Origin of the sequence: Micromonospora halotolerans (genome assembly GCF_032108445.1) — a bacterium.
Classification (GTDB): Bacteria; Actinomycetota; Actinomycetes; order Mycobacteriales; family Micromonosporaceae; genus Micromonospora; species Micromonospora halotolerans.
Map to the genome: position 1 here is coordinate 3,055,838 of NZ_CP134876.1, position 226,645 is coordinate 3,282,482.

Consider the following 226,645-nt stretch of genomic DNA (forward strand, 5'->3'; position numbering starts at 1 on the left):
TCCGGCGGGATGTGACGGACGGGTGTCCGGCGGGAGAAGTGTGGCGCGGACGGCTGCCCGGACCGGGTCAGCGGTCGCCGGGGCAGGTGGTCGGGGCGGGCCCGAGCGCGTCGCTGGCCGCCGGGGCCGGCAGCCCGCAGGCGATCGCCTCGCGGAGGGCGTCGGCGCGCTGGCCGGCCGCGTCGAGCAGGGCGAGCGAGCGGCGGGTGCGGTCCTGGTCGGTGTGGTCCGGCCGGTCGAGCAGCCCGCTGACCGCCCGGCGCTGGCCGCCGAGGAACGTGTCGACGGCGTCCAGCGCCGCCGGGTCGGAGCGCTGCGCGGCCACCGTGGTCAGCAGGCGTACGCCCTGCCGGGTGTCGGCGTCCATGTCGTCGAGCACGGCGCTGAAGCCCAGCCGGTCGTCGCGGACCGTGGCGGCCTCGTCGAGCCGGGTGCGGGCGAAGTCGAGGAAGAGCTGCCCGCGGCTGATGTCGGAGCTGGCCAGGGCGAGCTGGGCACGCTCGGTCGAGCGCTTCATGCCGTAGAGGGCGTCACCGGGCAGCGCGTTCTCGCTGGCGGCGGAGATGCCGGAGAGGGCGATCGCGCCGGCGGCCACGCCGACCAGGATCGCGCCCCGGGCCCGGGCCCGTCGCCCCGTCATGGCCGGCAGCAGCGAACCGCGGACGCCGCTGGCGGTGCCGGTCTTCGCCGGGGCACCGACGCCCTCGCGTTCGACGGTGGCCACGAGCATCGCCCGCAGCCCGGTGCGGAACTCGGCGTCCACCTCGACGTCGGGCCGGTCGGCGGTGAGTCGCCGGCTCACCGCGACGAGCGCGGTGAGTTCGTCGTCGGCGCGGGAACGGACGTGGTGCCGTCGGCCGCCGTTGGCCTCGTCGAGGAGTTGCGCGAAGCGCTCGGCACGCCGACGGGAGAAGAGGTCGCTGTCCACCGCAGGCACCCCCTCTCGCTGGTCACGGCCGTGCTGGCCGTCGTCGTCACCAGCGACCGGTGGCAGCGTGAGGCCGAGGATCGACCGGAACGGCCGACCTGACCCGCCGGACCGGGTGGCCCGGGGGACGCCGGGACAACCACTGGTCGCACCCGGAGAAACGGTTCGCGGCGGTCGCCGGTTACGGCCCGGTCGGTGGCGAAATCACCAAGAGTGATCGCGGTCACGGGCTGCGGAGGGTACGTTCGCCCGCGCCCGGGCGGGGGCCGCCGGGCGGGTGGGACGGGTCGGGTCAGGGCTGGAAGCCGTCGGGCAGCAGCCGGGCCAGGGCCCGGACCGCCCGGTACTGCAGCGCCTTGATGGCGCCCTCGTTCTTGCCCATGGCCCGGGCCGTCTCGGCCACGGAGAAGCCCTGGAGGAAGCGGAGCACGATGCACTCCTGCTGCTCCGGGTTGAGCTGCTTCACGGCCGTGAGCAGGGCGACGTTGGTGATGTGCTCGACCACCGCGGCCTCCGGGCTGCCCTCGGGCCCCCGGTCCTCCCGGTCGGCGTCGAGCACGTCGCCGGTGGTCACCTCCAGCCGGTAGCGGCCGGACTTGAAGTGGTCGGCGACCAGGTTGCGGGCGATGGTGACCAGCCAGGCGCCCAGGTCGCGGCCCTGCCAGGTGAAGCTGCCGATCCGCTTGAGCGCCCGCAGGAACGTGTCCGAGGTGAGGTCCTCGGCGAGCTGCCGGTTGCCGACCCGGAAGTAGACGAACCGGAACACGGTGTCGACGTACCGGTCGTAGATGAGGCCGAACGCCTCGGCCTCGCCGGCCTGCGCCCGCTCGACCAGCGCCCAGACCTCGGTGGCCGGGTCGGAGGGGTCGGGGCGGCTCGGAAAGCCGGTGGCGGGGGCGGTGGCGGCCGGGACGGCCGGCAGCACGGCCGTGTCGCCGGCGGCCACCGCGGGCAGCACGGCGGTCTCGGCGGCCGAGGGCTCGCTGTTCGCGGCGGCCTCGCCGCGCCGGCCCTGGGCCGGCATGGTCGGCCGGGACGGGGCGCCGAGCCGGCCGGCGGCCGGCATCGCGTTGCCGCCGGGCACCGCCGGGCGCGCCGGCGCCTCGTTGTGGTGCGTGCGGTTGCGGACGCGCCGTCCCTCGCCGCGGACGGCGAGACCGCGGGTCCCGTCGGCGGCGACGCGTGGAGCGGGCTCCAGGCGTTCGTTCACGGGTGTTCGCTGGGTCGGGCCGGTCACCCCGGCCGGTCGGTCCGCGTAACCGAAGGTGGTCACCGCGCCTCCCCGATCCAGGCGGGGCAGGGCCGCACCGGGCGCCGCGGCGTCGCGGCGGGACCGGGTACGCCCCGGTCGGGCGCGGCGGTTCCGGGACGGGCCGACGGGCGGCACGTCCGCTTGAGGTGCTGGTCCAATGCGCTCACAGGCACGGGGGCCTCCTCGGGCTGAGGGGTGTCGACTCACGGCAAATGGGGTGAGCCGACCCGAGTGATGATAGGGCCAACGTCACCCGCGCGTGGCAAGTCCGTTACACAGAGCGGAAGTATTTCCGGTCCCGTCGCACAAATGGCGGACGCGTTGTCCGTCGTGTGTGGTTGACTTTCGCGCTGCTACCTGGTCCGGAGTGGAAAGTCCTGGTCGGAGGCATTTTTCTCGCTTCCTCGGCGTGTCGTGGCGCCGGTCCGGCCCGGCCGGTTCCGGCTGCCCGGCGGACCCCGTCCGCCGACCGGTGGAGGCCACCGTCCCACATTCGAGAATCCCGCATGCCGGGGTGGACAGTCCCGTCCAGGGGACGCCGCGTCGGCGTGTCCGGCACACGGGTGCGCCGCCGCGCGGCACGCCCCCGGCGTTCGGGCGTGGCCGGGCGGACGCGGCTGTGCCAGACTCAGCCACCGTGCAGGACGCAGTCGACAGCTCCGCGCCGAACCTCGCCGACCGGCTCCGCCGGGCGGCCGCCGCCCACGGTGACCGTCCCGCGCTGCGCTGGCGCGACCGGACGCTGACCTGGTCGGCCCTGGACACCTCGGTCACCGCGACCGCCCGCGCGCTGGCCGCCGCGGCGCCGCCGTCCGCTCCGGACGGCCGACCGGCCCGGGTGGCGATCGCCTTCGGCAACACCCCGGACTTCGTCGTCACCTACCTGGCCGTGCTCCGGGCCGGGCTGGTGGCGGTGCCGGTCAACCCGGGCTTCACCGCCCGGGAGCTGCGGCACGTGCTCACCGACTCCGGGGCCGCCGTGCTGGTCGCCGCCACGGAGGTGGCCGACCGGGTGGCCGCCGACGACCTGCCCGCGCTCACCGCCGTGCACACCACCCCACCGGTCAGCGACGGTGACGGGGCCGCCGCGTTCCCGGCCCGGGGCGGGGACGACCTCGCCGTCCTGCTCTACACCTCCGGCACCGAGGGCCGGCCCAAGGGCGCCATGCTGTCGCACCGGGCCCTGGCCGCCAACCACGACCAGGTCGACCGGATCGACCCGCCGGTGGTCGGCCCCGACGACGCCGTGCTGCTCGCCCTGCCGCTCTTCCACGCGTACGGGTTGAACTCGGGGCTGGGGGCCGTCGTGCACCACGGCGCGACCGGGGTGCTGGTCGACGAGCCCGGCCCGACCGGGGCGCTCGACGAGATCGCCCGGCACCGGGTCAGCGTGCTGGTGGGCGTACCGTCGATGTTCCTGGCCTGGGCCGACGCGGCGGGCGACCGGCCCGCGGCGCTGGATTCGGTGCGGGTCGCCGTGTGCGGCGCGGCGCCGCTGCCGCCGGCCGTCGGGGCGCGCTTCACCGAGGTGACCGGGCACCCGGTGCACGTCGGGTACGGGCTCACCGAGACCGCCCCGGTGCTCACCTCCACCCTGGTCGGCGGCGAGCCGAAGCCGGGTTCCATCGGCCGTCCGCTGCCCGGCGTCGAGCTGCGCCTGGTCGGGGCCGACGGCGCCGAGCTGTGGCGCGACGGGGTGCCCGCGGTCGAGGAGGACGCCGACGAGCTGGACCTTTCCGACGACCCGACCGGCACCGACCCGGGGCAGATCGTGGTGCGCGGCGCCAACCTGTTCGACGGTTACTGGCCGGACGGGCGGGGCGGCCCGGACCGCGACGGCTGGTGGCCCACGGGCGACGTCGCGTACGCCGACGGCGACGGCGACCTGTTCCTGGTCGACCGGCTCGGTGAGCTGATCCTCGTGAACGGCTTCAACGTCTACCCGCACGAGGTGGAACAGGTGCTCCAGGCGCATCCCGGGGTGGCCGAGTCGGCCGTCCTGGGGGTGCCGCACCCGCGGACCGGCGAGACTGTCGGGGCGTACGTGGTGCGGGCGGCCGGCTCGGCGGTGACGGCGGAGGAGCTGCTCGGGCACTGCGCGCGTAACCTGGCCCGGTTCAAGTGCCCGACCGCCATCGAGTTCGTCGACGACCTGCCCCACTCGGTGATCGGCAAGGTACGCAAGACCGAGCTCCGCCCGGCGGCGCACCGGGTGCCCGCGCCCGCGCCGCCGACCCAGATCCGCACGGAGGTTTCCGATGTCCAGTGACGCCCGGCTCACCCTCATCACGCGGCCCGGCTGCCACCTCTGCGAGGACGCGAAGGCGGCGCTCGACCGGGTGGTGGCGGTCACCGGGGACCGCTGGATCGAGAAGGACGTGACGGGCGACCTCGAACTGGAGCGCGACTACGGCGACCGGCTGCCGGTGGTGCTGCTCGACGGCAAGGAGCACGGCTACTGGCGGGTGGAGGAGGAGCGGCTGCTGCGGGACCTGACCACCCCGCAGCTCTGAACGCCCCCTTACAGTGCACCGATGACCGCTGCGCGCCGCCACCTGGTGTGGGACTGGAACGGAACCCTCCTCGACGACCTCGACCTGGTGGTACGGGCCACCAACGTCGCCTTCGCCAGCGCCGGCGGCCCGGCGGTCACCGCCGAGGAGCACCGGGTACGGTTCCGCCGCCCGATCGCCGACTACTACGCCGAGATGCTCGGCCAGGCCATCGACGACGAGGCGTTCGTCCGGCTCGACCGGATCTTCCACGAGGCGTACCGGACCGGGTTGACGAGCTGCGCGCTGGCCGCCGACGCCACCGCCGCGATCGCCGCCTGGCCGGGCAGCCAGTCGCTGCTGTCCATGTGGTTCCACGACGAGCTGGTCCCCACCGTGCACACGTACGGGCTGACCCCGCACTTCGCCCGGGTGGACGGGCTGCGCGCCGCGGTCGGCGGCGGCCCGAAGGCGGAATGGCTGGAGAAGCACCTCGCCGAGCTGGGCCTCGACGGCCGGCACGTGGTGCTCATCGGCGACTCGCTCGACGACGCCGACGCCGCGCTCTCCGTCGGCGCGCGCTGCGTCCTCTACACGGGCGGCCTCTCCGACCCGGCCCGCCTGCGCACCTCCGGGCACCCGGTGGCGGACACCCTCACCGAGGCGGTCACCCTCGCCCAGGCGTGCTGACCCGGGCCGGGCGCCTCAGGCCCGCAGGTGGGTGAGGACCGCGAGGACCCGGCGGTGGTGGTTGGTGGCGTCCGGGGGAAGGTCCAGCTTGGTGAAGATGTTGCGGACGTGTTTCTCCACGGCGCCGTCGCTGACCACCAGGGCGCGGGCGATGGCGGTGTTCGAGCGGCCCTCGGCCATCAGGGCGAGCACCTCGCGTTCCCGGGGGGTCAGCTCGGCCAGCGGGTCGTTGCGGCGGCGCCGGACCAGGAGCTGGCTGATCACCTCCGGGTCCAGCACGGTGCCGCCGGCGGCCACCCGGGCCAGCGCGTCCAGGAACTCGTCGATCGCGGCCACCCGGTCCTTGAGCAGGTAGCCGATCCCGCCACCGCCGGCCCCGCCGCCGGTCGTGGCGAGCAGGTCGTCGGCGTACGACACCTCCACGTACTGGGAGAGCACCAGGACCGGCGTACGCGGCACCCGCCGGCGCGCCTCCACGGCCGCCCGCAGCCCCTCGTCGGTGTGCGACGGCGGCATCCGCACATCCACCACCGAGACGTCCGGCCGGTGCGCCACCACGGCCTCGACCAGGGCGTCCCCGTCACCGACGGCGGCCACCACCTCATGTCCCGACTCGGTCAGCAGCCGGACCAGCCCCTCCCGGAGCAGTACGGCGTCGTCCGCGATCACCACCCGCATGGGTCCGGTGTCTACCACGTCCAGGACCCACAGCGCGGCCTTCATCCCGTCCGGAGCGCCGTCCGGCGGCGCGGCGGCCGGATTCTGGCCGTCGGGGGTCACCGGGGGAGTTCCGCGTGGATCCGGGTCGGCCCGCCGGTCGGGCTGGCCACCTCGAGCGTCCCACCGGCGGCCCGGACCCGGTCGGCGATGCCGCTCAGCCCGTGCCCCTTGGCCAGGTGGGCGCCGCCGATCCCGTCGTCGGCCACGGTGATCTCCAGCCGGCCGACCTTCCGGGTCACCTCGACCCGGCAGGCGTCCGCCCCGCTGTGCTTCGCGACGTTGGTGAGCGCCTCGGCCACCACGAAGTAGGCGGTGCTCTCCAGCGCCGGGTCGAGCCGCCCGTCGGCGGTGCCCAGCTCGTCGTCGACGATCAGCTCGGTGGGGACCAGGGCGCGAGCGGCGAGCGCGGCCAGCGCGCTGGGCAGGCCCCGGTCGACCAGGATCGGCGGGGCGATGCCCCGGGACAGGGCGCGCAGCTCGTCGAGGGTGTCCCGGGTCTGGGTGACCGCCTCGTCGAGGGTCCGCCGGGCGGCCTCCGGGTCGGCGGCGAGCTGCTGGCGGGCCCGGCTGAGGTCCATGGCGAGGCGGACGAGGCGCTGCTGCGGGCCGTCGTGGATGTCCCGCTCCAGCCGGCGCAGGGCGGACGCCTCGGCGGACGCGGCGGCCCGCTTCTGCTCCTCCAGCGTGGTGATCCGCTGCCGCATCTCGGCGACCCCGGTCAGCAGCGAGTAGGCCAGGGCGGCCTGGATCCGGGCGCAGGCCCGGGCCACCAGGGGCAGGGTGAGCAGGGCGAACAGCCCGATGGCGGTGTTCAGGGCGATCCGCGCCCCGGCCCCGTCGCCCATCCCGAGGAGCTGGCTCAGGTCCTGGTCGCCGGGACCCCTCGGGATGGCCCAGTCGTACGCGCCGTAGAGCGTGCCGGTGATCGCCAGCGCCCACCAGACCAGCACCACCACGAAGGTGGGCAGGGTCACCAGCAGTCGGATGAGGGCGTGCAGCAGGTCGAGCCAGGACTGCGGGTCGCGCATCGGGGTGAGGACCCGCCGCCAGAAGCCCGCGCCCCGCTCGGGCGCCAGGTAGACCGGGCGGACCCGGGGCTGGCGCAGCACGGCCGGCAGGCGCAGCCGCTCCAGGTCGGCCAGCCCCCGGGCCACGTACAGCGTGCCGGCGAGGACCGGCAGGCCGAGCGTGGTCACCAGCAGCCCGGCGGTGAGCGCGATCCCCGCCACGGCGAGCACGAAGCCGACCAGCGCCAGCGGGAGGCTGAAGAGCACGTAGCCGGAGTCGCGCGCGAGTTGGCGGAGGAGGCCCCGGACGGGTGTGGTGGGGGTGGGCGCGGTGGCCAGCGGTACGGCGGTCATGCTCCGAGGCTATGGGCCCGGGACGGCCCGACCCATCCCGTGCGCGGGCCTCTCCGGGGTGGGGTTCTCCCTACCTCCGCCGCCGCCGGCGCGATCTCCGGACGTGAGACGCGCCTCTCCCCGACGGTGACACAGCGCTACCGGGCGCGTGCGATTGGTCAGAGAAGTCGGGATTGAGCAATAATCGCCACGCGGTGCCGAGGGAGCTCGGTCTATCGATCTTGTGGGAATGGAGTGGCAGGTGGAGGCGCGTCGCGAGCTAGCAAGATCGCGATTTGTGCACCTCTTCACAAGCGCCTACTCTGTAGTTCCGACGCGCCCTGCTAGCACAGCCAGCAACATCGGTCGCAAGCGGGAGTCCCGGAACGACCTGCCACCGTCGCTGGTCGAGGATCGCACCGCACGGAGTCTCATGAGTCAGCACCGTCACCCAGGCGCGCCCGGCCGCGCCGGTGCCGTACCGGCGCTCCCGGACCTCCCGGAGGCGACCGTCGCGCGGCTCCCGGAATACCTCCGCGCGCTGCACGCGCTCGCCGACACCGGCCACGAGACGGTTTCCAGCGAGGGGCTGGCCAACGCGGCCGGGGTCAACTCGGCGAAGCTCCGCAAGGACCTCTCCCACCTCGGCTCGTACGGCACCCGGGGCGTCGGCTACGACGTCACGCTGCTGATCGACCAGATCGAGTCGGTGCTCGGGCTCACCCAGTGCCGCTCGGTCGCGCTGGTCGGCGTGGGTAACCTCGGTCACGCCCTGGCCGGCTACGACGGCTTCGCCAGCCGCGGCTTCCGGATCGCCGCGCTCTTCGACGCCGACCCTTCCCGGGTCGGTGAGGAGATCAACGGGCTGGTCGTCCGGCACGTCGACGAGCTGGCCCGGGTCGCCGTCGAGGAGTCGATCTCGATCGGCGTGATCGCCACCCCCGCGCCGGCCGCGCAGGCGGTCGCCGATCAGCTCGTCGCGGTCGGCGTGACGAGCATCCTCAACTTCGCACCCTGCGTACTCTCGGTTCCGGAAGGGGTCGACGTGCGCAAGGTCGACCTCGCCATCGAGCTGCAGATCCTGTCCTTCCACGAACACCGCAAGGCGTCGCTGACCGCACTTCCCGGCGGGCTCGCGGCCACCGACACCCAGGAGGCGATCGGCACGTGAAACTGCTCGTCGTCGGCGCGTCCTACCGCACCGCACCGGTCGCCACGCTGGAGCAGCTGGCGGTCCCCCCCGCGGACCTCACCCGCACCCTGGACCGCCTCGTCGCCCAGCCGTACGTCGCCGAGGCCGTGCTCGTCTCCACCTGCAACCGCGTCGAGGTGTACGCGGCCGTCACCGGCTTCCACGGCGGCCTCGGCGACATCTGCGCGGTGCTGGCCGAGCAGGCCGGCGCGCCGCCGGCGGCGCTCGCCGCCCACCTCTACGTGCACTACGACGCCGCCGCCGTGGACCACGTGTTCCGGGTGGCCAGCGGGCTGGACTCGATGGTGGTCGGCGAGGCGCAGATCCTCGGCCAGCTCCGCGACGCCTACCACTCGGCCACCGGCGCCGACTCCGCCGGCCGGCTCCTGCACGAGCTCATGCAGCAGGCGCTGCGCGTGGGCAAGCGCGCGCACGCCGAGACCAACATCGACCGGGCCGGGCAGAGCGTGGTCACCGCCGCCCTCGACCTGGCGGCCGGCCTGCTCGACGGCGACCTGACCGGCCGGCCCGCCATGGTGGTCGGCGCCGGGGCGATGGGCTCGCTGAGCGTGGCCACCCTCTCCCGGCTGGGCGCCGGCCCGCTCACCGTCACCAACCGCGGCGCCGCGCGGGCCGTCCGGCTCGCCGAGTCCTACGGCGCGACCGCCGTGCCGATGGCCGAGCTGGTCGACGCGCTCACCACGGTGGACATCGTGGTGGCCGCCACCGCGGCCACCGAGCCGGTCCTCACCCGCGACGTGGTGACCCGGGCGCTGGCCCGCCGGGACGCCGCCCGCGGCCCGCTGGTCCTGCTCGACCTGGCCGTCCCGCGCGACGTCGAGGAGGGCGTCGCCGCGCTGCCCGGCGTCGAGGTGATCGACATCGACCGGATGGCGGGGATCCTCGCCGACGGTCCGGCCGCCGCCGACGCCGCCGAGGTGGCCCGGATCGTGGCCGGCGAGGTCGAGGGGTTCCTGAGCTGGCTGCGCGGCGCCGACGTCGCACCCACCGTGGCGGCCCTGCGCGGGCGCGCCGACGACGTGGTCACCGCCGAGCTGCGCCGGCTGGCCCAGCGCCGCCCCGACCTCACCGACGACCAGCGCGCCGAGGTCGCCCGCACCGTGCACCGGGTGGTGCAGCGGCTGCTGCACCAGCCCACCGTCCGGGTCCGCCAGCTCGCGGCCGAGCCCGGCGGCGACCAGTACGCCGCCCTGCTGCGCGAGCTGTTCGACCTCCAGGTGCCGCAGACCTCCCCGGTCGACACCGTTCCCGACGTGGTGGAGGCGGAGATCGTCATGCCGGCCGACACCACCCCGCCCACCGGAGGTGCGCGATGACCGCCCCCCTGCGCCTCGGCACCCGGGGCAGCGCCCTGGCCATGGCCCAGTCCGGCCACGTCGCCGAGGCGCTCACCGCGGCCACCGGCCGCCCGGTCGAGCTGGTCGAGGTGGTGACCGCCGGCGACCGCTCCACGGCCCCGGTGCACCGGCTCGGTGTCGGCGTCTTCGTCTCCGCGCTGCGGGACGCGCTGACCGCCCGGGAGATCGACTTCGCCGTCCACTCGTACAAGGACCTGCCCACCGCGGGAGCGCCCGGCCTGCACATCGCCGCCGTGCCGCTCCGGCAGGACCCGCGGGACGCGCTGATCGCCCGGGACGGCCGCACCCTCGCCGAGCTGCCGCCCGGCGCGCGGGTCGGCACCGGCGCGCTGCGCCGCATCGCCCAGCTGCACGCCCTCGGCCTGCAACTGGAGGTCACCCCGATCCGGGGCAACATCGACACCCGGCTCGGCCGGGTGCTCGGCCCCGACGCCGACCTCGACGCCGTCGTGCTGGCCCGGGCGGGGCTCGCCCGCATCGGCCGGACCGACGCCATCACCGAGACCCTCGATCCGATGCTGATGCTGCCCGCGCCCGCGCAGGGCGCGCTGGCCGTGGAGTGCCGGATCGACGACCATGACCTGGTCGAGCTGCTCGGCGTGCTCGACCACGCACCGTCCCGCGCCGCGGTCGTCGCGGAGCGGGCACTGCTGGCCACCCTGGAGGCCGGGTGCAGCGCACCCGTCGCCGCCTACGGCGAACTCGCCGAGGGTGACGCCGGTGAGGAGATCTACCTGCGCGGGGCGGTGATCAGCCCGGACGGCACCCGTGACCTCCGGCTGTCCCGCACCGGAACGCCCGCCGACGCGGCGGAGATCGGCAAGGCACTCGCCGCCGAACTCCTCGAACTCGGCGCCGACTCGATCCTCGGCCAAGAAGGACACGCCGGCCCGGGGACCCAGCAATTTGGGAGCACAGAATGACCCGCACCCGTAAGCCCGTAGGCCGGATCGCGTTCGTCGGGGCCGGTCCCGGCGACCCGGGCCTGCTGACCCGCCGGGCGCTGGACGCCCTGGTCGACGCCGACCAGGTGGTGTACGACCGGGGAGTCCCCGAGTCGCTGCTCGAACACGTCCGCGCCCAGGCCAGGTCCGACGCCGAGTTCAGCCCCGCCGAGGGCGTGCCGGGGGACGTGGCGAAGGTGCTGATCTCCGCGGCCCGGTCCGGCCAGAACGCCGTGCACCTGGTCGCCGGTGACCCGTTCGGCCACGACTCGGTGGTCAAGGAGGTGCAGGCGGTGGCGCGTACCGCCGCGCACTTCGAGGTGGTGCCGGGCGTCGGCCAGGCCGAGGGCGTGGCCACCTACGCCGGCGTGCCGCTGCCCGGTGTGCGTACCGCCGCCGACGTCGAGGACGTCACCACGCTGGACTTCGACGCGCTGGCCGCCGCCGTGGGCCGGGGCTCCCTGGCCGTCGCCGTGGACGCCGGTGACCTGGCCGCCATCCGGGACGGCCTGCTGGCCGCCGGGGTGGACGGCGCCACCCCCGTCGCGGTGACCGGCGACGGCACCGGCGAGACGCAGTACACCACCACGTCGACCGTGGACTCCTTCGTGGCGGCGGCGCTCGGCTTCACCGGCCGGGTCGTGCTCACCGTCGGCGCGGGCGTCTCCGAGCGCGACAAGCTGAGCTGGTGGGAGAACCGGCCGCTGTACGGCTGGAAGGTGCTCGTCCCCCGCACCAAGGAGCAGGCCGGCGCCATGAGCGCGCGGCTGCGCGCGTACGGGGCCATCCCGTGCGAGGTGCCGACCATCGCGGTCGAGCCGCCGCGCACCCCGGCCCAGATGGAGCGGGCGGTCAAGGGCCTGGTCGACGGCCGGTACGCCTGGGTGATCTTCACTTCGGTGAACGCGGTCCGGGCGGTCTGGGAGAAGTTCGCCGAGCACGGCCTGGACGCCCGCCACTTCGGCGGCGTCAAGATCGCCTGCATCGGCGAGGCCACCGCCGAGGCGGTCCGCGCCTTCGGTATCCAGCCGGAGCTGATCCCCTCGGGGGAGCAGTCCTCCGAGGGCCTGCTGGCCGAGTTCTCGCCGCACGACGAGATCCTCGACCCGGTCGGCCGGGTGCTGCTGCCGCGCGCCGACATCGCCACCGAGACCCTGGCCGCCGGGCTCACCGAGCGGGGCTGGGAGGTCGACGACGTGACCGCGTACCGGACCGTCCGGGCCGCGCCGCCGCCCGCCGAGATCCGCGACGCGATCAAGTCGGGCGGGTTCGACGCGGTGCTCTTCACCTCGTCCTCGACCGTCCGGAACCTGGTCGGCATCGCCGGGAAGCCGCACGCGCGTACGGTTGTTGCGGTTATCGGGCCCAAGACGGCGGAGACCGCCACGGAGTTCGGCCTGCGGGTCGACGTGCAGCCGCCGCACGCCTCGGTGCCCGACCTGGTGGAGGCGCTCGCCGCCTACGCCGTCGAGCTGCGCGAGAAGCTCGCCGCCATGCCGGCGAAGCAGCGCCGCGGCTCGAAGGTGCAGGGCCCGACCGCCCTGAGGTTCCGCTGACAGGAGGCCCCCCATGTCGTACCCCGAGATCCGGCCCCGCCGGCTGCGCCGCACCGCGGCCATGCGGCGGCTGGTCTCCGAGACCCGCGTCGACCCGGCCGAACTGGTCGTGCCGATGTTCGTCAAGGAGGGGCTGACCGAGCCGCGGGCCGTGGCGTCGCTCCCGGGGGTGCTCCAGCACTCCCGGGACTCGCTGCGCAAGGCCGCCGTCGAGGCGGTCCAGGCCGGGGTCGGCGGGATCATGCTCTTCGGGGTGCCGGCGACGCGGGACGAGACCGGGTCGGGCGGCATCGACCCGGACGGCATCCTCAACGTGGCGATCCGGGACGTGATCGCCGAGGTCGGCGACGCCACCGTGGTGATGAGCGACCTCTGCCTGGACGAGTTCACCTCGCACGGGCACTGCGGCGTGCTCACCCCAGACGGTGACGTGGACAACGACGCCACCCTGGCGGCCTACGCCCGGATGGCGGTCGCCCAGGCCGACGCCGGGGTCCACGTGGTCGGGCCGTCCGGGATGATGGACGGCCAGGTCGGCGTGGTCCGCCGGGCCCTGGACGCCGCCGGGCACCAGGACGTCTCGGTGCTCGCGTACGCCGTCAAGTACGCCTCCGCCTTCTTCGGCCCGTTCCGGGACGCGGTCGAGTCGGCCCTGGAGGGCGACCGGCGCACCTACCAGCAGGACCCGGCGAACCTGCGGGAGTCGCTGCGCGAGGTCGAGCTGGACGTGGCCGAGGGCGCCGACATGGTGATGGTCAAGCCCGCCCTGCCCTACCTCGACGTGGTGGCGGCGGTCCGGGCCGCGGTCGACGTCCCGGTCGCCGCCTACCAGGTCTCCGGCGAGTACGCGATGGTCGAGGCGGCTGCCGCGAACGGCTGGATCGACCGCGAGCGGACGATCATGGAGACGCTCACCTCGATCCGCCGGGCCGGCGCGCAGATCATCCTCACCTACTGGGCGGTCGAGGCGGCCCAACTGCTCCGCCAGCGCTACTGAACGCTGACCGTCACCGCCCGGGCCAGCTCCCCGACGGAGTAGACCTTCCGGGGCGGGTCCGGTAGCTGCGCCCACACCACACGGACGGTGGTGTCGTCGACCCAGGCGACACCCCACGTCCCGCCGCCCGTCATGCCCGCGACGGCGTCCGCCGTCCCGATGAGCTGATCGGCCCGTCGTTGCCCGGTCGCGGTGTCGAGGATCGCCACCCGGTACTCCAGCGTCCGCCGGGCGACCGGACGGCGGTAGGGGACCGCCACGAGGGTGCCATCCGGGGAGAGCCGCGTCGACGGGGCGCAGTCGCCGTCCACGGTGGGACGGGACAGCCCGGTTCCGCCGGCCAGCCGGCGGATCTCCAGCTGGCAACGGGTCATGTCAGGCAGGCCGGTCGCTGACACCACCAGGCCCGCTGCCACGTCGGCCCCTCGGAAGGGCAGCTCGCCGTCGACCTCCGCGCCTACGTGGATGAGGATCTTCTCCTTCCCGGTGGCCAGCTCGTGGGCCACCAGCCCCTTCCCGTCGCGCACCAGGTAGGCGTACCGGGCGTCCGCCCCGACGAGGGTGAGAGCCTGCCCCTTGACCCGGACCTCCCGACTCACCCGCACCCGGTCGTCCGGCCCGAGCACCAGAAGCCGGATCGAGAGACCGGCCACGTCCGGACCGTCCCGCCGCCGCACGCCGGGCGTGAGGTCGGTGAGCTTGAGGCCCACCAGCCGCCCGTCAGACAGGGGCACGGTCTGCTCCCAGCCGGCCGGGACCCGGTGCCGGATCACCGCGCCGTCGGCGGTCAGCTCGTCCGCGGTGCCGGCGAGCAGGCCGATCTCCGGGCCGTTCCGGGCCGGCCGGACGGTGCCGCCCTCCCCGGAGAGGATCAGCCGCTGCGCCGGCCCGTCGGTGGGTGCGGGCGCGGCCGGGCCGGTGTCGGCCGGTCGGACCGACGGCGCGGACACCGGCGGGGCCGCGTGGTCGTCGTGGGCCAGCAGCGGCACGGCGCCCCCGGTGAGGGCGACCAGCACCACCAGCACCGCCGCGCCGGTCACGCTCCGGCGGCGACGCCGGGCGCGGGCTCGCCGGCGAATGGTCGCCAGGTCCGCCGGGTGCGGTCCGGTGGCGCGAGCGGCGCTATGGACCAGCTCGGCAAGGTCCTCGGGTACGGCGTCCACGGTCACTCCTCCTCGGCCAGCGCGGCCCGCAGCTCGGCCAGCCCCCGGGAGAGGCGGCTGCGGACGGTGCCCTCGGCCAGGTCCAGCACGGCGGCGGTCTCGGCGGTGGAGAGATCCAGCAGCACCCGGCAGACGATCACGGTGCGCCGGTTCATGGGCAGCAGTTCCAGGGCCGACCGGGCGGCCAGTCCGGCGGGGTCCGGGGCGGCCGTCGCCGGATGCCGGTCCTCGGCCGGTGGCCGTTCCCGGCGTACCTTCCGCCACCAGGAGGTGGCCCAGTTCAGCCCCACTCGGAAGACCCAGCCACCCGGGTTGTCCAGCCGGCGCACCCGGTCCCACCGGGCGTACGCCCGGGCCATCGCCTCGTCGGTCGCCTCCCGGGCCACCGCGGTGTCCCCCACGGCCAGCGCGAGCGCGCGGTGGATCCGGTCCACGTGGTCCCGATAGAACTGCTCAAACGGCAGGTGCGAGGACGTGTCGCGGGAGCGCGGCAACACGTCCGGCGGACCGGCCGGCGCCGAGAGGTGGCTTCCCATGTCCGGTACACGTTCCGGGGGCGGATTTCGTTCCCGGAACGAGGCGGGGATGGAACGACCGGTGCGCGCATGCGAGCCCGTCGGTTCGGCCCCGGGCGGGACAGGCGGCCGCGCGGTCACTCTGCGTGCCGTAGGTCCGCGCCCCCGGCCCTCACCCGCGGCCGCTTTGCTCTGCAGCCAACGGCGCAGCGGCAACCCTCCGTGTCCGCTGCCTATCTGGCTGCAGAGCAAAGCGGGGTGGTGAGGGTGGGGCCACCACGGGGAACGTGCCCCCTTTGTCCGCATTGCGGCGGTGCAGCAGCCTGAGTTCCTCGGAGCGGAACGAGGGTGACTCGCGTTGCGTCACGCTCTGCTTTCCTCACGCTCAGTCGTGCTCTCCGGCCCAGGGCAGGGCTGTGGACGGATTCGCCGACGTGACGCGGCCTGTCCACAGGCACCTTGGTTGTCCACAGCCGGACCGGTCGGGGTTGCCGCGTTCCGGGCAGGGGAAGAGTGTGGCCGCATGAGCGCCCCGGCCACCCCTGACGAGCCGCCGGTCATGACCGGTGAACCTGTCGAGCCGCCCACGATGCTCACCGACCCCTTCGACATCCCGTGGCCCGCCCCGGGCATCGTTCGAGCGATCCGCCGCCGGGCCGACGTCAGCCAGCGGGAACTCGGACGCGTTGCCCGGGTCCATCCGTCGACGATCGGGCGAATCGAGGCCGGCACGCTGACCCCGAGCATCGCCATGTTGCGTCGGATCATCGGCGTGGCCGGGTTCCGTCTCGCCGTGGTCGACGAGTTCGGCCGGGTGCTTGCGCCGATGCGGGACCGCGACGACCTGCGGGACGGCGCCGACCGTCGATATCCGTCCCACCTGGATGTGATCGCCGACCCGGAGCCGGGGGAGTGGTGGGCCGACCTTTACGGGCTGGCCCGCCCGCCGGAGACCTTCTACCGGGACCGGGCATACCGCGACGCCCTCCGTCGGCGCAGTCAGTGGGAAGTGCGCGTGGCCAAGTACCGGGGTGTACCGCCGCCGCGCGACCCGCAGCGATGCGGATATCGCAACGGCCCGCCGCCCGGCTGGTGACCCGGGCGACGGGCCGCTTCGCGGTACGACCGTCAGTCGTCGTTGCGGATGGTGCCGATGCCGGTCACGTCGGCGAGCCGGAGGCCCGGCACGCCCGCCACGTACAGCTTGAGCTGCTCGTCCGCCTCGCGCTTCCGGTCACCGCGGACGGTCACCGGGAAGGTCAGCGACGTCTGGCCGGCGGCCAGGGTCTTGCAGCCCACGTACGGGTCGTAGTCCGACCCGGCCTGCGCCGTGGTGCCGTAGGTGGTGGCGCAGATCACGGCCGGCGCGGAGAGCGGGCGGGAGACGGTCACCGTGAACGTCATGGTGCTGTCGCCCTTGTCGCCCTCGGCCACCGTCGCGTCGGAGACCCGCAGCGCCGCGCGGGAGCGGAACCGGGCCACCTGCGGGTCGTGGTCGCTGGCACCCCGGTCGCCCAGGCCCTCGGCGTCGGTGGGGTAGTCGGCGTTGATGTGGGCCGTCCGGACCTGGACCAGGTCCTCGTGCAGCGGGCCGTTGACGAAGAGGTTGTCCAGCGTCTGGGCCTGCCCGTCGAAGGTGTACGAGTACGCCGCCGCCGGCACGTCCGCCACCAGGTCGTCCCAGAGGTTGTGCAGGCCGGCCTGGTACAGCGGGGCGAGCTGGTCCGACGGCGTCGGGTTCGCCCCCGTGGCGATCGGGTCGTCCGGGCGCGGGAAGACGTTCAGGTCGCCGCCGTAGATCACCCGCGCGTTCGGGTCGGCCGCCTCGACGGCCTGCACCAGAGCCGCGCCGTACGCGGCCTGCTCCCGCCGCTGCCCGACCCGGCTGTCCGGGCCGGACGAGAAGTGGTTGGTGGCCGCCCAGAGCGTGAAGTGCTCCGCCGAGCCGGGCGCCGCCGCCACGGTGAACCTGGCCAGCTGGACGGCCCGGGTGTAGACGTTGCTGCCGTCCACCCCGGTCGAGCGGTCGACGTCGGCCGGCAGCACGGCGTTGAACCCCTTCGGGTTCTGCACGTCGGCGTTCGACGGCAGGGCCGCCGAGCGGTACTGCACGGTCGGCGCCGAGCCCAGCAGCGGGTCGGTGGCGCTCGCCTGGGCGAGCGTCAGCCGGTCGGTGCGGTAGAGGAACGCCGAGGCGATGCCCCGGGCGTCCGCGCCCGTCCGGTCGTACGCCGCCGCGTAGGCGGGGCCGCCGTTGGCCGCGATGGCCAGCGCCAGCTCCTGGACGGTGTCCGGCGCGCCGTCGGCGTTGTTCGTGTCGCCGCAGGCCAGCTTGCCGTCGGTCACCGCGCAGATGTCCTGGTCCTCGGCCTCCTGCACGAGCAGCAGGTCCGGGCTGTGCAGGGCACCGATGATCTGCCGCGCCTGCACACCCAGCTTCTCGGTGTAGGCCGCCTCGCTGGCCGGCACGTAGTCGAACGGCGGGCTGACCCCGGGGCAGCCCGAGTTGCCGGTGAAGTCACAGCCATCGAACGGGTCGTCCCGGTAGTCGTACAGGTTCTCCACGTTGTAGGTGGCGACCGCGACCTCGCCGCCCCGGTCGGCCGGTTGCGGCGGGTTGTTCTCCGCCGGGTCCGCGCCGCCGGTCAGCGTGAGCTGCTCGGGCTGCACGCTGTACTTGCTGAACGCGTACGAGATGGCGCCGTAGGCGTCCTCGGTCAGCGTGTCGTAGGTGCGCGCCTCGGGCAGCAGCGCGGTCGAGTCCCCGGCGGTCGCCTTCACGCCGCCGGCGCCCAGCAGGATCCGCTGGTTGTTGCCGTTGTCGAACAGCGTGCCCGGGATGTCGTCGAGCGGGTGCGCGTCCCGGAACACCCGGCGGGCGTAGGGGTCGGACCGCTTCATGATCGGGTCCTCGCGGTCCAGCACGTAGATCTCCGAGTCCAGGCTGGACGCGAAGATGTGCCGCGGGGCGGAGACCCCGCTGCCGGACCGGACCCGCATCCGCTCGCCCTCGTGCCGCTCCCAGAACAGGCCGGCGGCGGCCGCGTCGGCCGGCGGCCGGGCGTCGTCCACCCGGACGGCGGTGTCCACGTCCAGGCCGGAGTCGAGCTTGCGCACCAATGAGGCGCTGGAGAGCTGGGTCTGGTTGAAGTACTCGGAGACCCGGCCCCGCAGCACCACCTCGTCGCCGACCGTCGGGGCGTAGCCGCCGATCAGCGTCGTGAACGAGCCCATGAAGACGAAGATGCCGTCCGAGGTGAGCGCGTCGCCGTCCTCGGTGCCGGTGCGGCTCTGCAGGTAGAAGCCCCACTGGTCGGCCCCGGCGGAGGTGCGGGTCAGCGACTTCTGGGTGATGACGCCGCGGACGTCGTACAGCAGGGAGCTGGTGCCGTTGCCGCTGGCCGGGGCGAGCGGCGACCGGTCGGTGCGGCCGTCCTCGTCGTCACCCGTGCGGCCCTGCACCTCGCCGATTGACAGCACGGCGGTGGCCTGCACGGTCAGCGTGCAGGTCGCGGTGCCGCCCTCGGCGTCCGTCGAGGTCACGGTGACCGAGTAGGCGCCGGCCGGCAGGCCGGTGGCGGTCAGCGTGGCGGTGGCCGTGCCGCCGGCCGCGGTGGCCGGCGTGAACGCGGTACGGCTGATCGAGCCGCTCGCCGGCGCCGGGTCGACCGCGGTGACCGCGAGGTCGGTGACGGTGTCGTCGGCGTCGGTGGCGGTGACCTGGCGGGTCGCCGTGGCACCCGCCTCCACGGTCAGCGTGCCGCCGCAGGTCAGCGTCGGCGCCTGGTCGACCGGGCCGCCGTCGTCGATGCGGTGGCTGCCCAACCCGTCGAAGGTGTCGGTGGCGAAGCCCTCCCACTGCACGGCCGGGTCGAACGCGTTCGACGGGTCGGTGTCGCCGGCGCTCACCGAGGGGAGCCGGCGCAGCGTGTTGTCGGCGGTGCTGGTGAGCCCGGTGCCCCACTCGCTGCCCGGGTCGACGCCGACCTGGCCGACCGAGTCGACCACCGCCGTGCCCCTGCGCAGCACGATCGCGTCGTCGCCGTTGTAGAGCGAGCCGCCGTAGGTCTGGTCGGCCTGGGCGAGGATCGCCGGCGCGGCCGCCGAGGCGGCGAAGACGAAGACGTCACCGGCGGCGACCGTGCCGGTCAGCGGCACATTGGTCGACGTGGTGGCGCCGTTGAAGAAGAGCTGGAGCTGGTAGCCGGCGGCGGCCAGGTCAATCGGCGCGCCGGTGCCGTTGTAGAGCTCGACGGCCTTGTTGTTGGACGAGCCCTCGACGTACTCGGAGATGAACAGGTCGGTGGGCGCGGCGCTGGCCGCGGGGGGTGCGATCCCGATGGCCGTGACGGAGACGGCGGCGGTGGTCGCGAGCGCGGCTAAGGTGCGGCGCGGGCGCATGGAGCCTCCACGATGGGTGGACAGGAACTAACGCACGTTAAGGGCCGTTCCGGTCCGCCGTCCATCCCCCGGGCAGCCGTTTGATGAATATCCGTCAGCGCTGGCTGTCGAGCCGGTGCACCAGCTCGGCCACGTCCACGCTGTATTCGCACCAGTCCCGGTCGGGCCGGTAGCCCAGCTCCGCGTTGACCTTCAGCATCGCCTCGTTGGCCTGCGCGTTCCAGGTCTGCACCTCGGCCAGCTCCGGCTCGGCCGACCGCAGCTCCAGCAGCATCCGGGCTTTGATGGCGCGGTCGATGCCGTAGCCCCGGTGGTCGCGGACCACGATGGTGTCGTACTGGTCGGCGCGGGTGGGGTGCTGCGCCGGCACCACCACCTCGGTGAGCCCGGCCACCTCGCCGGTCTGCTCGTGCAGGGCCAGCACGATGTACGGCTTCATGCCCCGCCGGTGCAGCGTGTCGAGGCTGTCCCGCAGCCGCTGCGGGTCGTAGGAGCTGGGCCGCAGCTCGCCGTCGTCCACGTCGCGCACCTCGGCCTTGGCCCGCGCGTACGCCTCGATGAGGTCGTCCGGCGGCCCACCCGGGCAGAACTCGACGTGGTAGCCGGCGCCCACCTCGGTGGCCATCTCGGCCAGCACCGGCCACTCGACGGCGCCCAGGTCGAGCACGCTGCGGGTCTCGACGTATTCCCTGGTGAAGCCGAGTGCCTCGTAGAACGCCACGGCCGGGGTGTCGCCGACCACCTCCACGCCGATCGACTGGAAGCCCTCGTCCCAGACCCGGCGGGCGGCCACCCGCACCAGCTCGCGGCCGAGCCCGCTACGCCGCAGCGCCGGGTGCACCAGCACCTCCAGCACGCCGATGCCGCCGAGCAGCAGCACGTGCACGTGGCCCAGGATTGCCCCCGGCGTGCCGTCGGGCGCCGGATCGGCCTGGTAGACCCAGGAGATCCGTCGCTCACCGGGCATCACCTCGGAGAGGTATTCCCGCATGGAACTCTCCCGCCAGGGCGGATCCAGCGGCAGGTCGGCCGCCAGGACCGCGTTCAGCGTGTCCAGGAGCGACGCGATCTCAGCGGACGACGCGGTCCGAGGGTCCCACTCGCGCACCATCACCCGTCTAGCTTGCCGTCAACAGCAGCCCGGGGGAAGGGTCCAGTCCGCGAATGTATGCAACCGGTCACGTCACGTACCGCTCAGCCGTCCGTACTCGTCGGCCTTGTTGAAGACGTCCTGGGCGTAGCGGCGCACATCGTTGTAGGAGAGGATCGCGCCCCACCAGTCGCCCGGAATGGTCATGTTCCGGCCGCCCTTGCAGAGGTAACGGCCGGCGGCCAGGGCCGCGTCGTCGATGTCGTGCGGGTTCTTGACGTCGTCGTTGTCGGCGTCCGCGCCGATCTCCTGCCAGGTGCTCGGGATGAACTGCATGGGGCCGAGCGCCTTGTCGTAGACCGGGTCGTGGTCGAGCTGCCCCTGGTCGGTGTCGAGGATCCGGGAGCGGCCGCCCTGCCCGTCGAGCGGGGCGCCGACGATCTCCGGCGCGGCGACGCCGTCGGGCCGGAGGGTGGCCTTGTTGGCCGAGCCGTGGCGGGACTCGACATAGCCGATCGCGGCCAGCGTGGTCCAGCTCAGCTGGCAGCTGCGGTTGGTCTGGGCGAGCACCAGCTCGGCGTAGCCGTACGCCTGCATGGCGACCGGCGGGATGCCGGTGGTGGCGCTGACCTGCTGCGCCCAGGCGGCCAGCGCGTCGGCCGGGCGGCCGGGGGTGGGAGCCACCGGCCCTGTCGGTGTGCCACCGGGGACGGCCGTGCCGGTCGGGCCGACGGTGCCCGGCAGCCCGGTCGCGCCGGGGCCCACCGGCGCACCGGGCACCACACCGGCCTGGGGTACGCCCTGGACCGGGGCGTTCCTGGTGGCGTCGACGGCCACCGGCTGCGGCTTGCGGACTGCCGCGGGCACCAGCACCGCGCCGGCCGTGGCGGTGGCCGCGACCAGGGCGAGCAGGAAGAGGCCGGGCAGGGTCGTGCGCCCGCTGGGACGGCGCGACCAGGCGCGGGTGGCCCGGGCCGCGCCGACGGCGAGCTGCCGGGGCGGTGGCATCCGGACCGCGTGCGCGAACGGCACCCGCCGCCGCCGGCCGGCCGCCGTCTTGTCCGCCGAGGCGGCCTCCCCACCGGCCGATGTCGCGTCCGGCTCGGCCGACTCCGTCTTCGGCTCGACCGGCGTCGCCTTCGGGTCAACCAGCTCCGTCTTCGGCGCCGGCGGCTCGGTCTTCGGCTCGGCCGGCTGTGTCTTTGGCTCGGCTTCTGGGCCGCCGGCCCGGGCGGGTGTCGTGTCGCGGCGAGGGCGGGGGACCGGGCCGGCGCCGCCGTCGGGCGGCGCGGCCGGTCGCAGGGGCCGAACCGTCGATCGCTGCTCGCCGTCCGCCACCCGTCGAGTATCACCCATGACTGCCGGGGCGTCAGGTCCGCCGTACCCTGATGGCATGCCCCGCTACGAGTTCCGCTGCCGCGCCTGCGGCGACACCTTCGAGGTCAACCGCCCGATGGCCGACGCCGGTCAGCCGGCCTCCTGCCCGCAGGGACACGCCGACACGGTGAAGCTGCTCTCCGCCGTCGCGGTCACCGGCCGGGGTGGATCCGGTCCGGTCGGCGGGGCGTCCGCCCCGGCCGGCGGTGGCTGCTGCGGCGGCGCCTGCGGCTGCTGACCGGCCGCCCATCCTCGGCCCGCCGGTCGACCCGGCTTGCCGCCCGTGTGATCCTTTGGCACCTTGGGTCGGATTCTGCCCGGCCGTTCTCACGATGCGTGATCGCGTGACCATAGGGCAGCATGAAGCCGACGTCACGGGGCGGAGGTTCCACGCATGTCGCCACGGATCCACCTCCCGAGCGGCTGGGTGACCTTCGTCTTCACCGACATCGAGGGCTCCACGCGACTGGCCCAGCTGCTCGGTCCGGGCTACCGCCCGGTTCTGCGGGAACACCGCCGGTTGCTGCGCCACACGCTGGCCGGCACCGACGGGGCTGAGCTGCTGACCGAGGGCGACTCGTTCTTCCTCGCCTTCCCGGACGCGGGCGCGGCGGTGCACGCCTGCCTCACCGCGCAACGCGCGCTGGCCGACCACGAGTGGCCCACTCCGGAGGCCGCGCCCCGGGTCCGGATGGGGCTGCACACCGGTTACGCCGAACCCCGCGACGGCGAGTACGCCAGCCCCGAGGTGCACCGGGCCGCCCGGGTGGCCGCCGCCGCACACGGTGGACAGGTGCTCTGCTCGGCGGCGACCGCCCGGCTCGCCGACCCGCTGCCCGACGGCGCGTCCCTGTTGGACCTCGGGCTGCACCGGCTGCGCGGCTTCGACGACCGGGAACGGCTGTTCCAGCTCGTCGCGCCCGGCCTGGAGCGGAGCTTCCCGCGGCCGCGTACCGCCGACGCGGTGGCGCACAACCTGCCCACCCAGGTCACCTCGTTCGTGGGCCGGCAGGCCGAGCGGGCCGAGCTGCGGCGGTTGGTCGAGACGTACCGGCTGGTGACCGTGCTGGGGGCGGGCGGGGCGGGGAAGACCCGGCTGGCCGTGGAGCTGGCCTCCGGGGTGGTCGAGGCCTACCCGGACGGGGTGTGGTTCGTCGACGTCGCCGCGGTGACCGACCCGGGGCTGGTGGCGTTCGAGATCGCCGCCGTGCTCGGGCTCCGCCCGGAGCCCGGCCGCCCCATGGTGGACACCCTGGTCGAGTACGCGGCGGCCCGGCGGATGCTGGTCGTGCTGGACACCTGCGACGCCCAGCCGGCCGCCTCGGCCGAGGTGATCTCCCGGCTGCTGGCGGGTGGGCGGGGCGTGCGGGTGCTGGCGACCAGCCGCGAGTCGTTCGGCGTACCCGGTGAGGCGGTGTGGCGGATCCCGCCGCTGTCGGTGGACCCGGGCCCGGACGGCGGGGCGAGCGACGCCGTGGCCCTGCTGCTGGACCGGACGGCGGCGGCCCGGGGCGGCCGGCCGCCGGAGCCCGCCGAGCAGGCCGACCTGCGTCGGGTGGTCCGCCGGCTGGACGGACTGCCGCTCGCCATCGAACTGGCCGCCGCGCGGCTGCGGGTGCTGTCGGCCGGGCAGCTCGCCGAGCGCCTCGACGACATGCTGGGCACGCTGGACGCCGGTCGGGAGGAGCTGGACCTGCCCGTGCTGGAGGCCGGCTGGACCGGCAACCAGCAGGACACCGTCGACCTGGTGGCCGCGGCGACCGGTGCCGCGCCGGCCACCCCGGCCAGCCGCGCGGTGCAGCGCTCGGCGAACGAGCGGCACCTGACCATGCAGGCCACGGTCACCTGGTCGTACCGGACGTTGGGGGCGCGCTCGGCCCGGCTGCTGCGGTGGATGGCCGTCTTCGCCGGCCCGGTGGACCTGCCGACCGTGCAGTGGCTGCTCGACGACGACCCGCTGGACCCGCTGTCGGTGCTCGTGGACAAGTCGATGGTGCTGGCCGAGCCGCGCGCCTCGGGAAGCACCTACCGGATGCTGGACCCGATCCGGGCGTACGCGGCCCGGCGGCTGATCGAGGCCGGCGAGGAGCAGACCGCCCGGGAGCGGCACGTCGCCTGGTCGCGGCACGCCCTGGAGCGCGCCCACCTGGGCCCGGACGGCCGCCCGGTCACCCTCTCCCTGTACGCGCTCGACCCGCTCGCCGGTGAGCTGCGGGCCGCGCTGCGCTGGTGCGCCACCGGCGGCAGCGCCCGGTCCGGGCTGCGGCTGGCCGGCGGGCTGGACCAGTGGTGGCGGGAGCGGGGGCTGGCCCGGGAGGGGCGGCTCTGGCTGTTCCGGCTGTACGGCCGGATCGCCGAGACCGGGGAGTCGATCCCGGAGGCGGAGCTGGCGGCGGCGTACCACATGCACTCGTTGCACGCCGGGGCGGACGGCGAGTTCGCCGAGGAGCTGCGCTACTCGCAGCGGGCCGAGGCGGCCGCCCGGCAGGCCGGCGACCTGGGTCTGCTCGCCCGGGTGCTGGCGGGCCGGGCCGCGCCGCTGGTCGACATGGGCCAGTTCGTCGAGGCGGAACGGGTCTGCCGGGAGGTCATCGACTGGGCGTACGCCCAGGAGGTGGTCTCCGACGCGCTGCTCGCCGTCTACAACCTCGCCGAGCTGTTGTGGCGCCGGGGCGCGCTGGACGAGGCGGCCGAGGTGCTCGGCGCGGCCCGCCCGGTGGAGGCCGCCCGCCCGGTCGAGCGGGGCCGCCGGTCGGTGGACATGCTGCTCGGCCTGGTCGCGCTGGCCCGGGGTGACCTGGTCGCCGCGCACGAGCATCTGCTGGTGGCGCTCCGCTCCCGGATGAGCCACGGCTACCTGGGCCGGGCCTGCGACACCGTGAACGCGATCGCGGTGCGCTGCGCGTTGGGCGGCGAGGCGGTGACGGCGGCCCGGCTGTTCGGCGCGGCCCAGGCCACCCGGGCTAGCCTGCGCGCCACCCCGGGGATCTACGGTCCCTACTGGCTGGCCCGGCAGGCGGACCTGCGGCGCTCCCTCGGTGACGCCGCGTTCGACGCCGCCTGGGCCAGCGGCGCCGCCCTCCGCCTGGAGGAGGCTGCCGCCCTGGCCCTCGACCTGGAACACCCCGACCTGACCACCCCGCACAGCCCTCGCTTCACGACCCCCGCGCCGCGGCGCTCCACGGCGAGCTGACCAGGAGGTCCGCGTCGCGGTCGGGCTCCGCGGCGACGCGAACCTCCTGATCGACGGGGCGGGTCAGTGCCGGGCGGCCGCGCGTTCGGCGTCGGCCTTCATCCGCGCGGCACGGTCCAGGTCGGACTGTTGGACGGCGGCGACCGAGCCGAAGACGCTCACCGCCTGGTAGTAGGTCCAGGCCAGGCTGTAGCAGGCCGGCCGCACCACGGTGTTGTAGGTGGCGCAGACCCGCTTCAGGTCCGCGTAGAAGGCGCTGTCGAGCCGGGACTTGTTGGCCGGGAAGATGCCCATGGCCTTGTGGTTGCGGTAGCCGAAGTCGTGCCGGTAGCAGGAGAGGCTGAAGTTGAAGCCGAGCGGGTTGTCCGGGCTGGACGAGCAGTAGTCGGTCGACCAGTCGAAGGCGTACTCGGTCCAGGGGGCCCGGTTCACCCGGGCGGAGTTCCAGGCGGTGTAGCTGCTGGCGCTGGTCTGGGTCCAGCTGGAGAGCACGGCGAGCTTCTGCTCGCGGCTCACCGCGGCGGCGGCGGGGGTGGCCACGCCGATGGCGGTGAGCAGGGCGATCGTGCCGGCGGCGAGCAGGGTGGTGAGACGTCGGGACACGGTTACCTCCCCGGGGATGTGGGGCCTTATGTCGACGATTGTCGATCAATGGCGGAGCGGCGGGCGATGCCTCGGGCGACGTGTTGGTGACATGCGTCGAAACAGACGAATGCCTTGCGGCCGGGTTCGCCGGCCGTATACTCGTCTACGAGTAATCGGTCACGAGGAGGCGGCGGTGCCGAAGCGACGCCCGGTCGGGAACCTGCTGGCCCTCGCCGTGCTCGCGGCGCTGGTCGAGCGGCCCCGTCACCCCTACGAGATCGCCGCCGTGCTGCGCGCCCGCGGCAAGGACCAGGACATGCCGATCAAGTGGGGCTCGCTCTACACGGTGGTGGCGAACCTGGAGCGGCACGGCCTGCTCGCGGCGGTGGAGAGCGGCCGGCAGGGGCGGCGCCCCGAGCGCACCGTCTACCGGATCACCGACGCGGGGCGCGCGGAGCTCGTCGACTGGACCCGGGAGCTGGTCGCCGTCCCGGAGCGGGAACAGCCCCGGTTCGAGGCCGGCCTGTCGGTGCTGGGTGTCCTCGGGCCCGACGAGGCCCTGGAACTGCTGCGGCAGCGCCTCGACCGGCTGGAGGGCCAGCTCGCCGCGCAGCGGGCGGCGCTGGCCGGGCACGCCCGCGAGGTGCCCCGGATCTTCCTCATCGAGGCCGAGTACGACCTGGCCGTCCGGGAGGCCGAGGCGACCTGGGTGCGCGACCTGCTCGACGAGCTGACCACCGGCGCGCTGCCGGGGCTGGCCGAGTGGCGGGCCTGGCACGAGACCGGCGCGGTGCCGCCCGAGTGGGCGGACCTGGCGGACCGGGGGACCGAGCCCCACGGAGACCTGGCGGAGAGGGGGGCCGAGCCGCACTGAGAGCGGGCCCCGACGGGGGTGCGGTAACACCGCCGCCGGGGCCCTGACCTGCGAACCGAGACCGCGGGAACGGCAACCCGGCCGCAAGGTGGCAACCGCAACGATAACCGGGCTCCCGTCCCCGGGTCGGTTCGTGCCCGCACGACCCGAGACCGGAGGAAGAGATGAGCACGAAGGACCTGCGCGCGCCCAAGCGCAAGCTGCTGCCCGAGATGGAGGGGCGGACGGCCCGCTGGTACGCGCGCAACCGCGGCTCCGCCGCGCAACTGGCCGAGTACCGGCGGCAGGCCGCCCGGTTGGCCGAGGGGCTGCCCGCCGGGGCGGCGGTGCTGGAGGTGGCGCCCGGCCCCGGCTACCTGGCGATCGAGCTGGCCCGGCTGGGGGCCTACCGGATCACCGGGCTGGACGTCAGCCACACGTTCGTGGAGCTGGCCGGGGAGTCGGCCCGGCGGGCCGGGGTCGAGGTGACCTTCCGCCAGGGCGACGTGCACGAGCTGCCGTTCCCGGCGGGCTCGTTCGACCTGGTGGTCTGCCAGGCCGCGTTCAAGAATTTCGTCCGCCCGGTGCGGGCGCTGGACGAGCTGCACCGGGTGCTCCGGCCGGGCGGCCGGGCGGTGATCCACGATCTGCGCGCCGACGCCTCGGCCGCGGACATCGAGCGGGAGGTGGCCCGGATGGGGCTGCGTGGGCTGGACGCCTTCTGGACCCGCTCGGCGCTGCGGATGCTGCGCCGGCGGGCGGTCACCGCCGACGCCTTCGCCCGGCTCGCCGCGGAGAGCGCCTTCGGCGGCGCCGAGGTCGACCGGGACGGGCTGATCGGGCTGGAGGTGCGGCTCCACCGGACCGCCTGACGACGCCGGGACGCCCGGGGCGCGAGCCCCGGGCGTCCCCTGTCGTGACGGGTCAGCGCACGAAGCGCGGCGGGCTCGCCGCGCTCTCGTTCCAGACCCGGTCCAGCGCGGTCACGTAGTAGGTGTAACGGGCGCCGGGCTCGGCCGTGGTGTCCACCCAGGACTGCACGTCGCCGTCCGCCCGGACGGTGGCGACCAGGTGGGACGCGTCGGCGAAGTCGCAGCGGCCGGCCAGGCCGACGCCGTCGAACCGGTAGATCGCGTAGCCGGTGGCCGTGCCGAACGGGCCCTTGCCGTCGGCCGGCTGCCGCCAGCTCAGCCGCACCCCGTCGGCCCGCCGCTCGGCGCCGGTCACGACCGGGAAGAGCAGCGGCTTGGCCGGGAGCTGCGACATGGTCGGCACCAGCGCCGGGCGGGAGTAGTGCTCGGCCGCGTAGATGTCGGTGGCGCCGAGCCGGTTGGCCCGCACCTGGACGGCGGAGAAGTGCACGTTGCCGAGCACCTCCGGGTACGACCGGTTGAGCGTCAGGTGGTTCGACAGCTCCTGCGGGTTCATCCAGAACGAGCCGTACGCCGGGTCACCGCTCTTGTAGTCGGCCTGTCCGATGTAGAGCTGGACGTTGGTGCCCCGCACGGTCTCCGCCCACCACGGCACGAGCCGGGCGTAGTCGGCCGCCGGGTACTGGCCGATGTACCAGTAGAGCTGCGGCACGATGTAGTCGATCCACTCCTCCTTGACCCACTTGCGGGTGTCGGCGGAGATGATGTCGTACGACTGCGAGCCGGTGGTGTCCGAGCCGTTCGGGTCGGCCGACTTGTTGCGCCAGATGCCGAACGGGCTCACGCCGAACTTCACCCAGGGCTTGACCGCCTTGATCTTCGCGTTCATCTCCTGGATCAGCAGGTTGATGTTGTCCCGCCGCCAGTCGGCCTTGTCCGTGAAGCCCCGGTTGTACTCGGCGAAGGTGGCGTCGTCCGGGTACTGGTACGTGCCGCTCGGGTACGGGTAGAAGTAGTCGTCGAAGTGCACGCCGTCGATGTCGTACCGCTTGACGGCGTCCATCATCGCGGTCTGCACGAACTCGCGGACCGCGGGGATGCCGGGGTTGTAGTAGAGCCGGCTGCCGGCGACCCCGGCCGGCGGGTAGGCGAACACCCAGTCCGGGTGCTGGCGCACCGGGTGGTTCGGGGCGAGCTTCGAGATGTCGGCGCCCGCGCCGCCGGGGGCCGGCATGGAGACCCGGTACGGGTTCATCCAGGCGTGGAACTCCAGGTTCCGCTTGTGTGACTCCTCCACGAGGAACGCCAGCGGGTCCCAGCCCGGGTTCTGGCCGCGGACCCCGGTCAGGTACTCCGACCAGGGCTCGACCTCCGAGGGCCAGAACGCGTCGGCGGTCGGGCGGACCTGGACCACGACGGCGTTGTGGTTGAGCTTCTGGGCCAGGTCGAGCCAGGCCAGGTATTCGGCCTTCTGCTTGGCGACCTGGTCCGGGTCGGTCCAGGAGCCCTTGCTGGGCCAGTCGATGTTCGTCACCGAGGCGATCCACATGGCCCGGAACTGCCGCTTCGGGACGGCCGGGTCGGTGACGCAGGAGGTGGTCGCGGTGGAATCGGTCGCCGTGTTGCTCTCCGCGGCGCTCGCGGGGGTGCCGGCGACGAGCGCGCCGAGCAGCGCCAGGGCCAGCCCGGCGGCTCCGAGCCGAGTTGCCTTCATGCGGTGCGGTCCCTTCGTTGGGGCTCACGGGGGCGTGTCGGGTGGCGGCGGACGGGCGGCGCATCCGGCAAGATTCGCCGCACTGTATCTGTCCCCGGTAGAAAACTTTCATCAATCCGGATGCGGCGCAAGACCTCCGGACGGATCGATGCGCAGGTGGGGCCGAACGTCCGAGGGTGAGCCCGGACACAGCCCGGTCCGTGACCCGTCCGACACCTCCCGTACCGGATTAGCGGGCGAAGGGCCTGGGTAGCTTGCCCGGTCACGGACCGCCACCGTGGTGGTCGCACGGTGGGAGGTGGTCAATGTCCGTCCTGCGGACCAAACCGATCCGGGACGTGCTCGCCCAGGGTGAGGCCGACGGCGAGGACGGCCGCCCCGGACTGCGCCGTCGCCTCGGCGCGATCGACCTCATGGGCTTCGGCATCGGCATCGTCATCGGCACCGGCATCTTCACGCTGACCGGCATCGAGGCGAAGAACCACGCCGGCCCCGGCGTGGTGATCTCGTTCGCGATCGCCGGCGCGGTCGCGCTGCTCGCCGCCCTCTGCTACGCCGAGCTGGCGTCCAGCGTGCCGACCGCCGGCAGCGCCTACACCTACGCGTACGCGACCATGGGTGAGATCGTCGCCTGGATCATCGGCTGGGACCTGCTGCTGGAGTTCGCGCTCGGCTCGGCGGTGGTGGCCCGCGGCTGGTCCGGCTACCTGGCCGAACTCCTCGACCTGCCCAGCGCCTGGTTCGCCGAGGAGGGCAGCGTGGTCAACCTCGGCGCGATCGCCATCGTGCTGATCCTCGGCGCGATCGGCATCGTGGGCATCCGCGAGTCCGCCCGGGTGACCAACCTGCTGGTCCTGGTCAAGGTCGCCATCTGCGTGTTCATCGTGGTCGCCGGAGCGTTCTTCGTGAAGGCCGCCAACCTCAGCCCGTTCATCCCCACCACCGAGCCGGCCGGGGGCGGCGAGGACGGCATCCGGCAGCCGGTCACCCAGGCCGTCTTCGGTCTGGAACCGTCGATCTTCGGCTTCGCCGGGGTGCTGACCGCCGCCGCCGTGGTGTTCTTCGCGTACACCGGTTTCGAGGCCGTGGCGAACCTCGGCGAGGAGACCCGCAAGCCGCGCCGGGACCTGCCGCTGGGCCTGCTCGGCACGCTGGGCATCTCCACCGTGCTGTACATCGGCGTCTCGCTGGTGCTGGTCGGCATGGTCCGCTACACCGACATCGACGAGGGCGCCCCGATCGCCTCGGCCTTCGAGGCGGTCGGCGCCGGCTGGGCCGCCATCCTCGTCTCCATCGCCGCCGTCGCCGGCCTGACCAGCGTGATCCTGGTCGACCTGGTGGCCATGGGCCGGATCGGCTTCGCCATCGGCCGGGACGGGCTGATCCCGCCGTCCATCGCCAAGATCCACCCGCGCTGGGGCACCCCGTACCGGATCTCGGCGATCATGACGATCGGCGTGGCCCTGCTCGCCGGCTTCCTGCCGCTCTCCGCGCTGGCCGACCTGGTCAGCATCGGCGCGCTCTGCGCGTTCGTGCTGGTCTCGGTCGCGGTGCCGATCCTGCGCCGGCGACGGCCGGAGCTGGAGCGGCCGTTCAAGGTGCCCTTCTCGCCGGTGCTGCCGATCGTGTCCGCGCTGGCCTGCCTCTACCTCATGTTGAACCTGTCGGTGGAGACCTGGCTGCGGTTCCTCGCCTGGATGCTGCTCGGCGGGCTCATCTACTTCGGCTACGGCCACCGGAAGAACCGGCTGGCCCGCCGCGAGGCGGCCACGGACGAACCGGCGCCCGCCGCCCACTGACCCGTGCAAGGAGGGCCCCTTCGGTGGCGAAGGGGCCCTCTCCCTGCGCTCAGGGGCGCGGCTGGGGCTCCGCCGTCGGGCCCTTCACCACCGGCCGGCCGTCGGTCCAGACCACCTCGTCGAGCCAGACCTGGCGGCCCGGGTCGGTGCTGCCCTCCTGGCCGGGCGGCCAGGCGTGGTACAGCAGCCAGGTGCGGCCGTCCTTCTCGACCATCGACGCGTGTCCCGGGCCGGAGGCGACCGCGTTCGACTTCAGGATCGGGTTCTCGGGGGCCTTCACGCACGGCCCGGTGGGGCTCTCGCAGACCGCGTAGCCCTCGGCGTAGGTGTCCCGGTCGTAGGCGTTGGCCGCGAAGAAGAGCAGCAGCTTCCCGTCGTGCCGGTGGAAGAACGGCCCCTCGATCAGCGTGCCCTCCCACGGCTCGGTCTGCTTGAGCAGCTTCGTCGGGGCGCCGACCAGCCGCAGCCCGTCCGGCGAGAGGCGCTGCGACCAGATCCAGGTGTCCACCCCGATGGCGTTGCCGTCGTTCTTCCAGAGCAGCCAGAGGCTCCCGTCCGTGTCCCGGTACGGGCTGACGTCGATCGAGCCGCCCAGCTCCGCCTGGCAGACCAGCGGCCCCGCCGCGTCGTCCCGGTACGGCCCGAGCGGGGTGGTCGCCACGGCCCGGCCGAGGCACTGCCGGCCGGAGGCGCGGTCGGCCACCGTGTAGTAGAGGACGAACCGGTCCGCGGCGAGCGGGATGACCTCCGGCGCCCAGGTCTTCCCGGCGTCCGCCCAGGCCGGAAGCTCCGGCAGGGCGTCACCCGCCTCGGTCCACTCGACCAGGTCGGGCGAGGTGAGCACCGGGACGTTGCGGCCGCCGGAGTTGGTGTGGAACAGGTACCAGGTGTCGCCGACCCGGATCGCCTGCGGGTCGGGTGCGTCGGTCCGGATGACCGGGTTGGTGTACACGGGGCCGCCCTCCGGCGTACTCGACGGGGTTTCTCCGCTGCCGCAGCCGGCGACGAGCAGCGCGGCGGCCAGGGCCGCCGCGCCGCGTCGCCGGATCCGCCGGTCGGTCATCCCTTCAGACCGCTGCGCGACACGCCCTGGATGATGTGCCGCTGGGCGAGCACGAAGAGGATCAGCACCGGCACGCTGGCCAGCACCGCCCCCGCCATGATCACCGGATAGTCGGTCACGTAGGCGCCCTGGAGCAGGCCCAGGCCGGCCGGCAGGGTCAGCCGCTCCGGGCTGAACAACACGTAGACCGGCCACAGGAAGTCGTTCCAGTTGGTCAGGAACGACAACACCGCCAGGGTGGCCAGCGCCGGCTTCGACAGCGGCAGCAGCACCTGGGAGAAGACCTGCCAGTGGTTCGCCCCGTCCAGCACCGCCGCCTCCTCCAGCTCGGCCGGGATGGAGAGGAAGAACTGGCGCAGGAAGAAGACCCCGAACGCGCTCGCCGCGCCCGGCACGACGATCACCGTCAGGGTGTCGATCCAGCCCAGCTGGTCGGCGATCACGAAGTTCGGAATGATCAACGAGGTGGGCGGCAGGAACAGCGTCCCGACGATCAGCGCGAAGCTCACCTTCCGGCCCCGGAAGCGCAGCCGGGCCAGGGCGTACGCGGCCATCGACGCGGTGACCAGCACCAGCAGCGTGTGCAGGCTGGCCGCCAGCATGCTGTTGAGGAACCAGCGCAGCACCGGGTTGGCGGTGTTGTTGAGGATCTGGTCGAAGCCGTACGTGGAGAACGGGTGCGGCAGCCAGCTCGGCGGGTCCTGCTGCGCGTCCTCGTACGTCTTCAGCGAGGTGAGGGCCATCCAGACCAGCGGGGTCACGAACACCGCGGTGATCAGGAGCAGCGCGCCGTAGCGCGCCACCCGACGCACGTTCGTCATGGTCGTCCCCTCAGTCTTCCCGGTAGCGGAACAGCCGGAAGTTGACGATGCTGACCACCGCCAGCAGCAGCGCGAAGAGCACGCTCATGGCGGACGCCTGACCGACGTCGTAGTTGCGCAGCCCCTCGTCGACGATCCGCCAGACCACGGTCCGGGTCTGCTCGCCCGGCGCGCCCTGGGTGATCAGGAAGGACTGCCCGAAGACGTTCGCCGAGGCGAGGATCGTCGTGGTGAGCACGAAGAGCAGCACCGGGCGCAGCCCGGGAAGGGTGACGTGGCGGAACCGGTCCCAGGCGGTCGCGCCGTCGACCCTCGCCGCCTCGTACAGTTCGGCCGGGATGTCCTGGAGCCCGGCCAGGTAGATCACCGCGTTGAAGCCGCAGGTCCACCAGACCGTCACGCCGACCAGGGAGACCCAGGCCCAGGGCACGTCGGTCACCCAGGGGGTGTCCGCGGGCAGCCCGACCGCGCCGAGCAGCCGGTTGACCAGGCCGAGGTTCGCGTCCAGCAGGAAGCGCCAGAGCAGGCCGATCACCGCGACGCCGAGCACGTACGGGGCGAAGAACGCGGCGCGGAAGAACGTCCGGCCGGGGAACTTCTCGTTCAGCAGCAGGGCCAGGCCCAGCGGGACGACCACCAGCAGCGGCACCGACAGCACGGTGAAGATCGCGGTCGCCCGGACGCTGGACCACCAGTCGGCGTAGTCGGCCGAGTCGCTGGAGAACAGGTCGCGGTAGTTCTCCAGGCCGATGAACGGCCGGTTCGGCAGCTGGAGATCCCACTGGTGCAGGCTGATCCAGATCCCGAACAGGATCGGCGCCAGCCCGAACACCAGGAACAGCACCAGATACGGCGCGAGGAAGAGGTAGGGCGTCGCCCGGTGCCCCCGTTCCGTCGCGCCCCGGCGGCGGGTGCGGCCCGCCGGGGGCGGCGCGTCACCACGCGCCGCCCCGACCTCGATCACGTCCGCCACGGCGGATCAGCTCCCGTACTTCTTGCGGTTGTCCTCGAGCTGCTTGTTCGCCTTGTTCACCCCGTCGTCCAGCGCCTGCTTCGGCGACTTCTTGCCGAGCGCCGCCTCGTTGAACGAGTTGTAGAAGGTGGTCATGACCTCACCGAGGCCCGGCGAGGCCGGCGGGAAGGCCGCGTACTCCAGCTCCGGCGCGAGCGCGCTGATCTCCGGCAGGGCCTTGAACTCGGCGCCCTCCCGGACCTCCTTGCGGGCCGGGATCTGGCCACCCTTGGCCCAGTCGAGCGAGTGCTGGCTGAGCCAGTTGATGAAGACCTTCGCCCCGGAGACCTTGTTGTTGTCGGCGCTGCGCTGCTTGACGATCGTGAAGTTGTGCGAGTTCGCCCAGGTGGCCTTCTGGCTGCCGATCTGCGGCAACGGGGCGACGCCCCACTGCACCTGGGGGCTCTTCTTCAGGTCGTTGATCTGCCAGATGCCGTTGAAGTTGAAGGCGTTCTTGCCGCTCTTGAGCGCCAGGTAGTCGGCGTCCTGGCCGACGTTGGCGGGGGAGAAGCCCTGCTTGATCATGTCGACCAGCCAGGTGCACGCCTCGACGGCCGGGTCCGAGTTGAACGTCGCCTTCGCCACCTCGCCGTCGAACAGCGTCCCACCCCACTGGTGCAGCAGGCTGTAGAAGGTCATGCCGCCGGTGAACTGGAACGGGCTGACCCAGAAGCCCTGCACGCCGGACTTCTTCAGCTCGGTCAGCGCCGCCGTGTACTCGTCCTTGGTCGCCGGCGGCTTGTTCGGGTCCAGGCCGGCCTTCTGCATGACGGCCTTGTTGTAGTAGAAGCCCATCGGGTGCATGTCCAGCGGGATGCCGTACCGCTTGTCGTGGTAGATGCCGCCCTTCCACACCGTCGGGGCGAAGTCGCCCTCGCTCAGCTCCAGGGCCTTGGCCACGTCGTCCAGCTCGGTGATCACGCCGCGGGCCGCGAAGGTGGCCAGCTGGTCCATGTGCATGACCGCGATGTCCGGGCCGTTGCCGCTGGTGACCGCGCCGGGCAGCTTGCTGTAGTAGTCCTGCCACTCGTAGGTGATCACGCTCACGGCGATGTTCTGGTGCTCGCTGTTGAACTGCTCGACCAGCTTCTTGAAGATGTCGCCGTCACCGCCGGTGAAGCCGTTCCAGAGCTTCAGGTCGACCTTCGGGCCGGTGTAGTCCTTGCCGCCGTTGCCGGCCGCGGTGGACCCCTTGGTGCTGCTGCCGCCGCCGCAGCCGGCCAGCGTCAGCGTCGCCGCCGCGCCGAGCCCGACGCCGAGGCCGAGCAGCCGGCGCCGGCTCATCTCGTTCTGGATCATGCTTACTCCTTGGGGGACGGGTTGAAGTATTGCCTGGTCACGACTGGGACGCGAAGCGCAGCAGGTTCCAGGAGCAGGCGGGCAGCGCCACGGAGCACCGGCCGCCGTCGAGGGTGGGGGTGGTGACCTCCCGAGGCGTGACCCGGTCGGGCTCCGCCTCGGTGTTCGCGGCGGCCGGGTCGGCCCCGGCCGCGAGGGTGACGTGTTCCACGGCGCGCAGGCCGGGCAGCCCGCGCAGGTCCAGGTCGAGCGGGAGGTCGTTCGGGCCGCGGTTGACCGCGAAGACCGCCAGCTCGCCGGTCTCCTCGTCGTGCACGGCGACGGTGTCCAGCACCGGCACCTCGCCGTACCGCTTCGTCTCGTACGTGGGGCCGACCGGCTCGGTGCGCAGCACCGTGCCCCGGGCGTGCCGGGCGGTCAGGGCGAACGGGTGGAAGATGCTCTGCCGCCAGGCCGGCCCGCCGTTGCGGGTGCGGATCGGCGCGATCACGTTGGCGAGCTGCGCCTGGCAGGCCACCCCGACCCGGTCGGCGTGCCGGAGCAGGGTGATCAGCAGGTCGCCGACCACCACGGCGTCGACCGCCGTGAAGTCGTCCTCGATGAGGGCCGGCGCCTCGACCCAGCCGCGCCGGTCCAGGTCGGCCTGGAGGCGGGACTGGTACCAGACGTTCCACTCGTCGAAGGAGATTTTCAGCTTGCGCTTGTGCCGCTGCTTGGCGGCCACGTGGTCGGCCGTGGCGACCACCTCACGGATGAAGCTGTCCATGTCCACGGCCGAGGCCAGGATGCTGGCCCGGTCGCCGTCGGACGGGTCGTAGTAGGTGTGGGCCGAGATGTAGTCGACGTGCTCGTAGGTGTGCTCCAGGACGGTCGCCTCCCAGGAGGCGAAGGTCGGCATCCCTCGGTTGGAGCTGCCGCAGGCGACCAGGCTGATCGAGGGGTCGATCATCTTCATGGCGCGGGCGGTCTCGGCGGCGAGCCGGCCGTACTCGTCGGCGGTCTTGTGGCCGACCTGCCACGGCCCGTCCATCTCGTTGCCGAGGCACCAGAGCCGGACCCCGTACGGGTCCTCGGCGCCGTGCTTGCGGCGCAGGTCGGACAGCTGGGTGCCGCCCGGGTGGTTGGTGTACTCCAGCAGGTCGCACGCCTCCTGGACGCCGCGGGTGCCGAGGTTGACGGCCATCATGGGCTCGACGCCGGCCTCGGCCGCCCAGGTCATGAACTCGTCCAGGCCGAACGCGTTGGTCTCGATGGTCTTCCAGGCCAGGTCGAGCCGGCGCGGACGGTCCCCGACCGGGCCCACGCCGTCCTCCCAGCGGTAGCCGGAGACGAAGTTGCCGCCCGGGTAGCGGACCACCGAGACGCCCAGCTCGCGGGTCAGCTCCAGCACGTCGCGCCGGAAGCCGCGCGGGTCGGCGGTGGGGTGGCCGGGCTCGTAGACACCGCCGTAGACGCAGCGCCCCATGTGCTCGACGAACGAACCGAAGAGGCGACGGTCGGCCGCGCCGATGGTGAAGGTCGGGTCGATCGTGAGCTGCGCGTTCGGCACTGGTGCCACCCTTTCCTCGGTGCTGTCCCGGTGACCTCGGTCACCGGGTGTCCCTGGTTTGTACAACGTTGTAAGCGACGCTGTAAAGCGATCGTTACGTCGCCGTGACGCGGTAGAGTGCGCCCCAGCAGTCACCGGGAGGAAGCGCAGTGCGGCACAGGCTCAAGGACGTGGCGGAACGGGCCGGCGTGTCGGTGAAGACGGTCTCCAACGTCGTCAACGGCTACCAGCACGTCCGCGCCGACACCCGGGCCCGGGTCGAGGCGGCCATCGTCGAACTCAACTACCGTCCCAACCTCTCGGCCCGCAACCTCCGCAAGGGCCGCACCGGCGTGATCGCCCTGGCCGTGCCCGAGCTGGACATCCCCTACTTCGCCGAACTGGCCCGGCACGTCGTGACCGCCGCCGCCGAGCACGGCTGGACGGTGCTGATCGACCAGACGGGCGGCGGCCCGGAGCAGGAACGCAAGGCGGCCAGCGGCATCGGCGACCACATGATCGACGGCCTGATCTTCAGCCCTCTCGCGCTCACCGCCGACGACCTCGCCGGCCTCGACGGCATGCCCATGGTGCTGCTGGGCGAGCGGGTCGACCACGGCCCCGCCGACCATGTCGTGGTCGACAACGTGGCCGCCGCCCGGGAGATCACCGCCCACCTGGTCGGGCTCGGCCGCCGCCGGATCGCCGCCATCGGCTCGCAGCGCACCCCCGAGGGCGCCAGCGCGCGCCTCCGCCTCACCGGCTACACCGCCGCCCTGGCCGAGGCCGGCATCGCGTACGACGAGCGCCTGGTGGCGCCCGCGCCGGCCTGGCACCGCGCGGACGGCGCGGCCGCCATGCGGCACCTGCTCACCACCGGGGTACGCCCCGACGCCGTCTTCTGCTTCAACGACACCCTGGCCCTCGGCGCGCTGCGCGCCCTGCACGAGTCCGGCCTGCGGGTGCCCGACGACGTGGCGGTGGCCGGCTTCGACGACATCGAGGACGGCCGCTTCTCCATCCCCACCCTGAGCACCGTGGCCCCCGACAAGGAGCGCATCGCCCGCCTGGCGGTCGAACTCCTGGCCAACCGCCTGACGGCCGACCCGGAAACCCCACCCCGGGAACTGGTCGCCCCCCACCGCCTGGCCCTCCGCGAATCCGCCCCCTGACCCCCTGACCCCGCTCAGTCGAAGAAGCGGGCCAGGTGGGAGCTGGGCGGGAGCGGGGCGTCGGGTGGGAGTGGGGTCAGGTCGGCGAAGATGGACGCGCCGTCGCAGCCCACGTGCAGCGGGTACCAGCGCGGGGTGCCGGGCGGGCGCTGACCGCAGATGCCCTTGAAGGTCTGCACGTCGAGCAGGCGGACGTGGGTCGGGTCGGCCACCGCGTTCACGTGCCGCCACCAGGGGCTCATCACGTGCAGCACGCCGCCCGGGCGCAGCGCCCGGTGGCACTCGTCCAGCAGCGGCAGGAAGTCGATCAGGTGCTCCAGGATGTGCACGGCGAAGAGCACGTCCACCGAGTCGTCGGCCAGCGGGAGCGAGCCGGACAGGTCGGCCACCGCGTTGACCCCGGCCGCCGGATAGATGTCCAGGCCCAGGTTGCCCGGCCACTGCTTGGTCGCCCCGCAGCCCAGGTCCACCACGACCGGCGCCCGGCCGGCGACGCTCACCCGGCACCAGACGCCCAGCACACCGTCGAGCCGGCCCACCAGGTCGCGGGCCAGCCGCAGTTGCGCCGGGTCGGCGACCGCGCCCTCCAGGTGGGCGACCCCCCGGTCGAAGCGCACCTCCACGGTCAGCCCGCGCAGCCGCTCGTCGTGCCGGGCCTGATCGGCCCACGCCTCGGCGAGGAAACCGTCGACCTCCCGCAGCCGCTCGCCTGAGAGTGCGGATTGCGCCACCGCCACCATGCGCCCACCTCCGGGCGGCGCGATACCCGCATCCCCGCCCGATATGCCTCCCCCGCCGGGACCGGGCGGCGCCGGCCGGCGCGGGGTCAGCCGGCGATGGTGCGGCGGGCGGCGCGGGAGCCGCGCATCCGCTGGCGCGGCTGCGGGGCGGGCGCCTTCGGCCGTTTCAGGTGGTAGCGGTGCAACTCGTTGTTGCCCGGTAGGGACGGGTCCTCGCTCATGGCGACCAGTTCCCAGCCCTGGTCGCCGGCCCGGTTCAGGTGGGCCAGCGCGGTGTCGCCGTACGGCGTGACGTCGATCATGGAACCGTCGGGGCCGTACCAGATGAAGACGACCTCCCACCCGATGTCGGTGGTGGCGGCCTGCCGCCGGCGGACCAGCAGCGCGTACTCCCACTTGAGCATGGGCTCATTCTCACCCCGCGCCACCGGGTCGGCACGGATCAATCTTCGGCGATCCGCCCGTCGGCCACCCGCAGCCGCCGGTTCACGCTCACCGCGTCCAGCATCCGCCGGTCGTGGGTCACCAGCAGCAGCGTCCCCGGATAGCCGGCCAGCGCCGATTCGAGCTGCTCGATCGCCGCCAGGTCCAGGTGGTTGGTCGGCTCGTCGAGCACCAGCAGGTTCACCCCGCGGCCCTGCAGCAGGGCCAGCGCGGCCCGGGTGCGCTCGCCGGGGGAGAGGGTCGCCGCCCGCCGCAGCACGTGGTCGGCCCGGAGGCCGAACTTGGCCAGCAGCGTCCGCACGTCCGCCGGGCTCAGCTCGGGTACGGCGGCGCCGAACGCGTCCAGCAGGGGCTCGTCGCCGAGGAAGAGCCCCCGGGCCTGGTCCACCTCGCCCACCACCACGCCCGGGCCGAGCGCGGCGTGCCCCTCGTCGAGCGGCAGCCGCCCGAGCAGCGCCGCCAGCAGGGTGCTCTTGCCGGAGCCGTTCGCCCCGGTGATCGCCACCCGGTCGGCCCAGTCGATCTGGAGGTCCACCGGGCCGAGGGTGAAGTCGCCCCGGCGTACCCGGGCGCCCCGGAGCGAGGCCACCACGGCGCCGGCGCGGGGCGCGGCGGCGATCTCCATCCGCAGCTCCCACTCCTTGCGCGGCTCGTCGACCACCTCCAGCCGCTCGATCAACCGCTCGGTCTGCCGGGCCTTGGCCGCCTGCTTCTCGCTGGACTCGGAGCGGAACTTCCGGCCGATCTTGTCGTTGTCGGTGGCCTTCCGGCGGGCGTTCTTCACGCCCTTCTCCATCCAGGACCGCTGCGTCCGGGCCCGCGCCTCCAGCTGCGCCCGGGTGCCGGCGTACTCCTCGAACTCCTCGCGGGCGTGCCGGCGGGCCACCTCGCGCTCCTCCAGGTAGGCCGCGTAGCCGCCGCCGAAGTGGTTGACCTGGCCCTGGTGCAGGTCCAGCTCCACCACCCGGGTGACCGTCCGGGTGAGGAACTCCCGGTCGTGGCTGACCACCACGGTGCCGGCGCGCAGGCCGGTGACGAAGCGTTCCAGCCGGTCCAGGCCGGCCAGGTCCAGGTCGTTGGTGGGCTCGTCGAGCAGGAAGACGTCGTAGCGGCTGAGCAGCAGCGAGGCCAGCCCGGCCCGGGCCGCCTGGCCGCCGGACAGCCCGGTCATCGGGTGCTCCAGGTCGACGCGGAGCCCCAGCTCGGCGGCGACCTGCTCGGCCCGCTCGTCCAGGTCCGCCCCGCCCAGGTCGAGCCAGCGCTCCAGCGCCGTGGCGTACGCGTCGTCCGCGCCCGGCGCCCCGGCGGTCAGCGCCTCGGTGGCGGCGTCCAGCGCCGCCTGCGCCGCGGTCACCCCGGTGCGCCGGGCCAGGAAGCCGCGGACCGTCTCGCCCGGCCGGCGCTCCGGCTCCTGCGGCAGGTAGCCCACCGTGGCGGTGGGCGGGTTCGACACCACCGACCCCTGCTCCAGCGGCTGGAGCCCGGCGAGGGTACGCAGCAGGGTCGACTTGCCGGCGCCGTTCACCCCGACCAGCCCGACCACGTCGCCGGGGGCGACCACCAGGTCCAGGTCGGTGAAGAGGAGACGGTCGCCGTGCCCGGCGGTGAGGTCCTTGGCGATCAACGTGGCGCTCATGAGGAGATCAAGCCTACCGGCGGCCCGGATCGGACGACCCGGGCTCGGGGCCCGACCGGGGTGAGGGAGACTCACAGCCGTGGTGACCACTCTGGCGATCGACTGCGGGGGCGGCGGGATCAAGGCCTCCGTGCTGGACGCGGCGGGGACCATGCGCGCCCGGCCGCTGCGCGTCCCCACGCCGTACCCGCTGCCGCCCGCCCTGTTCGTCAAGACGCTGCTGGACCTCGGCGGCCGGCTGCCCCCGCCGGACCGGCTCACCGTCGGGATGCCCGGCATGATCCGGCACGGCGTGGTGGTGGCCACCCCGCACTACGTGACCCGCTCCGGCCCGCGCAGCCGCGTCGACCCCGACCTGGTCGCCGGCTGGTCCGGGTACGACGCCCGCACCGCCCTGGCCGAGGCGTTCGGCGTGCCGGCGCTGGTGCTCAACGACGCCGAGGTGCACGGCGCGGGCGTGGTCGCCGGGACCGGCTGCGAGCTGGTGCTGACCCTCGGCACCGGGCTGGGCAGCGCGCTCTTCGACGGCGGGGTGCTCGCTCCGCACCTGGAGCTGTCGCACGCACCGGTGCGCTGGAACACCACCTACGACACGTACGTCGGGGAGCCGGAACGGCGGCGCCTGGGCGACGCGTTCTGGTCCCGGCGGATCCGTCAGATGGTGGACGGCCTCCGGCCGGTGTTCCGCTGGGACCGGCTCTACCTGGGCGGAGGCAACTCGCGCCTGATCCGGCCGGACCAGCTGGCCCGGATGGGCGACGACGTGGTGGTCGTCCCGAACACGGCCGGAATTGTCGGCGGTGTCCGGGCCTGGGAGCTGGTCGGGGACCGGTACGACCCGACCTCCTGAACACGATCTTTCCCGAAGGAACACTCGCGGTACGGCTGGTGTTGTGCCAGCGTCGGAGAAAGGGCTGGCGCGACACGAGGAGGTGGGTCGAGTGGATCTTCTGGCGGAGTACCGGCGGGCGACCATGTTCTTCGAAGCGGGTGACCCGACCGGAGCGGCCCGGCTGCTCGAACCGATCGTCGAGGCCGAGCCCGGCAACTCCTCGGTCCGGCAGCTGCTGGCCCGGGCGTACTTCCAGTCGGCCCAGCTCAACCGGGCCGAGGAGCAGCTGCGCGAGCTGGTCGACCGGGACCCGAGCGACCACTACGCGCACCACGTGCTGGGCCGCACGCTGGAGCGGATGAACCGCCCCGTCGACGCGCTGCGGCACCTGCGCATCGCGGCGGCCATGTACTCGACCAACGCCGACTACACCGCGGCGCTGCGCCGGGTGGAGGGCAAGGTCGGCGGTCGCTGACGGACGACCACGAAGGGCAGCCCTGCCGGGCTGCCCTTCGGCGTACCTACGATGGACCGGTGAAGCTCAAGCTCGATCTCCACGACATCTACAACCGCGGCCACGACATCGACCGCGCACTGCGCGGCATCATGGACGAGGCCGTGGCGAAGAAGGCCACCCTCGTGGAGATCATCCCCGGCAAGGGCTCCGGCCAGCTCAAGAAGAAGGTGCTGCGCTTCCTCGACCAGAAGGACGTCAAGCAGCTCTACCACCGGGTCGAGAAGGACTCGAAGAACTTCGGCCGCCTCTTCGTCCACTTCCGCTGGAAGTAGGTTTCGGAGCGCTCGCGGTTCTACATGCGGGCTTGGCGACGCCCGGTAACGGTTCCGGCAGCAAGCGTGATCACCATGACCGCCGCGAGAACGAGGATCGTGGTGCCGGTGGTTCCCAGCTCCCAGCCTGCTTGTCGGAAGTAGAGCTCGTAGGTGGCGTTTTGCAGGGCCGGCACCAGAAGAAGCGCCGAGGCGACGATGGGCATCCGGGCATCGATGGGCGCGGTGATGACGGCCAGTGCGGCGAACGCGTACAGGGACATCAGTGGTGCGTCCGACCAGCCGTTGATCGGGCTCGGCGTCAGAGCGACAACCGCCAGTGCGGCGAGGACGGGCCAGGCCCACGGTTTGCCCACGGGCGTTCGGGCTGCCCGGAGCAGTGGCAGCAGGGCCAGCGAAGCCAGCAGCGCCGGCCAGAACCTGGGACTTATCGCGCCCTGGAGGCCATCAATCGACCAGAGCGACTCGGTCCACCAGTTTGCCGAAAGATGTTGTGCGACCACGGTCGATATCGCCGCACCGAATGCCAGCCGGTAGCTACCCCACGCCGCGGCGAAAAGCGCGATGACCAGCAGCGCCGGAATGATGATGAACCACCATGTGCCGAGGTTGTACGGGCCCTCCGACGGCACGGTCACCAGGAATGAGATCGGACCTCCGGCCCAGAGAGTCAGGCCGTACACGAGCAGGGACAGCGCGGACAGCCGCAGTGCGGAGTGTCCCAGCGCCGATCGCGAGCCGAGCCGGTCGACACCGGTGCGGGCGCGTAGCCCTCCGACCACGAGCGCCGCCGCTTCTCGAAGGCTCGGCCGCCGTGTGTTGTCAGCCGTGGCGAGCAGGGTTTCGAGCATCTCGTCGGCGCGATACTGCCGGTAGGCGCGGGGGTAGGCCCGCAGTAGCCAACGGTAACGGCGCTCCAGCTCGGTCATGCCGGCACCGCCCGACCCGCGGTCATCGGGCGGACGGAACGGTTGCGAACGACGCTCGCCGCCGCAGCCATTCGCTCTGCCTCCGCACGCAGCGCGGACATACCTCGCTGGGTCAGCTCGTAGGTGCGGCGGGCGCGGCCGTTGACCACCGCTTCCTCGGCCACCCGCACCATCTCCTCACCGGTGAGCCGGTCCAGAGCGGCGTAGAGGGTGCCCGTCGTGAGGCGTACCCGCCCGTCGGACAACTCCTGCGCCCGCTTGACGATCGCGTAGCCGTGCAAGGGTTCGTCCTGCAGTGCGGCCAGGATGAAATAGGTAGGTTCGCGCATCGACGCGGAGGGCCTAGTCATGTCGTCGACATAAGCAGATGATCGACGTATCGGTCAAGATCCGGGCGCGACGCGGACTGCGGGGAGCGGATGGCCGCGGCGACATCGTCTGAACCCGAGAGCTCCGACCGCCAGAAGTAAGCCCGGTAAGAGCCCCTTGCCCGGATAATTGCCCGGAGAGGCGGCGCCTCGGGCGGCGGGAGGCCGGGCATGACGACCGGAGGCAGCAGCGAGCTGGTGCGCCGGCCGAACGGGTCGACCCGGGCGACCCTGCTGGAGCTGCTCTTCGACGTCGTCTTCGTGGCGGCGCTGGCGTTGGTCTCGATGCTGATCGCGGACCGGCCCTCGGGGAGCGATGTCGCACAGGTCGTGATCATGCTGATGGCGATCTGGTGGACCTGGTCGGTCACCTCGACCACCACCGACTTCTACGACCCGGACCAGCGACCGATCCAGGCCATCCTGATGGTGACCATGCTCGGTGCCGTGGTGACGGCTGCGGCGCTGGCCGTCAACTCGCACGCGCTGGTCTTCGCGGTCGGCTACGTGGCTCCCCACCTGATCCGTGGGGTGGTGCTGGTGACCGTGCTGCACCAGCACCGGCACATGGCCGAGCAGCGGGCCTTGCGGTTCCTCTTCTGGTTCGTGGTCTCCAGCTTCTTCTGGATCGGCGGGGCGCTGCTGCCGCATGGGTGGCCGTGGACGCTCTGGGCGGTCGCCATCACGATCGACTACGTCTCGGCCGCGGCGCGCTACCCGACGCCTCGTCTCGGCCGGGTGCCCTTCAGGCAGTACGAGAAGACCACCGAGCACCTGGGTGAGCGCTACCAGCAGTTCATCATCCTGGCGCTCGGTGACGTCATCCTGGTGCCGACCCTGGAGATCAGCAGGTCCGAGTTCACCCTGGCCCGTTCGGCCGCCTTCCTGACCGCCTTCGCCTCGATGCTTCTGCTCTGGCAGATCTACGTCCTGCGGGCCGGTTCGATCGTGCGGACCACCGCGCCCAGGCTGCTGCGGCGGGCGACCCGGTTGGCGCCGTACACCCACCTGGTCATGCTGACCGGCGTGGTCTGCACCGCCGCCGCGTCCGACCTGGTCGTCGAGCGGCCCACCGGCGAGACGCCCGGCCGGTGGATCGCGCTGATCCTGGGCGGGCCCGCGCTCTTCCTGCTGGGGCGCACCCTGTTCACCTACCGGATCGTCGGCACGTTCCCGCGGCACCGGGTGTTCTGGCTGGTGGCTCTGGTGGCCGCCACGCCGTGGGCGGGCGGCTGGCCGCCGATGCTGGTCACCGCCTTCGCGGTGCTGGTGCTGGCCGGGGTGGTGACCGGGGACATGATGGGCGGGCGGCGGGCCCGTCCCCCGCTGCGGGGGCGCCCCGGCTGACGGGGGACGGGCGCGGCGTCGGGCGTCAGCCGTCCTTCCGGACCCGGTAGGCGAGGTGGGTGACCTCCGTGCCCTGTACGACGCGGGTGGGGCCCTCCAGCTGGAGCGGGGCGATCCCCAGATTTGCGAAGAGCGGGATGCCGTCGCCGAGCAGGACCGGGACGAGGTCGACGTGGACCTCGTCGAGCAGGCCGGCCTCCAGGACCTGGGTGGCGATGGTGCCGCCGTTCACGCCGACCTCCTTGTCGCCGGCGATGGCCTTCGCCCGCGCGATCGCCGCCTCGATGCCGTCGGTCACGAACACGAACGAGTCGCCCTCCCGGTCCCAGCCCTCGGGCACGTGGTGGGTGACCACGACGACCGGCACGTCCATCGGGTGCCGACCGCCCCAGCCGTTGGTCATGTCGAACAGCCGCCGGCCGACGACGAGCGCCCCGGTCCGCTCGGTCAACTCGCGGATGTGCTGTGCGCTCGCCTCCGACGTACGGAAGGTCATGTCGGGGTTGGCTGTGGGGACCTCCACGTCGCCGTTGCCGTACCACCGGAAGAGGTGTTCGAACCCGCCGTGGGACGTGTCGGCGATGTAGCCGTCCAGCGACATGGTGGCTCCGGTCGTCACCTTCGTCATCGTTCTGCTCCTCGGATCGTGGCTCGTCCTTCACCCAGGAGTAGAAGCTGGGGCACCTCCCTCGACATCCGTCGCAGAATTTTTCTACAAGGAATAGGTCCGGGCCACCGCCAGCATCTCCGAGCTGTGCGAGCCCACCACGCCGACGTCGGCGGGCCGGGCCCGGAACCCGGGCAGCTCGCCCAGCCCGTCGCTGGCGTCCATGGCACGCAGGTTCACCTGACCCGCCTTCGGCACCAGGGTCAGGGTGACCTCGACGCCCTCCGGCGGCGGGGCGTGGAAGACGACGCCGAAGCCCCACCGGCCGTCGCGCGCCTTCACCGGCACGTCCCGCCCGGCCACGGTGGCCGACCGCACCTGCGCCGTGGACGTGTCCACGTGCAGGGAGAGCAGCCGGACCGGCCGCTGCGGCAGCACCCGGACCCGCAGCACCCGCTGGTCGCCGGAGCGGGTGTCGGAGAGGGTCTCCAGCCTCGGGGCGGGCAGGTCCGCCGCCTGGGCCGCGCCGCTCCGCAACTCCGCGTCACCCAGCCCCGGGAAGTCGTCGGCCACCGAAACGGCGCGGTCCACGTACCCGTCGGTCCAGGGCTGGGGATCCTCCTCGTGACTGAGCCACTGCGCCTTGCCGGTGCCGGCGTCGAGGGCGTACATGAGGTGGGTCGGCACGGGGTGCGCGGCGTCGAAGCGGTCCACGGCCAGGCCGACCCCGGCGAGCACCACGGCGGCGAGCGCGGCGGCGCCGGCGGGCAGCGCGCCGAGCCGGCGGGCCCGGAGCGCGAGCAGGCCGCGCTGGCCGCCGGCCTGCGGGTGCAGCAGGTCCACGACGGGCAGCGCGGCCAGGCCGAGCAGCACCGCGACGAGCGCCGCCACGCCACCCATGCCCATGCCGAGCGCCGGGAAGAGCAGCACGACGGTGGGCAGCAGGATCACCACGGCGACCGCACCGGCCAGGGTCACGGCGACCACCGGCCAGGGGCCGTCCCGGCGGGTGGCCAGCGCCGCCAGGCCGGCGAGCGCGCCGGCCAGGGCGGGCAGGGTGGTCAGGTACGCGCCACCGGGCACCAGCACGGCGAGGAGCACCCCGAACAGGGCCAGCCAGACCAGGCCCCCGAAGGCCAGGGCGGCCGGACCCGCCCACCGGCGGGTCAGCGCGTACCAGGCGAACAGGATCGCGGCGGCGAGCGCCACCACGGCGAGCCGGTACCAGACCGGGCGGTACGGGTCGAGCAGCTCGGCGTAGCCGGGGCGGACGGTGGTGACCGCGGTCCAGAGCAGCCACGCGCCCAGCGGGGCGGTGACGACCGGCACGAGGGCCAGCGCGACGCCGGCCACGAGCCGCCCGGTGGTGGCCCGGCCGCGCCGGCGCAGCAGAACGCCGAGCACGCCCACCGCGAGCAGGGCCGCCAGCGCCAGCGGCAGGGTCAGCCAGCCGGGGTAGCGGACCAGCCCGCCGGGCACCGGGAAGTAGGTGTCGTCGTGACCGGAGCGCAGGTCGCGCAGGTCGGTGCGGCCGAACTCGCGGGCCAGGCCCAACGCGTTGTCGCCGTGCATCTGGAGGCTGCCCCGGTTCATGACGGCCGGCACGTCGAGCGGGGTGTGGTAGACCGCGCCGCCGTCGATGTACGCGGAGTTCAGCCCGACGAACCGGTGGTCGAGGAAGGCCGTGAAGTCGGTGTCGTTGGGCAGCGCCCGGTAGATCTCCACGGCGAACGAGGTGCCCACCGGGTGCGGTGCGGCGCGCCCGAAGGCCTCCACGAGCTTCGCGTTGTTCCGGGACGTCTCGAACATGATCACCGGGCCGGTGGAGCCGCGGGCCTCCAGGTTGAGCACCACGCCGCCGTCGGCGGCCAGCGGGTGGTCCGCGGCGAAGCCGGCGGCCCCGCACAGGCACGCCTCCTCCGCGTCGGTGAGCACCAGGACCACGTCGTTGCGGGGGCGTGGGCCGGCGGCCAGCGCCCGGGCCACCTCCAGGATCGTGGAGCTGCCGGCCGCGTCGTCGTTGCCCCCCGGCCCCGACTGCACCGAGTCGTAGTGCGCCACCAGGAAGACCCGTCCGGTCGGGTCGGTGCCGGGCAGCCGGGCCACCACGTTGCGGACCCGGGCCAGGGTCGCGCCACCGGCCGCCCCGCTGAGCTGCCCGGCCTCCGGGGCCACGGTGTCCTGCACCTCGGTCTCCAGGCCCAGCCCGCGCAGCACGCCCACGACGTGCTCCCGGACCTGGTCGTTGGCGGCGCTGCCGGCCACGTGCGGTCGCGCCGCGATGACCTTGACCTGCTGGTACGCCCGCTCGGCGCTGAACGCGTCCGCGGGCGCGTCGGCCGGGCGGGGCGCCGGGGTGGCCAGGTCGACCAGGACGCCGGCGCCGACGGCGAGCAGCGCGGCGAGCGCGGCCAGCGCGGCGGGCAGCCGCCGGCGCGGCCGGGCCAGCGCCCGGTCGGCCGGCCGGGTGGGAGGCGGGCCCGGCCGGGCCGGCGCGCGGTCGACGGCGCGGGTGGGGGGTACGCCCACGGGTGACTCCTCGGGGTGCTTCGGGGGTGGGCATCATCCTGCACCCCCGCGGCCTGCGGCGGCACTCCCGCCGGCCGGTGCGCTCCCGGCCGGACCCCGGTCGCGGCGTAACATCGGGCGTTGGCCGTGCCGCTGTTCGTCGGGTGGATTCGCTCACCTCGCCCGCGCCGACTCCGGTCGTGTTGTGTGCGACCGTTGTCTGATACAGGATCAGCAGCGCACTCGGAAGGAGCCCCGACATCACCAGCGAACTCCCGCGTCTCGCGGCGGTGACCCGGCCGCACCGGGGCGTCGGTCTGCCCGGCGTCCCCGTCGTGCCGCAGGCCGGGCTGGGGCACTACGGCCGGGTGCCGCCCGGCGAGCGACTGCGGGTCCTGCTGGTCGAGGACGACGAGGGCGACGCCTTCCTGGTCGGCGAGCTGCTCGCCGAGACCAACTCGATGATCGACCTGCTGGTCGCCACCAGTCTCAGCGAGGCCCGGCAGCGGGTGATGGGGGTCGACTGCGTCCTGCTCGACCTGGGCCTGCCCGACGCGCAGGGCCTGGACGGGCTCCGCCAGGTGCTGGAGATGGCCAGCGGGGCGGCGGTCTGCGTGCTCACCGGCCGCTCCGACGAGCACCTGGGCATCGTGGCGGTCGCCGAGGGCGCGCAGGACTACCTGGTCAAGGGGCAGGTCGACGGCGTCCTCCTGACCCGGGCGCTGCGCTACGCGGTGGAGCGCAAGCGGGCCGACGAGAACGCCCGCCGGCTGCGTGAAGTGGAGCTGCGCCAGGCCGAGTCGGCCCGCCTGGAGCGCGGCCTGCTGCCCCAGCCGCTGATGACCACCGACCAGGTGGCGGTGCACACCTTCTACCGCCCCGGCCGGCACGCCGCGCTGATCGGCGGCGACTTCTACGACGTGGTGCAGACCCGGCCGGACCGGATCGACCTGATCGTCGGCGACGTCTGCGGCCACGGCGTGGACGAGGCCGCCCTCGGCGTCGAGCTGCGGGTGGCCTGGCGGGCCCTGGTCCTGGCCGGGGTGCCGGACGACGAGGTGCTGCCCGCGCTGGAGCAGGTGCTGATGAGCGAGCGCCGGCTCCAGGAGATCTTCGCCACGGTGGCCACCGCCCGGCTCGACCTGGCGGCCAACCGCGCCACCGTGCGACTCGCCGGCCATCCGCCGCCGCTGCTGCTCAGCGGGGGTAAGGTCGCTCCGGTGCCGGCCCCGGGCGGTCTGCTGCTCGGCGTGCGGCCGCGCCGACCCGTTGCCTTCGACCTGGAGTTCGACACCGATGACTGGTCCCTGCTGATGTACACCGACGGCCTCATCGAGGGTCGGGTGGGCAGCGGTGACGACCGGCTGGACGTGCCGGGGCTGACCGATCTGCTCGCCGACCCCGCCAACCGCGCGGTGTCCCTGGCCGAGCTGCCCGCCTGGCTGGTCGGCCGGGCCGAGCAGCTCAACGGCGGCCCGCTCGCCGACGACGTCGCCATGCTGCTGGTCACCCGCGGCGGTGGCCGGTGAACCAGCAGGGTTGGACCCTGCGGCGGCGGGTCATCGCGCTGCTCGGCGTGGTGCTGGTGCTGCTGCTCGGGCTGGCCGCGGCCGAGGCGACCCTCGCTGCCAAGAACCGACAGAACATCGACGCGGTGCTGCTCAAGACCGGCCCGTTGCGGGTCCAGGCGCAGGAGCTGATGAGCGCCCTGCTCGACCAGGAGACCGCCGTCCGCGGCTACGCGGTGAACGCCGACCGCAAGGACCTGGCGCCCTACCAGGACGGTCTGCGGCGGGAGCGGGACACCGTCGCCGAGATGCGGAAGCTGGCCGTCGACTACCCGGACGTGCTGCGCGAGGTGGGGGTCGTCGAGCAGCGGGCCGCCGAGTGGCGGACCGCCGTCGCCGAGCCGGTCATCGCCACGACCGAGCGCAGCGGCCCGTCCGCCGGCCAGGCGCTGATCACCGACCAGACCCGGCAGCAGTTCGACAGCATCCGCACGGCGGTCGACGCCCTCCAGGACGAGATCCTGGAGGTCCGGCAGGAGACCGCCGACAAGGTCAACGCGACCAGCAACGTGCTGGTGGTGCTCCTGATCATCGCGGCCCTGGTGGTGGCGGTGGCCGGTGCGGTCCTGCTGCTCTCCCTCGACCGGATCCTCATCCGGCCCCTCTCCGGCCTGGTCAGTCAGGTGCGGAAGGTCGCCTCGGGTGACTACCGGCACCACATCGAGGGGAGCGGGCCGCCGGAGTTCCGCCTGCTCGCCGACGACATCGACCTCATGCGGCAGAAGATCGCCCGGGAGCTGGACGAGGTACGCGAGGCGCGCGAGAGCATCGAGTGGGTCAACAGCCAGCTCCAGAAGCAGGCCGAGGAGCTCACCCGGTCCAACCGTGACCTGGAGCAGTTCGCGTACGTCGCCTCGCACGACCTGCAGGAGCCGCTGCGCAAGGTGGCCAGCTTCTGCCAGCTCCTCCAACGACGCTACGCGGGCCAGCTCGACGAGCGGGCCGACCAGTACATCGCGTTCGCGGTCGACGGCGCGCAGCGGATGCAGCGGCTGATCAACGACCTGCTCGCGTTCTCCCGCATCGGCCGGCTCACCACCGGCTTCACCGAGGTCGACCTCAACAAGGTGATGGGCGACGTGGCCGGGCAGACCGAGGCGGCCCGGCAGTACGCCCACGCCGAGCTGAGCTGGGACGAGCTGCCCGTGATCCGCGGCGAGGAGCCGCTGCTGACCAACCTGCTGGCCAACCTCGTCAGCAACTCGATCAAGTTCCGCCGCCCCGACGTGCCACCGAAGGTGCACGTCTCGGCCCGGCTGGTCGACGGCGAGTGGGAGATCAGCTGCCGCGACAACGGCATCGGCATCGAGCCGGAGTTCGCCGACAAGATCTTCGTGATCTTCCAGCGGCTGCACTCCAAGGACGCCTACCCGGGCACCGGCATCGGGCTGGCCATCGTCAAGAAGATCGTCGAGTACCACGGCGGCCGAGTGTGGGTGGACACCGACACCCCGGAGGGCACCACGATCCGGTTCACGCTTCCCGCCCTGGCCGAGGACGTCGCGGCGGCGGAACCGGCCGAGGTCGAGGAGTCGACCGGGGACGGGGCGGCGACCGGGGACGGCGTCGAGGACGCCGCGGTGAGCGTGACCCGGCAGCCGGACGGCACGGCCCGGGAAGAGACGCCCGAGGGGGCGGCCCGAGACAGTGAGACGGGTGGCATGAAGGAGACGGTGGGATGACCGCGCCGGCGGACGGCAAGAGCCCGATCGAGGTCCTGCTCGTCGAGGACGATCCGGGCGACGTGCTGATGACCCAGGAGGCGTTCGAGGAGCACAAGCTCCGCAACCGGCTCACCGTCGTCTCGGACGGCGCGGAGGCGCTGGCCTACCTGCGCCGCGAGGGCCAGTACGCGGAGGCCGTGACCCCCGACCTGGTCCTGCTCGACCTGAACCTGCCCCGCCGGGACGGCCGGGAGGTGCTGGAGGAGATCAAGAAGGACGAGCAGCTCTGCCGGATCCCGGTCGTGGTGCTCACCACCTCCCAGGCCGACGAGGACATCCTGCGCAGCTACCAGCTGCACGCCAACGCCTATGTGACGAAGCCGGTGGACTTCGAGCGCTTCATCTCGGTGGTCCGCCAGATCGACGAGTTCTTCGTCAGCGTGGTCAAGTTGCCGCCGCGTGGGTGACCCGCTGCTGGAGGAGGTCGGCGCGCTGCTGCGGGAGGCCGCGGCCGACATCGTGGTGCCGCTGTTCCGCCGCCTCGACGACTCCGACATCTCCGAGAAGGCTCCCGGCGAGGTGGTCACCGTCGCCGACCGGAAGGCCGAGGCGCTGATCTCCGCCGGGCTGCGGCGGCTGCGCCCCGGCTCGGTGGTGGTCGGTGAGGAGGCGGTCGCCGACGACCCGACCCTGCTGCGGCACCTGCGCGGCGCCGGTGACGTCTGGCTGGTCGACCCGGTGGACGGCACCGCCAACTTCGCCGCCGGCCGGCGTCCCTTCGCCCTCATGGTGGCGCTGCTGACCGACGGGGTGCCGGTCGCCTCCTGGGTCTACGACCCGCTGGACGGCGCGCTGGCCAGCTGCCGGGTGGGCGACGGCACCTGGCTGGACGGCGAGCCGGTGCGTACCGCCGGGCGGGAGCCCGAGGTCGGTGCGCTGCGCGGCACGGCGATGACCCGTTTCCTGCCCCCGGACTTCCGGCGCAGCGTGGAGGCGGGCGGTGCGCGGCTCGGCGAGCTGCTGCCCGGCCAGCACTGTGCCGGCCGGGAATACCTGGACGTGCTCACCGGCACGCAGCAGTTCGTGCTCTTCTGGCGCACCCTGCCCTGGGACCATGCCCCCGGCACGCTGCTGGTGCGGGAGGCCGGCGGGGTGGCCCGCCGCTTCGACGGCACCGACTACCACCCGGCCGACGAGGGCAAGGGCCTGCTGGTCGCGGCCAGCGAGGAGACCTGGGAACAGGTCCGGGCCGCCCTCCTGGGCGGCTGAGCGAGCGGTCCGCGACGGCCCCGGCACGCTCCGTCGACGATCTGCGTCGTCCGAGGTCGGGGGCGTGGTGCGCGACCCGCGGTCCGGTATCGTGACCGGCGGTCTCCGCCCGCAGGCCGCCGCCCGGCGCCGGTGGAGCCGCCGCCGCGCAAGGTCGACTCGGGGGCCGGCGGTCGACGGAAGGACCCTCACGTGCCCAGGAACAGGCTCACCAGCCGGCCCGTCCGCCGTTCGCTGGTCGCCCTGCTCGCCGCGACGGCCCTGCTGTTGGGCGCCGGTCCCGCCCCGGCCGGGGCGGCCGCCGCCGCGCCCACTCCGAGCGCCCCGGACGAGGGCGGCAGCAAGCAGCTCCGCGAGGCACTGGAGGCGGCGGCGAAGGGCCACATCGACGCCAAGAACCGGCTCGACAACTCCAAGCGGCGGCAGGTCGCGCTGGCCAACCAGCTCAAGCAGGTCGAGGGGCGCCTGGTCGAGCTGTCCGCGCAGGTCGGCGAGGTGGCCGCGCAGTCCTACCGGCTGGGCCGGTTGACCCCGGTGTCGATGCTGCTGGGCAGCTCCGACCCCGACGACTTCCTGAAGCGGGCCGCCGAGCTGGACGTGATGGCCCAGCGGGACAGCAAGCGCCTGCACGACCTCAACGAGGCGAAGGCCCAGGCCGCCGAGGCGAAGGTGGCCATCGACATCGAGGTGCGGGAGCAGCAGAAGCAGCTCGCCGTGCTGGCCAAGAAGAAGCGGGACGCCGAGGTGGCGCTCGCCAAGGTCAGCTCCGGCTCCGGCTCCGGCTTCGGCGGCACCTCGTCGTCGGCCAAGCCGGCGCCGCGCAACCCGGACGGCTCGTGGCCGTCGGAGTCCTGCTCGGTGAACGACCCGACGCCGGCCGACGGCTGCATCACCCCGCGCACCCTGCACATGCTCCAGCAGGCCAAGGCGGCCGGCTACAAGCGCTACGTCTCCTGCCACCGCAGCGGCGGGGGTGGCGAGCACCCGAAGGGCCGGGCCTGCGACTTCGCCGCCGCGACCGGCGGCTTCGAGGACAAGTCCGCCACCGGCGGCGACAAGGCGTACGGCGACAGCCTCGCCAGCTGGGCCAAGAACAACGCCAGCCGGCTCGGCATCATGTATGTCATCTGGTACCGGCAGATCTGGATGCCGAACACCGGCTGGCGGTCGTACAGCGGGGGCGGCAGTCCCGCCGCCGACCACACAAACCATGTTCATATCTCGATGTATTGACCCCTGCCGTGGGGAACGCTGCGTAGCATCGCCACGGTGAGCAGCACATCGTCCGACGTCGTCGCGGAGCCGGCGCCGAGCGCGCCGGTCCCGCCCCGGGCCCTGCCGAACGGGCTCGCCGCGTTCCTGGTCTTCCTCTCCAGCGGGGCCGTGCTGGTGCTGGAGACGGTCTCGCTCCGCCTGGTCGGCCCGTACGTCGGGGTGACCCTCCAGGTGACCAGCTCGGTGATCGGCATGGCCCTGGGCGCCATCGCGTACGGGGCGTGGATGGGCGGCTGGCTGGCCGACCGGCGGGACCCGCGCACCCTGCTCGCTCCGGCCCTGGTGCTGGCCGGCATCGCCACCGCGGTCACCCTGCCCGTCGTCCGGTACGCCGGTGAGGCGCTGCGCGGCGGCGCGGCGAGCGCGGTGCTGCTGCTGACCGCGCTGGCGGTGCTGCTGCCGGCGGCGTTGCTGGCCGGGGTCACGCCGCTCGTGGTGAAGCTCCAGCTCGCCGACCTGCGCCGCACCGGGCAGGTGGTCGGCCGGCTCTCCGGCATCGGCACCCTGGGCGGCATCACGGCCACCCTGGCCACCGGCTTCGTGCTGGTGGCGGCGCTGCCCAGCACGGTGATCGTGCTGGCGCTGGCCGGCGTGCTGGGGGTGACCGGGCTGGTGCTCGGGGCGTACCTGCGCCGGCAGGCGGGGGCGGCGCTGCCCGGTCCGGCCCGCGCCAGGGCCGCCCTGGGGGTGCTCGGCCTCGCCGCGGCCGGCCTCTCCGCGGTCGCCCCGAACCCGTGCGACGTGGAGACCGCCTACCACTGCGCCCGGGTCGAGGCGGACGGGCAGCGGGCCCAGGGGCGCACGCTCTACCTGAACTCCGCCGAGCACTCCTACGTGGACCTGGCCGACCCGACCCACCTGAAGTACGCGTACACCCAGTGGATCGGCCTGGTCGCGGACGTGGCGCGGCCGGCGAAGCAGCCGGTGGACGCGCTGCACCTGGGTGGCGGCGGCTTCACCATGCCGCGCTACCTGGCCGCGACCCGGCCGGGCAGCGACAACCTGGTCTTCGAGATCGACGGCGCCCTGGTCGAGCTGGACCGGCGGGAGCTGGGCGTGCGCACCGGGCCGCGGCTGCGCGCCCGGGTGGGGGACGCGCGGGTGCTGCTCGGCGCCGAGCCCACCGACAGCCGGGACCTCATCGTCGGCGACGCCTTTGGTCACCTGGTGGTGCCGTGGCACCTGGCCACCCGGGAGATGGCCGCCGACATCCGCCGGGTGCTCCGGCCGGACGGGATCTACGTGCAGAACGTCATCGACTACCCGCCGGACCGGTTCATCCGCGCCGAGCTGGCCACCGTGGCGGCCGAGTTCCGCAACGTGGCGCTGATCGCCCCGCCCGGCGCGATCGCCGGGCAGCACGGCGCGAACTTCCTCATCGTGGCCTCCGACGCGCCGCTGCCGCTGGCCGACGTCCCGGCGCGGCTGCGGCTGCTCACCGAGCCGGCGAAGCTGCTGGACGGGGGGAAGGTGGCCGAGTTCGTCGGGGACGCGCTGGTGCTCACCGACGACTACGCGCCGGTGGACCAGCTCCTCGCGACCGCCTGATCGGGTGACTTCGCTGACCGATTTCGACCCATGAGGTGTACGAGGGCCCACCTCGGGCAACTGGACCGACCATGGGTGCAGCGGTCAGGAACGGCGCGCAGCTGCTCGGCGAGCGGTACCGGCTGGTCGAGCAGCTCGGCGCGGGGGGCATGTCGGTCGTCTGGCGCGGCTACGACGAGGTGCTCGGACGGCAGGTGGCGATCAAGGTGCTGGCCTCGCGGCTGGCCAGTGACAAGGCGTTCCGGCACCGGATCCGGATCGAGGCGCAGGCCGCCGCGCGGCTCTGCCACCCCAACATCACCAACGTGTACGACTACGGGGAGTCCGAGCAGGTCGGGCTGACCGTCCCGTACGTGGTGATGGAGTTGGTCGACGGCGGCCCGCTGAGCAGCCGGCTCGGCCGGGGCGGGCAGCTGCCCTGGCGGGAGGCGCTGACGATCGGCGCGGAGGTGGCGTCCGCGCTGGCCACCGCGCACGCCCGGGGCGTGGTGCACCGCGACGTGACCCCCGGCAACGTCATGCTCACCTCGACCGGGGTGAAGGTCGTCGACTTCGGCATCTCGGCGCTGGTGGGGGAGAGCGAGAAGGGCCCGGACGGGGCGCTGCTCGGCACGCCCGCCTACCTGGCGCCGGAGCGGCTGGACAACGGCCACGTCTCCCCGGCCACCGACGTCTACGCGGTCGGCCTGCTGCTCTACCGGATGCTCACCGGCCGGCTGCCCTGGCAGGCCAGCACCACCACGCAGATGCTCCGCGCCCACATGTACAACGAGCCGGACCCGATGCCGCCCGTGGTGGGACTTCCCGACGAGGTCGCCGAGCTGGTCCGGCGCTGCCTGGCGAAGCGTCCGGAGGACCGCCCGGCCACGTCCGAGGTGGCCCGTACGCTCGCCGAGGCCGCCGGGATCGCGGCGATCGTGCCGGTCTCCCCGGCGCTCGGCCAGTTCGACCCGACGCTCATGGAGAACGCGGGCACCACCATCCTGCCGTGGTCGGCGGCGACCGACGCGCTGCCCTTCTCGGCGATCCGCACGAAGACCCGCCGGGCCGCGGCCCGCCGGCGCAAGGTGGAGGCCGGGGTGGCCGCGGCCGGCCTGATCGCGGTGACCGCCGCGCTGTGGGGGGTCACCTCGAAGAGCCCGGCCAGCGGCGGGGTGGAGCCGACCGAGGCCCGGATGGGCCTGCCCGAGCCGGCCCCCTGCGCGGTCGACTACGTGCTGCGCCGCGACTCCGGCAAGGACTTCACCGCGGACCTGACCCTCACCAACACGGGTAGCCGCGAGCTGCGGGACTGGACCATGAGCTTCACCTTCCCGGGCAGGCAGACGGTCGGCGCGGCCCAGCCCGCGGTACGCCAGCAGGGCAAGACCGTGCTGGTGCAGGCCCCGGCAACCGACGCCGCGCTGGCGCCGGGCGCCTCGAAGAAGGTCTCGCTGACGGGCAGCTACACCGGGGGCAACCCACTGCCGGTGGAGTTCAAGGTCGGCGAAAGCACCTGCGGCGTGCAGGTGTCCGGCGTCGCCGGGTCCGCGCCGAGCACGGCGCCGCCGCCCACCAGGGCGCCGGCGGCCAAGGCACCGGCGAAGGCGCCGGCGGCCAAGGCACCGGCGAAGGCGCCCGCGAAGTCCGCCGCGAAGGGCAAGCCCGGCAAGGGCAAGGAGGACGGCAAGGGAAAAGGCAGGTAGACCGGCCGAAGGGGGGCGGGCACGGCGGCAAGGCCAAGAAGAAGTGACGGTCAGGTCAGCCCGGCGAACTGCTGCACCCGATCGATCGGGCCCTCCACGATGAGGACGCTCTCCGGTTCGAGGACGGTGTCCGGGTCCGCGTAGCGGAACGGCTCGCCGGCGGGTTTCGCGCCGACCACCATCACCCCGTACCGGTCGATCGGGGTCAGCTCGCGCAGCGACCGGCCGACCAGCGACGGGGGCACCCGAACCTTGGCGATCGCGAAGTTGTGGCCGAACTCCATGAAGTCGAGCATCCGGCTGACGATGAGGTGCGCCACCCGGTCCCCGGTCTCCGCTTCGGGAAAGATGACGTGGTGCACGCCCACCGAGTGCAGGATCTTCGCGTGCTTCTCCGAGGTGGCCCGCGCCCAGATCTGCGGAATGGCCAGCTCGGTCAGGGCCAGCACGGTGAGCACGCTCGCCTCGACCGACGCGCCGATGGCGACCACCACCCGGCGGAAGTCCGCGACCCCCAGTTGGCGCAGCACGTTCTCCTCGGTGGTGTCCGCCTGCACCACCCGGTCGAGCCGGGACGCCCAGCGCTGCACCCGGTCCTGCTGGTGGTCGATGGCGAGTACGTCGTGGTCGAGTTGCAGCAGCGAGCCGGCCAGTCGGGAGCCGAAGCGGCCCAGGCCGATCACCACGACGCTGCTGTCGTCCGTCTTCCTAGCCGACAACGGGTTGCTCCTCCGGGTAGCGGTACAGGTGTCGCCGGGTGTTCAACGCGATCGCCGACCCGAGGGTGAGCGGGCCGACCCGGCCGATGAACATGAGCACGATGAGCACGTACTTGCCGGGCTGCGACAGCTCCGGGGCGAGGCCGGTGGAGAGACCCGTGGTGCTGAACGCCGAGGTCACCTCGAACAGCGCCGCGAAGTTGCGCAGGTTGTCGGTGAACACGATCAGCAGGATCGTGCCGAGGACCACCAGCGCCACGCTGAGCAGCGACACGGTGAGCGCCTGGCGTTGGCTGGCCGTGGCCACCCGCCGCCCGCCCACCGCCACGTCCGGCTCGCCGCGCAGCTCGGCCCAGATCACGAAGGCGAGCAGGAAGAACGTCGAGACCTTGATGCCGCCCGCGGTGCTGGCGCTGCCGCCGCCGATGAACATGAGCACGATCAGCAGCGGGTAGCTCTCCTCGGCGAGCCGGTCGGTGTTGATCACGTCGAAACCGCCGGTGCGGCTCAGCGCGATCTGGGCGAACGACGCCAGCGCCTTGCCCGGCGCGTCGTAGGTGCCGATGGTGGCCGGGTTGGTCCACTCGGCGAGCAGCAGGTACAGGAAGCCCGACCCGATCAGCACGACGGTGCCCCAGATGGTCAGCTTGGTGGCGACCGCCCAGCGGCGCGGCCGCCGCCAGAGCCGGGCGGCCTCGAACAGCGCCGGGAAGCCGAGGCCGCCGACGATCGCGCCGAGACTCAGCGGAAGCGCGACCCACGGGTCGCGGGAGAAGGCGACCAGGCCGTCGGAGTAGAGGGTGAAGCCGCCGTTGTTGAACGCCTGGACGGCGTGGAAGCTGGCGTACCAGAGCGCCCGGCCCGGGGAATAGTCGTAGACCAGCCAGAGCCGTCCGGTGATCACCACCGTCATCAGAGCCTCGGTGACGAGGACCGTGGCGACGATCCGGACCAGAAGCCAGCTCACGTCGCCGAGGCGGAACTCGGCGGTCTCGGCCTGCACGAGCAGCCGGTTGCGCAGGCCGAGCTGCCGGGAGACCACCAGGATCACCAGCGCCGCGACGGTCAGGATGCCCAGGCCGCCGAGCTGGGTGAGCACCGTGATCATGACCAGGCCGAAGTGGTTCCAGTAGTTCGGCGTGTCGTTGACGGCGAGGCCGGTGACCGAGACCGCCGAGGTCGAGGTGAACAGCGCCGTGACGAACGGGGTGTAGCGGCTCTCGCTGGTGGCCCAGGGCAGCATCAGCAGGCCGGCGCCGAGCAGGATCACCGCCAGGAACCCGAACGGCACCAGCCGTACGGGGTTCCGGAACAGGCGACGCACCAGGTCATCTTCCGTCCGGAGATTCACCGGAAGGTCAGGAACCGACCAACTGGACTCTGACCGGGTCCGCGCCGGGGCGGCTCGGGGCCCCGGGGCGGCGCCTGCCTGAGGCGGGGTGCCCGGCTGGCTGCTGGCGGACGGGCGACGGTGGTCAGCGCTGAGCACGGCCTCGTGCCGGAGCACCAGCTCGTCGCGACGACGGCCCGGGATGTTCGTGTGGGCCGCTACGAACATGATGACGTGGATGGATCGGATGTCTCGGTGACACGTGACTCTGACCGTGTCGTCGTGGGTGCCTCGATAGCGGCTCGTGAGTTACTGCCCGGGTCGCTCGTCCACGTAGATGCCGCGTCCCGGCTGGCCGGTGATCAGCCACGTCAGCTCCAACAGGTCGCGAGTGCCCTGCCGTCCGTCCTCGGTGAGAATCCGGGACCTTTCCATCGTCCGGGCGATTCATGTCCGCTATGCGTAACATGCCCTATTAATGGTCGTTTCGTCCCGTGTCAAGGATCCACGATACGGGGGACGTACATGAGAATGACCTCTGCGCCGAACAGGCGAGCGAGCATCGGAGTGCGGTTGGCCGCCTTCGGGTTGCTGACCGGCGCCCTGGTGCTCGGCGGCACGCCGGCCCTGGCCGCCCAGACGATCAGCATCGATCCGTTGGACGTACCGAAGAGGGCGGCGGACGCGTCCCAGTTCTGCTATCCGGGCGGCGGGCCCTTCCCGAACGAAGAGACGTGGGTGTTCGACCTGTCCGGCGACCCGCAGACCAGCGGCGTCTTCCAGTCGCTGTCGACGACGTTCAGGACGTCCGGCGGCACCGTGACGCGGCCGATCCCCGGCACGCCGAACAGTGAGATCGTCGACTTCGAGGGCGTGAGCCGAGCCTTCATCCGGCTGCCGGCCGGCTGGACGCTCACCGGCGCCACCGCGGTGATCTCGGGGACGGCGGAGAAATTCGTCCTCGCCCACACCTGCGCCGCCTCCGGGGCCCCGGGGAATCCAGGAGATCCAGGTGACCCCGGGGATCCGGGGGACCCCGGCGACCCCGGCGACCCGGGCGACCCCGGCGACCCGGGCGACCCGGGATACCCCGGGGATCCGGGCGACCCGGGGTATCCCGGGAACCCGGGACACCCCGGCGATCCCGGATACCCGGGAGGTCAGCAGCAGGTCAGCCTGTCGATCGACAAGAAGGCCCGGGTCGAGTCGGACTGCCGCGAGCGGTGTGAGAACGACGGCTTCGCGGCCGAGGGCGACAAGATCTTCTACACCTACCGGGTCGCCAACACCGGAACCGTGAGAATCACCGACGTCTCGGTCGACGACCCGACCGCCGGGTACGTGACCTGCAACAACACCAGCCTCGCCCCGGGCACCAGCACGGACTGCCACGCCGTCCATCCCCACGAGGTCGACTGGCGTGACGTCAAGGAGGGCAAGGTGGTGAACACCGCCCGGGCCAGCGGTCGGTACCGCTACCGGACCGTGGTCTCCGACCCGGTCACCGTCACTATCTGCATCCGGGACGGCAAGTACGACCACCGCAAGGACGACAAGGACTGGCAGGGCGGCAAGGACGGGGAAGACTGGCAGAAGGGCAAGGACGGCAAACTGCCGGTGACCGGCACGAGTTCCGTCCAGACGGCCTCGCTGGGTGGCGGCCTGCTGGCCGCCGGCGGTCTCCTGGTCGGCCTGAGCCGGCTGCGGCGGAGGATGCGCGTCACCGCCTGACCCGTACCTCCGAAGCGCTCCGGGCACCGCACGCGGTGTCCGGAGCGTTCCGTGTTTCGGGCGGCTTCGATGGCGGGGCGCGACACAGTGGCGTCCCGCGCGGTGGTGGCGGCGGCCACCGGGACCGGAGGAGTGATCCGCCGGCCCGGGGTGCTTGTAACGGCCGGCCACCCCACCTGCGTTACTTGTGTGTTTCGGCCACATAGCCCGTGCGTGACGTCACTTCTAGCGTGAGCCGACAACTGACACTTCCCCCTGTCCCCACCTGGAGTCGCAATGACGATCCGGCACACGCGACGGGTGTTCCTTTCCGCCGCCACGGTGATGGCGGCCGCGCTCGCGGCCACGGCCTGTGGCAGCCCGCAGGACACCGCCTCCGGCGGCGGCGACGCCGCACCGGTCAAGGTCGGCCTGGTGTATTCCCAGTCCGGGCCGCTGGCCAGCTACGGCAAGCAGTACATCGAGGGCTTCAAGGCCGGCCTCGACTTCGCCACGAAGGGCACCGGCAAGGTCGGCGACCGGAAGGTCGAGCTGACCGAGGTCGACGACGCGGGCGACCCAGCCAAGGCGGTCTCCGCGGCCAAGGACCTCATCGGCAAGGGCACGAAGATCATCGCCGGGTCCACCTCGTCCGGCGTGGCCCTCCAGGTCGCCCCGATCGCGGCGCAGAACAAGGTGCTGTTCATCTCCGGACCGGCCGCCACCGACGCGGTGACCGGCGCGAACAAGTACACCTTCCGCTCGGGCCGGCAGTCGTACCAGGACGTGGTGACCGCCAAGTCGTTCATCGGCGACGCCGCCGGCAAGAAGGTGGTCGTCTTCGCCCAGGACGGCGCCTTCGGTGACGCCAACGAGGCCGCCGTCAAGGCCGTCATCGGCGGTGCCGGCGCGACCGTGAGCAGCGTGCGGGCCCCGGCCAGCGCGACCGAGTTCACCCCGTTCGCCAGCCAGATCAAGGCCGCCAAGCCGGACCTGCTCTTCGTCGCCTGGGCCGGCACCACCGCCCCGGCCATGTGGCAGACCCTCGACCAGCAGGGCGTGCTCTCCTCCACCACGGTCGTCACCGGCCTGGACATCCGCGCCTCCTGGCCCACCTTCGGGGCGGCCGGCAGCAAGATCTCCTTCCTGTCGCACTACTTCGACGGGGCCAGCGACACCGAGGCCGCCAAGGCCGCCAAGGCGAAGATCCCCGGCGGCACGCTCGACCTGTTCCACCCGGACGGCTTCGCGGCCGCCCAGATGGTCGTCCGCGCCGTGCAGGAGGGTGGCGACGACGTGGACAAGATGGTCAAGGCGCTGGAGGGCTGGCAGTTCGACGGCGTCAAGGGCAAGATGACCATTCGCGCCGAGGACCACGCGCTGCTCCAGCCGATGTACCAGGCGAAGCTCTCCGGCAGCGGCACCGCCTTCACGGCGTCCGCGCAGAAGACCCTGACCGGTGACGAGAGCGCGCCGCCGGTCGCGCAGATGAAGGGCTGACCCAGTGCTCGCCACCCGCGGTCTGACCTGGCGGATCGGTGAGGTCGCCATCGTCGACTCCGTCTACCTCGACCTCGCACCGGGGGAGTTCCTCGGCGTGATCGGGCCGAACGGCGCCGGCAAGACCTCCCTGTTCAACCTGATCACCGGCCTGCGCCGGCCCACCGAGGGGCGGATCCTGCTGGACGGGGCGGACGTCACCGAACTCCCCCCGCACCGGCGGGCCCGCCTCGGTCTGGGGCGTACCTTCCAGGCGTCCTCGGTCTTCGGGTCGCTGACGGTGCGGGAGAACGTCCGGCTCGCCGTACAGGCGCACCGGGGTGGCTCGATGAAGCTGTGGCGGCGGGCGGCGGCCGACCGGGAGGTGGCCGCCGCCGCCGACGCGGCGCTCGACCGGGTGGGCCTGGCCCACCGGGGTACGGCGCTGGCCGGCACCCTGGCCCACGGCGAGAAGCGCAAGCTGGAGATCGCCCTGCTGCTCGCCGGTGAGCCCCGGGTGATGCTGCTGGACGAGCCGATGGCCGGGGTGAGCGCCGAGGACGTGCCCGAGCTGGTCCGCGTGATCAAGTCGCTGACCGGCGACAGCGGCCGGTCGGTGCTCATGGTGGAGCACCACATGGACGTGATCCTGGAGCTGGCCGACCGGATCGCCGTGATGCACCACGGCGCGCTGCTGGCCTGCGACACCCCGGACACGGTGATGGCGAACGCCACCGTGCAGGAGGCGTACCTGGGGGAGTCGCTGTGAGCGCGAGGAGTGAGCCGGGTCTGCGAGCCCCGCAGTCGCGAACGGAGGCAGCGCTGTGACCGAACCGGTCCTGAGCGTCGAGAACCTGTCGGTGCGGATCGCCGGGCTGCACATCCTCCAGGGCGTGTCGTTCGAGGTCGCCCCGACCGGGGTGACCGTGCTGCTCGGCCGCAACGGCGTCGGCAAGACCACCACGCTGCGCGCGATCGTCGGGCTCACCCCGCGCAACGGGGAGGTGCGCGGCACCGTCCGGATGGGGGCGCAGAGCCTGCTGGCCCGCCCCACCCACCGGCTGGTCCGCGGCGGGCTCGGCTACGTGCCCGAGGACCGCTGCGTCTTCGCCGGACTCACCGTCACGGAGAACCTGCGGCTGGCCGAGCGGCGGGGCACCACCCCGGCGTACGACAAGGTCTACGCCCTGTTCCCCGAGCTGGACCGGCGCGGGCGGCAACGGGCCGGCTCGCTCTCCGGCGGGCAGCAGCAGATGCTCGCGATCGGCCGGGTCCTGCTCAACGACAACCGGCTGCTGCTGGTCGACGAGCCGACCAAGGGGTTGGCGCCGAAGGTGGTGACCGAGGTGGCCGAGGTGCTGGAACGGGTCGCGGAATCCGTGCCGGTGCTGCTGGTCGAGCAGAACCTGGCCGTGGTGCGGCGGCTGGCGCGCGACGCCGTGGTGCTCTCCGCCGGCAAGGTCGCCTGGACCGGCAACGCGCAGGACCTGCTGCTGGAGACCGCGCTGACCAGGTCGCTGCTGGGCGTGGGCGCGGAGGTGAAGGCGTGAGCACGGTGATCCTGTTGACGCTGACCGGGCTGGGCCTGGCGGCGCTCTACTTCCTGGTCGCCTCCGGCCTCTCCCTGGTCTTCGGCCTGGCCGACGTGCTCAACTTCGCGCACGGCCTCTTCCTGGGCGTCGGGGCGTACGCGACGTGGTGGGCGGCGGGCAACCTGCCCGGGGCCGGCGCGGACGGCCTCGGGTTCCTGGTGGCCGTCGCGTTCGGCGTGCTCGCCGGGTCGGCCGTGGCCGTGCTGGTCGAGCTGGTGCTGATCCGGCCGCTCTACTCCCGCACCATCGAGCAGGTGCTGGTCACCGTCGGCCTGTCGCTGGCCGGGGTGGCGCTGCTCCAGGCCACCTGGGGCGCCGACGCGCGGCCGTTCCCGCGCCCCGGCTGGACCCGGGACGTGACCTCGGTGCTGGGCGCCCAGGTGCCGAACGCCGGGCTCCTGCTGATCGTCGCCGCCGCGGTGGTGCTCGGCGCGCTGCTCGCGTTCCTGCGGTTCACCCGGTACGGCCTGATCATCCGGGCCGGTGTGGAGAACCGGGAGATGGTGACCGCGCTCGGCATCGACGTGCGCAAGGCGTTCACCCTGGTCTTCGCGATCGGCGGGGCGGCCGCCGCGCTGGCCGGCGCGCTCGGCTCGGTCTACTTCGGCACCGTCTCGCCCGGGCAGGGCGGCTCACTGCTGATCTTCGCGTTCATCGTGGTGGTGATCGGCGGCATGGGCTCGGTGGTCGGGTCCGCGTACGCGGCGGTCGCGGTGGGGCTGCTGCAACAGTTCGTCAACTACTACGGCACGTCCGGGCTGGGTGACCTCTGCGTGGTCGGCCTGCTCGCCGTGGTGCTGCTGCTGCGTCCGCAGGGCCTGGCCGGAAAGGTGGCTCACGCATGACCGAGGTCAAGAGCGCCGAGGTGGCGGCGCCGCCCGCCGCAGTGCCCGACGAGCTGACCCCCGGCCACGCCCGCTGGCACGGCCTGCGCCCGTACGCGCCGCTGGTCGCCCTCGTGGTGGCGGCGATCCTGCCGTACTCCACGGTGAACCTGCCGGGCATCTTCGAGGGGCCGCTGAACTCGCCGGGCACCCTGCAACTGCTCGCCATCTGCCTGGTCTTCGGCGGCCTGGCGGCCGGCTACGACCTGCTGTTCGGGCGGACCGGCATGCTCTCCTTCGGGCACGCCCTCTACTTCGCCGCCGGCGTCTACGGCACCGACGTGCTGGTGACCCGGGCCGGTCTGCCGCTCTGGCAGGCCGCGCTGCTGACCGTCACCGGCGGGACGATCCTCGCCGCGCTGCTCGGCGCGGTCGCCCTGCGCACGGTCGGCATCGCGTTCGCCATGGTGACGCTCGCCTTCGCGCAGGTCGGGGCGATCCTGGTGGCCCGGGACTTCGGCGGGCTCACCGGCGGCGAGGAGGGGTTGCCGCTGGACGTCTCCGGGCTGCCGGCCGCCCTGGTCGGGGTCACCAACACGGTGAACCTGTACTGGCTGGCGCTGGCGTACCTGGCTCTGGTGGTCCTCGTCGTGCACCGGGTGAGCGGATCGCCGACCGGGCGGGTGCTGGCCGGCCTGCGCGACGACGAGCGGCGGATCGGGGTGCTCGGGCTCGACCCGTACCGGTTCAAGCTGGTCGCGTTCACCCTGGCCAGCGGCCTGGCGACGGCCGGCGGGGTGGTCTACTGCCTGATCGTCGGCGGCGCCAGCCCGCACGTCACCTCGTCGGAGCTGACCCTGTCCCTGCTGGTCATGGTGGTGCTCGGCGGTCCCGGCACCCGCTGGGGCCCGGTGCTCGGCGGCATCCTCTACATGTACCTGGACCACCGCCTCACCGCCTTCGGCACCAGCGACGCGGTCAACAGCCTCCCGGCGTTCCTCAGCCACCCGCTGAGCCAGCCGCTGTTCGTCCTGGGCACGGTGTTCATCCTGGCGGTGTACTTCTTCCCCGGCGGCCTGGCCAGCCTCCGCACCCGCCTGCAACCCGTCCTGACGTCGCTCCGCCGCCGCTGACCCCCGCCCCTCTCCCCGTTGATCAAGGAGTTCGCGTCACGATCCCGCCGTAGGATGACGCAAACTTCTTGATCAACGGGGAGGGGTCATGGGGGAGAGCAGGCTGGCCGTCGTCAGTGGGGGTGGGACCGGGATCGGGGCCGCCGTCGCCCGGGGGCTCGTTCTCGACGGGTACGACGTGATGATCGTCGGGCGGCGGCTCGATGTGCTGCTCGGTGCCGCCGAACGGATCTCGGAGGAGTCCGGGCGGGCGGGTGCCGTTACCGCGGTGGCCGCTGATCTGACCGATCCGGCGCAGGTTTCGGCGGTCGTCGAGGCCGTCGGGGAGCGGACCGTCGACGCGCTGGTCAACAACGCCGGGGGCTATCTCGGCGGGGCGACCGGGACGCTCGACGAGGTGGCGGGCTGGTGGCGGGCCAACCTGGACGCCAACGTGCTCACGGCGGTGCTCCTCACCGAAGCGCTGCTGCCCGCCCTGCGCCGGCCCGGCGGCCGGGTGGTGCTGCTCAGTTCCATCGCCGCCCAGCGGGGCGGTGGCGGGCCGTACTCGGCGGCGAAGGCCGCCCTGCACGGCTGGGCGTACGACCTGGCCGCGCAGCTCGGTCCGGAACAGATCACGGTCAACGTGGTCAGCCCCGGGTACGTGGCCGAGACCGAGTTCTTCGGCGACCGGATGACCCCGGAGGGGCACGCCAAGCGGGTGGCCGCCACCCTGGTCGGCCGGGCCGGCGTGCCGGACGACATCGCGGCGGCCGTCCGCTACCTGGTCGGCCCGTCCGCCGGCTACGTCACCGGGCAGGTGCTCGGCGTCAACGGCGGCTCCGTCCTCGGCCGCTGAGCCCGCACAGACGCGGAAGGGCGGCGGCCCCCCGTGCGGCCGCCGCCCCCTTTCCGCGTCGCGGGTCAGCCTTCCAGCACCTCGTACGCCGAGGCGGGCGCCTTCTGCACCTCGTCACCGGCGGGCGCGGTGAGCTTCGGTGCCTTGCCGAAGTCGTAGTAGCGGGTGACCAGCTTCATGGCCTTCTGCTTGCCGGCGGCCGGGATGTCCAGCGTGAGCGAGGCGAGGTTGCCGTCCGGGCCGACCACGGCGGTGAACGGCACCTTCTTCGCCGCCTCACCCAGGGCCACCACGTCCACCCCGTCGAACGCGCTCTGCACGTCGGCGTTGGCGGTCAGGTCGGCAGCGCCGGTGTACGTCCCGTTGCCCTTGTCCGTCACCGTGTCCGCCGTCCGGATGATCGCGGCGGTGTTCGCCGGGTCGGCGTTCTGGTAGACCGGCGCCTCCGTCTCGTCGTCGAGCTTGGTCCGGTCCAGCGCCATCCAGCGCTTCGGCAGCTTCAGCATGTCGTGCAGGCCGGGGATGCCCGTCAGCTTCACCCGCATCCACAGGTCCTCGTCGATCACCCGGAACGTCATGGCCATGGTGAACTCCGGATCGTCGCTCTTCTCCGTCATCCCCAGATCCATGGCGTGGGCGGCCGGGTCCACCACACCGACGACCTTGTCCGTGCCGTCAAGGGTGGAGAACCGGAAGGCCGGGTCCTTCTCGTCCGGCACGGCGGCCAGCAGCGCGGCCTTCGGGTCGGCCGACGGGGACGGGGCCGGGTCGGATCCGGTGCTCGCGCCGGTGCCGCACCCCGCGGCCAGTGCGGTGGTGGCCAGCACGGCGGTCGCGAGGGCCGCGACCCGCCGGAAGGTGGCGGCGGTGCCGGTACGCTGCGTCATCTCGTTTGACTCACTTTCCCAGGTGGCTGTTGCCCCTGGATCAGACCGGCCGTCACGGCCGTCCCGCTGCGGTTATGCTGCCGTCCGACTGCCGTGGGCCGGCGCGGCGGGGCGACCGGGGGTACAGGAGCGGAAACTCGCATGTCAGAGGCGTTGCGCTTCGAGATCCTCGGCCCGCAACGGGCCTGGTACGCGGACCGCCCGCTCGACCTCGGCCCCGGCAAGCAGCGGGCCGTGCTGGCCGTGCTGCTGCTCGCCGCGGGCCGTCCCGTCCCGACCGGGCAGATCGTCGACGCGGTCTGGCCCGAGGAGCCCCCGGCGAACGGCCCGAACGTGGTGCAGAAGTATGTGGCCGGGCTGCGCCGGGTGCTTGAACCCGACCGGTCGCCGCGCACGCCGGGGCAGGTGCTGACCCTCACCGACGCCGGCTACCTGCTGCGGATCCCACCCGAGGCCGTTGACGCCGTCCGCTTCGAGCGCGGCGTGCACCGGGCCCGCCAGTGGCACGCGGCCGGGCGTACCGAGGACGCGCTCGCCGAGGTGACCGCCGTCCTGGAGCGGTGGCAGGGGGAGCCGTTCACGGGGTTCGCCGGCCCGTACTTCGACGCGGCCCGGCACCGGCTGGTGGAGCTGCGGGCCGTCGCCCTGGAGACGCGTACCGAGCTGGAGCTGGCCGGGGGCCGGCACGGCGAGCTGGTCGGCCGGCTCGTCGAGCTGGTGGCCGAGTTCCCGGTCCGGGAGCGGCTGCGCCACCAGCTCATGCTGGCCCTGCACCGCAGCGGCCGGCAGGCCGAGGCGCTGGCCGCCTACCGTGACTTCGCCGACCTGCTCCGCGAGGAGTACGGCATCGAGCCCGGCGAGGCCCTCCAGGGCCTGCACCAGCGCATCCTCCGCGCCGACCCCACCCTCCTCCCGCCGTCGACGCCCGCCGCCCCGGCCCCGACGACCGCCCCGCCCACGCCGCCCGCCGCCCAGTCGGCCCCGACGGCCGCGCCGCCCGCGCCGCCCGCGGTCCCGCTGGCGCCGCCCGCCGCCCAGTCGGCCACGGCCCCGGCGGCCGCCCCTCCCGCGCCGTCCGCGCCGGAGGCCGTGCCGGCTCCCCGGGCCGGTGGCGCCCCCGATGCCGGGGGGCCGGGCCTGCCGGACGGGTCGCCGGCCGCCGCGCCGGGAGCGGCTGCCGTCGGGACGGTGCCCACCGCCTCGACCCGGGACGCTCCTGGACCCGCCCCCGCTCCCACCCCGACCCCGCCGGCCCCGCCGGGCTGGGGTGGCGCCGGGCCGGCAGCCCCGATCCCGCACGCCCTCCTGGTCGCCATGAACCAGCCGGCCGAGGGACCGGTGGCACGCCGGGCGCCAGGATGGGTCCGGCTCGCCGCGACCGTCGTCGGCACCGCCGGCGCGCTGCTGTCGTTCGGCGCGCTCACCTGGGCGGTGGTCCTCGGGTACGCGCTGTGGCGGCGCAGCTGGCGGCTGGCGCTGGCCGGACTCGGTTACTTCCTGCTCGTCCTCAGCGTGTTCGTCCTCGCGGTCACCACGCCCGAGAACGAGGAGCCGACCGACGGCGAGACGCTCTACTTCGTCATCGCGATGGGCATCTGCTGGCTGCTCGGCGCGGCACACGTGGTGTTGCTCAACCCCGCGCTCTGGGCGGCCATCGGCGAGCTGTTCTGGACCGGCCGGCAGCGCACCGACGAGCAGCGGCGGTTGCGCCGCGAGCAGGCCCGCTACCTGCTGCACCACTACCCGGCGGCCCGGGCGGAGCTGCGCATCGGCCGTCCGGACCTGCCCCGCGGCTACGACGACGGCGGCCTGGTGGACGTCAACGCGGTGCCCGATCCGGTGCTGGCGACGCTGCCCGGGCTGACCGTCGACCAGCGCCGCCAGATCGCGGTCGACCGCTGGCTGCGCGGCCCGTACGGGTCGCTGGAGGAACTGGCCGGGCGGTGCCACCTGCCGCCCGGCGCGACCGAACCGCTCCGGGACGTGCTGCTCTTCCTGCCGCCCGACCCGCCGCCCGTCCGGCCCTCGGCACTCGGGTCCCCGCCGGTCGCCTGGTAGAAATGCCGGATGGGTCAGGATCGGATGGCCGTCCGGGAGCGCGCCGAGGCGGTGCTGCGGCGGCTGGCGGGTGAGCACGCCCGGCTCCGCGAGGACCAGTGGCGGGCCATCGAGGCGCTGGTGGTCGACCGGCGGCGGGTGCTCTGCGTGCAGCGCACCGGCTGGGGCAAGTCGGCCGTCTACTTCGTGGCCACCGCGCTGCTGCGCGAGGGCGGCGAGCACGGCCCCACGGTGATCGTCTCGCCGCTGCTGGCGCTCATGCGCAACCAGGTCGAGTCGGCGGCGCGGGCCGGCATCCGGGCCCGCACCATCAACTCGGCCAACCTCGACGAGTGGGACGAGATCACCGCCGAGATCCACGCCGGGGCGGTGGACGTGCTGCTCATCAGCCCGGAACGCCTCAACAACCCGGACTTCCGGGACGGGGTGCTGCCGAAGCTCGCGGCCACCACCGGGCTGCTCGTGGTGGACGAGGCGCACTGCGTCTCCGACTGGGGGCACGACTTCCGCCCCGACTACCGCCGGCTGCGCACCTTCCTCGCCAACCTGCCCGAGCGGACCCCGGTGCTCGCCACCACGGCCACCGCCAACGCCCGGGTCACCCAGGACGTCGCGGAGCAGCTCGGCGATGCTCTCGTGCTGCGCGGCACCCTCGACCGGGAGTCGCTGCGGCTCGGGGTACTGGATCTGCCGAGCCCGGCGCACCGGCTGGCCTGGCTCGCCGACCACCTGGACCGACTCCCCGGCTCGGGGATCATCTACACGCTCACCGTGGCGGCGGCCGGCGAGACCGCCGAGTTCCTCCGCGCCCGGGGCTGGTCGGTGGCCGCCTACACGGGCCAGGCCGAGGACGCCGACCGGCGGGCCGCCGAGCAGGACCTGCTGGACAACAAGATCAAGGCGCTGGTGGCCACGAGCGCGCTCGGCATGGGCTTCGACAAGCCGGACCTCGGTTTCGTGGTGCACCTGGGCGCGCCGCCCTCGCCGATCGCCTACTACCAGCAGGTCGGCCGGGCCGGCCGGGCCGTCGAGCACGCCGAGGTGTTGCTGCTCCCCGGGGTCGAGGACGCGGCCATCTGGCGGTACTTCGCCTCGCTCGCCTTCCCGCCCGAGGAGCAGGTCCGGGCCGTGCTCGCCGCCCTGGACACCGAACGGCCGATCTCCACCCAGGCCCTCGAACCGGTGGTCGACCTGCGCCGCGCCCGGCTGGAGCTGATGCTCAAGGTGCTCGACGTGGACGGCGCGGTCCGCCGGGTGCGCGGCGGCTGGCTGGCCACCGGCGAGCCCTGGGTCTACGACGAGACCCGGTTGCGCCGCGTCGCCGAAGCGCGCACCGCCGAGCAGCAGGCCATGCGGGAGTACGCGACCACGCCCGGCTGCCGGATGCGCTACCTGCGGGAGTGCCTGGACGACGCGGGGGCGGGGGACTGCGGCCGGTGCGACAACTGCGCCGCCCCGCTGTTCGGCACGGACGTGTCCGACGCCGCGCTCACCGCCGCGCAGACCTTCCTGGGCCGCCCCGGCGTGGAGATCGCGCCGAAGAAGCTCTGGCCCACCGGGTTGGAGGCGGTCGGCGTACCCCTGAAGGGGCGCATCGCCCCGGCGGAGCAGGCGCTGCCCGGGCGAGCCGTGGGACGCCTGTCCGACCTGGGCTGGGGCGGGCGGCTGCGCGGCCTGGTCGGGCCGGACGCGGCGGACGGCCCGGTCCCCGACGACGTGGCGGCCGCGGTGGTCGAGGTGCTGAAGGCGTGGGCGCACGGCGACGACCCGTGGCCGCGCCGCCCCGTCGGGGTGGTCGCGGTCGGCTCCCGCACCCGGCCGCTGCTGGTCGGCTCGCTCGCCGAGCGGATCGCCGCGGTGGGCCGGCTGCCGCTGCTCGGCCGGGTCGTCCCCACCGGCCCGTCCGGGCCCGGCGGGCCGCGCGGCAACAGCGCCCAGCGGGTACGCGCGCTGCACGACGCCTTCGCGGTGCCCGCCGACCTGGCCGACGCGCTGCCCGGGCTGGACGGGCCGGTGCTGCTCGTCGACGACCTGGTCGACTCGGGCTGGACCATGAGCATGGTGGCCCGCCTGCTGCGCCGGGCCGGCGCGCCCGACGTGCTGCCGCTGGCCCTCGCGGTGGCCGGCTGAACCGTCGCTTGCCGGGTCCGGAAAGTTCCGGCCGGTCCGGGAATGCGAGCGCCGCCACCGTCGGCGGACCACCGGCGGGCCGGGGGCCCGACGGCGGTACCGTGGGCGCATGACCGAGCAGCGACCCGTCGTCCAGACGTACTCCGTGGCCGGGATGACCTGCGAACACTGCGTCCGTGCGGTCACCGAGGAGCTGTCCGCCCTGCCGGGGGTCGAGGAGGTCCGGATCGACCTCGCCGCGGGCACGGCCACGGTCACCAGCGCCGCCCCGCTGCGCATCGATTCCGTCCGCGCCGCCGTCGACGAGGCGGGTTACGAGCTGGCCTCCGGCGTTGCCTGAGTCACCGCCCCTCGCCGGCCCCGACACGCCGGCCACCGACGCGTCGGTCACCGACGGGCCGGTCGCCGGTGCGCCGGCGGCCGGCGGGCCCGTCGAGGTGGACCGGTCGACGCTGCGGCTCGCCCTGGTGGTGGGCGGGCTGGTGCTCGCCGTGCTGCTCGGCTTCGGTCTCGGCCGGCTCAACCCACCGACGAACCCGACCCGCACCGGGGCGGCGGCGGTGGCCGCGGAGCACAGCCAGGCCCCCGGCACCGGGGCGCACTCGCACGGCGGGGCCACCGTCACCCAGGGCGGCGACGCCGACGCGGCCGGACTGTCGATCAGCTCGGCCGGCTACACGCTCGCCCCGTCGAGCGTGGAGTTCGCCCCGGGCCGGGCGGGTGAGCTGCGGTTCCAGATCAAGGACGAGCGGCGGCGGGCGGTCACCCGGTTCGCCGTCGTGCACGACAAGCCGATGCACCTCATCGTGGTGCGCCGCGACCTCACCGGTTACCAGCACCTGCACCCGACGATGGCCGCCGACGGCACCTGGTCGGTGCCGCTGACGCTGGCCGAGCCGGGCGCCTGGCGGGCGTACGCGGACTTCACCGCCGTCGCCGACGACGGCCGGCAGACCGCCGTGATCCTCGGCGCCGACCTGGCCGTGCCCGGCGGCTACGCGCCCCGGCCGCTGCCCGCCCCGGCGACGTCGACCACGGTCGACGGGTTCACGGTCGGCTACGCGGGCACCCCGGCCGTGGGGCAGTCGGTGCCGCTGCGGTTCCGGGTCACCGGGTCCGGCGGCGCGGCCGCGCCGCTGCAGCCCTACCTCGGCGCGTACGGCCACCTGGTCGCGCTCCGCGAGGGTGACCTCGGCTACCTGCACGTGCACCCCGAGCCGGTGCGGGACGGCGACGCGGTGACCTTCTGGCTGACCGCGCCCGGGCCGGGCCGCTACCGGATGTTCCTCGACTTCCAGGTCGGCGGCGTGGTGCGCACGGCCGCGTTCACCGTGACGGTGGCCTGAGCGGTCAGCCCGCCCGGCGGACCGGGCGGCGGGCCAGGTAGCGGAGCAGGTCGCGGATGTGGTGCTTCTCCTCGGCGGGGACGTTCGGGTCGGCCAGCCGTTCCAGGATCACCCGGACGTCGGCCTCCACCGGGCCGTCCTCGGCACCCCGGCGGCGCGGGACGGCGCCGGCGTCGGGCAGGCCCAGCGCGCGGAACGCGGCCGCCACCGGCAGGTCGAGAGCGGCGCAGAAGCCACGCACCTTGGCCAGTTCGGGGTAGTCCTGCCAGTCGCCGGCCAGCCAGCGGAACACGGTCGACCGCCCCACGCCGGTGTGTGTGGCGAGGTCGGTCACCGTCCAGCCGCGTTCCTCGCGGGCGTCATCGATGGCGCGTCGCACGAACCGCGCGAAGGCCATCTGCGGCGAAACCTCTGCGGAGCCCATCCCCGGGGTCAGTCCCTTTCCGCCGGAGCACCCGACTATGGGCACCGAGCCTAGTACGCCCGCACGGATAAGTAACTGACTGATCGGTCGGAAGGTCCCGTGGGCGGGACCGCTGCGGGCATAGACAGTTGTGAGCGGTCAACTAAACTCGACGGACCCGTTGAGCAGTGAAAGACCGACGACGAGGAGGAGCAGCATGGCCGAGCCGGACCGTCCCGTGCCCCACCGCCCGGGCGCGATCAGCCTCTTCTTCGTGGCCAAGGCCGGCGTGTTCGCTCTCGGCTTCTGGATCTGGCTGCTGGTGCTGGCGGCGCGCGGCGGCCCGGCGACCGGCGTGCACCTCATCGCCGCCACCGGAGCGACCACCACGACGCTGGTCGGCGTGGTGCTGGGCGCCCGGCTGGCGCTCCAGCACAGCGCCGCCGTCCGGCACGCCGAGCTGAAGCGGCTGCTGGTCGACATCTCGTGGAACGCGTTCGCCGCCGCCGGAAACGCCGACGAGTCGGGGAAGGTGGTGCCGTTCCCGACCGGGTCGCCGGAGGCCGACCGGTCCGTCAACCGGGGGCCCGGCGACCGGGTGCCCGCGTTCGAGAGGGGCGAGCGCAACCGGGCTGACCGCCGCCGCTAGCGGCGGTCGGCGAGCAGCGTCTCCAGCCGGGGCGTGACACCCCACTGGTCGACGAGCTGGCGATATTCGGCGCGCTGGTCCCCGGTCGGCGCGCTCCCGGTGCGCCGGGCCCGGATGAGCAGGTTGCGCGGGGTGTGCCGGGAGTCGACGAACTCCACCACCTCGGCGCGGTAGCCGTGCAGCCGGAGCAGGCCGGCGCGCAGCGCGTCGGTCAGCACGTCGGCGAACCGCTCGCGCAGGATGCCCTGCCGGGTGAGCAGCTCGTAGGGCGCCGGCGCGGGGCGGGCCCGGAGCTGGGCGGCCACGTCGTGGTGGCAGCACGGCGCGGCGAGCACCCAGCGGGCCTCCCAGCGCAGCGCGCGGGCCAGCGCCTCGTCGGTCGCCGTGTCGCAGGCGTGCAGCGCCAGCACCAGATCCGGGGCGGGCTCCACCTGCGCGTCGGCGATGGTGCCGGCCACGAAACTCACCCGGTCGGTCCAGCCCAGCCGCTCGGCCAGCTCGGTGTTGCGCCGGCGCTGGTCCTCGCGGACGTCCACCCCGACCAGCGTCACGTCCAACCCCCGCTGGGTCAGGTAGCGGTGCGCCGCGAAGGTCAGGTAGGCGTTGCCGCAGCCCAGGTCGACCACGCGCAGCGGCCCGGTGAGGTCGTCCGGCAGGGTGGCCGCCAGCGCCCGGAGGAACGCGTCCACCTGCCGCCGCTTGGCCGCCGAGCCGCCGATCTCGGCGAAGATCGGGTCGCCCGGGTCGAGCAGCCAGTCCTTGGCCCGGTCGTGGCCGCCCGGCTCCGGCGCCGGCCGGCTCGCCGCCGCCCGGTGCACCTGCGCCTCGCCCGACTTGGTCACCCGCAGCTGGAGCGTGCTGTCCGCGGTCTCCACGTGCCAGTTGCCGAAGGGCTCGGCCAGCAGCGCGTCGACCGCCACGTCGGCCTCCGCGCCCGGTGCCACGTTCCGGGTGTACGGCCGGGCCCCGTCGGAGGTCGAGATCTGGAGCCGCGGGCCGCCCTTGAGGGTGACCGGACGCAGCTCGGCGCGGACCACCGAGGGGCGCTGGCCACGGCGACGCCCGGCGGCGACCGCCCGGGTCAGGGCGGGGTCGAGCAGCAGTGCCCGCACCTCGCTCAGCGCGGCGTCCAGCGGTTCCGGCATGGTGTCCTCTTCCTCGACGGGTTCGGCCACAACGGCCGGGTGAACGGGGACGTCCCCCGCACCGGATGAACCGGTACGGGGGACGTCGATGCCTGACGGGTCAGTCGGCGGTCGCCTCGGCAGGCGTACCGGTGCCACCGCCACCGCCACCACGGCGGCGCCGGCGGCGGCGCGGCTTGGCGGCCGAGTCGCCCTCGACGGCCGCGGCGGCCGGCTCGGCGCCACCCTCGGCGGAGATCACCGCGGTGGGCTCGCCGGCGACCGCCTCGCCGGCGCGGCGGCGCCGGCGGCGACGCGGGGTGCGGGTGCCCTCCTCGGCGGACGCCTCGGTGGGCGCGCTCTCAGCGGGGGCGTCGCTGTCGTCGCCGCGACCCCGGCGGCGCTCCCGGCTCCGGCCGTCGCCCCGGCTCTCGCCCCGGCTCTCGCCCCGAGCGTCGCCGCGCCGCGAGCCGCGCTCGCCGCGCCGCGACCGGCCACCGCCCAGGTCCTCCTCGGCCTCGGCCGACAGGCCGGCGCGGGTGCGCTCGGCGGTCGGCAGCGTGCCGCTGACGTCCCGGGAGATGTCCAGGTCGGTGTAGAGGTGCGCGGAGGTGTGGTAGGTCTCCGGCGGCTCGGGCATGTCGAGCCCGAGGGTCTTGTCGATGATCCGCCAGCGGGGCATGTCGTCCCAGTCGACGAAGGTCACCGCGACACCGGACGCCCCGGCCCGGCCGGTGCGGCCGATTCGGTGGGTGTAGGTGTCCTGGTCCTCGGGGCAGTCGTAGTTGATCACGTGGGTGACGCCGGTGACGTCGAGCCCGCGGGCCGCCACGTCGGTGGCGACCAGGATGTCGATCTTGCCGGCCCGGAACGCCCGCAGCGCCCGCTCCCGCGCGCCCTGACCCAGGTCACCGTGGACGGCGGCGACCGCGAAACCGCGGAAGTCGAGGTCCTCGGCCACCCGGTCGGCGGCCCGCTTCGTGCGGGTGAAGATCATGGTCAGCCCGCGGCCCTCCGCCTGGAGGATGCGCGCCACGATCTCGACCTTGTTCATCGAGTGGGTGCGGTAGACCAGCTGCTGGGTCTGCGGCGACGGGCCGGTCTCGGCGGTGTGCCCGGCGTGGATCGTCACCGGCCGGCGCAGGAAGCGCCGGGACAGCGCGACGATCGGGTCCGGCATGGTGGCCGAGAAGAGCATGGTCTGCCGGTCCTCCGGCAGCATCGCCAGGATCTTCTCGACGTCGTCCAGGAAGCCCAGGTCGAGCATCCGGTCGGCCTCGTCGAGCACCAGCGCGTGCACCCGGTCCAGCCGGAGGTGCTTCTGCTTGGCCAGGTCCAGCAGCCGGCCGGGGGTGCCGACCAGGATCTCGACGCCCTTGCGCAGCGCGTCGATCTGCGGCTCGTACGCGACGCCGCCGTAGATCGGCAGCACCCGGACGCCCCGGGTGCGGCCCGCGGCGTCGAGGTCCTTGGCGACCTGCAGGCCCAGCTCACGGGTGGGGACGACGACCAGCGCCTGCGGCACGCCGTCGCTGCCCTCGGAGGGCGCGAAGACGCGCTCCAGCAGCGGGATGCCGAAGCCGAGGGTCTTGCCGGTGCCGGTCGGCGCCTGGCCGATCAGGTCGACGCCGCGCAGCCCGATCGGCAGCGCGTACTCCTGGATGGCGAAGGCGCGGGTGATGCCGGCGGCGGCCAGCGCCTCGACGGTCTCCTGTCGGGCGCCGAGTTCGGCGAAGGTGGGAGCCTCCGGACGGACCGGAGCGGTGGGGGCCAGTTCGTGGCCCTGAATCTGCTCGCTCATATGGATTTGGGGGTGCCCTCTCGTGGTGCGCCCCGTCATGTCCTCAGGGCGCGAACGGTATGGCGCGGGCCACACGGTCGGCGGCGGTTACGCCGAGCCGGACCGGGCCGCACGCGCGCCGGGGGCCGGTGCTGATCAGCTGAGCTGAACGAATCGGTGCCCACGGCAACTGTCTCATCCTACCTGAACTGCCCCGGAGCCGTCCTGATTCCGGGTGACGGCACCGCGCCCGGGGGTGACCGGTGTGACCTGAGTCACTGAAAAGGCTCTCTTGCGCGCGGGCGGTAGCCTGCGCTCGTGTCCGCCCCCGACCCCGCCCTGGTCGACCTGCTCGGCCTCGTCGCCTACGGCGAACTGCTCGCCTTCGATCGGCTGGCCGCCGACGCCCGCCTCGCCCCCGACCTGCGCCGCCGGGCCGCGCTGAGCGAGATGGCCGCCGCCGAGATCGCGCACTACCGGTGGATCGCCGACCGGATCACCGTGCTCGGCGTGACCCCCGACGAGGCCATGGCGCCCTACGTCGAGGCGTTGCAGGCCTACCACGACTCGACCGAGCCGAAGGACTGGCCGGAGGCGGTGACCAAGGCGTACGTGGGCGACGCCATCAGCGACGACTTCCTGCGCGGGATCGCCGACGGCCTCGACGGACCGGACCGGCGGCTGATCCTCGACGTGCTGCACGACTCGCGGTACGCCGAGTTCGCCGCCGCCGAGATCCGGGCCGCCATCGAGGCCGAACCCCGGGTGGCCGACCGGCTCTCCATGTGGGCCCGGCGGCTGGTCGGCGAGGCGCTCTCCCAGGCGGGCCGGGTCGCCGCCGCCGACCGGGGCGCGCTCACCGCGCTGATCTCTCGGGAGGGCGTGGACGTGCCGGCGCTGTTCCGCCGGCTGACCGACGCGCACACCGCGCGGATGACCGCCGCGGGGTTGAACAACTGAACGCCGGGCGCCGCCGTGACGGGCTTCCCGCCACGGCGGGCCGGCCGGGGATGGCAGCCCGCGAGGGCGGGCCGACCGGTATCAGCGGACGGTGAACCCGACCGCGCGGGGCGAGGCCTCCGCGATCTCGACGTAGGCGACCTTCGTGACCGGCACGATGACCCGCCGGCCCTTCTCGTCGGTCAGGGAGAGGGTGCCCTCACCCTTGGCGACGGCGTCGGTCACGATCTGCTCGATCTCGGCCGGCGACTGCGCGCTCTCCAGGACCAGCTCCCGCGGCGCGTACTGCACGCCGATCTTGACCTCCACTGTGCCTCCTCAACTGGGGCGAAAAAGCCACCGTGGGAAGGCTATCCGATCTGGCGGCCCGATGTTCAGGCTGACTCACCTTGCAGCGGGAAGCTGGCGATGCCCCGCCAGGACAGGGCCGCGACCAGCGCCTCGGCCTCCGCCTTGGGCACCTGGCGACCGCCGGCCAGCCAGAACTGGGCCGCGGTCTCGGCGGCGCCGACCAGGCCGGAGGCGAGCAGCTCGGCGTGGGCACGGCTCACCCCGGTGTCCGAGATGATGGTGTCGGTGATCGCCGCGATGCAGCCCTGCTCGACCCGCTCCACCCGCTGCCGCACGGCCGGGTCGTTGCGCAGGTCCGACTCGAAGACCAGACGGAACGCCTCGCTCTCGTGGTCGACGAAGTCGAAGTACGCGCGCACCGAGGCGCCGACCCGCTCCTTGTTGTCGTTGGTGCCGCGCATGGCGTCGTGCACCTTCGCCACGATGGCGTCGCAGTGCGTGTCCAGCAGCGCCAGGTAGAGCTCCATCTTGCCGGGGAAGTGCTGGTAGAGCACGGGCTTGGAGACACCCGCCCGCTCGGCGATGTCGTCCATCGCGGCGGCGTGGTAGCCCTGCGCGACGAACACCTCCTGGGCGGCGGCGAGCAGCTGCTTGCGCCGCGCCGAGCGGGGCAGGCGGGTGGGCCGGCCGGCGGTCTGCGCACCGTTCCCCACAGCGGTCATGGGAACCTCCGAGTTTCTGTGTACGAGCCGGCACTTATCACCCGAACCGGTCCGGGTTCGTGAACCCGTCGCGGAATTGGCCCGCCGCTGTAACTTATCGCCACTGTCACCACACGGTAGCCTCAGCGGGGGCGACCAAGGAGCGCGCGGTGAGTGAATCAGGGCAACCCGGAGCCGCCACCCCGGGAGAGCACGGCGACGGCACGGGTCCGCAGGACGACCTTGCCCACGCCGGCAGCGGGTGGGCGCCCCCGGCGACCGGCTGGGCCCGGGGCGCACCGGCGCCCGGCGGCTGGCCCCGCGCCGACCTCACCACCGGCTGGGGCGCCTCGTCCCCCCGGCACGGCGACCTCCCGGCCCCGGTGCCCGGCCTGACCGCCGAGGAGCCGCCCGGACGCGCCAACGGCCACCACGTCAACGGTGTGCACCACGCCGGGGAGGAGCCCCCCGTGACCCGCCAGGCGCCGGTGAGCGCCCCGCCCGCGGACGAGCCGCGCCGGGAGACCGGCGGCGACCGGCTCGTCGTGCCGGCCCAGCGGCCGGCGCCCGCGGTCGAGCAGCCGGCCGCCGAGGCGGATCCCGGCCCGTCCCGGCACGCCTCCGACGATCCGCCCGCCGGGCGCGCCGCGCGCTGGGCGGACAGCGGCCCGATCTCCGGGCCACCGGCCCTCCAGGTGCCGCCGGTCGGTGCCGCCGCCTCCGGCTTCGAGGTCCCTCCCGGTTTCCACGCCCCGACCGCCGACCGGTCCGACGCCGCACCGTCGTTGTCCCGCGGCTGGGCGGACCGCCTCCCGCCGGAGCAGCCCCCGACCGAGCCGCCGCCCGCCGCCGGCCGGGCCGATCACTTCCCCCGGGAACAGCCTCCGGCCGAGGCGCCGTCGCTCTCCCGGGGCTGGGCGGACCGGCCCACCTCTGCCCCGCCCGCCGGCCCCGACGCCGGTGCCGCCGAGGAGCGCCGGCCGGCCGCCGAGCAGCCACGCGCCGCGGCCGGCGACCGGGCCGCCGGGGAACCGCCGTGGTCCGGCCCGGCCTGGAACCGGTCGAGCTGGGGCGAGGGCTGGGCGCCGCCGTGGGCGCGCGAGGACGGGCCGACCGGCCGCCCGGCGGGCGAGGAGGAGCCCGCCGGCCGCCGCGCCGCCCGCGAGGACGAGCCGACCGGCCGCCGCGCCGCCCGCGAGGAGTGGGCGCCCGAGCCGGTCCGGCCCTACGAGCCGGCCCGGGTCGAGCCGCCCGCCGGCTACGAGCCGCCGCGCCCGGAGCCGTCCCGGCCGTACGAGACGCCCGACACCCGCCCCGCGCCCGAGCCGGCCGCCCGGGAGTTCCCCGACCGGCCCACCTGGGCCGGACCGCCCGTGCCGGTGACCCCGTTCAGCGCACCCCCGCACACCACGCCGACCAGCGCGCCGCCCGTGCCCCACGAGGCGCCCAGCGGCCCGCCGCCCACCAGCTACCCACCCGCGCCGCCCATCCGCGCCGCCGAGGAACGGGAGGCCCGGCCGTACCGGCTGCCGGGCGCGGCGGAGCGGTCGCCCGCCGAGCCGGCCGGCCCACCGCCCGCCCCCGTCGACCGCGCCCCCGCACCCGCCCCGACCAGCGCGCCTCCCTACGCGGCCCGCCGGTCCGCCCCGGAGCCGCCGCCGGCCGCCGAGGCGGCCGACCTCACCCCGGTGCTGCCGCAGCGCGTCCCCGCCGAGCCGGATGTGCCCGTCGTGCCGGAGCCGCCCGCCGTGGAACCACCCGCCGAGACCCCGGAACTCGCCCGCATCGCCACCCACCTGCGCCGGGACGACGAACCCGCGCCGCTGCGCGAGCGGCCGGAGGGCTTCGACGTCAACGCCATCCTCGACGCCGTCCGTGAGGTGGCCGGCGTGCGGGACGCGGCGCTGCGCCGCACCCCGGCCGGTGCGCACAGCCTCCGGTTGGACCTCGCCGACGGCGCGGACCCGGCCGAGGTGAGCCGGGTGGTCGCCCGGCTGCTCCAGGAGCGGATGGGGCTGGCCGCCGCCCCGCAGAACCTGCCCGGCGCCCCGTCGACGCCGCCGCCCCCGGTCCGCCGCCGGTCGGCCCAGCCGCGCACCGACCGCCCCGCCGAACCCCGCCCGGCCGAGGACCGGCCGGACCCGGCGCGGTCCGGCCCGCAGTCCCGCCCGGCCGAGGAGACGCCCGGCCCGGCCTGGTCTGCTCCGCAGTCCCGACCGGCGGAGGACCTGCCCGGCCCGGCCTGGTCCGCCGCGCGGTCCCGTCCGGCGGGGGACGTGGCCGACCCGAGGTCCGGCCCGGTGGAGGAGCTGACCGGTCCGCAGTCCCGACCGTCCGATGACCCGGCCGGTCCACGGTCCGGCCCGAACCGGCCGGCCGAGAACCGGTCCGGGGAGGGCCGGTTCACGGCGCCCGAGGCGCGCCCCGGCCGGCTCGCCGAGGCCCCGGCCGAGGACGCCGACGCGGGGGCCGAGCCGCCGCGCCGCCGCCGGCAGGCCGGCGGCCACCGGGGCCGCGCCACGGTCGAGGAGTCCTCGCTCGCCACCGCCCCGGCCGGCACCCCCACCGGCAGCCCGGCCACGCTCGGCACCTCGTACTCCGGCGGGCAGATGAGCACGACGGAGACCGCGCCGTCGCGACCGCTGGACACCGGCGGCCTGCCGGGGCCCCGGGTGGTGATCGACCACGTCCAGGTCAGCACCTTCGGCCTCGACGCCACCGTCGAGGTCCGCCTGATCGCGGGGGACCACACGGCGGAGGGGCGCTCCACCGGGCCGGCCGTCGACGGCTACGTGCTGCGGCTCTGCGCCGTGGCCGCGGCCGCCGCGGTGGACGAGCTGCTCGGCCAGGCCGCACCGGCGGGGGAGCGGGGGCGGTGCTTCGTCGAGCACACCGCCGTGGTGCCGTTCGGCAACTGTGAGGTGGCGACGGTCGTCGTGCTGCTGGTCTGCGACGGCTGGGTGGAGCAGCTGGCGGGTTCCGCCCTGGTCGCCGGGGACCCCCGGCAGGCCGTGGTCCGGGCCACCCTGGCCGCGGTGAACCGCCGGCTGGAGGCGCTGCTCGCCTGAGCCGGTGTCGGGCCGGGCCGGTCCGGGAAGACTGGAGTCATGAAGCCCGCCGCTCTCTGGCCGGACCAGCTCCTGCCCGCGCACCACGTCCCGCCGCCCTGGCCCGGCCGGAACGTCCGTCTCGACGGCACGGTGACGTACGTGCGGGACACCCCGGCCACCGCGCCCGGCGCGGAGCCGGCGCTCTACGTGCACGGCCTCGGCGGCTCGTCGCAGAACTGGACGGACCTGGCCGGCCTGCTCGCCGACCGGCTCGACGGGCAGGCGATCGACCTGCCCGGTTTCGGGCGCAGCGAGCCGGGCCGGCGCTACACGGTGCCGTCGTTCGCCGACCGGGTGGTGCGCTGGATCGAGCACAGCGACCGGGGGCCGGTGCACCTGTTCGGCAACTCGCTCGGCGGCGCCGTCTGTGTCCGGGTGGCGGCGCTGCGGCCGGACCTGGTCCGGACGCTGACCCTGATCTCCCCGGCGCTGCCGTTCCTGGACTTCCGGCGCTCGTTGCAGGGGCGGATGCTGCCGCTGCTGGCGATTCCCCGGGCCGAGCGGCTGGCCGCCCGGCGGTTGGTCCAGCTCGCTCCCGAGGTGATGGCCCAGCAGGTGATGGAGGCGTGCATCGCCGACCTGACCCGGATCAGCGAGCAGCGCCGGCAGGAGGCGGTTGAGGAGATCCGGATCCGCTACGAGGCGGCCCACTACGCCGCGGCCTACGTCCGCACCTTTCGGGGCCTGGTCTCCAGCTTCCTGCGGTCGTACCTGCCGGGGTCCGGGTCGCTGTGGCGGCTGGCGGCGGCGGTGCGGGCGCCGACGCTCGTGGTGGGCGGGCGGCAGGACCGCCTCGTCGACGTGCGGGTGGCGCCGCAGGCCGCCCGGGTGATCCCGGACAGCCGGCTGCTGCTGCTCGACGGTGTCGGGCACGTGGCCCAGTTGGAGGTGCCCCGGACCGTGGCGCGGGCGGTGCTGGCGCTGCTCGCCGAGGCGTCCCCCGACGGGTCACCGCCGGGTGGGGAGCGGACGGAGGTGCAGGCCAGGGCACTGATCACCGAAACGGAGGACAGCGGGCGGCGCCGCGACATGGCAGGCTGACCCGGATGCCCACCTCCGTCCGTCCGCGTGCCGCGCGGCCCACCGCCCCGCCCGCCGGCCGCTGGCGTTCCGCGGTCGTGGTCAGCGCCTTCCTCGTCGCCGCCGCGGTCGGCATCGGGGCCGCGCTGCAACATCCGTCGGTCGGGGCCGAGGCGCTCGTCAACGCGGGTGCGGCGGCCCGGCCGTCCCAGCCGACCGGCGGGCCGCCGTCGAGCGCGCCGCCGCCGCCGTCGCCCTCGGCGTCGGCGTCGGCGGATCCGGTGTCGAGCGCGCCCGTTCTGCAGCTGCCCGGTCCGGTGCCCGCGCACGGCCGGGGGAGTTTCGGCTACGACGACCGGGCCGGCGGGGTGCTGGGCCGGGCCGGGGTGCTGCGTCGGTTCCGGGTGGCGGTGGAGAACGGCTCCGGGGAGGACGCGCACGCCTTCGGGGACGCCGTGCAGCGGGCGCTGGCCGGGCCGGGGAGCTGGGTGGACAGTGGCCGGCTGCGGTTGCAGCGGGTCGGGCCGGGCAGCCGGTCGGACTTCACGATCTACCTGGCCACCCGGGACACGGCGGGTCGCCTCTGCCGCGCCGGGGGCATCGACATCCGGGTGGGCGGGGTGCCGTACACGTCCTGCCGGGTCACCGGCAAGGTGGTGATCAACCTGGACCGGTGGCGGACCTCGGCGCCGCACCTGGTCGCGGCGAAGCTCCCGCTGGACACCTACCGGCTCTACGTCGTCAACCACGAGGTCGGTCACCAGTTGGGGCACCACCACGAGGCGTGCCCCGGAAAGGGCCGGGCCGCGCCGGTGATGCAGCAGCAGACCCTCTTCCTGGACGGCTGCCGGCCGAACCCGTGGCCGTACGTGGGCGGGAAGCGGTACACCGGCTCGCCGGTATGACGGACCTGATCGTGGCCATGGGAAGTATTCCGTGGGAGAAGCGGTAAAAAGGGCTAATTGCCCGAATTGCCATGGCACGCTGAGGGCATGACGTCGTCGTCCCCTTACGACCCGCCTGACGACCCCGGCCCGCCCCGGCTCGACTTCGACCGTCCGCCGGCCCACCCGGGAACGGCCCCGCCGGCCCGCCCCGGCCTGCGCCGGATGCGGCGGCGCCGGCGGCGGACCATGCTGCTCCTCGTGGCGCTGCTCGGCGCGGGCGCCGGCGCGACCGCGGTCACCTGGTCGGCCGGACCGGACGGCCCGGTCGCCCTGTCCGGCCGGCATCCGCTGCCCGCCGTCGACCCGTCGCTGGCCAACGGCGTCGGCGGCGGGCCCCGGAGCGACCCGAGCGGCTACCCCACCGCCGGCCCCGGCAGCTTCGCCGCCGCCGACGGCCGCTCGCCGGTACGCGGTCAGGGCGGCCCGCTGCGCCGCTACCGGGTGGAGGTCGAGCAGGACGCCGGGCAGGACGTGGACGAGTTCGCCGCCACCGTGGACGCGGTCCTCGGCGACCCGCGCAGCTGGATCGCCTCCGGCGAGCTGCGGGTGCAGCGGGTGCCCGAGGCGGCCGCCGCCGACTTCACCATCTACCTGGCCACCCCGGCCACCTCCGAGCGGATGTGCGCCGAGGGCGGGCTGAGCACCGAGCGGTACACCTCCTGCCGGCTGCCCGGACGGGTCGTCATCAACCTGGCCCGCTGGATGGAGGCGGTGCCCGACTACGGCGCCCCGCTGGAGGTCTACCGGACCTATGTGGTGAACCACGAGGTCGGGCACGAGTTCGGCGAGCTGCACCAGGCCTGTCCCGAGCCCGGTGCGCCGGCCCCGGTGATGCAGCAGCAGACGTACGGGCTGGACGGCTGCGTGGCGAACGCCTGGCCGTACGTCGACGGGGTTCGCTACGAAGGCGAGCCGACCGACGGGGTCTGAGTTATTCCCGCTCCCGCATGTCGGGCGACGTGGCCCTCATCATGGCCGATCCCTACCGGGGCGAGTGACAATGGCGCGGTCCCACCGCCGATCCCGGGGAGTCCACCGTGTCGTTGCCCCCGCTCGTCGAGCCCGCCGCCGAGCTGACCGTAGACGAGATCCGTCGCTACTCGCGCCACCTGATCATCCCGGACGTCGGGGTCGAGGGGCAGAAGCGGCTGAAGAACGCCCGGGTGCTCTGTGTCGGCGCCGGTGGTCTCGGCTCGCCGGCTCTGATGTACCTCGCCGCCGCCGGTGTCGGCACCCTCGGCATCATCGACTTCGACACCGTTGACGAGTCCAACCTCCAGCGCCAGATCATCCACGGCGTCTCGGACGTGGGCCGGTCCAAGGCCGAGTCCGCCGCCGCCTCGATCCGCGAGATCAACCCGCTGGTCAACGTGGAGATCCACAACACCGCGCTGGACCGGGACAACGTCCGGGAGATCTTCTCCGGCTACGACCTGATCGTCGACGGCACGGACAACTTCGCCACCCGCTACATGGTCAACGACGCGGCGGTGCTGCTCGGCAAGCCGTACGTCTGGGGTTCGATCTACCGGTTCGACGGCCAGGCGTCGGTGTTCTGGGCCGAGCACGGACCCTGCTACCGCTGCCTCTACCCGGAGCCGCCGCCGCCCGGGATGGTTCCGTCCTGCGCCGAGGGTGGCGTGCTGGGCGTGCTCTGCGCGTCCATCGGGTCGATCCAGGTCAACGAGGCGATCAAGCTGCTCGCCGGCATCGGCGAGCCGCTGGTCGGCCGGCTGATGGTGTACGACGCCCTGGAGATGAGCTACCGCAAGATCAAGGTCCGCAAGGACCCGAACTGCGTGCTCTGCGGCGAGAACCCGACGGTCACCGACCTGCTGGAGGACTACGAGGACTTCTGCGGTGCGGTCTCCGACGAGGCGCAGGAGGCGGTGGTCGACTCGACCATCACCGCCCTGGAGTTGAAGGAGTGGCAGGACGCCGGCAAGGACATCTTCCTGGTCGACGTCCGCGAGCCGGCCGAGTACGAGATCGTCCGGATCCCCGGCTCCACGCTGATCCCCAAGGGCGAGATCATCTCGGGTGACGCGCTCGCGAAGCTCCCGCAGGACAAGCAGATCGTGCTGCACTGCAAGTCCGGTGTCCGCTCCGCCGAGGCGCTCGCCGCGCTCAAGGCGGCCGGATTCAAGGACGCCGTGCACGTCCAGGGCGGCGTGCTCTCCTGGATCAAGCAGATCGACCCGGCGCTGCCGGCGTACTGAGGTCGTGTCGAAGGGCCCTCCCGGGTGTGCCGGGAGGGCCCTTCGCGTACCCGCCGGTGGGCCGGGCCACCCCTGGCCGAGCTACCGAGGCGTAACCACGTTTGCGCCGGTAGCGTGACCTGCGTGGTGGATCTGGACGCGGCGATCGGCTTCGTCGTGGCACACGGCGACGCGGTGGACCGCGCCCGCCTCTCCCGGCTACGCACCGGTGCCCCGGTGCCGCCCGACCTGCTCGACGCGGCCGAGTCCGGGCAGGCTCCCGGCGGCGGCTGGCCCGCGGTGCTCGACGGCGAGGTCGCCTCGGTCGACGCCACCTGCTACCGCCTGTCCGAGCTGGACGACCTCGGGGCGCTGGGCCGCCCCGCCGCCCGGCACGCGCTGGACTGGTTGGCCGCCCGCCAGCTCGCCGACGGCGGCTGGGACGAGGACCCGTCGCTGGCCGGGTTCGCTCCCGAGTGGGCCACCCCGGGCGACCCGGAGGCCCGGCTCTTCCTCACCGCCAACGCCGGGTTCTGGCTCACCGTGGCCGGGCTGGACGCCCGCGCCGCCGGGCCGCTCGACCACCGGGTCGGCGGGGCGTACGCCGGGGTGGTGCAGGCCGCCGCGCAGGCGCTCGCCGCGCAGCTCGCGCCGGACGGCAGCTGGCCGTCCTTCCTCCCGGCCGGCTGGCTCGCCGCGGCCGTGCTGCACCGCCAGCAGCTCTACTACGAGTCGGCCCGCATCCAGGCGGTGCTGGCCGAGCGCATCCCGCAGATGTCCCCGGCCGACGTGGCCTGGCTCGCCGCCACGTTGCGGCGGGTCGACGTGGGCGAGGAGCAGTGGCTGCTCGTCTCGGCCCGGCGGCGGCTGGCCGAGACGCAGCGCAGCGACGGCGGCTGGGACAGCGACGACGGCCACCAGTTCGATGTGCACACCACCCTGCGGGCGATCCGCGCCTGCCGCCCGACCACCCCGGAGGCCCCGGTCTCCGGCGCGCCGTTCGTCGCATCGCAGCTGGCCGCGCCGCCGCTGGTGCCCGCGCCGCGCCCGGCGCCGCTGTCCGACCGGGTCCGGCCGCCCGCCGTCCCCCTGCCGGAACCGGCCCCGCCGTCCGCTCCGCCACCGGAGGCGGCGCCGCCCGAGCCGGCCGCGCCCACCGCCTGAGCCGGTCCGCTCAGCGCAGGTGGCCGTCGCCCGTGACGACGTACTTGGTGCTGGTCAGCTCGGGCAGCCCCATCGGGCCGCGGGCGTGCAGCTTCTGGGTGGAGATGCCGATCTCGGCGCCGAAGCCGAACTCGCCCCCGTCGGTGAACCGGGTGGAGGCGTTCACCATGACCGCGGCGGCGTCCACCCGGGCCACGAACTCGCGGGCCGCCGGCTGGGAGTCGGTGACGATCGCCTCGGTGTGGCCGGTGCCGTGCCGCCGGATGTGCGCGACGGCCGCGTCCAGCGAGTCGACCACGGCGACGGAGATGTCGGCGGAGAGGTATTCGGTGTCGAAGTCCTCGTCGGTGGCCGGCACCACCGCGTCCGAGTACGCGGCCACCCGGGCGTCGCCGTGCACGGTCACCCCGGCGTCGGTGAAGGCGGCCAGGACGGCCGGCAGGAAGGCGTCCGCGATGCCCGCGTGCACCAGCAGGGACTCGGCGGTGTTGCAGGTGGACAGGCGCTGCGTCTTGGAGTTCAGGGTGAGCGCCACGGCCTTGGCCAGGTCGGCGGCGGCGTCCACGTAGACGTGGCAGTTGCCCACCCCGGTCTCGATCACCGGCACGGTCGACTCCTCGACCACGGTCCGGATGAGCGACGCGCCGCCGCGCGGGATCAGCACGTCGACCAGGCCCCGGGCGCGCATCAGCTCCTTGACCGAGTCGCGGGTGCTGGCGTCGAGGAGCTGCACCGCGTCGGCCGGCAGGCCGGCCCCGGCGACCGCGTCGCGGAGCACCGCGACCAGGGCGGCGTTGGAGTGCGCCGCCGAGGAGGAGCCGCGCAGCAGTGCCGCGTTGCCGGACTTCAGGCAGATCCCGGCCGCGTCGACGGTCACGTTGGGGCGGCCCTCGTAGATGATGCCGACCACCCCGAACGGCACCCGGACCTGGCGCAGCTCCAGCCCGTTGGGCAGGGTAGCGCCGCGGACCACCTCGCCGACCGGGTCGGGCAGCGCGGCCATCTGCCGCAGCGCGCCGGCGATGTCGGCCACCCGGGCCTCGTCGAGGGCGAGCCGGTCCAGCACGGCCGCGCTCAGCCCGGCCTCCCGCCCGGCCGCCAGGTCCGCCGCGTTCGCGGTGAGGATCTCCGGGGTACGCGCCACGAGCGCGTCGGCCATCGCGCGCAGCGCGGCGTCCTTGACCGTACGGGTGGCGACCGCCAGGGCCTCCGCCGCGTCCCGGCCCCGGCGGGCCTGCTCCACGACGCTCATCGTGCACTCCTTGAGGTGTTAGGAGGGGGCCCCTGCACAACGCCAGGCGTTAACAGGGGGCCCGTGCTTACAGCAGGACGAGGTCGTCGCGGTGGACGACCTCCCGTTCGTACGCCGGGCCGAGCGCCGCGGCGAGTTCCGAGGTGGAGCGGCCGAGCAGCCCGGGCAGCTCGACCGCGTCGTAGTTGACCAGCCCGCGGGCGACCGGCGCGCCCTCGGTGTCGACCAGGTCGACCGGGTCCCCGGCGGTGAACGCGCCGTCCACCGCGGTGATCCCCGCCGGGAGCAGGGACTTGCGCCGGCCCACCACCGCCTGCACCGCGCCCGGGTCGAGGTGCAGCCGGCCGCGCGGCGCGGTGGCGTGCGCCAGCCAGAAGAGCCGGGCGGCGGGGCGCCGGCTGCTCGGGTGGAAGAAGGTGCCGACCGGCTCGCCGGCCAGCGCCGGCCCGGCCAGCGGCGCGGCGGTGAGCACCACCGGGACGCCGAAGCCGGTGGCGATCCGGGCCGCCTCGACCTTCGTCACCATGCCGCCGGTGCCCACCCCGGCCCGGCCGGCGCCGCCGATGTCCACGCCGGCCAGGTCGCCCTCGCCGTGCACCTCGGTGATCCGGGTGCTGCCGGCCCGGGCCGGGTCGCCGGTCCAGAGCGCGTCCACGTCCGACAGCAGCACCAGCAGGTCGGCGTCGACCAGGGCGGCGACCAGCGCGGCGAGCCGGTCGTTGTCGCCGAACCGGATCTCCTCGGTGGCGACCGTGTCGTTCTCGTTGACGATCGGCACGGCCCGCAGGTCGAGCAGCTTGCGCAGGGTCCGGTACGCGTTGCGGTAGTGCGCCCGCCGGGTCACGTCGTCGACGGTGAGCAGCACCTGCCCGACGGTCAGCCGGTGCCGGGCGAAGGCCGCCGCGTAGCGGCCGATGAGCAGGCCCTGCCCGACGCTGGCGGCGGCCTGCTGGGTGGCCAGGTCGCGGGGGCGCCGGGGCAGCCCGAGCGGGGCCAGGCCGGCGGCGATCGCGCCGGAGGAGACCAGCACGACCTCGCGCCCCTCTGCGGCCAGCGCGCCGAGCGTGTCGACCAGCGCGTCGACCCGGGCGTCGTCCAGGCCGCCCGCCGAGGTGGTCAGCGAGGACGAGCCGATCTTGACGACGATCCGGCGGGCCGAGGTGACTGCTTCGCGCACCGGACCATTCTGCGCGCTGCGGTCCGCCGCGCCTCGGCGCGTTCCCATATCGTGGCAGCCCGTGACACCTGACGAGTACGTCGAGGCGGTGCTGGACCTGGTCGAGCGGATCCCGCCGGGCCGGGTGATGTCGTACGGGGCGGTGGCCGACGCCCTCGCCGAGCGGTCGGGGCGGTCCTCGGCCCGGCTGGTCGGTTCGATCATGGCCCGGCACGGTGGCGGGGTGCCGTGGCACCGGGTGGTGAACTCGGCCGGCCGGCTGCCGCCGGGGCACGAGGTGGAGGCGCGGGCCCGGCTGCGCGCCGAAGGCTGCCCCCTGCGCCCCTCCGGGGTGGACATGACGGCGGCCTGGTCGCCCGACGAGGGGATGTGACCGCCGACATAACGTGAGTAGCATTCGGCTCCATGACAGGAACGGGCGGGAGCCTGCCACGCCGGGTGCACGCCGGATACGCGCTGGGTTCGCTGGTCACCGGCGCGTTCGGCACGGTGCCCGGGCTGCTCCTGCTGCCGTACCTCACCGACACGCTGGGCGTCGCGGCCGGGGTGGCCGCCCTGCTGGTGCTCCTGCCCAAGGCCTGGGACGTGCTGGTCAACCCGGTCGCCGGGCGGATCTCCGACCGGACCCGGTCCCGCTGGGGCGCGCGCCGGCCCTGGCTGCTCGGCGGCGGGCTCGCGCTGGCCCTGCTCTTCGCCTCGATCTTCGCGGCGCCGTTCGGGTCCGGCCCGGCCGCCGGGACGTACGTGGCCGTGGCGTTCCTGGCCACCGCGACCGCGTTCGCGTTCTTCCAGGTGCCCTACGTGGCCATGCCCGCCGAGCTGACCGACGACCCGGCGGAGCGTACCCGGCTGATGAGCTGGCGGATCGCGGTCCTCGCGCTGGCCATCCTGGTCTCCGGCGCGGTGGCCCCGGCCGTGGTGACCGCCGGCGGCGACGGCGTGCCCGGGCACCGCTGGATGGGCCTGTTCGTGGCGGCGCTGATCGTGGCCGGCACGGTCGGCGCGTTCCTCGGCACCCGGTCCGCGCCGACCGGCACGGTGGGGGAGAGCGAGCCGAGCCTGCGCGCCCAGCTCGCGGTCGCCGGCCGGAACCGGCCGTTCCGGGTGCTGCTGGTCTGCTTCGTGATCCAGTCCGCCGGGGTGGCGACCGTGCTGGCCGGGGTGAAGTACTTCGCCGACCAGGTGCTCCGCGCCCCGGACAGCGGGCCGACCCTGCTCTTCGCCTGCTTCGTCGGCCCGGCGCTGCTGGTCATGCCGCTCTGGACCCGGGCCGGCGCCCGGCTGGGCAAGCGCGCCGCCCTGGTCGCCGCCTCGCTGATCTTCGCGGCCGGCGCGCTCGCCCTGGTCGCCGCACCCGCCCTTCCGCCCGCCGGGGTCTACGCCGTGGTCGCCCTGATCGGGGTCGGCTACGCCGGCCAGCAGGTCTTCGCGCTGGCCATGCTGCCCGACTGCATCGCCTACGACACGGTCCGCACCGGCCGCCGGCAGGCCGGCGTGTTCACCGGGCTGTGGACCGCGGGGGAGACCTTCGGCCTGGCCCTCGGACCCGGCATCTACGGCCTGGTCCTCCAGCTCTCCGGCTACGTGTCCTCGTCGACCGGGATCGCGGCGGCCCAGTCCTCGACCGCCCGGCTCGGCGTGCTGCTCGGCTTCACCGTCCTGCCGGCCCTGCTGGTCGCCGCCCCGGTGGTGCTGCTGCGCGGCTACACCCTGACCCCGGCCCAGCTGGCCGCCGCACCCACCCCCGGCGGGGTCGCGCCGGCGGCGCGGGCGTGAGCCACGCGTACCCGTCCGACCGGCCGGTGCGTGCCGCGGACCGTCACGAGAGGAACGACCCCAGACCGATGACCGACACGGCAGGGACGGGCGCGCTGCCCGTCGAGGGGGTGCCCGCCGCGCGGGTGCTCGACGAGATCCGGGCGCTGCGGGCGGCCGACCGGCCGACGCACGGAGGGCGGCTGTTCGCCTACGTCTACGACCCCGGTGTGGCCGGGCTGGACGAGCTGGCGCAGGCCGCGCACGCCGAGAGCGCCCACGTCAACGGCCTGGACCCGACCGCCTTCCCGTCCCTGCTGGCCATGGAGAATGCGGTGGTCGCGGCGGCCGCCGGGCTGCTCGGCGGCGGCCCCGGCACGTCCGCGCCGGACGTGGTCGGCAGCGTCACCAGCGGCGGCACCGAGTCGCTGATCCTGGCCGTCAAGGCGGCCCGGGACGCCCGGCCCGACCTCGCCGAGCCGCGCATCGTGGTGCCGGTCAGCGGGCACGCCGCCTTCGCCAAGGCGGCCCACTACCTGCGGGTGGCCCTCGACCCGGTGCCGGTCGACCCGGTGACCCTGCGCCCGGCCGTCGCCGACGTGGCCGCCGCGATCCGCCCCGAGACCGTCCTGGTCGTCGCCTCCGCCCCGTCGTACGCGCACGGCGTCGTCGACCCGGTCGCGGAGATCGCGGCCGTGGCCGCGGCGGCCGGCGTGCGCTGCCACGTGGACGCCTGCTTCGGCGGCTGGACGCTGCCGTGGCTGCGCCGGCTCGGCGCCCCGGTGCCCCCGTTCGACTTCGCCGTGCCCGGGGTCACCTCGATCTCGGTCGACCTGCACAAGTACGCGTACGCCCCGAAGGGGGTGTCGGTGCTGCTGCACCGGGACGCGGGGCTGCGCGCGCCGCAGTTCTTCGCGTACGCCGACTGGCCCGGCTACACGATGGTCAACCCGGTGATCGCCTCGACCCGGTCGGGCGGGCCGATCGCCGCCGCGTACGCCACCCTGCGGCACCTCGGCGAGGACGGCTACCTGCAGCTGGCCGCGCTGACCCGGGACGCGGTCGCCGGGCTGGCCGACGCGGTCCGCGCGGTCGACGGGTTACGGCTGGTGGCCGAGCCGGAGTCGACGGTGGTCTGCTTCACCGCCGACGACCCGGGGCTGGACCTGTTCGTGCTGGTGGACGAGCTGACCGCCCGGGGCTGGCACACCCAGCCGCAGCTCGCGTACGCCGGCCTGCCGGCCAGCGTGCACCTCACCGTGACGGCGGCGGTGGCCCCGCGGGTGGCCGAGTTCGGCCCGGCGCTGGCCGAGGCGGTGGCGGCGGCCCGTAAGGCCGGGCCGGTCGTGCTGCCGCCGGAACTGCTGGCGCTCGCCGGCAGCCTCACCCCGGAGGCGCTCACCCCCGACCTGATCGCCGGGCTCGCCGCCGGCCTGGGACTCGGCGCCGGGCCGGCGGACCGGATGGCGGCCGTGAACACACTGCTCGACGCGGCCCCGGTCCGGCTGCGGGAGCGGCTGCTCGTGGAGTTCGTCGGGCTGCTTCAGCGCCCGGCCTGGTGACCCACGACGAGGGCCCGGAACCCTGCGGTCCCGGGCCCTCGCGGAGGATCAGCTCGCGTCGGCCGCCGTCACGGTGAACGAGGCGGTGTTGTCCGCCGGGCTCACGTCGGTCAGGCTGACCGGGAAGTCGGAGGAGGCCGTGTAGGAACCGGTGCCCAGGTCACCGGCGGGAGTGCCGGCCGGCGCGGTGAGGATGACGTCCACACTCCGCTCCTCGCCCGGCATGAACCGCCCGCCGGGCACGCTGAACGAGTCCGGGAACCACGGCATGTCGCCCGCCGGCTCGATGCCTCTGATCACGACGCCCGCCGGCAGGCTCGCGAGGATGCCGAGGTTGAACGAGGGGGCGTCGTTGCCGTACCGGACGGTCAGCGGCATCCGGCCCTGGAGGCTCCCGTCGGCCAGCCGGTCGAGGTGGAGCGCGCCGGCGTTGAGCGAGATGTCGGTCTGGCTCGCCTGCACGTACGGCCGGGGCTTCTTGATGCTGCCCTTCGTGGAGCGGAAGAGGGTGGTGAAGGGGGCGCTGGCCACCGGCTGCTCCGAGTCCACGAGCACGCCGACGTAGCCGTCGTCCACGATCATGGCGTAGTCGCGCGGTGTGGTGCGGACCTGGAAGCTCACGCGGTACTGCTGGGTGGCGCCGGGCTCGAGCCGGGTGGTGCTGCCGCCGCACGAAACCTGGAGGCGTACGCCGTCCGCCGAGCCGGACCACCAGCAGGCCTCAGACGGGTCGAGCTGGCCGAACGAGGCGCCGGCCGGTTCCCGGACCGCCAGGGTGAACTGGGTGGCGGTCGGTCCGTTGTTGGTGACGCTGGCGTTCAACGTGCCGACGTAGCCCCCGTCGGTGGGCTCCAGCACCAGCCGCTGGGCGGTGACGGAGAACGTGCCGGTGGATTCGGTCGGTGCGGCGGCGGCCGGGACTCCGGCGGCGAGCAGCGCCAGCGCGGAGCCGAGCAGGCCGGCGGCCACCCGGCGGCCCGCGGGCATGGTGACGGACATGGTGTTCCTCCCCGTGATGTGACGGCTCGCCGTCCCCGGCGAGCCTCCGACGCACGATATCGAGGGCCCCCCGGGCCGGTGCCCCGGTGGGACGAAACGGACGGTGCCGCCGCGAGGGCCCGGAACACGGCGTCCCGGGCCCTCGTGGACAGTCAGCTCGCGTCGGCCGCCGTGACGGTGAAGGAGGCGGTGTTGTCGGCCGGGTCGGCGTCGGTCACCGTCTCGCCGTACCACTGGGTGTTGAGCTGGAACGTGACGGTGCCGAGGTCACCCGGGACGGTCTCCGGTTCGGCGCGGAGCAGCACGTCGAAGCTCCGCTGCTCGCCGGTCATGAAGCGGCCGCCCGGCACCACGAAGTTGGTGAAGAAGCCCGGCATGTCCTGCGGGTCGGTGCCCCAGATCACCACGCCCGCGGGCAGCCCCGTCGCGTCAGCCCAGAGGAGCTCGTGCGCGGCGTCACCGGCCCACCGGACGGTCACCGGCAACCGGCCCAGGTAGCTGCCGTCCTCCTGTCGGCTCAGCGTCACGGCGCCGGCCGTGGTGATCGAGGCGCGGGCCTGGCTGTCCTGCACGTACGGCACCGGGTTGCGCAGGGAACCCGAGGCGGAGCGGAAGCGGGCGGCGAAGGTGGCCCGGTCGGCGACCTCCTCCGCGCCGTCGCCGACGTTCACCGAGATCCGGCCGCCCTTCGCGATCATCGCGACGTCCCGGGTCGGGGTGAGCACCGCGAAGGCGATCGAGAACGACCGGCTCTCGCCCGGTGCGATGTCGCCGCCGGGCACCCCGCAGGTGGCGGTCCGCCGGTTGCCCTCCGGCGCTCCGAAGCCGCACGCCTCCTCCGGGCTCAGGTTGCCCAGCGAGCCGGCGACCGGTTCCACCACGTGGATGCTGAAGTACGTGGCGGCCGGACCGCGGTTGGTCACCGTGACCGGCAGGCTGCCCTGGTAGCCGCGCTCCGTCGGCTCGAGCACCAACCGTCCCACGGAGACGTCGGCGCCGGGGCTGCGGCCGGCCGGCGCGGCCGCGGCGGGTGCGGCGAGTGCCAGCAGCGCCGTGGCCGAGCCGAGCAGGGCGACGGCCAGCCGGCGTCCGTTGCGTGTTGTCATGTGAGGTCCTCCCGTGATCCCCGTTGCCGCGACGGGTCGTCCGCCGCGGTGTGTTCCCGTAGCACGTCTCGGACACCGGTCCGGTTGCACCGACATCTGTCAGCGATGCGACACGTCGGACCGCTGGTCCGGATCACTGGTACCGGTAGCGGTCCTCGTTGTTCTCCCACGACGGATCCAGCAACGGGTCGGCGTCGGTGCCGACCGGCTTGATCTCGGCGATGCCGGTCCCGCTGGCCGTGTTGGAGTTCCGGAGCCCGAACTGGAAGGTGCGCTCGGCGCCCGGGCCGAGCGGGCCGAGTCGGCAGGTGATGCGGCCCTTCGGCGGCGCCCCGCCCTGGCATTCCGGCCAGTCGCCGCCGTCCGCGACGGTCCCCACCTGCATCCGCAGGTGCAGCTCGACCAGCTTCGCCGGGACCTCACTCAGGTTCCGCACCGTGACGGTGATCGTGCCGGTACGCGTGCCGTCGGCGTCCTTCGCGCCCCAGGCCACGTCGCCGGCCGTCACGGTCAGGTCGACCAGATGCTTGTTCGGGCCGAACGAGGAGGGGCCGTCGACCTGGGTGAAGCGCTTGCCGGTCCACCGGTAGCCCCGCCACTGGCGCTGCGACCAGTCCAGCGACCAGCCGCCGCCCGGCCCGATGTCGGCCATCTCCACCCGGACCGTGCCGTTGCCGGCGACCTGCACGCCCAGCAGCCATTGTGGGCTCGGAGCCTCGGAACGGGTCACCTGGCCGACGACGACGATCCGGCCGGCGGAATCCCGGTCGAGGACCACCACCTGGGACGGGCCGCTCTGGAAGATGAGGCAGCGGAGCAGGGCGACCGTCTCGATCGCGCCGTCACCGTCCACATCGCCGTAGGCGAGGCCGTCCAGCAGGACGTCGCCCTCGTTCCGGTAGGTGCCCGCGATCCGCGTCGGTCCTGCCGTGCACACCGGGCCGGGCCGCCAGGTCGGCAGATCGATCCGGGCGGCGAGCAGCTGCGAGCGGCTGATCCGGCCGTTCGGCGTGGTCGGGGTCGGGTCGGCCGCGCTCGGCGTCGGAGACGAGGACGGCGACGGGGACGGCGTGGTCTGCGACGGGGTCGGGGTGGCGGTCTGTGCCGGTCCCGGTGTCGGTTCGGGTCCGTGCAGGGCGGCGTTCGCGCCCACCGGGATCGCCACGGCGAGCACCACGGCCGCCGCGGTCACCACGGCGGCCCGCCGGCGCCGGCGGCGGACGGTCTCCCGCACCGCGGCCGTCCCGGCCGGCTGCACCGCCGGGGCGTACGCCTCGCGGAACGCGGCGAACTCGCCGCTGACCAGGATGTCGTCGAGCTCACTCATGGTGGTTCACCTCGTTCGTGGTGGTGAGCTGGGCCGCCAGCGCGACCCGTCCCCGGTGCAGCCAGGACTTGACCGTGCCCTCCGGCACCCCCTCCTGCTCCGCGATCTGCCCCACCGTGAGATCGGCCAGGTAGTGCAGCACCACGGCGCGCCGCTGGGTGGTGGGCAACTGGGCCAGCGCGGCGGTCAGCGCCACCCGGTCCGGGCCCGGACCGGGCACGTGCTCCTCGCGCTGCCGGTGCAGCCAGGACTGGGCCGTGCGCAGCCGCCGCCACCGGCTGGTGGCCAGGTTCCAGGCGACCCGGCGGACCCAGGCCACCGGGTCGTCGTAGCGGGACACCCGCGACCAGCGGGAGAACGCCCGGCAGAACGCCTCCTGCACCAGGTCCTGCGCCTGCGACAGGTCACCGCAGTACGCGGCGAGCTGGAGCGTCAGGGACCGGAAGTGCGCATGGTAGAGCCCGTCGAAGTCGACCGCCCCGCGTTCGTCCGGGCACCCGGCTGTCCCCTCGGGTGGCGGCTCGTCCAGCCGCGGCTCCCTCGTCACCGTCATGTGGTCCTCCCCGTGCGGTGCCGCGAACGCGGTCACGCCCGTCACACGCCCCGACGCGGCCGCAGGTTGCGCCGGTTGCCCGCTCCGGCGCTGTGGTTGACTGTCAATCCGGAGACAGGCGAGGGAGGGAGGCCCGAGGTGCAGGTGCCGGCCGTGCTCGGCGAGCCGATCCGGTTCGTGCTGAACTGGGGCCGCCGCTACTCCCTCTGGGTGTTCAACTTCGGGCTGGCCTGCTGTGCCATCGAGTTCATCGCCACCAGCATGGGCCGGCACGACTTCATGCGGCTCGGCGTGATCCCGTTCGCCCACGGTCCCCGCCAGGCCGACCTCATGGTGGTCTCCGGCACGGTCACGGACAAGATGGCTCCGGCCGTCAAGCGGCTCTACGACCAGATGCCCGAGCCGAAGTACGTGATCTCGTTCGGCGCCTGCTCGAACTGTGGCGGACCCTACTGGGACTCCTACTCGGTGACGAAGGGTGTCGACCAGCTCATCCCGGTCGACGTCTACGTGCCCGGCTGCCCGCCCCGCCCGGAGGCGCTGCTGCACGGCATCCTCCGCCTCCAGGAGAAGATCGCCGCCGAGCAGTCCGGTGTCGGCGGCGTGCCCCGCCCGGACCGGCTCGCCCCGCCGGTCGACCCCCGGCCCGCGGAGAGCACCCCCCGGCCGGTGCAATCCCTCACGGCGCCCCCGGTACGTCCCCCGGCTGGCTGAGCCGCGAGGTGGCGGCGCGGGGCTAGCCTGCGCTCATGACCGACTCCGCGGACAAGCGTTCCGCCTTCATCGTCGACGTGCTCACCGAGGAGTTCGGCGCGTCGATGGCGATCGACCCGGCGGCGTTCCGCCGCAAGTTCCGCAAGATGGCCGCCTCCCCGTTCGCCTTCTACCGGGGCAGCGCCTCGCTCTTCTACGCCGACCAGCGCGGCGACTTCGCCAGCGACCGGTACCTCGACGACCGGACCAGCCGGGTGTGGATCCACGGCGACCTGCACGCCGAGAACTTCGGCACCTACATGAACGCCTCCGGGCAGCTCGTGTTCAACGTCAACGACTTCGACGAGGCGTACGTCGGGCCGTTCTCGTGGGACCTGAAGCGCTTCGCCGCCAGCGTGGCCCTGCTCGGCTACGCCAAGGCGCTCTCCGACCGGGTGATCGGGGAGCTGGTGGCCGGCTTCGCCCGGTCGTACCTGGCCGAGCTGCGGGCCATCGCGGCCGGCGGCGACGACGCGATCGGCTCGATCACGCTGGAGAACGCCGACGGGGTGCTGCGCCGGGTGCTCCAGCAGGCCCGGCTGAACACCCGGGTCGACCTGCTCGCCACGCAGACCACCATCGACAACTACGAGCGCCGGTTCTCCCTCGGCGACGGGGTCTTCGAGGTCGACGCCGCGACCCGGGAGCAGGTGTGTGCCGCGTTCCAGGACTACCTGGGCACCCTGCCGGCGGCCACCGCCCGGCTCCGCCCGGTCGCCACCAACATCAAGGACGTCGTGCTGCGCAAGGGTGTGGGCATCGGCTCGGCCGGGCTGCCCTCGTACAACCTCCTGCTGGAGGGGCACACCCAGGCGCTGGAGAACGACGTCGTCATCTACATGAAGCAGGCGCAGGTGCCGGCGGTGGCGCGGCACATCGACGACGAGCGGGTCCGCTCGTACTTCCTGCACCAGGGGCACCGCACCGCCGAGTCGCAGCGGGCGTTGCAGGCGCACGCCGATCCGTGGCTGGGCTTCACCGAGCTGGACGGGGCCGGCCAGCTCGTCGCCGAGGTCTCCCCGTACGCGGCCGACCTCGACTGGGCCGACGTCAACGAGCCCGAGGAACTCGCCGGGGTGCTCACCGACCTGGGCCGGGCGGTGGCCCGGATGCACTCGGTGGCCGACGACGAGTCCAGCCACGACCTGGTGGACTACTCCACCGAGGAGGCGATCGTCGCCGTGGTGGACGCCGACGTGGAGGGCTTCGTCGACCACCTGATCGACTTCGCGCACCGCTACGGCATCCGGGCCCGCGAGGACCACCAGCTCTTCGTGGACCTGTTCCGCAACGGCCGGTTGCCCGGCATCTGAGGTCCCGGGGCGCCGGTGCCCGTGCCCGGTGCCCCGCCTCACTGCTCGAAGTCGAGCACCACCTTGATGTCCGAGCCCGTAAAGGTGTACGCGTCGGCGTACGAGGAGATCGGCACCCGGCGGGTGACCAGCGAGTTCAGCCAGGACTGGTCGGCGCGGGCGAGCGCCTCCGCCGCCAGCTCCCAGTGCCGGCGGTTGGCGTTCACCGAGCCGAACACCACGTTGTTCTCCAGCACCAGCTCCCGGTTGAGCGCCCCCGCGTCGAGTTCGATGGTCCGGCCGCCGCTGGACACCCCGGTCAGGCAGACGATGCCGTTCGTCCCGGCCTTGGTCATCGCGTCCAGCACCACCACCGGGGCGCCGGTGCACTCCACCACCACGTCCGGCGCGAAGTCCAGCTCCGCCACCGTCGAGGTGTGGTAGGTCGCGCCGAGCGAGCGGACCAGCTCCGGCTTCGGACCGGTCTTGTTCCGGTCCAGCACGTGCACCGACAGCCCGCGCTGGATGCCCAGCAGGGCGGCCAGCAGCCCGATCGGGCCGGCCCCGGTGACCAGCACGCTCTGCGGCTGCCACACGGCCCGGCTGGCGATCCGCTCGATGTGGTCCCAGGCCTTCGCCACCACGCTTGTCGGTTCCAGCAGCATGCCGACCGGGGCGAGCGCCGGGTCCAGGCCGACGGCGAACCTCGGCTGCACCCGCCAGCGGTCGCGGGCGAAGCCGGGCAGCCCCTTGATGCCGTGCTCGGTGTAGCGGCCGTTGCGGCACATGTCCCACTCGCCGACCGCGCAGTTCGGGCAGGGCACCGGGTCGGGGTGCCGGACGATCCCCACCACGAGGTCGCCGGGCTTGAGCGTGCCCGTCGGGTCCTCCAGCACCCGGCCGAGTGACTCGTGCCCGAGCACCAGCCGGTCCTGGCCTGGCGGGGCCTCGCCGTACTCGCCCGCGATGATCTCCTGATCGGTCCCGCAGACGCCGACCGCGAGGGCCTGGACCAGGATCGCGCCCTCCTCCGGGGCCGGCTCGGGCCAGTCCTCGTCGAGGCGCAGCGAGTCGGAAACTCCGGGAGCCACAGTGACAGCGCGCACGGGTTCATCCTTCCCCGCCGGAGGCCCGAGCGCCCGGCAAAGCGGCGGATCCGGCCCGGGGGAGCGTGGACGGCCCGACACGCCTCCCGGTCGCCGGCCCTAGGATCAGCGGCATGACTCCGGAAGAGGTCGGCCGGCGGGTGGTCGCGCTGCTCGCGCCCGTGGAGGCCACCGCGTCGGTCTCCGGCGGTCAGGGGCACGCCCGCGCCACCGTCGACGTACCCCCGGCGAGCTGGCGCGACGCGGTGCGCGCGGCGCGCGACGACGCCGAGCTGGACTGCGACTTCTTCGACTGGCTGTCCGCGGTCGACGAGCTGGCCGACGGCTTCGACGTGGTGGCCCACCTCTGGTCGATCCGGCACCGGCACGGGCTGCTGCTGCGCACCCGGGTGCCCCGGGAGACGCCGGTCGTGACGTCCGTGGTGGACGTCTTCCCCGGTGCGGCCTGGCACGAGCGGGAGACCCACGAGATGTTCGGCATCGGCTTCGACGGGCACGGCGAGCTGCGGCCGCTGCTGCTACCGCCGGAGTTCGAGGGCCACCCGCTGCGCAAGGAGTTCGTGCTCGCCTCCCGGGTCGCCAAGCCGTGGCCGGGCGCCAAGGAACCCGGCGAGTCGGAGGCCGGCGGCGGCCGCCGACCGATCCGGCCCCCGGGCGTGCCCGCGCCGGGCGAGTGGGGGACTACGCCCACGCCGGCCGGCGCGGCCGGCGTGGGCGAGGGCCCCCGCGGGGGTACGCCGGCGCGGCCCGCCCGGGAACGCCCGGCGCGGCCGGCCCCGGGTGAGCGGCCAGCCCGTCCCGCCGCCGGCGAGGGCCCGGCGCGCCCCGCTCCGGGCGATCGCGCGGCCCGCCCCACCGCGGACGAGGGCCCCACCGCGAGCCGGCCGACCGGCCCGGCCCGCCGGGAGCCCGCCCCACCGCCGGAGGAGCCCGGTGCGCTCGGGCGTCCGGTGCCCGGCGAGCGGCCCACCGGACCCGCGCGGGAGGAGCCGCCGCCCGGCCCGGCCCGGCCGGCGCCGGGCGCCGACGCCGAGGAGGGGGAGGGCTGATGCCGGACTGGTTGGAGCTGATCCTCCGGGTGGTGGGCGTCCTGGTCGCGTTCCTCACCCTGCCGCTGATCGTGGGCCAGGCCGAGCACAAGGTGATGGCTCACATGCAGGGCCGGCTCGGCCCGATGTACGCGGGCGGCTTCCACGGCTGGGCGCAGCTCGTCGCCGACGGCATCAAGTTCGTGCAGAAGGAGGACGTCACCCCCCGCGAGGCGGACCGGCCGGTGTTCCGGCTGGCCCCGGCGGTGGCCCTGGTGCCCTACCTGCTCGCCCTGCTGGTGATCCCGCTCGGTCCGGGGGACCTGGTCGGGCAGCCGCTGGACATCGGCCTGTTCTTCGTGCTGGCCGTGGTGGGCATCGGGGTGCTCGCCGTGCTCATGTCGGCCTGGGCCTCGGCCAACAAGTACAGCCTGCTCGGCGGGCTGCGCGGGGCGGCCCAGCTCCTCGGCTACGAGCTGCCGCTGGTGCTGGCCGCCGCCTCGGTGGCGATGGCGGCCGGCACGCTCAGCCTGCCCGGCATCGTGGAGGCGTGGCGCCCCTGGTGGCTGCTCTGGCAGGCGCCGGCCATGGTGATCTTCTTCGTGGCCGGGCTGGCCGAGATCCGCCGACCCCCGTTCGACATGCCGGTGGCCGACTCCGAGCTGGTCTTCGGCTACATGACCGAATACACCGGCCTGCGCTTCGCGTTCTTCCTGCTCGCCGAGTACGTGGGCATCGTGGTGATCGCCGCGCTGACCACGGTGCTGTTCCTCGGCGGTTGGCAGGGTCCGTTCGCCGACGCCCAGCTCGGCTGGCTCTGGACCCTGCTCAAGGTGTTCGCCGTCGCGTTCGTGATCATCTGGCTCCGGGTGAGCTACCCGCGGCTGCGCGAGGACCAGCTCCAGCGCCTGTGCTGGCTGGTGCTCGTCCCGCTGGCCCTGGCCCAGCTCGTGTTGACCGCCGCCGTCCGCCTGGCGATCTGAGGACGGGCGGGTTCAGGCCGCGTCGCGCAGCGGGGTGTGGTCCGGGTCGACGCGCTCGTCCGGCGGCGCGGGCAGCGGCGGCGTGCCGTCGCCGAACGGGCGGCCGCCGAGCTGCTCCCGCCCGTGCGGGGTGAGCCAGTTCGCCAGGTCCGGGCCGAGCGGCACCACCCCCGTCGGGTTGATGTCCCGGTGCACCTCGTAGTAGTGCCGCTTGATGTGGTCGAAGTCGACGGTGTCGCCGAAGCCCGGGGTCTGGAACAGGTCCCGCGCGTACGCCCAGAGCACCGGCATCTCGGTCAGCTTCTGCCGGTTGCACTTGAAGTGGCCGTGGTAGACCGGGTCGAAGCGGACCAGCGTGGTGAACAGGCGGACGTCCGCCTCGGTGATCGTGTCGCCGACCAGGTAGCGCTGCCCGGTCAGCCGCTCGGTCAGCCAGTCCAGCCGGTCGAAGAGCCGGTGGTACGCCCGCTCGTACGCCTCCTGGCTGCCGGCGAAGCCGCACCGGTAGACGCCGTTGTTCACGTCCGCGAAGACGACCGCGTTGACCTCGTCGATCTCGCCCCGCAGCCGCTCCGGGTACAGCTCCGGCGCGCCCGGCCGGTGGTGGGCGGTCCACTCCGTCGACAGGTCCAGGCTCATCTGCGCGTAGTCGTTGGTGACCACCTGCCCGGTCGGCACGTCGACCATGGCCGGCACCGTGATGCCCCGCTCGTAGCCGGGGAAGCGTTTGAAGTAGGCCTCGGCCAGCCGCTCGATGCCGAGCACTGGGTCCCGGCCGCCCGGGTCGAGGTCGAAGGTCCAGCTGCGCTTGTCGTGGGTGGGCCCGGCCACCGCCATCGAGATGGCGTCCTCCAGCCCGAGCAGCCGCCGGACGATGATCAGCCGGTTCGCCCACGGGCAGGCCCGGCTGACCGCCAGCCGGTACCGGCCCGCCTCCACCGGCCAGCCGCTCGACCCGTCCGCGGTGATCCGGGTGGCGATGTACCGCTGGTCCCGGGTGAACTCGCCGCCCGGCTCGACGTACTTGCCACCGGTCCGGTCGAGGATCTGGTCACCGTTGCCGCCCACGCCGCCTCCCGAGGATGTCGCGTTCCGCGTCCCATCATGGTCGCTCCGCCGGCTTCCGGCAGGCCGACCCGGGACGACCGGGGCTAGGCTGCCGCGGTGACGGATGTGGAGGCGGCGGCCCGACGCTTCATCGCCGACGTGTGGAACGCCGGCCGCGAGGAGAGCGCGTACGACCTGATCGCCGAGGACTGCCCGGGGCTGGGCGGCACCGGCCCGGAGGCCACCCTGGCCTGGCACCGCGACCGGCGGGCGTCCTTCCCCGACCTGCGCTACAAGGTCGTCGAGGTGGTGGCCGCCGGCAACCGGGTGGCCGTGCACTGGCGGGCCGCCGGCACCCAGGCCGGACAGTTCGGCCCGGTGCCGCCGACCGGCCGGGTGGTGAGCTACTCGGGGGCGAGCTTCCTCCGCTTCGACGAGAGCGGCCGGATCGTCGACGTGTGGAGCGTGAACGAGCTGTTCCAGGTCCTCCAGCAGCTCGGCGTCGAGATGCTCCCGCCGCTGCCGGCCACCGGCGCCTGACCGGCCCGGCGGTCCGCCGGCGGTCGATCCGCCGGGTGGTGGTCGCGCGCGCCGGGGGCACAGGGCAGGATGGGCGGCATGAGTGAGCGCAGCGGCGTGCCCGGCGAGGGGCTGGTGAAGGGGCTGGCGGTCACGCTGAAGACGATGGCCCGCCGCTCGACCACGCAGCAGTACCCGGACGTCGTCCCCGAGCTGCCGCCCCGCTCCCGTGGCGTGATCGCGCTGCTGGAGGAGAACTGCACGGTCTGCATGCTCTGCGCGCGCGAGTGCCCGGACTGGTGCATCTACATCGACTCCCACAAGGAGGAGGTGGCGGTCCCCGGCGCCGCCCGCCCCCGCCAGCGCAACGTGCTCGACAAGTTCGACATCGACTTCTCGCTCTGCATGTACTGCGGCATCTGCATCGAGGTCTGCCCGTTCGACGCGCTCTACTGGTCGCCCGAGTTCGAGTACGCCGAGTACGACATCAAGGACCTGCTGCACGACAAGGACCATCTCGGCGAGTGGATGGTCACCGTCCCGCCGCCGCCGGCCCACGACCCGCACGGCGACCCCTCGAAGGAGGAGACCACCGCCGCCCGTAAGGCCGCGGCCCCCGCCGCGCGTCCGGCCCCGGCCCGCCCGCAACCCGGCGCCGAGCAGGGCGGGGGCGCGCCGTCATGACGGGTGCGGACGTGCTGCTGCTCGCCCTCGGCGCGGTGGTGGTGGGCGCGGGCGCGCTGGTGGTGGGCACCCGGCACCTGGTCCGGGCCGGGCTCTGGCTGGTGGTCTGCCTGGGCGCGCTGGCCGGCGACTACCTGGTCCTGAGCGCCGAGCTGGTGGCCTGGGTGCAGGTGCTCATCTACGTCGGCGCGGTCGTGGTGCTGCTGCTGTTCGCGGTGATGCTGACCCGCGCGCCGATCGGCCCCTCCGACGACCTCGACCGGCCCGGCTGGCCGGCCGCCCTGATCGGCGCCGGCAGCGGCCTGGGCCTGGCCGTGCTGCTGGTCGACGCGTTCCGCTGGGTCCGGGTGGAGCTGCCCGCCGCGGGCACCGCCGAGCGCCTCGGCGAGCAGGTGTTCCGCTCCTGGGTGCTGCCCTTCGAGGTGCTGTCGGTGCTGCTGCTCGCCGCCCTGGTCGGCGCGATCGTGCTCTCCCGCCCCGACATCGGCCGCCCCGGCGCAACTCCGGCCGCCGGTCCGGCCGGCGCCGCCGAGCCGGCCCGCCCGGTCGTCGCCGCCGACGAGGGCGGGCGCGCGTGAGACCGGTCATCCCGTACGTCACCGCCGCCCTGCTGTTCGGCCTCGGCGTCTACGGCGTGCTGCGCCGCCGCAACGCCGTCCTCGTGCTGATGGCCGTCGAGCTGATGCTCAACGCGGTCAACCTCATCCTGGTCACCGCCGACACCACGGTCCGGGCGGCGCTGCCGCACTCCGGCCAGGTCTTCGCGCTCTTCGTCATCGTGCTGGCCGCCGCCGAGATCGGCGTGGGGCTGGCCATCGTGCTCCAGCTCTACCGGGTGCGGGCCAGCGTCACGGTGGACGACGTGCCGCTCACCGAGGCGCCGGCGCCGGCCGCCGGGGTGGCCGCCGACCGGGGCGAGGGGGCGAGGTGACCGGACTGCTCGCGGTGGCGCTGCCCGGCGTACCCCTGGTCGCCGGCCTGCTCGGGCTGCTGCTGCTGCCGCCGTCGCCGCGCGGCGCGGCCACCGGGGAGAGCCCGGCCCGGCGGGCGGCCATCGCGCTCGGCGTGGCCGGCGCGGCGCTCGCGCTGCTCGCGGCGGTGGCCCTGCTGCTGCGGGTGGACGGGCCGGTCGAGGGCGGCACCGACTGGGTCGACCTGGGCGGGCTGCGGGTCACCCTCGGCTGGCGGCTGGACGGGGTGGCCGCGCTGGTCGCCGTGGCGGTGGCCGCGGTGGCCCTGGCCGTGCAGGTCTACTCGATCGGCTACCTGCGGCGCGGCCCGCACGACGACGTCGAGGTGGACCACCGCTACCCGCCCTACGCCGCCCAGATCAGCCTGTTCACCGCCGCCATGCTGACCGTGGTGGTCTCCGGCGACCTGATCCTGCTGCTGGTCGGCTGGGAGGTGATGGGCATCTGCTCCTACCTGCTCATCGCCCACGACCGACGGCTGCCCGAGGCGCCGGCCGCCGCCGTGAAGGCGTTCCTGGTCACCCGGGTGGGCGACGTCGGCTTCCTGCTCGGCATCGCCCTGCTCGGCGTCGGCGCGGGCAGCTTCCGGATCGCCGACGTGCTGGCCCACGACTACCCGACCGGCACGCTCACCGCGGCCTGCCTGCTGCTGCTCGCCGGGGTGGCCGGCAAGAGCGCGCAGTTCCCGCTGCACACCTGGCTCCCGGACGCCATGGCCGGCCCCACCCCGATCTCCGCGCTGATCCACGCGGCCACCATGGTCGCCGCCGGGGTCTACGCGGTGGCCCGACTCTTCCCGCTCTTCGCGCAGGCCCCGGCCGCTTTGGCCGTGCTCGGGGTGATGGCGGCGGTCACCCTGCTGCTCGGCGCGTTCGCGGCCACCGCCCAGGACGACATCAAGCGGGTGCTGGCCTGGTCGACGGTCTCCCAGATCGGCTACATGACCGGCGCGCTCGCCGTCGGCGCTCCCGCGGCGGCCCTGTTCCACCTGCTCACCCACGCCGCGTTCAAGGCGCTGCTGTTCCTGGCGGCCGGCGTGGTGATCCACGCCGTCGGCACCACCCTGATGTCGCGGATGGGCGGCCTGCGCGCCGCCATGCCGGTGACCTTCTGGTGCATGCTGATCGGTCTCGGCGCGCTGGCCGGGGTGCCGCCCCTGTCCGGCTTCTGGAGCAAGGACGGGGTGCTCGCCGCCGCGCAGGCCGCCGCGCTGGACGGCGCCGGCCCGGCCCCGGCCTGGGTGGGCTGGCTGGTCTGGCTGGCCGGGCTGCTCGGCGTCGCGGTCACCGCCTGGTACGCCACCCGCCTGCTGCTGCGGACCTTCTTCGGCGCGACCCGGATCCCGCTGGCGCACCCGCACGACCCGCCGGCCGTGCTGCGCTGGCCGGTGCTGCTGCTCGCGGTGCCGGCCGCGCTGCTCGGCCTGGCCGCCTTCGCGCCCTGGTTCGCCGACCGGCTGCGGGTGCCGGCCGACGCCTCCGACGAGGCCGTCGAGCTGGTCCACCTCGCGCCGAACCTGGTCCTGCCGTTCCTGCTGCTGCTGGTCGGCGCGGGTGTGGCCTGGGCCGGCTGGCGCCGCGACCCGGCCGCCGACCCGGCGCGCTTCCTGGGTCCGCTGCGGCCGGTCTTCGCCCGCGCGTTCCGGCTCGACGACGTCCAGCACACCCTCGTGGTACGCCCGACCACCGCCCTGGCCCGGGTCGTGCGCACCGGGGACGAGCTCGGGGTGGACGGTCTCGTGGAGGGCAGCGGCCGGGCCGCGGTCGAGCTGGGCGGCGGGCTGGCCGCGCTGCACCGTGCCGCGTTGCCCCGCGCGGCGGCCGGGGTGCTGGCCGGTGCGCTGCTCATCGGCCTCGCGGTCGCCCTGATCGGAGTGGCCTCATGACGTTCGGGCAGTTCCTGCTGGTCGCGGTCCTCGCGGTCCCCGCGCTGGGCGCCGTCGCGGCCGCCGCCGTCCCCGGCGACCGGGCCGGCCGGCTGGTCGGCACGGCCGCCGCCGCGCTGACCCTGCTCGCCGCCCTGCCGCTGGCCGGCGGCGACCACGGCTGGTTCGGTTACGGCCCCCGGCCGGCCGTGCAGGCCTGGCACCAGGTGGACGTGTCCTGGGTGCCCGGCCTCGACCTGCGCTTCCACCTCGGAGTCGACGGCATCTCCTGGCCGCTCGTGGTGCTCACCGCGCTGCTCACCCTGCTCTGCTGCGGCTACACGCTCTGGCGGGTGCCCGCCGGCGGCGGCAGCGGACGCGCCCTCGTGGCGCTGCTGCTGGTGGTCGAGGTGGGCATCCTGGGCACCTTCCTCGCCCTCGACCTGGTGCTGTTCTTCCTGTTCTTCGAGGTCGTCCTCCTCCCCATGTACGCGATCATCGCCGGCTGGGGTGGCGACGACCGGCGCCGGGCGGCCCGCAAGTTCGCCCTCTACACACTGTTCGGCTCGGTGCTGCTGCTGGTCGGCGTCTACGTGGTGGTCGCCGCCGCCGGCACCGCCGACCTGGTGACGCTGACCGGTGGCGCCGGGCTGTCCCGGGGCACCCAGCTCGCCGCGTTCACGCTGCTGGCGCTGGCGTTCGCGGTGAAGAGCCCGCTCTGGCCGCTGCACTCCTGGCTGCCCGACGCGCACACCCAGGCCCCCACGGTGGGCAGCGTGATCCTGGCCGGGGTGCTGCTCAAGATGGGCACGTACGGGCTGATCCGGGTGGCGGTCGGGGTGGCCCCGGAGGGCGCCCGTTGGGCCGCCCCGGTGCTCGGGGTGCTGGCCGTCGCGGCGATCCTGGTCGGTGGCCTGGTCTGCCTCGCGCAGTCCGAGCTGAAGCGGCTGATCGCGTACTCCAGCGTCGGGCACATGGGCTTCGTGCTGCTCGGGGTCGCCACGCTCACCGCCACCGGCCTCCAGGCCGCCCTGATCGGCAACATCGCGCACGGCGTCATCACCGGGCTGCTGTTCTTCCTGGCCGGGGCGATCAAGGACCGCACCCGCACCGGGTCGCTCGCCGAGCTGTCCGGGCTGCGGGAGACCGCGCCCCGGCTGGCCGGGCTGCTCGGCTTCGCGGCGGTCGCCTCGCTCGGGCTGCCCGGGCTGGCCGGCTTCTGGGGTGAGGCGTTCGCCGTGGTGGCCGCCGTCCGGCGGGGCGGCGGACTGTGGACCACCCTCGCGGTGCTGGCCGCGCTGGGCGGGGCGCTGACCGCCGCGTACCTCCTGCGGTTGCTGCGCCGGGTCACCCACGGACGGCCCAGCCCGGCGGTGGCCCCGCTCGCGCCGGGCCTGGCCGGGGCGGAGCTGGCCGCCTGGGCGCCGCTGGTGCTGCTCGCCCTCGCCGTCGGCCTGGCCCCGGCACTGGTCCTGTCCTACGCCTCCGGCCCGGTCGGCGCCCTGGTGGGAGTGGTGACCAGATGAGCCTGGTGCAGAGCGTGGACAACGTGGCGCTGCTGCCGGCCTACCTGGCCGCCGGCACGGCCGTGCTGGTGCTCCTGGTCGACCTGCTGGCGGCCCGGGCCGTCGCCACGGTGGCCGTGGCCGCCCTCGGCGCGGCGGGCACCGCCGCCGGTGCGGCGCTGGTCGGCGCGGCCGGCGAACGTCGCACCTTCTGCGTGGGCGCGGACTGCTCCTGGCTCTGGACCGGGCGGGCCGCGCTGGTCGCGGTGGTCATCGCGCTGCTCACCCTCGGTGTGCTCGCGCTCTCCGGCCCCCTGCTGCGCGCCGGCCGGGTCCCGGTCGGGGAATACTGCTTCCTGCTCGCCTGCGCGATGACCGGCGGCGTGGTGCTGGGCGCGGCCGGCGACCTGATCACCCTGGTCGTGGCGCTGGAGACGCTCACCCTGCCGCTCTACGTGCTGGTCGGGCTGCGCCGGGGCAGCCTGGCCGGCGCCGAGGCGGCGGTGACCTTCTTCGTGGTCAGCGTGGTGGCCACCACGGTCACCCTGCTCGGCGCGGCGCTGCTCTACGCGGTGACCGGCAGCGTCCACCTCGACCGGCTCGGCGCGACCTTCGCCGCCGAGGAGGGCCTGCTCGACGTGCCGCTCACCACGGTCGCCGTGGCGCTGGTGGTGGCCGGGCTGGCCTTCAAGGTCGCCGCGGTGCCGTTCCACGCCTGGGCCCCGGCCACCTACGACGGCGCGCCGCTGCCGGTGGCCGCGTACCTGTCGACGGCCTCGAAGCTGGGTGGCGTGGTGGCGCTGCTCGCCGTGGTGCAGCGGGCGCTGCCGGCGACCGTGACCGGCCCGGTGCTGGCGTTGCTGGCGGTGCTCACCATGACCGTGGGCAACCTGGTGGCGCTGCGCCAGCGGCGTACGGTCCGGCTGCTCGCGTGGTCCTCGGTGGCCCAGGCGGGCTACATCCTCGCCCCGCTGGGCGCGCTCGCGCTGGCCGCCGGGCGCACCGCCGACGCCCGCGCCGGGGCGTACGCCGCGGCCGTCGCGTACACCGTCTTCTTCGTGCTGCTGGAGCTGGCGGCGTTCGCCGCGGTGGTGGCGCTGCGGCCGGGCGACGGTGACGGCGGCACGCTGGCCGACCTGCGCGGCGCGGCGCGCCGGCACCCGTGGGTGGGTGGCGCGTTCGCGCTGGCCCTCATCGGGCTCGCCGGGCTGCCGCCCGGCCTGGCCGGCCTGTTCGCCAAGGTGACCGTGGTCCGCGCGCTGCTGGCCGGGCACGCCGGCTGGCTGGCCCTGGTGGTGGCGCTGAACGCGGTGGTCGGGCTGGCCTACTACCTGCGCCTGGCCGCCACCCTCTACGCCGCTCCCGGCGGGGTCGCGGTCCGCCCCGGCCGGCTCGTGGTGGTCGCGCTCGGGGTCGCCACCGCGCTGGCCGTGGTGCTCGGCTTCGCCCCGCAGCTGGTGCTCGACGTGGCGGCCCGCTGACGGTTTCGTCCCCCGGTGGGCGGCCGGCACAGCGCGCTCACAGGAATCCCCAGCCAACTTTCAGCCATGAGCAGGATGGTTGGCGGGTACCGGTGTTGTTGAACCGGTCAGCGGGCCCCGCACGGCCCGCGCACCGAAGGAGCGATCGTGCATCACAACCGTCTCAAGACCGCAGCGCTGCTCGGCCTGTTGACCTCGCTGATCCTCGCGGTCGGCTACTGGTTCGGCGGTAGCGGCGGTCTCGTCATCGCCGTCGTCCTCTCGTTGGTGATGAACGGCGTGACCTACTTCTACTCCGACAAGCTCGCGCTGCGCTCGATGCGGGCGCAACCGGTCAGCGAGGCACAGTTCCCCGAGCTGTACCGGATGGTCCGGGAGCTCTCCACCCAGGCGGGCAAGCCAATGCCCCGGCTCTACGTGAGCCCCACGGCGCAGCCCAACGCGTTCGCCACCGGGCGTAACCCGGAGCACGCGGCGGTCTGTGTCACGCAGGGGATCGTCGAGATCCTCGACTACCGGGAGTTGCGGGGCGTGATCGGGCACGAGCTGTCCCACGTCTACAACCGGGACATTCTGATCTCCAGCGTGGCGGCCGGCCTGGCCGGCATCATCACCGCGTTGGCGAACATCGCCTGGTTCATCCCGCTGGGTTCCTCCGACGACGAGGACGGCCCGAACCCGGCCGTGCTGCTGCTCACCCTGATCCTCGGTCCGATCGCGGCCACCCTCATCCAGCTGGCGATCAGCCGGAGCCGGGAGTTCCAGGCCGACCAGTCCGGCGCCGAGCTGAGCCGGGACCCGCTGGCCCTGGCCAGCGCCCTCCGCAAGATCCACCTGGGTACGCAGGCGCGCCCGCTGCCGCCGCAGGGCCAGCTCACCAGCACCGCGCACCTGATGATCGACAACCCGTTCAAGCGGGGCGGCGGCATCGCCGCCATGTTCGCCACCCACCCGCCCATGGAGCAGCGGGTGGCCCGGCTGGAGCAGTTGGCCCGCAACGCCGGGCCCGTGCAGTTCCAGCGCTGACCCGCACGGACCGACTCCGCCCGCGTCCAGCCGGACGCGGGCGGAGTGGTGTGTCCGGGCACAAACCGTTTCCCCCGGATACGCGACGGCGTTAGGGTCGAAACGTCTCTCACCCGTTACCTGGAGGTCGACCCGTGGCCGCACTGCGCCAGTACCTGGGCGTCTGGCGGATCCCCGGCGCCCCGATGCTGCTGATCCTCGGCGTCATCGGCCGGCTCGGGATCGGCATGACACCGCTGGCGCTGCTGCTGGTGGTCGCCGAGGTCACCGACCGGTACTCGCTCGCCGCCGTCGCCGGCGGCATCTACGCGCTCTCCGGCGCCGCGCTCAGCCCGATCGCCGGGCGCATCGCCGACCGGGTCGGCCCCACCCCGGTGCTGCTGGCCACCGCCTTGGCCCACCCGCTCGCCCTCTTCGGGCTGCTCGGGGCCAGCCGGTCCGGCTCCGGCAGCCTCGCCCTGATCTACCTGGCCGCCGGCGTCGCCGGCGCCACGTACCCGCCGCTCACCGCCGCCATCCGGGGCGCCTGGAACGACCTCACCGCCCCCGCCACCGGCCGGGCCCACCTGCGCAACACCGCGCTCGCCGCGGAGACCTCCCTCTTCGAGGTCGTCTTCGTGCTCGGGCCGCTGCTGGTGGCCGGCTTCGTCCTGGTCGCCGACGCCGCCGCCGCGCTGGTCGGCGCCGCCGTGGTCACCCTGGCCGGCACCAGCGCCGTCGCGCTCGGCCGCGTCATGCGCGGCTGGCGGCCGCACCCGCGCGAGCACCACGCCAAGGGCCTCGGCCCGCTGCGGGTCGGCGGCTTCCCGGCCCTGCTGTTCTGCGTCGCCAGCATCGGCATCGCCTTCGGCGCCGCCGGCGTGATCGTCCCGGCCTTCGCCGGGAACTCCACCAGCGGCGACCCGGAGAGCCTCGCCGGCGTGCTGCTCGCCGTCTGGGGCATCGGCAGCGCCTTCGGCGGCTTCTGGTTCGGGGTACGCAAGCCCGCCGCCAACATGACCCGCCAGTTCGCCTGGCTGCTCGGCGCGGTCGCGGCCAGCTTCGCCGTCTTCGCCGTGATGCCCACCCCGGCGGCGCTCGGCGCCGCGCTGGTGCTCGGCGGCGCCACCATCGCGCCCGCGCTGACCCTGGAGAACACCCTGGTCGGCCGGATCGCCCCGGCCGGCATGCTGAACGAGGCGTACACCTGGGTGGTCACCATGTCGGTGGCGGCGAGCGCCGCCGGGGGAGCGGTGGCCGGGCTCATCGTCGACCACGCCGGCGGCGTGCCCTGGGCCTTCCTCTTCGCCGGGGCGGCGGTCGCCGTCGGCGCCACGGTCGCCGCGCTGCCCGGTGGCCCGATCGCCCGCGCCGAGGCCACCGCGGTACGCGCCGAGCAGTCACTCGTCGCCTGAGCCCCGGGGATCAAACCGGCGCGGGCGGGTACAGCCGCGGCATGTTCCTTTTCTTCTCGAACCGGGTCGGCTGCCTCGGCTCGATCCTGGTCAGCGCCGTCGTGACCGTGATCCTGCTGCTGATCTTCTCGCGCTGACCGTGGCCGGCCCCGCTCTGGTGGGCCGGGCCGCCGCCCGGTGCTGACCGGGGCGGCGGCCCGACGCCTGTCCTACCGGTAGTTGGTGAACTGGTGAGATACCGCCTGCTACCAGCCAGAACGCAGCCATGATCATCACTGGGCCGTCGCCAGGCCCTCCGCCGACAGCGCCAGGACCTGATCGGTAGCCCGGCGGGTCCGGTCGTCGCAGGACGGCATGAGGTGGGTCGACCGGACCGCCAACGAACGCCCGCACCTACTCACGCTGGGCATGTCCCTACACCACCAGCCGTGTCATCGGGCGACCCTCGCTCGGGCATGACGCATCGGCCTCACCCAGGTGTGGTTAGAGGGTCTTGACCTGGCCGCCGTCGAGGACGAACTCGGCGCCGGTGGTGTTGGCGGAGCGGGCGGAGGCGAGGAACAGCACCAGGTCAGCGACCTCTCCGGCCTCGGCAATTCGGCCGGTGCTGATCGCCATGCTCTGCGGCACGACCTCGTCGAGCGCCTGCTGGGCGGTGACACCCGCGCCGGCGGCGAGGGCGTGCGCGAAGCCGCCCGGGCCGGTCCAGAACGGGGTCCGCACCGGGCCGGGTGCGACGGCGTTGACCCGCACACCGCGCGGCGCGAACTCCTCCGACAGGGCCTTCGTCAGGTTGGACATCGCCGCCTTGGCGGCGGAGTAGTCGACCACCATCGGGAACGGCAGCCGGGCGTTGATGCTGCTGATGTTGACGATCGCCCCGCCGTTGTCCAGCAGGGCAGGCAGGGCCAGCCTGCTCATGCGCACGGCGCTGAAGAACGTCACGTCGAACGCGCGCGCCCACTCGGCGTCGTCGACGTCGAGGAATCCTGACCGGGCACTGCCGGCGCCAACGTTGTTGACCAGTACATCCAGGCGCCCGTACGTCGACAGCGCGGCGTCGACGAGCTGCTGCGGGGTGTCCGCGTCGGTGATGTCGGCCAGCACCACGGTGGCCCCACGGGCCGCCTGGGCCTCGAGCTCAGGTGTGCTCGTACGGCTACTCGCCACCACCTGCGCGCCTTCGTCGAGCAACGCGGCCACGGTGGCCAGACCGATGCCCTTGCTCGCGCCGGTGACGATGGCGACCTTGCCCTGCAGTTCGAGATTCATTACCACTCCCCAGTTATTGACTGATCGGTTCCTAATTCGTGCAGCAAAAAATCAGTCGAGCGCCCCCAGGGCGACCTCCACGGCGTTTTCCAGGAACGATCGGTCTGCGCGTGCCTTGCCCATCACCCGCAGACCCTGCAGGAACGCGGTGAGGAACTGGGCCAGCTCCCGCGGCTTCTTGTCCGCCGCGATCTCCCCGCGAACCTGGGCGCGCTCCAACGCCCCGGCCAGGGCCGACTCGATCTGACCCAGCGTGCGGGAGACCTGCTGCACCGTGTCCGGGTGCGTCGATCGCTCCGTGGCCGCGTTGACCACCAGGCACCCCCGCTCCGGATCGGCCAGGTCGGCCTCCACCAACTCCAGGAGCACCGTTTGGATTGCCGGACGCACCTGCTCCGCCCGGTCCAGCACCTCGGTCAGCCCTGCCGCGTGGCGCTGGCAGTAGCGGCGAAGCGCCAGCGCGTAGAGCTGCTCCTTGGATCCGAACGCCTTGTACAGGCTGCCTCGGGCGATGCCGAGACCCTCCACGAGATCTTCCGTCGACGTCGCTTCGAACCCCTGGCGCCAGAACAACTCCATCGCGCGGTCGACCGCCGTGTCGATGTCGAACGTCCTTGGCCTGCCCATGCGACAACCATAAGGGCAAAGGAACTGATCAGTCCACAACTGTGGGGGCCGCCACCCGTCTCGAAGTACGGCGGACGTTGACACCCGCGCCACGGGGACCGCGGTCAGAGGTTCGAGTAGACGGCGGCCGACCAGTCGCCGGCGAGGCGAGACGTCGGGCAGCGGCGAGGCGGTAAGGAAGCAGCCCTTACGGGGCCTCAGGCAGCCTGATCCCACCTCGTGACGGAGAAGCGGGTCTCGTCCGAGCCCGGCGCGCGTTCGTCGTTCGAGGGCTTTGCAGTGGTCTGCGCCACCGGGGTTCCGAGGGGTATCGGGTGCTCAACGTGTTGCGGTCAGGCCGTCGCCAGGCCGTCGGCCGCCAGACGATGATGACGAACGACGACCAGTGACGACGACGTTTACCCAGGTCACGAGATGTGACCAACTCCCTGACCGGCCACGACGGCGAGGGCTTACCTGTAGTTGGTGAACTGGAGGGCGACGCCGAAGTCCTCGCCCTTGAGCAGCGCGATGACGGCCTGCAGGTCGTCCTTCTTCTTGCCGGTGACCCGGAGCTGGTCGCCCTGGATCTGCGCCTGGACGCCCTTCGGGCCCTCGTCACGGATCTTCTTGCTGATCGCCTTGGCCTTGTCCGAGTCGATGCCCTGGATCACCTTGGCGTCGATCTTGAAGATCTTGCCGGACGAGCGGGGGTCGCCGGCGTCCAGCGACTTCAGCGAGATGTTCCGCTTGACCAGCTTCTCCTTGAACACGTCCAGAGCTGCCCGGACCCGCTCCTCGGTCTCCGCCTGGAGACTGATCGCCTCCTCGCCCGACCAGGAGATCTCGGCGCCGGTGCCGCGGAAGTCGAACCGCGTCGAGAGCTCCTTCTCCGCCTGGCGGAGGGCGTTGTCGACCTCCTGGCGGTCGACCTTGCTCACGATGTCGAACGACGGGTTCGCTGCCATGCTCATGCTCCTGCTGTCCGGAGGTCTGTCCTGGTCCGTCCCCCACTGACCAGCGTGGGACCCCCTGACGGTACCCGCTTGCGGCGGCCCGGGGGACAACCGCTATCCTTGCTTCCGCCGCCGCGTCCAACGCGGTGGTATGCCCTGGCGGGTTGCCCGAGCGGCCAATGGGAGCGGACTGTAAATCCGTCGCGAAAGCTTCAGAGGTTCGAATCCTCTACCCGCCACCAGGGATCGGCAAGGCCCTTGACCTGCGGAAACGCCGGTCAGGGGCCTTCGTCGTTTCGCGGTGACCGAGGCGAGGAGACGTCCGTGCACGACAACGATCCGCCCTCCCCGGCCACCGCGGACGACGATCCGATCGGCCGGTTCGAGCGGCTCTACGCCGACGCCGAGCGCGGCGAGGCGGTCGTCCCGTGGGACCTCGACCGGGCGCACTCCCTGCTCGGCGAGTGGACCGACCGGACCCGGCCGGACGGCTCCGGTCGGCGCGCCGTGGTCGTCGGGTGCGGCTTCGGCCGCGACGCCGAACATCTGGCCCGCCTGGGCTTCGCCACCGTGGCCTTCGACATCTCGCCCACGGCGATAGGGGCGGCCCGCCGCCGCCACCCGGACTCCCCGGTCCGGTATGAGACCGCCGACCTGCTCGACCCGCCGCACGACTGGCTGGGCGGGTTCGACTTCGTGCTGGAGAGCATGAACGTGCAGGCGCTGCCGGCCGAGCTGCGGCAGCGGGCGATCCCGGCGGTCGGCCGGCTGGTGGCGCCGGACGGGACGCTGCTGGTGATCGCGGCCGGCCGGCGGGACGACGAGGTCGTCGAGGGCCCGCCCTGGCCGCTGGCCCGGGCCGAGGTCGACGCTTTCGCGGCCGGCCCGCTGACGCCGGCCCGGGTCGAGGAGATCGTGGCCCCGGACGGTGGGCTCCGGTGGCGCGCGGAGTTCCACCGCGCCTGAGGGCGGCGGCGGTGACCTACGCGGACGTCGCCCGCTCGGCCTCGCTGCGCAGCACGCAGAACTCGTTGCCCTCCGGGTCGGCCAGCACGACCCAGCCGCTGCCGTCCGGCTCGCGCCGGTCGGCGACGACGGTGGCGCCCAGGGCGCGGATGCGCTCGACCTCCTGATCGCGGAGCACCTCGGGCTGCAGGCAGATGTGCACGCGGTTCTTGACGCTCTTCGGCTCCGGTACCCGCTGGAAGTAGAGCCTGGCGCCGGTGGGCGGCTCGATGGCCACCTCCTCGTCGTCGGGCCTGGACTGCGGGTCGACCGGGCAGTCGAAGACCTGGCCCCAGAAGTGCGCCAGCTCGTACGGGTCGGCGCAGTCGAACGCGACGTTGCGGATGAGGGTCCCCATCCGGTCAGCCTCTCATGCCGCCCGGCGACGGCCCGCTGGCGCCGAGGCCGGTGGAACGCGTGGATCGGACAGTCCGAAACCCTTGCCCGAGGCATCGATGATGGTGGAGTCTGTTCGACGGGACCGCCACGGCTGCCCGGTTCGCCGTCCAATGTGGTCAAGATGACCGATCATCATGGCTGGTAGGCGAATCTGCTCTTACGCGCGGTTTAACCGGGAAGTCGTTGTGCGCGCCTTCCGTAGCAGCTCCGGGACCGATCGTGACAGCACGCTGGGCCGGAGGGACGGCCGCGCCGGTCGAACGGATGATTTCCCCGTCTGCCCCGGCCACGTGGGCCCTCCACCGCTTTTCCCCCTGCTCCCCGTGTGGCACGATCGTGGAACCTCCACCATCGCTGAAACTCTCTCGACAGGAGCAATCATGTCTGGTCGAAGGTTGGGCCGGCTGCTTGGCTCACTTCTCATTCTTGCCGCCCTCGTCGGTGGCGTCGGCGGTTTCGACTTCGATGGCAGCACGGGGGCGCAGACCCAGGACTACGTGTGGCAGTGACCGGTTCTCCCGGTCTGTCTTCTTGAGCCCGGCTGCCGGCCCACCGTGTTCCGGCCGGGTGACGCCCCGCGTCGGTGATCGAGCGGCGTGCCGCCAAGTCGAAGGAGCGGCATGATCGGTCGCGGTCAGCCACGACGCCGGTCGTCCGAGGACGCCTGGATCATCACGGCCCCGATGGCCCTCGTCGCGGTGGCCTGCGCCACGGTCACCGGCCTGCTCGCCGAGCACCCCGTCGGCGAGTGGCCCCAGGCGGCGCTCATCCTCGCCCTGATGGTCGTGGCGGGGTTGCCGTTGCTCAGCCTGGTGGTCAACCGGCAGTCGGTCGGCGTCACGTTCACCGAGCTGCCCCTCGTGCTGGCGCTCTTCTTCCTGCCGCCGCTGACCGTCGTGGTCATCTACACGATCGCCACGCTGGTCACGCACATCCGGCACCGGTTCTCGGCGCCGAAGGTCTGGTTCAACGTGGCCCGGGCCGCGGCCGGCACCTCGCTGGCGGTGCTGCTTCTCCAGGCGATGCCGCCGATGGAGGGTGTCGGGCCACGGACGTGGCTCAGCATCTTCTCCGCCGTCAGCATGGTCCTGCTCGTCAGCGTCACCAGCGTGGTGGCCGTGCACACCCTGTTGAACGGCTGGCAGACCGGTCGAGCGGCATTGCGCAACGCCAAGACGGCGCTGCTCACCGCCGGGATCAACGTGTCCATCGGGCTGATCCTGCTGATCCTGCTGAGCAGCAACTGGTGGTCGGTGTTGCTGCTGGCCGGGCTCGGCGTCGGTCTGGTGCCGGTCTACCGCTCGTACGCCCAGTTCTTCCGGCAGCACCGCACCCTGACCGACCTCTACGAGTTGACCCGTGCCGTGGTGGAAAGCGGGCAGAGCGGCACGCTGGCGGACGCCCTCCTCGGACGGGTGCGGTCTCTGATGCAGGCCGAGTACGCCACACTGTGGCTCCCGCCCCAGGGTCGGCACCCGGAGACGCTCCTGACCGCCCGGGTCGACGACCCAGGTCTGCTCGACATGGCGCACACGCCGCAGGCGCTGCGGGAGAAGGTGCGGGAGCTCCGGCGTACCGTGGCCGTGGGACACGGGGTGACGACCGACGACGAGTTCCGCGCGGAGTTCGCGGAGCGGCGGGTCAAGGACGCCGTGGTGGTGCCGTTGCGCTCCGGCCCGGTCGTGATCGGCACCCTTGAGGTGGCCAACCGGCTCGGTGACGGCAACCACTTCAACCCGGCGGACATCGCGCTCTTCGAGACCGTGGCCGCCCACGCCGCGGTCGCCTTGGAGAACACCCGCCTGGTCGACCGGCTGCGGCACGACGCCGAGCACGACACGCTGACCAAGCTGCCCAACCGCCGGCGGATCACCGCGGCGGTGGCCGAGGCGGTCCGGATCGCCGCGCCCGGCGAGGTGGTGGCGCTGCTGCTCTTCGACGTCGACCGGCTGCGCCAGGTCAACGAGTCGCTCGGCCACGCGGCCGGCGACAAGGTCCTGGTCGAGGTGGCCGAGCGGCTGCGGGCCAACGCGCCCTCCTCCGCCCTGGTGGGCCGCGCCGGTGGCGACGAGTTCCTGGTCACGTTGCGGTTGGAGAGCACCGAGGCGGCGCTGGAGTTGGCCGGCCGGTTGCGCGAGCAGATCCGCGACGAGATGGTCTTCGACGCGCTCACCCTGGACGTGGACACGGCGGTCGGGGTGGCCGTCCACCCGGACCACGGCAGCGACGCGGTGACCCTGCTCCAGCGGGTCGACCTGGCCGCCACGGCCGCCAAGTCGGTCCCGGGCAGCGTGCAGCTCTACAGCCCGGCGCTGGAGTCCCGGTCGCTGCGCCGGCTGGGCCTCGCGGGCGACCTGCGCCGAGCGCTGGACGACGGCGCGCTGGAGGTCTACTTCCAGCCCAAGGTGACGCTGCGGGACCGGCGCCTGGTCGGGGTGGAATGCCTGGCCCGCTGGGAGCACCCGGCGCACGGCACGGTGGCCCCGGACGACTTCGTGGCGGTCGCCGAGCACACCGGCCAGCTCGGTCGGCTCACCGAGTTCGTGCTGCGGGAGAGCCTGCGGCGCAGCCGGGACTGGAGCCACGGCGAGCAGGCGCTCGCCATCTCGGTCAACCTGGCCGCCCGGACGCTCACCGACCAGCACTTCCCGGCCCTGGTGCGGGATCTGCTGGAGGAGTACGGCGTGCCGGCGCAGCGGCTCACCCTGGAGATCACCGAGGCCGGGGTGCTGGACGGCACCGAACGTCCCATCCCGACCCTGAAGCGCCTCGGCGAGCTCGGTGTCCGGCTCTCCGTGGACGACTTCGGTACGGGCAACTCGTCCCTGGCCCAGCTGCGCCGGCTGCCCGTGCACGAGGTCAAGGTCGACCGCTCGTTCGTGCAGGGGATGGCGACCGACCCGGGCGACCTGGCCATCGTCAACGCGGTGGTGACGCTCTCGCAGCAGTTCGGCCTGACCGTGGTGGCCGAGGGTGTGGAGAGCGAGCTGACCCTGGAGCTGCTCCAGGACATCGGCTGCGAGATCGGCCAGGGCTTCCTGTTCAGCCGGCCCCTGCCGTACGAGCGGTTGGAGGCCTGGTTCGGCGCCCAGGTCGACCCGGAGACGATCGTGGCGGGCGAGCTGCCGCGCCTGCGCGTCGTGCCCTGAGCTGCGGGAACACCGCAACCGGGGATCCGATTTCACCTCGACGACGGGGTCGTGTACTGTTTCCTCTGCGCGACACCCCACGGGGTGATCGGGTAGGCCCCCTTAGCTCAGTCGGCAGAGCGTCTCCATGGTAAGGAGAAGGTCTACGGTTCGATTCCGTAAGGGGGCTCAGAGGGTCCGGCTGGACCCGCCACGGCGGTGTAGCTCAGATGGCAGAGCAAGCGGCTCATAATCGCTGTGTCGCCGGTTCAAGTCCGGCCACCGCTACTCTCGTCCTCCGGGCCCGCCCGGTGGACGGTGGGATGGGCGCCACAGGCGCCCACTTTGCATGTCCGCGTATTCAGCGCGTAGTCTGATGCGCCGTAGTTGTTACCCGTGAGCGAGGAAGGCACTCCGCCGTGGCGAAGGCGACCGATGTCCGGCCGAAGATCACTTTGGCGTGTGTGGAGTGCAAGGAGCGCAACTACATCACGCGCAAGAACCGCCGCAACGACCCGGACCGCATCGAGCTGAAGAAGTTCTGCCCCCGGGACGGCAGGCACACCATCCACCGCGAGACCCGCTGACCCGCGGCCGGCCCGGCCGGCCCGCAGCCAGCTTCCGAACGCCGATCCGCACGGACGGCGGCCTCCGAGCCGTCCGACCGTACGGATCGGCGTTCGTGTTGTCCGTGTAGGTTCGCGGCATGTCCCTGGACCCGTCCTTCGTCGGCCGGACCTATCCGCCGACCGCCCCCTACCAGGTGGGCCGAGAAAAGATCCGCGAGTTCGCCGCCGCCATCGGCGCGACCGACCCGGCGCATCACGACCCGGCGGCCGCCCGGGCGCTCGGCCATCCCGACGTGGTGGCCCCGCCGACCTTTCCGGTCATCGTGACCATGGCCGCCAGCCAGCAGATCGTCGACGATCCGGCGCTGGGCGTCGACTACAGCCGGGTGGTGCACGGCGACCAGCGCTTCGCGTACACCCGGCCGGTGGTCGCCGGTGACGAGCTGGTCTGCGTGAACACCATCGAGGAGGTCACCACCCGGGGCGGGCACGGCTTCCTGACCACCCGCACCGATGTGAGCACCGTCGCCGGTGAGCCGGTGGTCGCCGTCTGGTCCAAGATCGTCGTACGCGGGGAGGCCTGAGAGATGGAACTGCCCACCCAGACTTACCGGGTGACCCGCGCGGACCTGGTCCGCTACGCGGGCGCCTCGGGCGACTTCAACCCGATCCACTGGAGCGACCGGACGGCCACCAAGGTCGGCCTGCCCGGGGTGATCGCCCACGGCATGTTCACGATGGCTCTGGTCGGCCGGGCGGTGACCACCTGGGCCGGCGCACCGGACGCGGTGGTCGACTTCAACGTCCGCTTCACCCGCCCGGTGGTCGTGCCGGACACCGACGAGGGCACCGAGGTCGAGGTCGCCGCGGTGGTCAAGGAGGTCACCGAGGACGGCCTGACCAGGCTCGACATCACCGCGACCTGCCTGGGGGAGAAGGTGCTGTCGCAGGCTCGGGCACTCGTGCGGACGCCTCGCTGAGGATCCGTTCGACGCGCGAGGGGTGGACCGGTTGGGAAAGTCGCACGACTACCCGTACACTGGTCCGCCGTGGGGCAAGTGACCCCTGCTCGGCACCTCGTGTCCGGGTGAGGGTGAGTTGCCGCACAGGGGTGTAGCTCAATTGGCAGAGCAGCGGTCTCCAAAACCGCAGGCTGCAGGTTCAAGTCCTGTCACCCCTGCGCCTCAGGCCTGACCGTTCCCGTGGGTCGCGCCGCCGCACGGCGGCGCCCGGCCCGTGGTGGTGGCATCGGCGGGGTTGGTTCCGAGGCATTCGGGGCCCTCCCGGTCGATCCGCCGGCCGCGGCCCGTCGCGGGACGGTTGGTCCGGCCGGCGTGACCACACGCCGCGCACGCCGCCCGGCGTGCGACCCGATATCCCGCACGGAGGGCGAAGTGGCCGAGAGCAAGCGGCGCGGCGAGGACGCCGGCGACGAGCGTCTGGACGACGACGCGACCGTCGACGGCGTGGCCGACGACGACGCCACCGACGCGGACGAGACGGTTTCCCGGGGCGGCACCGCCACCCGCAAGCGGGCCCGTGCCGATTCGACCGAGGGCCGGAAGACCCGGAAGGACACCGAGCGGATCGGGCTGTTCGCCCGCATCGCGCGGTTCTTCCGCGAGGTCGTGGCCGAACTGCGTAAGGTCATCTGGCCGACCCGCAAGGAGCTGCTGACCTACACGGCCGTCGTGGTCACCTTCGTCGCGGTGATGTTGGCGATCGTGGCCGGCCTGGACTACGGCTTCGCGAAGGCGGTGCTGTGGGTCTTCGGCAACCCCAGCTGACCTGCGGACAGCGATAGTGACGGAAGTGAGCGAGCGTGCCTGAGTACGACGAGACCGCCGAGACCCCGGACGAGCAGTCCACGGTGGCGACGGCGGCCAACGATGAGTCGGTCGAGGCCGCCAGCGAGCCGGAGTTCCCGACCACCGAGCCCGCCCCGGACGAGGACTTCGACCCGGTCGCCGAGCTGCGCCAGAAGCTGCGCTACGCCCCCGGCGACTGGTACGTGGTGCACTCCTACGCCGGCTACGAGAACAAGGTCAAGACCAACCTCGAGACCCGGATCACCTCCCTCGACATGGAGGACTTCATCTACCAGGTCGAGGTGCCGACCCGGGAAGAGGTCGAGGTCAAGAACGGCAAGCGGTCGCAGGTCCAGGCGAAGGTCTTCCCGGGCTACATCCTGGTCCGGATGGAGCTGACCGCCGAGTCCTACTCCTGCGTCCGGAACACCCCGGGGGTCACCGGCTTCGTCGGCGCGACCGACCGGGCCGACCGTCCGGCGCCGCTGAGCCTCGACGAGGTGCTCAAGTGGCTGGCCCCGGCGGTCGAGACCGAGCAGAAGAAGGCCAAGCCCGAGGTCAAGGTCCTCGACTTCGAGGTCGGCGACTCGGTCACCGTCACCGACGGCGCCTTCGCCTCGCTGCCGGCGACGATCAGCGAGATCAACGCCGATCAGCAGAAGCTCAAGGTCCTGGTGTCGATCTTCGGCCGGGAGACCCCGGTCGAGCTCAACTTCAACCAGGTCGCCAAGATCTGACGCACGTCCGCACCGGCGGTGGGCCTCCGGCCGGCCGCCGGTGCGCCGTTTTCGCCGTCCGCCGGACCTCGGCGGGGAGGGTGGCACGAGGCTGCGCTACCCTAGAACGTCGGCTGTCCGCACCGCGCTGACCGTGCGCGCCCGCGGGCCGGCGAAAATCCCAGTTCCAAGCCCCAGGAAGAGACATGCCTCCGAAGAAGAAGCTCGTCAAGACGTTCACGCTTCAGCTGCCGGCGGGCCAGGCCACCCCGGCGCCGCCGGTCGGCCCCGCGCTCGGCCAGCACGGCGTGAACATCATGGAGTTCTGCAAGTCCTACAACGCGCAGACCGAGTCGCAGCGGGGCGACATCGTCCCCGCCGAGATCAGCGTCTACGAGGACCGCACCTTCACCTTCGTGCTGAAGACCCCGCCCGCCGCCCGGCTGCTGATCAAGGCCGCCGGCGTGCAGAAGGGCTCGGGCGTCCCGCACACCCAGAAGGTCGGCTCGGTGACCCGCGCCCAGCTGCGCGAGATCGCCGAGAAGAAGATGGCGGACCTCAACGCCAACGACATCGACCAGGCTGAGAAGATCATCGCCGGCACCGCCCGGTCGATGGGCCTGACCGTCGCCGACTGACCTCGGTCGACCGCTCCACCCGGATCAGTTCGTGGGAGGGCCGCGCAGGCCGCGGGCCCGCCATAGACCACAGGAGTTACGAGAAATGCAGCGCAGCAAGACCTACCGCAAGGCCGCCGAGGTCATCGACCGGTCGAAGCTCTACTCTCCCGCCGAGGCCGTCAAGCTGGCCAAGGAGACCACCAACGTCAAGTTCGACGCCACGGTCGAGGTCGCGATGCGCCTCGGCGTCGACCCCCGCAAGGCGGACCAGATGGTCCGCGGCACGGTCAACCTGCCGCACGGCACCGGTAAGACCGCCCGCGTGATCGTCTTCGCCGCCGGCGCGAAGGCCGAAGAGGCCGCCGCCGCGGGCGCGGACGAGGTGGGCACCGACGAGCTGGTCGCTCGCATCCAGGGCGGTTGGCTGGACTTCGACGCGGCGATCGCCACCCCGGACCAGATGGCCAAGATCGGCCGGATCGCGCGGATCCTGGGCCCGCGCGGCCTGATGCCGAACCCGAAGACCGGCACGGTGACCATGGACGTCACCAAGGCCGTCGCCGACATCAAGGGCGGCAAGATCACCTTCCGGGTGGACAAGCACTCCAACCTCCACCTGATCATCGGCAAGGCCTCGTTCTCCGAGTCCCAGCTGATCGACAACTACGCGGCGGTGCTGGACGAGGTCCTGCGCTCGAAGCCGTCCGCGGCCAAGGGCAAGTACCTGAAGAAGGTCACCCTCACCACCACCATGGGCCCGGGCGTCCCGGTCGACCCGAACGCGGTGAAGAACCTGACCGAGGCTTCGGCCGAGGCCTGAGCACGGCTGCCCGGACGGGGCCCCGCCACCTGCTGGTGGCGGGGCCCCGTCCGTCTGTCCGGTGTGGCAGGCTCGGCACATGCGGCTCGAAGGCGTCTGGCTGCGATACCACCGGCGGGGCCCGTGGGTGCTGCGGCAGACCGACGTGGCGATCGGCCCGGGCGAGGTGGCGGTGGTGCTCGGGCGCAACGGGGTGGGCAAGTCCACCCTGCTCCAGCTCGCCGCCGGCGTGCTCCGGCCGACCCGGGGCCGGGTGGTCGACCGGCCGCCGGCCGTCGGCTGGGTGCCGGAGCGTTTCCCCGCCGACCAGCCCTTCACCGTGCGGGCCTACCTCGCCGCGATGGCCCGCGTGGCCGGCCTCCCAGGCGCGGAGGCCGACCGGGCGGTGCGGCACTGGATCGACCGGCTCGGCCTGGCGCGCTTCCACGCGGTGCGGCTGCCCCAGCTGTCCAAGGGCACCGCGCAGAAGGTCGGCCTGGCCCAGGCGCTGCTCCGGCCGCCCGGCCTGCTCGTCCTCGACGAGCCCTGGGAGGGGCTGGACGCCGCCACCCGTGACCTGGTGCCCGAGGTGATCGGCGAGGTGCTGGCGGAGGGCGGCGCGGTGCTGGTCAGCGACCACCGCGGCGAGACGGTCCGGCTTCCCGGCGCCCGGCACTGGTCGGTCGCCGACGGCACGGTCACCGAGGCGACGCCGTCCGGTGCCGCGGCCACCGTCGTGGTCGAGCTGTCGGTCCCGGCCGCCGCGGCCGCCGCCGCCGTCGCCCGGTTGCGCGCCGACGGCCACCACGTCCTCCGGATACGCGACCACGCCGCCGGCCCCCCCGCCACGCGACCCGGGTCCGACTCCCCGTCTCCCGCCACCCGACCTGAGCCCGGCTCCACGTCTCCCGCCATTCGACCCGAGCCCGGCTCCCCGTCCGCCGCCGTGGACCCGGCGTCCGGCGCCGGCCGGTCCGGCCCCGCGTCCGAGGTGGCCCGGTGATCGCCCTGGTCCGGCTGCGGCTGGCCGGCTTCCTGCGTACCGGCCGGGCGCTGGCCCCGGTGCTGGCCGGCCTGCTGGCCCTCGGCGTCCTCTACGGCGGCGGCCGGGCCCAGCCCGCGGAGGCCTACGGCGTCTCGGCGGTGGTGCTCTTCCCGGTGCTGGCCTGGCAGACCAAGATCCTCCTCGACGTCGAGCCCGACGTGCAGCGCCGGCTGGCCCGGGTGGGGGTCGGCCCGGCCCGGGAGCGCGCCGCCGGCCTGCTCGCGGCGGCCGTGGCCGGCCTCGCCACGATCGCCGTCGCGCTGGTCTTCCCCTGGCTGGTCGGCGGGGTGACCGGCCCCAGCGGGCCGGGGGACCGGCCGCTGGCCGAGGGGCTGGCGCTCGGCCTCTGGGCCCACCTGCTGGCCCTGCCGGCGGCGGTGGCGCTGGGCGCCCTGGCCAGCCGGGCGATCACCCGCAGCGCCGGCTACGGCGTCGCCGTGCTCACGGTCGGCGCGGTGGCCGCGGTGGTCCTCGGCCTCTCCCGCTCGGTGGCCCCCTGGCTGGTGCCGCCGGTGCTGCCGACCGCCCGGGCGCTGGCCGGTCCACTGGCGGCATCCACCGGCGTGCTGCTGACCGCCTGGGCGCTGGCCTGGGCGGCCGTGGCGCTGGCCGGCTACGCCTGGGGCCGCCGGAGCCGCGCCTGAGTGACCGGGCGCACCCCGGGGGCGATTTGGTGGTTCGGGACGGGGTCGCGTAACCTAGTCGCGTAGTTCCACCCAAAGACCGCTGGTCACCGTGCCCCGGCACGGTCGAAGGTCCCGCGAACGACGGGCGACCCGCGCAGGGCGGCAAGCGAAAATCGGTGCAGTGCGTGGTCCGCCGACCGCGCCCCTCGCACCGGCCCTCGCCCCGTGCGCCCTGCGCCGGGGCTTTTCTCGTTGTCGTGATGCCTCCGCCGCCGTCGCGAGCCCTGCTCGTCGCCGGCGTACCAGCTCCGAGCAACGAGAGAGGAGGGACATGGCGGACAAGCCGATCCGGGCCGACAAGGCCACGGCCGTCGCCGAGCTGACCGAGAGCTTCCGCACCGCGGGAGCGACCGTGCTGACCGAGTACCGCGGGCTCACGGTTTCGCAGCTCACGCAGCTGCGGCGCTCGCTCGGCAAGGAGACCAGCTACACGGTCGCGAAGAACACGCTGGCCAAGCGTGCCGCGACCGAGGCGGGCATCTCCGGCCTCGACGAGCTGTTCACCGGTCCTACCGCGCTGACTTTCGTTTCGGGCGACGTCGTCGAGGCGGCGAAGGGGCTTCGCGAGTTCGCGAAGGCCAACCCGAAGCTCGTCATCAAGGGCGGTGTCTTCGAGGGCAAGGCCATTTCCGCGGCCGAGGTCACGAAGCTCGCCGACCTGGAGTCCCGCGAGGTGCTGCTGGCGAAGCTGGCCGGCGCCATGAAGGGCAACCTGAGCAAGGCCGCGGCCCTGTTCCAGGCTCCGCTCGCCAAGACCGCGCGTCTGGCGGCCGCTCTGCAGGACAAGCGCGAGAAGGAGGGCGCCGAGGCGGCCTGAGGCCACCCGGCGCACCCACGTTCTTAGTTTTCACTTTCAGAAAGGACGCCAGACATGGCGAAGCTCAGCACCGACGAGCTGCTCGACGCGTTCAAGGAGATGACGCTGATCGAGCTCTCCGAGTTCGTGAAGCAGTTCGAGGAGACCTTCGAGGTCACCGCGGCGGCTCCGGTCGCCGTCGCCGCCGCCGGCGGCCCCGCCGGCCCGGCCGCCGAGGCCGAGCCGGAGAAGGACGAGTTCGACGTCATCCTCGACGCCGACGGTGGCAAGAAGATCCAGGTCATCAAGGTCGTGCGCGAGCTGACCGGCCTGGGCCTCAAGGAGGCCAAGGACCTGGTCGAGGCCGCTCCGAAGCCGGTCCTGGAGAAGGTCAACAAGGAGGCCGCCGAGAAGGCCAAGGCCAAGCTCGAGGGCGAGGGCGCCAAGGTCACCCTCAAGTGACCTTGAGTTCGACCTGACGCGCGTCCGGCTCACGTGAGTCGGGGCACACCGCGTCTCGGCGGGCGGTGATCCGGGGAACCGGATCGCCGCCCGCCGTGTTGGTGGTACCCGGGGCAGCGGTGTGAGCAGGGCGTCCGCGCCGGGCGTACCGGTGTCGCGCCGGTCTCTGTCGGTAGCCCGTCGGTGGGAAAGACACCCCGAGGGGTAACCGGCCCTTGACGCGGCACGGGCCCGACAGGCACGCTGACACCAGCAAGACCTTCCGCGCTTGCAACGGCCGCCTCTCGGGTAAGACAACGGCAGCACCACCGCCGCTCCACCCGAGCGGACCGGCAGGAACGTCGCGTTCCGAGCAGCCCGGTTGACCCGGTTTTCCGAGGTCCCGAGGCAAGTTCCGCGATGACCTGCGGGGTGGGCTGGACAGCGGTTAGCCTCTCGGCTACACTGCTAGTTTGCGCTGCCTTCCGACTTGACCCCTGCTCGGAAATGTCCGTTTACGGATATTTCTGGTGGGGTCATTGGAGTGCACGCGTACCAGCCGTTCTGCAGCACCGGTCCTCGGAAGGACGCATCTTGGCAGCTTCCCGCCCTGCGAAGACCAGTCGTACGTCGAGCGCATTCGCGCCCCGCCGAGTTTCTTTCGGTCGGATTACCGAACACCTCGAGGTCCCCAACCTCCTCGCCATCCAGAACGAGTCCTTCGACTGGCTCGTCGGCAACGAGGCTTGGCAGGGCCGGTCGTCGGACGACCCGCACGCACGCTCGGGTCTCGCGGAGATCCTCGACGAGATCAGTCCCATTGAGGACTTCTCCGGCACCATGTCGCTCTCCTTCTCGGCTCCGCGCTTCGACGAGGTCAAGGCCTCGATCGAGGAGTGCAAGGAGAAGGACCTGACCTACTGCGCCCCGCTGTTCGTGACCGCGGAGTTCACCAACAACACCACTGGCGAGATCAAGAGCCAGACGGTGTTCATGGGTGACTTCCCGATGATGACGCCGAAGGGCACCTTCATCATCAACGGCACCGAGCGCGTCGTGGTCAGCCAGCTCGTCCGCTCGCCGGGCGTCTACTTCGACAAGCAGCCGGACAAGACCTCCGACCGCGACCTCTCCAGCGTCAAGGTGATCCCGAGCCGGGGTGCCTGGCTGGAGTTCGACATCGACAAGCGCGACACGGTCGGCGTTCGCATCGACCGCAAGCGCCGGCAGGCCGTCACCGTCCTGCTCAAGGCCATCGGGTGGTCCGCGGAGCAGATCCGCGAGAAGTTCGGCTGGTCCGAGCTGATGATGACCACGCTCGAGAAGGACCACATCGCCGGCCAGGACGAGGCGCTGCTCGACATCTACCGGAAGCTCCGCCCTGGCGAGCCGCCGACCCGTGAGAACGCCCAGACCCTGCTCGACAACCTCTTCTTCAACCCGAAGCGGTACGACGTCGCCAAGGTCGGTCGTTACAAGTTCAACAAGAAGCTCGAGCTGGACGTGCCGATCACCACCGGCACGCTGACCGAGGACGACATCGTCGCCACCGTGGAGTACCTCTGCCGGCTGCACGCCGGTGAGGACGGCTACGAGGCCGACGACATCGACCACTTCGGCAACCGGCGCCTGCGCACCGTGGGCGAGCTGATCCAGAACCAGGTCCGGGTGGGTCTCTCCCGGATGGAGCGGGTCGTCCGCGAGCGGATGACCACGCAGGACGTCGAGGCGATCACGCCGCAGACCCTGATCAACATCCGCCCGGTGGTGGCGGCGATCAAGGAGTTCTTCGGCACGTCGCAGCTGTCCCAGTTCATGGACCAGACCAACCCGCTGGCGGGCCTGACCCACCGGCGCCGGCTGAGCGCGCTCGGCCCGGGTGGTCTGTCCCGGGAGCGGGCCGGCTTCGAGGTCCGCGACGTGCACCCGTCCCACTACGGCCGGATGTGCCCGATCGAGACGCCGGAAGGCCCGAACATCGGTCTGATCGGCGCGCTCTCCACCTTCGCCCGGGTCAACCCGTTCGGCTTCATCGAGACGCCGTACCGGAAGGTCATCGACGGTCGGGTCACCGACCAGATCGACTACCTGACCGCGGACGAGGAGGACCGGTTCGTCAAGGCGCAGGCCAACGCCCCGCTGAAGTCGGACGGCACGTTCGCCGAGGACCGCGTCCTGGTCCGCCGTAAGGGCGGCGAGACCGAGGATGTGGCGCCGGGGGCCGTCGACTACATGGACGTCTCGCCGCGGCAGATGACCTCGGTCGCGACCGCCATGATCCCGTTCCTCGAGCACGACGACGCCAACCGCGCGCTCATGGGCGCGAACATGCAGCGCCAGGCGGTGCCGCTGGTCAAGGCGGAGGCCCCGCTGGTCGGCACGGGCATGGAGTACCGCGCGGCCGTGGACGCCGGTGACGTCGTCGTCGCCGAGGTCGGCGGTGTGGTCGAGGACCTCTGCGCGGACTACATCACGGTCCACCAGGACGACGGCCACCGCCGGACGTACCTGCTGCACAAGTTCCGTCGTTCCAACGCCGGCTCCTGCGTCAACCAGAAGCCGGTCGTCTTCGAGGGCGACCGCGTCGAGGCCGGCCAGGTCATCGCCGACGGTCCGTGCACCGACGAGGGCGAGATGGCGCTCGGGCGCAACCTGCTCGTGGCGTTCATGTGCTGGGAGGGCCACAACTACGAGGACGCGATCATCCTGTCGCAGCGCCTCGTGCAGCAGGACGTGCTCACCTCGATCCACATCGAGGAGCACGAGGTCGACGCCCGGGACACCAAGCTCGGCCCGGAGGAGATCACCCGCGACATCCCGAACGTCAGCGAGGAAATGCTCGCCGACCTCGACGAGCGCGGCATCATCCGGATCGGCGCCGAGGTCGTCCCCGGCGACATCCTGGTCGGCAAGGTCACGCCGAAGGGCGAGACCGAGCTGACCCCCGAGGAGCGGCTGCTCCGCGCGATCTTCGGTGAGAAGGCGCGCGAGGTCCGCGACACCTCGCTGAAGGTGCCGCACGGCGAGACCGGCACGGTCATCGGTGTGCGTACCTTCTCCCGCGAGGACGGCGACGAGCTGCCCCCGGGCGTGAACGAGCTGGTCCGGGTCTACGTGGCCCAGAAGCGCAAGATCCAGGACGGTGACAAGCTCGCGGGCCGCCACGGCAACAAGGGCGTCATCTCCAAGATCCTGCCGATCGAGGACATGCCGTTCCTGGAGGACGGCACCCCGGTCGACATCGTGCTGAACCCGCTCGGTGTGCCGTCCCGGATGAACATCGGCCAGGTCCTGGAGACCCACCTCGGGTGGGTGGCCAAGACCGGCTGGAGCGTGGACGGCGACGACGCCGAGTGGAAGCGCCAGCTTCGCTCGATCGAGGCGCACGAGTCCGAGCCAGACACCAACGTGGCCACCCCGGTCTTCGACGGTGCCCGCGAGGAGGAGATCTCCGGTCTGCTCGAGTCGACCCTGCCCAACCGGGACGGCAAGCAGCTGATCGGGCGCACCGGCAAGGCGCAGCTGTTCGACGGTCGCTCCGGCGAGCCGCTGCCGGACCCGATCGCGGTCGGCTACGTCTACATCCTGAAGCTCAACCACCTGGTCGACGACAAGATCCACGCCCGGTCGACCGGCCCGTACTCGATGATCACGCAGCAGCCGCTGGGTGGTAAGGCGCAGTTCGGTGGCCAGCGCTTCGGTGAGATGGAGTGCTGGGCCATGCAGGCGTACGGCGCCGCCTACGCCCTGCAGGAGCTGCTGACCATCAAGTCCGACGACGTCCTCGGCCGGGTGAAGGTCTACGAGGCGATCGTCAAGGGCGAGAACATCCCCGAGCCGGGCATCCCGGAGTCGTTCAAGGTGCTGCTCAAGGAGCTGCAGTCGCTGTGCCTCAACGTCGAGGTGCTCTCCAGCGACGGTGTGGCCCTGGAGATGCGCGAGACCGACGACGAGGTGTTCCGGGCCGCGGAGGAGCTGGGCATCGACCTGTCCCGGCGCGAGCCGAGCTCGGTCGAAGAGGTCTGAGGCGAGCGGTCGGGAGCCGGTTCGCCGGCTCCCGACCCCGCCCGTTAGCTAGGCAGTACAGACGACGACATAGGGGACATAGTGCTCGACGTCAACTTCTTCGACGAGCTGCGCATTGGCCTCGCCACCGCCGACGACATCCGTCAGTGGTCCCACGGCGAGGTCAAGAAGCCCGAGACCATCAACTACCGCACCCTGAAGCCGGAAAAGGACGGGCTCTTCTGCGAGAAGATCTTCGGTCCGCAGCGGGACTGGGAGTGCTACTGCGGTAAGTACAAGCGGGTTCGCTTCAAGGGCATCATCTGCGAGCGCTGCGGCGTCGAGGTGACCCGCTCCAAGGTCCGCCGGGAGCGGATGGGTCACATCGAGCTGGCCGCTCCGGTGACCCACATCTGGTACTTCAAGGGCGTGCCGAGCCGGCTGGGCTACCTGTTGGACCTCGCCCCGAAGGACCTCGAAAAGATCATCTACTTCGCCTCGTACGTCGTGACGAGCGTGGACGCCGAAGCGCGTCACCGTGACCTCTCGACCATCGAGAACGAGATCCTGGCCGAGAAGCGGCAGGCCGAGAACAGCCGCGACTCGGAGATCGAGAAGCGGGCCGCCAAGCTCGAGGCCGACCTGGCCGAGCTGGAGGCCGAGGGCGCGAAGGCGGACGTCCGGCGCAAGGTCAAGGAGGGCGGAGAGCGCGAGATGCGCCAGATCCGCGACCGGGCCCAGCGCGAGATCGACCGCCTCGACGAGGTCCTCGACACCTTCCGCAAGCTCGAGCCGAAGCAGCTGGTCACCGACGAGCTGCTCTACCGCGAGCTGCGCGACCGCTTCGGCGAGTACTTCACCGGCAGCATGGGCGCCGAGGCCATCAAGGCGCTGGTCCAGAACATGGACCTGGAGGCCGAGGCCGAGAGCCTGCGCGAGACCATCCGCTCCGGCAAGGGCCAGCGGAAGATCCGGGCGCTCAAGCGGCTCAAGGTCGTCGCGGCGTTCCAGAACACCCGCAACTCGCCGCTCGGCATGGTGCTGGACTGCGTCCCGGTCATCCCGCCGGACCTGCGTCCGATGGTGCAGCTGGACGGTGGCCGCTTCGCGACCTCCGACCTGAACGACCTGTACCGCCGCGTGATCAACCGGAACAACCGCCTCAAGCGGCTGATCGACCTCGGCGCGCCCGAGATCATCGTCAACAACGAGAAGCGGATGCTCCAGGAGGCCGTCGACGCGCTGTTCGACAACGGCCGTCGTGGCCGGCCGGTCACCGGTCCGGGCAACCGCCCGCTGAAGTCGCTCTCCGACATGCTCAAGGGCAAGCAGGGCCGGTTCCGCCAGAACCTGCTCGGCAAGCGCGTCGACTACTCCGGCCGTTCGGTCATCGTGGTCGGCCCGAAGCTCAAGCTGCACCAGTGCGGCCTGCCCAAGCAGATGGCGCTGGAGCTGTTCAAGCCGTTCGTGATGAAGCGGCTGGTGGACCTCAACCACGCGCAGAACATCAAGTCCGCCAAGCGGATGGTCGAGCGGCAGCGGCCGGTCGTGTGGGACGTGCTGGAAGAGGTCATCGGCGAGCACCCGGTCCTGCTGAACCGGGCGCCGACCCTGCACCGGCTGGGCATCCAGGCCTTCGAGCCGCAGCTGGTCGAGGGCAAGGCCATCCAGATCCACCCGCTGGTCTGCACCGCGTTCAACGCCGACTTCGACGGTGACCAGATGGCGGTCCACGTGCCGCTGTCCGCCGAGGCCCAGGCCGAGGCGCGGATCCTGATGCTGTCGTCGAACAACATCCTCAAGCCGGCCGACGGCAAGCCGGTCACCATGCCCACCCAGGACATGGTCATCGGCCTCTACCACCTCACCCACCTCACCCCCGGTGGGCAGGGCGAGGGTCGGGCGTTCAGCTCGGACGCCGAGGCGCGGATGGCGTACGACAACGGCGAGCTGCACCTGCAGACGCCGGTCAAGATCCGCCTGCGCGGCATCGTCGGGGTCGACAACGGCGCCGGCGCCGAGCCGTGGGTCGCGCCCGAGGGCTGGGTCGAGGGCGAGCCGGTGACGGTGGAGACCACCCTGGGCCGGGTCCTGTTCAACGAGACGCTGCCGCAGGGCTACCGCTTCGTGAACTACGAGATCCGCAAGGGCCAGCTCTCCGCGATCGTCAACGACCTCGCCGAGCGCTTCCCGAAGGTGGCCCTGGCGGCCACCCTGGACGGGCTCAAGGAGGCCGGCTTCCACTGGGCCACCTGGTCCGGCGTCACCATCGGCATGGAGGACGTCATCGCTCCGCCGCGCAAGCGGGAGATCCTGGACAAGTACGAGAAGGAAGCCGACCGGATCGACAAGCAGTACCAGCGTGGTCTGATGACCGCCGAGGAGCGTCGCGGCGAGCTCATCGAGATCTGGACCAAGGCGACCAACGAGGTCGCCAAGGAGATGGACACCGCGCTGCCGCAGGAGAACCCGCTGTGGAAGATGATCAACTCGGGTGCCCGCGGTAACCTGCTCCAGCTCCGGCAGATCGCGGCGATCCGTGGTCTGGTGGCCAACCCGAAGGGTGAGATCATCCCGCGGCCGATCAAGGCCTCGTACCGGGAGGGTCTGTCCGTGTTGGAGTACTTCATCTCCACGCACGGCGCCCGGAAGGGTCTCGCGGACACCGCCCTGCGTACCGCCGACTCGGGTTACCTGACCCGGCGTCTGGTGGACGTCTCGCAGGACGTCATCATCCGCGAGGAGGACTGCGGCACCGACCGCGCCATCCCGATGCAGATCGGCGAGCGGCTCGACGGCAAGCTGGTCGTGCACGAGCACGCCGAGACCAGCGTGCACGCGCGGACCCTGGCCGACGACATCAAGGGGCCGGACGGCACCGTGGTGGCCCACCGCGGCCAGGACCTCAACTCCATCCTGGTCGACGCGATCGTCGCGGCCGGGGTGGAGACGGTGCGGGTGCGCAGCGTGCTCACCTGCGAGTCGAAGCTGGGCGTCTGCGGTGCGTGCTACGGCCGCTCGCTGCCGACCGGCAAGACCGTGGACGTCGGCGAGGCGGTCGGCATCATCGCCGCCCAGTCGATCGGTGAGCCGGGTACGCAGCTGACGATGCGTACCTTCCACACCGGTGGTGTCGCGGGTGAGGACATCACCCAGGGTCTGCCCCGTGTCCAGGAGATCTTCGAGGCCCGGGTCCCGAAGGGTAAGGCGCCCATCGCCGACACCCCGGGTCGGATCCGGATCGAGGACGGCGAGCGGTCCCGCAAGATCGTGGTCATCCCGGACGACGGCAGCGACGAGATCGTCTACGACAAGATCTCGAAGCGGGTCCGGCTCCGGGCGCACGACGGCGACCACGTCGAGGTCGGCGAGAAGCTCACCGAGGGCACCATCGACCCGCACGAGCTGCTGCGCATCCTCGGCCCGCGCGCGGTCCAGGTCCACCTGACCCAGGAGGTCCAGGAGGTCTACCGCTCGCAGGGTGTGCTCATCCACGACAAGCACATCGAGATCATCATCCGCCAGATGCTCAAGCGGGTGACGGTCATCGACTCCGGCTCGACCGAGTTCCTGCCGGGCGTGCTGGTCGACCGGGCGCTGTTCGAGTCGGAGAACCGCCGGCTCGTCGGCGAGGGTGGCGAGCCCGCCGCCGGTCGCCCGGTGCTGATGGGTATCACCAAGGCCTCGCTGGCCACGGACTCCTGGCTCTCGGCGGCCTCCTTCCAGGAGACCACCCGGGTGCTGACCGACGCGGCGATCAACTCGCGCAGCGACTCGCTGGTCGGCCTCAAGGAGAACGTGATCATCGGCAAGCTCATCCCGGCCGGTACGGGCATCAGCAAGTACCGCAACGTCCGGGTCGAGCCGACCGAGGAGGCGAAGGCCAAGGTCTACTCGATGACCGGCTACCCGGAGACCGACTACGGCTTCGGGCCGGCCAGCGGCCAGGCGGTGCCGCTGGACGACTTCGACTTCGGGTCGTACCGCTAAGCAGTAGGAACGACGAGGCCCCCGGCACCCGCCGGGGGCCTCGTCGCGTTCGGGGACGTGTCGAGCCGCCGCGGGACCGCCGCGCGGCGCGTCGGGGCATGATGGTGGGCATGACGACCGTGCCCGGGCAGGTGCCCGTCGTTCCGCAGGGGCACCGCCACCCGCTCGACCCGGAGCCGGTCCGTTCGACCAAGGCCCGCGCCGTCTTCGCCCTCGGGCTGATCGGGGCGCTCACCGGTTTCTTCGTCGGCGGGGTGGTGCCCGCGACCATCGCGCTCACCCTCGCCCGGCAGGCCCGCCGGGAGGCGTACGTCTCAGGTGGCTTCCTCACCGGCGCCGGCTGGCTGCGCCGGGGGGAGCAGTTGGCCTGGACGGGCCTGCTTCTCGCGGCCGTTGCGATCGTGGTGGCCCTGGTGATCGGCCTGGTCCGGCTGGCGGGCGCCCCGTTCGGGCACGACTTCGCCCCCAACGTCGACTGACCCGGCGGGGGAGCCGGCACGCGCCCGAACCCGCGGGTGCGACCCGCGACGGTAGCCTGGCCGGTGTCCGCCGCGCGGCGGGCGAGCCACGTCGACAGGAGGACCCCGTGACGGAACCGGCTCCGCCGCCGGGAGGCGACCCGACCCGCCCCGGCACCGGGCCGGATGCCGGCGGGACGCCACCGGTCAGCCCGTGGGCCGGACCGGACGCCGGGCCCGCTGTTCCCTCGGCGCCGCCCGGGTCCTGGCCGCCCGCCGGGCCGTATCCGCCCGCGCCGCCCGGTTCCCCGCCACACCACGCCGGGTACGCCACCCCTCCCGGCGCCGGACCGTCGGCTCCGTCGGGTTCCCCGTCGCACCACGCCGGATACTCCGCCCCTGCCGCCCCCGGACCGTCGACCCCGGCCGGCTGGCCGGCGTCCGGGGCGTACCCGGGGAACCAGCCGGCGCCCGGTGGTGGGTGGGCGGCGCCGGGGAGCGCGCCGGCCGGCGGTGGCTGGGGTCCGCTGCCCCCGGCGTCGGTGCCGCCGCCCCCGCGCGAGGCGCCGCGCCCGCCGAAGCGCCTCGACGCGGTTCCGGGCACCCCGTTCGGCGTGGTCCACCTGGACGTGCCGCCGGTCACGTCGGGGCTGGCCATCGGGTCGCTGGTGGTCGGGATCGCCTCGATCCTGGTGTCGCTGCTGGTCCTCTGCTTCGGTGCCGCCGGTCGGAACTACGGCGGCGCCTGGGCCGCCGGGGCGTTCACCGTGCTGGGGGTGATCGCCGGCACGGCGGCCGTCGTGGCGGGGCTGCTGGCCCGGCGGCAGATCCGGCGGCCGGCGCCGCCGCCGGCGGTCCGGTTCACCGGGCGCGGCCTGGCCCTCGCCGGGCTCAGCTGCGGGGGAGCGGGGCTGTTGATCAGCCTGGCCGGGCTGGTGCTGGCCCTGGTGGTGCAGATCACGTGACCCGGTCGCCCGGCGGGGCGGCGCGTTGACCAGCTACGACCCGTATGCCCGGATCTCCGGTCTGCGGGCGGAACCGGGCCCGCCCGGTCGAGTGCTGCGGGAGCCGGTACACTTGTGACCGTAGGTGCCCATGACGGGCGCGCGGGGACGATGCGATCGGCCGGCGGACCGCGACGCGGTTCTCCCGGACCGCTCCGTTTTGACCTGCGCGGCTGTGGTAGGTACTCTTTCCCCTTGTGCCCGGGCCAGCCCGGGCAATGCGTGCGTGCGTCGGAACCGGTCAGCCGGTGATCGCGCGGCCGCGCGACAGAGCCCCAAGACCTGGCGCGGGAAGTTTCCTGCGCCGGTGACAAACCCCCGGTACGACGCGCGAGCGACCCGCATCGGGACCGTGACTCGGGCGACACGCCCGACCGCGGGTGCTGGGACCCCCGTCAGGTGGCCCTGGTTGCAATGTAAGAGAGCCGTCCAACAGGCCGGCTAGAGCAGACGGCGCGGTCGCCTCGCAGCGGCCGAAGGGAGCGGAGAAACCCGGTGCCCACCATTCAGCAGCTGGTCCGAAAGGGCCGTCAGGCCAAGACGACCAAGACCAAGACCCCGGCGCTCAAGGGGTCTCCCCAGCGGCGCGGCGTGTGCACCCGCGTGTACACCACCACCCCCAAGAAGCCGAACTCGGCGCTGCGCAAGGTCGCTCGTGTCAAGCTCAGCAGCCAGATCGAGGTGACCGCCTACATCCCGGGCGTCGGCCACAACCTGCAGGAGCACTCGATCGTGCTCGTCCGCGGCGGTCGTGTGAAGGACCTCCCCGGCGTGCGGTACAAGATCGTTCGCGGCTCGCTGGACACCCAGGGTGTCCGCAACCGCAAGCAGGCTCGCAGCCGTTACGGCGCGAAGAAGGAGAAGAGCTGACATGCCGCGTAAGGGACCCGCTCCGCGGAAGCCGCTGGTCGCTGACCCGGTGTACAACTCGCCGCTGGTCACCCAGCTGGTGAACAAGATCCTGATGCGCGGCAAGCGTCAGCTCGCCGAGCGCATCGTCTACGCCGCCCTGGAGGGGTGCCGCGAGAAGAGCGGCACCGACCCGGTCGTCACGCTCAAGCGCGCGATGGACAACGTCAAGCCCACCCTGGAGGTGCGCAGCCGCCGGGTCGGTGGCGCCACCTACCAGGTGCCGGTCGAGGTCCGTCCGGCCCGCGCGACCACCCTCGGCCTGCGCTGGCTGGTGACGTACTCCAAGGCCCGCCGCGAGAAGACCATGGTCGAGCGGCTGATGAACGAGCTGCTGGACGCGAGCAACGGCCTCGGTGCCGCCGTCAAGCGGCGCGAGGACACGCACAAGATGGCCGAGTCCAACAAGGCCTTCGCGCACTACCGCTGGTAACACCCTGGTTCCGGCGCCCACAAGGCGCCGGAACCGCCACCAGTTGTGTCTAGACGACGATAAGTAGGGATTGAAGTGGCCGCCGCAGACGCGCTCGCCAACGTACGCAACATCGGCATCATGGCGCACATCGATGCCGGTAAGACCACGACCACCGAGCGGATCCTGTTCTACACCGGTATCACGTACAAGATCGGTGAGGTCCACGAGGGCGCTGCCGTCATGGACTGGATGGAGCAGGAGCAGGAGCGTGGCATCACCATCACCTCCGCTGCTACCAAGTGTGAGTGGAAGGGCCACACGATCCAGATCATCGACACGCCCGGTCACGTCGACTTCACGGTCGAGGTCGAGCGGTCGCTGCGGGTGCTGGATGGTGCGGTCGCGGTCTACGACGGTGTCGCCGGCGTGGAGCCGCAGACGGAGAACGTCTGGCGGCAGGCCGACAAGTACCACGTCCCGCGGATGTGCTTCGTCAACAAGCTGGACCGGACCGGCGCCGACTTCTTCCGCTGCGTGCAGATGATGATCGACCGGCTCAACGCCACCCCGCTGGTGCTCCAGATCCCGATCGGGCTCGAGGGCGACCACATCGGCGTCGTCGACCTGATCGGCATGCGCGCCCTCACCTGGCGCGGGGAGACCCAGAAGGGTGAGGACTACGCGATCGAGGAGATCCCGGCCGACCTGGCCGACTCCGCGGCCGAGTGGCGCGAGAAGCTGATGGAGACCCTGGCCGACGTCGACGACTCGGTGATGGAGAGGTACCTGGAGGGCGAGGAGATCTCCGTCGAGGAGATCAAGGCCGCCATCCGGCGCGCCACCATCGCCAGCAAGGCCAACCCGGTGCTCTGCGGCTCGGCGTTCAAGAACAAGGGCGTGCAGCCCATGCTCGACGCCGTGGTCGACTTCCTGCCGTCGCCGCTGGACGTCCCGGCCATCGAGGGCACCGCCACCGACGGCGAGACGCCGCTGCAGCGGAAGCCGTCCACCTCGGAGCCGTTCTCCGGCCTGGCCTTCAAGATCCAGACCGACAAGCACCTCGGCAAGCTCACCTACGTCCGGGTCTACTCCGGCGTGGTCGAGTCCGGGTCCCAGGTGGTCAACTCCACCAAGGACCGCAAGGAGCGCATCGGCAAGATCTACCAGATGCACGCCAACAAGCGGGAGGAGCGCAGCTCCGCCAAGGCTGGCGACATCATCGCGGTCCAGGGTCTGAAGCAGACCACCACCGGTGACACCCTGTGCGACCCGGCGAACCCGGTCATCCTCGAGTCGATGACCTTCCCGGAGCCCGTCATCGAGGTGGCCATCGAGCCGAAGACCAAGGCCGACCAGGAGAAGCTCAGCACCGCCATCCAGCGGCTGGCCGAAGAGGACCCGACCTTCCGCGTCAAGCTGGACGAGGAGACCGGCCAGACGGTCATCTCCGGCATGGGCGAGCTGCACCTGGACATCCTGGTGGACCGGATGCGCCGCGAGTTCAACGTCGAGGCGAACATCGGCAAGCCGCAGGTGGCGTACCGCGAGACCATCCGCCGCAAGGTGGAGAAGGTCGAGTACACCCACAAGAAGCAGACCGGTGGTTCCGGCCAGTACGCCCGGGTGATCGTGAGCCTGGAGCCGCTGCCGCTGGACAACGACTCGCCGACCTACGAGTTCGCGAACGCCGTCACCGGTGGCCGCATCCCCCGGGAGTTCATCCCGTCGGTGGACGCGGGCGCCCAGGACGCCATGCAGTACGGCATTCTCGCCGGCTTCCCGCTGGTGGGTGTCAAGCTGACGCTGCTGGACGGCCAGTACCACGAGGTCGACTCGTCGGAAATGGCGTTCAAGATCGCTGGCTCGATGGTGATGAAGGAGGCGGCCCGCAAGGCCGACCCCGCACTGCTCGAACCGATGATGGCCGTTGAGGTCACCACCCCTGAGGAGAACATGGGTGACGTCATCGGCGACCTCAACTCCCGGCGGGGCATCATCCAGGCGATGGAGGAGCGCAGCGGCGCCCGCATCGTCCGGGCTCTGGTGCCGTTGTCGGAGATGTTCGGCTACGTCGGCGACCTGCGGTCGAAGACCCAGGGCCGGGCTAGCTACAGCATGCAGTTCGACTCCTACGCCGAGGTTCCGCAGAGCGTGGCGAAGGAGATCATCGCCAAGGCGACGGGTGAGTGACGCTCACCTGAGCTGACCCGATGATCCGGGGGCGGTCGCGGGAGGGATCTCCCGCCCGCGGCCACCTCGGTCGGGTTGTGTGAATTCCGGGCCTGTAGGCTTCATCGCCGCAGAACCCACCAAAGGCTCTCCGGCCGTCAGGTCGGAAAGGCTGTCGACAGAGTCCTAAGCGCCGACCGGCGCACCGGGGCGAACGAACCAAGAAAGTCCACAGGAGGACACCAGTGGCGAAGGCGAAGTTCGAGCGGACTAAGCCGCACGTCAACATCGGCACCATTGGTCACATCGACCACGGTAAGACGACGCTGACGGCGGCCATCACGAAGGTCCTGCACGACCAGTTCCCGGACCTCAACCCGTACACGCCGTTCGACGAGATCGACAAGGCGCCGGAGGAGAAGGCCCGCGGCATCACGATCTCGATCGCGCACGTCGAGTACCAGACCGAGGCGCGTCACTACGCGCACGTCGACTGCCCCGGTCACGCCGACTACATCAAGAACATGATCACCGGTGCCGCGCAGATGGACGGCGCGATCCTGGTGGTGGCGGCGACCGACGGCCCGATGCCGCAGACCCGCGAGCACGTGCTGCTGGCCCGTCAGGTCGGTGTGCCGTACATCGTCGTGGCGCTCAACAAGAGCGACATGGTCGACGACGAGGAGCTCCTGGAGCTCGTCGAGCTCGAGGTCCGCGAGCTGCTCTCGTCGCAGGAGTACCCGGGTGACGACCTGCCGGTCGTCCGGGTCTCGGCGCTGAAGGCCCTCGAGGGTGACCCCGAGTGGACCGGCAAGCTCATGGACCTCATGAACGCTGTCGACACCGCGATCCCGCAGCCGGAGCGCGAGACCGAGAAGCCGTTCCTGATGCCGATCGAGGACGTGTTCACGATCACCGGTCGTGGCACCGTCGTCACCGGTCGCGCCGAGCGCGGCATCCTCAAGCCGAACGAGGAGGTGGAGATCGTCGGCATCCGCGAGAAGTCGCAGAAGACGGTCTGCACCGGCATCGAGATGTTCCGCAAGCTGCTCGACGAGGCTCGGGCCGGCGAGAACGTCGGTCTGCTCCTCCGCGGCATCAAGCGCGAGGACGTCGAGCGCGGCATGGTCGTCATCAAGCCGGGCACCACGACCCCGCACACGGAGTTCGAGGCGACGGTCTACATCCTCTCCAAGGAGGAGGGCGGCCGGCACACCCCGTTCTTCCAGAACTACCGTCCGCAGTTCTACTTCCGGACCACGGACGTCACCGGCGTCGTCACGCTGCCCGAGGGCACCGAGATGGTCATGCCGGGCGACAACACCACGATGTCCGTGAAGCTGATCCAGCCCATCGCGATGGAGGAAAACCTCAAGTTCGCGATCCGGGAGGGTGGCCGCACGGTCGGCGCTGGTCGCGTCACCAAGATCGTCAAGTGAGCTGGGTAACCCCGATTAGCGTCGCCGCCGGTCGTGCGGCATACTAGTCAGGTTGCGTAACGACGGTCAGTTACCTGCGTCCGGTTAACGCTGGACCTCCGGGTGACAGACAGTCTCGCGTAGGGTGGTTGATCGCCCCTGGCGGTCAACCACCCTCGCGCGGCGTCCAGGTCGCGGTCACCGCGATCGGCGCCATGACCCACCGCGCGGTCGGAATTCGCTCCGGAGTCCCGGGGCGGAGCCCGGTCCACGGGCGCGACACGCCCGACCGCGGGGGTCGGCGAAGTGGGCCTGTGCCAGCCGGTACAGGCGCCCGCAACACAGCGGCATCGAGAGAAGGAACAGAAGCCACCATGGCGGGACAGAAGATCCGCATCCGGCTCAAGGCCTATGACCACGAGGTCGTCGACTCCTCGGCTCGGAAGATCGTCGAGACGGTGACGCGTACCGGGGCGCAGGTCGCTGGCCCGGTGCCGCTGCCCACGGAGATCAACCGTTTCTGCGTTATCCGCTCGCCGCACAAGTACAAGGACTCGCGCGAGCACTTCGAGATGCGCACGCACAAGCGTCTGATCGACATCATCGACCCGACCCCGAAGACGGTCGACTCGCTCATGCGCCTCGACCTGCCGGCTGGCGTCGACATCGAGATCAAGCTGTAGGGACCGGACAAATGGACAGGCAAGTCAAGGGGATCCTGGGCGCAAAGCTCGGCATGACCCAGGTCTGGGACAACAACCGCGTTGTTCCCGTGACCGTGGTTCAGGCCGGCCCGTGCGTCGTGAGCCAGGTTCGTAGCGCCGACAAGGACGGTTACTCCGCGGTCCAGCTGGCGTACGGGGCCATCGACCCGCGCAAGGTCAAGAAGCCGATCGCCGGGCACTACGCCAAGGCGGACGTCGCTCCGCGCCGGCACATCGTCGAGCTGCGCACCTCCGACGCCGCGGACTACTCGCCGGGCCAGGAGGTCACGGTCGACGAGTTCCCGGCCGGCGTGACCATCGACGTCACCGGCAAGACCAAGGGCAAGGGCTACGCCGGCCCGATGAAGCGGCACGGCTTCCACGGTCTGCGCGCCAGCCACGGTGTCGAGCGCAAGCACCGCTCGCCGGGCTCGATCGGCGCCTGCGCGACCCCGGGTCGCGTCTTCAAGGGCACCCGGATGGCGGGTCGGATGGGTGGCGTTCGCTACACCGTCCAGAACCTGACCGTCCAGGCGGTGGACACCGACAACAACCTCCTGCTCGTCCGCGGCGCCATTCCGGGCCCGAAGGGCGCGCTGGTCCTGGTCCGCACCGCGGCCAAGACCAAGGTCAAGAAGGGCGGTGCGGCCAAGTGACCACCGTTGACGTCCTCAACGTCGAAGGCAACAAGGCCGGCTCCGTCGAGCTGCCCGCCGACATCTTCGACGCTCAGGCCAACATCCCGCTGATGCACCAGGTCGTGGTGGCTCAGCTGGCGGCGGCCCGGCAGGGCACGCACAAGACCAAGACCCGCGGCGAGGTCTCCGGTGGAGGCAAGAAGCCGTACAAGCAGAAGGGCACCGGTCGTGCCCGCCAGGGCTCGATCCGCGCGCCGCAGTTCGCCGGCGGTGGCGTGGTCCACGGCCCGGTGCCGCGCGACTACAGCCAGCGCACCCCGAAGAAGATGAAGGCCGCCGCCCTGCGTGGCGCCCTCTCCGACCGGGCTCGCGCCGGCCAGGTGCACGTCGTCGAGGCGTTCGTCTCGGGCGAGAAGCCGTCGACCAAGGCCGCGCTGGCCACGCTGGCGAAGCTGACCGAGGCCCGTCGGGTCCTGGTCGTGCTGAGCAGCACCGACGAGCTGAACTGGGTGTCGCTGCGCAACGAGCCGCGCGTGCACCTGATCGAGGCCGGCCAGCTCAACACGTACGACGTGCTGGTGGCCGACGACGTGGTCTTCACGAAGGAGGCCCTGGACGAGTTCCTGGGCGTTCCCGCCGAGACCACCGAGGAGGGTGGCAAGTGAGCACGATCGCCGATCCGCGCGACATCATCGTCGCCCCGGTCGTCTCGGAGAAGAGCTACAGCGAGCTGAACCGGAACTGGTACACCTTCCTGGTGCACCCGGACGCCAACAAGACCGAGATCAAGATCGCTATCCAGCAGATCTTCAACGTCCGCGTCCTGACGGTCAACACGCTCAACCGCGAGGGCAAGCGCAAGCGCACCAAGACCGGCTTCGGTCAGCGCAAGTCCACCAAGCGGGCGATCGTGAAGCTGGCTGACGGTGACCGTATCGAGGCCTTCGGCGGCCCGGTCAGCTGAGGGGTGTAGACAATGGCTATCCGTAAGTACAAGCCGACGACGCCGGGCCGGCGTGGCTCGAGCGTCGCCGACTTCGCCGAGATCACCCGGTCGACGCCTGAGAAGTCGCTGCTGGCTCCGCTGCCGAAGAAGGGCGGACGCAACGCCCACGGCCGGATCACCACGCGTCACCACGGTGGCGGCCACAAGCGGCAGTACCGTCTGATCGACTTCAAGCGGGTCGACAAGGACGGTGTGCCGGCGAAGGTCGCGCACATCGAGTACGACCCGAACCGCACCGCGCGCATCGCGCTGCTGCACTACGCCGACGGCGAGAAGCGCTACATCATCGCGCCGAAGGACCTGAAGCAGGGCGACCGGGTGGAGTCGGGGCCGAGCGCCGACATCAAGCCGGGCAACAACCTGCCGCTGCGCAACATCCCGGTCGGTACCACCATCCACAACGTGGAGCTGCGTCCGGGCGGCGGCGCCAAGCTGGCCCGTTCGGCCGGCGTCGGCATCCAGCTGCTCGGCCGTGAGGGCGTGTACGCGACCCTCCGCATGCCGTCCGGTGAGATCCGGCGGGTCGACGTGCGCTGCCGCGCCAGCATCGGCGAGATCGGCAACGCCGACCAGTCGAACATCAACTGGGGTAAGGCCGGCCGGATGCGGTGGAAGGGCAAGCGCCCGACCGTCCGTGGTGTGGCCATGAACCCGGTGGACCACCCGCACGGTGGTGGTGAGGGTAAGACCTCCGGTGGTCGCCACCCGGTCAACCCGCAGGGTAAGCCCGAGGGCCGCACCCGTCGTAAGGGCCAGCCGAGCGACCGGCTGATCGTCCGCCGCCGCTACGCCACGCGTAAGCGCGGCTGAGGGAGATAAGACATGCCTCGCAGCCTGAAGAAGGGCCCGTTCGTCGACGACCACCTGCTCAAGAAGGTGGAGACGCAGAACGACAAGGGCTCGAAGAACGTCATCAAGACCTGGTCGCGTCGCTCGACGATCATCCCGGAGATGCTGGGTCACACGATCGCCGTGCACGACGGACGCAAGCACGTCCCGGTCTTCGTGACCGAGGCCATGGTCGGGCACAAGCTCGGCGAGTTCGCGCTGACCCGCACGTTCAAGGGTCACGAGAAGGACGACCGGAAGAGCCGCCGGCGCTGACGCCGCGGGCATACGGATAGAGGAACAAGGGGTTACAGCGATGCCAGGAAAGGGCGACGCTCCGGTGCTTCCGGGCGCGCGGGCGGTTGCGCGGCACGTGCGCATCTCGCCGATGAAGGCGCGCCGGGTGGTCAACCTCGTCCGCGGCCTGCCCGCGAAGGAGGCGCTCACGGTGCTGCAGTTCGCGCCGCAGGCTGCGAGCGAGCAGGTGTACAAGGTGCTCGCGAGCGCGATCGCCAACGCGGAGAACAACGAGCGGCTGGACCCCGATGCGCTGCTCGTCAGCGAGGCGTTCGTCGACGAGGGCCCGACGATGAAGCGGTTCCGGCCGCGGGCGCAGGGCCGGGCGTACCGGATCCGCAAGCGGACCTGCCACATCACCGTGGCGGTCGAGGCGGTCGCGCCGGCCGCGCCGAAGAAGTCGGCGAAGAAGGCCGCCCCGGCCAAGCAGGCCGAGGCCGCTGAGGGGCAGAGCACGACGGAAGGTGCCGAGTAATGGGTCAGAAGGTTCACCCCACTGGGTTCCGGCTCGGCATCTCGACCGACTGGAAGTCCCGCTGGTTCGCGGACAAGCTCTACAAGGACTACATCGGCGAGGACGTCAAGATCCGCCGGATGATGTCCAAGGGCCTCGAGCGCGCCGGCATCTCCAAGGTCGACATCGAGCGCACCCGGGACCGGGTCCGCGTCGACATCCACACCGCCCGGCCGGGCATCGTCATCGGCCGTAAGGGTGCGGAGGCCGACCGGATCCGCGGCGAGCTGGAGAAGCTCACCGGCAAGCAGGTCCAGCTGAACATCATCGAGGTGAAGAACCCCGAGTCGGACGCGCAGCTGGTCGCCCAGGGCGTCGCCGAGCAGCTGTCCAGCCGGGTCAGCTTCCGTCGGGCCATGCGCAAGGCGATGCAGTCCGCGATGAAGAACCCGGTCGTCAAGGGCATCCGGGTGCAGGTGTCGGGTCGTCTCGGCGGCGCCGAGATGAGCCGGACCGAGTTCTACCGCGAGGGCCGGGTCCCGCTGCACACGCTGCGGGCCAACATCGAGTACGGCTTCTTCGAGGCCCGTACGACCTTCGGCCGGATCGGCGTGAAGGTCTGGATCTACAAGGGCGACGCCCTGCCGGGCCGCGAGGCCCCGGCCGAGGCCGCCCCGTCGCGCGGCCCGCGCCGCGACCGTGGCGACCGGCCGGAGCGGCCGCGCCGTGGCCGGTCGGGTTCGTCGGGCACGACCGCCGGTGGCACCGAGGCCGGCCGGGCTGCCGCGACGACCATCGCGCAGCAGGCGGAGACGCCGGCCGGTGAGCCGGTCGACGCCGGAGCCGTGGCCGCGGCCGCGACCCAGCCGGCAGAAACGCAGCAGGAGGGCTGACAGATGCTGATGCCGCGCAAGCCCCCGAAGGGCTTCCGCAAGCCGCACCACCCGGACCGCCACGGCGCGTCCAAGGGTGGTAACCGGGTGGTGTTCGGCGAGTTCGGGATCCAGGCTCTCGAGCCGGCGTACGTGACCAACCGCCAGATCGAGTCGGCGCGTATCGCGATGACCCGTCACATCAAGCGTGGCGGCAAGGTCTGGATCACGATCTTCCCGGACCAGGCCCTCACCAAGAAGCCGGCGGAAACCCGCATGGGTTCCGGTAAGGGTTCGCCCGAGTGGTGGGTCGCCAACGTCAAGCCGGGGCGGGTTCTCTTCGAGATGTCCTTCCCCAACGAGCAGATCGCGCGAGAGGCGATGCGTCGCGCGATCCACAAGCTCCCGATGAAGTGCCGCATTGTTACGCGCGAAGTGGGTGAATCCTGATGGCAGCGGGCGTCAAGGCCTCCGAGCTGCGTGAGCTCTCCGAGGAGGAGCTGGTCACGAAGCTGCGCGAGGCGAAGGCGGAGCTGTTCAACCTCCGCGTGCAGGCCGCAACCGGGCAGCTGGACAACAACCGGCGGCTGCAGGTCATCCGTCGGGAGATCGCCCGGATCTACACGATCATGCGTGAGCGTGAGCTGGGTCTCTCGGCCGCGCCGACTGAGGTGACTGCATCATGAGTGAGAACACGACCGCCACCGCGCGGGCCCGTCGCAAGGTTCGCGAGGGCCTCGTGGTCAGCGACAAGATGGAAAAGACCGTCGTGGTCGAGGTCGAGGACCGGGTCAAGCACGCGCTGTACGGCAAGATCATGCGCCGGACCAGCAAGCTGAAGGTCCACGACGAGCAGAACTCGGCCGGCATCGGCGACCGGGTCCTGATCATGGAGACCCGGCCGCTGTCCGCCACCAAGCGGTGGCGGCTCGTGGAGATCCTCGAGAAGGCCAAGTAGCGAAGGCTCGAGCTCGGCCGGGTTCGGTCGGGCGCAGGTTCCGCCAGGCTCCGGCCGCCCCCGGCGGCCGGAGAACCGGCAGACATAGGAGATAGACGTGATTCAGCAGGAGTCGCGACTGCGCGTCGCCGACAACACGGGTGCCCGGGAGATCCTGTGCATCCGGGTTCTCGGTGGCTCCGGTCGGCGCTACGCGAGCATCGGCGACGTCATCGTGGCCACGGTCAAGGACGCGATCCCCGGTGCCGGTGTGAAGAAGGGCGACGTCGTCAAGGCAGTCGTCGTTCGCACCGCCAAGGAGAAGCGGCGGCCGGACGGCTCGTACATCCGCTTCGACGAGAACGCCGCCGTCATCATCAAGGACGGTGGGGACCCGCGCGGTACCCGCATCTTCGGCCCGGTGGGCCGGGAGCTGCGGGACAAGCGGTTCATGAAGATCATCTCTCTCGCGCCGGAGGTGTTGTGACCGTGAAGGTCAAGAAGGGCGACACGGTCGTCGTCATCGCCGGCAAGGACAAGGGTGCCAAGGGCAAGGTCATTGCGGCCTACCCGCGGCAGGACAAGGTCCTGGTCGAGGGCGTGAACCGGGTCAAGAAGCACACCCGCATCAGCACCACCCAGCGTGGCGCCAAGACCGGTGGCATCGTCACCCAGGAGGCCCCGATCCACGTCTCGAACGTGCAGGTCCTGGACTCCGACGGCAAGCCGACCCGCGTCGGTTACCGGGTCGACGACAACGGCCAGAAGGTCCGCATCGCGCGTAGCACCGGTAAGGACCTCTGATGACCACGGCTACCGAAACCAAGACCCTGCCGCGCCTCAAGGAGCGGTACCGCAACGAGGTCGTGGCGAAGCTGCAGGAGCAGTACAACTACGGCAACCCCATGCAGGTGCCCGGGCTCGTCAAGATCGTCGTCAACATGGGCGTCGGCGAGGCCGCTCGGGACGCCAAGCTGATCGACGGCGCCGTCCGCGACCTGGCCACGATCACCGGCCAGAAGCCGCTGGTGCGGCGGGCGACCAAGTCCATCGCGCAGTTCAAGCTGCGTGAGGGCATGCCGATCGGCGCCAAGGTCACCTTGCGGGGCGACCGGATGTGGGAGTTCCTGGACCGGCTGCTCTCGATCGCGCTGCCGCGTATCCGCGACTTCCGCGGCCTGGACGGGCGCAAGCTCGACGGCCACGGCAACTACACGTTCGGTCTGACCGAGCAGTCGGTGTTCCACGAGATCGACCAGGACAAGATCGATCGCCAGCGGGGCATGGACATCACGGTGGTCACGACCGCCACGACCGACGACGAGGGCCGGGCGCTGCTCAAGCTCCTGGGCTTCCCGTTCAAGGAGAACTGAGATGGCCAAGAAGGCGCTGATCCTCAAGGCGGCCGCGAAGCCGAAGTTCTCGGTTCGCGCGTACACCCGCTGCCAGCGGTGCGGGCGTCCGAAGGCGGTCTACCGCAAGTTCGGTCTCTGCCGGGTGTGCATCCGGGAGATGGCCCACCGCGGTGAGCTGCCCGGCGTGTCCAAGGCTTCCTGGTAATAGCCCGGCGCGCTTCGCGCGTCAGCTGAACTGTCTCTTCGCCGTAGGCCCCGGGCCTGGCCCGGGGAACCCCGGCGAGAAAGGTTGACGAATTTCATGACGATGACCGACCCGATCGCAGACATGCTCACGCGTCTGCGTAACGCCAACCAGGCGTACCACGACCGGGTGACGATGCCCTACTCGAAGATCAAGGCGAACATCGCCGAGGTCCTCAAGGCCGAGGGTTACATCGCCACCTGGGCCGTCGAGGAGCCCGAGGAGGGCGTCGTCGGCAAGCGACTGGTCGTCGAGCTGAAGTACGGCCAGAACCGGGAGCGGAGCCTGGCCGGCATCAAGCGTGTGTCCAAGCCCGGTCTCCGGGTGTACGCCAAGTCGGACGGGCTCCCGCGGGTGCTCGGCGGGCTGGGCGTGGCGATCATTTCGACGTCCCAGGGGCTGCTCACCGACCGGCAGGCCCGCAAGCGGAGCGTTGGCGGGGAAGTCCTCGCCTTCGTCTGGTAACGGGAGACAGGTAGAAATGTCGCGTATTGGACGTAAGTCGATCCCGGTGCCAGCCGGCGTCGACGTCACCATCGACGGCCAGACCGTCAAGGTCAAGGGCCCCAAGGGCGAGCTGAGCCACGTACTGGCCGAGCCGATCAAGGCGGAGCGGGGCGAGGACGGCACGCTGCACGTCAGCCGGCCCAACGACGAGCGCAAGGCCAAGGAGCTGCACGGCCTGAGCCGTACGCTGGTGGCCAACATGATCGTCGGTGTGACCGAGGGCTACCGCAAGAGCCTCGAGATCGCCGGCACCGGTTACCGCGTGACCGCCAAGGGCAAGGACCTCGAGTTTGCCCTCGGCTTCTCGCACCCGGTGCTCGTTCCGGCCCCGGAGGGCATCACCTTCACGGTGGAGCGGCCGACGCTGTTCCACGTGGCCGGCATCGACAAGCAGCAGGTCGGCGAGGTCGCCGCCAACATCCGGAAGATCCGCCCGCCGGAGCCCTACAAGGGCAAGGGCGTGAAGTACCAGGGCGAGGTCATCCGCCGCAAGGCTGGAAAGGCAGGTAAGAAGTGAGCGCCACGCTGCTCAAGCGCCGCCGCGGCGTCGCCGCCAAGCGGGCCGTCGGGCGTGCGCGCCGGCACTTCCGGGTCCGCAAGAACGTCAGCGGCACCACCGAGCGTCCCCGCCTGGTCGTCACCCGCTCCCTGCGGCACATCGTCGCCCAGATCGTGGACGACACCAAGGGTCACACCCTGGCGTCGGCCTCGACCATGGACGCCTCGCTGCGCGGCGCCGAGGGCGACAAGAGCGCCCTGGCCGGCAAGGTCGGCGCCCTGCTCGCCGAGCGCGCCAAGGCCGCCGGCGTCTCGAAGGTCGTCTTCGACCGCGGTGGCAACCGGTACGCGGGGCGGGTCGCCGCGCTTGCCACAGCCGCCCGCGAAGCCGGGCTCGAGTTCTAGAAACCCCGTCACGAGAGAGAAGGAAGGCTGCTGATGCCAGGTCAACAGCGCCGTGGCGGCGGGTCCGGTGGCAACGAGGGTGGTCGCCGCGACAACCGCCGTGAGGGCGGCCGCGGAAACGCGCCCGTCGAGAAGACCCCGCACCTCGAGCGGGTCGTCGCGATCAACCGCGTCGCCAAGGTCGTGAAGGGTGGTCGTCGCTTCAGCTTCACCGCCCTGGTGATCGTGGGCGACGGCGACGGCACCGTCGGTGTGGGCTACGGAAAGGCCAAGGAGGTGCCCGCGGCGATCGCCAAGGGCGTCGAGGAGGCCAAGAAGCACTTCTTCAAGGTGCCGCGGATCGGCCAGTCGATCCCGCACCCGGTGCAGGGCGAGGACGCGGCCGGTGTGGTGCTGCTCAAGCCGGCCTCGGCCGGTACGGGTGTCATCGCCGGCGGTCCGGTCCGTGCCGTGCTGGAGTGCGCGGGCATCCACGACGTGCTCTCCAAGAGCCTCGGCTCGTCGAACCCGATCAACATCGTGCACGCCACGGTGGCGGCCCTGAAGGCGCTCGAGTCGCCGGAGCAGGTCGCGGCCCGTCGTGGTCTGCCGGTCGAGGACGTCGCGCCGGCCGCCATGCTGGCGTCGCGGGCGGGGGTGGCGTCCTGATGGCACGCCTGAAGGTCACCCAGGTCCGGTCCGAGATCGGGACCAAGAAGAACCAGCGTGACTCGCTGCGTTCGCTCGGTCTCAAGCGGATCAACGACGTGGTGGTCAAGGAGGATCGGCCGGAGATCCGGGGCATGATCTTCACGGTCAACCACCTCGTGAAGGTCGAGGAGGTCGAGTAATGACGATCAAGGTGCACCACCTGCGCCCGGCGCCCGGAGCCAAGACCGAGAAGACCCGGGTGGGTCGCGGTGAGGGCTCGAAGGGCAAGACCGCCGGTCGCGGTACCAAGGGTTCCAAGGCCCGGAAGAACATCTCGGCGGCGTTCGAGGGTGGGCAGATGCCCATCCACATGCGCCTGCCGAAGCTGAAGGGCTTCAAGAACAAGTTCAAGGTCGTCTTCCAGGTGGTGAACCTGGACCGGCTCGCCGAGCTCTTCCCGAACGGCGGCCAGGTCGGCCCGGTCGAGCTGGCCGAGGCCGGTGCGGTCCGCAAGGGCCACCCGGTCAAGGTGCTCGGCACCGGCGACCTCGGCGGTGTGGCGCTCCAGGTGTCGGCGCACGCGTTCAGCGCGTCGGCCAAGGAGAAGATCACCGCGGCCGGCGGCTCGGTCACCGAGCTGTAAGGCACTCATGGCGCCCGCTCAGTTGTCCGCAACTGGGCGGGCGCCGTGCTCTACCTGGCGAATGTGCGCCGGGTAACATCGGATTCGTTTTATGTAGCCGGGCGCATCTGCCCGGACCCGGGTCGGGCTGTTAGAGTCCCTTCCCAGCTATGGATATCGGGCACTCCGCCCGGCACCCACCCCGCTCCGCCAGGGATCATCACCGGCGGCCCGCGTCGCGCAGGAGGAAGAAGTTGCTGTCCGCCTTTCTCAGTGCGTTCCGTACGCCTGACCTGCGCAAGAAGCTGCTGTTCACAGTAGGCATCATCGCGGTCTACCGGCTGGGCGCCACGCTGCCCAGTCCGGGTGTGTCGTACGGCAACGTGCAGAAGTGCCTCGACACCGTCCAGGGCGGCACCGGTGTGCTGGGCCTGCTGGACCTCTTCTCCGGTGGCGCACTGCTCCAACTCTCGGTCTTCGCGCTGGGCATCATGCCCTACATCACCGCGTCGATCATCCTGCAGCTGCTGACCGTGGTCATTCCGCGTCTGGAGCAGCTCCGCAAGGAGGGCCAGGCCGGCCAGGCGAAGATCACCCAGTACACCCGCTACCTGACGCTGGGCCTGGGCATCCTCCAGTCCTCGGCGTTCGTGGCGCTGGCGCGCTCGGGTCAGCTCTTCAACAACCAGTGCGACCAGTTCCCGATCGTCCCGCGGGGCACCGGCATCCCGGACTGGCTGACGCTGACCATCCTGGTCATGACGATGACCGCCGGCACCGGCATGGTGATGTGGCTCGGTGAGCTGATCACCGACCGGGGCGTCGGCAACGGCATGTCCGTGCTGATCTTCACCTCGATCGCGGCCCGGCTCCCCAGCGAGGGCTGGAAGATCAAGACCACCAAGGGCTGGGGGATGTTCCTCCTCGTCATCGCCCTGGTCCTGCTGGTCATCACCGCGGTCACCTTCATCGAGCAGGCGCAGCGCCGGATCCCGGTGCAGTACGCCAAGCGCATGATCGGCCGGCGGATGTACGGCGGCACGTCCACCTACATCCCGCTCAAGGTGAACCAGGCCGGCGTCATCCCGGTCATCTTCGCCTCGTCGCTGCTCTACCTGCCGACGCTCGCGCTCCAGTTCTTCGACCAGAACGACCCGGGGAAGACCCAGGCCTGGATCCAGAACCACATCGTGAAGGCCGCCGCGCCGGAGCACATCGCGATCTACTTCCTGCTGATCATCTTCTTCACGTACTTCTACGTGTCGATCACGTTCAACCCGACCGAGGTCGCGGACAACATGAAGAAGTACGGCGGCTTCGTGCCGGGCATCCGCCCCGGCAAGCCGACCGCCGAGTACCTCGACTTCATCCTCAGCCGGATCACCCTGCCGGGCGCGCTCTACCTGGGCATCGTCGCGATCCTGCCGAACTTCTTCTTCATCTGGCTCGACAACCAGCAGTTCCAGAACTTCCCGTTCGGCGGCACCGCTGTGCTCATCATGGTCGGCGTCGGTCTGGAGACCGTGAAGCAGATCGAGAGCCAACTCATGCAGCGGAACTACGAAGGGTTCCTGCGGTAGATGCGACTCGTTCTGGTTGGCCCGCCGGGCGCGGGCAAGGGCACACAGGCGGAGTTCATCGCCGCTCACCTCTCGGTGCCGAAGATCTCGACCGGTGACATCTTCCGGGCCAACGTCTCCCAGGGCACGCCCTTGGGGGTCGAGGCGAAGCGGTACATGGACGCCGGCAAGCTGGTGCCGGACGAGGTCACCATCAACATGGTGCGGGACCGGCTCGCCGAGCCGGACGCCGGCGAGGGCTTCCTCCTCGACGGCTTCCCGCGCACGACCCCGCAGGCCGCCGCGCTGGACAAGCTCCTGGCCGACCTCGGCACGGCGCTGGACCTGGTGCTGGAGCTGGTCGTCGACGACGACGAGGTGATCCGGCGGCTCTCCGGCCGGCGCACCTGCCGGGGCTGCGGCAAGATCTGGCACGTCGAGTTCGACGCCACCACCCGCGAGGGTGTCTGTGACCGCTGTGGCGCCGAGCTGTTCCAGCGGGACGACGACAAGCCGGAGACCATCGCGGCCCGGCTGCGGGAGTACGCCGAGAAGACCGCGCCGCTGGTCGACTACTACGGCGCCCAGGGCAAGCTCGTCGGCATCGACGCGACCGGCCCGGTGGAGGACGTCACCGTCCGCGCCATCGACGCCCTTCGCTCGTACGGCGGCTGACGTCCCGCCGGACTGCGGCGGATAGAGTGCGAACAGCGGGGTACGTGCGACGTGCCCCGCTGTTCCGCGCAACGAAAGGTGTCGCCTCCATGCGTCGTCCCCAGCTGGACATCCAGCTGAAGACCCCCGAGCAGATCGAGCTGATGCGGGCCGCCGGTCTGGTGGTCGCCCGTGCGCTGCGCCGGATGCGGGAGGCGGTCGCCCCCGGTGTCAGCACCGCCGATCTCGACGCGATCGCCGAGGCCACCATTCGGGAGGCCGGCGCGGTTCCGTCGTTCAAGGGCTACCACGGCTTTCCGGCGTCGATCTGCTCATCGGTCAACGAGCAGGTGGTGCACGCCATCCCGTCGTCCACGCAGGTGCTCCAGGAGGGCGACCTCATCTCGATCGACTGCGGCGCGGTGCTCGACGGCTGGCACGGCGACGCGGCCATCACGGTCGGGGTCGGCGAGGTCGAGCCGGCCCTGTTGAAGATGGCCGCGGTCGCCGAGGACGCCATGTGGGCCGGCATCGCCGCCGCCGCGCGGGGCGCGGCGAGCGGCAAGGGCCGGCTCACCGACATCTCCCACGCGGTGGAGACCGCGGTCCGCCAGGGCGGCCGGTACGGCATCGTCGACGGCTACGGCGGGCACGGCATCGGCACCGAGATGCACCAGGACCCGCACGTGCTGAACCACGGGCGTCCGGGCAAGGGCCCGCGTCTGGTGCCGGGCATGGCGCTGGCCATCGAGCCGATGATCACCATGGGTTCCCCGCGCACGACCGAGCTGGCCGACGGCTGGACCGTGGTGACCCGCGACCGGTCGATGGCGGTGCACGTCGAGCACTCGATGGCGCTGCTGGACGACGGCGTCTGGGTGCTGACCGCCGAGGACGGCGGCCGGGCCCGGCTCGGCGACCTGGTCACCGCGCGGCAACCCGCCGACTCCCCGGCCGTCTGACCCGAAACGGTCCGCTCGGGCGGTCCTGACCTTCCCGTCCCGCCCCGATGCGGTACCCCGCGCTGGCGGGACGGTGGCATGCTTGCCGGCATGGACGGGCGGAGCGGAATGCGGGCGGCCGACGCCGACCGGGAGGCCACGGCGGAGCGGCTCCGGGTGGCGCTGGAGGAGGGCCGGCTCGGCCTGCACGAGTACGACGAGCGGCTGGTCCGGGCGTACGGCGCCAAGACCTACGCCGACCTGGACGCGGTGGTGGCGGACCTGCCCGGCCCGGCGCCGGCGCAGCGCTCCGCGGTGGTGCCCGCGCCGCCCACCCCGTCACCGGTGACCGGGGACGGCGGGCCGGTGGCCGGGGCCGCGCGGTCCCGGCTGCTCGGGCTCTGGACGCCGTGGCTGCGGGTCGCCGGGATCATGGTCCCGATCTGGGTCCTCGTCTCGATCGGCTCCCGGGACCTGACGCACTTCTGGCCGGCCTGGGTGCTCGGCCCGTGGGGCGCCCTGCTGGTGATGCAGTCGGTGGGGCTCATCGGCGGTGGCCATCCGCGGCACCCGGGCCGACCCCGTCGCCGGGACCGGCGCGGCCGGCGCTGACCCTCCGCCTGTGGCGGTGGTCACAGCGGGCACGGGATTTCCTCCGGCCGGGTGACCGGCCGGGCGGCCGGTTTGGCGACGGCGCGCAGGCGGGCGTACACTTTCAGATCGGCGCACAGCGTCCACTCCGGCATGCCCACCCTGCGCTTCGGTGGGAGTCGGAGCCGCGGCTGGCTCGGGCACGGCGACTCCTCGCCGGAGCCCGTGTAAGACGTTGTGGGCCGTCCGGAGCAACCGACGTCAGGACAGCGGAGGACATGCCGAAAAAAGACGGAGCCATCGAGATCGAGGGTCGGGTCATCGAGCCCCTGCCGAACGCCATGTTCCGGGTGGAGCTCGCGAACGGCCACAAGGTGCTGGCTCACATCAGCGGCAAGATGCGGCAGCACTACATCCGCATCCTGCCGGAGGACCGGGTCGTCGTCGAGCTCTCGCCGTACGACCTGACCCGCGGGCGCATCGTCTACCGCTACAAGTAAGCCTGACGACGGCCGGGACGTCCCCGTGTCCGTCTTCGACGTCCGGGTCGCGCATCGTCGCGTCTCCGGGCCAGATGGGAAGTAAGGCAACCGTGAAGGTCAAGCCGAGCGTCAAGAGGATCTGCAACAAGTGCCGGGTGATCCGCCGGCACGGCCGGGTCATGATCATTTGTTCTGACCCGCGCCACAAGCAGCGCCAGGGCTGAACCGTTCCCGCCGACCGTGACGAGCGGCGGCGGAACCGGCCCGGGTTCGCAGATCCCGCACACACATCACCAGCTCGTCCCAGCCGCGAGCGGTACGCAGCGCGTACTTCCTCGTGGTTGACCCCCGGTCGGAGGCCGGGGCCCGCTTGGGCAGCGACCGATCCCGGTCGCCGGCGCTGAACGCGCCGGAAGGACAGGGGCGGTCGGTAGCGGGGTGGGACGGGTCCACACCTCCGCCACAACATCACGAGGAGTACGCCCGCACATGGCACGTCTAGTCGGCGTGGACCTCCCCCGCGACAAGCGGATGGAGATCGCGCTCACCTACATTTTCGGGGTCGGTCGCACCCGTGCCCTGGAGACGCTCGCCGCCACCGGCATCTCGCCGGAGAAGCGCGCTCGGGACCTCACGGACGAGGAGCTCGTGCAGCTCCGCGACCACATCGAGGCCAACTACCAGGTTGAAGGTGACCTTCGCCGCGAGGTCGCCGCAGACATCCGCCGCAAGGTCGAGATCGGCTGCTACGCGGGTATCCGGCACCGCCGGGGCCTGCCCGTCCGTGGCCAGCGGACCAAGACCAACGCGCGGACCCGGAAGGGCCCGAAGCGGACCGTCGCCGGCAAGAAGAAGCCCGGCAAGAAGTAACTAGGAGCGCACAGACTTATGCCACCGAAGGCTCGTGCCGGAGCCGCCGTCAAGAAGGTCCGGCGCAAGGAACGCAAGAACGTCGCCCACGGGCAGGCGCACATCAAGAGCACCTTCAACAACACCATCGTGTCCATCACGGACCCGACCGGTGCGGTCATCTCCTGGGCCTCCTCGGGCCAGGTGGGCTTCAAGGGCTCGCGCAAGTCGACCCCGTTCGCCGCGCAGCTGGCCGCCGAGGCCGCCGCGCGCCGGGCCATGGATCACGGCATGCGCAAGGTCGACGTGTTCGTCAAGGGCCCCGGCTCCGGCCGGGAGACCGCCATCCGTTCGCTGCAGGCCGCCGGGCTGGAGGTCGGGCAGATCTCCGACGTCACCCCGCAGCCGCACAACGGGTGCCGTCCGCCGAAGCGTCGTCGGGTCTGAGAGGTAGAGAGAGATGGCTCGTTACACCGGTGCTGACTGCCGCCGTTGCCGGCGGGAGAAGATGAAGCTGTTCCTCAAGGGCAGCAAGTGCGATGGCCCGAAGTGCCCGTTCGAGTCCCGGCCGTTCCCGCCCGGGCAGCACGGCCGCGGCCGCACCAAGGAGACGGAGTACCTGCTCCAGCTCCGTGAGAAGCAGAAGGCTCGCCGGGTCTACGGCGTGCTGGAGAAGCAGTTCCGCGGCTACTACGAGGAGGCCGTGGGCAAGCAGGCGAAGACCGGTGAGGTCCTCCTGCAGATCCTCGAGTCGCGGCTGGACAACGTGGTCTACCGGGCCGGCTACGCCGGTTCCCGGGACATGGCCCGCCAGCTGGTCAAGCACGGTCACTTCACGGTGAACGGCAAGAAGGTCGACATCCCGTCGTACCGCGTCAAGGAGCACGACATCATCGAGGTGCGGGAGAAGAGCAAGCAGCTCACCCCGTTCGTGGTGGCGCAGGCTCAGGCCGGTTCGCGGTCGGTTCCGGCCTGGCTCGAGGCGATCCCCAGCCAGATGAAGATCCTCGTGCACTCGCTCCCGGCCCGCCAGGTGATCGACACCCAGGTCCAGGAGCAGCTGATCGTCGAGCTCTACTCCAAGTAAGGGCTCGTTGCGGTGGCCCGCCCTCCGGGCGGGCCACCGGAACAGTTTGTGTCGTGGGCGTCATATAGCGGGCGCCCCGGAAGAGAAGAGAAAAGATGCTCATCAGCCAGCGACCGTCTCTCTCCGAAGAGTCGATCAACGAGACCCGCTCCCGGTTCACCATCGAGCCGCTGGAGCCGGGCTTCGGCTACACCCTGGGCAACTCGCTGCGGCGCACGCTGCTGTCGTCCATCCCGGGTGCGGCGGTCACCTCGATCAAGATCGACGGTGTCCTGCACGAGTTCACCACCATCCCCGGTGTCAAGGAGGACGTGGTCGAGCTCGTCATGAACATCAAGGAGCTCTGCGTCAGCTCCGAGCACGACGAGCCGGTCAGCATGTACCTGCGCAAGCAGGGCCCGGGCGACGTGACCGCCGGTGACATCCAGCCCCCGGCCGGTGTCTCGGTGCACAACCCGGACCTGAAGCTCGCCACCCTGAACGGCAAGGGCCGGCTCGACATGGAGCTGACCGTCGAGCGGGGTCGTGGCTACGTCACGGCGGCGCAGAACAAGCAGGCGGGTGCCGAGATCGGCCGGATCCCGGTCGACTCGATCTACTCGCCGGTGCTCAAGGTGACCTACCGGGTCGAGGCGACCCGTGTCGAGCAGCGGACCGACTTCGACCGGCTCATCATCGACGTCGAGACCAAGCCGTCGATGGGCCCGCGTACCGCGCTGGCCTCGGCCGGCTCGACGCTGGTGGAGCTGTTCGGGCTGGCCCGGGAGCTGGACGAGACCGCCGAGGGCATCGACATCGGGCCGTCCCCGCAGGACGCCCAGCTGGCGGCCGACCTGGCCCTGCCGATCGAGGAGCTGGACCTGACCGTCCGCTCCTACAACTGCCTCAAGCGCGAGGGCATCAACTCCGTTGGTGAGCTGATCGGGCGTACCGAGGCCGACCTCCTCGACATCCGCAACTTCGGCCAGAAGTCGATCGACGAGGTCAAGATGAAGCTCGCCGGGATGGGCCTGGGGCTGAAGGACTCGGCTCCGAACTTCGACCCGGCGCACGTCGTGGACGCCTTCGGCGAGGCCGACTACGACACCGACGACTACCGCGAGACCGAGCAGCTCTAGTCCGCGCTGCCGCCACACCTGAGGAGCACCAAGCATGCCCACGCCCACCAAGGGCCCCCGCCTCGGCGGCAGCCCCGCGCACGAGCGGCTGATGCTGGCCAACCTGGCCACCGCGCTGTTCCAGCACGGCAAGATCCAGACCACCGAGACGAAGGCCCGGCGGCTGCGTCCGCTGGCCGAGCAGCTGATCACCAAGGCCAAGCGCGGCGACCTCGCCGCGCGGCGTCGGGTGCTCGGCGTCGTCAAGGACAAGGACGTGGTCTACGCCCTGTTCGACCAGATCGCGCCCCGGTACGCCAACCGCAACGGTGGCTACACCCGGATCGTGAAGACCGGTCCGCGCAAGGGTGACGCCGCTCCGATGGCGATCATCGAGCTGGTGGAGGAGCTTCAGGTCGCCGAGCCCAAGGCGAACAAGAAGACCGCCGCCCGCAAGGCCGCCCAGCAGGACAAGGTCGAGGCCCTGGCCCCGGCCGAGGAGGCCCCGCGCTCCAGCGAGGCCGCCGACCAGGACGCCGAGGCCCCGGTCTCGGCCTCCGGTGACACCGCCGAGGCCCGCGAGGACAGCGACGAGGCCGGCGAGAACGACAAGGCCTGAGCACAGGCCGCATCGTCGGGCCCGGTACCCCCGCACGGGGTGCCGGGCCCGACGGCTTGAGGAGGTACGAGGTGGACGAGCGGACCCGGCTGCGGCTGGACGTCTCGTACGACGGCACCGACTTCTCCGGCTGGGCCGCCCAGCCAACCCGGCGCACGGTCGCCGGGGTGCTCATGGAGACCCTGGACCTGGTCCTCGGCGCGGGCACCGCGACCGGGCTGACCGTGGCCGGCCGCACCGACGCCGGCGTGCACGCCACCGGGCAGGTCTGCCACCTCGACCTGCCGACCGAGGTGTGGCGACAGTACGACGGGAGGCTGCTGCGCCGGCTGGCCCGGCTGCTCCCTCCCGACGTGCGGGTGCGGGCGATGACCCAGGTGCCGGCCGACTTCGACGCCCGCTTCTCGGCCACGTTCCGCCGCTACGAGTACCGGGTGACCGACGCGCCGTGGGGCGCCGAGCCGCTGCGCCGCACCGACACCCTCGCCTGGCCGAAGCCGCTGGACCTGGCGGCGCTGAATGCCACCGCGGCCGGCCTGGTGGGGGAGCACGACTTCGCCGCGTACTGCCGGCGCAAGGAGAACGCCACCACGCTGCGCGAGGTGACCCGACTGGACTGGCGGCGCGAGCCGGACGGCATACTGGTCGCCACGGTGCAGGCCGACGCGTTCTGCCAGAACATGGTCCGCAGCCTGGTCGGCGCCATGCTGGTGGCCGGCGACGGCCGCCGGCCGGTCGAGTGGCCGGCCGGCCTGCTGGACCGCCGGGAACGTGCCAGCGAGGTGACCGTGGCGCCCGCGCACGGGCTGGCCCTGGTCGAGGTCGGCTACCCGGCCGACCCCGCCGAGTACGCCCGCCGCGCCGACCTCACCCGCCGGCTCCGGGTGCCGGTGGCCGAGGGCTGAGCACAGCGGAACGGCCCGCCGCCCCCGGAACGAGGACGACGGGCCGTGGTGGCCGGCTCAGTTGCGGGTGCCGTCCTGGCCGGCGGTGCCCTCCGTCGGGCCCTCCGTGGGCTGGCTGGCCGCCCCGCCGCTGGCCCGGCGCTCCAGCACGCCCCGGTTCAGGTAGGCCTCGATCATGTCGTACAGGATGTCCCGGGCCTTCGTGTCGCCGGAACTGATCCGTTCCCCGTCGGCCCGGGTGACGACGCAGTAGGCGAGGTAGTGCCCGCGGACCTGCCAGCCGACCCGGGCGGCGGCCGTGGCCACGACCTCGGTGTCCTTGTCCGCCGCCATGCCGCGGAACCGGCCCTGCCGCTCGTCCAGCATCGGGCGGATCCGGTCGCGCGCCCGCTGGGCGCTGGCCACGTCGGTCAGGTTGAACAGGCCGGCGGTGAGCAGGTGGTCGCCGTCGGGGGAGCGGAGGGTGGCCCGGACCACCTGGTTGCAGCCGAGGCGGACCAGCAGGTCGGCGATCTCGCCGGTGGCCGCGACCGCGCAGCTGCCGCTGGAGTTCGTCTTCAACACCCGGTACGCCGGCTGCCCGTCCGCCACCACGAGCTGCTGGCCGGGGAAGACCTCCTTGGCGCTGAGCGCCGCCTGGTCGGTGTCCCGGGAGTCCAGGTCGGTGCCGTCGGGCGCGGCGGACTGCTCCACCACCGGCTGGCTGCTCTGCTGGCTGGCCGGTGGCGTGAGGGTCCGGTCCTCCAGGAGGGCGGCGACGGCCAGCCCGGTGAGGGCGAGCAGCATGAGCACGGCGGCGCCGCCGATCAGCACCTGCCAGGCCCGGCCGCCGCGCCGGCGATCGGGCCGGCGGGGCCGGGTCAGGTCCACCGGATCGGTGGTCCGGACGACGGGGTCGTCAGCGGTCGAGGTCGTGGCGGTCGACGCCGCGTGGGTCGACGCCGCCGGCCTCGGCGCGGCGGCCGGCGTCGGCTGCGGCACCGGCGGTGCGGGCGGCGGCACGGCCGGCGTGGGCTGCGGCACGGGAGCGGGCTCCCGGGGCGGGGCGGGCCGGCTCGGCGCCGGAGCCGGAGCCGGGGGCGCCGGGGCCGGCGCCCGGGCGACGTCGGCGGCCGGTCGGGCGGGTCGGACCGGTGGCGGCAGCGACGGGGTGGGGAAGCGGGACCGCGAGGGACCCGCCGGCGGAGCCGGCGCGTCCCCGGGCACGGACGGGTCCGATCCGGGCCGCGGGTACTCCAGGAAGGCGTCCTCATCGGACTCGTACCGATACACCATGTTGGCTACAGTAGGGGTCATTGTCCCTTTCGTGGGTAATATCGGCAAAATCTGGCGGAGTGGCGTCCCGTCCTGCCTGCCGCACCGTCGGGGGCGCCGCTCCCGGGCGGTGCGACAATGCCCGACGTGACCGGCGACCACTACTTCACCGCTGAACCCACGACCCCCGCCCAGCCGCGCAAGGTCGAGTTCTCCGTCGCCGGGCGCGACTACACCCTCGCCTCGTCCGCCGGCGTCTTCTCCGCCGCCCGGCTGGATCCCGGGACCGCGGTGCTGCTGCGCAAGGCCGACCTGCCGGCGTACGACGCCACCGGCCCGCTGCTCGACGTCGGATGCGGCTTCGGGCCGATCACCTGCGTCCTGGCCAGCAGCGCGCCGGCCGCCACCGTCTGGGCGGTCGACGTCAACCAGCGGGCCCGCGACCTCACCGCGGCCAACGCCGCCCGGGTCGGTGCCGCCGACCGGGTCCGGGTGGCCGCGCCCGACGACGTACCCGCCGACGTCGCCTTCGCCGAGATCTGGTCCAACCCGCCCATCCACATCGGCAAGGCGGAGCTGCACGAGCTGCTGCGGCGCTGGCTGCCCCGACTCACCCCGGACGGGGTGGCCTGGCTGGTCGTCGCCCGGCACCTCGGCGGCGACTCGCTGCACCGCTGGCTGGTCGAGCAGGGCTGGCAGGTCGAGCGGCACGCCAGCCAGAAGGGCTACCGGGTGCTGCGGGTCACCCGGTAATCCGGTGTCGCCCACACCCGCCCCTCGGGGAGGATGCCCGCGTGGGATACGTGGACGTGGCAGGGGTCGGGCACATCCTCCCGGACGGCCAGGAACTCTTCGCCGAGGTGTCGTTCCGGGTCGGTGAGGGCGCGAAGGTGGCGCTCGTCGGCCCCAACGGCGCCGGCAAGACCACCTTGCTGCGCATGGTCGCCGGCGACCTGCCGGTGAAGACCGGCGCCGTCGCCCGCGCCGGCGGGCTCGGCGTGATGCGCCAGTTCATCGGCATGATCGGTGACGAGTCGACCCTCGCCGACCTGGCGCTGACGCTCGCCCCGCCCGCGCTACGCGACGCCGGCCGCCGCCTCGCCGACACCGAGGCGGCCATGCGGGCGGCCGAGGTCCGCGGCAAGTACAGCAGCGCCGCCGGCAAGGCGCAGCTCGCGTACGCGGACGCCCTGGCCGCCTGGGGCGAGACCGGCGGGTACGACGCCGAGGTGCTCTTCGACACCGTCGCCACCATCGTCCTCGACCTGCCCTGGGACGCCGCCCGGGAGCGGCCGGTGCGCACCCTCTCCGGCGGCCAGCAGAAGCGGTTCGCGCTGGAACTGCTGCTCCGCGGCCCGGACGAGGTGCTCCTCCTCGACGAGCCGGACAACTTCCTCGACGTGCCCGGCAAGCGCTGGCTGGAGACCCGGCTGCGCGAGTCCGGCAAGTCCGTGCTCTACGTCTCGCACGACCGGGAGCTGCTCGCCCAGACCGCCGACCGGGTGGTCGCCGTGGAGGGCGGCAGCGCCTGGGTGCACCCGGGTGGCTTCGCCAGCTGGCACGAGGCGCGGGTGGCCCGGCACGCCCGCCTCGACGAGCTGCGCCGCCGCTGGGACGAGGAGCACCAGAAGCTGCGCGAGCTGATGCTCATGTACAAGCAGAAGGCCGCGTACAACGACGGGATGGCCTCCCGCTACCAGGCCGCGCAGACCCGGCTGCGCAAGTTCGAGGAGGCCGGGCCGCCGCCCGTACCCCCGAAGGACCAGGACATCCGGATGCGCCTGACCGGCGGGCGGACCGGGAAGCGCGCGGTGATCGCCGAGCAGCTCGAACTGGACGGCCTTACGTATCCCTTCGACCTGGAACTCTGGTACGGCGACCGGGTCGCCGTGCTCGGCGCGAACGGGACCGGGAAGTCGCACTTCCTGCGCCTGCTCGCCCGCGGCGGCACCGACCCGGACCCGGCCAACATCCCGGTCGACGGGGCGAAGCTGGCGCCCGTCGCGCACGGCGGGGCCGTACGCCTCGGCGCGCGGGTCCGGCCCGGCCACTTCTCGCAGACCCACGACCGGCCCGAGCTGATGGAGAAGACGCTCGTCGACATCCTGTGGCGGGGCGACGAGCACCGGGCCGGCATGGACCGGCACGCGGCCATGGCGGCGCTGTCCCGGTACGAGCTGGCCGGGCAGGGCGACCAGCGGTTCGGCACCCTCTCCGGCGGCCAGCAGGCGCGCTTCCTCGTGCTGCTGCTGGAGCTGTCCGGGGCCACCCTGCTGCTGCTCGACGAGCCCACCGACAACCTCGACCTGGCCTCCGCCGAGGCCCTCGAAGCGGGGCTGGACGCGTTCGCCGGGACGGTGGTGGCGGTCACCCACGACCGGTGGTTCACCCGCTCCTTCGACCGGTTCGTGCTGTTCCGCGGCGACGGCGAGGTGGTGGAGACCCCGGAGCCGGTCTGGGACGTCGGGTGAGGGCGCGCCCACCGGCATAGGGTGGATCTCGTGACTGAGATGACCTACCGCCGGCTCGGCGACTCCGGACTCGTGGTGTCCGTCGTCGGCATCGGCTGCAACAACTTCGGCCGCAAGCTCGACCTCGACGGCACCCGCGCGGTCGTGGACGCCGCGCTCGACGCCGGGATCAACTTCTTCGACACCGCCGACATCTACGGGGAGCCGCAGGGCAGCTCCGAGGAACTGCTCGGGCAGGCGCTCAAGGGCCGCCGGGACGACGTGGTGGTCGCCACCAAGTTCGGCATGGACATGCACGGGTTGAACGGGCCGGACCACGGCGCCCGGGGCGCCCGCCGCTACATCGCCCGGGCGGTCGAGGCGTCCCTGCGCCGCCTCGACACCGACCACATCGACCTCTACCAGATGCACGAGCCCGACCCGGGCACCCCCATCGATGAGACCCTCGCGGCGCTGGACGACCTGGTCACCGCCGGCAAGGTGCGCTACCTCGGCAACTCCAACTTCGCCGGCTGGCAGATCGCCGACGCCGACTGGACCGCCTCCTCCCAGGGCCGCACCCGCTTCATCTCCGCGCAGAACCACTACTCGCTGCTGGAGCGGAGCGTCGAGGCCGAGGTGATCCCGGCGTGCGAGCGGTTCGGGCTCGGCATGCTGCCGTTCTTCCCCCTCGCGAACGGCCTGCTCACCGGCAAGTACAAGCGGGACGAGGCCCCGCCCGCCGGCAGCCGGCTCTCCGGCGGCGGCCGGTACGCCCAGCGCCTCGCCGCCGCCGACTGGGACACCATCGAGGCCATCGAGGCGTACGCGGCCGAGCGCGGGATCAGCATGCTCCAGGTGGCCATCGGCGGGCTCGCGGCCCGGCCCGCGGTGACCTCGGTGATCGCCGGCGCCACCACGCCCGAGCAGGTACGCGCCAACGCCGAGGCGGGCACCTGGCAGCCCACCGACGAGGACCTCGACGCCCTCGACGCGATCCTCTGACCCACCTCACGCTGCCCCGGCACCCCGCCCGGTGCCGGGGCAGCGTGCTGTCCGGGGATGTGGCCGCATCCGCGCGTCCGGCGGCAGCAGCACGGAGACCGGCGCGTCGCGGGCGAGGAGATCCGCACCCCAGAGGTAGGCGGCGCTGCGTCCGGCGATCGCACCGTGCGCCGGCAACAGCAGCGCCACGGCGTCGCACCACATCCGGTGATCGCCGGCGCGGTGGCCGTCGCGGTGCACGTAGACGTCCGGCAGCAGCCGGATCCACGCTGGACTCCGCAGCATGGTCCAGGTCAGGAGCCCCTCGGCGACTGCGGTGCTGCCGCGGAACGGCGGACGGACAGCCGGCGGGGGACGCGGGCGGACGAGGGCATCCGGACAGCATGACGTGAGCGGGAGATCACCCGCTGTCTGCGTACTCCACCTCGGACGGTCGGTGGGAAATTCCCCACCCGCCCCTTGGCGGATCCGCGCACACGTCGTACGGTAGGCCCGCAAGTGACCCACGGGAGCCCGGTGCCACCGGGCTGAGAGGGGGGCTGGAAGCCCCCGACCGTCGAACCTGATCCGGGTAATGCCGGCGCAGGGAGGAGAGTTGCCGTGCCGTCCCTGGGACGACTGCATCTGATCACCGACACCCGGCCGGGTCGGCAGCCTCTCGCCGTGCTGCGCGCCGTCCTGCCGGTGGCCCGCGCCGAGCTGGTCGTCCAGGTCCGGGTGGAGGACGACGCCACCGACCGGGAGGCGTACGAGCTGGCCAGCCGGGTGGTCGGGCTGTGCCGGCCGTACGGGGCGACGTGCCTGGTCAACGACCGGCTGCACGTGGCGCTGGCGGTCGGCGCCGCCGGAGGCCACGTCGGCGCGGAGGACCTGCCGGTGGCGGCCGCCCGCCGGGTGCTCGGCGCCGGCGCCGTGCTCGGCGCGACCGCGCGGGAGCCGGGCGGCGCCGCCGCGGCGGTCGCCGCCGGGGCCAGCTACCTGGGCGTGGGCCCCTGTCACGCGACCACCACCAAGTCCGGCCTGCCCGAGCCGATCGGCCCGGCCGGGCTGCGGGCGGTGGCCGGTGCCGTGGACGTGCCCGTGATCGCCATCGGCGGGGTGACCGCCGCGTCGGTGCCGGCGCTGCGGGCCGCCGGCGCGTACGGGGTGGCGGTGGTGGGCGCGCTGTCGGCCAGCCCCGATCCGGGCCGGACGACCGCCGAGCTGATCGAGGCGCTGGCGTGCTGACCCGACCGGACGTCGCCATCGTGGGGGCGGGACCGGTCGGGCTGGCGATCGCGTGGCGGTGCGCGTCCCGCGGGCTGCGCGTGACCGTCCACGATCCCGCTCCCGGCTCCGGGGCCTCGCACGTCGCCGCCGGGATGCTGTCCCCGGTCGCCGAGGCGTACTTCGGTGAGCACGAGCTGACCGCCCTGCTCGCCGAGTCCGCCGCGCGCTGGCCCCGCTTCGCCGCCGACCTGGCCGAGGCGGCCGGCGCCGACGTCGGCTACCGCGCCGACGGCACCCTGGTGGTCGGGCTCACCGCCGACGACCTGGCCGAGGCGCGGCGGCTCTGGTCGTACCAGCAGGGGTGGGGACTGCCGATCACGCCGCTGCGCCCCTCGGAGCTGCGCGACCGCGAGCCGGCGCTGGCCCCGCGGGTGCGCGGCGGCGCGGTCGCGCCCGGCGACCACCAGGTCGACCCGCGCCGGCTGGTGCCGGCGCTGCGGGCGGCGGCCGAGCGGGCCGGCGCGGTGCTGAACCCGGCCCGGGTCGGCGCGCTGTCCGAGGTGGACGCCGGGGCCACCGTGGTGGCGGCCGGCTGCGGCGCCGCCGCGCTGACCGGGCTGCCGGTCCGGCCGGTCAAGGGCCAGGTGCTCCGGCTCCGCGCGCCCGGTCGCGGCGCGCCGGACTTCCGGCACGTGATCCGGGGGTACGCCGACGGCGAGTCGGTCTATCTCGTGCCCCGGGACAGCGGCGAGGTGGTGGTCGGGGCGACCGTCGAGGAGCGCGCGGACACCGAGGTGACCGCCGGGGCGGTGCTCCGGCTGCTCCGCGCCGCCGTCGACCTGGTGCCGGAGCTGGCCGAGTACGACCTGGTGGAGGCGACCGCCGGGCTGCGCCCCGGCACGCCGGACAACGCGCCGATCATCGGGGCGCTGCCCGGCCGGCCCGGCGTGCTCGTCGCCACCGGGCACCATCGGCACGGCATCGTGCTCACCCCGGTCACCGCCGACCTGGTCACCGAGCTGATCGTCACCGGCGAGCCGGACCCGCTGCTCGCCCCCTTCACCCCGGACCGGTTCGGGAAGGAGCCCAGGTGGAACTGATCGTCAACGGCGCGGGACGGGACCTGCCCGGCGGCTCGACCGTCGCCGACGTGGTCCGCGCGGTCACCGCTCAGGAACGCGGCCTGGCGGTCGCGGTGAACGGCGAGGTGGTGCCGCGCGGCGGCTGGTCGGCGGCCGTGCTGCGCGACGGCGACCGGGTCGAGGTGCTCAGCGCCGCCCAGGGCGGGTGAGCCGGATGTCCTTCCAGATCGGTGGGGTGGGCTTCGGCTCCCGGCTCATCCTCGGAACCGGCGGCGCGGGCAACCTGCACGTGCTGGAGCAGGCCATCCGCGCCTCCGGCACCGAACTGGTCACCCTGGCGCTGCGCCGGGTGGACACCGCACCGGCCGCCGCCGGCGGCCTGCTCGACCTGCTGGACCGGTGCGGGGTGCGGCTGCTGCCGAACACGGCCGGCTGCTACACCGCCTCCGAGGCGGTGAAGGTGGCGCAGCTGGCCCGGGAGGCGTTCGACACCGACTGGGTGAAGCTGGAGGTGATCGGCGACGAGCGCACGCTGCTGCCCGACGGGGTGGAGCTGCTGCGCGCCGCCGAGGAACTGGTGGCCGACGGGTTCACCGTCCTGCCGTACACCTCGGACGATCCGATCCTGGCCCGGCGGCTGGCCGACGTCGGCTGCGCGGCCGTGATGCCCGCCGGCGCGCCGATCGGCTCCGGGCTGGGGGTGACCAACCCGCACCACATCCGGCTGATCCGGCAGGGCGTGGACGTGCCGGTGATCCTCGACGCGGGGATCGGCACCGCCTCCGACGCCGCGCTCGCCATGGAGCTGGGCTGCGACGCCGTGCTGCTGGCCAGCGCGGTCACCCGGGCCGCCGACCCGGTGGCGATGGCCACCGCCATGCGGCACGCCGTCGAGGCGGGGCGGCTGGCGTACGGGGCGGGCCGGATAGCCCGCCGCTTCCACGCGCTCGCCTCCACTCCGGACGAGGGGAGGCCGGACCTGTGACGGCACCCGCTTCCGTCGCGCTCGGCGCGCGGCCGGACCGCTCCGTGCCGTCGGGCGTCGTGCTGCTGACCGACCGGCGGCTGGCGCGGGGACCGCTGGCCGAGGTCGTGGCGGCGGCCGTGGCCGGGGGAGTGCGCTGGGTGGTGCTGCGGGAGAAGGACCTGCCCCGGGCCGAGCGGATGGTGCTCGCCGCCGAGCTGCGCGCCCTCCTCGGCCGATCCGGCGGCGCCCTGGTCGTGGCCGGTCCCGACCCGCTCGGCGGGGACGCGGTCCACCTGCCGGCCGCCGGCCCGTACCCGCCGCCGGCCGCCGGGCTGGTCGGCCGCTCCTGCCACGACGCCACGGAGCTGGCCCGACTGACCACGGAGGACTACGCGACGTTGTCGCCGGTCTTCCCGACGAGGACCAAACCGGGCTACGGCCCACCCCTGCACCCCGCCGGGCTCCGCGAGCTGATCGCCGCGAGCCCCGTGCCGGTCCTCGCTCTGGGCGGCGTCGAGACCCCGGAGCAGGTCCAGGAGTGCGGCGCGGCCGGCGCCGCCGGGGTGGCCGTGCTCGGCGCCCTGATGCGCGCCGACGACCCCGCCGGGATCGCCGCCGCGCTCACGGCGGCCCACGAATTCGCTGGTCGGGCCGGTCACGGGGCGGCCCGACCAGCCCCCACCGCCACCAGGGGAAAGCCATGACACCGACGACACTGCTCACGATCGCCGGATCCGATTCCGGCGGCGGCGCCGGCATCCAGGCCGACCTCAAGGTCTTCGCCGCCCTCGGGGCCTACGGCACCAGCGTGATCACCGCGGTCACCGCCCAGAACACCCGGGGCGTGGACGCCGTGCTGCCCCTGCCCCCGCAGACCGTGCGCGACCAGCTCGACAGCGTGCTCGGCGACTTCGCCGTACGCGCCGTGAAGACCGGCATGCTCGGCACTCCCGCCGTCGCCGACGTGGTGGTCGAGGCGGCGAAGGCGGGCCGCCTCCCCCACCTGGTCGTCGACCCGGTGCTCGTCGCCACCAGCGGGCACCGGCTCGGCGTGGTGTCGGCCGTCGAGCGGCTACTCCCGTACGCCGAGGTGGCGACGCCGAACTGCGCGGAGGCCGCGGCCCTCACCGGACGCCCGGTGACCACGGTCGAGGAGATGGTCGCGGCCGCCGAGGCGCTGGTAGCCGCCGGCCCGGCGCACGTGGTGGTGACCGGCGGCGACGTGGACGCGGCCGGCGAGTCGGTGGACGTGCTGGCCGGCGGCGGCGTCACCACGCTGCTGCGCGCGCCCCGGGTGCCGACCCGGCACCACCACGGCACCGGCTGCTCGTTCTCGGCGGCGATCGCCGTCCGGCTGGCGGCCGGTGACCCGGTGCCGGTCGCGGTGGCCGCCGCCAAGGAGTACGTGAGCCGCGCGCTGACCGGCGCGCGGCACTGGGAGCTGGGCGCGGGACATGGCCCGCTGGACCACTTCGGCTGGTCCGCTTGAGCGACAGGGAGGCTGTCATGCACGCACGTCGCAAGGTCTGGGTCGAGGGGTCACGTCCGGACATCCGGGTGCCGTTCGCCGAGGTGGCGCTGACCGGGGACAACCCGGCGGTCCGGCTCTACGACACCTCCGGCCCGGGATCCGAGCCGGAGGTGGGGCTGCCGCCCCTGCGCGGACCGTGGATCGCGGCCCGCGGGGACGTCGCACCGGTGCGCGGCGCCGGCACCCCGCTGGCCGGCGTGGACGGTCGCCGGCCCACGCAGCTCGCGTACGCCCGGGCCGGGATCGTCACGCCGGAGATGGAGTTCGTGGCAATCCGGGAGGGGGTCGCGCCGGAGTTCGTCCGGGACGAGATCGCGGCCGGGCGGGCCGTGCTGCCGCTCAACGTCAACCACCCGGAGTGCGAGCCGGCGATCATCGGCAAGGCGTTCCTGGTCAAGGTCAACGCCAACATCGGCACCTCGGCCGTGACCTCCTCGGTCGCCGAGGAGGTGGAGAAGCTGACCTGGGCCACCCGGTGGGGCGCGGACACCGTGATGGACCTGTCCACCGGCAGGCGGATCCACGAGACCCGCGAGGCGATCGTGCGGAACTCGCCGGTGCCGATCGGCACCGTCCCGATCTACCAGGCGCTGGAGAAGGTCGGCGGGGACCCGGTGAAGCTGAGCTGGGACGTGTTCCGCGAGACGGTGGTCGAGCAGGCCGAGCAGGGCGTCGACTACATGACGGTGCACGCCGGGGTGCTGCTGCCGTACGTGCCGCTGGCGGTCGACCGGGTGACCGGCATCGTCTCCCGCGGCGGCTCGATCATGGCGGCCTGGTGCCTGGCGCACCACGAGGAGAACTTCCTCTACACCCACTTCGAGGAGCTGTGCGCGCTGCTCGCCCGCTACGACGTGACGTTCTCGCTCGGCGACGGGCTGCGGCCCGGCTCGATCGCGGACGCCAACGACGAGGCGCAGTTCGCCGAGCTGCGCACCCTGGGCGAGCTGACGACGGTCGCCTGGGCGCACGACGTGCAGGTGATGATCGAGGGCCCCGGCCACGTGCCCATGCACAAGATCAAGGAGAACGTGGACCTCCAGCAGGAGTGGTGCCACGAGGCGCCGTTCTACACGCTCGGCCCGCTGACCACCGACATCGCGCCCGCGTACGACCACATCACCTCGGCCATCGGCGCCGCGATGATCGGCATGTTCGGCACCGCCATGCTCTGCTACGTCACCCCGAAGGAGCACCTCGGGCTGCCCGACCGGGACGACGTGAAGGCCGGCGTGATCGCGTACAAGATCGCGGCGCACGCGGCCGACCTGGCGAAGGGCCACCCCGGGGCGCAGGCCTGGGACGACGCGCTCTCCAAGGCCCGGTTCGAGTTCCGCTGGGAGGACCAGTTCAACCTGGCGCTGGACCCGGAGACCGCCCGGTCGTACCACGACGCGACGCTGCCGGCGGAGCCGGCGAAGACCGCGCACTTCTGCTCGATGTGCGGGCCGAAGTTCTGCTCCATGAAGATCACCCAGGAGCTGAAGGACTACGCGGCGCGCGGCATGAAGGACAAGTCCGAGGAGTTCGTGGCCGGCGGCTCGCGGGTCTACCTGCCGCTCGCCTGACCGCCGCCGGGGGCCGGGCCGCTGGTCGACCCGGCCCCGCGGGCTCAGTCGCGGTGGTGCCGGCCGGTACGCAGCGACCGGGCGTCGTCCGCGTTGTCGTCCGAGGCGAGGCCGGCGACCCAGTCGACGTACTCCTCGTCCTGCGCGGCGAGCGGTTCGGCGTCGCGGTCGACCTCGCCCGGCTCGGCACCCTTGCCGCGGTTACGCCGGAACAGGCTGCGCCGGGACTTGGACTTCCCGCCGGCCGCCTCGGGGCTCGCGCCGGACCCGTCGGCGTGCCGGCCGCCGGATGCGCCGCCGGTCGACTCCGGGGCCGGAGCGTCCCAGGCCGAAAGGATCGGGCCGGTGACCTCCGGGGCCCGGTCGGTGACGCCGGCGGCCTCGGGGCCGGTGGTCTCCGCGGCGGGGCGGGTGGACTCCGGCAGCCGGCCGGTGGTCTCGGCGGCGGGGCCGATGGTCCCCGGGCGCCGGTCCGTGGTCTCCGGGGTCCGGCCGGTGGTCTCCGGGGTCCGGCGGGTGGTTTCCGGGGTCCGGCGGGTGGTCTCCGGAGCCCGGCCGGTGGTGTCGGTGTCTGCCGGGATCGCGCCGGTGGAGGCGGTGGTGTCCGGGGTCCGGCCGGTGGGCGGCGGGGCGGTCGGGCCGGCGGGGCGGGCGTTGGCCAGGGCTTCCCAGCCGGTGCTCCGGCCCAGATCGGGCAGGGCCCGGTGCCGGGGACGTGGCGCCGGCTCGGGCCGGGCGGGGCCGGCAGCCGGAGTGCCCTCGGGGCGGGCGTCCCGGCCGGCGGCCGGACCGTCCGGTGCCGCCGGCTCCGTGCCGCCGCGCGGGGTGACCGGCCAGTTCGGAGCGGGCGCGACCGGCCAGGCCGGCCGGACGTCACCCGGGGTCACGTCCTCGAAGATCGGGATCCGCGGCCGGGGTGACGCCGGAGGTTCGGGCAGGTCGGCCGGCACCGGCTCGGGGTCGAAGAAGAAGCTCCGCCGCTCGCCCGCGGCCGGCGTGCCGCCGCCACTCGGGTCGGCCTCCGCCGGGGCCGGCGTCTCCGGCACGTCCGCGGGCCGGGCCGTCCCGGCCGGCTCGGCGCCGGTCGACGGGGCGTGCGCGGTGGTGGCCGGGATGCCGTCGGCCGGCGCGGAGGGGTGATCCGGCGTGCTTCCGGCCGCCTCGGCGGCGGTGCCGTCCCGCCTGCTTGCGGCTCGCCCGGAGGTGGACTGCTCCTCCGGCCCCCGGTACTGCTGGGGGTCCTGCTGCTGGCCGTCCCCTGTGGCGACGGCCGGCGCGGCCGTGGTGCCGTCCCGCCTGCTGGCGGCTCGCCGGGCGGTGCCGTCCGCTGTGGTGGTGGCCGGCGCGGCCGTGGTGTCCGCGGAAGTCGCGGTCGGCTCGGTGGTGCTGGCCGGTGCGGTGGTCGGGGTGGGCTCGGGCGCCTGGTCCGGGGCCGTCCGGGTGGTACGCGGCTTGCGGGTGCGCTTCGCGCGGCCGGCCGGAGCCGGCGCGGCCGCGGCGGAATCACCGGCCTCGGCCGCTGCCTCCGTGCCGGGGGCGCCCGCCAGGGTGGCGTCGTCCGCCGGTCGAGCCGCCGATGGTGAGGCCTCCACCGGCCGGGCCTCCGACGGAGCGTCCCCCGCCGGTCGGGCCGCCGATGGAGCGGCGTCCACCGCTGGGGCCGGCGAGGGCGTGTCGTCCGCCGAGGGGGGCGTGGGTGTGGAGGAGGCGGCGGCGCGGCTCCGCCTGGATCGCGTCGCCCGCGTCGGAGCGGCCTCCGGCGCCGGCTCGGCGGGGGCGGCTTCGGCCACCTCGGGTGCCGCCGCCGCTTCCGTCCGGTCCGGTGCCGTGCGCGGCGCGACGGCCGGGGCTTCGGTCCGGCCCGTGGTCCTCGTGGCCGCCGGGTGCACCGGCTCCGTCGTCGGTGGGGGAGGGGTGGCCGGTTCCGCCGCGACGGACGGTGCCCCGGTTCGGCCCGTGGCCCTGGTGCCCTCGGTGCGCGCTGCCGCCGGGAAGGCGGGCTCCGTCGCCGGGGCGGGGCGGGTCACCGGCTCCGGCCCGGCCGGCGGGGTCGGGCGGCCGGCGGCGAGCACGTCGATGGCGGAGGTCCGCCGTCCCGGGGGCGGCGACCCGGGCAGCTGCCCCAGGCTGGTGTCGTCGGACGGCCGGCCCGGACGTCGGACGTCCGAACCCTGCTCGGGGAAGGCGGTCGACGCGGTCGGCCGGTCGAGACCGTGCCCCTCGGGGGTCACCTCGTGGGCCACGTCCGCCGTCGGGCCGTCCGGGGTCTGGTGCCGCGCGGCGATCTCGTCGGCAGTGGCGGGCCACGCCGGGGCGCCGGGCTCGGCGGACGGTCGGTCCGCACCGTGCGCGTCCGGGGCCGGACCGGTCGCCTCCGCGGCGTCGGCGGAGGATGTCACGTCGAACCGGTGCCGCATCGAGCCCGGCCGCGTCGCGTCGCGCTCGCCGGCGAAGGCCGGTCCGTGCGCCGGGGTCGGCTCGTCCCGGTCCGCCGGCCGCTCGGGGGCGGGACGACCGTTGGGCCGTCGGGTGAGCCCGGCCGGTACGGGTGCCGGGGTGAGCCCGCCGGCGGCCGGCCAGTCCCAGTGGGCGGGGCTGGGCGCCCCGGCGGGGCGCACGGGCATCGGGGCGGCGGGAGCCGGGTTGGCCGGGTCGGGAGTGGCCGGTGACGGCGGCAGGGCCTGGAGGATGTCGGTCGGTTCGATGGCGCCGGGCTCGTCCGCCGCGGTCACGGGCCGGGGCAGCACCGTGGTGGCCGTCGAACCGAGCGCTCCGGCGGCGACCGCGATGAGCGCCCCGTAGTAGGGCGCGAGCTGGTAGCGGTCGGCCGCGGTGCCGGGGCCGGCGGTCAGGTAGGCGAAGGCCAGCAGGACCGGGCCGGCCGCGCCGGCCGCGCCGCCGACCAGCGGCAGGTAGCCGGCCCGCCGGGCCAGCGCGCCGACCGCCGCGCCGGCCAGCAGGGCCAGGGTGGGCAGCAGCAGCATGGCCAGCCGCTCGGCTGCGGCCGGATCCAGCCAGGACGGTTCGAGGACGCCGAGACGTACGGTGGGCAGCGTGCCGGCCGACGCGACCGACGGCGCGACGGAGATCAGGGCGAGCAGCCAGACGGCCGCGGCGGTGAGCGCGATGCTCCAGCCGAACGGTGGCTTGAGCAGCACGGCGATCGCCGCGCCCGCCCCGACCACCGCGCCGAGGACGGCGCAGATGCCGACCGCCCACACCGGGTCGACGGTGCCGCCCAGTTCGGCGGCGCGGGCCGGCTGCATGCAGAGCGGAGCGACCACGATCGCGCCCAGCCCGCTGACGCCGGCGATGGAGAGCAGCTCGGTGGTGCCGGCCGGGGAGTCGTCCCGGCGGGCGAGGCGTTCGGTGAGGACGGCCCCGGCGACCGTGGCGATCGCGGCGAACCAGCCGACCCAGGCGAGCTGGGCGGGCCACCGGTTCACCGAGTCGTCGACGAACGCGCCGTCGAGGCGTACGGCACCGAAGCCGTACGCGATGCCCAGCTGGCCGGCTCCGGCCAGCACGCTCACGCCGAGCGCCGTGAGCAGCAGCCTGCCCCACGTCCGAAAGGCCATGTCGGGCACGTTACGGCCCGGTGCACCCGATCGCCACCTTGCCACCCGCGGCGCGGCGAGATGGCGTCGGCGTGGCTACTTCAGCTCGACCAGCCGGGCCAGGTACGTGGTGTCGCCGACGTTGGTCAGCATGTGCACGGCGCCGGGGTCCCGGTAGACCACCCCGCCGGTCGGCTCGTCGGCGTCGATGGTGGTGCCGTCGATCGTCTGCACCACGTTCTTCGCGCCCTGGATCGCCACCACCAGGTACGGGTGGTCGTGCCGGTGCAACGGCTGCCGCTCGCCCGGCTCCAGCCGGATGTGCCAGACGCGTACCCGGTCGTTCTCGAAGACGATCTCCTGGCCCACCGGGCCGAGTTCGAGGTCGGCGGAGAGGTCGGTCATCGTGGTCCGTCCAGTTGGGGGAGCACCTCGGCGGCGATGAGCTCCACGTGGTCGAGGTCGTCGAAGTCGATCAGCCGCAGGTGCACCCGGGTGGCCCCGATCGCGGCGAACTCGCCGAGCCGGTCGACGAGCTGGGCGGGGGAGCCGATTACCGGGTCCTCCGGCGGGAGCGCGCTCTTGGCGTGCAGCGGCGCGGCCCGGCGCTGCGCCTCCGCGTCGGTGCGCCCGATGGCCACGACGATCCCGGCGGAGAGCACGAGCGGCGCCCGCCCCGACGCGGCGCGGCCGGTCCGGTCGCACGCCTCGCGGACCCGCTCGTACGCGGTGGCCGTCTCGGCGACGGTCTTGAACGGCATGTTGAACTCGTCGGCGTACCGGGCGGCCAGTTCCGGGGTGCGCTTCGGGCCGCGGCCGCCGACGATCACCGGCGGGCCGGGCTGCTGCACCGGCTTGGGCAGGGCGGGCGCGTCGACCAGCCGGTAGTGGTCCCCGGTGAAGCTGTAGGTCTCGCCGAGCGGGGTGCGCCACAGCCCGGTGATGATCTCCAGCTGTTCGGCCAGCCGGTCGAACCGCTCGGTGACGGCCGGGAACGGGATGCCGTAGGCGGTGTGCTCGCGCTCGTACCAGCCGGCGCCGATGCCCAGCTCGATCCGGCCGCCGCTCATCTGGTCGACCTGGGCGACCATCACGGCCAGCGGCCCGGGCAGCCGGAAGGTGGCGGAGGTGACCAGGGTGCCGAGCCGGATCCGGGAGGTCTCCCGGGCCAGCGCGGCCAGCGTCAGCCAGGCGTCGGTGGGGCCGGGCAGCCCGGGCTCGTCGCCCATGGCGCGGTAGTGGTCGGCCCGGAAGAAGCCCTCGAAGCCGGTCTCCTCGACCAGCCGGACGAACCGGAGCTGGTCGTCGTAGCTCGCCCCGCGGTGCGGCTCGGTGAAGACGGACACCCGCATGGTCAGAATCCTCCCGCGATGACGCCCTCGGTGGCGTCGCGCTCCATCAGCAGTTCGTGCAGTTCGGCGCTGATCCGGGCCACCTCGGCCAGGTGCGCGTGGCGGCCCAGGGTGCGGGGCCGGGGGACGGCCACCTCGACCACCTCGCGGATCCGGCCGGGGCGCGGGCTGAGCACGACGACCCGGTCGGCGAGCAGCACCGCCTCGTCGATCGAGTGGGTGACGAAGACGATGGTCGCCTTCGTCTCCATGTGCACCCGCTGGAGTTCGCCGGAGAGCTCCTCGCGGGTGAGCGCGTCGAGCGCGGAGAAGGGCTCGTCCATGAGCATCACCCGGGGCTCGCCGATCAGCGACCGGCAGAGCGAGACCCGCTGCTGCATGCCGCCGGAGAGCTCGTGCGGGAGGCGCTTCTCGAAGCCGCCCAGCCCCGACATCTCCAGCAGCTCGCGGGCCCGGTCGCGGTGCTTGGCCCGGCTCCAGCCGAAGATCTCCACCGGCAGCAGGACGTTGTCCAGCACGGTGCGCCAGGGCAGCAGTGCGGGTCGTTGGAACAGCATGGCGATGTCCCGGCGGGGCCTCGTGATCGGCGTGCCGGCCACGGTGATCTCGCCCTCGGTGACCGGGAGCAGGCCGGCGATCATGCGGAGCAGTGTGGACTTGCCGCACCCGGAGCGGCCGAGGACGGCCACGAACTCGCCCTCCGCGACGTCGAGGTCGATGCCGCGCAGCGCCTCGACCCGCCCCGAGCGGCCGTCGAAGGTGCGGGACACCCCGGACAGTCGGATCATCTCCCGCCGGCTCCCTTCCCAGTCGCGATCGCGAGCCGGGCTAGCGTAGCGGGAGGGCGTCCTTATAGCACCATCCAGGGTGGACGTCAGTCTCCTTTCCGTCAGGCAACTTCGTTTCCGTTCCGCAACCCGCACGCCCGCCTGACGTCATCGGCCTTCTCGTACGCTGTTGCGCGCGAAGAGTCCCCTCACGACGGTCCCGTCGGCGCCCCCTCCTGCCGACACCGTCGGACCCACGACCCGACCGGGCGAACATGCCCTGGTCGGAAAGGACATGGTGCACTGATGAGAAGGCTGACCCGTTCGGTCGCCGCCGCGGCGCTGGCCACCGCCCTCGCCCTCGTCGGCGGTTGCAGCAGCGACTCGGACAAGTCGGACGACGCCAAGGGCGGCAACGGCGCGGCGGCGGAGAAGGTGACCTACCTCACCTCGTTCGGCAACTTCGGCCGTGACTCCTACGCCTGGGTGGCGAAGGAGAAGGGCTTCTTCAAGGAGGCCGGCTTCGACGTCGACATCAAGCCCGGCCAGGGCACCGGTGGGGTGGTCCAGGTCGCCGGTGGGCAGGCGGACTTCGCCCCGGTCGACCTGACCGGCGCCATCCTCCTGTACGCCAACGGCCAGGCGAAGGACTTCGTCGCCGTGGCGGCGATCCAGCAGCGCACCATGGCCGCCATCGCCACGGTCGAGGGCAAGAACATCGCCACCCCGAAGGACCTCGAGGGCAAGAAGCTCGCCGACACCCCCACCTCCGTCGTGCGCATGCTCTTCCCGACGTACGCCAAGCTGGCCGGCATCGATGCCAGCAAGGTGACCTGGGTCAACGGTGAGGCGCAGGGTCTCATCGGCATGCTCGGCTCGGGCGCGGTCGACGGCATCGGCCAGTTCGTGGTCGGCCAGCCCACCATCCAGACGGTGACCAAGAAGACGCCGGTCGTGCTGCCGTACAGCAACGTGATGCAGGACCTCTACGGCAACGTGCTGGTCACCTCCAGCAAGATCGCCAAGGAGAAGCCGGAGATGGTCAAGCGGTTCACCGCGGCGCTGCTGAAGGGCCTGGAATACTCGCTGGCCCACCCGGACGAGGCGGGCGAGATCCTGAAGAAGAACGTGCCGGCCGCCAACCCGGCCGCGGCCGCCGCCGAGCTCCAGCTGATGGCCGCGTACGTCCGTTCCAACAACTCCGGCACCGCGATCGGCACCGTGGACAACGAGCGGGTGGCCAAGACCATCGCCCTGCTCCAGGGCGCCGGCGCGCTCAAGCAGGACCTCACCCCCGACCAGATCATCGACTTCAACCTCGCGCCGAAGGCCTGACCGGTCGGCTCGGGCAATGGGGGTGCGGCCCGCCGGGACACCCGGCGGGGCGCACCCCCTTCGCGTGCCGGTCGTCGGCCGGCGCAGAGAGGAGGACACGTTGACGCAGTTGACCGGGACCCAGGCCGAGGCGGCGCCGGCGGAGCCCGCCGTCGCTCCGCGCCGGCTCGCCGTCCGCCCGGCGGCGGTGGGCCTGCCGGCGCTCGGGCTGGTCATCGCGGTGGCCGCCTGGTGGCTGGTCACGTCGGGGCTGCACCTGGTCCATCCGGCGGCGCTGCCGCCGCCGCAGGCGGTGTGGCGCTCGCTGGTCGGCACCACCGACGTGCTGCTGCCGGCACTGGGCATCACCACCTGGATGACCCTGCTCGGCTTCCTGCTCTCGTCGCTCGCCGGGGTGCTGATCGGCATGGCGCTGGCCGCGTCCAGCCGGGTGGAGCGGATGTTCGCCCCGCTGCTCGTGGCGGTCAACGCGGTGCCGAAGATCGCCTTCGGCCCGCTGCTGGTGATCTCGGTGGGCTGGGGGCAGAAGCCCATCCTGACCATGGTGTTCCTGCTCTGCTTCTTCCCGATCGTGCTCTCCACGGCGACCGGGCTGACCACCACTCCCGCGGACCTGGCCGAGCTGGGCCGCTCGCTGAACGCGTCCTGGTGGCAGGCGTTCCGGAAGGTCCGCTTCCCGGCCGCGCTGCCGCAGATCTTCGTCGGGCTGAAGGTGGCCATGCCGCTGGCCGCGATCGGCGGGGTGATCGGGGAGTTCTACTCGGACCGGCCGGGGCTGGGCTACCAGATCCTCCAGTACAACGGCGCCGGCGACACCGCGACCGCGTGGGCGGCGATCGTGCTGGTGGCGGTGATGAGCATCGTGCTCTACTCGGCCCTCAGCCTGGTCGAGCGCCTGGCCCTGCCCTGGGTCCGCGCCACCACCTCGGCTCGCTGACCGGCTGCTCCCGGCAGGAAGCGTTCCGCCTCCTGCCGGGAGCGGTGGCCGCTAGCCCGCCAGGCGCCAGCGGCCGCCGCGGGCCACGAGCGTGGTCAGCGCCTGCGGCATGAGGCCGGAGTGGTTGTCCGGGGTCATCCGGATCGGTCCGGAGAGGCCGTCGAGCTGCGCGGTCTCCAGGACCTCGCGCAGGGCGCCCCGGTCCACCTCGCCCGGCTCGCCGCCGGCCCGCAGTTCGGCGTCGGCGATGAGCTGGACGGCGTCGGCGGCGAACGAGGAGAACCCGTTGTAGCCGCCGAACCGGGCGGTGTACTCCTGGAACCACTGCCGCCGGGCGGCCTTGGCCGGGGTGGTGGCGATGACGTCGTCGATCACCATCGTCTGGGTGAAGATCAGCGTGGTCCGCTCGGTGGACCGGGCGGACGCGCCGAGGAAGAGGTCACCGGCCGCCGAGGCGTCGAAGAAGAAGGCGCCCGGGAAGCGGCTCTGCCGGGCGGTGGCGGCCGCCAGGGACGCCTGCTCCGGCGGGGTCCAGACGATCAGGGCGTCGGGCTTCTTGGCGGTGAGGTTGCCGATCTGGGTGCTGACCTCCGTGTCGGTGGTCCGCACCGACTCAGCGCGGGTCAGCTTGATGTCGGCCTTGTCGAACTCGTTGTTCAACGCGGCCAGCCCCTCCTCGCCGTACTTGTCGGCGCTGTGCAGCACGGCCACCTTGCGGATGTTGCGCCGGATCAACTCGGTGGTGAGGGCGGCGGCGCTGTCCGCGGCATTCGGTGCCAGCTTGAAGACATAGCGGCGTTCGGCGACCGGTTTCGTGATCTCCCCGGAGGAGGCGAGCGCGATGGTGGGAATGCGCTTCTCACCGATGGTGCGGGCGGCGCCGATCGCACATTCGTTGCAGCCGCCCATGATGATGGCGCTGACCCGCGAGTCAGCGCTGAAATCGTTGATGTTCCGCAACGATTCCGCGGCGTCGGAGCGGTTGTCCCGGACGTCCAGCTTGATCTTCCGGCCGCCCAGTACACCGGAGGAGTTCAGCTGCTCCTTCCTCAGTTCCAGGGCTCGCTGGTAGACCTTGCCGATCGGCGCGTAGGCGCCGGACAGTTCGAGGTCCGCGGCGATCACGATCGGACTGGTGTCCTGCGGTTCCCCGCCGATCCCGCAGCCGGTGAGCGTGGTGGCCAGCACGGCCGATGCGAGCACCGCGATGCTCGCGGAGCGGATGGGGCTCAACTCAGTCCTCCAGGTGCGGCGCGGGCCAGCGCCCGACCACCGCCGCTCGTCCGTCCTCAGTAGAGGATCGGGATTGGTGTGCCGTACGGTGTGCGCGAAGCCTGCAAAACCTTGCCAATGCCGGGCCCTGTGGTCAAGCGCGGATGCCGGGAGTCGTTTCGGGACAGCCGTCCCACATGCTGGGGACACGGAACGTTAATCGACAATTACTGCGCAGATGCATCCGACCACTCTGGAGTGACATGCCCTGTTCAGGGGGCTGAAGAAAAGTAGGTATTAGGTGATCGGATCACGGGTTGCGTCGGCCCCGACCGTTTCCTGCCTCACTGCCGCTTCCCAAACAGGATCTCGTCTGATGAAATCGCGGCCGTGCCGCGCGTGGCGCTGGCCGCTGCACCAGGCACGGGTCGGCGGGTCAGGCGTGGAAGAAACGACGGAGGCGATGTCGTGAGCACCGGATCTACGACCCTGCCCGAGAGCCCCGACGCCGATGAGCGCAACCGGCGCCGGCGACTGCCTCGGCTGCGTGACGCGCGGATCCGCTCCAAGCTCGCCCTCATCCTCGTCGTTCCGGTCGCGGCTGTCATCGCACTGGCAACTATCCGACTCCTCTCGGTCGGCGAGGGCGCGTACGAGGCCAACCGGATCCGGTCGCTGACCGCGCTGTCGATCGACGTCTCGGCGCTCACTCAGGACCTGCACAAGGAGCGGATGGCGGCGGCGTCCTTCCTGGTCGCGCCCAACCAGAAGCCGGACGCCTACAACCTGCGGGTCCGCAGCACGGACGGGCGGATCGCGGCCTACCGGGACGAGCGGGGCAAGCTCGGCGACGTGCCCGCCTCGGTGCGCGACCGGCTCCAGGTGATCGACGACCACCTGGAGACGCTCAACGGCACCCGCCAGGAGGTGCTGGACCGGCAGCAGATGCCCGTCTCCGAGGCGATCCTGCGCTACGGCATCATCCTCGACGACCTCGTCGCGTACGGCGACACGCTGGCCCAGCAGCCCGGCGCGGAGGGCCTGGCCGACGCCCGCCGCGCGGTGGCCGCCTTCGCCCACGCCAAGGCGGAGGTCGCCGAGGAGGAGGCGGTCGCCTTCACGGCGCTCTCCACCGGCCGGATCGACGAGGAGCAGTTCTCCTCCTTCGTGGCCACCCTGACCGGCCAGCAGGAGGCCCTGCTGTCCTTCTCCCGGGCCGCCGAGCCGGCCCAACGGTCCCTGGTGGACCGCACCGTCTCCGGCGACGCCGTCCAGCTCTCCGACCGGGTCGCCAACGACATCTCCCGCTCGGTCGGGCAGGTCCCGCTGGTCACCCGGGACGAGGCCGCCGCGGCGGTCGGCTCGGTCGGCGACCTGATGCGGTGGGCCGAGATCCAGCTCCAGGACGAGCTGCTCGCCGACGCCGACGCGGTCCGCACCGATGTCATCCGGCAGGCCGTCGTGGAGAGCCTGCTGGTGCTGCTGACCCTGGCCATCGCCGTGACGCTGGCCGTGGTGCTGGCCCGCTCGCTCAACGACTCGCTGCGCCGGCTGCGCGAGGGCGCGCTGGCGGTGGCGAACCACGACCTGCCCGACGCGGTGAGCCGGCTGCAGAACGTCAACGCCATCGGCGACGGCGGCGTGGACGAGATCGTCCAGCAGGTGCGGGACCCGATCAAGCTGACCAACCGCGACGAGGTCGGCCAGGTGGCGTCGGCGTTCAACGTGGTCCACCGGGAGGCGGTCCGGGTGGCCGCCGAGCAGGCCGCGCTGCGGACCAGCGTCTCGGCGATGTTCCTCAACCTGGCCCGCCGCTCGCAGAGCCTGGTCGACCGGATGATCGGCGAGCTGGACGCGATCGAGCGCAGCGAGGAGGACCCGAAGCGGTTGGCCCAGCTCTTCGAGCTGGACCACCTGGCCACCCGGATGCGCCGCAACGACGAGAACCTGCTGGTGCTGGCCGGTGCCGACTCGGCTGTGCCGCGCCGCGACGACGCGCTCCTGGTTGACGTGCTGCGCGCCGCCCAGTCGGAGGTCGAGCTCTACAACCGGATCGAGTTCGGCACGGTCGACACCGACATCTCGGTCGCCGCCCACGCGGTCAACGACGTGGTCCGCCTGGTCGCCGAACTGCTGGACAACGCCACGCGGTTCTCGCCGCCGAACACCATCGTGGTGGCCGACGGGCGCCGCATCCGCGACTACGTGCTCATCCAGATCGAGGACCGCGGCCTCGGGCTGAGCGACGAACAGCTCGACTCGCTCAACCGCCGGCTGGCCGCCCCGCCCACGGTCGACGTGGCCGCGTTCCGGCTGATGGGCCTGGCCGTGGTCAGCCGGCTCGCCTCCCGCTACGGGATCCGGGTCGAGCTGCGCCGCAACGTCGAGGGCGGCACCGTCGCCCAGGTCACCCTGCCGAACGCCACCGTGGTGCTGCCGGCGAACCGCGGCCAGGCCCCGCTGACCCGCCCGCGCCAGCCGCTGGCCGTCGAGCAGTCCCCGCTCAGCCAGGTGGGTGCCGCCGACGCGCTGGCCAGCGCGGGCCGGGCCGGCACGGCCACCCTGGCCGACCAGTGGCGCAGCACGGCCACGCCGCCGCCCGCCCGCTGGCAGGCGGCCGAGGCCCGGGACAGCGCCCCGGCCGTGCAGTTCGGCGCGACCGGCGCGCTGCCCACCGTGCCGGCGGCCGCGCCGGTCGCCTCCGCGCCGCCCGCCCCCGTCGCCCCGGCCCCGGTCTCCGGCGCCGGCTGGTCGGCGGGTGGGCCGACGGTCGCGCACCCCGCGCTCGACCCGCTGCCCCACCGGACGCCGGGCGGCGAGGCGGCGACGGGTGCCCCGGCAGCGCCGCCGGCCTACCAGCCGGCCGCACCGGCCCCGGCGGTCGAGCCCGCTCCGGCGGCCCCGGTGGTGGCCCGGTCGGCCCGCCCGGCCGAGGCGCCGATCTTCCGGGAGATGGAGGCGGTGTGGTTCCGCTCGCACGGCGAGGACGAGACCACCATCTTCACCCGCCCCCGGTTCGACGAGGAGCCGCCGGCGCAGCCCGCTGCCGCCGTGCAGCCCGCCGCCGTGCAGCCCGCCGGCGCGTCGCCGCGTCCGCCGCTGCCGACCCGCACCCCGGGCGCCCAGGCGGGCGGGCTCACCACGCCACCGCCGTACACCCCGCCGGCGGTGCCGTCCCCGGCGCCCGCCGCGGCCGTACCCCTGCCGGCACCCACACCGCCGCCGATCGACCCGGAGGCGTGGCGCACCGCGGCCGACGACGGGTGGTCGCGGGCCAGCAAGGCCGCGGAGCCCAGCAACGGCGGCACCACCCGTTCCGGCCTGCCCAAGCGGGTGCCGCAGGCCCAGCTCGTGCCCGGCGGCATCGAGCCGAAGGGCAGCCGGGCCGCCGCCCGGCGCACCCCGGACGAAGTACGCGGCCTGCTGTCGGCCTACCACCGCGGTGTGCAGCGGGGTCGGACGGCCGGCGCGGACCTGAACAGCACCTCGACCAAGGAGACGAACCGATGAACAGGCCAGCGGCCATGCAGGACATGGGTTGGCTGCTCACCAACTTCGCCGACAGCGTGGCGGGCATCGCCCACGTGGTGGCGGTGTCCGCGGACGGGCTGCTGCTCGCCTCCTCCCGCGACCTGCCGACGGATCGGGCCGACCAGCTCGCCGCGATCACGTCCGGAGTGGTGAGCCTGACCGAGGGTGCCGCCCGGATGTTCAGCGCCGGCGGGGTGCTCCAGACCGTCATCGAGATGGACAGCGGATACCTCTTCCTCATGTCGATCAGCGACGGCTCGTCGATGGCCGTGCTGGCCGCGCGGAGCTGCGACGTCGGTCAGGTGGGCTACGAGATGGCGCTGCTGGTGGAACGGGTCGGCCAGGCGCTGGTCCCGCTTCCGAGGGACGCCGTCCGGCCCTGACCGGCCGTCCGGTGACCTGGTGATCCGGAGCCCGTCCGGCTCCGAACGAGGGGAGGTGATCGCGAGATGGAACCACGACGAGATCCGCGTGGCGCGCTGGTGCGGCCGTACGCGGTCACCCGTGGCCGCACCGAGCCGTTGCAGAACATCGCGCTCGAGGCGGTGCTGTCGTGCACGCCCACCCAGTCGGCCGAGGCGCGGTTCGCCGGGCACGACAAGTACCGCATCGCCTCGGTCTGTGAGGGCCGGGCACAGTCGCTGGCGGAAATCGCCGCTTACACCCGGATGCCGCTGGGCGTCACCCGGGTGCTGGTCGCCGACATGGTGGCCGAGGGCCTGCTGACGCTACACACTGCCGCTCCCGCGACGGGGTTCGCGGCGCGCATGAACCTGCTTGGAAGGGTGCTAAGTGGACTTCGCGAACTATGACCCCGCCGGGGCGAACCGCAGCCGGGAGATCATCTCCGCGAAGATCGTCATCGCGGGTGGCTTCGGGGTGGGCAAGACCACCCTGGTCGGCGCGATCTCCGAGATCCAGCCGCTGACCACCGAGGCGCTGATGACCGCGGCGGGCGTCGGCATCGACGACCCGTCGAAGGTGCCCGGCAAGGAGACCACCACGGTCGCCATGGACTTCGGCCGGATCACCATGGCCGAGGACCTGATCCTCTATCTCTTCGGCACGCCGGGCCAGACCCGCTTCTGGTTCATGTGGGACGAGATCATCCGGGGTGCGGTGGGCGCCGCCGTGCTGGTGGACACCCGCCGGATCACCGACGCCTTCGCGCCGCTGGACTACTTCGAGAACCGGAACCTGCCGTACGTGGTGGCGCTCAACCGGTTCGACGACGCGCCGCAGTACGAGCTGGAGGAGGTCCGCGAGGCGCTGGCCATCTCGCCGGACGTGCCGCTGGTGATGTGTGACGCGCGGCGGCGCGAGTCGGTCAAGCAGGTGCTGGTGACGGTGGTCGAGCACGCCATGCTCCGGCTCCAGGCCGAGCACGGCTTCGCGGCGCCGGTGGGCTGACGCGGCGCCGGTGGCGGGTCAGTCGACCCGCAACCGGTAGCCGCGCTTGACCACGGTCTGCACCACGCGGGGGGCGTCGAGCCCGACCCGCAGGCGGGCGACCGCCATCTCCACCGCGTGCTCGTCCGCGCCCCGGGGCAGGGTACGCAGCAGGGCGGTGCGGGACAGCACCTTCCCGGGCGCGGCCGCGAGCGCCCGCAGCACCGCCATCGGGGCCGGCGCGAGCGGGCGCAGCTCGCCGTCCACGACCGCGGCGTGCCCGCGCAGGGTCAGCAGGTGCCCGCCGGCCTTCACGGTCACCGTCCGGCGGGGCAGCTCGTCGACGATCGTCCGCACCAGGGCGCCGAGCCGGGCCCGGGCCGGCGCGCTCACCGGCACGCCCCGCCGCACCAGGGGCTCGGCCGTGACCGCGCCGACGCAACTGGCCAGCACGTCACCGCGCAGCGCCGCCAGCACCGTCTCGGTCCGGTCCCCGGCCGCCCGCAGCAGCGCCTCGGCCGCCGGGGCGGAGGTGAACGTCACCGCGTCGACCAGCCGCCCGGCGACCAGGTCGATCAGCCGGTGCAGCGGCGCCGGGTCGGTCGGCGGCGCCCAGCGGTAGACCGGCACCTCGATCACCGTGGCCCCGGCCGACTCCAGCGCCTCGGTGCACTCCGGCTGCCGCTCGCCGTGCAGTTGCAGCGCGACGACCTGGCCGGCCACCCCGCGCCGGACCAGGTGCTCGACCACCTCGTCGCAGCTCTCCGAGGCGGGGGACCAGTGCTCGCGCAGCCCGGCCGCCCGGATCGCCCCGGTCGCCTTGGGGCCGCGGGTCACCACGTACGAGCGGGACAGCACGCCGCGCAGCGGCTCGGCCAGCCCCCAGCCCTCGGCCGCCTCCAGCCAGCCGCGCATCCCGATCCCGGTGTTGGCCATGAGCACGTCCGGCGGGCGCTCCAGGCAGGTCCGGGTGGCCTCGCGCAGGTCGGTGTCGTCGGCCAGCGGCACGATCCGCAGCGCGGGGGCGAGCACCACCCGCGCGCCGCGCCGCTGGAGCAGCGCGGCCAGCTCGTCCCGCCGCCGGTCCGCGGTGACCCCGATGGTGAAGCCGGCCAGTTCCTCCCGCATCACTCCTCCTGCCGCAACCGCACCTCGACCAGGCCGTCCCGGCAGCGCACCTCGTGCCGGCGCAGCGCCACGCCGGGCAGGTCCAGGCACCGCCCGGTGGTCAGGTCGTAGACCTGCTTGTGCAGCGGGGACGCGAGCGTCGGCAGGCCGCCCCGGCTGCCCACGATCCCCCGGGACATCACCTGCGCGCCGCCGACCGGGTCGAGGTTGTCGACCGCGTACAGCTCGCCGCCGGTGCGGAAGAGCGCCACCTGCACCCCGTCGACGAGGGCGGCCACGCCCCGGTCCGGGTCCAGCCGGTCCAGCGGGCAGACCGCCGTCCAGGCCAGCATGGTCGGGGCGCTCATCGCCGTACCTCCGGGAGGCCCAGCGCGACCGGCTGGCGGCGGCCATCGGCGCCCGGCGGGGCGCCGCGGGCGGGCACCGGCTGGCCCCGTTCGACCGCGAACGTGATGGACGGGTCGGGCACGTCGGGGGCGTTGACGAAGGAGGTGAAGCGGCGCAGCCGCTCCGGGTCCTCCAGCACGTCCCGCCACTCGTCGGAATATCCGGCGACGTGCCGGGCCATGGCCGCGTCGAGTTCGGCGCAGAGCCCGAGCGAGTCGTCCACGAGCACCGACCGGAGGTGGTCGAGCCCGCCGTCCATCGCCTCGATCCAGGCGGCCGTGCGCTGCAGCCGGTCGGCGGTGCGGACGTAGAACATCAGGAACCGGTCGATGAGGGTGACCAGCTCGGCGGTGCTCAGGTCGGTGGCGAACAGGTCGGCGTGCCGGGGCCGGAAGCCGCCGTTGCCGCCGACGTAGAGGTTCCAGCCGCTCTCGGTGGCGATGACGCCGAAGTCCTTGCTGCGGGCCTCGGCGCACTCGCGGGCGCAGCCGGAGACCGCCGACTTGAGCTTGTGCGGGGCGCGCAGCCCCCGGTAGCGCAGCTCCAGTGCGACGGCCAGCCCGACCGAGTCCTGCACCCCGTACCGGCACCAGGTCTCGCCCACGCACGACTTCACCGTGCGCAGCGCCTTGCCGTACGCGTGGCCGGACTCGAAGCCGGCGTCCACCAGCCGGCGCCAGATCTGCGGGAGCTGCTCGACCCGGGCGCCGAACAGGTCGATCCGCTGCCCGCCGGTGATCTTGGTGTAGAGCCGGAAGTCCCGGGCCACCTCGCCGATCACGATGAGCTTCTCCGGCGTGATCTCGCCACCGGGGATCCGCGGCACCACCGAGTAGCTGCCGTCGCGTTGCAGGTTGGCCAGGAAGTGGTCGTTGGTGTCCTGGAGGGACGCCTGCTCGCCGTCGAGCACGTGCCCGGTGCCGAGCGAGGCGAGGATCGAGGCCACCACGGGCTTGCAGATGTCGCAGCCGCGCCCGCGCCCGTGCTCGGCGATGAGCTGGGAGAAGGTGCGGATGCCCCGGACCCGGACGATGTCGAACAGCTCCTGCCGGCCGGTGTCGAAGTGCTCGCAGAGCGCGCGGGACTGCCGCACCCCGGCCGCGTCGAGGAGTTGCTTGAGCATCGGCACGCAGGAGCCGCAGCTCGTCCCGGCCCGGGTGCACGCCTTGAGCGCCGGCACGTCGGTGGCCCCGCCGGCGATGGCCGCGTCCAGGTCGGCCCGGGTCACGGCGTTGCAGGAGCAGACCTGCGCGGCGGCCGGCAGCGCGCCGGCACCGCCCGCCGGCGCCAGCAGCGCGAGCGGGGGACCGGGCAGCGGCCCGCCGACGCTCGCCCGCAGCGTCGGGTACGCGCTCGCGTCGCCCACCAGCACACCGCCGAGCAGCGTCCGCGCGTCGTCGGAGAGGACCAGCTTCGCGTACGCGCGGGTGGCCGGGTCGGTGAAGGTGACGTCGAGGCAGCCCGGGGTGACGCCGTGCGCGTCGCCGAACGAGGCCACGTCCACGCCGAGCAGCTTGAGTTTCGTGGCGGTGTCGGCGCCGGGGAAGGTGGCCGCCCCGCCGAGCAGCCGGTCGGCGACCACCTCGGCGGTCGCGTAGCCGGGGGCGACCAGCCCGTGGCAGGTGCCGTCCACGGCGGCGCACTCGCCGACCGCCCAGATCCGCTCGTCCGCCGTCCGGCAGCCCGCGTCAACCAGCACTCCGCCGCGCGGCCCGAGCGGCAGCCCGGCGGCCCGGGCCAGCTCGTCCCGGGGCCGGATGCCGGCGGCCACCACGACCAGGTCCGCCGGGACCGTGCGCCCGTCGGAGAGCTCCAGCGCGCCGACCGTGCCGTCCGGGCCGGGGGACAGCGCGCTGGTGGCCACCCCGAGGTACGTGGTGACGCCCAGTTCCTCGACGTAGCGCCGGAGCATCGCCCCGCCCGCCTCGTCCACCTGCACCGGCATGAGCCGGGGCGCGAACTCGACCACGCTGGTGTCCAGGCCGAGCAGGCGCAGCGCGTTCGCCGCCTCCAGGCCGAGCAGCCCGCCCCCGATCACCGCCCCGGTGCGCCGGCCCTCGGCGTGCGCCCGGATCGCCGTCAGGTCGTCCAGCGTCCGGTAGACGAAGACCCCCGGCAGGTCCGTGCCGCCGATCGGGGGCACGAACGCCGACGAGCCGGTGGCCAGCACCAGCGCGTCGTACGGGTGCTCGCCGGTCGCGGTCCGCACCACCCGCCGCGTCCGGTCGACGGCCAGCGCCGGCTCGCCGAGCCGCAGCTCCACCCCGTCGTCGGGGGTGTGCAGGTTCAGGTCCCCGGCGCTCACCCCGTCGAAGAAGGCCGAGAGCCGCACCCGGTCGTACGCCGGCCGCCGCTCCTCGGCGAGCACCGTGACCCGCCAGCGTCCCTCCTGGTCGCGGGCCCGCAACGCCTCGACGAAGCGCTGCCCGACCATGCCGTTGCCGACGACCACCAGCCTGCCGCTCATCCCGTCACCTCCACACGGTCCATCCCCGTACTCGGTTCCTGCTGTCCCGCCACCGGATCCACCTCGGCGAGCCAGCCGACGATCCCGGCCACCGCGTCCCGGCAGCCGCCGCAGCCGGTCGCGGCCCGGGTCGCCGCGGACAGGTCCGCGACGGTCCGGGCGCCGGCGCGCCAGCACGCCACCAGCGCGCCCTTGCTCACGTCGTTGCACTGGCACACCGTGGCCGCGTCGGGCATCAGCGCCGGGGACGCGGCGGGGACTGCCGGGGCGGCGCCGAACGCCCGCCCGAGCAGCAGCGAGCGCCGGTCCGCCGGCACCGGCGCGCCCCGGTCGAAGAGCTGCACCACGGTGCCGACCGCCGGGTTGTCGCCGAGCAGGATCGCCCCGGTCAGCCGCTCGTCGCGGATCCGCAGCCGGGCGTACGTGCCGCGGGCCGGGTCGGCGAAGGTCAGCTCCTCGACCGGCCCGCCCCCGTCCGGGGCGCCGGCGGCGTCGCCCATCGCGGCCAGGTCGATCCCGGCCGCCTTGAGCCGCGTCACCACGGGACGCGGCCGGTACCGGACCAGCGGGTCCTCGCCGGTCAGCACGTCGGCCACCACCCGGGCCTGCGCCCAGGCCGGGGCGACCAGCCCGGTCAGGGTCCCGTCGTGCTGGGCGCAGTCGCCGATGGCGGAGATCCGCCGGTCGCTGGTGCGCAGCCGGTCGTCCACCACCACGCCCCGGTCCACAACCAGCCCGGCGGCGGCGGCCAGCGCGGTGTCCGGGCGTACGCCGCAGGACAGGACCAGCAGGTCGGCCGCGAGCGGGTCGCCGTCGGCGAGGTCGAGGCGGACCCCGCGGGCGTCGGCGGCCACCCCGGTCGCCGTGACCGCCAGCCGGGTGCGTACGCCGAGCCCCGCGAGGGTGCCGGCGAGGACGGCGCCGGCCGGCTCGTCGAGCTGCCGTTCCATCAGGTGCCCGACGGGGTGGACCACGGTCACGTCGAGGCCCCGGGCGGCGAGCCCGCGGGCCGCCTCCAGCCCGAGCAGCCCGCCACCGAGCACCAGCGCGCGGCGGGCGCCCCGGGCGGCGGCGAGGATCCGCCGGCAGTCGTCCAGGGTGCGGAACGGGACCACCCGGTCGGGGAGCGGGTCGAGCCCGGGCAGTGGCGGCACGAGGGCCCGGCTGCCGGTGGCGAGCACCAGGTGGTCGTAGCCGTGCCGGTCGCCGTCGGCGGTGCGTACCTCCCGGGCGGCCCGGTCGACGGCGGTGACCGCGGCGCCGGTGCGCACGTCGGCGCCCTGCCCGGCGACCTCGACCAGCTCCACGTCCGGCTCGTCGATCTTCCCGGCGAGCAGGGTGGAGAGCAGGATCCGGTTGTACGCCCGGTGCGGCTCCGCCCCGAGCACGGTGACCTTCCGGTCCCCGCCCCGGGCGTGCAGTTCGGCCGCGAGGCGGGCGCCTGCCATGCCGTATCCCACGATGACGATGCGCTCGGTCATGCCTTCTCCACCCGGACGGCGCAGATCTTGAACTCGGGCATCCCGGAGACCGGGTCGACGGCGTCGTTGGTGACCGAGTTGGCCCGCGCCGCGCCGGGCCAGTGGAACGGCGCGAAGACGGTGTCGGGCCGGATCGCCGCGCTGAGCCGGGCCGGCGCGCGCAGCTCGCCCCGGCGGGAGACCACCCGGACCTCCTCGCCCTCGGCCACGCCGAGCCGGCCGGCCAGGTCGGGGTGCAGCTCCACGAAGCCGCCGGGGGCGGCCCGGCGCAGCGCGGCGACCCGCCGGGTCTGCGCCCCGGACTGGTAGTGGGCGAGCACCCGGCCGGTGGTGAGGTGCAGCGGGTAGTCGGCGCAGACCGGCTCGGCGGCCGGCCGGTGGGTCACCGCGCGGAACCGGGCCCGGCCGTCCGGGGTGGGGAACCGGTCGGCGAAGAGGCGCGGGGTGTCCGGCCCGTCCTCGTCCGGGCAGGGCCAGAAGACGCCGGTGTCGGCGTCGATCCGGTCCCAGCTGATCCCGGCGTAGTCGGCCGGCCCCCCGGCCGAGGCCCGACGCAGCTCCGCGAACACCTCCCGCGGATCAACCGGAAACGCCTCGGTGGGCGTTAGGAGGGGGCCCTTGTTATGCATCTCGCGATAAGAAGGGGCCCCTCCTTGCAGGCGGGTGGCGAGGGCGGCGAGGACGGCCAGGTCGGTGCGGACGCCGGGCGGGGGTTCGCGCAGCGCGCGGCGGCGCAGCACCCGACCCTCCAGGTTGGTCATGGTGCCGTCCTCCTCGGCCCACTGGGCGACGGGCAGCACCACGTCGGCCAGCTCGGCGGTCTCCGAGCGGAGGAAGTCGGCCACCACCAGCAGGTCCAGGTCGCGCAGCCGGGACTCGACCCGGTCCGCGCGGGGCGCCGACACCACCGGGTTGGAACCGAAGACCAGCAGCGCCCGGGGGCCGTGCGCGGTGCCGAGCGAGTCGAGGAGCTGATAGGCCGGTACGCCCGGGCCGGGCAGCGCCGCGGGGTCGACGCCCCACACCCCGGCCACGTGCTCCCGGGCCGCCGGGTCGTCGATCCGCCGGTAGCCGGGGAGCTGGTCGGCCTTCTGCCCGTGCTCCCGGCCGCCCTGCCCGTTGCCCTGCCCGGTGAGGCAGCCGTACCCGGAGCCCGGGCGGCCGGGCAGGCCCAGGGCGAGCGCCAGGTTGATGAACGCGGTGACCGTGTCGACGCCCTTGGCGTGCTGCTCGGCCCCCCGGGCGGTGAGGATGACCGCGCGGTCCACGGTGGCCAGGGCCCGGGCGGTCGCCTCCAGGTCGGCCACCGGCACCCCGGAGAGGCGCTCCGCCTCGGCCGGCCAGCAGCCCGCCACGGTCCGCCGGACCTCGTCGAAGCCGGTGGTCCGGTCGGCCACGTACGCCCGGTCGAGCCAGCCCTCGGTGAGCGCGATGTGCAGCAGCGCGTTGGCCACGGCCAGGTCGGTGCCGGGCAGCGGTTGCAGGTGCAGGTCGGCCTGGCGGGCGGTGGCGGTGTGCCGGGGGTCGACCACGATGAGCCGGCCGCCCCGCTCGCGCTGGTCGGCGAGGTGGCGCATGAGCGGTGGCATGGTCTCGGCCGGGTTGGCGCCGACCAGCAGCAGGGTGTCCGCGCGGGCCAGGTCCGCGAGGGGGAAGGGGAGCCCCCGGTCGACGCCGAGGGCGCGCAGCCCGGCCGCCGCAGCCGAGGACATGCACCAGCGTCCGTTGTAGTCGATGTGCCGGGTGCCCAGCGCCACCCGGGCGAACTTCCCGAGCGCGTACGCCTTCTCGTTGGTCAGCCCGCCGCCGCCGAACACCGCGACGGCGTCCCGCCCGTGCCGCTCCTGGATCGCCCGCAGCCCGCCCGCGACGCGGTCGAGCGCCTCGTCCCAGCTCGCCGGGCGCAGCTCACCGCCGGGCCGGTCGCGCAGCAGCGGGGTGGTCAGCCGGTCCGGATGGTCGAGCAGCTCGGCGGCGGTCCAGCCCTTCTGGCACAGGCCGCCGCGGTTGGTGGGGAAGTCGCGGGGCGCGACCTCGACGCGTCCCGCGGTCTCGCGCAGCAGCATGCCGCACTGGAGCGCGCAGTACGGGCAGTGTGTGGCCGCCTCCCGAGGTCGTACCCCCGGTTGCGTCGCCAGGCGTGCACCGTCTGTCATGTCGGCAAAGCGTGCCGGCGAGCGGTTTCCGCTCCGGGTCCCTTCTGTTTCGGTCCTGTCAAGAGCACCTCACACCGCACGGGAGTGACGGGCTGGTCGGCAGGACCTAGAATGTGGGACAGAAATCTCGGATAATGGGAGACGCGATGAGTGTGGCGGACGCGTTCGACGCGGTGGCGGGCAGCTACGACGGGGCCCGGCGCCGCCTGGTGCCCTGCTTCGACTCCTTCTACGGCACGGCGGTCGAGGTGGCCGCGCCGCCGCTGCGGGCGGCGCTCGCCGCGGGGCGTACCCCCGAGGTGCTGGACCTGGGCGCGGGCACCGGCCTGCTTTCGCTGCTGCTGACCGCGGCGGTCCCGGGGGTCCGGCTGACCCTGGTCGACGCGGCGCCCGGCATGCTCGCGGTGGCCACCGGCCACCTGGCCGCCCGCCGGGTGCCGCACCGCACGGTGCTCGCCGACCTGGCCGACCCGCTGCCTGCCGGCCGCTACGACGCGGTGGTCTCCGCGCTGGCCATCCACCACCTGGACGACGACGGCAAGCGCGCTCTCTACCGCCGGGCGGCCGAGGCGCTGGCGCCGGGCGGCGTCTTCGTCAACGCCGAGCAGGTGGCCGGCCCGACCCCCGACCTGGACCGGCGCTACGACGAGGTGTGGACGGCCCGGATCACCGAGTTGGGCTCGGACGCCACGGAGATCGCCGGGGCCCGGGAGCGGATGCGGCACGACCGGCCGGCGCCGGTGGCCGACCAGTGCCGCTGGCTCGCCGAGGCCGGCCTGGTCGACGTCGACTGCTTCTTCAAGGAGTGGCGGTTCGCGGTGTTCGGCGGCCGCCGTCCCTGAGCGCGGCCGGCTGTCCGGTTCCGCGACCGGTGCGAGCGGGGATGACTGGTGGTCATACCGATGGGTAATCTGTCCGGCATGACCGCCAAGGTGACACTGTCCTTCTCCGACGAGACGATCGAGGAGGCGCGCCGGTTCGCCAAGCGGGAAGGGCTCTCCCTCTCCGCCTGGATGGACCAGGCCGCCCGGGAGAAGGCGCTGCGCGAGGTCTTCACCGCGCACGCCGAGGCGGTCGCCCGTGCCGGCCTCGACCTGGAGTCCGCCGCGCTGGCCGACGCCCAGGAGGTCGCGCTGGTCGACGACGCGCTGTTCGGGGGCGGGCGCCCGCGTGTTGCGTAGGGGGGAGATCTGGCGCATCTCCGGCGCCCGGGAACGGCTCGGCCTGGTCATCAGCTCGGACGTCTACAACTCCACCGCCGTGCCGATCGTGATCGTGGTCGAGGTGGTCGACGAGTCGCTGCTGCGCGACTCGCCCCTGGCGGTGCGGATGGGTGGCTACGTGGTGATGCCGGACCGGCTCTCCTCGCCCATGAAGAAGTGGTTCACCGAGTGCGTGGACGTGGCCGACACCGAGACCATGCAGCGGGTCGGCCGCGCGCTGCGCATCCTCCAGGAGATCTGAGGCGCTTCACCGCCGCCCTCCGGCCGACGTGCGATCTCCGTTTCCGGATCGACCCGCGACGGGCACGGCCGGGAAACCGCGCGTTCCTAGCGTCCCCCTCGTCATCGACGAGGAGGAGTCGCCGTGAGCACGCTCGCTTCCCCCACCACCCTGGCCCCGGCCGCCGCCGGCCGCCCGGGACCGATCACCGAATGGCGCCCGGAGGATCCGCGGTTCTGGGCCACGACCGGCGCGCCGGTCGCCCGCCGGAACCTGTACGTCTCGATCTTCGCCGAGCACGTCGGCTTCTCCGTGTGGAGCCTCTGGTCGGTGATGGTGCTCTTCCTGGGCCCCGAGTACGGCATCGACCCGGCCGGGAAGTTCCTGCTCACCGCCGTGCCGGCCGCGCTGGGCGCGGTGCTGCGACTGCCGTACACCCTGGCGGTGGCCCGGTTCGGCGGCCGGAACTGGACCGTCGTCAGCGCGCTGCTGCTGTTGGTGCCGGCGGTGCCCATGGCGGTGCTGATCGAGCCCGGCGTGTCGTACGCCACCCTCATGGTGCTGGCGTGCCTGACCGGCGTCGGCGGCGGCAACTTCGCCTCCTCCATGGCGAACATCAACCTGTTCTTCCCGGAGCGGCTCAAGGGCCGGGCGCTCGGGCTCAACGCCGGTGGCGGGAACCTGGGCGTGCCGGCCGTGCAGCTCGTCGGCCTGGCGGTGCTGGCCACCGCCGGCGCCGCGTACCCCCGGCTGGTGCCGGCGGTCTACCTGCCGCTGATCGTGCTCGCGGCGCTGCTCGCGGCGCGCCGGCTGGACAACCTCCCCGGTGCGCGCAACGAGCCCGGCGCGCTGCGCGCGGCGGCCCGCGACCCGCACACCTGGGTGATGTCCCTGCTCTATATCGGCACCTTCGGCTCGTTCATCGGCTTCGGCTTCGCCTTCGGCCAGGTCCTCCAGCTCCAGTTCCACGACCGGTTCCCGACCCCGGTCGACGCCGCCTGGCTGACCTTCCTCGGGCCGCTGATCGGTTCGCTGGTCCGGCCGTTCGGCGGCCAGCTCGCCGACCGGCTCGGCGGGGCCCGCGTCACCTTCGGCAACTTCGTGGCCATGGCCGCCGGCGCCGGTCTGGTGCTGTACGCCGCCCGGGACCGGTCCTTCCCGCTCTACCTGGCCGGGTTCCTGGCGCTCTTCGTCTTCTCCGGCATCGGCAACGGGTCGACGTACAAGATGATCCCGGCGATCTTCCGGGCCCGGGCCGCCGCCGAGGCGGAGCTGACCGGGGACCGGGAGGCGGCCGAGCGGCGGGCCCGACGGCTCTCCGGGGCGCTGATCGGCATCGCCGGCGCGGTCGGCGCCTCGGGCGGGGTGCTGGTGAACGTGGCGTTCCGGCAGTCGTTCCTGGCCTCCGGCACCGCCGACGCGGCCTACCTGGCCTTCCTCGGCTGGTACGCGCTCTGCTTCCTGGTGACCTGGGCGGTGTACCTGCGGCCGGGGCCGCGTAAGCTGTCCGGCGTGTGACCTCCGCCATGGGGAAAGGCGCAGGCCACACGGGGCGACACCCCGTTTTGACCTGCCGCCGCACGGCCGGGTATCGTTGCCTGCTGTTGTACGACATTCTTAGGCGTGCCGCATCAGGTACGCTTGGTCGTTCGTGCGCGCTGGTCCGGCCGGGAAGCCCTGGTCACCTCGGCGCGCGACCCCAGACCGACGACGAGACAAGGTAGACCTGTGCGTACGTACAGCCCGAAGCCGGGTGAGATCGAGCGTCAGTGGCACGTCATCGACGCCTCTGATGTCGTGCTGGGCCGCCTCGCGACCCACGCCGCCACGCTGCTGCGTGGCAAGCACAAGCCGACTTTCGCGCCGCACGTCGACACGGGCGACTTCGTCGTCATCGTGAACGCGGGCAAGGTCGCGCTGACCGGCAACAAGCGGCAGACCAAGATCGCTTACCGCCACTCCGGCTACCCGGGTGGTCTGAAGCGGGTCGGCTACGACGAGCTGCTGACCAAGCGGCCCGAGCGGGCCATCGAGCTGGCCGTCAAGGGCATGCTTCCGCACAACAAGCTGGGCCGCCAGATTCTCAAGAAGCTGAAGGTCTACGCCGGTGCCGAGCACCCGCACGGCGCGCAGCAGCCGATGCCGTTCGAGATCAAGCAGATCGCGCAGTGAGCGCGGGCGAAGGAAGCAGCATGACCGACATCACCGCCACCGAGGTCGCCCCCGAGGCCACCGAGGCGCCGGCGCCCGTCGCGCGCGCGCCTCGTGGCGACCGCCCGATCCAGACCGTGGGTCGGCGCAAGGAAGCCATCGTCCGGGTCCGCATCGTTCCGGGCAGCGGCAAGATCACCTGCAACGGCCGCGACCTCGAGGCCTACTTCCCGAGCAAGGTGCACCAGCAGCTCATCAAGGACCCGCTGGTCACCGCCGAGAAGCCCGAGGCGTTCGACGTGATCGCCAACCTGCGGGGCGGCGGCACCACCGGCCAGGCCGGCGCGCTGCGGCTCGCCATCGCCCGGGCGCTGATCGTCAGCGAGCCCGACGACCGCCCGGCCCTCAAGAAGGCCGGCTTCCTGACCCGTGACGCCCGGGTCAAGGAGAGCAAGAAGTACGGCCTCAAGAAGGCCCGTAAGGCTCCCCAGTACTCGAAGCGCTGATCACCAGCAGCGCCTTGTACTTCTGACGGACGGCCGGGTCCGCCTCCCACTCCGGGAGGTGGCCCGGCCGTTCCGCTTTCTCCTCTCATCGGCAGTTCCATCGGAGGTTGGCGGGTATGGGCCGGTTGTTCGGCACGGACGGCGTACGCGGGCGGGCGAACGCGGATCTCACCCCGGAGTTGGCGCTCGCGGTGGCGGTGGCCGCCGCCCACACGCTGGCCGAGACCGACAAGAGCCATCCGCCGCTCGCGGTGGTGGGCCGGGACACCCGGGCCAGCGGCGAGATGCTGGAGGCCGCCGTGGTCGCCGGGCTGACCAGCGCCGGCGCCAACGTGGTCCGGGTCGGCGTGCTGCCCACCCCCGCGGTGGCGTTCCTGACCGCCGAGGCCAAGGCCGACCTGGGCGTCATGCTCTCCGCCTCGCACAACCCCATGCCGGACAACGGCATCAAGCTCTTCGCCGCCGGCGGGCACAAGCTGCCCGACGAGATCGAGATGCGGATCGAGGCCGCCGTCGAGGCGAACGCGACCACCGCCTGGGAGCGCCCCATCGGTGCCGGGGTCGGCCGGGTGCACGACCTGCTCGACGGCGCCGACCATTACGTCCAGCACCTGGTCGGCACCGTGCCGCACCGGCTGGACGGGATCAAGGTCGTGGTCGACTGCGCCAACGGCGCGGCCGCCGACGTCGCCCCGGTGGCGTACCGGGAGGCCGGTGCCGAGGTGATCGCCATCTACGCCGAGCCGGACGGCCTGAACATCAACGACGAGTGCGGCTCCAACCACATCGAGGCGCTGCGCGCCGCCGTGGTCGAGCACGGCGCACACCTGGGCATCGCCCACGACGGCGACGCCGACCGCTGCGTCGCGGTCACCGCCGACGGCGACGAGGTCGACGGCGACCAGGTCATGGCCATCCTCGCGCTGGCCATGCGGGAGGCCGGCGAGCTGACCCAGGACACCCTGGTCGCCACCGTGATGAGCAACCTCGGCCTGCGGCTGGCCATGTCCGCGCAGGGCATCCGGCTGGTCGAGACCAAGGTCGGCGACCGGTACGTGCTGGAAGAGCTGCGCGCCTCCGGCCTGGCGCTCGGCGGCGAGCAGAGTGGACACATCGTGATGCCGGCGTACGCGACCACCGGCGACGGCGTGCTCACCGGCCTGCACCTGATGTCGCGGATGGCCGCCACCGGCAAGTCCCTCGCCGACCTGGCCGGCGTGGTCACCAAGCTGCCCCAGGTGCTGATCAACGTGCCGGTCGGCGACCGCACCGTCGGCGCCGCCGCGCCGGCCGTCCGCGCCGAGGTGGACCGGGCCGAGGCCGAGCTGGGCGAGACCGGCCGCGTGCTGCTCCGCCCGTCGGGCACCGAGCCGCTGGTCCGCGTCATGGTCGAGGCGGCCACCGAGTCCACCGCCCGATCCGTGGCCGAGCGCATCGCCGAGCAGGTCCGCACCGCCAGCCCGGTCGCCTGACCCGGCTACCCACGCGGCCGCCTGCTGCTCGTCGTCGGGTCGATGCTCACTCCTCGGCCAGCAGTCGCGCGGTGGGTAGGCGGCGCAGCAGCGCGGCCGGGACGAGTGCCGCCAGGCAGGTGACCAGCACTCCGGCCAGCGCCACGGCGGCGGCCACCGCCACCAGCGCCGCCGGCAGGTCGCCGACCAGCCAGGCCGCCCCGCCGAGCCCGAGGCCGGCGCCGGCGACCGCGCCGAGCGCGCCGAGCGCGAAGCCCTCGTAGCCGACCAGGCGGCCGAGCATCCCGTCGGTCCAGCCGGTGGCCTGAAGGGTGGCCAGCTCGGCGGCGCGGTCGCGGATGTTCAGGTAGAGCACGTCGGCCACGGCGGCGGACCCGAGCAGGACGGTGGCCACCGCGGCGAGGACGTCCGCGCCGCGCACGCTCAGCGACACCGTGTCGCCGAGCAGGCTGCCGACGAGGGCACCGCGGAAGGCGTGGGCGACGGCGGCGACCAGGGTCAGCGCGGCCACCCCGATGGCCAGTGCGCCGGCGCCGAGCAGCGTGCGCCCGGGAGTGCGAGCCAGGTTGACGAGGGCCAGCCCGGCGATCGTCCGGGCCCGACGGGAGCGCAGGGTGTGGGCCACGGGCGGGCGTAACGCGGCTGCGGGGTGGGCGCGCGCGGCCCGCAGCGCGGGTGCCAGCCCCGCCGCCAACGCCAGCAAAAGGGCCACCGGTACGGCGAGCAGGGCGCGCCGCCAGTCGACGTCGATGCCGAGCGCGGTGCCGAGTGGGATCGCGAGGCCGACGGCGAGCAACCCGGCGCCGAGGCCCAGGGCGGCGACCTCACCGAGGACGAGCGCGCCGATGCGGCGGGCGGGCCAGCCGAGGCAGGCCAGCACGGCGAGTTCGGGGCGGCGGTCCCGGACCGCGGCGGAGACGGCGTTGCCGAGGAAGAGTACGCAGACCACCAGCACCAGCAGGAAGAGGACGGCGCTCTTCCGATCCACCGCTCTGGTGATCACCGAGGCGACGCCGAGGGCCGACCAGTTCTCGGCCAGCCGCAGGTCAGGGCGGCCGAAGGCGCCGGCGGGCAGCTCCACGGTCTGCGGGGCAGGGGAGGAACCGAGGGTGATGTCCACGTCGAGGCCGGTGGCGGTGGCGATCCGTTCGGCGATCAGCCGGACCTGCTCGGCGGAGCGTTCGCTGTAGCCGTCGACGTCGGCCACCCGGACCCGGATCGCGCTGATCGGCGCGGTGCGCTCTGGACCGCTGCCGCCCTTGAGCAGCTCCGGCACCGCGGCGAGGGTGGTCAGCAGCAGCGGCGGGGCGGACAGGTAGCCGGCGGGATTGCCGCTCGGCTCCAGCGGCGACCCGCCCAGCGCCGCACGGCTGCGGTCGTCGACGCCGGTGGCCCGGGGCGGTTCGTACGTTTCCAGCGGCACCTTGCCCAAATCGCTGAACCCGGTCAGCTTCTCCGGGTCGAAGAGGCCCACGGACCGCCAGTCGCGCGCGGTGGTCAGGGACCGCCCGGACGGGGGCAGACCGAGCGCGGCCAGCGGCCGGAACGGGGTGTCCTCGGTGAGCCAGGGACGCGGTGTCGCGATCGCCAGGTCGGTCCCGACGTACACCTTGGAGTTCGGGGCGGCCGGCCGGGCGCGGAGGCTGCCGTCCGGCATCTGGTCGTAACTCGTCTGGCCGGGCTGGACCACGCGGGCGAGCTGACCCGTGCAGCATTCCTCGGCGCCGGTGAGCTGGGCCCGGTAGGCGGCCGCCACCTCCTGCTCCGACCCGCCCGCGGGGACGGTCGGCGCGCCGCGCAACACCCGGGCCAGGTCGTACGGCTCGACGTCGCCGATGCTGCCGGGCGGGACGATGCGGTGCCAGGTGGTGCGTACCGCGCCGTCCAGGTAGGGCCGGGCGCTGACCAGCACGGGCAGGGTGTGCCAGGTCGTGCCCGACGTTCGCCTCGTGCGGAGGGTGTCGGCGGCGGTGAGTGGCCGGCCCCCCACGACCGCTCCGGACAGGCCGACCAACCGCTGCTCGGCGTCAGGGTCGACGGCGGCGAGCAGGAACGGCACCGTGACCCTCGGCCGGACGATGAGCCGATCCGACTCCCGGGCCGGCGGTGAGCCGGGCGCGCGGCTCTCGAATCGCCCGTCGGGCAGCAGCCGGAACGCCTCGATCGACCAGGTCTGCCGGTCGGTGAGGGTGTTCATCGACGGGGCGAGATACCAGCGCGGGTCGCAGATGGGCGCGCTCCGTCCGCGTGACAGGACCTCCCGCGGCACGTCGCCACAGAGTTGGGAGTCGTAGGGCCGGCCGTCGCTGTACGGGATGGCGTCGGCCCTGAACCCGACGTCGGTGCGCGGATAGAGGAGCGGATGTGTGGTGACGTACACATAGATCGGATCCGCGGCGACGCGGCTCAAGCCGCGTTCGGCGAGGAACGTGCGGTCGACCCGGATCACCTGGCGGTCCAGCGAGCGGTCGACGGCGTCGGTGAGGTCGAGCGGCAGCTCGACCTGGGTGGTGGAGTGCCCGAGCATGGCGATCGGAGCCGCGACGTCCACCCCCTCGACGGCCTTGACCTGGTCGTACTGGGCGGTGGTGATGCCGCCGTAGCTGCCGGAGAGGTAGTTGGGCCGGACCAGGCCGCGCTCCGCCTCCAGCGGGGTGCGCGTCCCCTTCGGACGGACCAGGATGTCGTAGGCGGCGCGGGTGTTCCGTTCGACGGTGCCGGTGACAGCGAGCCGGGAGGTGGTGGTGGCGCCGGTGAGGACGACGAAGCCGGTGGTGGCCACCAGTACGCCGACCAGCAGCGCCACCGACCGTCCCGCACGGCCACGAAGCTGCCCCCAGATGACGTGGAACATGTCGCGCCTCCCCCTGTGCTGACTCACACTGGCTGACCTCTGCGCGGTCCGCCTTACCGCGTCCGGCACCGCCCGACCGCGGCGCCGGTCAGAGCCGCAGCCGGGTGGCGCGGTCGAAGGTGTCGGCCGGGTCCTCCCCGTCGGTGAGGTCGACGTCCTCCACGACCTGCCCGTCGCCGAGGCGGATCAGGCGGTCGCACCGGGCGGCGACGGCCTGTTCGTGAGTGGCGAGCAGGATCGTCATGCCGTGCCGGTCGCGCAGGTCGAGCAGCAGGTCGAGGATCTGGGCGCCGGTGGTCGAGTCGAGGTTGCCGGTCGGCTCGTCGGCCAACAGCAGCCGGGGCGCGCCCATCAGCGCCCGGGCGATCGCCACCCGCTGCTGCTGGCCGCCGGAGAGCTGGGCGGGCAGCGCGCGTTCCCGGCCGGCGAGCCCCACCGCGTCCAGCAGCTCCCGGGCGCGCACCGCGTGGTCGGCGCGGCCCCGGCGGGGCAGCACCGGCGCGATCACGTTGTCCAGCACGGTCAGCGCCGGCAGCAGGTGGTAGCGCTGGAACACGAAGCCGACCCGCTGGCGGTACCGGGCCAGCGCGGCCCGGCGCAGCCCGGTGACCTCCACGTCGTCCACCGTCACGGTGCCCCGGTCCGCCTGCTCGATCGCACCGATGAGGTGCAGCAGCGTGGACTTGCCGGAGCCGCTCGGCCCGGTCAGCGCCACCACCGATCCCGGCGCGATCTCCAGCGACACGTCGTCGACGGCGGTGAGCCGCTCGGTGCCGCTGCGGAACTGCCGGACCAGCCCGGCGGTGCGTACCGTACTGCCCGTCGTCGCATCCATGGTCACTCCTCTGCCAGCAGTCGTGCGGTGGGAAGGCGGCGCAGCAGCGCGGCCGGGACGAGCGCCGCCAGGCAGGTGGCCAGCACTCCGGCCAGCGCCACGGCGGCGGCCACCGCCACCAGCGCCGCCGGCAGGTCGCCGACCAGCCAGGCCGCCCCGCCGAGCCCGAGGCCGGCGCCGGCGACCGCGCCGAGCGCGCCGAGTGCGAAGCCCTCGTAACCGATCAGGCGACCCAGCGCGGCGTCGGTCCAGCCGGTGGCGCGCAAGGTGGCCAGCTCGGCGGCGCGGTCGCGGATGTTCAGGTAGAGGACGTCGGCGACCGCCGCCGCCCCGAGCAGGACCGTGGCCACGGCCGCCAGGGTGTCGGCGCCGCGTACGCCGAGCGACACGGTGTCGCCGAGCAGGCTGCCGACGATGGCGCCGCGGAAGGCGTACGCGGCGGCGGACACCAGCGTCAGTGCGGCCACCCCGATGGCCAGCGCACCCGCGCCGAGCAGGGTGCGACCGGGAGTGCGGACCAGGTTCACCAGGGCCAGGCCGGGCAGGGTGCGCGGTCGGCGTACCCACCGCGCGGTGGCCACGGGCGGGCGGAGCGCGGCAGCCGGGTGGGCGCGCGCCGCCCGCAGCGCGGGCGCCAGGCCGGCGGCCAGCGCGAGCAGCAGCGCCACCGGTACGGCGAGCGTCGCCCGCCGCCAGTCGACGCCGATGCCGAGGGCGGCGCCGAGCGGTACGGCGAGCCCGAGCGACAGCAGCCCGGCGGCGAGGCCGAGCAGGGCGACCTCGCCGAGGACGAGTGCCCCGATCCGGCGGGCCGGCCACCCGAGACAGGCCAGCACCGCCAGTTCCGAGCGGCGGTCCCGGACGGCAGCGGAGACGGCGTTGCCGAGGAAGAGCACACAGACCACCAGCACCAGCAGGAACAGCACGGCGCTCTTGCGGTCCACCGCCTGGACGATGGTCGAGGCGACACCCAGCGCCGACCAGTTCTCGGTCAGCCGCAGGTCGGGTCGGCCGAACGCGCCGCCCGGCAGCTCCACGGTCTGCGGGGCGGCGGACGAGCCCAGCGTGATGTCGACGTCCAGGCCGGTCGCCCGGTTGATCTGCTCGGCGATCAGCCGGACCCGCTCCGCGGCCCGCTCGCTGTATCCGTCCACACCGGCGACCCGCACCCGGATCGCGCTGATCGGCGCGCTGCGTTGCGGGCTGTTGCCGCCCTCCAGCAGCTTCGGCACGCTGGCGAGGTTGGTGAGCACCAGCGGCGGCACCGAGAGGTAGCCGGCCGGATTGCCGCTCGGTTCCAGGGGCCGGCGGCCGAGCGCGGTGCGGCTGCCTTCGTCCGCACCCTCGGCGCGCGGCGCCTCGTACGTCTCCAGCGGGACCGCGCCCGCGTCGCTGAAGCCGGCCAGCTTCTCCGGGTCGAACACCCCGACGGCCTGCCACTGGTGGTACTGCGTGGCCGCGCCACCCTCCTTCGCGGCGATGGCCCGGACCGGCCGGAAGCCGGTGTCCTCGGCCAGCCAGGGCCGGGGCAGGAAGTTGAAGGTGAACTGGTTGCCGTACACCTCGGCGTCCGCGGGCGGCACCGCGTCGGCGCGCAGGGTGCCGTCAGGTAGCTCGCGGTATGTCACGGGCCCCGCCTGGATGACCCGCTGGAGCTGGCCGCGGCAGCAGGCGTCGGTGGCGATCCCCTTCGTGAGCTGGGCGCGGTAGGCCTCGCCCGCGTCGACCTCGGCGGAACCGGCCGGGATCCCGGCGGCGCGGCTCAGGGTCTGCTCGAGTTCGATCGCCGGCACGGTGGCCGGCCGGGCCGTGGGCAGCCGGGTGAACCGGGCGCGCACCGTGCTGTCGAAGAAGGGACGGTTGGTGACGAGCGCCGGTGCGGTACGGGTCAGCAGGGTGCCGCCACGGCGCTCGGCCACCGGTTCGTCGGCCCGGACCGACCGCCCGCTGACCACTGCGGAGTCCAGTCCGACGAGCTGGTTCTCGGCGATCGGGTCGACGGCGGCGACCAGCAACGGCACGGTCAGCTGGTAGGTGAGCACCAGGCGGTCGGTGGCGGTGGGGGCGGTGTCCCGGGTGAGCAGGCCGTTGGCCGCCTCGAACCGGCCGTCCGGCAGCAGCCGCACCGCGTCCAGGCCCCACACCTCCCGCTCGGAGAGGGTGGCCAGACTGGCCTGCAGGCCGCCGAACATCGGATTGCAGATCGGACGGCTCGCTCCGCCCGGGAGAACCTCCCGCGGGACGGGCCCGCACAGGCTGTCCTCCGCGTACGACCGGCCGTCGGTGTACGGCGTCGCCCGCGCGGACAGGTCGCCGTCGAAGCGGGGGTAGATGAGGCGGTGCTTCGTCACGTACACGTAGCGCGGTTTGGCCGGCGCGGTGGAGAGGCCGCGTTCGGCGACGTAGGTGGGGTCGATGCGGATCACCTGCCGGTCCAGGCTCCGGTCGACGGCGTCGGTGACGTCGAACGACATGGGCACCGGTGCGGTGGAGTGGCCCAGCATCGCGATGGGCGCGGCCACGTCGACGCCGTCCACCGCCTTGACCTGCTCGTACTGGGCCGTGGTGATGCCACCGAAGAGGCCGGAGAGGTAGTTGGGGCGGACCAGCCGCCGCTCGACCTCCAGCGGGGTGCGCGTCCGCTTCGGACGGACCAGGATCTGGTACGCCGCCCCGGTGTTCCGCTCGACGGTGCCGGTGACGTCCAGTCGGGAGGTCGTGGTGGCGCCGGTCAGGACGGTGAAGCCGGTGGTCGCCACCAGCACGCCGATCAGCAGCGCCACCGACCGCCCGGCACGGCCACGAAGCTGCCCCCAGATGACGTGGAACATTCGCGCCTCCCCGTGTGCTGACTCACACTGTGCGCGATACATTGTGACAATGCAAGGCCCCTCCGGGGTGCCTGTCCGGAACCGGATCGGAGGAGACGGTGGCGATCCAGCACGCGGTCCTGGCCCTGCTCGCCCGCGGCCCCAGCTACGGCTACGAGCTCAAGGGCGCCTTCGAGGGGGCGGTCGGCCCGCAGTGGGGCCCGCTCAACATCGGGCACCTCTACCAGATCCTCGACCGGCTGTCGCGGGACGGCCTGGTGGTCGCCGAGCGGCACGCCCAGCCGGTGAAGCCGGACCGGGTGGTCTACGAGATCACGTCGGCCGGCCGCGCCGAGCTGGACCGTTGGCTCGCCGAACCCAGCCCGCGCAGCGGCGGCTTCCGGGACGACTTCTTCCTGAAGGTCACGGCCGCCGCCCGGTCCGGCGAGGCCACCACCGTCCGCACCGTGCTGACCAACCAGCGCGGCCACCTCATGCGGGAGCTGCGCAACCTCGACGGGTTGCGCCGCCGTTCCGAGGACCCGGTGGTCCGGCTGCTGCTCTCCGCCGCGGCCCGGCACGTCGAGGCGGACCTCGCCTTCGTCGACGACGCCGAGTCGGCGCTGCTCGCCGACGGGGGTGCCGTGCTCCGGGCACTGGCGGCCGACCGGCCGGGCCCGGCGACGTCGGCCGCGGAAGGCGGCCCGGCGCGGTCCGCCGGCTGACCGCTGCCGGGACGCCGCGACTCCCACGGTGCGCCGGCCGCGGCGCGGGACGGCCGGTCGTCAGGCCGGGATCAGCGGGAGGCGACCCGGCGGAGGAACCGGTCGGCCAGGTCGAGGATCTGGTCGGGGCCCAGCTCCAGCGCCGGGCCGGCCACGGTCACCTCGGTCAGCGCCAGGCCGGGCACCTCGGTGTCCCGCCAGCCGCCGGCGAACCACGCCTTCTCCTCCTCGGCGAGCGCGAGGTTGGCCGCGTCCAGCGCGTCGGCCGGGCGCGGCAGCCAGAGCCGGAACTGGTGGGTGTGCGGCGGGGTCGGGTGGACCCGCGCGCCCGGCAGGGTGGCCAGCGCCTCGGCCACCACCTTCGCGTGCGCCACGTAGCCGGCCAGCCGCGGCAGCTCCCCCTCCAGCCCGGCGAGCGCGGCGAGGGCCGCCGGCCACTGCTGGAACAGGGTGCCGCCGTAACGGTGCCGCCAGGCACGGGCGTATCGGACCAGCTCGGCGTCGCCGGCCAGCGCCGCGCCGGAGTGGCCACCCAGGGACTTGTAGAACGAGACGTACGTGCTGTCGGCCAGGCCCGCGACCTCGGCCGCCGAATGCCCGAGGTGGACGGTCGACTCCCAGAGCCGGGCCCCGTCCAGGTGCACCCGGGCGCCCCGCTCCCGGGCCGCGCCGACCACCGCCACCAGCTCGTCCCAGCTCGGCAGCACGAACCCGGCGTCCCGCAGCGGAAGCTCCAGGAAGAGCGTGCCGATCGGCTCGTCGAGCGCGGCCACCTCCTCGGCCGTCGGGTTGCGCGGCGCCGCCGTGGTCCGCACCGCCCGCAGGCCACCGAGCAGCGCGTACGCGTCGCGCTCGTGCACCAGCGGGTGGCTGAGCGGATGTAGGCCGACGGCGTCCCGGCCGGTCAGCTCGGCGCCGTAGCGCATCGCCACCTGCTGGGCCATCGTGCCCGTCGGGAAGAGGGCCGCCGCCTCCACGCCGAGCAGTTCGGCGACCCGCCGTTCGAGCTGCTCCACCGCCCCGCCCTCGCCGTAGAAGTCGGGCAGCAGGTCGTCGGGGACGGCCGCCCCGAGGGCCGCGAGCTGCTCCCGCACCGAGGCCGGCCGGACGCCGGAGAGCACGGTGTCGCAGTCGCGCTGGGCGGCGAGCCGGCGCAGCCGCTCGGCGTACGCGTCGGTCATGCGTCCTCCTTGAGCCGGCGCAGCCGGGTGACCGCCTCGGTGAGCACCTCGGGCCGCTTGCAGAACGCGAATCGGACCAGCCGCCGGCCGGCCTCCGCGTCGTCGTAGAAGACCTGGGTCGGCACCGCCACCACGCCGCAGCGTTCCGGCAGCGAGCGGCAGAACTCCACCCCGTCCCACCCGCCGAGCGGGGTGACGTCGGCCGTGACGAAGTACGTCCCCTCCGGCGCGAGCACCCCGAACCCGGCGTCGGTGAGCCCGGCGACGAGCTGGTCCCGCCGCCGCTGCATCCCGTCCCGGAAGTCGGCGAAGTACGCGTCCGGCAGGCCGAGCGCGACCGCCACGGCCGGTTGCAGCGGCCCGGCGTTGACGAAGGTGAGGAACTGCTTCACCCGCAGCACGGCGGCGACCAGCGGCGCCGGGCCGCTCACCCAGCCGACCTTCCAGCCGGTGCACGAGAACGTCTTGCCCGCCGAGGAGATGCGCAACGTCCGCTCGCGCATGCCGGGAAGCGTCGCCAGCGGCACGTGCGGGGCGGCGGCGTCGGTGAAGACCAGGTGCTCGTAGACCTCGTCGGCGACCGCGTACGCGCCGTGCTCCTGGCACAGCTCGGCGACCAGGGCCAGCTCGTCGGCGGTGAACACCTTGCCGGTCGGGTTGTGCGGGGTGTTCAGCAGCACCAGCCGGGTGCGCGGCCCGAACGCGGCGCGCAGCTCCGCCGGGTCGAACGCGTACCGGCCGTCGGCGGCGGGACGCAGCGTCACCGGACGGCGGACCGCTCCGGCCAGGGCGATCGAGGCCGCGTACGAGTCGTAGTAGGGCTCGAAGCAGACCACCTCGTCGCCCGGCTCGCAGAGGGCGAGGATGCTCGCCGCGATCGCCTCGGTGGCGCCCGCCGTCACCACGATCTCGCCGTCCGGGTCGTACTCCAGGCCCCAGAAGCGGTGCTGGTGGGCCGCGACGGCCGCGCGCAGCGCCGGGATGCCCGGGCCGGGCGGGTACTGGTTGTGGCCGGACCGCAGCGCCTCGGCTGCCGCGGCGAGCATCTCCGGCGGGCCGTCGGTGTCGGGGAAGCCCTGCCCGAGGTTGACCGCGCCGGTGCGCACGGCCAGCGCGGACATCTCGGCGAAGATGGTGGTGCCGAACGGCCGCATCCGGGCCACCAGCGGATCGGTCGTCGTCACGCCGGCCAGCCTACGGGCCGGCGCCGACGCCGCAAGACCGCCGGCGGCCCGCCGCTCGCGTCACCAGCCGAAGCAGGTCGCGCCGTACTCGCCGGAGTCCTGCGAGACGACCTTCCCGTCGATGGTGATCCGGCAGCTCGCCTCGCCCGAGTCGGTGGGCGACGCGATGATCTGCACCCGTTCCCGGTCGTTCGCCGTGAAGGCCAGCCGCCACGGCGACCGCACCTCGTCGACCTGGAGGAAGTCCGCGTTGGCGTCGTAGAACTGCACGTCGACGGTGCCGGCGCCGGTCGCCTCGTACACCACGGTGAACCGCCCGCGCCCGCCGGACGGGGTGGTGGCGGGGATCGGCGGCGCGGCGTCCGTGGGTTCCTCGCCGAGGCCGCCGTCCGGCTCGTCGAACTCCGGGTCGTAGGGCTGCCCGGAGCTGGCGGAGTCGTCGAGGAAGCTGCCGAGCACGCCGAAGCCGACGCAGCCGCAGAAGGCGAGCACCAGGGCGACGACCACGGTCACCACGACGGCGACGACCCACCCGCCCGTCGACCGGCGCGGCGCCGCCGCGGGGTACGCGTACGGCGGCGGGTAGCCGGCCGGCGGCCATCCCGGTCCGGGAGCGCCGCCGGGCCAGGGCGGCGCGGACGGGCCGGCCGGGTACCCCGGCGGGGCGGCCGGGCGCGGCGTGCCGCCCGGGACGCTCGGACCGGAGGGCGGCGGTGCTGCCCCCGGGGTGGCCCAGTCGGCCGGGCCGGGCGTCGCTCCCGGGGCCCAGCCCGCCGGGCCTGGCGCTGCCCCCGGGCTCGTCCAACCGGTCGGACCGGGTGCTGCCGTCGGGTCCGTGCCCGGGCCGGGCGGCGGGGGCGTCCCGGGGGCGCCCGGGATGGCGGACCCGTGCTGCGGCCACGGGCCCGGCGTGCCGCCCGGCGGAGCGGATCCGGGCGGGGCCCACTGGCCGGGGGTCCAGGGCGTCGGGGCCCAGGGGGCGGGTGGCGCCCAGGGCTGCGGGGCGGCGAGCGGGTCCGGCGGGGTCCAGGTGGTGGGATCCGGAGCGGTCGGGTCGCTGGGGCCGCCGCCGTTCCCCGGGTCCGGGGTGGGGGTCGTCTCGGACATCGTTCAGCTCGCAGGGGACGGCGCGGACGACCGCGGGACGGGCGGGTCGGAGGCGTCGCCCCGACCGGGGCCCTCAATGTACGGCCGCCAACCGAATGGCGCGTCCCCCGTGCGCGCAGGTCCCGCCGGAACTCGTCCTCCGTCGATGGGGCGGCCCGGCCCCGGGGTGGCCGCACCGTGTGCGAGGTTTGTCCGATCCTCGCCATCCGCACACCCGTTCGCTCAAATTCAGTGATCGTTTACCCGACTTCCGAGCACACGTGGTGAGCGAAACTGGGTTAGGCTGCGGACCATGTGTGGAATCGTGGGTTACGCCGGTGCGCGCCCGGCGCTCGGCATCGTGCTGGACGGACTGCGGCGGCTGGAGTACCGCGGCTACGACTCGGCGGGCGTCGCCGTCGTCTGCGACGACGAGCTGCTGATCGAGAAGAAGGCCGGCAAGCTGGCCAACCTGGAGAAGGTTCTCGCCGAGCGCGCCGCCACCGACCCCGAGTCCTGCGCCGCCAGCCCGATCGGCATCGGCGACGGGACCACCAGCATCGGCCACACCCGGTGGGCCACCCACGGCGGCCCGACCGACCGCAACGCCCACCCGCACCTCTCCCCGGACAGCCGGGTCGCCGTGATCCACAACGGCATCATCGAGAACTTCGCGAAGCTCCGCGCCGAGCTGGAGGCCGACGGCGTCGAGTTCACCAGCGACACCGACACCGAGTGCGCCGCGCACCTGCTCGCCCGTTCCCTGGCCGACCTGCGCTCGGCCGGCGAGGTCGACAGCCCGCAGCTGCTCGCCTCCGCCATGCGGCTGGTCTGCCAGCGGCTGGAGGGGGCCTTCACGCTGCTCGCCGTCGACGCCGGCATCCCCGGCGCGGTGGTCGGCGCCCGGCGCAACTCGCCCCTCGTGGTCGGCCGCGGTGACGGCGAGAACTACCTGGCCAGCGACGTGGCCGCGTTCATCGAGCACACCCGCGACGCGGTCGAGCTGGGTCAGGACCAGATCGTCCTGATCACCCCCGAGAGCATCGAGATCACCGACTTCGCCGGCCAGCCCGCGACCGGCAAGGACTTCCACATCGACTGGGACTCGTCGGCCGCCGAGAAGGGTGGCTACGACTGGTTCATGCTCAAGGAGATCGAGGAGCAGCCGCAGGCGATCGCCGACACGCTGCTCGGCCGGCTCACCGAGAGCGGCGAGATCGCCCTCGACGAGGTCCGCTTGAGCGAGCAGGATCTGCGTGACGTCGACAAGATCTTCATCGTGGCCTGCGGCACCTCGTACCACGCCGGCCTGGTCGCCAAGTACGCCATCGAGCACTGGACCCGGATCCCCTGCGAGGTGGAGCTGGCCAGCGAGTTCCGCTACCGCGACCCGGTGCTGGACCGGTCGACCCTGATCGTGGTGATCTCGCAGTCCGGCGAGACCATGGACACCCTCATGGCGCTGCGCCACGCCAAGGACCAGAAGGCCCGCGTGCTGGCCATCTGCAACACCAACGGCTCGACCATCCCGCGCGAGTCCGACGCGGTGCTCTACACCCACGGCGGCCCGGAGATCGCGGTCGCGTCCACCAAGGCGTTCCTCACCCAGGTCGTCGCCTGCTACCTGATCGGCCTGCACCTGGCCCAGGTCCGCGGGATCAAGTTCGCCGACGAGGTGGGCGCGGTGGTGGCCCAGCTCCAGGAGATGCCGGGCAAGCTGCGCGAGCTGCTCGACCGGATCGAGCCGGTCCGCGAGCTGGGCCGTGAGCTGAAGTCCGAGCCGACCGTGCTGTTCATCGGCCGGCACGTGGGCTACCCGGTGGCCCTCGAAGGCGCGCTGAAGCTCAAGGAGTTGGCGTACATGCACGCCGAGGGCTTCGCCGCCGGTGAGCTGAAGCACGGCCCGATCTCGCTCATCGACAAGGGCACGCCGGTCATCTGCATCGTGCCGTCGCCGGTCGGCCGCGGCATGCTGCACGACAAGGTCGTCTCCAACATCCAGGAGGTGCGCGCCCGGGGCGCCCGCACCATCGTGATCGCCGAGGAGGGTGACGAGGCGGTGGTCCGCTACGCCGACCACCTGATCTACGTGCCGCGCACGCCGACGCTGCTGGCGCCGCTGGTGACCACGGTGCCGCTCCAGGTGCTCGCCGCCGAGATCGCCGCCGCCCGCGGGCACGACGTCGACCAGCCCCGGAACCTGGCCAAGTCGGTCACCGTCGAGTAGTCGACCCGGTCGCGGCCCCTCCGTCCCACGGCGGAGGGGCCGCGCCGTCTCCGGCCCCGGCGCGGTCACCGGCCCAGCACGATCCGGGCCATCCCGTCCAGCGCGGGATTGCCGGGGTCCCAGTAGCCGGCGTGGCCGTGGGGCCCGCTCGGGAAGCGCCGGCCCCCGAAACCGGGAGAGCTCGGATCGGTGCCGAACCAGAGCCGGTCGTGATGCGAGTCGAGCAGCGCGGCCGCCGGGCCGAGCGGCGTGCCGGCCAGCACCGCCCGGTGGGCCAGCTCCTCGGGCGGCCGGGCCAGCCGGATCACGTCGTCCGGCGCCGTGGCGGCCCAGACCTGGCCGGGCGGCATCCGCAGCTCGGCCGCCCGGTCGACGCCCACGCCGGGAGAGCCCACGAAGACCAGGGCGTCGGCGCTCAGCCCGTGGTCACGGGCCGCGGTGCCGACCACCACCGAGCCGTAGCTGTGCCCCAGCACGGTCTGCCGGGCGGGCGGCCCCTCGTGCGAGGCGCGCAGCCCCTCCTGGAACCGGTGCAGGGCCGGCCCGGCGTCCTCGGCCTGCCGCCCCCGCGCCGCCTCGGGCAGGAAGTCCGGCGCGTCGTAGTCCAGCCAGAGCACGGCCGCCGCCTCCGTGCCCGGCTCGACCGTCGCGCACCGGTCCAGCACCCGGGCGGCCCGGCCCAGCTCGCCCGGTGCGTCGGCGAGGTCCGCGGTCATCCCCGGCACGTACGTCAGCACCGCGCCGGCCCGGTCCGGGTTGCCGAGCGCCACCACCGCCCGCCCGTCCCCGGCCGGATCCAACCCCACGAGGTACGCCCGCGGCGCCCCGGGCGCGGCCAGCCGCTCGCCGAGCCCGTCGAGGCCGCGTAGCGCCCCCTCCACGGCGGCGAGCCGGGCCAGCCGGGCCAGTTCGAGGGGCCCGGCCGGCCGCGGGCGCAGCAGCCCGGCGCGCCGCTGCACCAGCTCGGCCCGACGCCGGGCCAGCAGCAGCCGGTTGGCCTGGTCGCGGGCCGCCACGGGCACCCCGTCGAGGCGGCCGACCCGGTCCGGCTCGCGGCTGACCAGCCACCGGCGCTCCGCCGGGGTGAGGCCGGCCCACCACCGGCCCACCTCGATCGGCCCGGCCCCGGGTGGTGGTCGCCAGGCCGGCGGGACGCTCACCCAGCCGGTCACGGCCGCCGTCGCCAGCTCCGCCAGGCGGCCGGCGGCCTCCCGGTCCGCCGCACCGGCCAGCGCCAGCGCGGCCCGGATCTCGGCGCCCACCTGCGCCACCGCCGGGCCGACCAGCCAGGCGGGCCGGGGGCGGGCCGGATCCGGCCGCACCGCCCCGGCCCGGTCCACCAGCAGGTTGCCGGCGCCGGCGTGCGCCACGGCGGCACCGAGCCGGGCCTTGGCCGCGGCCACCCGGGCGGCGAACTCGGCGAGCACCTGGTCGACCTCGACGAGCGCGGGCAGCACGTCGGTCAGCGCCGTGCGCAGCTCGCCGATCCGCACCTGTGCGGTGGCCGAGGCCGCGCCCGACCAGCCTGGACGCAGTGCGCCGATCCTTGCGTCCAGCCCGTCGGCCCGGCGCCCGACCGGGCCGGTGAGCCCCCGCCAGGCCGCTCCGGCGGCGGCCCAGGCCCCCGGGTCGGCCCGCCAGAGCTGCGCGTAGCCGACCGGCGGCACGTCGGCCGCCCGCTCGCCCCGCCGGTCCGGTGGATGCGCTCGCCCGGCCGGGCGGAAGCCGGCGGCCGCGCTCACCGGGGGAGCCCGGCGAGACGGCGGGCGGCCCGCTCGTCCACCGCCTCGTAGCCGTCGGCGGCGGCCCGGACCGCCTCGGCGGTGGCCGCCACCCGCGCGGCGAGCGACCCGCACCAGCGCTGCACCGCCGCCTCCAGCTCGGCCAGCGCCACCCCGGCCCGCCAGCCGTCGGCCGGCACCACGAGCCCCGGCTCGGTGGCCGGCCCGCGGGCCAGCCGATAGGCGTCGTCGGCCAGCTCCCGGGCCACCCCGCGCAACAGCTCCGGCTCGACGCTGAACGGCTCGTCGCCCATCGGTGACCTCCCTGGGACTGGCGGACGGACAGCGGGGAGGCTATGGCCCGGCGGACCACCCGCGCCGGCCCTGTGGACAACGGGCGGTGGGGCGTACCCCGGGTTTTCCACAGGGGTCGTCCACAGCTGATCCCCGGCCCGGAGCGCCGGTAGGGTGAGATCCGTGATCGTGGCTGTCGGCATCGACGTCGTGCTGGTGGACCGGTTCGCCCAATCCCTGGCGCGCACGCCGTCGCTCGGCGACCGGCTCTTCACCGAGGCCGAGCGCCGCACCGGCTCCGGCACCCCGCGCTCGCCGGAGTCGTTGGCCGCCCGGTTCGCGGCCAAGGAGGCGGTGGCCAAGGCGCTCGGCGCGCCGGCCGGGCTCAACTGGCACGACTGCGAGGTCGCCTCCGACCCGGACGGCCGCCCCTGGCTGACCGTGTCCGGCACGGTGGCCGCCGCGGCGGCCGAACGCGGGATCAACCGCTGGCACCTGTCGTTGTCGCACGACGGCGGGATCGCGTCGGCCATGGTGGTCGCGGAACAGTGAGCCGACCCGGCGGGCCGGTCGGCCGGTCCGGGACGAACGGGACGAACGGACGGGACGGGGTGGCATGAGACCGGTGTGGCGGGTCGCGGACGTACGCGCGGCGGAGGCGGGCCTGATGGCCACCCTGCCGCCCGGGGCGCTCATGCAGCGGGCCGCCGCCGGGCTGGCCCGCCGCTGCGCGCTGCTGCTCGGCGAGCGGGGCGGTGTCTACGGCGCCCGGGTGCTGCTGCTGATCGGCTCCGGCGACAACGGCGGCGACGCCCTCTACGCGGGCGCGCACCTGGCCCGCCGGGGCGCGGCGGTCGCCGCCCTGCTGCTCACCCCCGGCCGGGCGCACGGGGAGGGGCTGGCCGCGCTGCGGGCCGCCGGCGGGCACGTCGTCGACCGGCCCCCGGCCGTGGTGGACCTGGTGCTCGACGGGATCATCGGGATCGGCGGCACCGGCGGGCTCCGGGAGACCGCCGACCAGCTCGCCGCGAGCCTCGCGGAGCGGATCGGGCGGGACGGCACGCGGGCCACGGTGGTCGCGGTGGACGTGCCGAGTGGCGTCGCGGTGGACACCGGGCACGTGCCGCTGACGGCCTCCGGCCGGCCCTGCGCGGTGCGCGCCGACGTGACGGTCACCTTCGGCGCGCTCAAGCCGGCCCTGGTGGTCGGCCCGGCCGCGCCGCTCGCCGGGCACGTCGAGCTGGTCGACATCGGGCTGGCGCCCTGGCTGCGCGGCACTCCGGCGCTGCGGGTCACCGAGCGGTCCGACCTGGTCGACTGGTGGCCCCGGCTCGGCCCGTCCTCGGAGAAGTACAGCCGGGGCGTGGTCGGGGTGGCGACCGGCTCGGCCACCTACCCCGGCGCGGCGGTGCTCTCGGTGAGCGGCGCGCTCTCCGGCCCCACCGGCATGGTCCGCTACGCGGGCGGCGCCCGCGCGGAGGTGCTGCACCAGCACCCGTCGGTGATCGCCAGCGAGCGGGTCGCCGACGCCGGCCGGGTGCAGGCCTGGATCTGCGGCTCGGGGCTGGGCACCGGCGAGGCGTCCGCCGCCGAGCTGCGCGCGGTGCTCGCCGCGCCGGTTCCGGTGGTGCTCGACGCCGACGCGCTCACCCTGCTGGTCGACGGCAAGCTGGCGGACCGGCTGCGCGGGCGGGACGCGCCGATCGTGGTGACCCCGCACGACCGCGAGTACGCCCGGCTGTGCGGCGAGACCCCGGGAGCGGACCGGGTCGGGGCGGCGCTCCGGCTGGCCGCCTGGATGAACGCGGTGGTGCTGCTCAAGGGCGACCGGACGATCATCGGCACCCCCGACGGCCGGGCCTACGTCAACCCGACCGGCACCCCGGTGCTGGCCACCGGGGGCACCGGCGACGTGCTGGCCGGGCTGCTCGGCTCGCTGCTCGCCGCCGGGCTGGCCCCGGAGCGGGCGGCCGCCGCGGCGGCGTACCTGCACGGGCTGGCCGGCCGGGAGGCGGCGCGCGGCGGCCCGGTGACCGCACCCGACGTGGCGACCGCGCTGCGCCCGGTGCTGGCCCGCCTGCCCTGAGCGCGGCGGCGGCCCACAGGCCGGCCGCGCGGCTCGCGGCCACGGTGATCACCCGCGGAAGTAGGCTGAGGGTATGTGGCAGTCGGAGGTGCGCGTCGACCTGGACGCGATCCGGGAGAACGTGGCCCGGCTCAAGTCGGGCACCAGCGCCGAGCTGATGGCGGTGGTCAAGGCCGACGGCTACGGCCACGGCATGGTGCCAGCGGCCAACGCGGCGCTCGACGCCGGGGCGGACTGGCTCGGCGTCTGCACCCTCGACGAGGCGCTCCTGCTGCGCCAGGAGGGGGTCACCGCGCCCGTGCTGGCCTGGCTGCTGGACCCGGGGCTGCCGCTGCACGACGGCATCGCGGTCGGTGTCGACCTCGGCTGCGCCAGCCTCGCCCAGCTCGACGAGATGATCGAGGCGGGCCGGCGGGCGGGCCGTCCGGCCCGGCTGCATCTCAAGATCGACACCGGGCTGTCCCGCGGTGGGGCCACCGTCGCCGACTGGCCGGCGCTGCTGGAGGCCGCCGCGAAGGCCCAGGCCGACGGCCTGGTCGAGGTGGTCGGGGTGTGGAGCCACTTCGTGTACGCGGACTCGCCCGGCCACCCCACCACCGACCGGCAGTTGGCGGTGTTCCACGAGGGGCTGGAGATGGTGGAGCGAGCCGGTTTGCGCCCCCGCTACCGGCACCTGGCCAACTCGGCGGCCACGCTGACCCGCCCGGACACCCACTTCGACCTGGTCCGCCCCGGTCTGGCCGTCTACGGCCTCTCCCCGATCGAGGGCGAGCAGTTCGGTCTGCGCCCGGCGATGACCGCCCGGGCCCGGGTGATGCTGACCAAGCGGGTCCCGGCCGGCACCGGCGTCTCCTACGGCCACATCTACCGGACCGAGCAGGAGGCGAACCTGGCGGTCGTCCCCCTCGGCTACGCCGACGGGGTGCCCCGGCACGCCTCGAACACCGGCCCGGTGCAGCTCGGCGGCAAGCGGCGGACCATCTCCGGGCGGGTCTGCATGGACCAGTTCGTCGTCGACTGCGGCGAGGACGAGGTGGCCGCCGGGGACGTGGCCACCCTCTTCGGCAGCGGCGCGGACGGCGAGCCCACCGCCGACGACTGGGCCGAGGCGGTCGGCACCATCAACTACGAGATCGTGACCCGGTTCGGCGGCGTTCGGGTGCCCCGCGTCTACGACGGCGAGCGCCCATGAGTCAGCGGTTCCGGGTTCCCCGGCCGCGGACCGCCGCCGGCCGGGTCGCCGGGGTGGTCGGCGCGGCGCTCGGTGTGGCCGCCGCCGGGCTCGCCGCCGGGGTGGTGAGCGAGCGGGTCCTGGTCCGCCGCCTCAAGTCCGACCCCGCGGATCCCTACGCCGACGAGGTCTTCGGCGAGCTGCGCCACGACGCGGCGTACGCGCTGGAGATGCCGGACGGCACCGACATCCACGTGGAGGTGGTCGAGCCGACCCGCCCGGTCGCCGGGCATCCGACCGTGGTGCTGGTGCACGGGTTCTGCCTGGACATGGGCACGTTCCACTTCCAGCGCAAGCTGCTCGCCGCGCGCGGCGACTACCGGATCGTCGCCTACGACCAGCCCGGGCACGGCCGCTCCGGGAAGCTGGAGGGCGGCGACTACGACCTGGCCGCGCTGGGCCACACCCTGCGCCGGGTGATCGACGAGGTGGCCCCGGAGGGGCCGCTGGTGCTGATCGGCCACTCGATGGGCGGCATGACGATCATGGCGCTGGCCGAGCTCTACCCGGAGCTGTTCGGCGATCGGGTGGTCGGCACGGTGCTGATGGCCACCTCGGGCGGGTTGCTCGCGGAGACGAAGCTGGTGGCGCCCGCGCTGCTCGGCCGGGTCGGTGCGCCGGTGATCTACATGATGAGCAACGCCACCCGGTACGGCGGCCCGGTGATCGACAAGGCCCGCAAGTCGACCTCCAACGTGGCCTGGCTGCTCACCCGCAGGTACGGCTTCGGGACGGCGAAGCCCAGCCCGGCCCTGGTGTCGTACGTCGAGACGATGAACTCCCGCACGTCGGCCGACACGGTCACCCGCTACCTGCGCACCCTGGCCACCCACTCCCGGTTCCCGGCGCTGGCCGCGCTGGCCGGCACGCCGGTGCTGGTGATCGTGGGGGACAAGGACATGATCACGCCGGTGACCCACTCCGAGGAGATCGTGCGGCGGCTGCCGCACGCCGAGTTCGTGAAGATCCACGACAGCGGGCACGTGGTGATGCTGGAGCACGCCGACCAGGTGAACGCGGCGCTGGAAAGGTTCCTGGAATCACTGTGAGCGCGAGGAGTGAGCCGGGGTTGCGAGCCCCGCAGTCGCGAGCCGAGGTGGCGCTGTGAGCGCGAGGAGTGAGCCGGGGTTGCGAGCCCCGCAGTCGCGAGCCGAGGTGGCGCTGTGAGCGCGAGGAGTGAGCCGGGGTTGCGAGCCCCGCAGTCGCGAGCCGAGGTGGCGCTGTGAGCGCGAGGAGTGAGCCGGGGTTGCGAGCCCCGCAGTCGCGAGCCGAGGTGGCGCTGTGAAGGTGCGGGAGCTCAAGACGGTCGACGACACCCACGAGTTCGGCCGCCGGCTGGCCGGGGTGCTGCGCGCCGGGGACCTGCTGCTGCTCAGCGGCCCGCTGGGCGCCGGCAAGACGGCGCTGACCCAGGGCATCGGCGCCGGCCTCGGTGTGCGCGGTGACATCACCTCGCCGACCTTCGTGATCGCCCGGGTGCACCGGCCGGATCCGGCCCGGGGCGGCCGGGTGAGCCTGGTGCACGCCGACGCGTACCGGCTGGGGGAGTCGGCCGACCCGCGCGCCGAGATCGACGACCTGGACCTGGACGCCTCGGTGGACGAGGCGGTCACCGTGGTCGAGTGGGGCGAGGGGATGGTCGAGCAGCTGGTCGACGCCCACCTGCGGGTGCGCATCGACCGGCGGGACGACGACACCCGGGTGGTCACGCTGGAGCCGGTCGGTGGCGACTGGGCGCGGCGCCTGGCCACCCTGGACTGACCCCTTGTCGTACCCGCTGCCTACAGTGCCGGGGACCGATCCGACGCGGTGAAAGGCTGCCGATGCCCGACGACGCTCCCACTCTCGACCTGCTGGCGCTCCTCCCGGACGCCTGGCGGGCGGCGCTCACCTCGCACCTCGACCCGGCCCGCACCGCGGCGCTGGCCGAGTTCGTCGCCGGGGAATACGCGACCCGCACGGTCTTCCCGCCGGTCGAGGACCTGTTCTCCGCCTACCGGCTGTGCGGGCCGGCGGAGACCCGGGTGCTGATCCTCGGGCAGGATCCCTACCACAAGGCGGGGCAGGCGCACGGGCTGAGCTTCAGCGTGCGCGAGGGGGTGGCGGTGCCGCCGTCGTTGCGCAACGTCTTCAAGGAGCTGGGCGAGGACCTGGGTGTGCCGAAGCCGGCCGGCGGCAACCTGAGCGGCTGGGCGGCGCAGGGCGTGCTGCTGCTCAACGCGGTGCTCACGGTCCGGCAGGCCACCCCCGGCTCGCACGCCAACAAGGGTTGGGAGGAGTTCACCGACGCCACCATCCGGGCCCTCGACGCGCTCGACCGGCGGGTGGTCTTCCTGCTCTGGGGCAGCTACGCGCGCAAGAAGGCCGCCCTGGTGACCAACCCGCACCACGTGGTGCTGGAGGCCGGCCACCCGAGCCCCATGAACCCGCGCGGCTTCCTGGGCAGCCGCCCGTTCAGCGCCGCCAACAAGGCGCTGGCCGACGCCGGCCTGCCCACCGTCGACTGGGAGCGCACCGCCGGCTGACCCCCGTGTGCAGCGGCCGGGTCCGCGTCGCCGGTCCGCGTGCGGAGCGCCTCCGGAGCGCGGCCGCGAGGCGGGAGGGGCGTCACCGCCGGTAACCGGAGCGGCGACTAGGCTGGCATACCGTGCTCGTACTCGTGGTGGACTCCTCGACGCCCGCGGTGACCGCGGCGCTGGTCGAGGTCTCGGCGGACGGCGTCGCGGCCCGCGCGCAGCGGTGCACGGTCGACGCCCGGGCGCATGGCGAGCTGCTCGCCCCGCAGGTCGACGCGGTGCTGGCCGACGTCGGCGCCCGCCCCGGCGACCTGGCCGCGATCGTCGCCGGGCTCGGTCCCGGCCCGTTCACCGGGCTGCGGGTCGGCCTGGTCACGGCCGCCACGATGGGTCAGGTGCTCGGCATCCCCACGTACGGCGTCTGCTCGCTGGACGGGATCGGTCACCCGGCGGCCGCCGGCGAGCCGGTGCTGGCGGCCAGCGACGCCCGCCGCCGGGAGGTCTACTGGGCCGTCTACGACGGCGCGGGCCAGCGCATCGCCGGGCCGAACGTGGACACGCCGTCGGTCGCCGCCGAGCGGGCCCGGGGCCTGGCCGTCACGGTGGCGGCCGGCGACGGCGCGCACCGGTACGCCGACGTCCTCGGCCTGCCGGTCCGGGAGGAGCCGCGGTACCCGGACGCCCTGGCGCTGGCCCGCCTGGCCGCGGAGCGGATCCGCGCGGGCGCACCCGGCGAGCCGCTCAGCCCGCTCTACCTGCGCCGCCCGGACGCGGTCGCGGCCACCGGCCACAAGCCGGTCCTGCAATGAGCCAGGTGCGTCTGGGCCGGTTCCGGTGGTGGCACATCGACCAGGTGCTGCCCCTGGAGGCGGACCTGTTCGGCGCCGAGCGGTGGTCCCCGGCGATGTTCTGGAACGAGCTGGCCAACGGCCATCACTACCTGGTCGCCACCGACGACGATGGCACGGTGCTCGGCTACGCCGGGCTGATGGTGGCACCGCCCGACGAGGCCTGGGTGCAGAACGTCGCGGTCCGCCGGGACGCGCAGCGCCGGGGGATCGGCCGGCTGCTGGTGGAGGCGCTGCTCGCCGAGGCGGCCCGGCGCGGGGTGCGCAGCACGCTGCTGGAGGTCGCCGCCGACAACGCCCCCGCGCAGCGGCTCTACGCGATGTACGGCTTCGAGCCGATCGGCGTGCGCCGCGGCTACTACCAGTCGAGCAACACCGACGCGCTGGTCATGCAGCGCAACGAGGACTGACGCGCATGGCTGACGAACCACTGATCCTCGGCATCGAGACGTCCTGCGACGAGACCGGGGTGGGCATCGTGCGCGGGCACACCCTGCTCGCGGACGCGCTCGCCTCGAGCGTCGAGGAGCACGCCCGGTTCGGCGGCGTGGTGCCCGAGGTGGCCAGCCGGGCCCACCTGGAGGCCATCGTGCCGACCATGGACCGGGCGTTGCGCGAGGCCGGGGTGACGATCGCCGACATCGACGCGATCGCCGTCACCTCCGGGCCGGGCCTGGCCGGCGCGCTGCTCGTCGGGGTCGCCGCCGCGAAGGGGTACGCGGTGGCCGCCGAGAAGCCGGTGTACGGGGTGAACCACCTGGCCGCGCACGTGGCCGTGGACACCCTGGAGCACGGCCCGCTGCCCGAGCCGGCCATCGCCCTGCTGGTCTCCGGCGGGCACTCCTCGCTGCTGCGCGTCGACGACCTGGCCCGGGAGGTCACGCCGCTCGGCGCGACGATCGACGACGCGGCCGGTGAGGCGTTCGACAAGGTGGCCCGGCTGCTCGGGCTGCCCTTCCCGGGCGGCCCGTTCATCGACCGGGAGGCGCGGGCCGGCGATCCGGCGGCGATCGCGTTCCCGCGGGGGCTGACCGCGCCCAAGGATCTGGCCGGGCACCGCTTCGACTTCTCCTTCTCGGGCCTGAAGACGGCGGTGGCCCGCTGGGTGGAGGCGCGGCAGCGGGCCGGCGAGCCGGTGCCGGTGGCCGACGTGGCCGCGTCCTTCCAGGAGGCGGTGTGCGACGTGCTGGTCGGCAAGGCGCTGGACGCCTGCCGCACCAGCGGCATCGACACGCTGGTGATCGGCGGCGGGGTGGCGGCCAACTCGCGGCTGCGGGCGATGGCCGAGCACCGGGCCGCGAAGCACGGCGTCCGGGTGCGTACGCCCCGGCCGAAGCTCTGCACCGACAACGGTGCCATGGTGGCCGCGCTCGGCTCGCACCTGGTCGCCGCGGGCGTCGCCCCGAGCCGCCTGGACCTGCCCGCCGACTCCGCCATGCCGCTGACCGTGGTCAGCGTCTGAGGCGGGGAAGGGACCGACGTGATCGTCCGGATGTGGGAGGCCAAGGCCGAGCCGTACGGCTTCGCCGACCTGATCACCTGGGTGTGCGAGACCGCGCTGCCCGAGTTCGAGCACGAGCCGCTGCACCTGTCCAGCGAGGTGTTCTCCTCCACCGACCACCGGGTGGTGGTGATCTCGAAGTGGCGGAGCAACCCCCGGGAACTGCCCGAGCCGCCCATGCGGCTGGTGGCCCGGCCGCCGCACAGCTGGGACTTCACGCAGGTCGACCGCTGACCCCGAGCCGGCCCGACCGGCGGGAAACTGGTTGGCGTCCGGCCCGGCCCGGCACCTAGCGTCGGGTGGTCATGCGCTTCTCACCGGCCGGCGACCCCGGCACCCCCGACGCCCGGTCCGCCACCCGGTACCTGGTCTGGCTCGCCGGTCGGCGTCCCCTGTACTTCGGCGCCGCCATCACCCTCGGCGTCATCTGGATGCTCGCCCAGGCGCTCATGCCGGCCGCCGTCGGCCGGGCCGTCGACGCCGGCCTCGCCCACCGCGACCCGGACGCCCTGCTCCGCTGGGGCCTGGTCCTGCTCGGGCTGGGTGTCGTCCAGGCGACCGCCGGCATCCTGCGGCACCGCTGCGCCGTGCACAACTGGCTCGGTGCCGCCTACCGGACCGTGCAGGTCACCGTGGACGCCACCAACCGGCTCGGCGCCGCGCTGCCCCGCCGGGTGGCCGCGGGCGAGGTGGTGAGCATCGGCACGGCCGACATCGAGCACATCGGCAGCGCGGTCGACATCACCGCCCGGGGCACCGGCGCGGTGGTCGCCATCGCCACCGTGGCGGTGATCCTGCTCACCGCCTCCGTGCCGCTCGGCCTCGTGGTGGTGCTCGGCGTGCCGCTGCTCATGGCGCTGGTGGCGCTGCTCATCCGGCCGCTGCACCGGCAGCAGGCGGCGTACCGGGAGTCGACAGGTGAGCTGACCGCGCGGGCCGGCGACATCGTGTCCGGGCTGCGGGTGCTGCGCGGGGTGGGCGGTGAGCCGGTGCTGGGCGCCCGCTACCGGGAGCAGTCCCAGGCGCTGCGGGCCGACGGCCTGCGGGTGGCCCGGGTGGAGTCGCTCATCCAGGCCGCGCAGATCCTGCTGCCCGGCGTCTTCGTGGTGCTGGTGACCTGGCTCGGGGCCCGGTTCGCGTTGCGCGGCGAGATCAGCGCCGGCCAGCTGGTCTCCTTCTACGGCTACACGGCGTTCCTGGTCAGCCCGCTGCGCAACCTCACCGAGGCGGCCGACAAGCTGACCCGGGGGCACGTCGCGGCCCGCCGGGTGGTGCGGCTGCTCCGCCTCGCACCGGAGTTCACCGACCCGGCCCGCCCGGTGCCGGTGCCCGAGGGGCCGGGCGAGCTGGTGGACGTGCGCTCCGGGCTGGTGCTGCGGCCCGGCCGGCTCACCGCGCTGGCCGCCACCGCGCCCGAGGACGCCGCCGAGATCGCCGACCGGCTGGGCCGGTACGCCGACGGGGACGTGACGCTGCACGGCGTACCGCTGCGGGACGTGGCGCTGGCGACGGTGCGCGAGCGGATCCTGGTGGCCGACAACGACGCCCAGCTGTTCAGCGGCGCCCTCCGCACGGAGCTGGACCCGCACGACCGGGCGGATGGATCCGCGATCGAGGCGGCGCTGGTCGCGGCGAGCGCCACGGACATCGTCGAGGCGCTGCCCGGCGGCCTGGACAGCCCGGTCGCCGAGCGTGGCCGGGAGTTCTCCGGCGGGCAGCGGCAGCGGCTGCGGCTGGCCCGGGCGCTGGTCGCCGACCCGGAGACGCTGGTCCTGGTCGAGCCGACCAGCGCGGTGGATGCGCACACCGAGGCGCGGATCGCCGACCGGCTGGCCGCCGCCCGGCGCGGGCGGACGACGCTGGTCTGCACGACCAGCCCGCTGGTGCTCGGCCGCGCCGAGCACGTGGTGTTCGTGGAGGACGGCAAGGTGGTCGCCGAGGGTCGCCACGACGAGCTGCTCGCCGCCGAGCCCCGGTACCGGGCCGCGGTGAGCCGGGAGGAGGACCGGTGAGCAACGCCCTGCCCGTCGCCGACGCGCCGCAGGTCCGCCGGTACGCGCGGGAACTGGTTCGCCGGCACCCGCGCGGCCTGGCCGCCGCGCTCGGCCTGCACGCGCTCGCCGCGGCCGCCGGCCTGGTCGCGCCCCGGCTCCTCGGCGACCTGGTCGAGGGGATCTCGCGTGGGGTCGGCGCGGTCACCGTGGACCGGGTGGCCCTGGCCATCGCCGGGTTCGTGGTCGCGCAGTCGGTGCTGGTCCGCTTCGCCCACCTGGCCTCGGCTCGGCTCGGTGAGCGGGTCCTCGCCGAGCTGCGCGAGGAGTTCGTCGACCGGGTGCTCGCCCTGCCGCTGTCCACCGTGGAGCGGGCCGGCACCGGCGACCTGCTCACCCGCACCTCCCGGGACGTCGCCGCGCTGTCCCGGACGGTCCGGTTCGCCGCGCCGGAGACGGTGATCTCGGCGCTCACCGTGCTGCTGATCCTCGGCGCGCTGGTGCTGACCGGCCCGCTGCTGGTGCTGCCCTGCCTGCTCGCCGTGCCGCTGCTGGTCGCGGGCACCCGCTGGTACCTGCGCCGGGCGCCGGCCGGCTACCTGCGGGAGAACGCCGCGTACTCCGACATCACCGACGGGATCAGCGAGACGGTCGAGGGCGCGCGGACCACGGAGGCGCTGCGCCAGCAGGCCCGCCGCCGCGCCCGGTCCGACGCCGACATCCGCCGGTCGTACGCGGCCGAGTACTACACGCTGAACCTGCGGACGGTCTTCTTCCCGGTCGCCGAGATCGGCTACCTGCTGCCGGTGGTCGGCACCCTGCTGCTCGGCGGCTGGTTCTACCTGGAGGGCTGGGTCAGCCTCGGCCAGGTCAGCGCGGCCACCCTCTACGCGCAGCAGCTGGTGGACCCGGTCGACCGGCTGCTGTCGTGGCTGGACGAGTTCCAGGTCGGCGGCGCCTCGCTGGCCCGGCTGCTCGGCGTGGCCGGCGAGCCGGCGGAAGCCGCCGCCCCGGGGCCCGACCGGCGGCCGGTCCCCGACGACGGGCGGCTGGCCGCACACGACGTCCGGTACGCGTACCGCGCCGGCCACGACGTGCTGCACGGGGTGACGCTGGTGCCCCGGCCGGGGGAGAAGCTGGCCATGGTCGGCCCGTCCGGCGCGGGGAAGTCCACGCTGGGCCGGCTGCTGGCCGGGGTGCACGAGCCGCGCGCCGGCACGGTGACCGTGGACGGCCGGCCGCTGTCCGGGCTGCCCCTGGCCGAGCTGCGCACCCACGTCGCGCTGGTCAGCCAGGAGCACCACGTCTTCATCGGCACCCTCGCCGACAACGTGTCGATGGTCCGCCCGGACGCCGGCCTCGCCGAGGTGCGCGCGGCGCTCGCCGCGGTCGACGCGCGGGACTGGGCCGAGGCGCTGCCGGACGGCCTGGACACCCGGGTCGGCGCGGGCGGGCATCCGCTCTCGCCGGCGCAGGCGCAGCAGGTGGCGCTGGCGCGGCTGGTGCTCGCCGACCCGCACACCCTGGTGCTGGACGAGGCCACCTCGCTGATCGACCCGCGGGCGGCCCGGGCGCTGGAACGGTCGCTGGCCGCCGTACTGCAGGGCCGGACCGTCATCGCCATCGCGCACCGGCTCTTCTCCGCTCACGACGCGGACCGGGTGGCGGTGGTCGAGGACGGCCGGATCACCGAGCTGGGTTCGCACGACGAGCTGGTCGCGGCCGGTGGCTCGTACGCCGCCCTGTGGCGGTCCTGGCACGGCTGAGGTGCAAGGAGGGGCCCCCTGTTAACGGATTCCGTTGTACAGGGGGCCCCTCCTAACACCGACCTCAGGAGCGGCGGAGCAGCCGCCAGGTCGCGTACCCGCCGGTGGCGAGAGCCAGCAGGAAGACGACCCACACCACGGTGGTGCTGACCTGGATCCCGCCGCCGCTGCCGACGTTGGCGCCGGCCGCGGCGATCAGCGAGTCGCTCTGCGCCGGGGGCATCGCGGGCGGCGGGAGCTGCTGCCAGCGGACCAGCCCGGTGCTCTCCAGCATCAGCATGTGGTCGTTGACGAACTTGTTCGCCTCCTCGGCGAGCTTGCGCACGATCGGGTCGCGGGTGCTGGCCCGGACCGCGCCGATCACCGGGAAGATGTTGCCGTGCGCGACCCGCAGCCGGGTCACGAAGATCTGGTCGAACTGGGTGCCGGTGGCGTTCTGCATCTCGGTCAGCCAGCCCTGCTGCTGGGTGGTCGGGGTGGTCGGCAGGGTGGCGCCCAGCTTGTTCGCGGCCTCCACCACGAGC

213 protein-coding genes, 4 tRNA genes, 3 pseudogenes and 1 riboswitch (1 of these 221 only partly in view) are annotated in these 226,645 nt (G+C 73.4%); of the genes and pseudogenes, 156 read left to right on the forward strand and 64 right to left on the reverse strand.

Going from position 1 to position 226,645, the window contains the following annotated elements:
• Positions 1-67 precede the first annotated feature (67 nt).
• Together RMN56_RS14600 and RMN56_RS14605 are read right to left on the reverse strand one after the other, a co-directional pair.
• Positions 68-928: a DUF5667 domain-containing protein gene (locus tag RMN56_RS14600; RefSeq protein WP_313724307.1), complete on the reverse strand. Its 861-nt coding sequence runs from the start codon at positions 926-928 to the stop codon at positions 68-70.
• A 292-nt stretch (positions 929-1,220) separates the two neighbouring features.
• Positions 1,221-2,201, reverse strand: coding sequence for an ECF subfamily RNA polymerase sigma factor, BldN family (locus RMN56_RS14605; RefSeq protein ID WP_313724308.1), 981 nt, complete (start codon positions 2,199-2,201; stop codon positions 1,221-1,223).
• Between the two features lie 616 nt (positions 2,202-2,817).
• On the opposite strand from RMN56_RS14605, the gene RMN56_RS14610 reads away from it, so the two are divergent.
• The 3 genes from RMN56_RS14610 to RMN56_RS14620 are packed head-to-tail and all read left to right on the forward strand — an operon-like array spanning position 2,818 to position 5,362.
• A complete protein-coding gene (locus RMN56_RS14610; protein WP_313724309.1) occupies positions 2,818-4,449 on the forward strand; it encodes an AMP-binding protein in 1,632 nt (543 codons plus the stop codon).
• Positions 4,439-4,693 carry a glutaredoxin family protein gene (locus RMN56_RS14615; protein ID WP_313724310.1) on the forward strand — a complete coding sequence of 85 codons (255 nt, stop codon included), beginning with the start codon at positions 4,439-4,441 and terminating at the stop codon, positions 4,691-4,693. The genes RMN56_RS14610 and RMN56_RS14615 overlap by 11 nt, the downstream gene beginning before the upstream one ends.
• Before the next feature lie 21 nt (positions 4,694-4,714).
• Positions 4,715-5,362, forward strand: coding sequence for an HAD family hydrolase (locus RMN56_RS14620; RefSeq protein WP_313724311.1), 648 nt, complete (start codon positions 4,715-4,717; stop codon positions 5,360-5,362).
• 15 nt (positions 5,363-5,377) lie between these two features.
• Here the strand turns inward: RMN56_RS14620 and RMN56_RS14625 are convergent, their stop codons facing one another.
• Positions 5,378-6,040: a response regulator gene (locus RMN56_RS14625; protein ID WP_151460855.1), complete on the reverse strand. Its 663-nt coding sequence runs from the start codon at positions 6,038-6,040 to the stop codon at positions 5,378-5,380.
• A 98-nt stretch (positions 6,041-6,138) separates the two neighbouring features.
• Positions 6,139-7,443 carry a sensor histidine kinase gene (locus tag RMN56_RS14630; protein ID WP_313724312.1) on the reverse strand — a complete coding sequence of 435 codons (1,305 nt, stop codon included), beginning with the start codon at positions 7,441-7,443 and terminating at the stop codon, positions 6,139-6,141.
• 412 nt (positions 7,444-7,855) lie between these two features.
• Here RMN56_RS14630 and RMN56_RS14635 point away from each other — a divergent pair, with 412 nt between their 5' ends.
• The 5 genes from RMN56_RS14635 to hemB are packed head-to-tail and all read left to right on the forward strand — an operon-like array spanning position 7,856 to position 13,490.
• A complete protein-coding gene (locus tag RMN56_RS14635) occupies positions 7,856-8,593 on the forward strand; it encodes a redox-sensing transcriptional repressor Rex (RefSeq protein WP_262282935.1) in 738 nt (245 codons plus the stop codon).
• A complete protein-coding gene (locus RMN56_RS14640; RefSeq protein ID WP_313724313.1) occupies positions 8,590-9,951 on the forward strand; it encodes a glutamyl-tRNA reductase in 1,362 nt (453 codons plus the stop codon). The genes RMN56_RS14635 and RMN56_RS14640 overlap by 4 nt, the downstream gene beginning before the upstream one ends.
• Entirely contained in the window at positions 9,948-10,916 is a 969-nt protein-coding gene (gene hemC, locus RMN56_RS14645; protein ID WP_313724314.1) for a hydroxymethylbilane synthase, read from the forward strand. The genes RMN56_RS14640 and hemC overlap by 4 nt, the downstream gene beginning before the upstream one ends.
• Positions 10,913-12,493 carry a bifunctional uroporphyrinogen-III C-methyltransferase/uroporphyrinogen-III synthase gene (locus RMN56_RS14650; RefSeq protein WP_262282938.1) on the forward strand — a complete coding sequence of 527 codons (1,581 nt, stop codon included), beginning with the start codon at positions 10,913-10,915 and terminating at the stop codon, positions 12,491-12,493. The genes hemC and RMN56_RS14650 overlap by 4 nt, the downstream gene beginning before the upstream one ends.
• A gap of 13 nt (positions 12,494-12,506) precedes the next feature.
• Positions 12,507-13,490, forward strand: coding sequence for a porphobilinogen synthase (gene hemB, locus RMN56_RS14655; RefSeq protein WP_313724315.1), 984 nt, complete (start codon positions 12,507-12,509; stop codon positions 13,488-13,490).
• Here the strand turns inward: hemB and RMN56_RS14660 are convergent.
• Positions 13,484-14,653 carry a hypothetical protein gene (locus tag RMN56_RS14660; protein WP_313724316.1) on the reverse strand — a complete coding sequence of 390 codons (1,170 nt, stop codon included), beginning with the start codon at positions 14,651-14,653 and terminating at the stop codon, positions 13,484-13,486. The genes hemB and RMN56_RS14660 overlap by 7 nt on opposite strands.
• 2 nt (positions 14,654-14,655) lie before the next feature.
• Positions 14,656-15,189 carry a sigma factor-like helix-turn-helix DNA-binding protein gene (locus tag RMN56_RS14665; RefSeq protein ID WP_313724317.1) on the reverse strand — a complete coding sequence of 178 codons (534 nt, stop codon included), beginning with the start codon at positions 15,187-15,189 and terminating at the stop codon, positions 14,656-14,658.
• Positions 15,190-15,727: 538 nt separating this feature from the next.
• Between RMN56_RS14665 and RMN56_RS14670 the strand changes: the two genes are divergently transcribed.
• Positions 15,728-16,264, forward strand: a complete 537-nt coding sequence (locus tag RMN56_RS14670) for a helix-turn-helix transcriptional regulator (protein WP_313724318.1) — start codon at positions 15,728-15,730, stop codon at positions 16,262-16,264.
• A gap of 32 nt (positions 16,265-16,296) precedes the next feature.
• Here the strand turns inward: RMN56_RS14670 and RMN56_RS14675 are convergent, their stop codons facing one another.
• The 3 genes from RMN56_RS14675 to RMN56_RS14685 all read right to left on the reverse strand — a co-directional run bounded on the left by RMN56_RS14675 (position 16,297) and on the right by RMN56_RS14685 (position 21,997).
• Positions 16,297-19,569: a lamin tail domain-containing protein gene (locus tag RMN56_RS14675; protein WP_313724319.1), complete on the reverse strand. Its 3,273-nt coding sequence runs from the start codon at positions 19,567-19,569 to the stop codon at positions 16,297-16,299.
• A gap of 94 nt (positions 19,570-19,663) precedes the next feature.
• Positions 19,664-20,680: a GNAT family N-acetyltransferase gene (locus RMN56_RS14680; protein ID WP_313724745.1), complete on the reverse strand. Its 1,017-nt coding sequence runs from the start codon at positions 20,678-20,680 to the stop codon at positions 19,664-19,666.
• 72 nt (positions 20,681-20,752) lie between these two features.
• A complete protein-coding gene (locus RMN56_RS14685) occupies positions 20,753-21,997 on the reverse strand; it encodes a lysozyme family protein (protein WP_313724320.1) in 1,245 nt (414 codons plus the stop codon).
• 55 nt (positions 21,998-22,052) lie between these two features.
• Here RMN56_RS14685 and RMN56_RS14690 point away from each other — a divergent pair, with 55 nt between their 5' ends.
• Entirely contained in the window at positions 22,053-22,274 is a 222-nt protein-coding gene (locus RMN56_RS14690; protein WP_151464564.1) for an FmdB family zinc ribbon protein, read from the forward strand.
• A gap of 156 nt (positions 22,275-22,430) precedes the next feature.
• Positions 22,431-25,229, forward strand: a complete 2,799-nt coding sequence (locus RMN56_RS14695; protein WP_313724321.1) for an ATP-binding protein — start codon at positions 22,431-22,433, stop codon at positions 25,227-25,229.
• 63 nt (positions 25,230-25,292) lie between these two features.
• Here the strand turns inward: RMN56_RS14695 and RMN56_RS14700 are convergent, their stop codons facing one another.
• On the reverse strand, positions 25,293-25,832 hold the full coding sequence (locus RMN56_RS14700; RefSeq protein WP_313724322.1) for a phospholipase: 540 nt from the start codon (positions 25,830-25,832) through the stop codon (positions 25,293-25,295).
• A gap of 175 nt (positions 25,833-26,007) precedes the next feature.
• Here RMN56_RS14700 and RMN56_RS14705 point away from each other — a divergent pair, with 175 nt between their 5' ends.
• Positions 26,008-26,688, forward strand: coding sequence for a PadR family transcriptional regulator (locus RMN56_RS14705; protein ID WP_313724323.1), 681 nt, complete (start codon positions 26,008-26,010; stop codon positions 26,686-26,688).
• Positions 26,689-26,852: 164 nt separating this feature from the next.
• Positions 26,853-27,539 (forward strand): class I SAM-dependent methyltransferase, encoded by a 687-nt coding sequence (locus tag RMN56_RS14710; protein ID WP_313724324.1) that lies wholly within the window; start codon positions 26,853-26,855, stop codon positions 27,537-27,539.
• A gap of 52 nt (positions 27,540-27,591) precedes the next feature.
• On the opposite strand, the gene RMN56_RS14715 is transcribed toward RMN56_RS14710, so the two are convergent.
• A complete protein-coding gene (locus RMN56_RS14715) occupies positions 27,592-29,253 on the reverse strand; it encodes a glycoside hydrolase family 10-like protein (protein ID WP_313724325.1) in 1,662 nt (553 codons plus the stop codon).
• A gap of 305 nt (positions 29,254-29,558) precedes the next feature.
• On the opposite strand from RMN56_RS14715, the gene RMN56_RS14720 reads away from it, so the two are divergent.
• Complete coding sequence (locus tag RMN56_RS14720) at positions 29,559-31,052, forward strand: amino acid permease (RefSeq protein WP_313724326.1); 1,494 nt, start codon at positions 29,559-29,561, stop codon at positions 31,050-31,052.
• A gap of 49 nt (positions 31,053-31,101) precedes the next feature.
• Here the strand turns inward: RMN56_RS14720 and RMN56_RS14725 are convergent, their stop codons facing one another.
• The 5 genes from RMN56_RS14725 to arfA are packed head-to-tail and all read right to left on the reverse strand — an operon-like array spanning position 31,102 to position 36,796.
• On the reverse strand, positions 31,102-32,115 hold the full coding sequence (locus RMN56_RS14725; protein ID WP_313724327.1) for a glycoside hydrolase family 43 protein: 1,014 nt from the start codon (positions 32,113-32,115) through the stop codon (positions 31,102-31,104).
• Positions 32,112-32,936 (reverse strand): carbohydrate ABC transporter permease, encoded by an 825-nt coding sequence (locus RMN56_RS14730; RefSeq protein WP_313724328.1) that lies wholly within the window; start codon positions 32,934-32,936, stop codon positions 32,112-32,114. Before RMN56_RS14730 ends, RMN56_RS14725 begins: the two co-directional genes overlap by 4 nt.
• A gap of 10 nt (positions 32,937-32,946) precedes the next feature.
• Entirely contained in the window at positions 32,947-33,909 is a 963-nt protein-coding gene (locus tag RMN56_RS14735; RefSeq protein WP_313724329.1) for a carbohydrate ABC transporter permease, read from the reverse strand.
• Positions 33,910-33,915: 6 nt separating this feature from the next.
• Complete coding sequence (locus RMN56_RS14740; protein ID WP_313724330.1) at positions 33,916-35,247, reverse strand: ABC transporter substrate-binding protein; 1,332 nt, start codon at positions 35,245-35,247, stop codon at positions 33,916-33,918.
• Positions 35,248-35,284: 37 nt separating this feature from the next.
• Positions 35,285-36,796, reverse strand: coding sequence for an arabinosylfuranosidase ArfA (gene arfA / locus RMN56_RS14745; protein WP_313724331.1), 1,512 nt, complete (start codon positions 36,794-36,796; stop codon positions 35,285-35,287).
• Positions 36,797-36,945: 149 nt separating this feature from the next.
• Here arfA and RMN56_RS14750 point away from each other — a divergent pair, with 149 nt between their 5' ends.
• Positions 36,946-37,947, forward strand: a complete 1,002-nt coding sequence (locus RMN56_RS14750) for a LacI family DNA-binding transcriptional regulator (RefSeq protein ID WP_313724332.1) — start codon at positions 36,946-36,948, stop codon at positions 37,945-37,947.
• A gap of 14 nt (positions 37,948-37,961) precedes the next feature.
• On the opposite strand, the gene RMN56_RS14755 is transcribed toward RMN56_RS14750, so the two are convergent.
• From RMN56_RS14755 to RMN56_RS14765, 3 genes are all read right to left on the reverse strand, one after another.
• A complete protein-coding gene (locus tag RMN56_RS14755) occupies positions 37,962-38,687 on the reverse strand; it encodes a methyltransferase domain-containing protein (RefSeq protein ID WP_313724333.1) in 726 nt (241 codons plus the stop codon).
• Between the two features lie 86 nt (positions 38,688-38,773).
• Positions 38,774-39,091, reverse strand: a complete 318-nt coding sequence (locus RMN56_RS14760) for a hypothetical protein (RefSeq protein ID WP_151465425.1) — start codon at positions 39,089-39,091, stop codon at positions 38,774-38,776.
• 38 nt (positions 39,092-39,129) lie between these two features.
• A complete protein-coding gene (locus RMN56_RS14765) occupies positions 39,130-40,767 on the reverse strand; it encodes an ABC-F family ATP-binding cassette domain-containing protein (protein WP_313724334.1) in 1,638 nt (545 codons plus the stop codon).
• Positions 40,768-40,846: 79 nt separating this feature from the next.
• Here RMN56_RS14765 and RMN56_RS14770 point away from each other — a divergent pair, with 79 nt between their 5' ends.
• The 3 genes from RMN56_RS14770 (at position 40,847) to RMN56_RS14780 (ending at position 42,388) form a co-directional block, all read left to right on the forward strand.
• Entirely contained in the window at positions 40,847-41,617 is a 771-nt protein-coding gene (locus RMN56_RS14770) for an ROK family protein (protein ID WP_313724335.1), read from the forward strand.
• 91 nt (positions 41,618-41,708) lie between these two features.
• Positions 41,709-42,074 carry a tetratricopeptide repeat protein gene (locus tag RMN56_RS14775; RefSeq protein WP_313724336.1) on the forward strand — a complete coding sequence of 122 codons (366 nt, stop codon included), beginning with the start codon at positions 41,709-41,711 and terminating at the stop codon, positions 42,072-42,074.
• A 59-nt stretch (positions 42,075-42,133) separates the two neighbouring features.
• On the forward strand, positions 42,134-42,388 hold the full coding sequence (locus RMN56_RS14780) for a Smr/MutS family protein (RefSeq protein ID WP_046564396.1): 255 nt from the start codon (positions 42,134-42,136) through the stop codon (positions 42,386-42,388).
• A 20-nt stretch (positions 42,389-42,408) separates the two neighbouring features.
• Here RMN56_RS14780 and RMN56_RS14785 read toward each other — a convergent pair whose 3' ends face one another.
• Positions 42,409-43,317 (reverse strand): hypothetical protein, encoded by a 909-nt coding sequence (locus RMN56_RS14785; RefSeq protein WP_313724337.1) that lies wholly within the window; start codon positions 43,315-43,317, stop codon positions 42,409-42,411.
• Positions 43,314-43,646: a PadR family transcriptional regulator gene (locus RMN56_RS14790; RefSeq protein WP_313724338.1), complete on the reverse strand. Its 333-nt coding sequence runs from the start codon at positions 43,644-43,646 to the stop codon at positions 43,314-43,316. The genes RMN56_RS14785 and RMN56_RS14790 overlap by 4 nt, the downstream gene beginning before the upstream one ends.
• A gap of 210 nt (positions 43,647-43,856) precedes the next feature.
• On the opposite strand from RMN56_RS14790, the gene RMN56_RS14795 reads away from it, so the two are divergent.
• Positions 43,857-45,032: a low temperature requirement protein A gene (locus RMN56_RS14795; protein ID WP_313724339.1), complete on the forward strand. Its 1,176-nt coding sequence runs from the start codon at positions 43,857-43,859 to the stop codon at positions 45,030-45,032.
• A 25-nt stretch (positions 45,033-45,057) separates the two neighbouring features.
• Here RMN56_RS14795 and RMN56_RS14800 read toward each other — a convergent pair whose 3' ends face one another.
• Positions 45,058-45,660, reverse strand: coding sequence for a dihydrofolate reductase family protein (locus RMN56_RS14800; RefSeq protein ID WP_313724340.1), 603 nt, complete (start codon positions 45,658-45,660; stop codon positions 45,058-45,060).
• A gap of 84 nt (positions 45,661-45,744) precedes the next feature.
• Positions 45,745-48,168: a M28 family peptidase gene (locus RMN56_RS14805; RefSeq protein ID WP_313724341.1), complete on the reverse strand. Its 2,424-nt coding sequence runs from the start codon at positions 48,166-48,168 to the stop codon at positions 45,745-45,747.
• Positions 48,169-48,437: 269 nt separating this feature from the next.
• Here RMN56_RS14805 and RMN56_RS14810 point away from each other — a divergent pair, with 269 nt between their 5' ends.
• The 7 genes from RMN56_RS14810 (at position 48,438) to RMN56_RS14840 (ending at position 57,156) form a co-directional block, all read left to right on the forward strand.
• Positions 48,438-49,676 (forward strand): PP2C family protein-serine/threonine phosphatase, encoded by a 1,239-nt coding sequence (locus tag RMN56_RS14810; protein WP_313724342.1) that lies wholly within the window; start codon positions 48,438-48,440, stop codon positions 49,674-49,676.
• Positions 49,673-51,397, forward strand: a complete 1,725-nt coding sequence (locus RMN56_RS14815) for a sensor histidine kinase (protein ID WP_313724343.1) — start codon at positions 49,673-49,675, stop codon at positions 51,395-51,397. Before RMN56_RS14810 ends, RMN56_RS14815 begins: the two co-directional genes overlap by 4 nt.
• Complete coding sequence (locus RMN56_RS14820) at positions 51,394-51,846, forward strand: response regulator (RefSeq protein WP_313724344.1); 453 nt, start codon at positions 51,394-51,396, stop codon at positions 51,844-51,846. The genes RMN56_RS14815 and RMN56_RS14820 overlap by 4 nt, the downstream gene beginning before the upstream one ends.
• Positions 51,839-52,648 (forward strand): inositol monophosphatase family protein, encoded by an 810-nt coding sequence (locus tag RMN56_RS14825; protein WP_313724345.1) that lies wholly within the window; start codon positions 51,839-51,841, stop codon positions 52,646-52,648. The genes RMN56_RS14820 and RMN56_RS14825 overlap by 8 nt, the downstream gene beginning before the upstream one ends.
• 192 nt (positions 52,649-52,840) lie before the next feature.
• Positions 52,841-53,881 carry a coiled-coil domain-containing protein gene (locus RMN56_RS14830; RefSeq protein WP_313724346.1) on the forward strand — a complete coding sequence of 347 codons (1,041 nt, stop codon included), beginning with the start codon at positions 52,841-52,843 and terminating at the stop codon, positions 53,879-53,881.
• Between the two features lie 36 nt (positions 53,882-53,917).
• The gene (locus RMN56_RS14835) at positions 53,918-55,471 is read left to right on the forward strand and encodes a fused MFS/spermidine synthase (protein ID WP_313724347.1); all 1,554 of its coding nucleotides are present in this window, start codon (positions 53,918-53,920) and stop codon (positions 55,469-55,471) included.
• Positions 55,472-55,542: 71 nt separating this feature from the next.
• Entirely contained in the window at positions 55,543-57,156 is a 1,614-nt protein-coding gene (locus tag RMN56_RS14840; RefSeq protein ID WP_313724348.1) for a serine/threonine-protein kinase, read from the forward strand.
• A gap of 50 nt (positions 57,157-57,206) precedes the next feature.
• On the opposite strand, the gene RMN56_RS14845 is transcribed toward RMN56_RS14840, so the two are convergent.
• Together RMN56_RS14845 and RMN56_RS14850 are read right to left on the reverse strand one after the other, a co-directional pair.
• On the reverse strand, positions 57,207-57,875 hold the full coding sequence (locus tag RMN56_RS14845; RefSeq protein WP_313724349.1) for a potassium channel family protein: 669 nt from the start codon (positions 57,873-57,875) through the stop codon (positions 57,207-57,209).
• Positions 57,865-59,199: a TrkH family potassium uptake protein gene (locus RMN56_RS14850; protein WP_313724350.1), complete on the reverse strand. Its 1,335-nt coding sequence runs from the start codon at positions 59,197-59,199 to the stop codon at positions 57,865-57,867. The genes RMN56_RS14845 and RMN56_RS14850 overlap by 11 nt, the downstream gene beginning before the upstream one ends.
• Positions 59,200-59,730: 531 nt before the next feature.
• On the opposite strand from RMN56_RS14850, the gene RMN56_RS14855 reads away from it, so the two are divergent.
• The 7 genes from RMN56_RS14855 (at position 59,731) to RMN56_RS14885 (ending at position 66,781) form a co-directional block, all read left to right on the forward strand.
• Positions 59,731-60,936, forward strand: coding sequence for a CLIPPER-2 domain-containing protein (locus tag RMN56_RS14855; protein WP_313724351.1), 1,206 nt, complete (start codon positions 59,731-59,733; stop codon positions 60,934-60,936).
• Between the two features lie 276 nt (positions 60,937-61,212).
• The gene (locus tag RMN56_RS14860; RefSeq protein ID WP_262282977.1) at positions 61,213-62,415 is read left to right on the forward strand and encodes a substrate-binding domain-containing protein; all 1,203 of its coding nucleotides are present in this window, start codon (positions 61,213-61,215) and stop codon (positions 62,413-62,415) included.
• Positions 62,416-62,419: 4 nt separating this feature from the next.
• Positions 62,420-63,163: an ABC transporter ATP-binding protein gene (locus tag RMN56_RS14865; RefSeq protein WP_313724352.1), complete on the forward strand. Its 744-nt coding sequence runs from the start codon at positions 62,420-62,422 to the stop codon at positions 63,161-63,163.
• A 55-nt stretch (positions 63,164-63,218) separates the two neighbouring features.
• Positions 63,219-63,944 carry an ABC transporter ATP-binding protein gene (locus RMN56_RS14870; RefSeq protein ID WP_313724353.1) on the forward strand — a complete coding sequence of 242 codons (726 nt, stop codon included), beginning with the start codon at positions 63,219-63,221 and terminating at the stop codon, positions 63,942-63,944.
• On the forward strand, positions 63,941-64,831 hold the full coding sequence (locus tag RMN56_RS14875; protein WP_313724354.1) for a branched-chain amino acid ABC transporter permease: 891 nt from the start codon (positions 63,941-63,943) through the stop codon (positions 64,829-64,831). Before RMN56_RS14870 ends, RMN56_RS14875 begins: the two co-directional genes overlap by 4 nt.
• A complete protein-coding gene (locus RMN56_RS14880) occupies positions 64,828-65,943 on the forward strand; it encodes a branched-chain amino acid ABC transporter permease (RefSeq protein ID WP_313724355.1) in 1,116 nt (371 codons plus the stop codon). Before RMN56_RS14875 ends, RMN56_RS14880 begins: the two co-directional genes overlap by 4 nt.
• 88 nt (positions 65,944-66,031) lie before the next feature.
• Positions 66,032-66,781: an SDR family NAD(P)-dependent oxidoreductase gene (locus RMN56_RS14885; protein ID WP_313724356.1), complete on the forward strand. Its 750-nt coding sequence runs from the start codon at positions 66,032-66,034 to the stop codon at positions 66,779-66,781.
• A gap of 65 nt (positions 66,782-66,846) precedes the next feature.
• On the opposite strand, the gene RMN56_RS14890 is transcribed toward RMN56_RS14885, so the two are convergent.
• Positions 66,847-67,668, reverse strand: coding sequence for a hypothetical protein (locus RMN56_RS14890; RefSeq protein WP_313724357.1), 822 nt, complete (start codon positions 67,666-67,668; stop codon positions 66,847-66,849).
• Between the two features lie 141 nt (positions 67,669-67,809).
• Between RMN56_RS14890 and RMN56_RS14895 the strand changes: the two genes are divergently transcribed.
• The 4 genes from RMN56_RS14895 to RMN56_RS14910 all read left to right on the forward strand — a co-directional run bounded on the left by RMN56_RS14895 (position 67,810) and on the right by RMN56_RS14910 (position 73,202).
• Positions 67,810-69,726, forward strand: coding sequence for an AfsR/SARP family transcriptional regulator (locus RMN56_RS14895; RefSeq protein WP_313724358.1), 1,917 nt, complete (start codon positions 67,810-67,812; stop codon positions 69,724-69,726).
• Positions 69,727-69,735: 9 nt separating this feature from the next.
• Positions 69,736-71,856, forward strand: a complete 2,121-nt coding sequence (locus tag RMN56_RS14900) for a RecQ family ATP-dependent DNA helicase (protein ID WP_313724359.1) — start codon at positions 69,736-69,738, stop codon at positions 71,854-71,856.
• A gap of 109 nt (positions 71,857-71,965) precedes the next feature.
• A complete protein-coding gene (locus RMN56_RS14905; protein WP_313724360.1) occupies positions 71,966-72,196 on the forward strand; it encodes a heavy-metal-associated domain-containing protein in 231 nt (76 codons plus the stop codon).
• Positions 72,189-73,202 (forward strand): DUF8832 domain-containing protein, encoded by a 1,014-nt coding sequence (locus RMN56_RS14910; protein WP_376787298.1) that lies wholly within the window; start codon positions 72,189-72,191, stop codon positions 73,200-73,202. Before RMN56_RS14905 ends, RMN56_RS14910 begins: the two co-directional genes overlap by 8 nt.
• A gap of 4 nt (positions 73,203-73,206) precedes the next feature.
• Here the strand turns inward: RMN56_RS14910 and RMN56_RS14915 are convergent, their stop codons facing one another.
• Positions 73,207-73,626 carry a helix-turn-helix domain-containing protein gene (locus RMN56_RS14915; protein ID WP_151465319.1) on the reverse strand — a complete coding sequence of 140 codons (420 nt, stop codon included), beginning with the start codon at positions 73,624-73,626 and terminating at the stop codon, positions 73,207-73,209.
• Positions 73,627-73,822: 196 nt separating this feature from the next.
• On the opposite strand from RMN56_RS14915, the gene RMN56_RS14920 reads away from it, so the two are divergent.
• Positions 73,823-74,254, forward strand: coding sequence for a hypothetical protein (locus tag RMN56_RS14920; RefSeq protein WP_313724361.1), 432 nt, complete (start codon positions 73,823-73,825; stop codon positions 74,252-74,254).
• On the opposite strand, the gene RMN56_RS14925 is transcribed toward RMN56_RS14920, so the two are convergent.
• A complete protein-coding gene (locus RMN56_RS14925) occupies positions 74,251-75,399 on the reverse strand; it encodes a class I SAM-dependent methyltransferase (RefSeq protein ID WP_313724362.1) in 1,149 nt (382 codons plus the stop codon). The two genes, RMN56_RS14920 and RMN56_RS14925, sit on opposite strands and share 4 nt — an antisense overlap.
• A 100-nt stretch (positions 75,400-75,499) precedes the next feature.
• Positions 75,500-77,179 carry a DEAD/DEAH box helicase gene (locus RMN56_RS14930; protein WP_313724363.1) on the reverse strand — a complete coding sequence of 560 codons (1,680 nt, stop codon included), beginning with the start codon at positions 77,177-77,179 and terminating at the stop codon, positions 75,500-75,502.
• A 297-nt stretch (positions 77,180-77,476) separates the two neighbouring features.
• Between RMN56_RS14930 and RMN56_RS14935 the strand changes: the two genes are divergently transcribed.
• Positions 77,477-78,118, forward strand: coding sequence for a ferritin-like fold-containing protein (locus tag RMN56_RS14935; protein WP_313724364.1), 642 nt, complete (start codon positions 77,477-77,479; stop codon positions 78,116-78,118).
• An 81-nt stretch (positions 78,119-78,199) separates the two neighbouring features.
• Here the strand turns inward: RMN56_RS14935 and RMN56_RS14940 are convergent, their stop codons facing one another.
• Both RMN56_RS14940 and RMN56_RS14945 read right to left on the reverse strand, forming a co-directional pair.
• Positions 78,200-78,427, reverse strand: coding sequence for a DUF3107 domain-containing protein (locus RMN56_RS14940; RefSeq protein ID WP_091317774.1), 228 nt, complete (start codon positions 78,425-78,427; stop codon positions 78,200-78,202).
• A gap of 65 nt (positions 78,428-78,492) precedes the next feature.
• A complete protein-coding gene (locus RMN56_RS14945; protein ID WP_074472473.1) occupies positions 78,493-79,131 on the reverse strand; it encodes a TetR/AcrR family transcriptional regulator in 639 nt (212 codons plus the stop codon).
• Positions 79,132-81,335: 2,204 nt separating this feature from the next.
• Between RMN56_RS14945 and RMN56_RS32870 the strand changes: the two are divergent.
• From RMN56_RS32870 to RMN56_RS14975, 6 genes and pseudogenes are all read left to right on the forward strand, one after another.
• Positions 81,336-82,178 (forward strand): annotated as a pseudogene (locus RMN56_RS32870) (hypothetical protein); the annotation flags it as partial.
• Positions 82,179-82,217: 39 nt separating this feature from the next.
• The gene (locus tag RMN56_RS14955) at positions 82,218-83,261 is read left to right on the forward strand and encodes an alpha/beta fold hydrolase (RefSeq protein ID WP_313724366.1); all 1,044 of its coding nucleotides are present in this window, start codon (positions 82,218-82,220) and stop codon (positions 83,259-83,261) included.
• A gap of 5 nt (positions 83,262-83,266) precedes the next feature.
• Positions 83,267-84,145: a DUF3152 domain-containing protein gene (locus RMN56_RS14960; RefSeq protein ID WP_313724367.1), complete on the forward strand. Its 879-nt coding sequence runs from the start codon at positions 83,267-83,269 to the stop codon at positions 84,143-84,145.
• An 87-nt stretch (positions 84,146-84,232) separates the two neighbouring features.
• On the forward strand, positions 84,233-85,117 hold the full coding sequence (locus RMN56_RS14965) for a DUF3152 domain-containing protein (RefSeq protein ID WP_313724368.1): 885 nt from the start codon (positions 84,233-84,235) through the stop codon (positions 85,115-85,117).
• A gap of 107 nt (positions 85,118-85,224) precedes the next feature.
• The gene (gene moeZ, locus RMN56_RS14970; RefSeq protein WP_313724369.1) at positions 85,225-86,406 is read left to right on the forward strand and encodes an adenylyltransferase/sulfurtransferase MoeZ; all 1,182 of its coding nucleotides are present in this window, start codon (positions 85,225-85,227) and stop codon (positions 86,404-86,406) included.
• Positions 86,407-86,478: 72 nt separating this feature from the next.
• Positions 86,479-87,348, forward strand: a pseudogene (locus tag RMN56_RS14975) (prenyltransferase/squalene oxidase repeat-containing protein); the annotation flags it as partial.
• A gap of 211 nt (positions 87,349-87,559) precedes the next feature.
• Here the strand turns inward: RMN56_RS14975 and RMN56_RS14980 are convergent.
• Positions 87,560-88,801: a glutamate-5-semialdehyde dehydrogenase gene (locus tag RMN56_RS14980; RefSeq protein WP_313724370.1), complete on the reverse strand. Its 1,242-nt coding sequence runs from the start codon at positions 88,799-88,801 to the stop codon at positions 87,560-87,562.
• Between the two features lie 67 nt (positions 88,802-88,868).
• Positions 88,869-90,026, reverse strand: a complete 1,158-nt coding sequence (gene proB, locus RMN56_RS14985) for a glutamate 5-kinase (RefSeq protein WP_313724371.1) — start codon at positions 90,024-90,026, stop codon at positions 88,869-88,871.
• A 13-nt stretch (positions 90,027-90,039) separates the two neighbouring features.
• Here proB and RMN56_RS14990 point away from each other — a divergent pair, with 13 nt between their 5' ends.
• The 3 genes from RMN56_RS14990 (at position 90,040) to RMN56_RS15000 (ending at position 93,295) form a co-directional block, all read left to right on the forward strand.
• Positions 90,040-90,351 carry an MGMT family protein gene (locus RMN56_RS14990; protein ID WP_313724372.1) on the forward strand — a complete coding sequence of 104 codons (312 nt, stop codon included), beginning with the start codon at positions 90,040-90,042 and terminating at the stop codon, positions 90,349-90,351.
• 32 nt (positions 90,352-90,383) lie between these two features.
• Complete coding sequence (locus RMN56_RS14995; protein ID WP_313724373.1) at positions 90,384-91,754, forward strand: MFS transporter; 1,371 nt, start codon at positions 90,384-90,386, stop codon at positions 91,752-91,754.
• Positions 91,755-91,822: 68 nt separating this feature from the next.
• Positions 91,823-93,295: a pyridoxal phosphate-dependent decarboxylase family protein gene (locus RMN56_RS15000; RefSeq protein WP_313724374.1), complete on the forward strand. Its 1,473-nt coding sequence runs from the start codon at positions 91,823-91,825 to the stop codon at positions 93,293-93,295.
• 48 nt (positions 93,296-93,343) lie between these two features.
• Here RMN56_RS15000 and RMN56_RS15005 read toward each other — a convergent pair whose 3' ends face one another.
• The 4 genes from RMN56_RS15005 to RMN56_RS15020 all read right to left on the reverse strand — a co-directional run bounded on the left by RMN56_RS15005 (position 93,344) and on the right by RMN56_RS15020 (position 97,280).
• Positions 93,344-94,294, reverse strand: coding sequence for a hypothetical protein (locus tag RMN56_RS15005; RefSeq protein WP_313724375.1), 951 nt, complete (start codon positions 94,292-94,294; stop codon positions 93,344-93,346).
• 152 nt (positions 94,295-94,446) lie between these two features.
• Positions 94,447-95,400 carry a hypothetical protein gene (locus RMN56_RS15010; protein ID WP_313724376.1) on the reverse strand — a complete coding sequence of 318 codons (954 nt, stop codon included), beginning with the start codon at positions 95,398-95,400 and terminating at the stop codon, positions 94,447-94,449.
• A gap of 133 nt (positions 95,401-95,533) precedes the next feature.
• Positions 95,534-96,727, reverse strand: coding sequence for a hypothetical protein (locus RMN56_RS15015; protein ID WP_313724377.1), 1,194 nt, complete (start codon positions 96,725-96,727; stop codon positions 95,534-95,536).
• Complete coding sequence (locus RMN56_RS15020) at positions 96,720-97,280, reverse strand: SigE family RNA polymerase sigma factor (protein ID WP_313724378.1); 561 nt, start codon at positions 97,278-97,280, stop codon at positions 96,720-96,722. The genes RMN56_RS15015 and RMN56_RS15020 overlap by 8 nt, the downstream gene beginning before the upstream one ends.
• A gap of 138 nt (positions 97,281-97,418) precedes the next feature.
• Here RMN56_RS15020 and RMN56_RS15025 point away from each other — a divergent pair, with 138 nt between their 5' ends.
• The gene (locus RMN56_RS15025; protein ID WP_313724379.1) at positions 97,419-97,994 is read left to right on the forward strand and encodes an NADH-quinone oxidoreductase subunit B; all 576 of its coding nucleotides are present in this window, start codon (positions 97,419-97,421) and stop codon (positions 97,992-97,994) included.
• Positions 97,995-98,029: 35 nt separating this feature from the next.
• Positions 98,030-99,346: a DUF2252 domain-containing protein gene (locus tag RMN56_RS15030; protein WP_313724380.1), complete on the forward strand. Its 1,317-nt coding sequence runs from the start codon at positions 98,030-98,032 to the stop codon at positions 99,344-99,346.
• Positions 99,347-99,384: 38 nt separating this feature from the next.
• On the opposite strand, the gene RMN56_RS15035 is transcribed toward RMN56_RS15030, so the two are convergent.
• Positions 99,385-100,431 carry a glucose 1-dehydrogenase gene (locus RMN56_RS15035; RefSeq protein ID WP_313724382.1) on the reverse strand — a complete coding sequence of 349 codons (1,047 nt, stop codon included), beginning with the start codon at positions 100,429-100,431 and terminating at the stop codon, positions 99,385-99,387.
• Positions 100,432-100,544: 113 nt separating this feature from the next.
• Between RMN56_RS15035 and RMN56_RS15040 the strand changes: the two are divergent.
• Positions 100,545-101,141 (forward strand): annotated as a pseudogene (locus tag RMN56_RS15040) (NADH-quinone oxidoreductase subunit C); the annotation flags it as partial.
• A gap of 338 nt (positions 101,142-101,479) precedes the next feature.
• Complete coding sequence (nuoH, locus tag RMN56_RS15045; RefSeq protein ID WP_313724383.1) at positions 101,480-102,442, forward strand: NADH-quinone oxidoreductase subunit NuoH; 963 nt, start codon at positions 101,480-101,482, stop codon at positions 102,440-102,442.
• Positions 102,443-102,454: 12 nt separating this feature from the next.
• Here the strand turns inward: nuoH and RMN56_RS15050 are convergent, their stop codons facing one another.
• Entirely contained in the window at positions 102,455-103,510 is a 1,056-nt protein-coding gene (locus RMN56_RS15050; RefSeq protein ID WP_313724384.1) for a glutathione S-transferase family protein, read from the reverse strand.
• Between the two features lie 96 nt (positions 103,511-103,606).
• Between RMN56_RS15050 and RMN56_RS15055 the strand changes: the two genes are divergently transcribed.
• From RMN56_RS15055 to RMN56_RS15095, 9 genes are all read left to right on the forward strand, one after another.
• Positions 103,607-104,029 (forward strand): ester cyclase, encoded by a 423-nt coding sequence (locus RMN56_RS15055; RefSeq protein WP_313724385.1) that lies wholly within the window; start codon positions 103,607-103,609, stop codon positions 104,027-104,029.
• Between the two features lie 78 nt (positions 104,030-104,107).
• Entirely contained in the window at positions 104,108-104,692 is a 585-nt protein-coding gene (locus tag RMN56_RS15060) for a NuoI/complex I 23 kDa subunit family protein (RefSeq protein WP_376787299.1), read from the forward strand.
• Positions 104,689-105,270 carry an NADH-quinone oxidoreductase subunit J family protein gene (locus RMN56_RS15065; protein ID WP_313724388.1) on the forward strand — a complete coding sequence of 194 codons (582 nt, stop codon included), beginning with the start codon at positions 104,689-104,691 and terminating at the stop codon, positions 105,268-105,270. The genes RMN56_RS15060 and RMN56_RS15065 overlap by 4 nt, the downstream gene beginning before the upstream one ends.
• Positions 105,267-105,623: an NADH-quinone oxidoreductase subunit NuoK gene (gene nuoK / locus RMN56_RS15070; protein ID WP_313724389.1), complete on the forward strand. Its 357-nt coding sequence runs from the start codon at positions 105,267-105,269 to the stop codon at positions 105,621-105,623. The genes RMN56_RS15065 and nuoK overlap by 4 nt, the downstream gene beginning before the upstream one ends.
• Entirely contained in the window at positions 105,620-107,548 is a 1,929-nt protein-coding gene (locus RMN56_RS15075) for an NADH-quinone oxidoreductase subunit 5 family protein (RefSeq protein WP_313724390.1), read from the forward strand. Before nuoK ends, RMN56_RS15075 begins: the two co-directional genes overlap by 4 nt.
• A complete protein-coding gene (locus tag RMN56_RS15080; protein ID WP_313724391.1) occupies positions 107,545-109,053 on the forward strand; it encodes a complex I subunit 4 family protein in 1,509 nt (502 codons plus the stop codon). Before RMN56_RS15075 ends, RMN56_RS15080 begins: the two co-directional genes overlap by 4 nt.
• Entirely contained in the window at positions 109,050-110,513 is a 1,464-nt protein-coding gene (locus tag RMN56_RS15085; RefSeq protein WP_313724392.1) for an NADH-quinone oxidoreductase subunit N, read from the forward strand. Before RMN56_RS15080 ends, RMN56_RS15085 begins: the two co-directional genes overlap by 4 nt.
• 147 nt (positions 110,514-110,660) lie before the next feature.
• Positions 110,661-111,539, forward strand: coding sequence for a zinc metalloprotease HtpX (htpX, locus tag RMN56_RS15090; RefSeq protein ID WP_313724393.1), 879 nt, complete (start codon positions 110,661-110,663; stop codon positions 111,537-111,539).
• 134 nt (positions 111,540-111,673) lie between these two features.
• Positions 111,674-112,933: an MFS transporter gene (locus tag RMN56_RS15095; RefSeq protein ID WP_313724394.1), complete on the forward strand. Its 1,260-nt coding sequence runs from the start codon at positions 111,674-111,676 to the stop codon at positions 112,931-112,933.
• Positions 112,934-113,416: 483 nt separating this feature from the next.
• Here RMN56_RS15095 and RMN56_RS15100 read toward each other — a convergent pair whose 3' ends face one another.
• The 3 genes from RMN56_RS15100 to RMN56_RS15110 all read right to left on the reverse strand — a co-directional run bounded on the left by RMN56_RS15100 (position 113,417) and on the right by RMN56_RS15110 (position 115,779).
• A complete protein-coding gene (locus RMN56_RS15100) occupies positions 113,417-114,205 on the reverse strand; it encodes an oxidoreductase (protein ID WP_313724395.1) in 789 nt (262 codons plus the stop codon).
• 51 nt (positions 114,206-114,256) lie between these two features.
• On the reverse strand, positions 114,257-114,832 hold the full coding sequence (locus RMN56_RS15105) for a TetR/AcrR family transcriptional regulator (protein ID WP_313724396.1): 576 nt from the start codon (positions 114,830-114,832) through the stop codon (positions 114,257-114,259).
• Positions 114,833-115,284: 452 nt separating this feature from the next.
• Positions 115,285-115,779, reverse strand: a complete 495-nt coding sequence (locus RMN56_RS15110; RefSeq protein WP_151462534.1) for a YajQ family cyclic di-GMP-binding protein — start codon at positions 115,777-115,779, stop codon at positions 115,285-115,287.
• A 146-nt stretch (positions 115,780-115,925) separates the two neighbouring features.
• Here RMN56_RS15110 and RMN56_RS15115 point away from each other — a divergent pair.
• Positions 115,926-116,009: transfer RNA gene (locus RMN56_RS15115), tRNA-Tyr, on the forward strand.
• Positions 116,010-116,091: 82 nt separating this feature from the next.
• Positions 116,092-116,733, forward strand: a complete 642-nt coding sequence (locus RMN56_RS15120) for a class I SAM-dependent methyltransferase (RefSeq protein ID WP_313724397.1) — start codon at positions 116,092-116,094, stop codon at positions 116,731-116,733.
• Positions 116,734-116,749: 16 nt separating this feature from the next.
• On the opposite strand, the gene RMN56_RS15125 is transcribed toward RMN56_RS15120, so the two are convergent.
• Complete coding sequence (locus RMN56_RS15125) at positions 116,750-117,130, reverse strand: VOC family protein (protein ID WP_313724398.1); 381 nt, start codon at positions 117,128-117,130, stop codon at positions 116,750-116,752.
• 661 nt (positions 117,131-117,791) lie between these two features.
• Here RMN56_RS15125 and RMN56_RS15130 point away from each other — a divergent pair.
• The 56 genes from RMN56_RS15130 to truA all read left to right on the forward strand — a co-directional run bounded on the left by RMN56_RS15130 (position 117,792) and on the right by truA (position 160,928).
• The gene (locus tag RMN56_RS15130; RefSeq protein ID WP_313724399.1) at positions 117,792-120,320 is read left to right on the forward strand and encodes a putative bifunctional diguanylate cyclase/phosphodiesterase; all 2,529 of its coding nucleotides are present in this window, start codon (positions 117,792-117,794) and stop codon (positions 120,318-120,320) included.
• A gap of 96 nt (positions 120,321-120,416) precedes the next feature.
• Positions 120,417-120,489, forward strand: a tRNA-Thr gene (locus tag RMN56_RS15135).
• Positions 120,490-120,514: 25 nt separating this feature from the next.
• Positions 120,515-120,587: transfer RNA gene (locus RMN56_RS15140), tRNA-Met, on the forward strand.
• A gap of 131 nt (positions 120,588-120,718) precedes the next feature.
• Positions 120,719-120,886 (forward strand): 50S ribosomal protein L33, encoded by a 168-nt coding sequence (gene rpmG, locus RMN56_RS15145; protein WP_012184342.1) that lies wholly within the window; start codon positions 120,719-120,721, stop codon positions 120,884-120,886.
• A gap of 119 nt (positions 120,887-121,005) precedes the next feature.
• Positions 121,006-121,452, forward strand: a complete 447-nt coding sequence (locus RMN56_RS15150) for an FAS1-like dehydratase domain-containing protein (RefSeq protein ID WP_313724400.1) — start codon at positions 121,006-121,008, stop codon at positions 121,450-121,452.
• 3 nt (positions 121,453-121,455) lie between these two features.
• Complete coding sequence (locus tag RMN56_RS15155) at positions 121,456-121,848, forward strand: MaoC family dehydratase (RefSeq protein ID WP_313724401.1); 393 nt, start codon at positions 121,456-121,458, stop codon at positions 121,846-121,848.
• Between the two features lie 127 nt (positions 121,849-121,975).
• A tRNA-Trp gene (locus tag RMN56_RS15160) sits at positions 121,976-122,048 on the forward strand.
• Positions 122,049-122,262: 214 nt separating this feature from the next.
• Positions 122,263-122,655, forward strand: a complete 393-nt coding sequence (secE, locus tag RMN56_RS15165) for a preprotein translocase subunit SecE (RefSeq protein ID WP_313724402.1) — start codon at positions 122,263-122,265, stop codon at positions 122,653-122,655.
• Between the two features lie 35 nt (positions 122,656-122,690).
• A complete protein-coding gene (gene nusG, locus RMN56_RS15170; RefSeq protein ID WP_046567240.1) occupies positions 122,691-123,413 on the forward strand; it encodes a transcription termination/antitermination protein NusG in 723 nt (240 codons plus the stop codon).
• 185 nt (positions 123,414-123,598) lie between these two features.
• Positions 123,599-124,030, forward strand: coding sequence for a 50S ribosomal protein L11 (gene rplK / locus RMN56_RS15175; RefSeq protein ID WP_091570017.1), 432 nt, complete (start codon positions 123,599-123,601; stop codon positions 124,028-124,030).
• 85 nt (positions 124,031-124,115) lie between these two features.
• The gene (gene rplA / locus RMN56_RS15180) at positions 124,116-124,832 is read left to right on the forward strand and encodes a 50S ribosomal protein L1 (protein WP_313724403.1); all 717 of its coding nucleotides are present in this window, start codon (positions 124,116-124,118) and stop codon (positions 124,830-124,832) included.
• Between the two features lie 79 nt (positions 124,833-124,911).
• A complete protein-coding gene (locus RMN56_RS15185; RefSeq protein WP_313724404.1) occupies positions 124,912-125,814 on the forward strand; it encodes an ATP-binding cassette domain-containing protein in 903 nt (300 codons plus the stop codon).
• Positions 125,811-126,500 (forward strand): hypothetical protein, encoded by a 690-nt coding sequence (locus RMN56_RS15190; RefSeq protein ID WP_313724405.1) that lies wholly within the window; start codon positions 125,811-125,813, stop codon positions 126,498-126,500. Before RMN56_RS15185 ends, RMN56_RS15190 begins: the two co-directional genes overlap by 4 nt.
• Before the next feature lie 313 nt (positions 126,501-126,813).
• Positions 126,814-127,359, forward strand: a complete 546-nt coding sequence (rplJ, locus tag RMN56_RS15195) for a 50S ribosomal protein L10 (RefSeq protein WP_313724406.1) — start codon at positions 126,814-126,816, stop codon at positions 127,357-127,359.
• A 54-nt stretch (positions 127,360-127,413) separates the two neighbouring features.
• A complete protein-coding gene (gene rplL, locus RMN56_RS15200; RefSeq protein ID WP_313724407.1) occupies positions 127,414-127,800 on the forward strand; it encodes a 50S ribosomal protein L7/L12 in 387 nt (128 codons plus the stop codon).
• Positions 127,801-128,373: 573 nt separating this feature from the next.
• Positions 128,374-131,805: a DNA-directed RNA polymerase subunit beta gene (gene rpoB, locus RMN56_RS15205; RefSeq protein ID WP_313724408.1), complete on the forward strand. Its 3,432-nt coding sequence runs from the start codon at positions 128,374-128,376 to the stop codon at positions 131,803-131,805.
• Positions 131,806-131,886: 81 nt separating this feature from the next.
• Positions 131,887-135,774 (forward strand): DNA-directed RNA polymerase subunit beta', encoded by a 3,888-nt coding sequence (locus RMN56_RS15210; protein WP_313724409.1) that lies wholly within the window; start codon positions 131,887-131,889, stop codon positions 135,772-135,774.
• Positions 135,775-135,884: 110 nt separating this feature from the next.
• Positions 135,885-136,253, forward strand: a complete 369-nt coding sequence (locus RMN56_RS15215) for a hypothetical protein (protein ID WP_313724410.1) — start codon at positions 135,885-135,887, stop codon at positions 136,251-136,253.
• A 521-nt stretch (positions 136,254-136,774) separates the two neighbouring features.
• The gene (locus RMN56_RS15220) at positions 136,775-137,197 is read left to right on the forward strand and encodes a hypothetical protein (RefSeq protein WP_313724411.1); all 423 of its coding nucleotides are present in this window, start codon (positions 136,775-136,777) and stop codon (positions 137,195-137,197) included.
• Between the two features lie 534 nt (positions 137,198-137,731).
• Positions 137,732-138,106, forward strand: coding sequence for a 30S ribosomal protein S12 (rpsL, locus tag RMN56_RS15225; RefSeq protein ID WP_007465318.1), 375 nt, complete (start codon positions 137,732-137,734; stop codon positions 138,104-138,106).
• 1 nt (position 138,107) lies between these two features.
• Positions 138,108-138,578 (forward strand): 30S ribosomal protein S7, encoded by a 471-nt coding sequence (gene rpsG / locus RMN56_RS15230; RefSeq protein ID WP_088647009.1) that lies wholly within the window; start codon positions 138,108-138,110, stop codon positions 138,576-138,578.
• 75 nt (positions 138,579-138,653) lie between these two features.
• Positions 138,654-140,750, forward strand: coding sequence for an elongation factor G (fusA, locus tag RMN56_RS15235; protein WP_313724412.1), 2,097 nt, complete (start codon positions 138,654-138,656; stop codon positions 140,748-140,750).
• A 224-nt stretch (positions 140,751-140,974) separates the two neighbouring features.
• Positions 140,975-142,168 (forward strand): elongation factor Tu, encoded by a 1,194-nt coding sequence (gene tuf / locus RMN56_RS15240; RefSeq protein ID WP_262283035.1) that lies wholly within the window; start codon positions 140,975-140,977, stop codon positions 142,166-142,168.
• Between the two features lie 353 nt (positions 142,169-142,521).
• Positions 142,522-142,830 carry a 30S ribosomal protein S10 gene (rpsJ, locus tag RMN56_RS15245; protein WP_007073037.1) on the forward strand — a complete coding sequence of 103 codons (309 nt, stop codon included), beginning with the start codon at positions 142,522-142,524 and terminating at the stop codon, positions 142,828-142,830.
• 11 nt (positions 142,831-142,841) lie between these two features.
• Positions 142,842-143,507 carry a 50S ribosomal protein L3 gene (gene rplC / locus RMN56_RS15250; protein ID WP_313724413.1) on the forward strand — a complete coding sequence of 222 codons (666 nt, stop codon included), beginning with the start codon at positions 142,842-142,844 and terminating at the stop codon, positions 143,505-143,507.
• Entirely contained in the window at positions 143,504-144,154 is a 651-nt protein-coding gene (gene rplD / locus RMN56_RS15255) for a 50S ribosomal protein L4 (RefSeq protein WP_151463675.1), read from the forward strand. The genes rplC and rplD overlap by 4 nt, the downstream gene beginning before the upstream one ends.
• Positions 144,151-144,453, forward strand: coding sequence for a 50S ribosomal protein L23 (gene rplW / locus RMN56_RS15260; protein ID WP_091317975.1), 303 nt, complete (start codon positions 144,151-144,153; stop codon positions 144,451-144,453). The genes rplD and rplW overlap by 4 nt, the downstream gene beginning before the upstream one ends.
• 12 nt (positions 144,454-144,465) lie before the next feature.
• Positions 144,466-145,305: a 50S ribosomal protein L2 gene (rplB, locus tag RMN56_RS15265; protein ID WP_262283037.1), complete on the forward strand. Its 840-nt coding sequence runs from the start codon at positions 144,466-144,468 to the stop codon at positions 145,303-145,305.
• Between the two features lie 12 nt (positions 145,306-145,317).
• Positions 145,318-145,599, forward strand: coding sequence for a 30S ribosomal protein S19 (gene rpsS, locus RMN56_RS15270; protein ID WP_007073032.1), 282 nt, complete (start codon positions 145,318-145,320; stop codon positions 145,597-145,599).
• Positions 145,600-145,639: 40 nt separating this feature from the next.
• Positions 145,640-146,095 (forward strand): 50S ribosomal protein L22, encoded by a 456-nt coding sequence (rplV, locus tag RMN56_RS15275; RefSeq protein WP_073834929.1) that lies wholly within the window; start codon positions 145,640-145,642, stop codon positions 146,093-146,095.
• Positions 146,095-146,967, forward strand: coding sequence for a 30S ribosomal protein S3 (gene rpsC / locus RMN56_RS15280; RefSeq protein ID WP_313724414.1), 873 nt, complete (start codon positions 146,095-146,097; stop codon positions 146,965-146,967). The genes rplV and rpsC overlap by 1 nt, the downstream gene beginning before the upstream one ends.
• Before the next feature lie 3 nt (positions 146,968-146,970).
• Positions 146,971-147,396, forward strand: a complete 426-nt coding sequence (rplP, locus tag RMN56_RS15285) for a 50S ribosomal protein L16 (protein ID WP_073834927.1) — start codon at positions 146,971-146,973, stop codon at positions 147,394-147,396.
• Positions 147,396-147,632 (forward strand): 50S ribosomal protein L29, encoded by a 237-nt coding sequence (gene rpmC / locus RMN56_RS15290; protein ID WP_007073028.1) that lies wholly within the window; start codon positions 147,396-147,398, stop codon positions 147,630-147,632. The genes rplP and rpmC overlap by 1 nt, the downstream gene beginning before the upstream one ends.
• The gene (gene rpsQ / locus RMN56_RS15295) at positions 147,629-147,904 is read left to right on the forward strand and encodes a 30S ribosomal protein S17 (protein WP_088991889.1); all 276 of its coding nucleotides are present in this window, start codon (positions 147,629-147,631) and stop codon (positions 147,902-147,904) included. The genes rpmC and rpsQ overlap by 4 nt, the downstream gene beginning before the upstream one ends.
• Positions 147,905-148,001: 97 nt before the next feature.
• The gene (gene rplN, locus RMN56_RS15300) at positions 148,002-148,370 is read left to right on the forward strand and encodes a 50S ribosomal protein L14 (protein WP_007073026.1); all 369 of its coding nucleotides are present in this window, start codon (positions 148,002-148,004) and stop codon (positions 148,368-148,370) included.
• The gene (rplX, locus tag RMN56_RS15305; RefSeq protein WP_192579888.1) at positions 148,367-148,687 is read left to right on the forward strand and encodes a 50S ribosomal protein L24; all 321 of its coding nucleotides are present in this window, start codon (positions 148,367-148,369) and stop codon (positions 148,685-148,687) included. The genes rplN and rplX overlap by 4 nt, the downstream gene beginning before the upstream one ends.
• Positions 148,687-149,256, forward strand: coding sequence for a 50S ribosomal protein L5 (gene rplE, locus RMN56_RS15310; RefSeq protein WP_091262796.1), 570 nt, complete (start codon positions 148,687-148,689; stop codon positions 149,254-149,256). The genes rplX and rplE overlap by 1 nt, the downstream gene beginning before the upstream one ends.
• A gap of 1 nt (position 149,257) precedes the next feature.
• Positions 149,258-149,443, forward strand: coding sequence for a type Z 30S ribosomal protein S14 (locus tag RMN56_RS15315; protein WP_007073023.1), 186 nt, complete (start codon positions 149,258-149,260; stop codon positions 149,441-149,443).
• Positions 149,444-149,539: 96 nt separating this feature from the next.
• Positions 149,540-149,947: a 30S ribosomal protein S8 gene (gene rpsH, locus RMN56_RS15320; RefSeq protein WP_262283039.1), complete on the forward strand. Its 408-nt coding sequence runs from the start codon at positions 149,540-149,542 to the stop codon at positions 149,945-149,947.
• A gap of 16 nt (positions 149,948-149,963) precedes the next feature.
• Positions 149,964-150,506, forward strand: a complete 543-nt coding sequence (gene rplF, locus RMN56_RS15325) for a 50S ribosomal protein L6 (RefSeq protein WP_313724415.1) — start codon at positions 149,964-149,966, stop codon at positions 150,504-150,506.
• Positions 150,503-150,892: a 50S ribosomal protein L18 gene (rplR, locus tag RMN56_RS15330; RefSeq protein WP_313724416.1), complete on the forward strand. Its 390-nt coding sequence runs from the start codon at positions 150,503-150,505 to the stop codon at positions 150,890-150,892. The genes rplF and rplR overlap by 4 nt, the downstream gene beginning before the upstream one ends.
• A gap of 33 nt (positions 150,893-150,925) precedes the next feature.
• A complete protein-coding gene (rpsE, locus tag RMN56_RS15335; protein ID WP_091262790.1) occupies positions 150,926-151,540 on the forward strand; it encodes a 30S ribosomal protein S5 in 615 nt (204 codons plus the stop codon).
• Positions 151,540-151,722, forward strand: coding sequence for a 50S ribosomal protein L30 (gene rpmD / locus RMN56_RS15340; RefSeq protein WP_013473693.1), 183 nt, complete (start codon positions 151,540-151,542; stop codon positions 151,720-151,722). Before rpsE ends, rpmD begins: the two co-directional genes overlap by 1 nt.
• Positions 151,722-152,165 carry a 50S ribosomal protein L15 gene (gene rplO / locus RMN56_RS15345; protein WP_313724417.1) on the forward strand — a complete coding sequence of 148 codons (444 nt, stop codon included), beginning with the start codon at positions 151,722-151,724 and terminating at the stop codon, positions 152,163-152,165. Before rpmD ends, rplO begins: the two co-directional genes overlap by 1 nt.
• Positions 152,166-152,398: 233 nt before the next feature.
• A complete protein-coding gene (secY, locus tag RMN56_RS15350) occupies positions 152,399-153,724 on the forward strand; it encodes a preprotein translocase subunit SecY (RefSeq protein ID WP_313724418.1) in 1,326 nt (441 codons plus the stop codon).
• The gene (locus RMN56_RS15355) at positions 153,725-154,378 is read left to right on the forward strand and encodes an adenylate kinase (protein WP_151463666.1); all 654 of its coding nucleotides are present in this window, start codon (positions 153,725-153,727) and stop codon (positions 154,376-154,378) included. It abuts the gene before it with no gap.
• A gap of 89 nt (positions 154,379-154,467) precedes the next feature.
• Complete coding sequence (gene map / locus RMN56_RS15360) at positions 154,468-155,319, forward strand: type I methionyl aminopeptidase (RefSeq protein ID WP_313724419.1); 852 nt, start codon at positions 154,468-154,470, stop codon at positions 155,317-155,319.
• A 90-nt stretch (positions 155,320-155,409) separates the two neighbouring features.
• The gene (locus RMN56_RS15365) at positions 155,410-155,910 is read left to right on the forward strand and encodes a DUF1707 SHOCT-like domain-containing protein (RefSeq protein WP_313724420.1); all 501 of its coding nucleotides are present in this window, start codon (positions 155,410-155,412) and stop codon (positions 155,908-155,910) included.
• A 257-nt stretch (positions 155,911-156,167) separates the two neighbouring features.
• Positions 156,168-156,389 carry a translation initiation factor IF-1 gene (infA, locus tag RMN56_RS15370; protein ID WP_007073013.1) on the forward strand — a complete coding sequence of 74 codons (222 nt, stop codon included), beginning with the start codon at positions 156,168-156,170 and terminating at the stop codon, positions 156,387-156,389.
• A 92-nt stretch (positions 156,390-156,481) separates the two neighbouring features.
• The gene (gene rpmJ / locus RMN56_RS15375) at positions 156,482-156,595 is read left to right on the forward strand and encodes a 50S ribosomal protein L36 (protein WP_088982067.1); all 114 of its coding nucleotides are present in this window, start codon (positions 156,482-156,484) and stop codon (positions 156,593-156,595) included.
• Between the two features lie 265 nt (positions 156,596-156,860).
• Complete coding sequence (gene rpsM, locus RMN56_RS15380; RefSeq protein ID WP_154228713.1) at positions 156,861-157,241, forward strand: 30S ribosomal protein S13; 381 nt, start codon at positions 156,861-156,863, stop codon at positions 157,239-157,241.
• 18 nt (positions 157,242-157,259) lie between these two features.
• On the forward strand, positions 157,260-157,667 hold the full coding sequence (rpsK, locus tag RMN56_RS15385; RefSeq protein ID WP_148430066.1) for a 30S ribosomal protein S11: 408 nt from the start codon (positions 157,260-157,262) through the stop codon (positions 157,665-157,667).
• 13 nt (positions 157,668-157,680) lie between these two features.
• Entirely contained in the window at positions 157,681-158,307 is a 627-nt protein-coding gene (rpsD, locus tag RMN56_RS15390; protein WP_262283046.1) for a 30S ribosomal protein S4, read from the forward strand.
• Positions 158,308-158,402: 95 nt separating this feature from the next.
• Positions 158,403-159,425, forward strand: coding sequence for a DNA-directed RNA polymerase subunit alpha (locus RMN56_RS15395; RefSeq protein WP_007073009.1), 1,023 nt, complete (start codon positions 158,403-158,405; stop codon positions 159,423-159,425).
• A gap of 34 nt (positions 159,426-159,459) precedes the next feature.
• Positions 159,460-160,023 (forward strand): 50S ribosomal protein L17, encoded by a 564-nt coding sequence (gene rplQ, locus RMN56_RS15400; protein WP_313724421.1) that lies wholly within the window; start codon positions 159,460-159,462, stop codon positions 160,021-160,023.
• Positions 160,024-160,094: 71 nt separating this feature from the next.
• Entirely contained in the window at positions 160,095-160,928 is an 834-nt protein-coding gene (truA, locus tag RMN56_RS15405; RefSeq protein WP_313724422.1) for a tRNA pseudouridine(38-40) synthase TruA, read from the forward strand.
• 57 nt (positions 160,929-160,985) lie between these two features.
• Here truA and RMN56_RS15410 read toward each other — a convergent pair whose 3' ends face one another.
• Positions 160,986-162,203, reverse strand: coding sequence for a hypothetical protein (locus tag RMN56_RS15410; RefSeq protein ID WP_313724423.1), 1,218 nt, complete (start codon positions 162,201-162,203; stop codon positions 160,986-160,988).
• Between the two features lie 126 nt (positions 162,204-162,329).
• On the opposite strand from RMN56_RS15410, the gene RMN56_RS15415 reads away from it, so the two are divergent.
• From RMN56_RS15415 to RMN56_RS15425, 3 genes are read left to right on the forward strand one after another with little or no spacing between them, the layout of a single operon-like run.
• On the forward strand, positions 162,330-162,935 hold the full coding sequence (locus RMN56_RS15415) for a class I SAM-dependent methyltransferase (protein ID WP_313724747.1): 606 nt from the start codon (positions 162,330-162,332) through the stop codon (positions 162,933-162,935).
• A 41-nt stretch (positions 162,936-162,976) separates the two neighbouring features.
• Positions 162,977-164,653, forward strand: a complete 1,677-nt coding sequence (locus RMN56_RS15420) for an ABC-F family ATP-binding cassette domain-containing protein (RefSeq protein ID WP_313724424.1) — start codon at positions 162,977-162,979, stop codon at positions 164,651-164,653.
• Positions 164,654-164,674: 21 nt separating this feature from the next.
• Complete coding sequence (locus RMN56_RS15425; RefSeq protein ID WP_313724425.1) at positions 164,675-165,637, forward strand: aldo/keto reductase; 963 nt, start codon at positions 164,675-164,677, stop codon at positions 165,635-165,637.
• A 6-nt stretch (positions 165,638-165,643) separates the two neighbouring features.
• Here the strand turns inward: RMN56_RS15425 and RMN56_RS15430 are convergent, their stop codons facing one another.
• Entirely contained in the window at positions 165,644-165,922 is a 279-nt protein-coding gene (locus tag RMN56_RS15430; RefSeq protein ID WP_313724426.1) for a hypothetical protein, read from the reverse strand.
• Positions 165,923-166,132: 210 nt separating this feature from the next.
• A riboswitch (TPP riboswitch) is annotated at positions 166,133-166,243 on the forward strand.
• Here RMN56_RS15430 and RMN56_RS15435 point away from each other — a divergent pair.
• The 7 genes from RMN56_RS15435 to thiC all read left to right on the forward strand — a co-directional run bounded on the left by RMN56_RS15435 (position 166,238) and on the right by thiC (position 171,994).
• On the forward strand, positions 166,238-166,864 hold the full coding sequence (locus tag RMN56_RS15435; protein ID WP_313724427.1) for a thiamine phosphate synthase: 627 nt from the start codon (positions 166,238-166,240) through the stop codon (positions 166,862-166,864). (Overlaps the previous riboswitch by 6 nt.)
• Complete coding sequence (gene thiO, locus RMN56_RS15440) at positions 166,858-167,946, forward strand: glycine oxidase ThiO (protein WP_313724428.1); 1,089 nt, start codon at positions 166,858-166,860, stop codon at positions 167,944-167,946. Before RMN56_RS15435 ends, thiO begins: the two co-directional genes overlap by 7 nt.
• The gene (gene thiS / locus RMN56_RS15445) at positions 167,937-168,137 is read left to right on the forward strand and encodes a sulfur carrier protein ThiS (RefSeq protein WP_313724429.1); all 201 of its coding nucleotides are present in this window, start codon (positions 167,937-167,939) and stop codon (positions 168,135-168,137) included. The genes thiO and thiS overlap by 10 nt, the downstream gene beginning before the upstream one ends.
• Positions 168,138-168,142: 5 nt before the next feature.
• Entirely contained in the window at positions 168,143-168,913 is a 771-nt protein-coding gene (locus RMN56_RS15450; RefSeq protein WP_376787300.1) for a thiazole synthase, read from the forward strand.
• 44 nt (positions 168,914-168,957) lie between these two features.
• Complete coding sequence (locus RMN56_RS15455; protein WP_376787322.1) at positions 168,958-169,599, forward strand: thiamine phosphate synthase; 642 nt, start codon at positions 168,958-168,960, stop codon at positions 169,597-169,599.
• Positions 169,596-170,384 carry a bifunctional hydroxymethylpyrimidine kinase/phosphomethylpyrimidine kinase gene (thiD, locus tag RMN56_RS15460; protein ID WP_313724432.1) on the forward strand — a complete coding sequence of 263 codons (789 nt, stop codon included), beginning with the start codon at positions 169,596-169,598 and terminating at the stop codon, positions 170,382-170,384. Before RMN56_RS15455 ends, thiD begins: the two co-directional genes overlap by 4 nt.
• Positions 170,385-170,401: 17 nt before the next feature.
• A complete protein-coding gene (gene thiC, locus RMN56_RS15465) occupies positions 170,402-171,994 on the forward strand; it encodes a phosphomethylpyrimidine synthase ThiC (protein ID WP_313724433.1) in 1,593 nt (530 codons plus the stop codon).
• A gap of 44 nt (positions 171,995-172,038) precedes the next feature.
• On the opposite strand, the gene RMN56_RS15470 is transcribed toward thiC, so the two are convergent.
• The 4 genes from RMN56_RS15470 to RMN56_RS15485 all read right to left on the reverse strand — a co-directional run bounded on the left by RMN56_RS15470 (position 172,039) and on the right by RMN56_RS15485 (position 177,691).
• On the reverse strand, positions 172,039-175,572 hold the full coding sequence (locus tag RMN56_RS15470; protein WP_313724434.1) for a hypothetical protein: 3,534 nt from the start codon (positions 175,570-175,572) through the stop codon (positions 172,039-172,041).
• Between the two features lie 75 nt (positions 175,573-175,647).
• Complete coding sequence (locus tag RMN56_RS15475; protein WP_313724435.1) at positions 175,648-175,956, reverse strand: cupin domain-containing protein; 309 nt, start codon at positions 175,954-175,956, stop codon at positions 175,648-175,650.
• Positions 175,953-176,903, reverse strand: coding sequence for an LLM class F420-dependent oxidoreductase (locus tag RMN56_RS15480; RefSeq protein ID WP_313724436.1), 951 nt, complete (start codon positions 176,901-176,903; stop codon positions 175,953-175,955). The genes RMN56_RS15475 and RMN56_RS15480 overlap by 4 nt, the downstream gene beginning before the upstream one ends.
• 2 nt (positions 176,904-176,905) lie before the next feature.
• Positions 176,906-177,691, reverse strand: coding sequence for an ABC transporter ATP-binding protein (locus RMN56_RS15485; RefSeq protein ID WP_313724437.1), 786 nt, complete (start codon positions 177,689-177,691; stop codon positions 176,906-176,908).
• A gap of 285 nt (positions 177,692-177,976) precedes the next feature.
• On the opposite strand from RMN56_RS15485, the gene RMN56_RS15490 reads away from it, so the two are divergent.
• Together RMN56_RS15490 and RMN56_RS15495 are read left to right on the forward strand one after the other, a co-directional pair.
• The gene (locus RMN56_RS15490) at positions 177,977-179,005 is read left to right on the forward strand and encodes an ABC transporter substrate-binding protein (RefSeq protein WP_313724438.1); all 1,029 of its coding nucleotides are present in this window, start codon (positions 177,977-177,979) and stop codon (positions 179,003-179,005) included.
• A 16-nt stretch (positions 179,006-179,021) separates the two neighbouring features.
• The gene (locus RMN56_RS15495; protein WP_313724439.1) at positions 179,022-179,942 is read left to right on the forward strand and encodes an ABC transporter permease; all 921 of its coding nucleotides are present in this window, start codon (positions 179,022-179,024) and stop codon (positions 179,940-179,942) included.
• Between the two features lie 51 nt (positions 179,943-179,993).
• On the opposite strand, the gene RMN56_RS15500 is transcribed toward RMN56_RS15495, so the two are convergent.
• Positions 179,994-181,175, reverse strand: coding sequence for an ABC transporter substrate-binding protein (locus RMN56_RS15500; protein WP_313724440.1), 1,182 nt, complete (start codon positions 181,173-181,175; stop codon positions 179,994-179,996).
• A gap of 447 nt (positions 181,176-181,622) precedes the next feature.
• On the opposite strand from RMN56_RS15500, the gene RMN56_RS15505 reads away from it, so the two are divergent.
• The 4 genes from RMN56_RS15505 (at position 181,623) to RMN56_RS15520 (ending at position 186,095) form a co-directional block, all read left to right on the forward strand.
• Positions 181,623-184,664 (forward strand): sensor histidine kinase, encoded by a 3,042-nt coding sequence (locus tag RMN56_RS15505; RefSeq protein WP_313724441.1) that lies wholly within the window; start codon positions 181,623-181,625, stop codon positions 184,662-184,664.
• Positions 184,661-185,068, forward strand: a complete 408-nt coding sequence (locus RMN56_RS15510; RefSeq protein WP_151463699.1) for a roadblock/LC7 domain-containing protein — start codon at positions 184,661-184,663, stop codon at positions 185,066-185,068. The genes RMN56_RS15505 and RMN56_RS15510 overlap by 4 nt, the downstream gene beginning before the upstream one ends.
• Positions 185,069-185,134: 66 nt before the next feature.
• Entirely contained in the window at positions 185,135-185,497 is a 363-nt protein-coding gene (locus tag RMN56_RS15515) for a DUF742 domain-containing protein (RefSeq protein WP_091262733.1), read from the forward strand.
• Entirely contained in the window at positions 185,478-186,095 is a 618-nt protein-coding gene (locus RMN56_RS15520; RefSeq protein WP_151463698.1) for a GTP-binding protein, read from the forward strand. Before RMN56_RS15515 ends, RMN56_RS15520 begins: the two co-directional genes overlap by 20 nt.
• Before the next feature lie 18 nt (positions 186,096-186,113).
• On the opposite strand, the gene RMN56_RS15525 is transcribed toward RMN56_RS15520, so the two are convergent.
• Genes RMN56_RS15525 through RMN56_RS15545 form a run of 5 tightly spaced genes read right to left on the reverse strand, consistent with a single transcriptional unit; the run spans position 186,114 to position 193,693 of the window.
• A complete protein-coding gene (locus RMN56_RS15525) occupies positions 186,114-187,202 on the reverse strand; it encodes a uroporphyrinogen-III synthase (RefSeq protein ID WP_313724442.1) in 1,089 nt (362 codons plus the stop codon).
• Positions 187,202-187,549 (reverse strand): nitrite reductase small subunit NirD, encoded by a 348-nt coding sequence (nirD, locus tag RMN56_RS15530; RefSeq protein ID WP_189195451.1) that lies wholly within the window; start codon positions 187,547-187,549, stop codon positions 187,202-187,204. Before nirD ends, RMN56_RS15525 begins: the two co-directional genes overlap by 1 nt.
• Positions 187,546-190,056, reverse strand: a complete 2,511-nt coding sequence (gene nirB, locus RMN56_RS15535) for a nitrite reductase large subunit NirB (RefSeq protein WP_313724443.1) — start codon at positions 190,054-190,056, stop codon at positions 187,546-187,548. Before nirB ends, nirD begins: the two co-directional genes overlap by 4 nt.
• The gene (locus RMN56_RS15540; protein WP_313724444.1) at positions 190,053-191,537 is read right to left on the reverse strand and encodes an FAD-dependent oxidoreductase; all 1,485 of its coding nucleotides are present in this window, start codon (positions 191,535-191,537) and stop codon (positions 190,053-190,055) included. The genes nirB and RMN56_RS15540 overlap by 4 nt, the downstream gene beginning before the upstream one ends.
• Complete coding sequence (locus RMN56_RS15545) at positions 191,534-193,693, reverse strand: molybdopterin oxidoreductase family protein (protein ID WP_313724445.1); 2,160 nt, start codon at positions 193,691-193,693, stop codon at positions 191,534-191,536. Before RMN56_RS15545 ends, RMN56_RS15540 begins: the two co-directional genes overlap by 4 nt.
• A 146-nt stretch (positions 193,694-193,839) precedes the next feature.
• Between RMN56_RS15545 and RMN56_RS15550 the strand changes: the two genes are divergently transcribed.
• The 7 genes from RMN56_RS15550 to glmM all read left to right on the forward strand — a co-directional run bounded on the left by RMN56_RS15550 (position 193,840) and on the right by glmM (position 199,265).
• Positions 193,840-194,535: a class I SAM-dependent methyltransferase gene (locus RMN56_RS15550; protein ID WP_313724446.1), complete on the forward strand. Its 696-nt coding sequence runs from the start codon at positions 193,840-193,842 to the stop codon at positions 194,533-194,535.
• Positions 194,536-194,613: 78 nt separating this feature from the next.
• Positions 194,614-194,874 carry a DUF6364 family protein gene (locus RMN56_RS15555; RefSeq protein WP_313724447.1) on the forward strand — a complete coding sequence of 87 codons (261 nt, stop codon included), beginning with the start codon at positions 194,614-194,616 and terminating at the stop codon, positions 194,872-194,874.
• Positions 194,864-195,157, forward strand: a complete 294-nt coding sequence (locus RMN56_RS15560; RefSeq protein ID WP_262283074.1) for a type II toxin-antitoxin system PemK/MazF family toxin — start codon at positions 194,864-194,866, stop codon at positions 195,155-195,157. Before RMN56_RS15555 ends, RMN56_RS15560 begins: the two co-directional genes overlap by 11 nt.
• Positions 195,158-195,280: 123 nt before the next feature.
• A complete protein-coding gene (locus RMN56_RS15565) occupies positions 195,281-196,654 on the forward strand; it encodes an MFS transporter (protein ID WP_313724448.1) in 1,374 nt (457 codons plus the stop codon).
• 210 nt (positions 196,655-196,864) lie between these two features.
• Positions 196,865-197,308: a 50S ribosomal protein L13 gene (gene rplM / locus RMN56_RS15570; protein ID WP_313724449.1), complete on the forward strand. Its 444-nt coding sequence runs from the start codon at positions 196,865-196,867 to the stop codon at positions 197,306-197,308.
• 20 nt (positions 197,309-197,328) lie between these two features.
• Entirely contained in the window at positions 197,329-197,793 is a 465-nt protein-coding gene (gene rpsI, locus RMN56_RS15575; protein ID WP_088991922.1) for a 30S ribosomal protein S9, read from the forward strand.
• 116 nt (positions 197,794-197,909) lie between these two features.
• Positions 197,910-199,265, forward strand: coding sequence for a phosphoglucosamine mutase (glmM, locus tag RMN56_RS15580; protein ID WP_313724450.1), 1,356 nt, complete (start codon positions 197,910-197,912; stop codon positions 199,263-199,265).
• 46 nt (positions 199,266-199,311) lie between these two features.
• Here the strand turns inward: glmM and RMN56_RS15585 are convergent, their stop codons facing one another.
• The 3 genes from RMN56_RS15585 to RMN56_RS15595 all read right to left on the reverse strand — a co-directional run bounded on the left by RMN56_RS15585 (position 199,312) and on the right by RMN56_RS15595 (position 205,785).
• Positions 199,312-202,119: an FtsX-like permease family protein gene (locus tag RMN56_RS15585; protein ID WP_313724451.1), complete on the reverse strand. Its 2,808-nt coding sequence runs from the start codon at positions 202,117-202,119 to the stop codon at positions 199,312-199,314.
• A gap of 88 nt (positions 202,120-202,207) precedes the next feature.
• Positions 202,208-202,954, reverse strand: a complete 747-nt coding sequence (locus tag RMN56_RS15590; protein ID WP_313724452.1) for an ABC transporter ATP-binding protein — start codon at positions 202,952-202,954, stop codon at positions 202,208-202,210.
• Between the two features lie 2 nt (positions 202,955-202,956).
• Positions 202,957-205,785, reverse strand: a complete 2,829-nt coding sequence (locus tag RMN56_RS15595) for an FtsX-like permease family protein (RefSeq protein WP_313724453.1) — start codon at positions 205,783-205,785, stop codon at positions 202,957-202,959.
• Between the two features lie 98 nt (positions 205,786-205,883).
• Between RMN56_RS15595 and RMN56_RS15600 the strand changes: the two genes are divergently transcribed.
• Positions 205,884-206,489, forward strand: a complete 606-nt coding sequence (locus RMN56_RS15600; protein ID WP_313724454.1) for a helix-turn-helix transcriptional regulator — start codon at positions 205,884-205,886, stop codon at positions 206,487-206,489.
• Between the two features lie 71 nt (positions 206,490-206,560).
• On the opposite strand, the gene RMN56_RS15605 is transcribed toward RMN56_RS15600, so the two are convergent.
• Genes RMN56_RS15605 through RMN56_RS15615 form a run of 3 tightly spaced genes read right to left on the reverse strand, consistent with a single transcriptional unit; the run spans position 206,561 to position 209,961 of the window.
• Positions 206,561-207,670 carry a threonine aldolase family protein gene (locus RMN56_RS15605; RefSeq protein WP_313724455.1) on the reverse strand — a complete coding sequence of 370 codons (1,110 nt, stop codon included), beginning with the start codon at positions 207,668-207,670 and terminating at the stop codon, positions 206,561-206,563.
• Complete coding sequence (locus RMN56_RS15610; RefSeq protein ID WP_313724456.1) at positions 207,667-208,854, reverse strand: pyridoxal phosphate-dependent aminotransferase; 1,188 nt, start codon at positions 208,852-208,854, stop codon at positions 207,667-207,669. Before RMN56_RS15610 ends, RMN56_RS15605 begins: the two co-directional genes overlap by 4 nt.
• Positions 208,855-208,914: 60 nt before the next feature.
• Positions 208,915-209,961 (reverse strand): MmpS family transport accessory protein, encoded by a 1,047-nt coding sequence (locus tag RMN56_RS15615; RefSeq protein WP_313724457.1) that lies wholly within the window; start codon positions 209,959-209,961, stop codon positions 208,915-208,917.
• A 292-nt stretch (positions 209,962-210,253) separates the two neighbouring features.
• On the opposite strand from RMN56_RS15615, the gene glmS reads away from it, so the two are divergent.
• Positions 210,254-212,167 (forward strand): glutamine--fructose-6-phosphate transaminase (isomerizing), encoded by a 1,914-nt coding sequence (glmS, locus tag RMN56_RS15620; protein ID WP_313724458.1) that lies wholly within the window; start codon positions 210,254-210,256, stop codon positions 212,165-212,167.
• A 65-nt stretch (positions 212,168-212,232) separates the two neighbouring features.
• On the opposite strand, the gene RMN56_RS15625 is transcribed toward glmS, so the two are convergent.
• Complete coding sequence (locus RMN56_RS15625; RefSeq protein ID WP_313724459.1) at positions 212,233-213,909, reverse strand: alpha/beta hydrolase; 1,677 nt, start codon at positions 213,907-213,909, stop codon at positions 212,233-212,235.
• On the reverse strand, positions 213,906-214,202 hold the full coding sequence (locus tag RMN56_RS15630) for a type VII secretion target (RefSeq protein ID WP_313724460.1): 297 nt from the start codon (positions 214,200-214,202) through the stop codon (positions 213,906-213,908). Before RMN56_RS15630 ends, RMN56_RS15625 begins: the two co-directional genes overlap by 4 nt.
• Positions 214,203-214,365: 163 nt before the next feature.
• Here RMN56_RS15630 and RMN56_RS15635 point away from each other — a divergent pair, with 163 nt between their 5' ends.
• The 12 genes from RMN56_RS15635 (at position 214,366) to RMN56_RS15690 (ending at position 226,121) form a co-directional block, all read left to right on the forward strand.
• Positions 214,366-214,734, forward strand: coding sequence for a holo-ACP synthase (locus tag RMN56_RS15635; protein ID WP_313724461.1), 369 nt, complete (start codon positions 214,366-214,368; stop codon positions 214,732-214,734).
• Between the two features lie 64 nt (positions 214,735-214,798).
• The gene (locus RMN56_RS15640; RefSeq protein WP_313724462.1) at positions 214,799-216,268 is read left to right on the forward strand and encodes an NAD(P)H-hydrate dehydratase; all 1,470 of its coding nucleotides are present in this window, start codon (positions 214,799-214,801) and stop codon (positions 216,266-216,268) included.
• Positions 216,269-216,341: 73 nt separating this feature from the next.
• On the forward strand, positions 216,342-217,460 hold the full coding sequence (gene alr / locus RMN56_RS15645) for an alanine racemase (RefSeq protein WP_313724463.1): 1,119 nt from the start codon (positions 216,342-216,344) through the stop codon (positions 217,458-217,460).
• Complete coding sequence (locus RMN56_RS15650) at positions 217,457-218,548, forward strand: alpha/beta fold hydrolase (RefSeq protein ID WP_313724464.1); 1,092 nt, start codon at positions 217,457-217,459, stop codon at positions 218,546-218,548. The genes alr and RMN56_RS15650 overlap by 4 nt, the downstream gene beginning before the upstream one ends.
• A gap of 232 nt (positions 218,549-218,780) precedes the next feature.
• Positions 218,781-219,260: a tRNA (adenosine(37)-N6)-threonylcarbamoyltransferase complex ATPase subunit type 1 TsaE gene (gene tsaE, locus RMN56_RS15655; protein WP_313724465.1), complete on the forward strand. Its 480-nt coding sequence runs from the start codon at positions 218,781-218,783 to the stop codon at positions 219,258-219,260.
• Positions 219,261-219,322: 62 nt separating this feature from the next.
• Positions 219,323-220,024, forward strand: coding sequence for a uracil-DNA glycosylase (gene ung / locus RMN56_RS15660; RefSeq protein WP_313724466.1), 702 nt, complete (start codon positions 219,323-219,325; stop codon positions 220,022-220,024).
• Positions 220,025-220,146: 122 nt separating this feature from the next.
• Entirely contained in the window at positions 220,147-220,824 is a 678-nt protein-coding gene (tsaB, locus tag RMN56_RS15665; protein ID WP_313724467.1) for a tRNA (adenosine(37)-N6)-threonylcarbamoyltransferase complex dimerization subunit type 1 TsaB, read from the forward strand.
• Positions 220,821-221,273 (forward strand): ribosomal protein S18-alanine N-acetyltransferase, encoded by a 453-nt coding sequence (gene rimI / locus RMN56_RS15670; protein WP_313724468.1) that lies wholly within the window; start codon positions 220,821-220,823, stop codon positions 221,271-221,273. The genes tsaB and rimI overlap by 4 nt, the downstream gene beginning before the upstream one ends.
• A gap of 5 nt (positions 221,274-221,278) precedes the next feature.
• Positions 221,279-222,325 carry a tRNA (adenosine(37)-N6)-threonylcarbamoyltransferase complex transferase subunit TsaD gene (gene tsaD / locus RMN56_RS15675; protein WP_091262673.1) on the forward strand — a complete coding sequence of 349 codons (1,047 nt, stop codon included), beginning with the start codon at positions 221,279-221,281 and terminating at the stop codon, positions 222,323-222,325.
• Positions 222,326-222,343: 18 nt separating this feature from the next.
• Positions 222,344-222,598: a hypothetical protein gene (locus RMN56_RS15680; RefSeq protein ID WP_091262671.1), complete on the forward strand. Its 255-nt coding sequence runs from the start codon at positions 222,344-222,346 to the stop codon at positions 222,596-222,598.
• A gap of 71 nt (positions 222,599-222,669) precedes the next feature.
• Complete coding sequence (locus RMN56_RS15685; protein WP_313724469.1) at positions 222,670-224,376, forward strand: ABC transporter ATP-binding protein; 1,707 nt, start codon at positions 222,670-222,672, stop codon at positions 224,374-224,376.
• On the forward strand, positions 224,373-226,121 hold the full coding sequence (locus RMN56_RS15690; RefSeq protein WP_313724470.1) for an ABC transporter ATP-binding protein: 1,749 nt from the start codon (positions 224,373-224,375) through the stop codon (positions 226,119-226,121). The genes RMN56_RS15685 and RMN56_RS15690 overlap by 4 nt, the downstream gene beginning before the upstream one ends.
• A 64-nt stretch (positions 226,122-226,185) precedes the next feature.
• On the opposite strand, the gene RMN56_RS15695 is transcribed toward RMN56_RS15690, so the two are convergent.
• A protein-coding gene (locus tag RMN56_RS15695) for a DUF4142 domain-containing protein (RefSeq protein ID WP_313724471.1) crosses the window boundary here: on the reverse strand, positions 226,186-226,645 show its 3' portion. 278 nt of this gene lie beyond the right edge of the window; the window shows 460 of its 738 coding nt (coding positions 279-738); the start codon falls outside the window, past its right edge; the stop codon is at positions 226,186-226,188.

Bases quoted from the DNA above. Each gene is read 5' to 3' on its own strand.
- hemB (WP_313724315.1), top strand. From the start codon at position 12,507: ATGTCGTACCCCGAGATCCGGCCCCGCCGGCTGCGCCGCACCGCGGCC.
- RMN56_RS14725 (WP_313724327.1), bottom strand. From the start codon at position 32,115: ATGACCGACCGGCGGATCCGGCGACGCGGCGCGGCGGCCCTGGCCGCC.
- RMN56_RS14760 (WP_151465425.1), bottom strand. From the start codon at position 39,091: ATGCTCAAGTGGGAGTACGCGCTGCTGGTCCGCCGGCGGCAGGCCGCC.
- RMN56_RS15365 (WP_313724420.1), top strand. From the start codon at position 155,410: ATGGACGGGCGGAGCGGAATGCGGGCGGCCGACGCCGACCGGGAGGCC.
- RMN56_RS15065 (WP_313724388.1), top strand. From the start codon at position 104,689: ATGACGGGTGCGGACGTGCTGCTGCTCGCCCTCGGCGCGGTGGTGGTG.
- RMN56_RS14710 (WP_313724324.1), top strand. From the start codon at position 26,853: ATGAGCACGAAGGACCTGCGCGCGCCCAAGCGCAAGCTGCTGCCCGAG.
- ung (WP_313724466.1), top strand. From the start codon at position 219,323: ATGCCCGACGACGCTCCCACTCTCGACCTGCTGGCGCTCCTCCCGGAC.
- RMN56_RS15020 (WP_313724378.1), bottom strand. From the start codon at position 97,280: ATGACGGTGACGAGGGAGCCGCGGCTGGACGAGCCGCCACCCGAGGGG.
- rplJ (WP_313724406.1), top strand. From the start codon at position 126,814: ATGGCGGACAAGCCGATCCGGGCCGACAAGGCCACGGCCGTCGCCGAG.
- RMN56_RS14650 (WP_262282938.1), top strand. From the start codon at position 10,913: ATGACCCGCACCCGTAAGCCCGTAGGCCGGATCGCGTTCGTCGGGGCC.
- RMN56_RS15595 (WP_313724453.1), bottom strand. From the start codon at position 205,785: ATGTTCCACGTCATCTGGGGGCAGCTTCGTGGCCGTGCCGGGCGGTCG.
- RMN56_RS15650 (WP_313724464.1), top strand. From the start codon at position 217,457: ATGAGTCAGCGGTTCCGGGTTCCCCGGCCGCGGACCGCCGCCGGCCGG.
- RMN56_RS15395 (WP_007073009.1), top strand. From the start codon at position 158,403: ATGCTCATCAGCCAGCGACCGTCTCTCTCCGAAGAGTCGATCAACGAG.
- RMN56_RS14995 (WP_313724373.1), top strand. From the start codon at position 90,384: ATGACAGGAACGGGCGGGAGCCTGCCACGCCGGGTGCACGCCGGATAC.
- tsaD (WP_091262673.1), top strand. From the start codon at position 221,279: ATGGCTGACGAACCACTGATCCTCGGCATCGAGACGTCCTGCGACGAG.
- RMN56_RS14675 (WP_313724319.1), bottom strand. From the start codon at position 19,569: ATGCGCCCGCGCCGCACCTTAGCCGCGCTCGCGACCACCGCCGCCGTC.
- rplB (WP_262283037.1), top strand. From the start codon at position 144,466: ATGGCTATCCGTAAGTACAAGCCGACGACGCCGGGCCGGCGTGGCTCG.
- rpmC (WP_007073028.1), top strand. From the start codon at position 147,396: ATGGCAGCGGGCGTCAAGGCCTCCGAGCTGCGTGAGCTCTCCGAGGAG.
- RMN56_RS14755 (WP_313724333.1), bottom strand. From the start codon at position 38,687: ATGGTGGCGGTGGCGCAATCCGCACTCTCAGGCGAGCGGCTGCGGGAG.
- rplE (WP_091262796.1), top strand. From the start codon at position 148,687: ATGACCACGGCTACCGAAACCAAGACCCTGCCGCGCCTCAAGGAGCGG.
- rpsH (WP_262283039.1), top strand. From the start codon at position 149,540: ATGACGATGACCGACCCGATCGCAGACATGCTCACGCGTCTGCGTAAC.
- RMN56_RS15410 (WP_313724423.1), bottom strand. From the start codon at position 162,203: ATGGTGTATCGGTACGAGTCCGATGAGGACGCCTTCCTGGAGTACCCG.
- rpsK (WP_148430066.1), top strand. From the start codon at position 157,260: ATGCCACCGAAGGCTCGTGCCGGAGCCGCCGTCAAGAAGGTCCGGCGC.
- RMN56_RS15085 (WP_313724392.1), top strand. From the start codon at position 109,050: ATGAGCCTGGTGCAGAGCGTGGACAACGTGGCGCTGCTGCCGGCCTAC.
- RMN56_RS14765 (WP_313724334.1), bottom strand. From the start codon at position 40,767: ATGAGCGCCACGTTGATCGCCAAGGACCTCACCGCCGGGCACGGCGAC.
- RMN56_RS15640 (WP_313724462.1), top strand. From the start codon at position 214,799: ATGAGACCGGTGTGGCGGGTCGCGGACGTACGCGCGGCGGAGGCGGGC.
- rpsS (WP_007073032.1), top strand. From the start codon at position 145,318: ATGCCTCGCAGCCTGAAGAAGGGCCCGTTCGTCGACGACCACCTGCTC.
- RMN56_RS15470 (WP_313724434.1), bottom strand. From the start codon at position 175,572: ATGGCCTTTCGGACGTGGGGCAGGCTGCTGCTCACGGCGCTCGGCGTG.
- RMN56_RS15315 (WP_007073023.1), top strand. From the start codon at position 149,258: ATGGCCAAGAAGGCGCTGATCCTCAAGGCGGCCGCGAAGCCGAAGTTC.
- RMN56_RS15060 (WP_376787299.1), top strand. From the start codon at position 104,108: ATGAGTGAGCGCAGCGGCGTGCCCGGCGAGGGGCTGGTGAAGGGGCTG.
- RMN56_RS14665 (WP_313724317.1), bottom strand. From the start codon at position 15,189: ATGGGAAGCCACCTCTCGGCGCCGGCCGGTCCGCCGGACGTGTTGCCG.
- RMN56_RS15630 (WP_313724460.1), bottom strand. From the start codon at position 214,202: ATGGGCGACGAGCCGTTCAGCGTCGAGCCGGAGCTGTTGCGCGGGGTG.
- RMN56_RS15130 (WP_313724399.1), top strand. From the start codon at position 117,792: ATGATCGGTCGCGGTCAGCCACGACGCCGGTCGTCCGAGGACGCCTGG.
- rplO (WP_313724417.1), top strand. From the start codon at position 151,722: ATGACGATCAAGGTGCACCACCTGCGCCCGGCGCCCGGAGCCAAGACC.
- RMN56_RS14905 (WP_313724360.1), top strand. From the start codon at position 71,966: ATGACCGAGCAGCGACCCGTCGTCCAGACGTACTCCGTGGCCGGGATG.
- rpsJ (WP_007073037.1), top strand. From the start codon at position 142,522: ATGGCGGGACAGAAGATCCGCATCCGGCTCAAGGCCTATGACCACGAG.
- RMN56_RS14630 (WP_313724312.1), bottom strand. From the start codon at position 7,443: ATGACCGCCGTACCGCTGGCCACCGCGCCCACCCCCACCACACCCGTC.
- RMN56_RS14880 (WP_313724355.1), top strand. From the start codon at position 64,828: ATGACCGAGGTCAAGAGCGCCGAGGTGGCGGCGCCGCCCGCCGCAGTG.
- RMN56_RS14620 (WP_313724311.1), top strand. From the start codon at position 4,715: ATGACCGCTGCGCGCCGCCACCTGGTGTGGGACTGGAACGGAACCCTC.
- rplQ (WP_313724421.1), top strand. From the start codon at position 159,460: ATGCCCACGCCCACCAAGGGCCCCCGCCTCGGCGGCAGCCCCGCGCAC.
- RMN56_RS14740 (WP_313724330.1), bottom strand. From the start codon at position 35,247: ATGATCCAGAACGAGATGAGCCGGCGCCGGCTGCTCGGCCTCGGCGTC.
- RMN56_RS14955 (WP_313724366.1), top strand. From the start codon at position 82,218: ATGAAGCCCGCCGCTCTCTGGCCGGACCAGCTCCTGCCCGCGCACCAC.
- RMN56_RS15495 (WP_313724439.1), top strand. From the start codon at position 179,022: ATGGGGGTGCGGCCCGCCGGGACACCCGGCGGGGCGCACCCCCTTCGC.
- RMN56_RS14920 (WP_313724361.1), top strand. From the start codon at position 73,823: ATGGCCGAGCCGGACCGTCCCGTGCCCCACCGCCCGGGCGCGATCAGC.
- proB (WP_313724371.1), bottom strand. From the start codon at position 90,026: ATGGGAACGCGCCGAGGCGCGGCGGACCGCAGCGCGCAGAATGGTCCG.
- RMN56_RS14895 (WP_313724358.1), top strand. From the start codon at position 67,810: ATGTCAGAGGCGTTGCGCTTCGAGATCCTCGGCCCGCAACGGGCCTGG.
- hemC (WP_313724314.1), top strand. From the start codon at position 9,948: ATGACCGCCCCCCTGCGCCTCGGCACCCGGGGCAGCGCCCTGGCCATG.
- RMN56_RS14915 (WP_151465319.1), bottom strand. From the start codon at position 73,626: ATGGGCTCCGCAGAGGTTTCGCCGCAGATGGCCTTCGCGCGGTTCGTG.
- rplA (WP_313724403.1), top strand. From the start codon at position 124,116: ATGCAGCGCAGCAAGACCTACCGCAAGGCCGCCGAGGTCATCGACCGG.
- RMN56_RS15545 (WP_313724445.1), bottom strand. From the start codon at position 193,693: ATGACAGACGGTGCACGCCTGGCGACGCAACCGGGGGTACGACCTCGG.
- RMN56_RS14730 (WP_313724328.1), bottom strand. From the start codon at position 32,936: ATGACGAACGTGCGTCGGGTGGCGCGCTACGGCGCGCTGCTCCTGATC.
- rpsG (WP_088647009.1), top strand. From the start codon at position 138,108: ATGCCGCGTAAGGGACCCGCTCCGCGGAAGCCGCTGGTCGCTGACCCG.
- RMN56_RS15005 (WP_313724375.1), bottom strand. From the start codon at position 94,294: ATGTCCGTCACCATGCCCGCGGGCCGCCGGGTGGCCGCCGGCCTGCTC.
- RMN56_RS15555 (WP_313724447.1), top strand. From the start codon at position 194,614: ATGACCGCCAAGGTGACACTGTCCTTCTCCGACGAGACGATCGAGGAG.
- rpsD (WP_262283046.1), top strand. From the start codon at position 157,681: ATGGCTCGTTACACCGGTGCTGACTGCCGCCGTTGCCGGCGGGAGAAG.
- RMN56_RS14785 (WP_313724337.1), bottom strand. From the start codon at position 43,317: ATGACCGAGCTGGAGCGCCGTTACCGTTGGCTACTGCGGGCCTACCCC.
- rpmD (WP_013473693.1), top strand. From the start codon at position 151,540: ATGGCACGCCTGAAGGTCACCCAGGTCCGGTCCGAGATCGGGACCAAG.
- RMN56_RS14960 (WP_313724367.1), top strand. From the start codon at position 83,267: ATGCCCACCTCCGTCCGTCCGCGTGCCGCGCGGCCCACCGCCCCGCCC.
- RMN56_RS14930 (WP_313724363.1), bottom strand. From the start codon at position 77,179: ATGAGCGAGCAGATTCAGGGCCACGAACTGGCCCCCACCGCTCCGGTC.
- RMN56_RS15485 (WP_313724437.1), bottom strand. From the start codon at position 177,691: ATGATCCGACTGTCCGGGGTGTCCCGCACCTTCGACGGCCGCTCGGGG.
- RMN56_RS15105 (WP_313724396.1), bottom strand. From the start codon at position 114,832: ATGGGCAGGCCAAGGACGTTCGACATCGACACGGCGGTCGACCGCGCG.
- RMN56_RS15480 (WP_313724436.1), bottom strand. From the start codon at position 176,903: ATGCGGGTGTCCGTCTTCACCGAGCCGCACCGCGGGGCGAGCTACGAC.
- RMN56_RS15550 (WP_313724446.1), top strand. From the start codon at position 193,840: ATGAGTGTGGCGGACGCGTTCGACGCGGTGGCGGGCAGCTACGACGGG.
- RMN56_RS15030 (WP_313724380.1), top strand. From the start codon at position 98,030: ATGACCGACTCCGCGGACAAGCGTTCCGCCTTCATCGTCGACGTGCTC.
- RMN56_RS15525 (WP_313724442.1), bottom strand. From the start codon at position 187,202: ATGCGGGAGGAACTGGCCGGCTTCACCATCGGGGTCACCGCGGACCGG.
- RMN56_RS14840 (WP_313724348.1), top strand. From the start codon at position 55,543: ATGGGTGCAGCGGTCAGGAACGGCGCGCAGCTGCTCGGCGAGCGGTAC.
- RMN56_RS14925 (WP_313724362.1), bottom strand. From the start codon at position 75,399: ATGCCGGAACCGCTGGACGCCGCGCTGAGCGAGGTGCGGGCACTGCTG.
- rplC (WP_313724413.1), top strand. From the start codon at position 142,842: ATGGACAGGCAAGTCAAGGGGATCCTGGGCGCAAAGCTCGGCATGACC.
- RMN56_RS15110 (WP_151462534.1), bottom strand. From the start codon at position 115,779: ATGGCAGCGAACCCGTCGTTCGACATCGTGAGCAAGGTCGACCGCCAG.
- RMN56_RS15125 (WP_313724398.1), bottom strand. From the start codon at position 117,130: ATGGGGACCCTCATCCGCAACGTCGCGTTCGACTGCGCCGACCCGTAC.
- RMN56_RS14980 (WP_313724370.1), bottom strand. From the start codon at position 88,801: ATGAGCGTCGTGGAGCAGGCCCGCCGGGGCCGGGACGCGGCGGAGGCC.
- RMN56_RS15515 (WP_091262733.1), top strand. From the start codon at position 185,135: ATGGAACCACGACGAGATCCGCGTGGCGCGCTGGTGCGGCCGTACGCG.
- RMN56_RS15540 (WP_313724444.1), bottom strand. From the start codon at position 191,537: ATGACCGAGCGCATCGTCATCGTGGGATACGGCATGGCAGGCGCCCGC.
- RMN56_RS15010 (WP_313724376.1), bottom strand. From the start codon at position 95,400: ATGACAACACGCAACGGACGCCGGCTGGCCGTCGCCCTGCTCGGCTCG.
- RMN56_RS14625 (WP_151460855.1), bottom strand. From the start codon at position 6,040: ATGCGGGTGGTGATCGCGGACGACGCCGTACTGCTCCGGGAGGGGCTG.
- thiD (WP_313724432.1), top strand. From the start codon at position 169,596: ATGACACCGACGACACTGCTCACGATCGCCGGATCCGATTCCGGCGGC.
- RMN56_RS15185 (WP_313724404.1), top strand. From the start codon at position 124,912: ATGCGGCTCGAAGGCGTCTGGCTGCGATACCACCGGCGGGGCCCGTGG.
- RMN56_RS15000 (WP_313724374.1), top strand. From the start codon at position 91,823: ATGACCGACACGGCAGGGACGGGCGCGCTGCCCGTCGAGGGGGTGCCC.
- rplV (WP_073834929.1), top strand. From the start codon at position 145,640: ATGCCAGGAAAGGGCGACGCTCCGGTGCTTCCGGGCGCGCGGGCGGTT.
- RMN56_RS14670 (WP_313724318.1), top strand. From the start codon at position 15,728: ATGACCGGTGAACCTGTCGAGCCGCCCACGATGCTCACCGACCCCTTC.
- rplL (WP_313724407.1), top strand. From the start codon at position 127,414: ATGGCGAAGCTCAGCACCGACGAGCTGCTCGACGCGTTCAAGGAGATG.
- RMN56_RS14790 (WP_313724338.1), bottom strand. From the start codon at position 43,646: ATGCGCGAACCTACCTATTTCATCCTGGCCGCACTGCAGGACGAACCC.
- RMN56_RS14715 (WP_313724325.1), bottom strand. From the start codon at position 29,253: ATGAAGGCAACTCGGCTCGGAGCCGCCGGGCTGGCCCTGGCGCTGCTC.
- RMN56_RS14885 (WP_313724356.1), top strand. From the start codon at position 66,032: ATGGGGGAGAGCAGGCTGGCCGTCGTCAGTGGGGGTGGGACCGGGATC.
- RMN56_RS14965 (WP_313724368.1), top strand. From the start codon at position 84,233: ATGACGTCGTCGTCCCCTTACGACCCGCCTGACGACCCCGGCCCGCCC.
- RMN56_RS14860 (WP_262282977.1), top strand. From the start codon at position 61,213: ATGACGATCCGGCACACGCGACGGGTGTTCCTTTCCGCCGCCACGGTG.
- thiC (WP_313724433.1), top strand. From the start codon at position 170,402: ATGCACGCACGTCGCAAGGTCTGGGTCGAGGGGTCACGTCCGGACATC.
- RMN56_RS14900 (WP_313724359.1), top strand. From the start codon at position 69,736: ATGGGTCAGGATCGGATGGCCGTCCGGGAGCGCGCCGAGGCGGTGCTG.
- rpsQ (WP_088991889.1), top strand. From the start codon at position 147,629: ATGAGTGAGAACACGACCGCCACCGCGCGGGCCCGTCGCAAGGTTCGC.
- RMN56_RS15615 (WP_313724457.1), bottom strand. From the start codon at position 209,961: ATGTCCGAGACGACCCCCACCCCGGACCCGGGGAACGGCGGCGGCCCC.
- RMN56_RS15155 (WP_313724401.1), top strand. From the start codon at position 121,456: ATGGAACTGCCCACCCAGACTTACCGGGTGACCCGCGCGGACCTGGTC.
- infA (WP_007073013.1), top strand. From the start codon at position 156,168: ATGCCGAAAAAAGACGGAGCCATCGAGATCGAGGGTCGGGTCATCGAG.
- RMN56_RS15585 (WP_313724451.1), bottom strand. From the start codon at position 202,119: ATGTTCCACGTCATCTGGGGGCAGCTTCGTGGCCGTGCGGGACGGTCG.
- rpsM (WP_154228713.1), top strand. From the start codon at position 156,861: ATGGCACGTCTAGTCGGCGTGGACCTCCCCCGCGACAAGCGGATGGAG.
- RMN56_RS14820 (WP_313724344.1), top strand. From the start codon at position 51,394: ATGACCGCGCCGGCGGACGGCAAGAGCCCGATCGAGGTCCTGCTCGTC.
- rplP (WP_073834927.1), top strand. From the start codon at position 146,971: ATGCTGATGCCGCGCAAGCCCCCGAAGGGCTTCCGCAAGCCGCACCAC.
- glmM (WP_313724450.1), top strand. From the start codon at position 197,910: ATGGGCCGGTTGTTCGGCACGGACGGCGTACGCGGGCGGGCGAACGCG.
- rpsI (WP_088991922.1), top strand. From the start codon at position 197,329: ATGACCGACATCACCGCCACCGAGGTCGCCCCCGAGGCCACCGAGGCG.
- RMN56_RS15590 (WP_313724452.1), bottom strand. From the start codon at position 202,954: ATGGATGCGACGACGGGCAGTACGGTACGCACCGCCGGGCTGGTCCGG.
- RMN56_RS14695 (WP_313724321.1), top strand. From the start codon at position 22,431: ATGTCGCCACGGATCCACCTCCCGAGCGGCTGGGTGACCTTCGTCTTC.
- rpsE (WP_091262790.1), top strand. From the start codon at position 150,926: ATGCCAGGTCAACAGCGCCGTGGCGGCGGGTCCGGTGGCAACGAGGGT.
- RMN56_RS15685 (WP_313724469.1), top strand. From the start codon at position 222,670: ATGCGCTTCTCACCGGCCGGCGACCCCGGCACCCCCGACGCCCGGTCC.
- RMN56_RS14690 (WP_151464564.1), top strand. From the start codon at position 22,053: ATGCCCCGCTACGAGTTCCGCTGCCGCGCCTGCGGCGACACCTTCGAG.
- rpsC (WP_313724414.1), top strand. From the start codon at position 146,095: ATGGGTCAGAAGGTTCACCCCACTGGGTTCCGGCTCGGCATCTCGACC.
- RMN56_RS14720 (WP_313724326.1), top strand. From the start codon at position 29,559: ATGTCCGTCCTGCGGACCAAACCGATCCGGGACGTGCTCGCCCAGGGT.
- RMN56_RS15015 (WP_313724377.1), bottom strand. From the start codon at position 96,727: ATGAGTGAGCTCGACGACATCCTGGTCAGCGGCGAGTTCGCCGCGTTC.
- RMN56_RS14680 (WP_313724745.1), bottom strand. From the start codon at position 20,680: ATGGTGCGCGAGTGGGACCCTCGGACCGCGTCGTCCGCTGAGATCGCG.
- RMN56_RS15510 (WP_151463699.1), top strand. From the start codon at position 184,661: ATGAACAGGCCAGCGGCCATGCAGGACATGGGTTGGCTGCTCACCAAC.
- RMN56_RS15605 (WP_313724455.1), bottom strand. From the start codon at position 207,670: ATGACCGACGCGTACGCCGAGCGGCTGCGCCGGCTCGCCGCCCAGCGC.
- rplF (WP_313724415.1), top strand. From the start codon at position 149,964: ATGTCGCGTATTGGACGTAAGTCGATCCCGGTGCCAGCCGGCGTCGAC.
- nirB (WP_313724443.1), bottom strand. From the start codon at position 190,056: ATGAGCGGCAGGCTGGTGGTCGTCGGCAACGGCATGGTCGGGCAGCGC.
- map (WP_313724419.1), top strand. From the start codon at position 154,468: ATGCGTCGTCCCCAGCTGGACATCCAGCTGAAGACCCCCGAGCAGATC.
- RMN56_RS15450 (WP_376787300.1), top strand. From the start codon at position 168,143: ATGTCCTTCCAGATCGGTGGGGTGGGCTTCGGCTCCCGGCTCATCCTC.
- RMN56_RS15150 (WP_313724400.1), top strand. From the start codon at position 121,006: ATGTCCCTGGACCCGTCCTTCGTCGGCCGGACCTATCCGCCGACCGCC.
- RMN56_RS15490 (WP_313724438.1), top strand. From the start codon at position 177,977: ATGAGAAGGCTGACCCGTTCGGTCGCCGCCGCGGCGCTGGCCACCGCC.
- RMN56_RS14800 (WP_313724340.1), bottom strand. From the start codon at position 45,660: ATGACGAAGGTGACGACCGGAGCCACCATGTCGCTGGACGGCTACATC.
- RMN56_RS15475 (WP_313724435.1), bottom strand. From the start codon at position 175,956: ATGACCGACCTCTCCGCCGACCTCGAACTCGGCCCGGTGGGCCAGGAG.
- RMN56_RS14945 (WP_074472473.1), bottom strand. From the start codon at position 79,131: ATGACCGCTGTGGGGAACGGTGCGCAGACCGCCGGCCGGCCCACCCGC.
- RMN56_RS14795 (WP_313724339.1), top strand. From the start codon at position 43,857: ATGACGACCGGAGGCAGCAGCGAGCTGGTGCGCCGGCCGAACGGGTCG.
- RMN56_RS14615 (WP_313724310.1), top strand. From the start codon at position 4,439: ATGTCCAGTGACGCCCGGCTCACCCTCATCACGCGGCCCGGCTGCCAC.
- RMN56_RS14635 (WP_262282935.1), top strand. From the start codon at position 7,856: ATGAGTCAGCACCGTCACCCAGGCGCGCCCGGCCGCGCCGGTGCCGTA.
- RMN56_RS15100 (WP_313724395.1), bottom strand. From the start codon at position 114,205: ATGAATCTCGAACTGCAGGGCAAGGTCGCCATCGTCACCGGCGCGAGC.
- glmS (WP_313724458.1), top strand. From the start codon at position 210,254: ATGTGTGGAATCGTGGGTTACGCCGGTGCGCGCCCGGCGCTCGGCATC.
- RMN56_RS15080 (WP_313724391.1), top strand. From the start codon at position 107,545: ATGACGTTCGGGCAGTTCCTGCTGGTCGCGGTCCTCGCGGTCCCCGCG.
- RMN56_RS14855 (WP_313724351.1), top strand. From the start codon at position 59,731: ATGAGAATGACCTCTGCGCCGAACAGGCGAGCGAGCATCGGAGTGCGG.
- RMN56_RS14890 (WP_313724357.1), bottom strand. From the start codon at position 67,668: ATGACGCAGCGTACCGGCACCGCCGCCACCTTCCGGCGGGTCGCGGCC.
- alr (WP_313724463.1), top strand. From the start codon at position 216,342: ATGTGGCAGTCGGAGGTGCGCGTCGACCTGGACGCGATCCGGGAGAAC.
- rimI (WP_313724468.1), top strand. From the start codon at position 220,821: ATGAGCCAGGTGCGTCTGGGCCGGTTCCGGTGGTGGCACATCGACCAG.
- RMN56_RS15355 (WP_151463666.1), top strand. From the start codon at position 153,725: ATGCGACTCGTTCTGGTTGGCCCGCCGGGCGCGGGCAAGGGCACACAG.
- nirD (WP_189195451.1), bottom strand. From the start codon at position 187,549: ATGAGCGCCCCGACCATGCTGGCCTGGACGGCGGTCTGCCCGCTGGAC.
- RMN56_RS15430 (WP_313724426.1), bottom strand. From the start codon at position 165,922: ATGCTGCGGAGTCCAGCGTGGATCCGGCTGCTGCCGGACGTCTACGTG.
- RMN56_RS15215 (WP_313724410.1), top strand. From the start codon at position 135,885: ATGACGACCGTGCCCGGGCAGGTGCCCGTCGTTCCGCAGGGGCACCGC.
- rplK (WP_091570017.1), top strand. From the start codon at position 123,599: ATGCCTCCGAAGAAGAAGCTCGTCAAGACGTTCACGCTTCAGCTGCCG.
- nuoH (WP_313724383.1), top strand. From the start codon at position 101,480: ATGCCGGACTGGTTGGAGCTGATCCTCCGGGTGGTGGGCGTCCTGGTC.